Raw genomic sequence first — 230,686 nt, 5'->3', positions numbered from 1 at the left:
CATGTTACGAGAGCAGCAGCTACAGCAAGAGCAATTAATCGCATTAGGTAGTGCGGCCGCACAAGCAACCCATCAACTCGCCACGCCAATCGCACATTTGGCGCTATTACACGAAGAGCTGGAGGAGTCGTATCCAAAAGATCCATGTGTTCAAGAAATGTCGGAACCTCTTGGGAAATGTAAGGAGCAGCTTAATGTCTTTAGAGAATTCACTGAGTATTTAAAGTCAGCGTCTAAACAAATGATAACTGCAGAGCATCTTGCAGAGCAGTTAAAAGAATTAACGAATTTACAATTTCCACGGCAGCATTTTCGATTCGATATTACTAATGTTCAGGGGGGCTGTGCGATGATCCTATGTTGATGCCTTCGATTTTGAACCTTATTAGTAATGGTGTGCGAGCAAATGAGCAAGCAAAACAGACGGACATAGAGGTGATATTTACCTCCGAGCCGACTGAGCATGTGATAACCATTCTTGATAAAGGTGAGGGAATAGCAGAAGAAAGGCTAGCGCAGCTGGGGCACAATGTAGTGAATAGTGAATCTGGGCTTGGCATGGCGGTACTGCTTAGTCATGCGACAATTGAACGGCTTGGTGGACATCTGCTTATTGAAAGCGACGTTACCGATGGGACAAAATGTACGATTAAACTACCAAGGGTGAGTGATGAAGTTACTGCTTGTTGAAGATGACGTGCCTTACGCACAAACATTGATGAGGCGCTTGGAAAAACAAGACTTTGGTGTTGAACACGTCACTTTAATTGAAGATATGCAGGTGGCTTGTAAACGAGAAGCTTTCGACTACATATTGTTGGATATGAAGCTGGGTGAGGCCAACTCAATAAACTTCATAACACAAATCAAGCAGCTCAATCCAAGCGCTCGCATTGTATTATTAACGGGCTATGCTAGCATTGCAACTGCAGTTGAGGCGATAAAATTGGGTGCTGATGACTACCTAACTAAGCCTGCAAGTACCAGTTTGATAGTACAAACGCTATTGGGAGAGAAAACTCAAGAAATCGTAGAAGAAGTCATGTCTCCAGAGCGACTTGAGTGGGAACATATTCAGCAAGTTCTAAAGGCAAACGAAGGTAATATTTCTGAAACTGCACGGCAACTTAATATGCACCGAAGAACGCTGCAGAGGAAATTACAAAAGAAACCTGTTTATAAGTAGGTTTTCACTTATACTCATTATTAAATAAAATGAAATATGCTGAGTTAGTCGATGATATTCTCATTTGAAGCATTGAACCTTTGGGCAATTATTCTCGCCGCTTTGTCTTCCTTTATGTTAGGTGGTATTTGGTATTCGCCTATGCTGTTCCAAAAAACATGGATGGAGGGGTGTGGGTTAACAGAGCTTGACTTACAAACGAGCGATCCCAAGATGACTTTTGGCGTCGCATTTCTGTTATCTTTGTTGTCCGCTGTGTTTATGGCTGTGATGCTTGATCTATCGCTCTCTTTGTTAGCGGCTACCGGAGTTGGGCTTGGTGTGGGGGGGTTTTTCGTCGCCTGTTCATTAGGAATAAGCTATATATTTGAGCAGCGCCCGATGAAACTGTTTTTAGTCAACGGTGGCTATCATGTGTTACAGTTTACGCTCATTGCATTTGTACTTAGGATCATGAGCTAACTCGGTATGGCAAAACCCAATAAAAAAGGCCCTGTTAGAACCGTCGATATTTATTGTTCTGGATGCCGCCAGCAGCTATTTAAGTATCGTAAGGGAGGCAAGGGCGGCCTCGTTAAATGTTTTAAAGAACGGATCACCCAGGACTTTACCACCAACCAAGTAAACTGCCCCAATTGTGAGCAAGAGTTTGCCCGGGATACACTAGTGAGAGGTGCGCCAGCACTGAAAATAATTGGTGGCAAGGTCACCTTCAAGTAGTTATTACTCCAATTCTTATTGCTCACCTTTTTTTGTTATCAGACAAATGTCCTGTCTTGAATTTCCCAGTTTGTTACTATTTCGCCGTTTGGCTTTGCTGTTTCAATGAATGAAAATGACCCTTCCCATGGAACTGGGCCAGCCTATTGGGTCTTGCTAAATGGAAAAAACATGATCGATTTAATGTTCGATATCATCGGTATGACAGGCACTTTCTTGGTCGTTGGTGCATTCTTTATGCTACAACTGGAAAAGGCATCTCCCGATAGTTTAACGTATAACTTGATGAATTTAAGTGGTGCGATCCTACTACTGATTAGCCTTTGTTATAACTTTAACCTTGCAAGCTTTGTGATAGAGTTATTTTGGATCGCAGCGTCTTTAATTGGTTTATTTAAATATTTCAAAGCGAGAAAGTTGGCATCTGCTTAGGGTCTAAAAGAAAAGGCTAATCAAAAACTTGCGTAGTGGCTAGGAGCAAGTATTATTAAGTTAATCATATGCTGCTACGTAGGTTAGAGTAATCTAACACTACGAGTGAAGTGTGGGAACATAGAGCTCGTATAATATGAAAAACTTAAGCGCGTTAATTAAAGTCACTCCATTATTAATTCCTTTTGCGGTAGTCGCTGAACCAGAAGCTATGGACGCCGACCTTTATCAGCTGTCGTTTGAAGAGCTGTTGAATGTAAACGTCTCTATCGCAACCAAAACCGATGAGACTAGAGCATCGGTTCCCTCTAGTATTACTGTCTTTAATTCAGAACAAATCAATAGCCTAGGTGTCGACAATGTTTATGATTTAATGAATTTTGTACCTGGCTTTCAATCTACTCGAGGCGATTGGGTTGGAGCCGTGCCAAAAGAGCATACCCGTGGTGTGTATCTGGATACTGGACATGTGTTAGTGATGATTGACGGGCAAAGGCTGAATGAGTCTTCATTCGGTAAAGCGTCGGTCTACACCCCGTACATTCCCATTGAAATTATCAATAAAGTTGAATTTATTCGAGGCCCAGGCTCCGCACTTTATGGTAGCAATGCCTTTCTTGGTGTAATGAATATTATTACCAAAAAACATAGTAATCAGCTTTCTGTTGGCTATGGTGAGCATGGCAGCGCTCAAGCGGCGATCAACATTTCAAAGCAAGTGTCTAACGAAACACAGGTCTACGCTAATATTGCATTTAATAAACGCACTGGTGATAGCTATTTTGGAGGTGCCGTAAAAGACCCGTTAGAATCACTTTTTGCTGTGTTTGGCGGCAATCATCAAGCGTTAACATGGCAAGTAAGGTTTAACCGCACTCAACTTGACGAGTTTTTAAATCTTTCCCGTTATTCCCCTGAAAACGAACACAAAAGCGAGAACTATGCGGCAACATTTGAGTATCAGTGGCAAATTACTGAGTTACTCGAGTTAACCCATAAACTGAGCTTTATTGAGCATAACATTGAAAGTGCAGGGCTCATCGTTACAGCAGCAGAAATAGGTATCACGCAAGGAGGTGACTTTTTAGTTGGCCCAGCTTGGCAATCTAGAGACTTAACTTATAACCTAGATGGTGGTTATAAACAAAATGACCATTTACAATGGAATTTCGGCATTGAGTTGTCAAAGGAAGAGCAAAGTAAAGCAGGTGTAAGAACTACTTACTATGACCAAACTGCTGGTGACATCATTATTTATAACCATACCTATTTGGGTGGAGTGCAGACAATATCTGACTACGCGCCATTTTATTCGCTACGTCAGGATTTTGATTCTTATGCGGGTTATGTTCAAGCTAAGTATCGATTTAGCGAGCAACTTAGTATGTTTGCAGGAGCACGATATGACGAAGTGAAAGACATAGACGATAATTTATCGCCAAGGCTTGCATTCGTTTACGGCTACGATGAAGCAAACACTTTTAAGCTACAATATGGAGAGTCTTTTCGTACACCAGTCAGTAATGAGCTTAACTCAAACGATGACGTTACATCAGGTAATTCGAACTTAACTTCAGAATATGTAAAAACGACAGAGCTGGTCTGGCATTATCAAGACGAGTCCAAACAATTTGACGCGGTACTGTTTAACAATGAACTAGAAGATTTTATTAATCTTGTATCCATTGATGATGAGCAAGCTGAGTTTACATTTGATAATGTCTTTGAGACGAGTATGCAGGGTATTGAAGTTAATGCTAATTTTAATTTGAGTGACTCAACATGGATACAAGGTGCATACACCCATTTATTTGACGAGCCATTAAACGGCAGTTTTAAAAAGTTTGCTGCACTTGCCTTTACTCATAAAAAAGAGGCGGTAGAAGTTACTTTAAATGCAATTTGGCGAGACACAACATTGATACTTGCACCCCCAGAGTCAACTGTAGATGATTTCAAGCAGTCAAGTTACTACCTCATTGGCGGTACCGTTTCTTTTAATTTGGATAACAATACTAAAATTCAACTGAAAGCTGAAAATCTTTTTGATAAAAAATACACTGTATTTGATCCAAGATTGATTGATGGTCATGTGCCACAACAGGGCAGAAATATCATGATTCTGTTTGAATATCGCTTTGGATTTAGATGATAATTAAAACCACCATTTATGAACTAATGGTGGTTTAATTGTTTTTTTAGAAAGGATCAGGACATTTTCCTTTACAAGGGTAGCCATTCCATCTGAGGATGATATTTCGCGATGTTGAGGATGAATAACCATCGTTATCACGAACTTTAGCCATTACAACGAAAGAGTCTCCATCTTGTCCAACAAGCTCAGTGGATGAACCACTCTGTTTTACGCCATTAACCCAAAGCTCCTGAGAACCAATCGAACCATCTTTATCTCTGGCAACGATATACACATGTTTATTAGCACTACCAGCTATTGCACTATGCCAAATTTCGACCGACGGTTTATAGTCACACACAGTTTCATAAACTGCTTCCGAATGAGAAAAAGGAACATTATGTGCTGTACAAGATACTAAGTGAGTTTCTCGTAAGCGTGCCCCAGTAACTCCGGTAACCCACTGTTCTACTAATTCTTGTAGCTGAGCGCTATTTGAAGTTTGTAATGGTATATACTTGCGAATTGTAACAAAGTTATCATCCACAACATGACAACTTCCAATTCCAGAGGGACATGTGCTATAGGCATATTCACCTACGCACGAAGCTTCACCTTCATAAAAGTTTTTAGTACCTGTTTGCTCACTTCTGCAGTTAACCGGTTCATACTCTATGGCATTTGAGAGGCATGAAACACACATTAAAATTGAATAGATTATTGCTTTTATACGTTTTCCTTATTGTTTTTATATTACATACAAAAGATATCTTTTTATTTCTTAATGGTAAATATTTGGTATCTTGATTTTTTGGTTTTATAAAGTGGTGATCGAAATGGCTTTGGCTTATAAGTTAAAGAGTAGGATAGACAAGATGTTTTCAACTGGAGGCTTCTCATACCCTCTATTAGTAGGAATTTCTGGCGTTCAGGGCTCTGGTAAATCAACACTCAGCTATTCTCTTTGTAAACAACTTAGGGGAGTTGGCATTACCTGTAAGTGTGTGTCTCTTGATGATTTTTATTTAGACCCAGAAGAGCGGGCAGTGCTTGCTTCAAAGTTTCATCCGCTGTTTCAACAAAGAGGCTTGCCTGGTACACACGATCTGCAACTATTACAAGATGTTATAAGCAGGTTTAAACGCGGCGCAGCATTAATTTTACCAGTATTCGATAAATCAATAGATAGGAAGTTGCCAAAATCAACATGGCGAAAAGTTGATGCGGGTTTACAGGTACTTATTATCGAGGGATGGTGTATGGGATTGGAGGAGCAGCCTAGCGATGAGTTAGCATCTCCCGTTAATCAATTTGAGCAAGAGTTTGATAAAGACGGTTCGTTTCGCTTAAAAGTGAATCAAATTTTATGTGAAGAGTATCAAGCTATTTTTTCACAATTAGATAGTCTCATTTATTTAAATGGAATGAGCTTCGACAGAGTATATCAGTGGCGGCTGCAACAAGAGCATGTGCTCAAAGCATCGAACGGAAAAGGGATGAGTGATGAGCAAGTTAGACAATTTATTCAGCCATTTCAACGCCTATCGGCATGGGGAATGCGAAGCTTGCCAAGAATAGCGGATATTGAAGTGTGTTTGGGTGAGAATAGAGAAGTGCTGCAAATAAACACTCAGCTTGGCGAATACACAAGCTGAGTGTAATTTTTGTTAAAGTTGATGAGTTATGCTGCTAGTTCTTCAACACCAACGATTAGCCAAGGTGCATCTCCCGTCGTTTTACGCTCTAAGTGCCATATTTCGTGGATAGGTTCCTCTTGCATATCGCCGAGATCACGATATTTTCCAGTAAACTTAATGCTTACTTCCCAAACGTCAGGACGTGTATCTGCACGAACTAACTCAGCGTCAACAAACATCACCTCAGTGTTAACGTCACCTTGTTGCTCTCGTTCACGCTTGAACTCTTCAACCAACTCTGGGCTCAAGTATTCAGAAACCGTCGAAAAGTCGTTGTTATTCCAAGCGGTTTGGATGGTTTGATAATGCTGTCTTGCGCCTTGTAAAAAGCCATTGATGTCAAAATCTCTCGGCAAATTCATAGGCACGCTACTTGCGCCAAAACCACCGCCAATTGGTCCTTGGCTTTGAAATTGCTGTGGTGGAGTATTGTTGTAGCCACCCATAGGTGGCGCGCCGGCATAAGTTGGCTGCTGTTTTCTTGCAAGCATGCCCTTAACCAATTTGAAAATTAAAAAGGCAGCAGCGGCAAGCAGAATCATCTCAAGGAATTGGAATCCTTCAAAATCATCGCCAAGCATCGCGGCAATTAGACCACCGGCTAGTAATCCGCCGAGTACACCAGCCATAATGCCTTTTTTACTCGATTTAGGCTTTGCTGTAGATTTTGCATTTAATGCTTGTGTATCAGTTTGTTGCTTTTGCTGAGTCGTTTGCGTTTGCTGGGTTTTGCCTGAGCTCTTACTACCAAACTTCTTTCTCGCTTCAGCATTAAAACTGGCTGTAAATAAAAAAGAAACAAGGGAAAGTAACACAATGAAATGTTTCATAAAGTTCCTATATACCAAAATAACTGTCGCCATTGTAAAGAACTAACATGGCTATTTAAATAGGTATGTACCTCAATTAAATTTGTATTTTGAGAGGTTTAGTAAGGATATTGAGACACCGCCCCAAAGAGTGGGGCGGTAGCATTATAACCAGCGTAGTGAGCTTGTCACTTCTGATTGGAAGGTTTCAATTGGCGCACCTCGGTTTGCCACCAGTATAGTGTTGGCTTTACCATCATGGGCAATTAAGCCCTCAAAGCGGCTATCACCAAAACTATCTTTGCCGTCAATCGTACTTTGTTGACCTGCTGGCACGACAAAAACCGTGAGTGGACCAAATTCGGATTGCATAACCAAGTGAAGGCTTTTTTGGCCTTTAAAATTACAAAATGTCGCGTAAACCACTTTACCCGGCAAGTTGTCGAACTTACCCCCAAACATCGCGAGTTTCTCATTCACGGTTTGCAGTGACACTGTTTCTTGCTTCTGCAGTGCATTTTCTTCGTAATACACATGAGCAAGCGCATGTTCACCGGTATCGACAGGGTGTCCAAAACCGCCAAAGTAAAAGACCACGGCGGCAAAAAATACACTGGCGGCAATCGCAAATGGTGCGGTAGCGCGTCTAAACCAAGACGCTTTCACCACTTTTTGTTCTTCCGTTTCAAGCTCCTTTTGTTTTGCAATTATCTTGTCAGCCAACCCCTCTGGCACATCAATATCGAGTGATTTACCCAAGAAATCGTCGAAAGCTTGCATTTCTTCAACCAGCACTTGCAACTCAGGTTGCTGTTCGGCCTGTTTTTTGACCTCTTCATCATGAGGATCAGCAACGAGGCGGCGTCGAAATTCGAGTTCATCCATTAGTTTGATGCCCCCTTTATTGGTTCATATTCAGTCGTTAAAGCGTCTTTCAGCTGGTTTCGAGCACGGTATAATCTTGTCATCACCGTGTTTTTATTCAGCTCAAGTATATCGGCGATTTCATCCCCAGAACATCCCATCACCACTTGCAGAAGCAGTGGTTCACGATATTCTGGTGCTAAGTTGGCTATTTGTCGTTGCACAACGGTTTGCTCCATTGCATCATCCAAAGCCGAACTGGTATCGTCGACCAGCGTATCTTGTTCAACCTCCGCATAGTCAAATTGCTTACGCTCAAAACGACGTGCATTCTCTCGTCTTAAAATAGTTAATAACCAAGGCTTTGCTGCATTCTCATCTTGTAATGAATCGAGTGCGCGCCAAGCCCGCAAAAAAGTTTCTTGTACTAAGTCTTCTGCTATTGTCGGATCGCCAGACAACCAATAAGCGAACTTATATAGCTCTTTGTGGTACATCCGAACCAGTGACTCGTAGTGATGTTGTTTACTGGCCATATCTATGAGACCTATCTTTTTGCAGGTTTATTTCAACAAAAACTCATTTTATTTTAGTTGATTCTGGGAGTGTATCTCACACCAAGCATAATTGATCTGTTAATTATTTACTAACAAATCTAACTCGTCTTGCAATAAAAAAGCGCCCTGAGGCGCTTATTGGTATAGATTACCTAAACTTTGGCTTTTATTTGTGTGAACAGTGCTTTTAACACTGGTTTTAATTTCACCATATAGTTGAGACAAGTCTACTTTTTCTCTATTGCCTCCATACAACGAGCTTTGCAGCGTTTGTACTTGTGCTCGCAATGAGCTGGGTTGAAGTGCTAGCCATTGTGCCATGGTGATATTTTGTTGTTTGGTGTAGTGCAGTAGCGCTTGATAAAAGCCCGCTGGGTTATCTTGCTTAACCGCTTTTTCAAACGAAATAAAAGGTGCTGAATTTTCATCAGTGACCGTATTTACTATGGGGCTTGCGGTCGGTTTTGTTCTTAGACGCCATATTAGTAATGTTATTAGCCATAATGCGTATCCGAAAGCGGCGAGTCCCCACATCCACAGCGGGATAATTTGTTCTGTGACCACGTTGGTTTGCGTAGCCGTTGATGGATTTACGCTTGGGCTTGAAAGCGGCTGCTGGATTGGAGCGGTCTGTGGTAAGGCTGGCTGGTTTGGATCGAGAATCACGCTGACAGACTTACTTGGTAATGTCGCAAACTCTTCACGTTTAGTGATGGTGTTAAACCAAGGTAGTTTTACTTCGGGCAGAGTAAAATCACCGGCGAGTTGCGGTAGGTAAGCAAAAGAAATGGTTAACTGTGAGATGACTTTTCCATCTCGGGTAATTTGCTTACGCTCTGACGCGTCTGGATAAATTCTAAAGCCATTAACGTCTTCGAGCTGAATGTCAGGAAGCTGCTCTTTAGTAACACCCACTGCAGTGAGTGTTAGTGTTCGCGTGATAGGCGTCCCAACCATAAACTCGGTATCTTTGGGCTGCCATTCTTCAGAAAAATTCAAATACTCACTGGGCAGCCAGTTATCAGCAGCGTTAGCTGGAATTGGAGATACTGAAAAGTCAATGGTATTGCCAACCGCAGAAGTCGCCATTCTACGATAGCCATCTCTGATCTGGCCGTTGAAGATAGGTGGTTCAATAGTGAAATTGCCACTCTTTTGCGGTTGGATCATGTATTCTCGGGTGAGCACCATGTAGCGTCGGCCGTCAATAACTACGTATTCTTCATTAGCTTTGCCCAATTGTGTGAAGTTAGCACCATCTGAGATTGGGGCACTCAGTTGGCCATCTAGTAGTTCCTTTCCTACATAGAGCTTAACGGTATAAAGCGCAGCCTGTTGAACATAGAGATTTTTTGTCTTGAGTTCGGTTTTTACGAATATATCTTCACTTTGCTGCTCATCATCACGAGCAACAACTTTGATTTCGATCGGCTGGGTCGTTTCACCATCTACCTCTAACGAAGGAATGGTGTAAGTACCCGGAGTGCGAGCAACGAGCTGCATTTGCCAGGTAGTGGAGCTTGAAACACTACCATTAATGATACTGGTTCTAGAGCTGGTATTCACCGGGCTGGTGATAAAGTCGTTACTAAGCACAGAAACATCAGGAATAGTGCCTTTGACTTTGCCCTCAGCGATAATCGACAACGTGAAATATTCACCTGCGAGCACTGGGTTTTTGTCTACGCTGGCTGTGAGATTTTCCAATGCCAACGAGGCGTGGCTTAATATCAACAAAGACAGAAAAAATAGAATGCGTTTTACCATGATTTTTCAGCTCCTCTTGGTAGACGTCTTTGTTTGCGTTGTTGTGCTTCTAGTTGCATTTTATTTCTCAATAATATGGCCGGATCATCGGGTACTTTTCTAAGCAGTTGATTAAGCTGTTGCGCTTTCTCTATTTCTTCAGGGGTAAGTGGCCGACTATCTTGCATCATTGCAGCCTGTGCCTTTTCTTCATCCTGCGGTGGTTGCTCGGGATCGGGCGTAGGTGCGGCTTGCGCTTGCTGTTGTTTTTGCTCTTGAGTTTGTTCCTCGGCTGCTTGCTGGTCTTGGCGGGCAGCATCTAGCTCTGGCTCGTTGTTGTTTTGTTCTGACTCACTTCCTGCTTGTGAATTCTGTTGGTCTTGCTGACCTTGTTGGTCTTGCTGACCTTGTTGGTCTTGCTGACCTTGTTGGTCCTGCTGACCTTGTTGGTCCTGCTGACCTTGTTGGTCTTGCTGACTTTGTTGGTCTTGCTGACTTTGTTGGTCTTGCTGACTTTGTTGGTCTTGCTGACTTTGTTGGTCTTGCTGACTTTGTTGGTCTTGCTGACTTTGTTGGTCTTGCTGACCTTGTTGGTCTTGCTGACTTTGTTGGTCCTGCTGATTTTGCTGCTCTTGCTGGTCCTTTAACGCTTCGACTAGCGCTTTATTATCCTTCGCTTGCGTAAACTCAGGATCTAAGGATAAGGCTTTTTCGTAAGCAGAAATCGCGTCGTCTAACTTACCAAGCCGTGCTAGCGCATTGCCCAAATTGTATTGGCCTTCTGCTGAGCTTGTTTGCTCGAGTGTTTTTACTGCTCCTTCGTAATCTCCGGCTTTATAAAGGGCTGCGCCTTTTAGTACCGGATTATCGGCAAGCGCGGCCTCATCAAATGCTTCATTTTGGTAGGCCTGCAGCGCGTTTTGGTCGCTATTTTTAAACCACTGTGTCCATTCATTCGCCAGCGCTTTTTGCTGCGGCAACATCGCAAAAACAACCAAAGCACTGAGCATAACTGCGTGATTTCGAACCAATAGCAGTGCGAGTGGAATAAGTACAATCAACAGATATATTCCCGCATCTACTCGCCACTTAGCACTTTCTTGGTCGCGTTTAAGCACCGATGTATTTGCCCCCAAATTTGGCTTAAATGTCTCTATGTCACTGCTGTCAGCAGTATAGCTGGCAAATTTTCCACCCTTAACTCTAGCGAGTTTTTCAAGTCGAGTCGGGAATAACTTTGGTACGACTATCTGACCATATTGGTCTTTTAAAAAGCCGCCTTCAGGTAATTTGATTGGTGCGCCTTGCGCCGTACCTAAGGCATAGATACTTAACTTAAATGGGCTGTCAGAAAGAAGCTTTTGTACATCTTCTGCGTCTTCTTGTTCAAGTCCATCGGTTACCAAAATAATGTCACCATAGGTTGCACTTGCACCTGTTAACAAGCTAACGGCTTCTTCGATACCTGCATATACGTTAGAGCCTTTTGAGGGCATGATCTCTGGACGAAGGCTCGGGATCAAGTTCTCAAGAGTGGTGACGTCCGTTGTGAGTGGCGACACGGTAAATGCATCACCTGCATAAGCAACTAAACCCGTTTCGCCCTCTTTAAAGAGCTTGAGCATGTCTAAAGTTTTAAATCTCGCTTGTGTTAAGCGGTTTGGCGCGAGATCGGTTGAGTACATAGAATAAGACATATCGAGCACTAACACTCTAGGTGCCTGAGTTTTAAATACCGGTACTTCTTGTTTTTCGATACTTGGTCCTGCAACCGCAATAATGGCCAACAAAAAGAACACAATACTAAGCCAAGAGTTACTTTGTTTTTGGTGTTTTTGACCACTGGATCCCATCACCACCTTCATCAGGTGCGGTGCGATAAGTTGCGCTGATTTTTGATTGGACTTTTTAGACCATTGCAATGCACTGTATATCACCCAAGGAATAAGGAGCCAAAGCAGATGTGGGCGAATAAATTCAAATTCCATCATATATTTACCCTCTTAATTTTGTTCTTAATACGAGACTTATCTGAGCCACAAAAAGCAAGCCGAGTATCGCGAGGAGAGGAATATAAAACAGTGAAATCTTAGGACGGAAAGTCTGTGTTTCATCACTTATCGGTTCTAGCTCATCGAGCATAGCGTAGATCTGTTGTAGGCCTTCCACGTCTTTTGCACGAAAATATTGCCCACCAGTTTCTTTGGCGATATGTTGCAACGTTTTCTCGTCGATACTACTACCAGCCATAGAGTTAAAACCAAATAAACCAAAACCGCGTCTGCCATCAGAGCCAACGCCAACAGTATAAATCTTTATGCCTTCTTCTCGGGCTAAGATCAGTGCTTCTTCTGGTTGAAGGTTGCCCGCGGTGTTTTGACCATCGGTCAGCAAAATCAAGATTTTGTTACTTTGTTCACGTTCACCAAAACGCTTTACCGACAAACCAATAGCATCGCCAATCGCTGTGGCGCGTCCAACTAAACCAATTTGTGCCTCACTAAGCATTTGGCTAACCGTCGCTAAATCTCGGGTGAGTGGCGTTTGCAAAAACGCGGTGTCACCAAAAAGAATAAGTCCTAGACGATCTCCTTGGCGCGCTTCGATAAAGTCGCTAACAACGGCTTTGACGACAGACAATCTGTCCACTAAGCGACCTTGGTATTCCATATCTTGCTCTGTCATTGAAGCCGATAAGTCAACGGCAAGCATAATATCGCGTCCCTCGTTTGGCACAACGATTGGGTCGTCAAGCCAAGTCGGGTTTGCCGCTGCGGTTACCAGTAGTAGCCAGACGAGTGTTTCCACTAGGCTTACTTTTGCGCGCTTATTGAGTTGATTTGTGCTCGCGAGTTGTAACTTTGCGGCACTTGGCATACGAATATTAATGTTGGTCTGCGCGATACTCGGTTTAAACTTCGCAATTAGCCAAGGCAGAGGTAACAATAAAAAGGCAAGGGGCCAACTAAACTCAAACATCGAGACGCTCCTTCACTTTGAAGGTATTAATCGCACGACATAGTTTATCGCTGAGTGCGGGGTCTTGAGTCGGAGCATATAACGAGTCGAGCTCTTGCTGAGTGAGTTCAACGCGTGTAAGTCTTGCTTGCAGCGTTAACCATGCTTGGCCCGATCTACTCGCAGCGGTATCACCGTAATAATGTTTTACTAAACGTTTGAGTATGGTGTGTAATGCTTGGGCATTATCCTGCGAATGACTCAGTTTTACGGCTTCCTTTTTTGCCTTTAAAAATTGCTGGCGACGATATAATAGCCAACACGTAGCCGCAAATATTGTGAGTAGAACACAAATGGCTCCCCACATTGGATAAGAAAGTGGCCACCAGCTCACGCTTTGAGGGATGACCACATCATTAAGCTGGTCGAGTGGATTGACTTGCATTTAACCCCTCATGATTTGTAATTCGATTGGTAATGACGCGTCGTACTTTTGTAACGACATACCAGAGCGCTTAAGTAGCGCTAATCTTCGATTGAAAAAGTCAGACGCATTTTGCGAGAATTTGTCTCTAAATTGCTTGTCCATCAAGGGCAATGTCCAGTTTTGTTCACCAGCAGAGACCTCAATTGCTTGACTGTATTCAGGCAGATGATGCTCAAAAGGATCGCTTACCATACAACCAATGACTTCGTTATGGCGAGTGGCTCGCTCTAGCAATTTAAAGCTTTCATCATTCAACTCCGTAAAGTCCGAAATGAGATAAATCAGGCTGCCAGGTTTGGCTAGATGCACAAGTCGTTTTAAATTCTCATTGAAACGATCCCCGAGGGGTGAGTCTCTTTTTGAATTAATGCTTGTTCGTGTAGGGCACAGAACTGATGAGCTAGCGCAAGCACTCCACGGTCGCGAGCAATCGGTTTTAGCTCGTGGTGATTGCTGTCATTAAATACCACACCACCAACACGGTCGCCGCGTTGGCATGCAGCCCAAGACACCAAAATGCCTAAGTGCGCCGCAAGCACCGACTTAAGTAACAGCTTTGAACCAAATAGCATGCTTGAGGAAAAGTCACAAAATACAAAAACGGGGCGCTCTTTCTCTTCTTGAAAGAGTTTCGTGTGTGCTTCACCGGTACGCGCGGTAACTCGCCAGTCAATCGCACGAATATCATCACCATATTGGTATTGTCTGACTTCAGCGAACTCCATACCTCGACCTTTATGCGGTGCAAGGTATTGACCTGATTGAGCACTTTTCACTTTTCCTCTCGGTTTAAGCGAAAGTAAATGCGCTTTGGACTTATAAAAAAGTAGCTCTTTCAGGCTGAGTTCGACACCATTACTGTGGCTTTCATTAAACCAGCTGGCCGAGTTAAACTGCTTGATGTCGTTCATAGTATTATGGAACAGCAACCAATTCTAAAATCTTACTGATCACCTGATCTTTGGTGATCCCATCGGCCTGTGCTTCATAACTCAGCACGATACGGTGGCGTAGCACGTTATGCACCACAGCTTGAATATCTTCTGGTGTGACAAAATCTCTGCCTTGTAGCCAAGCATGAGCACGAGAACATTTATCAAGCGCAATTGTAGCTCGAGGGCTCGCACCATAATCAATCCAGCTTGCAAGCGTTGCATCAAAGCGTTGTGGCTGTCTGGTCGCAATAATTAATTGTACAAGATATTGCTCCAGAGGCTCAGCAAGGTGCATGCTTAGTACGGTTTTACGGGCCTCAAATAGGGTTGCTTGACTAATAGGTGTGAAGGTCGCTTGGTACTCCTCCAACGCCTCGCCACGAGTGAGGCGCAAAATATCGACCTCGGTTTCTGCATCCGGATAATCGATATTCAGATGGAGTAAAAAGCGGTCAAGCTGCGCTTCAGGTAGCGGGTATGTACCTTCTTGTTCAAGCGGGTTTTGCGTTGCCATTACCATAAATAGCTCAGGTAACGGATACGTTGTTTTGCCAACGGATATTTGGCGCTCGGCCATTGCTTCTAGTAGCGCTGATTGCACTTTGGCTGGCGCTCGGTTGATTTCGTCAGCCAAAATCAAATGATGAAAAAGCGGGCCTTTCTCAAATACAAATTCATTGGTTTGTTGGCGATAGATATCTGTACCAGTTACATCAGAAGGCAATAAGTCAGGGGTAAATTGGACGCGTTGGAAGCTCCCTTCAATGCCTTTAGCTAGCGCATTTACTGCACGGGTCTTAGCTAGACCTGGGGGGCCTTCAACCAATAAATGACCATCTGCTAAAAGCGCGATAAGCAAGGATTCGGTCAGTGCACTTTGTCCTAAAATTTGGGTGTCTAAATATTCTTTTAGTTGAGAAAACTCGTTTACTGCCATGAGACTGCCTTTTAAGCCGACAAAAATAAAAATAGTTATATGGACGCTGAATGAATAATCAAGTTGATTAGACCCATAATTTTAGAAAAGTTCATAAATTTTAAATAACAATTTCAAATACTTTGAGATTGCTTGAAAAAGCATCTAAAGTTGGTTTTCACGGTTTAAAAAGCAGCCATTTCGTGCTTTGCTATTGGCAACTTCGATTTGGTTGTTTAGAATCGGAGGAAATTAACAGGTCAGACCTGTCAGCGGGAGAGCAAAATTCATGTCTGAACAAAACATACTAAAAACATCAAAAGGCGACCGAATCGCTATCGTGAGCGGCCTGCGTACGCCATTCGCAAAGCAAGCTACCGCTTTTCACCACGTTCCAGCCCTAGATTTAGGTAAAATCGTCGTCAACGAAATGCTTGAGCGTTTGAACTTCGATCGTAAAGAAATCGACCAACTGGTATTCGGCCAAGTTGTACAAATGCCGGAAGCACCAAACATTGCGCGTGAAATTGTGCTTGGCACTGGCATGCCAGTTTCTGTTGATGCTTACTCTGTATCACGTGCATGCGCAACTAGTTTCCAGGCGATTGCTAACGTTGCAGAGAGCATTATTTCAGGCCAAGTGAGTGTCGGTGTTGCTGGTGGTGCGGATTCTTCATCAGTGTTACCGATTGGCGTGAGCAAAAAGCTTGCAGGTAGCCTTGTTGACTTGAACAAAGCACGTACGCTTAAGCAGCGTTTACAGATTTTCTCAAAGCTAAGACTCAAAGACTTACTGCCAGTGCCACCGGCAGTTGCGGAATATTCAACTGGCTTATCAATGGGGCAAACCGCTGAGCAAATGGCTAAGACTCACGGGATCAGCCGTGCAGATCAAGATGCGATGGCGCACCGTTCACATACCTTAGCTGCAAAAGCATGGTCGGAAGGCTTATTAAACAATGAAGTGATGGCTGCCCATGTTGAGCCATACAAAAGCTTTATTGATAAAGATAATAACATCCGTGAAAACTCCTCATTGGAAAGCTACGCCAAGTTAAAGCCTGTATTTGACAGACAGCACGGCTCAGTAACTGCAGCAAATGCAACGCCACTTACTGATGGTGCAGCGGCAGTATTAATGATGAGCGAAAGCAAAGCCAAAGCGCTTGGCTACGATATCTTAGGTTATGTGCGTAGTTTCGCTTTCTCTGCAATCGGCGTACACGAAGATATGTTGATGGGTCCTGCACATTCAACGCCTGTAGCACTTGACCGAGCGGGTATTACCCTTGCTGATCTTGACCTGATAGAAATGCATGAAGCTTTCGCAGCGCAAGCGCTGTCCAATATGAAAATGTTTGGCTCAGACAAATTCGCGCAAGAAAAACTTGGTCGCAGTAAAGCAATTGGCGAAATCGACATGGATAAGTTTAACGTGCTTGGTGGTTCACTTGCATATGGTCACCCATTCGCAGCAACCGGTGCACGCTTGATCACGCAAAGCTTACATGAGCTTAAACGCCGCGGCGGTGGTCTTGCATTGACAACTGCCTGTGCTGCAGGTGGTCTTGGAGCCGCATTCGTATTGGAGAGCGCATAATGTCAGTATTTTCTTATGAATTAAACGACCATAAAGTCGCCATCGTTACAATCGACGTACCGGGCGAAAAAATGAACACCCTACGTGATACATTTGCTGATGAATTATTAGAGATCATTGCAAAGAGTAAGCAAGACGACGTAACGGGTATGGTTTTTATCAGTGGTAAAGACGATAACTTTATAGCGGGTGCAGACATTAAAATGCTAGACAGCGCTAAAACCCGTGATGATGCGCTCGCGATTTCGGAAATGTGTCATAAAACCTTCTTTAAATTGGCTGATTTACCATTCCCGACCGTTGCTGCGATCCACGGTGTAGCACTGGGTGGCGGCTTGGAGTTTGCGCTGGCTTGTGATTACCGTGTATGTACTGAAGACAGCAAGACTAAACTGGGTCTTCCAGAAGTACAGCTTGGTCTATTGCCAGGTGGTGGCGGTACACAGCGTCTACCGAAATTAGTTGGTATTCAAAAAGCACTTGAATGGATGCTAACTGGTAAACAAGTTCGACCTAAGCAAGCGAAAAAAGCGGGCTTAGTTGACGATTCCGTGCCGCACAGTATTTTACTCGATGTAGCGGTGAAGCTTGCCAGAAAAGGTAAGCCTAAGCCTCGCAAACCGAATTTAGACAAAATTAGCCAATTGCTAGAGTCTAACCCGTTCGGACGCAATATCATTTTCAAAAAAGCACAAGAAAATGTTGAGAAGAAAACGGGTGGTCACTATCCAGCGCCGCTCGCTATCATCAAAGCGGTACGTGCATCTGTAGAGCTGGACAAGCTTAAAGGTTATAAAACCGAAGCCGAGGGTTTTGCTGATTTAGTGATGTCTGAAGTATCGCGCTCGCTACGTGGGATTTTCTTTGCCACAACGGAAATGAAAAAGGATTTCCAAGGTGAAGATCTTGCTCCTGTGAAGCGTGTTGCAGTGCTAGGTGGTGGCTTAATGGGCGCAGGTATTACCCATGTTAGTGCGGTTAAAGCAGGCACTCCAGTACGTATTAAAGATGTTGCGCATCAGGGCATTAGCAACGCATTAAATTACAGCTATAAGATCCTAACGCAACGCCAAAAGCGCCGTATTATTTCAAAGGCAGAGATGCAGTCAACTTTGAATATGATCACGGGGACAACAGATTACTCTGGTTTTAAACACACAGACATGGTGATTGAAGCTGTATTTGAAGACTTAGACCTGAAACAGTCGATGGTAGCGGATATTGAACGCGAATGCAGTGAGAGTACGATATTTGCAAGTAATACGTCATCATTACCAATCGGCCAAATCGCGGCAAAAGCAACGCGTCCTGAAAACGTAATTGGTTTGCATTATTTCTCGCCAGTAGAAAAAATGCCGCTGGTGGAGATCATTCCGCACGATACCACCAGTGATGAGGTTATTGCGCGCACTGTGGCGTTTGCTCGCAAGCAGGGGAAAACCCCAATCGTAGTAAAAGACAAAGCTGGTTTTTACGTAAACCGTATTCTGGCTCCTTATGTCAACGAAGCGGCAAATCTTTTGCTTGCCGGTGAGCCGATAGAGAAAATCGATCAAGCCTTGGTTGAGTTTGGTTTCCCTGTTGGTCCTCTTGCGCTTCTTGATGAAGTAGGTGTAGACATTGGCTCTAAGATTGCGCCAATCCTAGAAAAAGAATTAGGTGCTCGCTTTAAGGCGCCGGATGCTTTTGCACGTATGATAGATAGCAAACGTCTTGGTCGCAAATCTGGTCGTGGTTTCTACACCTATGAAGGTAAAAAAGGCAAGCAAGTGGACGAGTCAGTTTATGAGTTACTCGGGGTCACGCCTTCTCCTAAATTGAATAAACAAGAAATTGCGAACCGCTGCGTTGCACAGATGCTCAATGAGGCTGCTCGCTGTCTTGATGAAGGTATTATTCGTAATGCAAGAGATGGTGATATCGGTGCTATTTTTGGCATTGGTTTCCCACCATTCTTGGGCGGCCCATTTAGTTATATGGACAAAAAAGGTGCCAATAAGGTGTGCTCAGAGTTATCAACATACGCTGCTGATAACCCTGCATTTACACCTGCGGAGCCGCTACTTGCAATGGCTGAAGAAGGCAAAGCTTATTACGAGTAACGATACCAATTTATCTTAATTGAAAATATCCTATCTGTAAGCCGCTGTAATGCGGCTTTTTTCGTTCTCTGGTCTAGACTTAATAGCTGTAATGGTATGTAACTTTTGTACCATCGACATGGATTCTACAGCACCTAGACGGCCTCTAATTTCTTCTTTTGCACACTGCGCTCTAGGATTTGCTGAATTTGGACAGCAGAGTATATGAATAAACGTATTTTTTTGCAGATCAGTGGCTTAGTTATATTTACTATTTTGGTGAGTGGTGGTCTATTTTATTGGTCCACTTTGTTAAACCACTCCATTTCCTCATTTCATCAGTCATGGCAATCAGAAACTGAAGTTGCAATTAAACGTGCCGAGCTGCTAGCTGAGCTAGAGCGTAGTTTTGGTTATAACGGCTTTATTCATCACTTCAAAAATTATGTACTACGCCAAGACGAGATTTATTACGAACAGGCTTTAGCTGATGTTGAAGCCACCAAAGCGACCATCTTAAAATTGCAAAGTACGGCGCTAAGCAGTCAAGAGACAAAGGCATTAGCCGTTATTCAACACACCTTTGATGAATATACACAAATGCTTGCGCTTGCTAAGTCAAAATTTACATCAGGTAGGTTGAGCTCTGAAGTGGTGGACCGCTTAGTGAGAGTAGATGACACGGACGCAGAAGCTGCATTTAATTATTTGCGTAAGTCAATTGGAGAGAAATTTGAGCTTGCAAAGCAAAATCAATCTGTAAAGCTCGCTCAAACCCAAGAGTTGAGTAACACCGGTGTATTGTTGTTACTACCAATAGTCTTGTTGTTTGCTTGCTTGAACATCTTTACGCTCATTTTTGTGGTTAAACTTATCAACGAGAAACGAAAGTTATTCAATTCTACTCCTGATGCCATTTTATATTGTGACAAAGACGGTAGGCTTAAAGAAGTCAATAAGGCGTGTACTGACTTGTTTGGTTATCAACCTCAAGAACTACTAGGTATGAAGGTTGAAGACCTCATCCCAGAACGGTATACCGGTAAACACGTCGCGGACAGAGAAAAGTTCCAAGGTACCTCTACGATGCGCAGAGTGACGCATGATGGCCTTAAAATTGTAGGGCGACATCAATCAGGTGTGGAAATCCCGGTGGATATCGCGTTATCCACGGTGTCCGTCTCTAAAAATGATGTTTTTATTGCGGTGATCCGAGATTTACGTCAAGAACAAGAATTGAAGAACCGAGCTGAACTGGATTTCTTAACTCAGGTTATGAATCGCAGAAAGATTGAAGCGCTGCTGAAAGAAGAAGTGCAGCGGGCCATACGTTATCATCGAGCGCTATCGCTACTGGTAATCGACGTTGATCATTTTAAACAATTAAATGATACCGCAGGACACCAAGATGGTGATAATGCATTGAAGGAAGTTGGGCAGTTTCTAAGAGAGCAAGCACGCCCAAGCGACCATATTGGACGATGGGGCGGTGATGAATTTGTGATTATCTGCCCTGAAACTCGGCCGGATGCCGCGCTTAATTTTGCACAACGACTGGTGCATGAATTTACCCGTTTCACCAGTTTTGGACTGACATTTAGCATTGGCGTCGCGGGATACGAGCTTATTGGCGAAAGCTTTAATCACAAACGATGTTTTGAAGAAGCTGATTTAGCCCTCTATGAGTCGAAAAAGTCAGGTCGAGATCGTGCTTCGCTTTATATCGCGCCACGCAGCTCGTTGGACAAAAAGGCATAGTCTAAAACGAGATCTTTTACTTTAGCCGCTAAAAACTTTACAATTTGCGCCCAGTTTAGACTTGTGGCGGATGTTGATGCATAAAATAGAAGACCTCATTGCTGTTTTTAATGGGTTATTCCTGCACACGCTCAACACGGAGCTGGTAGTGGGCGACGACGAGCCCATCTATCTACCTGCAAATGAATCATACCCTCATCACCGCATTATTTTTGCTCATGGCTTTTATGCCAGTGCTTTGCATGAAGTTGCACATTGGCTCGTTGCGGGTGAAGCGCGTCGGCAACTCGAAGATTACGGCTATTGGTATTGTCCCGATGGACGAGATAAAGCGCAGCAGCTCGAATTTGAAAAAGTGGAAGTGAAACCACAAGCGATTGAGTGGGCGTTAAGCGTCGCAGCTGGTTTTTCATTTAATGTTTCCGTTGATAACCTCAACGGTGAACAAACTTGCCGTTTCAGCTTTCAACAACGGGTGCATCAGCAAGTGCTAGCTTTATTAGAAAGCGGATTTAATACCAGAACAACTCAACTACTCAACGCATTAAGCAATTTTTATAATACACCTTGGCCTTTACGCCAGCAGCAATTTAACTGGGATATCCCGACAGAGCTAAGCATGGAGTTTGACGATGCAATTTAAGCTTGGACTTATCATCAATCCTTTAGCTGGGCTTGGTGGGAGCGTTGCACTAAAAGGTAGCGATGGCGCAGAAACAGCTCAACAAGCTTTGGCGTTAGGTGCAGAGCCTCGCGCTAATCAGCGAGCAAAAACGGCTTTAACACAACTGCTTTCACATCAACAAAATATCGAAATATACACTGTTAATGGTGAGATGGGGGAGCGTACGGCAAAAGAGCTGGGTTTTAACACCCAAGTGATTTATCAAACTCAAAGTACGGCAACTCGTCCTGAAGATACCGAGACCGCAGCGCAAATGATGCAACAGCACGGTGTCGATTTGATTTTGTTTGCTGGTGGCGATGGTACTGCCCGCAACATTTGCCACGCGGTGGGTGATTCATGTCCTGTACTTGGGATCCCTGCTGGGTGCAAAATTCATAGCGGCGTATACGCGATAACGCCAAAAGCAGCTGGTAGAGTCGTTGAACTTTTGGTTACCGGAGAGCTTGTCTCCATTGGCGAAGCCGATGTGATGGACATTGATGAAGCAGCATTTCGTGAAGGGACTGTGCGCGCTAAGCGATTTGGTGAAATGCAAGTGCCGACCGAGCTGAGATATGTACAAGCGGTGAAAAACGGTGGTAAAGAAAGCGATGAATTAGTGTTAGCCGATATCGCTGCCTACGTGGTTGCCGAAATGGAAGAAGATGAAACCTACATTATGGGGTCTGGTTCTACCGTTGCAGCAGTGATGGAAGAGATGGGACTTGATAATACACTTCTAGGTGTTGATGTTGTAAGGGACCAAGCGCTGATCGCCCAAGATCAAACCGCGCAGCAATTGTTGTCGCTTGCTGATAACAAAACAAAGCTAGTGATCACATTAATTGGTGGGCAAGGACATATTTTTGGCCGCGGTAATCAGCAGCTAAGTCCTAACCTCATCAAAAAAATCGGCAAAGATAATATTATCCTTATCGCCACAAAATCGAAATTAAAGGCCTTAAATGGTCGTCCTTTAATTGCTGATACCGGTGACGAACAACTTGATGAGTCCTTAGCTGGATTTATTAAAGTGATCACTGGCTTCAATGACCATGTAATGTACGCCATAGGCCATCAAGAATAATTTAGGAATAACTATGTCTTTAGTAGAATATGTAGAGAAAGCGCAGCAGTTTTTTGATGAGCTTGTTGATAGAGCGAGCGATGATGAATTATTTGCTGGTGGCTATTTACGCGGTCACTTTGACTTAGCGGTAGGCTATGCACAAGTAGAGGAAGCAGATCTTTCGATTGATGAGCTAAATGCCAAAGTTGAAAGCAGCTTGGTAAGAGCATACCGAAATGGAGAGCTAAATGATGATGATAAAGCGCACGTGGTTTCTATTTGGGAGCAGGTGCAAAATCTAAAATAACCGCACCTCGCTCGAGTGTAGCAGATGCTAGAAGTGTAATTTGCATCTGCTACTCCGCCTCGCTTGGCTTTACATCAAAAATCGCCAATAGATGAATAACAGTGCAAAGCCCACTAAATAAATCAGCCCCAGTCCCGTCAAAATCTTGGTGTACATTGGTTGACTGCGATAGATCTCACCTTTCACTAATCCTAAATTCATCCAAGCAAAGATAGGAGTAGTGACAAACGCTGAGCTCATGGCAAACATTAGCATGCTCTTTAAGTCGGCTTTAAAAAACAGCACTACGGCCATACCAAGCGTTGCTTGTAGCAATAGAATGAGCGTGTAACTCTTTTTCGTTGTGTTCGGTCGTAACAGCTGAAGTGATTCACTAAGCACTCGGGAGTAGCCATCTAACACTGTGATCGTTGTTCCAAACATACACAAAAATGCGACGCCAGCAATTAGCCATCTGGCCCATTCGCCGATTGTATTGGCATACATATCAATGAGCTGCTGTGAGAACGCAACACCAGCGAGTTCCACAGGCTTATCTTGACCGTATTGCATTAGCATACCGAGTAAACAAAACACGACCGCAAGACCCAGCGTAACAAAATATCCCACCTTGAAATCCAGTAGGATCTGGCCACTTGTTAGTGATTGTTTAGCCATCTTCGTCTTGAGCCAAGAGGAATTAATGGCTGAAATCTCGATTGGCGCAGGCATCCAACCCATTAAGGCAACTAAAAAGCCCAGTAACGCGATGTCGTACGGGGATATCGGATCAATGGGGGCTGGATGGGCCGGTCCATTATTAGCTGCAATGGCAAGCGCCATAACCGTGGAAATGGTCAAAATTATCATCACCCATTTGCTTGTTACATCGAGTATTTTGTAGTGCCCAACCAGTAAGATTGCCAAGCAACTAGCCAAAAGTATAAAGCTTAACAATTCAATATTTATTGGAAATGGCAGCGAGTAGCTCAAGAGACTTGCGGTAAGTAATAGCACACCCGCGGTATTTACAATGGCTGCGAAAATATTGAGTAGCACAAAAACCTTAAATCCGAAGCGGTAATGTGCGTGATAACCTTCGACGACACTATGCTTAGAGTGGCTTGTGTACTCGACTGCATATTTAAAAAAGGGATATTTGAGCAAATTAACAACAACTATTAACCAGATCAATTGACTACCAAATAGTGCTCCAGCCTGAGTTGATGAAACGAGATGTGAACCACCGATAGCAGCAGTTGCCATTAATATTCCAGGCCCAAAGATGGCAAATTTGCCTTTAAGAGATAGCAGCGCTGGCAATGTAAATTCCTTAAGTTTTTTTATTTTAATTTTGCTGCCAGTCTACGAAGTTTTAAGAATTGCCGCAACAGTGTCGTTGAGTCGCATTTCACAGGCGGTGTTGAGTGTGAGATAACTAGTTGCTTACCCCATCCTGCTCTAAGAAGTATTCATCTAGGTCTTCTTTGATGTCCTGATAATCATCTTCATCTAAATTTAAAACCTTCAATACATCCGCTTTCATTAAGTGCCAATCAGGCGCTGCAACAAAACGTTTATTGATATGTACAAAATTTTCCGCCATTTTTAGAGCAGAGAAAGCTAATTTCTGTTCTTCATCTTTACAGTTCCCCAAAAACTCGGGGTCATGATGGCATAAAATCATCTGACAAATACTTTGTGGCAAGTTCCAGGAAGCCGCGAGGAAGTAGCCGATAATAGCGTGATTGGTCTCGTACTTTTCTTCTTCGTGTTCGACTAACAGCTTGTCATAATCTTTGTTAGCGGCAATGAGCGTTTCCATATAATCGGGGTAATTTACTGCCATAGCGGCAATCCCTGCGTCGTGAAATAAGCCTAGTAAGTGCAAGTTTTCGATAGGAACACGCGATTTAAGTTTATTACCAATCACCATGATACTATCCGCGATGTCTGAAGCGTTATCCCAAAACCGCTCCAAACTGATACAACATTTACGTTGGTCAAAGGTTTGTTTGAGCAAAAAGCCGGTCACCAGCTTACTAATAGAGTCTAGACCTAGAAAGACGACAGCCTGTTTTACATCAGTGACCGTTCTTGCCAAGCCGTATAGGGGCGAGTTGATGATTTTTAGCACCGCGGCTGAGGTGCTGACATCATGAGCGATAATAGAAGCGATGTCGTTCAGATCTGGATCTGCTGTAGCAAGTGCTGCTTGCAATTCGCTTATCAGCGCAGGTTTAGGTGGTAAATTGAAACCATGTTTGACGTCAGCTAACACTTTGTCGTCTAGATCTATCATCTAAAAATCCTTAATTTCAGACATATAAAAAGCATAGCGTAAATTCTTTATTGAACACTGACTTGAGACAAAAAAATACCAAGTCGGCTACTAATTCAGCAAAGTGTCTCGTCAATAGGCACGTTTTCTTGCTTAACATGTAAATATTAAGTTATGGTTAAGCAATTTTTTTCTTAGGGCAATGGTATGCACGAAACACAACAAGCGAACTCGCAAAACTCTGCGATCACCCGTTTTTTAAACGGGATTGAGCGGGTGGGGAATAAACTCCCTGATCCTGCAATCATTTTCTTATCAGCAATGTTGCTGATTTGGCTGCTATCTTGGTTATTTTCAGGCGTAGAGTTTAGCGCTATTGATCCAAGAACCAATCAGGCGATTGTCGTTCACAATTTATTAGACCCAAATGCGCTTGCCGGATTTATGGCAACGATGGTAAAAACCTTCACGGGATTTGCGCCATTAGGCGTGGTGCTAGTTGCTATGCTAGGTGTGGGTGTCGCTGAACATTCTGGCTATATTAATACTGGCCTTAAAATCATGCTTAAACGCACGCCTCAAGCACTACTAACTCCTTCTATTATTCTTATCGCAATTGTAAGCCACACGGCGACAGACGCTGGATACGTGTTAGTTATTCCGCTTGCTGGTGTTATTTTCTATGCGATGGGAAGACATCCTCTTGCGGGTATTGCTGCGGCATTTGCTGGTGTAAGCGGCGGATTTAGCGCGAACTTTATTCCTTCTGGTATCGATCCGTTGCTACAAAGCTTTACCCAAAGTGCAGCGCAGATCATCGATCCAGAAATCGCGATTAACCCGCTAAATAACTGGTTTTTCACTTCAGCATCGAGTTTATTCATTATTTTATTAGGTTGGTATATCACCGATAAAATCATAGAGCCAAGACTAAAAGCGACAGAAATTGACGGCGATACTGATAGTTTGCCTTCGTTTGATGAGATCACAAGCAAAGAAAAGAAGGGCTTTGTGGTGGCGTCTATGGTGATGTTAGCAGGTATCGCGTTATTGGTTTATGCATCAAGCGGTGAAGATTCAGCACTACGCAGTCCGTCGGGTGCTTTAACTGATTTTAGTGCACCGTTAATGCAATCAATTGTGCCACTTATTTTCCTACTGTTTTGGATCCCAGGTGCGGTATACGGTTTCGTTGTTGGTACGTTCAAAACTTCAAAAGACATGATTGATGCCATGACTAAAGCCATGAATAGCATGTCTTACTATATTGTTATGGCGTTTTTCTGTGCACTTTTTATCAGTGCCTTCAGCCATTCAAATTTGGGCGCACTGCTTGCTATTGAAGGGGCCCAAATATTAAAAGCATTGGCGCTGCCAAGCTATGTTACCGTGGTTGGTATTATCTTCCTCACCGCATTTGTAAACCTATTTGTAGGGTCAAGCTCTGCGAAGTGGGCGTTGTTGGGGCCGATTTTTGTTCCGATGTTAATGCAATTGGGTATTTCACCAGATTTAACACAAGCGGCTTATCGTGTTGGTGATTCCGGCTCAAATATAATCACGCCGCTTATGCCTTACTTCCCGTTGGTTGTGGTTTACTGCCAGAAATACGTTAAGTCGACCGGGATAGGTACTTTGATAGCGATGATGTTGCCTTACTCAATTGCCTTTTTGATTGGTTGGAGCATCTTCTTATTGATCTATTGGATGCTTGGTATTCCGCTAGGTCTACAAGCAAGTTATACATACCCTGCTGGTATGTAATTTTAGGTTAAGTAAAGAAAGCGCTGTTCAGTAAAGTGACAGCGCTTTTTATATACTGCTATTTGTTCTGCGCCTTACGCGGCCTTATTGATACCCAGCCAAGAAAATGAGCGATGTAAAAATGCCCCAGCGCCTGTTGTAATGCATTCACCATGGGCAATAACAATATATTGGGGTTGCCATGCGGCCATTTTTGAAAAACAGGCTCGGGCTTGCTGCTTCCCAAACATAAACGAAGTTCGCCAGTCTATGGGGGTTTTACCGTTAGGGCTAATAATCCCGGTGATTTTCGCTAATACTTTTTTAAAACCGGAGAAGTGATTAGGGTGAAAGTTCTCGATAAGATCTGTCAAAATTAATGTACTGCTCTCTTTGTGGAAGAATACGACTTCTTCCATCACCGCGCTGCCTTTAAAAATGAGTTGCTCAATATCTCCTTGCCACTCGGGTTCTGCCATGTCGCCCAGTTGGCGCTGAAAAGTAAGATCAGGCCGTTTTTTGTCGACACCTGGAGAAGCAAACATAATCGCATGTGGGAACTTTTCCTGCCAATCTCCCATAAATAGGTGGTGTAGTTTATTTGGAGAAATTAGATATTTGACTTGCCCAAGTTGCGTCAATTCACGGAGTAATCCTGCCGTTAATTTTCCAGGAGAGTGCACCCATAATGCGCCAGAGGAAAGCTTTACTATAGTGCTTCGGGTAGTGTACGGCATGCCAAAGAATGGTACCGCGGGGCCGTTGTGGATCCAAATGTTTTTACCAATTGCAATTAATTCGCTCATCTGATTTCCTTACTCTTGCTAGCGTGGATAACTATATCAGGGAAGCTTTTTGTTTGAAATATAGCCTTATGCAAGTTGGTATGAAATTTATTTAAATCCTCGTATTAGCATACCTTATCATTAATCTTGGGCGCGTTGTTCAGTCCCATATCTCGCCATAAAAAGCGCAACGCTTTGCTCTACAATAAAGTCCATTTCCTCCATATTTGTGAGATCAAATCCATAAAGCCGTGGGTAAAAGATAAAAGACTTGAGTTGATATAAGAACTGTTGTGCTGCGAATGCCTGATGTTCGATATACAGTGCATTGTTAGCGACAGCATCGGCTAAAAACGTTTCTAAATAACGCATACAACCTACTTTACTGTTATTGAAATGCGCAGCCAATGTAGGATTTTGCAACAACTCGATAAATGCCACGCGAGCCACTTTGATAAATGATTCAGAGGTGAGCAGATTGACTTCTCGTAAAGCGATTTCTTGAAGTTGTTTTGCAATCGAGACATCGGGTCGATATTGATAAATATCACCTTGGTCAACCTGAAGCATCATGTGTTCAAGTACGTTATACAGTAGTAGCTCTTTGGTCTCAAAGTGATTATAGATCGTTCGTTTAGACACTTCAGCGTGCTTTGCGATGAGATCCATACTGGTATTTTGAGCACCGTGCTGAGCAAATAACTGTTGGGCAGCCTCTAGAATTTGCAGTCGCTTTCTTTCTGATTGTTTCATTTTATCTATTACAGGCAAGGGAATATCAACAAATGGATACTCCGCATTTTAGCAAAACTAAAATAAATTACACTGCTTAGTTTACTTTCTATTCTTGATGTGTAAACTACACTGTGTAGTTTACTTTTGGTGGTTGTATGAAAAAGCGAACATGGTTTGGCTTGATTGTGGTCTTGCTGATAGGAGTAGGGGGAGTTATGGTTTCTAATTTAAATGCTGCGGTAAATCAAGGTGGGTATTCATCAACCCAATATAGTGATGGTAAATTTCATAATACTCATGAAACGAAAAAAACGAGCCTAGGTAAGACGCTGGAAATTTTTTGGCGCTTTTTTACCGAACAAAAAGTCAATGCGGTGCCGAAGGTTGATATGCCAATAAAAGAGCTCACAGAGGCGAATTTAAAGGCACTTTCAGATACGCAAACTCACGTTATTAAACTGGGACACTCATCAGTACTCATTAAAGCGCAAGGGCAGTATCTTCTGATTGATCCCGTTTTTGCTGAACGAGCATCGCCGTTTTCATTTATTGGTCCAAAACGTTTTCATCAACCACCGATTACTATTGAATCATTGTCTCAAATTGATAAGGTGCTGATTTCACATAACCATTACGACCACCTAGACAAGGAAAGCGTAAAGCGATTAGCAGACAGAGTGGGGGCATTTTATGTACCTTTGGGTGTAGAAGGTGATTTGCAAAAGTGGGGAGTTCCCGCCGAGAAAATAAAGCAGTTTGACTGGTGGCAGTTTGAAGAAACCGCTGAGTTAACACTCACTTTTACACCTACTCAGCATTTTTCTGGACGTGGACTTGGAGATGCAAATAAAACCCTTTGGGGAGCGTGGGCTATTCGCACAGCAGACAAAAATATCTTTTTTAGTGGAGACTCTGGTTATTTTGCTGGATTTAAGGAAATAGGTGAAAGACTTGGCCCGTTTGATCTAACCTTAGTAGAGACCGGTGCCTATGATAAAGATTGGTCTGATATTCACATGACACCAGAGCAAAGCGTACAAGCTCATATAGATCTGCGAGGAACGCATATGATCCCCATTCATAATGGTACTTTTGACTTGGCCTTTCACTCTTGGTTTGATCCGCTCGCAAGAGTGAAAATCGCAGCTGAGCAAAATCAAGTAGCACTGGTAACACCTGTTGTGGGTGAAGTATTGACGCTTTCAGAAACGCTATCAAGTAGCAGCTGGTGGGAAGCGTTGATGCCCTAATATCCATATCTTAGTGATTGAATGAGGCCTAACGCATGATGCGGAAACCCTTATTCAGCATTCTTGTGTTAAGCAATCAACAGCCTTAATGAGAAGGCCATAAGCAACACAGCAAGTGCCTTTTCAACCAAGTTCATCTTGTTCAAGAACCAAGCGCGAGAAGATGGAGCTGAGAATAATAAGCTGACACAGATAAACCATAAAGCGTTAACACTGCACATCCAAGCGCCGTAAAAAAGTTGAATATGTAACGGAGTTCCTTGGCTGACGACATTGGTTACCACGGCTAAGAAAAACAGGGTTGCTTTTGGGTTGGTTGCATTAGTTAAAAAACCAAGACTAAAGGCTTTTTTGAGCGACTGTGAGCTTACATCAGCTTGGGCATTTTCTGTATCCAGTTGAATCGTTCCTGCACTTTTGAGCAGTTGAATAGCGATGTAGATAAGATACGTAGCGCCGATTAATTTAGCTACTTGTAAAACCCAAGGTGAGGCCTGCATCAGTGCGCCGACACCAAGTAAGGTATATAAGATATGAACACTAAGTCCAGCGCCAATCCCCAAGGCTGTCATTGCGCCATGTAGTCTGCCGTATTTTAAGCTCTGTCTGACTGTAATAACAAAGTCGGGGCCCGGCAAGATCACTGCAACAAAATGAATGATGGCTAATGACAAAAACTCTGGCCAATACTGCACCATAATAAGCTCCCAATATAATATTGAATAATTGAGAACATTGTATTTTCATTCTCCTGAGAAGATAATAATCTAAAAATAGAAATAACTTTTGCATAGAGCGCACAAATGGGAGAGCTATGGCGACCAGTAAACATATTGAGCTACTGCAAGAAATGTCGATTTTTGTCTCTGTTGTCAACACTGGAAGTTTTTCTGAAAGCGCTCGGCAATTAGGTGTCTCGCCGTCATCAGTGAGTCGTGCCATAAAACAACTTGAGCAGCAATTGGGGGTGTGTTTACTTCAGCGTACCACCCGCAGCTTAAGATTGAGCGAAACAGGACGAGCTGTGTATGAGCGCTGTACTCAGTTGGAACAAGCCGCCAAAGACGTCATCTCGCTTTGTGAAAGCCATCACCAAACGGCACAAGGAACAGTTAAAATTGCAGCGCCAAAAGCGGTCGCACATACACTAATTCATCCAAGTGTAATGGCGTTTCTAGGCGAACTTCCAAACATTGATGTTCATTTGGTGTTGGATGACAACGCACTGGACCTGATCCGAGATGAAATAGACATTCTATTTAAAATTACTAACGAACCACCGCAGGGTTTAATAGGCAGAAGCGTAATGACGATAGAACATATAGTAGCGGCATCACCAAAATATCTTGCAACACACTCAATTCCTACTCACCCTAAAGAACTAATACAACACAGCTGCATTGCTTTGGGGGAAACGGATGCCGATGCTAAGTGGCGATTCAGAAAAGGCACACAAAAACACACAATCCCAGTTAACGGGCGCTATAAGGCAAATCACACTAGAGTAAGGTTAGATGCTGCGCTGCAAGGGCTTGGGATCACAAGCTTACCTATGTTTGTAGCTAAAGATGCGTTAGCGTCAGGGGAGTTGATACAGGTATTACCAGAATGGCAATTTGAAACGAATTATTCTGGCGAGCTGTGGATGCTATACCCAGCTACTCGCCATATTCCTGCAAAAGTAAGTGTTTTTGCTGACTTTATTGTACAGAGACTTACCAGGGGTTGTTGAGTTTTACTGTATACTAAAACCCGCTCGTAATAATTACAGTGAAAAGCGATAACTTAATGTTGCACTCGCTTGATATTGGCTCATTACCTCACTGTCGAAGTGCCAGCTACAGGTATTTTTGGTGTCTGGGTCGACATCACAACTGACTTTAGAGTTGTTGTTAAGGATAGTTGCAATCCATCGTGCTTCAGCACCGAGATGAAAACCTGCACCAAGGTTGTATTCAAAACCCGTGTATAACCCTGATGCAAAAAAAGTGTCAGAGTCGATAAAGTTTGGATCCATGAAGGTAGCACCAATTTGTAAACCTAGATAAACATCTAAATCATCATTGATAGGGCGTAGTACTGCAGTTTGAAATAGTAGGTATTCCATTTCCACTTTATTTAGAGGGTATGCGGTAAGCTGAGTCTCGGTTTTACTGTAGTAGAAACCATAACGGCCTTCAGGCACATATTTGTCTACGCTCACTCCAAAATGCGAATCGTCTTCTAATTCATAATTTTGGTGGCGAGAAGTTTCGATATCACTGCTATAAGTTTTGCCACCATATATAGAGATACCAAAGTCTCCGAAATCTGTAGCACTGACGTTGCAAGATGCTGCCAAAGCTAAAATAGTTGCTACTGTAACTAATTTCATATAGTTCATTTCCTTGAGTTGGAGGAGTTTTTTAGATTTGGGCGCTAGTATATCAATGATGAAAGAAAATAATAACGAGGTTGGGTGATTTACTTGCATTTCTTTGGTTAGGTTTTTATTATTAATCTGATTTTTGATTTGGAAAAGTACCTTGCGAGTATTCTTACGTTTACTTATCACATTGCTCGTGGTGGCTACACTCAGTGGTCAAAACACGGCTGCCTCCATGGCAGCATGTGAAATGCATGGTACTGCAAGTCATAAAACATCTCATCAAATGCTTCAAAGTGACGTGCAATTGGCTGATCCTCATCACCATGAAATGATGATTGAAATGGATTGCTGTGACCCGCAGAACACAGCACAATGCAGCGATTGTACTTGCCCTACACATATGTGCTCTACAAATCTTGCAGCGTTTTCGCCAAGAGAGTGGATAGCGCCTATTGTACTGAAAAACGATAAATTAAGTTTCACAACTGGTCAGCTTAGCGACTACCCTCGCTCTCTTTATAAACCCCAATACTTGCCTAACCTCAGGGCAGATCTGCCTTAATTTCAAAGTTTTGTACGATTAATCGTCTTTTTTGGCGTAATTTTCAACGAATTGATTGATACCAGTTGCAGTAACGCAATAGGTATTACATGCGAGGTTAGCATGAAAAAGTTTTATTTAGTGATGACGCTATGGCTTATGAGCGCCATGGCATATGGTAAATCTAATATAGAATTGGAAGTCTTTAAGTCCCCAACCTGCGGCTGTTGTGAACTGTGGTTAAACCATTTAACTGCACAAGGTATCGCGCACAAAGCCACCGATTTAAATTATCTTGGCTCACTTAAGAGTAAGTTTGGTATTAAGCAAAATTATCAATCTTGCCACACTGGGGTTTCTAAAAGTGGCTTTATTTTTGAAGGGCATGTTCCTGCCAAGTTTATTAAACTGTTTTTGCAAAACGAAACGTTAACTCAAGACATACAAAACATCGGCTTGAGTGTGCCTGCGATGCCACTTGGATCGCCCGGTATGGAAGTTGGCGAGCGTTTTATGCCTTATCAAGTATTACTACTCAAAAAAGATGGGAGCTATGAGGTTTTTGCTCAAATTGACAGTTATGAGGAGCAATTCTAATGACAATCAAAGTTTCCCTGTTTATTGCAACTCTGATACTGCCACAGATAGCACAGGCCAATATTGCAACGTTAGAGCAAGCGATAGATGCAGCCATCAGCAACGATCCTTGGCTTCAATCTAGCCAATACAAGCGATCTGCGATGCAGTCGATGAGCCGAGAAGCACTAAGCTATCCTGATCCTCAGGTGTCCATAGGCATGATGAACCTGCCTGTTGATAGTTGGGAGTTTAATCAAGAGGGGATGACCCAGCTTAAAGTTGGTGTGATGCAGATGTTGCCGCGAGGAGATAGCCTCGAAATTAAGAGCCAACAATTGGCACTTGACGCTAAAAAGCAACCGATTTTACAAGCGGATAGAAAAGCGCAAGTGCGCCGCGATGTTTCTCAGGTGTGGCTTGATATTGTACAAGCCAAAAAGACGTTAGAATTGATTGAACGCGATAGTGTGTTGTTTGACCAAATGGTAGAAATTGCCAATGCTAGCTACTCCAATGCGCTTGGTGCTACACGCCAGCAAGATGTGATCCGTGCTCAGCTTGAGGTGATGCAATTAGATGACAAGCGTTCCGCGGCTTATCAGCAGCTTAACACTGCTAAGGCAAAGCTTTCGCAATGGCTGTTAAATGATGAATTCACTAATTCAAATGCGCTGAGTGTCCTTGACCAAAACGAAGTGACACTGCCGTTGATCCGCTCAATTGCGCCAAAATTGATGCAGCAACGCCCAGTTGATAGCCAAGCTGTAGTACAACATTTGACTCATCACCCGTTGGTTGTTGCAGCCGACGTTGATACATTCCGTGCTAATCAAGGGGTAAAGTTAGCTGAGCAGGCATATAAACCACAGTTTTCAGTCAATGCGAGTTACGCGTATCGGGATGATGCACCAGATCAGATGTCTCGCACCGACTTTTTTAGCGTTGGTGTGTCATTCGACGTTCCGTTATTCACAGATGGAAAACAAGATCAGCAAAAAGCGGCAGCGACTGCACAAGTTGAGGCGAGTAAAACCGACCGGTTGCTGGTGCTAAAGCAGCTGTTTTCAAACTTAAATGGAGAAATTCAAACTATCCAACGATTGCAAGAGAGGCAATCGCTATACGCAAAATCAATTGTGGCACAAAGCGCTGAACAGGCCGAAGCTGCGTTGACTGCTTATACCAATGATGATGGCGACTTTTCCGAGGTAGTGAGGGCGCGTATCGCGAAACTGAATGCGCAGTTATCAGCACTTTCCATTGATATTGCATTGTTAAAAGCGGTGGTACGCAGTAACTACTATTTGGCTCAAATTGAAGAGGATGCAAGCCATGAATAACAACTTAAAAATGACGCTGGTTGCCGTCACGACATTAACGGCAGGCGTGCTAGTTGGGATAAATCTCTCTTCAAGTAACGAGTCTGCGGTAGCGCAAAACGCTGAGAAAGCGCCACTTTATTGGGTTGCACCTATGGATCCGAACTATCGTCGTGATAAGCCAGGTAAGTCTCCGATGGGAATGGATCTCGTACCTGTGTACGAAGAAGAGTCTGCGAATACAAAATTTGGTGAGGGGGTTGTGGAGATAGCGCCTCACGTTGAAAACAACTTGGGCGTTCGTACTGCGGTGGCCATGCGTCAAGCGATGTCTCACCAAATCCGTACGGTTGGGTATGTTCAGTACAACGAAGATAGCTTAGTTCACATTCATCCTCGAGTTGAGGGCTGGGTTGAAAAGCTCTACGTGAAAGCAGCAGGAGATCCGGTGAAGCAAGGTGAACCACTGTATACCTTGTACTCGCCGCAACTGGTTAATGCGCAAGAAGAATACCTTATTGCTAGAAAGCGTAATAATCAGGCGCTGATAAACGCAGCGCATGAAAGGCTCAAGGCATTGCACCTGAGTGATGACTTTATCAATACGCTTAAAAAAACGGGTGAAGTGCATCAAAGCATTACCTTTTATGCGCGTCAATCTGGGGTGTTGGATGGACTCCAGATCCGAGAAGGGTTTTACGTAAAACCAGGCACAACGCTCATGAGTATCGCCAAACTTGACGAAATTTGGGTCGAAGCTGATGTATTTGAACGTGATGCTATGTTGGTCGCTCAGGGACAAGCGGTTTCCATGAGGTTAGACTTTTTACCCGGCAGAACGTGGCGAGGGCAAGTCGATTACGTCTACCCCTCACTCAATGAAAAAACACGGACACTTAGAGTAAGGCTCAGGTTTGACAACAGTGATGCGCTATTAAAGCCAAATATGTTTGCGCAAGTGAACATTCATGCCGATTCTCGTGACGATGTATTGCAAGTGCCGAGTGAAGCTGTGATCCGCACTGCCAAACAAAATCGTGTTGTCGTTGAAGTTGCACCCGGTAGCTTTAAATCGGTTGCCGTTGAACTGGGTCAAATTGGTGATGAAAACATTGAAATCCTCAAAGGCCTTAACGAAGGAGACAAGATTGTTACGTCAGCCCAATTCCTGATTGATTCTCAATCGAGCATTACTTCTGATTTTATGCGTATGGCGCCAGTTGCTGAGGCTAAGTCAGTTTGGATTGAAGGAGAAATTCAAAGCGTGAACTACCAAAGTCGAGTAGTGAATATCGATCATCAACCCGTACCCGAGTGGGAATGGCCTGAAATGGTGATGGATTTTACCGTGGCTGAAAGTGTCGATGTTGACGAATTAAACGCTGGACAGACTTTGCATTTTGAAGCCACGAAACAGGATGACGGTAGCGTATTACTGACAGGCATTCACATTATGTCCGAAGGAAGTACGACCGAAAATACCTTACCAACAGCAACCGTGGTTGGCGTGATAAACACCATCACCCCTGACACCCGAGTGCTTAATATTTCTCGCGACGCCATTGAAAAATGGGACCGTCCCGCAACAACGATGGACTTTGTTGCAGCTGAGCACATTGATTTAAGCCAGCTTATGACAGGAATGAAGGTGACTTTCACCTTTGAAGTGGGTGACGAATTTGTGGTGACTGATATCAAACCTGCAGGCGAGATGTCGATGAATATGCACTCTGGCCACTAAGGAGCATTTACAATGATCCAAGCAATAATTCACTGGTCAGTATACAACCGCTTTTTTGTGGTACTGCTGACACTTATGCTGGTGGGGGCTGGGCTATTTACCCTTAAAAACACGCCTGTCGATGCCATTCCAGATTTGTCTGATGTACAAGTTATTGTCAAAACACCTTATCCTGGACAGGCACCACAAGTGGTGCAAGATCAGGTGACATTTCCGCTGACCACCGCCATGCTCTCTGTGCCGGGCGCAAAAACCGTACGTGGTTATTCCTTCTTTGGGGATTCCTATGTTTACGTTATTTTTGACGATAAAACGGATCTTTACTGGGCGCGCAGTCGTGTTCTTGAATACCTAAGTCAAGTCGCACCACAATTACCCGATGCGGCAAAACCGCAGTTGGGCCCTGATGCCACTGGGGTGGGTTGGGTGTATCTTTATGCATTAGTTGATAAAACCGGTAGACACGATATTAGCCAGCTACGCAGCTTACAAGATTGGTTTTTAAAGTTTGAGCTGCAATCGGTTGCCGGCGTGTCAGAAGTCGCGCCGATTGGTGGTATGGTGAAACAGTATCAAGTGCAGGTTGATCCCAACAAATTGCGCGCTTACGGTATTCCGCTTACGCATGTACAGCAGGCGCTGCAGCGGGGTAACCAAGAATCGGGCGCTTCTGTGATTGAGATGGCTGAAGCCGAATATATGGTGACAAGTACGGGATATATTCAAAGCGTTAAAGATATTGAAGCTATCCCACTTGGGCAAGCTGTCAAAGGCACGCCATTAACGATAGCAGATGTTGCGTCTGTCAATATTGGACCGCAAATGCGTCGTGGCATTGCTGAGCTTAACGGCGAAGGAGAAGTTGTTGGCGGTGTTGTAGTCATGCGCTTTGGAGAAAACGCGCAAAAGACCATAGATGGGGTAAAGCAAAAACTTGCTGAGCTACAACAAGGCTTACCTGAAGGGGTGGAAGTGGTGACGGTTTACGATCGCTCCGAGCTTATCACCAAAGCCATTGATAATCTTTGGTCTAAGTTACTTGAAGAGCTGGTGGTGGTGGCCTTAGTGTGTGTGGTGTTCTTATTTCATATTCGCTCTTCCGTGGTTGCGGTGATCACTTTGCCACTTGGCATTCTGGTGGCTTTTATCGTGATGTATTTTCAAGGGGTGAACGCAAATATCATGTCCCTTGGTGGCATAGCCATTGCTATCGGGGCGATGACCGACGGTGCAATCGTGATGATTGAAAACATGCATAAACACATGGAAAAAACGCCACTCAATGATGAAAATCGCTGGGAAATCGTCGCAAAGTCGGCTTCTGAGGTTGGTCCTGCGCTGTTCTTTAGTTTGCTTATTATTACCGTAAGCTTCTTACCTGTGTTTATTCTTGAGGCGCAAGAAGGGCGTATGTTTGCCCCTCTGGCATACACTAAAACGTATGCGATGGCCGCATCGGCAGGGCTTGCCATTACGCTTATTCCTGTGCTGATGGGATACTTTATTCGCGGTAAAGTTGTGCCCGAGCATAAAAATCCAATCAATCGAATGTTGGTTGGCGCGTATATGCCCTTGTTGAAACAAGTTTTACGCTTTCCTAAGCTGACGTTGTTGGCTGCTGCTGCTATTACTGTCGTTGGCTTTTATCCAATGGATAAAATCGGCAGCGAGTTTATCCCACCTTTGGATGAAGGGGATTTAATGTACATGCCGACTACATATCCAAGTATTTCGATTGGTAAAGCCAGAGAAATTTTACAGCAAACCGACAAATTGATAGCGACGGTGCCTGAGGTAAAAAATGTCTTTGGTAAAATTGGTCGCGCGGAAACCGCAACCGATCCTGCCCCGTTGACGATGATTGAGACCTTTATTCAATTAAAACCTAAAGATCAGTGGCGTGAGGGAGTGACCACTGAAAAGCTCAAAGCGGAACTCGATAAGCTAGTGCAGTTTCCGGGCTTGACCAATGCTTGGGTGATGCCCATCAAAACGCGTATTGATATGCTCGCGACGGGGATTAAAACGCCTGTCGGGATTAAAGTCGCGGGTCCAGATTTAGATACTATCCAAAAGATTGGTCAAGATATTGAACGTATTTTGAGTCAGGTAGAGGGCACCGCTTCGGTCTATTCAGAGCGGGTAGCTGGGGGCGTTATATTAAGGTCGATATTCAACGTGATAAAGCCGCGCGATTTGGGCTCAATATTGCTGATGTACAGCAAGTGGTCGCAACTGCAATTGGTGGAATGGACGTCACGCAAACCATTGAAGGACAAGAGCGCTATCCGGTTAGTTTGCGCTACCCGCAAGACTTACGCGATTCTCCAGAAGCACTGCGGAAGCTTCCTATAGTCACCGCCGAGGGATTAAATATTGCCCTAGGTGATGTGGCAACTATCTATATTGAAAATGGGCCACCGGGCATTAAAAGCGAGAACGCTCGCATTAATGGTTGGACGTTTATTGATTTAGATGGTGTCGATGTTGGCAGCTATGTGGCAGCCGCTAAACAAGTACTGAGCGAGCAGTTGGAGTTACCTGCAGGTTATTCCATCAGTTGGGCTGGTCAATACGAATATATGGAGCGTGCTAAAGCTAAATTGACTTATGTGGTGCCGCTCACGCTTGGGATCATTATCGTTTTACTCTATTTGAACTTTAGAAGCTTTAGCGAAGTGGCAATTATCATGGCGACGTTACCTATGGCGATGATTGGTGGACTGTGGCTGCTATACCTTGAGGGGTTTAACTTTTCGGTCGCAGTTGGCGTTGGTTTTATAGCGCTTGCTGGTGTTGCCGTTGAAATAGGCGTTATCATGCTCGTGTATCTCAACCAAGCCATCAGCGAGCTTAAGGAGAAACAACCGATCATAACCCTTGAAGCCATTAATAATGCCATTTTAGAAGGTGCGGGCAAACGCATTCGTCCAGTCATGATGACGGTGGCAACAATTATTATCGGGTTATTGCCAATCCTTTACGGTTCGGGCAAAGGTTCTGAGGTAATGAGCCGCATCGCCGCGCCTATGGTAGGCGGCATGGCAAGCGCACTATTACTTACCTTAGTGGTGTTACCTGTAGTGTATATGTTGATGATCCGTTGGCGTGAGAAAGTTAATAATTAACCTGAGGTTTGGATAAGGAATGAACTAACTAATTGTTTTTAAACACACATTAAATTATCCCCTTATCTAGCCAGAGAGTTTTAGGGATAACTAGACGAATTTACGCACCAATAGCTGGCTATTGGAAGTGAATTCAACGCAGTTAGCGCTAAAATTGGCTGCTAGAAAGGCATTAATTATCCGAAGCTCAGGTTAATTAATCGATAGCGGAAAAAGTTTGCCTCAAGCGCAGTAATATTAAGCGCTTGAACGGCAAACTTTGGTTTGGTAAAACCCGATTACATCGAAAAATTGGTTAAAAGACTCCTAGGACTCTAACTAACCCGAGATCAGGTTAATAACGCTTCCTTGGCGCACTTATTGCTGTACTAGAACAGCCAATGCACCAAGGAGCGAGTATGTACATTCAAAATTCACCTTATTCACAAATGTATGGTTCGAACGATCTTTATAGTCGAAAGAACAATAATGCTGTGAGCGATCAAGACATTTCTAATTCAGTGGCAAAAAGTTCAGGTACACCTTCGTTTATGGAAGCCGCAAAGGCCGTTCAAGAAAAAGCCCCGAACAACACCCAATCGACCTACCTTACCAAGCATTTTGAGCAAGCTGAAAAGCTAGCCCATGAAGCTCTGGTGAGTTCGAATCACAAAATAGGCAGCCGCGAATATAACATCGAGATGTATCGTGAAATGATGACGAACATTGTAGAGATGCCAATTGAAGTAGAAATTGCACCAGAAGAGATGAACCAAGCACTGTTATTTAATCATCTGGGATTGGACTTTAAAGAGTATAAAACGGTAACTGTACGCTCAGAGTTGTTAACTATGCTTGAGCAAAAAGTCGAGCAGGACAGTACGCTAATTAGATCAGATAAAGCAAAATTAACAGCAATTATTACTGATACGCAAGATAGGCTAGAAGCCGCGCAAGCGGCGCTACTTGAAGGTGAAGACATTACCCAGCGACTGCAAGATAGCAAAAAGGCTATCTATCATTCTTACGAACAGCTTAAACTTGGTAAGGTGAGTCAGCGAGACCTGATTTCGACTTTGTAGTTATTCTTGACCAAGGATGCTTTAACAAAGTGAAGAAAATGCATTTTGTAGTCTGAAATGATTGAGGCTTATGTTTTATTCTAAAAAGTACAATTTTTTGTTCTGCCATATTAGCCGCACTGGCGGTACGTCGTTATGTAGTGTCCTCAGGCAAACGGCGCCAGACCTAAGGATGATATGCAGCCAGCATGCATCGCTTCTAGAGGCTAGAGCAGCATTGCCGGAAGCGTTTGAGAGTACGTTTAAATTTGCTTTTGTACGTAACCCATGGGAAAGACTCGTTTCTTGGTATTCACTATTAGAGAAAGGTAAAAGTCTACACTCAGAAGCGGTATCTGAGAAGCATCATTATGCAGAGAAAGAGAGGTTTGAACTATTTGTACAAGAGATGGTTGCAGAGCAGCACGGCGGAATAGCGTGGAGTCAATGGTCCCAGTTATCTGACCATTTGGGAAATTCACTCGTTAATGAAATTTGCCGCTTTGAAAACTATCAAAAAGACAGTAAGCGAATTTTAAGGAAGTTGGGGAGCAAAGATTATTATTTACCTTATTATAATCAAGCATCAAGTAGGCACTACCGTCATTACTACTCTGATTTAGCGTTAAAATTGGCTGAGGAGCTTTTCCTAGATGATATTTATCAATTTGGGTATAAATTTTGATAGTGGTCGGCCTTGTGAAAAACGTAAATATCCAAGCAAGAAGGAAGTTGGAATAAATATTTGTATAAATCACAAGTTGTAACAATAATGTGTTAATTGTTACTTAAAAGAGCTTCTGAGTGTTTATATGGATATCACTGAGTTAGATGAAAAGGCATTTGTTGACGTATTTAACCTGCCAGAAAAAATCACCATAAAGACTGCTAGCACCGCAGATATAGAGGAAATGGCGTTTGTGACCAAAGTGAGCTGGCAAGCGGCCTTTAGCGGGTTTTTACCAGAGCACGTGCTAAAAAGGGGAAACGTCGAATTTTTTGCAACTATTTGGTTTGAGATTATCAAAAATTCGACAACCCAAACAGCATTGCTTGTGACTGATGGCAGGAAAATATTAGGCTGCGGCGCTGCTGGGATTTATCGCCGAATGTATAACCCGGTTAGCCAAAAAGTATCGAGAACGAATGCTGGCGAGCTTTATCGTGGTTACATTTTACCAAGTCACCAAAACCGCGGGCTCGGTAGGGCGCTGTTGAAAGCACGCTTGTTAAAGCTTTACGAGCTGGGTTGTCAAAGCGCTTACACCTGGATCTATGAACAAAACCAACAAGCAAGACGCTTTTACGAAAAGCATGGGGCGGTAAACCTCGACCAAGCCCAAGGGATAACAATGAAACGATTTAGGTTTGAAGAAGTGTGCTATGGCATTGAAGTAAATCGTGTTTTTGATTTTAGCTAAGGTGAAGTGAGAGAAAATTTCAAACACAGTATGGTCAGAGGTAATTGTCATCGATAAGCGGTGACAATTACTTCATGCAGACTAACGTAGGTCGGCGGGTGTAGGATAGTCTGGGTGCTCAACAATTTTCGGTGCCCAAACTGCTGGGATCACCGCCTCTCGTTTCTGTTTGATACGCTCTACTAGCGTATTCAAATCATAATTGGGTTCACCATAAACGGCTAGCCAATTCTCAGGTACGTCTTCTGGGTCTGCAGCCTGAATAACGTGCGCCATCCACTGCTTTCTAAGCTCAGCCCATTCACTACTTTGATTCTCATTGACACCTGCAAGTGGCCGAAGCTCTACATATATTGTCCTTCTCGGACCTTCACTGCGTTTCGGCTCAGAGCCATGTAAAACCATCATGTCTTGAACTAAGATATCTCCGGCTTTAGCTGGTTGCTGTACAACCCCTGGAATGTTCCAGCCATATTCGCTCGAGAGAGAATAAATATCCAAAATTTGGTGTTGGGAATTTGGCAAATAGCGTAAGCACCCGTCATCTATATTCGCATCATCAAGATAGATACCGACATTTAAATATGCAAAATGACGAGAATGAGGAGCATCTTGATGCCAAGCTATGTGAGGGTGGGGATGTGGATATTTGCAGACTAAGTCACATTGCAATGGAACGCTGCCTACACCACAAAGGTGTTCACTGATCGCTAACATTGCTGGTGTTGCGAGTAGTTCGATAATTAACTCGGGCGCTTCAAAAAGCAAATCATTATAACGAAAGAGTTTTGGCTCACCTGATTCATTTGATAAATGGTATTGAGTCGCGATTTTTCCATCTTGCTGTGCTTGTTTTGCTTTACTCTCGAGCGCATTAGATAGTCGCTTCAGTTTTTCCAGCAGTGTGTCGGGTAAAGTTTGTTCAAATAAAACGAAGCCGTTGTTTTTGTAAAAATCGAGTTTGCTTTTGCTCACAATCGTCATGCGTGTACTTCCTAGTTATTTTGTTGCTTGTCAGACTTAAGTGTTGTTTGTCGAGTATATTCACTCGCCTGCCAATAGAGTCTGTCTCAGCTACAGCACTGACTATAGTGTCGTAAAATGCCAGTTAGCGCAATTACGGTGGGTTACATTGTGGATTTTGTTTATATTAACTCAACTCGAATAAACAGAAACTTCCATTGGCACCACTTTGCATCCTCAAGTACAATTGGCGTTTTCGATTGCAACACACCGGAACCTTCCAATGGAAATCAAAGTAAATTACCTCGACAATCTCAGAATTGATGCCAAATTTGACGACTTTTCTGTCATTGCAGATCAGCCAATTCGCTATAAAGGCGATGGCTCAGCACCAAGTCCCTTTGACTACTTTTTAGCTTCTTCAGCGCTTTGTGCAGCTTACTTTGTGAAAGTGTATTGTAATGCGCGTGACATTCCAACGGATGGAATTCGTGTGGCGCAAAACAACATCGTTGATCCTGAAAATCGTTATAACCAAATTTTTAAAATTCAGGTGGAGCTTCCGGAAAGCATTTCTGAAAAAGACCGCCAAGGTATCCTGCGCTCAATTGATCGCTGTACTGTTAAAAAAGTGATCCAAACAGGACCTGAATTCCAAGTGGAAGCGGTTGAAAGCCTTGAAGATGACTCGCAGGCTATGCTGATGGTTGATACCAGCGAAAGCGACAGCACTTTTATCCTAGGTAAAGATCTTCCGCTGGAACAGACTATCGCAAATATGACCAAGATCCTGTCGGATTTAGGCATGAAGATTGAGGTTGCATCATGGCGTAATATCGTGCCACACGTCTGGTCTTTGCATATTCGTGATGCTGCTTCACCAATGTGTTTCACCAATGGTAAAGGGGCAACCAAAGAAAGCGCGCTTTGCTCGGCACTTGGTGAGTTTATTGAGCGTTTAAATTGCAACTTCTTTTATAATGATCAGTTTTTTGGTGAAGAAATCGCAAATGCTGAATTTGTTCACTACCCGAACGAAAAGTGGTTTAAGCCTGAAGCTGATGATGCGCTTCCTACTGAGATTTTAGACGACTACACTCGTGAAATTTACGACCCTGAAGGTGAACTACGCGGTTCACATCTAATCGACACAAATTCAGGTAATGTAGCGCGCGGTATTTGTTCTATTCCGTACACTCGCCATTCTGATGGTGAAACTGTGTATTTTCCGTCAAATCTAATAGAGAATTTATTCCTAAGTAACGGTATGAGTGCCGGTAATAACCTGTTTGAAGCGAAGGTGCAGTGTTTATCTGAGATCTTTGAACGCGCGGTGAAAAAGCAAATCATCGAGCAGGAAATCGTGCTCCCTGACGTGCCAGAGTCTGTACTTGCTAAATATCCAGGTATTGTTGAAGGGATCAAAGGGCTTGAAGAGCAGGGTTTCCCTGTGGTGGTGAAAGATGCGTCTCTTGGCGGTCAATTCCCCGTAATGTGTGTAACCCTAATGAACCCAAAAACAGGCGGTGTGTTTGCTTCTTTTGGGGCGCATCCAAGCTTCGAAGTGGCACTTGAGCGCAGTTTAACCGAGTTGTTACAAGGCCGTAGTTTTGAAGGCTTAAACGATGTACCAAAACCTACGTTTAACAGTATGGCGGTATCTGAGCCGGAGAACTTTGTTGAACACTTTATCGATTCAACGGGGGTGATCTCTTGGCGCTTCTTTAGTGCGAAGCATGACTACGATTTTGTTGAGTGGGATTTTACAGGCACTAATGAAGAAGAATGCGATAAGTTATTTGGCATTTTGGAAGGGTTAGGTAAAGAAGCCTATATTGCGGAATTTACAGACTTAGGGATCGCTTGTCGTATTTTGGTTCCGGGCTTTTCTGAAGTCTACCCTGCCGAAGATCTGATTTGGGACAACACCAATAAAGCACTGCAATATCGCGAAGATATTCTCAACATCCATTCTCTAGATGACGAGGCATTAGCTAATTTGGTCGAGCGCTTAGAAGACAGCCAGCTTGATAACTATATCGATATTATCACCCTAATTGGTGTTGAGTTTGACGAAAATACGGTGTGGGGTCAGCTTACAATTCTTGAGCTTAAGATTTTAATCTATCTAGCGCTTGGCGATATCGAAACGGCCATTGAACTAGTTGAAACCTTTTTGCAGTTTAACGACAACACCGTTGAGCGTGGCTTATTCTACCAAGCAATGCATGCCACACTTGAAGTCGCGTTGGATGAAGAGCTAGAAATTGAAGATTACATTCATAACTTTACTCGCATGTTCTCTAAAGACGTGATGGATGCGGTTATTGGTTCAATTAATGGCGATGTGAAATTCTATGGCTTAACGCCAACTAACATGAAGCTGGAAGGTTTGGATAAGCACCTGCGTCTTATTGAAAGTTATAAGAAGCTTCATGCAGCAAGAGGGAAATTAGCGCAGCGCTAAGCTTTATTTTTCTAAGTAAAAGCAAGATAGCATGACTGCTTATCTTGCTTTTACTGTTTGATAGACTGGTGTGTATTTAGTGGTTACACATTAACTGTAGTAGCTAAGCCCCGAACCTCAGGTTAAAAACCTTAATTTGATTTTTCCTCTTTGATACAGTTTTGGTTTTTAAACTGTGTCTTTGCATCGTGATATATAAAAGAGAAATCTGCTGTACGTGGTGTAAATATTGGTTTGCCAGTACTCTTATCGCATTCAGTTGCGATCCCGCCTGCCGCATGACAATTCATACAAGAGGAGCTTTTATAATAAAGCGCTTCTTCTTTACCTTGAGGTTGATTTCCTAGTTGTAAAAATGTCTCAATCACTTCATTGGTCAAATAAACCGGGTGAGGCATTCCTCCCGAATAATTAATGAGTTTGGTTTCAATCGTATCACTTGCTTGGCCGTTAATATCAGTCATTGGCTTACTTCGGTTATTAGTTGAGTACTGGGTACCAATCAGTTTGTAATATTGAAGGACAGCGTTTTCTTGTTTAAACAACTTAGAAATATGCTGGTTCACTTGCTCAACAACAGGTGATATTTGCTCTAATCGCACCACCTGAGTAGGCTTAGTGCCTCCTACTGGATGATTGATTGCGCATGTTGGGCATTGCTTGTTGAAAAATGTTGGTGAGTTGCCCCAAACATTATTCTGATGTGAAAAGGTTGCGTAAATCCAGTTACTAGACGTGCCAGTTTTCTGCATTATATGAAATCCAACAACGCCAACTTCTTTTTCTTCGATTTTAAATGAACCAGCTTCGCCATTTTGTATCTGGTTGTAGCGCTTTACGGGTAGTTTGGCTCGAATATATTTACTAGGGTCATCTGACTCATCTAGCAATTTCCAAGCTACCTTTATCTCTATAGCAAGGCCTGGCGGCTTAGGGTCAAAACTTGTCAAGTTTTGTGGCAAGTTACAAGTTGGTAGTGAAGATTTGTCGGAACAAGCTAAAAAGCCAATAGTATTCATGTTGATACACATATTACTTGCCTGCTGACTTTTGCACGCCCAACTATAAGTCGGGTTATTCGCGAATTCAATTTGGCCATCTATGCTATATAGTTTGTTTTTAGTAATAAAATTGAAAACATATGGACTGACGAACTTTTGATAATAAACAGGATTGTTTTTTTGATCGGTTAAAATAGCATGTTTTTTCGGTTCATTTTTAGGCGCAACTTGTTCCACAGCAGATAAAGGCTGCATCATGGCAAAGTTTTTGGATATATCCCAGTTTACCGGAGGCGTTGCATCTACTGTGAAAATGGTCTCGGTTTCACGCCAGTTTATCCAAAGTGGAAGCGGGCAGTTGGCGCCTGAGTCGGCAGTACACACTTTTAGATTATTTTGTGTGAGCTTATAGTTTTCGTCCAATTGCCTGTTTAGTGCAATAAAGCTCAACCATGAAAATAGTGCGTAACGATGATCCAAATAGTCAAGCTTCTTCGATTCAGAAGGTTTTACGGGTTTTAACTTTTCACATGACTTCACTAACTTATTGTATGCGTCAAGAGGGTAAGGTTTTAGCTGAGTCAAGTCGCTAGGAAAAGGAAAGGGCTCAGTTAATGTGCATTCGTCTTTGACTAGCCAATCTGGAAAAATGCTGTATTCAGTAGCAAAAGTACCAGTACTTACTAATAGTAAAGAGAGCTTCGCTATTACACTTTTCATGGTTATTTCCTTTTCTTATAAGGTGAAGAATATAAATATGATTTGATATTAAATTCAGATGTTGATGTGAGGGTTATTTTTATATAGTAACCAGTTTGTACTTTCAGGTTGAGCCAAGGAGTTAAGTTAGTGCTTAATTTTTTGTCTGTTATTTTTCTTAGTGCGCTCAAAAAGCTGTCATGTAGGTAATTTTCGTCAAGGTTTGTGATCCAAGGCAGTTCAATTTCAATTTTTTCTGACAACTCCGTTGAATAGGAAAGCCCAACTTGTATTTCATCTGATACATGAACAATAGCATTTAATAACTGTTCCAGTAGATATAAGTTTCCTTTCCAGTCTAGATCTTTGAGTAAACCGGGAAGTTTCAATGTTTCTAATTTAAAAACGAATTTAGCTCTAAATTCCTTTCGTCCAAATGTAAAGCTGAAGTGGTTTATCCTAGTACTCTCTAAACTAGGAAGTAACTCTTTTGTTTTATTTAAAAATTCAGGAGCTAAAAACTCAGATGCGTTAATTATAAATGCGCTTAATAGGCTGAAGTCAGAAAACTGACAATGTTGTGTACTTATACAAAATGTTGGAACTGTGCTATAACGACCATCTTCCCAGTCAAAGCTAAACCATATTAAGTTTACAGGTTTGTAAGTAGAAGAAAGCTTCCTCCTCTTTATAAACTTGTTTATTCTGTGGGCGTATTCATTTGGAAGTTTTTGGTTTATATAAGATAAAACGCTATCTAAATTATGAGGAGAGCAGTAATAGCATACTAGGAAATCAACTGCTTCTTCAAACTGATCAATTCTCTTTTCAAAACATATTGCATGTATATTTTCAGGAATGCCATTTACAATTGGCTGAAGCTTTTCCGTTATTGTGCGATTGAGATGTTGAACCTCACTATCAAGTGCAATGCTATAAAGCTCACTTTTACTATATTTCATGATGAATGCGGGTGAAATACCAATTTAACTTAATTTTTGGTCTATTTTTTGTTCTGTTTCTGATGTTAATAACATTAGAATTTTACAAAGTAAAACAACTAAATCGTTCCTGTACCGTTGACAGAGTTTCACTACAAAAAATACACGCTTGATTAAGCTAAAAATCACCCGCTGCTCCTATGTATTACCAAATTGTTTTGATAGTGTGTTGAACTTCAGGTCTTAGTTCTGCAGATAGTTGATCCCACAGATCATCTGTCAATCCAGTCTCTAAAGAAATTTCAGTAATAATGCGTTTTTGATCTGCTGTTAAATCAAACTCAGCCATCACTTCAGCCAAGTTATCGGTCGCTCGTTGTTTCAAAGCTTCATCGTTAGTTACATTATAGATGTAAGAGATTAAACCGGTTGGTAGTTTTGTATTATCACTCATTTTTCATTTCCTAATTTTCATAGTTTTGGAGGTATAAGGTTTTAGTGCTAGCCTTATCATTTAAGTATTCATTATAAGCATCATCTTTCATTGTGTTTTTATTAAATAGTAATACTTTATATAAAAAGTAATAATAAAAAGTTCGATGTGAACGATACCCAGCAAAGCTTGATATTTTTTCTTCGAATTCTTGTAAACTATCTATATCATCTAAATTTGCCAAGTAGTTGAGCATATTATTATAACCCAACCAGCCAGCGTTATTAGAGTTTTTTGCAAGGCTTACCCCTGTTGATGAGTAATATTTTGCTTCATCTTGATATTTTTTAAAATTAATGGAATCGTTTTGTATTGAAGCATGTATTAGCTTAAACCACGCCCATATTCCATTTGTTGCTGAGCTAATATCATTTATATTTATATCTTTGGAAAGTTCAGCTAAATTATTCATAGCGCTTTGTGCCAAATCAACCTTACCAGTGAGCAACTGTGATAGAGCTTTAAAAGCAATACAAGTGAGTTCAGAGCAAAAGCCGTAATTATCAGTTATGGCTTGAGAGCTATTATCGAAAAAGCCTTCTTTTGGTAACGTATCGACAAGCGCTATTACTTTGTCAAACTCCCCCAGTGAAAAGTAGGATTGCGATAAAAGCTCGAAGATCACTGGGTGTTGGTGAGGTGGATATTCGCTTTTGTTTTCGTGCAGCTGTAATCCTATATTATGAGCTTTTAAAATATCACCGGTAGCGTAGGCGTGCAGCCATTCGCCTCTCATCGTAATGAAGCGCTCTTTAGGGTCTAAAATTGTGGCGAGTTCACTGATATTTTGAAGCACGTGCTTTTTTGCCAACGTATCTAGCCAACCATTGTATGCAATCCTAGATGAGGCAAGTGCATTTTTAATCTTATGGAGTAAAGGCTGGTTATCGATTAAACCATTTTGGAAGAAATTCAATGCCTCTGCATAGTAAATACTGGCCTCTGCGACAGAATAAATCGCAGCGGCGCTTTTTGCTGATGTTAGTAATAATTCAACAGCCGCATCATGCTCTCCCACTTTTGCTAAATGGTGGGTTGTAAGCAGTGGTTGCTTTTGGCTCATTCCTGTATTGTTGAGTACCTCAATTATACTCATGTGGTGTGCATGCGATTCATGCTTACCCATACTTTCATAGGCAGCATCACGTACCAAAGCGTGTTTAAAAATATAGCTATCGTTATCAACACGACGTTGCTGCACAATAAGGTCGTTTGCTATCAACTCATTTAAGTCGTTTTGGATCTGGTTTTCGCTTAAAGAAGATGCCGCAACGAGTAAATCATATTCAAACTCTCGGCCAATTGTGGCTGCTAGTTGGGCTGTTTCTTTGGCGTGACTAAGGCTATCTAGTTTTTGTTGTAATGACTCCCTTAAACTCGTAGGTACTTGGTCAAGTTTATCTGGTGCGAGGAAGTCAATCTCTCCGCCTTTATCTCCAACTAATGCCTTTTGTTTAAGCATGTTGACGAGTTCTTCAATAAATAGCGGGATCCCGTCGGTGCGGCTGGTAAGTAATTTGAGAACTTGCTCTGACACTCGGCGGCCATCAAACAAATTAATGATAAAATCTTCTGTGGCTTTTTCGGTTAGTTTTTTCAGACAAACATCCACTAAGGTGAGGTCTTTTAACTGAGTTGGTACCGCTTGTCTTGAAGTGCTTAGTAAAACATCACCTGAAGCGAGCGCACCGACAAAGTGATGTAAAAACTCTAAGGTGGTGCTATCTGCCCAGTGAATGTCCTCGATAATGTAGAGCTTAAACTTGCTGAGTCCATGGCGATTTGACAATAACAATGCACAAAGCCCTTTAAACAACACTTGCTTTTGCTCATCGGGAGAAAGTGTAGAAGGCGTGATTTCATCATCAAGTGAGATATTGAGCCAAACTAGCAACACAGGGATAGCTTGTGCTAAATCGAGCTTACTATCCATGTTGGATAATACATAACTAAAAACGGTATTGGCTGAATGAGCATCTAGCTGCTCGGTGTTAAATAGATACTTGACCAGCGTTAAAATTGGATACAAAGCATTATTTTGATGCTCTGGTAAACACTGGGCGACTAAATGTTGATATTGCGGTGCATTAGCACGAATTTCTTGCAGCAGCCGAGATTTACCTATGCCAGCCTCACCATGAATGTGAGCGATGCGGGTTGCACCTTCGACCTCGTTATTAATGAGTGAAAGTGTCTGTTCAAGCTCAATGTGACGACCAACAAGTTCGTGATGGTTCTTTGTACCACGCATAAAGCCAAACGCTTCGATCCGACGTTCTCCTTGCAAGTTATAAACCGGCGTTAGTTCAAATAACGGGCCTATTTGTACTTGGCCGTACAGATTGAATTCAGAAAAAGCATCAAGGAGTGAGCGTGACTCTGCACTACATAAGACTTGGCGCTCGCCAGCTTCACGGGAGAGTGCTGCTGCAATATTCGCGTGATGTCCTTCAGGTACGGCATTAGCATAGGTAATAAATATCCCAGTGTGAATGCCTATATGGGCGTTAAGCGCGACTCTGTGAGCTTCTTGCATTAGCGCGTTACGCTTCGCAAGCTCGCTTATCATTTCAAGTGCGGTACGGGCAGATAATCGCGCATCATTATCGCTGCTAACGGGGTAGCCAAAATAAAACAAACTGGTATCGGCGAGATTACCCACATGATAAGCGCCGTAACGAGTCGCGATATCAATAAAGTGATTGCGTTGAGATTTATAAACCGTGTCTATGACATCGAAGTCTTTTTCATTGTTGTCGAGTGCTTTGACACTTAACCTTACCGCAAGAACGGTTAGCTGTTTGCGTTCGGTAAGCGCAGTATATTCTTGAATGGCGCGATGATTAGGATCGTCATCACGGATCATTACTGTGGTTTCGTCGTAACCATGCTGGGCTTTAACATCATTTAGCACACCAACAAGGTTCGATACGTTCATCCGAGCAAGTTCAGAAAATGCCTCGGTTGCAGTGATCACACGTTCCAACGCACTTTTATTGAGTACACGCCTAAGCAGTCCCGCAAGGGGGTGGCCAAGTAGGGCGCTTGGAATTGGAATGTGTACATCGCTTAATTGTTTGTGATAAATCGATGCGACGCTAGTGCCCGTTACCGCAGGCACGCCAGTTAAACATTCTAAGAATACCAGACCCCATACATAAAGATCTGATTTGGCAGAAGCTGGCTCGCCACGTAATTGTTCTGGTGCGCTGTAAGAAGGCGTGCCCAATGTTTCTTGCGTAAGCGTGATTGTTTCAAAGTCATGTTGGCGGCTTTCTTGCGCAAGTGTACCGATACCAAAATCAAGTATTTTGGCGTAAGTCTTAGCACCAGATTGGCTTAGCATAATATTGGTTGGTTTTATGTCTCTGTGAATGATGCCTTGTTGATGGGCATGAATAAGTGCATCTAGCACCTGCAACATGATGTCGGTTGCATACACAGAATCAATCGCGCCATTTTGACTTAGATAGTCCCTTAATGTTTGTCCTTCCACATACTCGAAGACTCCAAACATTAAATTTTCATTTAATTGTCCTTTATCTAATAATCGTACGATATTTGGGTGGTTTAATTGACTACAAAGTAAGGTTTCACGATTGAAACGTTCTGCATATCTTTGTTTTTTCGTCGCTTCTAGTTGTGGTTCTAACGCCAAAAATTTTAGTGCAACGATTTGCCCTGTGTTTATTTGGCGCGCCTTAAAAACTTTACCGAATCCACCTTCTCCAATTTTTTCAAGTAGTTGGTATTTGTCAGACTGGAATACATCGACAATATGGCTATCCGAAAACTGTGTCAGAGACATATGATTACTAATTCTTATTTTTTGTTAATGGTATAGGGTAATTGGAATGTAAATACTTGTCTAGCATGAGAATTTTAATTGTTTTTTAAAATTGGATAATTAACAGTCTGGGTTGACTGTGGGATTTTATAAGTTTTTGAAAATATTGTATTTTTATTTGGGTGAGTTTTTTGGAATATTGCTTGTAATGGAGTGTAATTCCTTCTGCTCGAAAAAGTTGGCATACTTTACCTATAAGAATAAAAAGGAAAAATGAATGAAACGCCGAACGTTTATGTTTGCTGGTGCAGCACTCACGGTTGCATCAGTCTTGCCTCCTGTTAGTTTTGCTAGACAAAGCTTCACTGCTTCTGGAGTATCAAAAGATACAACGGAAAGGCTTCCTGAAAATCTATTGAATGAACTCGGTATTCAAGTACCTATCAGGGATGTTCTAAGCCCTTCAGGGGAACGAGTTTCTTTTAAAAAAAGAGCCAATATAATTAGGCGTTACGGAGATTCTCTCTACGTTTACTTCGAACATGAGAGGGTGATCAGGGTTTTTGATACCCAGGGTAACCCTGCTTCCAATGAATTGCCTTTACCTAAATACATTAGCGATCTTAAAGATTTTGCTGTAGATCCGACACAACAACAGCTTTATTTATTGCAACCTGGAAAGCACCACATAGTGTTAGCCGACTTTAGCGGTGAAATAGTGGGCACTTTTGGTGAGTTCGGAATTGAGCAAGACTATCAACTTAATGGTCCAAAGAGCATCACCATTGGTAAGTCTAATCAGTTATTTGTTTTGAATTCTGGCAGTTCTAGTATCAAAGTTTTTGAAAGCAATGGAGTATTTTTAAAAAACTATACATTGAGTCAAAAGCAAAAACGCACAGTTACAAGTATCGATGGCGCTAATCAGATTATTATCAATGGTGGGAAGTTTTCAGATCGCCAATGGAAATTAGATCAAAATATTCGCAATTTTATCGAGGTGGACTAAGCTGAGTAAGGGCTTGATCGGATTTTACTTTTTTGCCACTTAAGCAGTTTGGAGCTTGAGTTACGTTAGGTTAGTTATCTGTGAACTTAAGGATGGTTATGCCATATAGTAAGGAACGGTTAGCTTATTTTAAGCTTCCAATTTTTCTTGAACATCAACAAGTACTCGACGAGCTTGGGACGCTGAATGAGCTGGCCTGGACTGACCATGTAAATAAAGCAAATTACGACGGCGGGTGGGACGTAGTTGCGTTGCGTTGTTTGTCAGAGCATTTATCTGCTCACCCGATCTTACAAAACTTTGCGATTGAGTCAGGCACTCACTGGCAAAACTTACCTATATTAGAAGAAAAGCCGCTACTTAAATCATTCGTTGATAATTTCCCCTGTGAAGTTCTCTCTGTAAGAATCATGCGATTGAAAGCAGGTGCTTTTATAAAACCTCACAGAGATGGCGGCCTTTGTATCGAAAATGGTGAAGCAAGACTTCATATACCTTTGGTCATCGACACTGCTCTTGAGTTTGTCGTTGATGGTATGCAAGTACCAATGAAAGAAGGAGAGGTGTGGTACATAAATGCGGACAAAATACACAGTGTCGCTAACCGAGGAAACCTTGATAGAGTCAATATCGTTATTGATTGCAAAGTAAATGATTGGTTATTAGATTGCCAGTCAGGGTCAATGGGCGTTCCTTGTGAAGAGTATACAAGCTAAAAAAATGCAGTGTGTTTCGTTAGCAAGCGATTTAAAAATAATAGGTTGAAGGATCTGTAATGACGTCTGGCAGCGTGTACCAAGTAAAAAAATTGCTAGAGCACTCTCAAGCTTTGCTCCTAAATGATATTGATGCTGGGTTAAATAGACCTCACGCACTATCTATGTCTGAGGCTCTAGCTGAACTAACAGGCGTATCCACTGACTTCGATATGAATGATTGGTCTGATATAAACACTGACAAAGGGGTCGCGATTTCACCTGTTCAGGCAGCTAAATGTTTACTAGAAACGCTACGTAGTCAGATATTTATGCAGGGCGTTGCGAGCGCGATACGAGACAAAATCAATCAGCAAGATAATATAAATATCCTCTACGCAGGGACCGGGCCATATGGTGTATTACTATTACCTTTTCTCGCGCTCCACAAAACGAGTCCAGTCTCAGTAACACTTTTAGATATTCATCCAGAAAATACGCAAGCAATACATGAGCTGGTAACTAAACTTGATATCGCTCATATGGTGAAACGTATAGTGCACGCAGATGCAACAACTTGGCTACCTGAAGAACCAATAGAGTTTGATCTCATCATTTCCGAGACCATGAATACCTTATTACGCAGAGAGCCTCAAGTATGGATTTTTAGCCACCTTCAACAGTTTTTAAAGCCAGATGGAGAGCTCATACCTCAAGAAATTGAGCTTACTGCTTGGCTATGCAATCCAAGTTCTCTGACGAAAAGTGAGCAAAGAGTCAACCCAGCTGAGCTTGGTTCGTTTTTCCGTCTCGATAAAAACACAGCAAGCGCACTCAATGAGAATAATCTAGATGTTTTATCTGGTTCGTTTGAGGTACCGGATTGCGGGAAAGTTTATCATACACTGGAATTGAAAACGGAAATCAAAGTCTATAGGGAGCATAGACTCACCGAAAACCAATGCAGCTTGAATTTACCAATTAAGTACCAAGATAAAAATCTAAAGGCCGGTGATCGGATTACTTTTGAGTATATTGACGATCCAATACCTGAGTTCATCTTTAGCTTCCCTGATGAAAGTTTACCAAATCTTCCCGCTTATCATGAGGTGGGTGAGTCTGGAATTTTCCAAATTAAACGTATCTTCGTTAAATGCCAATTAAATAAAGTAAATAAGCTTGATATTAACAACCATGAATGTGAGTGGTCTTTGGATACACAAATATGGGGTGAACTTGAGTTAAGTTTAGAATTGGTTTTAGAAGCCTTGTATCGGTTTAGGTTGTTTGAGGAATTTGAGTTTTGGCTGCTTGATAAAATTGGTAATCGACTTGATGATAAATTAGTTGGTGCTATTAATCGAAAAGTAGTTGGTTTTTATAGTTAAAATATAAAGGTAAGAGTGATGAAGTTTACGCCTCCAGATGGTTTATATGTTAGACCGTCAAAACCAGAAGATAAAGGCTTTCTGGAAAGCTTACACCATAGCACTCGGCAAGATTTGCAGTTGATTGATGGAGATAAGGATTTTATAGAGTCAATTATTGAAATGCAGTTTAAAGCGCAAAGTAATGGCTATGGAGATCAATTTCCAAACGCTATGTATTTCATTATTGAAAAACACCATGAGCGAATAGGCAAGGCGACAATTGACTTTGGTAATAATGAAGTGAGATTAATAGAAATTGCTTTAATACCTCAAGCTCGTGGATTAGGGCTCGGTGCAGCAGTTGTTCAATCTTTCCAGCAAGCTGCTGCTCAATCCGGCGTGCCGATGACTCTGTCGGTATTGCAAAATAATTACGATGCAAAGCGTTTATATCAGAAGCTAGGCTTTAAAATTGAATCAATTAAGGCTCCTTATGAGTTACTAATTTGGTATCCGCCAGCGTTGAGGAATATAGTTTTAGGTTAATTTAAAAAGAGGGGTAATGAACGAAAGGTAATAAAGCGCCTCGCTTGATCATTGGTATTAATAACTGTTTTTTAGTTAACAAGAGCGAGTCTAACTTAATGAGCAAAGGAGCAAGTGTTGTGAAACTAACTAGTAGTTTATTTGAAGACTTAATCGGTCAGGATGTTGAAGTATTTACGGCCGATGGCAAGCATAAGCTAAACGAGTTGCAAGTTGATGCTATTGATGAGTGCAAGCTAAACAGTAATGAATTTGAAGGATTTTCTGTAACGTTAACCGCCAAATCAAATTTTCCGCTTACTGATGATACGTATACATTAAAGCATCAAAAGTTGGGTGAAATGCCACTGTTTTTATCTGCATACGAAAAAGACAAGTATCAAATAATTATCAGCATAAAAAAAGAAGCATAAAGGAGTTTAATAATGTCAGAACCCTATATTGGACAGGTTACCCTCTATGGCTACAATTGGGCACCTAAAAATTGGTCTTTATGTAATGGTCAGCTAATTCAAATTAGCCAAAATCCAGCGCTTTATTCTCTTACCGGCACCGCGTATGGTGGTGATGGTAGAACAACCTTTGGTCTACCAGACTTTCGTGGCAGAGTGCCGGTGGGGCTTGGTGACTTAGGAAACGCTAGTTACGATAGAGGCAATGCTGGTGGTGCTGAAAACGTAACCTTAACCTTAGCAAATATTGCACACACCCACAATGTGCAAGCAAGTACGAAAACGGCTAACTTCCCACTTGCTAACATTCCGGGACCAAACCAAATGGCGACGCAGACGGCAGAGCCTATATATGCCGCAGCCACAAGTTTGGTAAATACCTCGGGCTCCACGGTATCAAGCATTGGCGGCGGTCAGAGCCACAATAATATGCAACCCAGCTTATCTCTTAACTTTGCCATTGCACTTACTGGCATTTATCCGAGCCGAAACTAAGGAGGTCGTAAATGGAAGGGTTTATTGGACAGATAACGATGTTTGCTGGCAATTACTCGCCGTTTAAATGGGCGTTTTGCTACGGACAGATCACCGCAATTCCAGGGAATGAAGCATTATTCTCTTTGCTTGGGAATACTTATGGTGGAGATGGTAGAAGTAGTTTTGGGTTTCCTGATATGCGGGGTCGATTACCTATGGGGTTCGGTAGTGGTCCCGGGTTAACGCCAACACAGATAGGAACAATGAAAGGGGTAGAAACGGTCACCTTAGATATCAGTCAAATACCATCGCATAGCCATAATTTTCAGGTAAGTAACAACACCGCTACGGGTACAAACCCTGCTGGGCAAGTGTTGGGTAAAGCGAATATTTACTGTGAACCAGCAACGGCCCAGAATGGTGATGGTCCTTCAGCTATGTATAACGGCATCATTGCCTCTGCGGGAAGCAATCAGGCTCATGAAAACAAAATGCCTAGCCTTGGGGTTAATTTTATCATATGCCTAAATGGCATGTATCCACCTAGAAATTAAGGAGAAGAAGAATGGCTGATTGTTTTTTAGGTGAAGTTCGAATGTTTGTATGCAATTTTACACCAGAGTGGTGGACCAGTTGTGGAGGACAGCTACTACCTATATCGCAAAATTCAGCACTTTTTGCGGTAATAGGCTGTAACTTTGGTGGTGATTGTCGCACCACCATGGGGGTACCAGATTTACAATGTAGAGTTCCGATGGGGACGGGGACAGGTCCTGGCCTGACACCAAATTGGTTAACTGAAAAGCAAGGCGACAATGAAGTTGTGCTAGTTGCGTCGGACTTACCTGCTCATACCCATACTTTTTATGGTACGACTTCATTAGGCGGAACGGTCGGTACGGCGCAGGGGAATCTACTCGCTCAGTCTACAACTGGTACTATTTATGATAACGCTCCTGATGTGCAAGAGCAGATAGCGATGGACTATACTGCGCTTGGTACTAATGGCATGGCAAATTTGGGGCATGAAAACCGCCAACCATTTTTGGCGATTCGGTTTGCATTGGCACTAGATGGTACATTTCCACCAAGGAACTAGCTTAGTAAGACGCAAAGTATTAGTAAGAGATTGGCTTGTTGTTGGTGCTGATCCTTACTAATACTTATATTTTACGGCAGTAATTGGGTGTTATTATAGCTTTTAAATTAGTAACTTACTGTGGTGTTTGTAAGAGTGGTAACCAATGTGTAAAAAAGAGGTTTGTCAGCTTTTTTATCTAACAAGATTAAAGCTGGTGCTGTGCTTTATATTTGTTGTTTTATCTATTGGTACGACGAATGCACAGGGAATTGAGTTTGTTAATTTTGGCAACAAGATAAAGCTTGAACAGAGCAGCGCTGAACCTAAGAGTGTGTATAAGTTTGCTAATTCAGAACAATTGGTAGAGCTGAGTAACAGAATAATCATAAAAATAAAGGTTGGGATGGGCGGTGACGCTGCAAACGCCTTAAAACAAAAAATAGAGGTGGGTCAGTTAGCCACCTTTGGGCCATTTGCAGAGCACGAGTTTATGGTGGTATCGCTAAAAGACGCGTCCGCCAAGCGCTTGACTGGTGCACTAGCGATTGCCAGTGGTTTGGAGGGGGTAATATATGCTCAACCAGATATTTTACAAATAAAAAGTAAGCTCGAAGTTGAAAACAATAACGCTGCGCAATGGCTAACAAAAACCTTGTCGCAATCAGATTCTATGAAAAGCTTACCTTTTCGTTTATTTCAGTTAGAGAAGTGGCAAAAACAACTACAACAATCGACTCAAGGCGAGGGAGTAAAAATAGTTGTTATCGATGATGGCTTTGATTTAAAACATGAGGCCTTAAGTAAAACTAAGGTATTACTCACCTACGATATTGAAAGAAGAGTCAAGGACGTACAGCCGCAAAGCCGCTTTGATAAACATGGTACTAAGGTACTTGGAGTGATTTTTGCCAGAGCAACCAACTTGCTGCCAGCTGAAATGGCGGGCCTTGCAATCGACGCAGGGCTTATTGCAATAAGACAAACAAAAAGCTGGACAAGCCATACATTGGAGTCGTTACATATTGCGCAACTGGCGCAAGCCGATGTTATTAACATGAGTTGGCAAACGCAGTTGCTACTAGAACCAATAAAAGATGCCATTGATGGCTTAGCACAAACCGGCCGAGGCGGTAAAGGAAGCTTAGTGGTATTAGCCGCTGGAAACAGCGGGATGATGATTAAAGCAAACAGCACAGAGGCGAGTATTGCGTCTGCGGTGGTGGTGGGCGCAATGAATAGCAGCGGTATGCCGGCAAACTTCAGTAACTTTGGTAAATCGGTAAGTGCTTGGATGCCAGGTTATAGTGCTAGGGGTATTGCAAGAAATAATGCATACAGTGGTTTTGGTGGTACTTCTTACGCAGCTGCATATGGTACGGGCATGATTGCACTGCTGTTGGCCGCTGAACCCGAATTACCGGCAAGTAAAGTCAAACAAAAGCTGGCTCAAGTGTCTGGTTTAGCGTTGGACAACCGGAGTAAGTAAAGTAATTAAACGGCTGTGTTAGCTACTGATAACACAACAAGTTGGATAAAGGTCGTTCCTACCTTGGAAGTGAGCTTCTGGGTATAAAATGTGGATAAAACTATGGATACAGAACATAACAGCGCAATGGTATTTACGCACAGTAAACTACAAACCCATATTAAGGCCGCATTGCTATGCAGTGCAGCCATTCAATTACCTGTGGCAGTGGCTTCATCAACGCTAGCAAATGCAGAGACATTACAGGGGGGGGCGGCTCATACCGCTGTTAATCAGCAAGCGCTAGAGCACGTGCAGTCAAGATTGACTAGCAAAACCATTACGGTCACACGCGACCCAAATTGGGGGCGGCTCGAGTTTTTGCAGTGTACACCCTTACCTGGCTATCCTGTAGGAATTTGTGAAACTTATAATCAGGCTAATTGTCCTGCGGGAGTTTGTTATTGGGATCCAGGAACGCCTAGTAATAATCCTCCATCCTTTAACAGCAGTGCATCGACTAACTTTGCAGAAAATGGCACGGGCACAGTGCTGGATGTTAATGCTGACAATGGTGATGGCGGTAGCAATGACTCAGGGATCACTTATTCCTTATCTGGCACAGATGCTTCGCAGTTCAATATTAACTCAAGCTCTGGTGTCATCACGTTTAAGACTGCACCGGACTATGAATCGCCGGGAGACAATGGCGGCGACAATATTTACAATATTACGGTTACTGCCAATGACGGTGGAAGTAGCAACAATACAGCGACACAAAATATTACCATTACGGTTACAGATATCGATGAGGTTGCACCTACGTTCGATGGTGGAAACTCAACACCGAATGACAATGCGACAGGGGTCTCAGGAAGTAGTAATATTACTATTGACTTCAACGAAAATATAGCCCTTGGAACTGGTAACATTACTATTCGTGACGTCAGTGGTAGTAGTGATTTTGAAGTGTTTGATGTCGCGACAGAAAGCGACGGTACGACGACTAGCCCAAGTGCAGGTCGTATTGGCATTACAAATGATAAAATTTATATAAACCCTACTAATGACCTAACCGGTAATCGCAACTACGCCATTCGTATTGATGCAACTGCTGTTGATGACTCTGCGGGAAACAGTTTTGCGGGGATCAGTGACGATACTACCTTTAATTTCTCGACGGCCAACACCGCACCTGCAGTTGATTTAGATTCAACGAGTGGCAGCGATAATAGTAGTGCTTCATTTTCTGAAGGTGGTGGTGCGGTAAATATCGCCGCGAATGCTGCTGTGACGGAAGCTGATGGCGACACAATTACCACCATAACGGTAAGTCTTACTAACGATCAAGACGGTGCATCTGAAGGCCTGAATGTCAGTGCATCCGCTCAAGATGCATTGACGGGAATTTCGGGTTCTTCTGATATTTCGCTACAAGATACAATTTCTATCACTGGCGCAACTGCTTCAGCGTCAGAAGTGCAAACCTTCTTACAGGCGATCACTTACAACAATACCTCCGGTACTCCCAACGAAACCGCAAGAACTGTAACTGTTGTTATAAATGATGGCACAGATAATAGCACTTCTCGTACAGCTACTATTTCCGTAAGTAATGTTACTGCTGCGAGCAGTGCCGCAGCCGGTTTTAATACAACAAACGGCGCAAACTTATCTCCAGCAATCACCTTTACTGGCGACGATGAAACACTGACTATTGCTGATACTAGCCATATTGCTGGTTCAACTGCGGATGGGGGCGGAGGTACCGATACACTATTTGTAGTAACTGGCTCTAATCTAGCTAACTTTACGTCGCTAGCTAATTTTGAAACATTAACCCCAGACAATGACGGTTCTTTAACGCTGACCGAAACGCAGCATGATGCGTTTACTACCATCAATGGTTCAGGTACAAACCAATTTACAATATCTAGCGCTGATGGAGATCAAACCCTAACCGGTGATAGCGATATTGAAACCTATGTGTTAGGCGCTGCAATGAACTTTACCATGGGAGCAGCAGCACAAAATGTGACGGGTAGCAGCGGGGATGACACGGTTAATGTAACCGGGTTTACGCCGTCAGGTATACTCGCAGCTGGCGCAGGCACAGATACTCTACAAGCAGATAATGGTGCAAATATCAGTGGTGCTACGCTCAGCGGTTTCGAATCACTGACCTTAAGTGATAATGCGTCAGTCACTATGACGGAAGCTCAGCATGACAGCTTCTCAACAATCACAGCAGCGGCAACCGAGACGATTACAATCAGTGATGTGAGTGATGGTTTAACGGGTAACAGTGCAATTGAAACTTACATACTTTCAGCGGCTAATACCTTTACGCTTGGCGCTGCTGGGCAAAGTGTTACAGGCAGCAGTGGTGACGACACCGTAAATGTTGGTACATTCACAGCTACTGGCACTCTAGCAGGAGGCAGTGGTACAGATACGCTTTCAATTAGTGATGGCGGAAATATCGCAGGCGCGTCAGTAAGCGGTTTTGAAAACCTTTCTGTAGCAACTGGTGGCTCTGCAACAGTTTCAGTATCTCAGTTGTCATCGTTTACTGGTTCGGTTTCCGGCGACGGCACTAATTCTCTAACTGTCTCTGGCAATGGTGATATTACAACGGTCTCAGCGCTTGAAAATTATACTTTATCCGATGATTCAACCAATTCAAGAACGGTGACCGTGAGCAGTGCGGGTCATTCTGTTACTGGTACTTCAACTTCAGATGCAATTACCTTCGATTTAGGTTCGCTTACCTATACTGGAACAATTACTGGCGAAAATACCACTGCCGATACTTTGTCTTTAAGTTCTGGTGCTGATATTACGGCAGCAAGTATAAACGCGGTCAGGAATTTAACGATAGCCTCCGGCGCGTCTGTTTCCATGACAGTAGCTCAACATGAAAGTTTTACTGGTAATATTTCAGCAGCTGGATCAGAAACTATCAATATTTCTGGTGATGGGGATATCACCACTTTCTCTTCGGTTGAAGTTTATAGTGTTGGTGACGATTCTAGCAATACTAGGACTATTACCATCAGTAACGGTACCACTGATGTTTCAGCAACGTCGAGCGATGATGCTGTAACGTTTAATATCGGTGGTAGCACCTACACTGGCGATTTAACTGGTGACACGAACGTAGCAGATCTTGTTTTAGCGTCAGATGGTGCGGATGTAACTGGAGGTGGATTCTTCAATATAGGAAACCTTAGTCTATCAAGTGGTGCAACTGTTGCGATTGATACGGCCAATCTGAGTGATTTTGCAACAGCGATTTCAGGGGCGGCGGGCAGTGAGACATTAAAACTTATGGATGGTGGAGAATTTGACTTCTCGACCACCTCGGTTTCTGCTGTTGAAGGCATTTCAATTGGCACCAATAGCGCAGCAACGATCACCCTTACTGATAACTTTAATGCCGACGGTCAAACTGTATCGGTTGCAAATGCCAGCGGCAGTGCAATCACGTCAGACTTAGTCATAGACGCTTCTGCCTTTTCTAGTGATGTGCTAGAAATAACGGCAACAGATTTGGATGGTTCTGATACGATCACAGGTGGTAGTGGTGCAGACACTATACGTCCTGGCGGCGGTACAGATACCATGACAGGTAACGATGGTAACGATAATTTTGTCGGAGCGCAAAGTGACTTAAATGGTGACACAATAGCCGATCTTAGCATCGGAGATAAGATAACAATTACAGGCGTAACAGGATTATCAACCAGCAATATTCGCTTTAATGGTACTAGTACGCTGGAGGTGGACACCAACGCTACTACTTTTGTTAACCCAGAAATAAGTATTTCGCTCTCGAATGCCGCAGGGAACGATCTTGCGTTTACGGTCGCTGACTCTGGCAGTGATACAGTGATCACCTTTGAAGCTGCGAATGATGAGCCTATCTTTAGTAATTTAAATGGTGGTAATACCTTTACTGAAAATGGAACTTCGATTGCGATAGACAGCGATGTAACCATTTCAGATACTGAACTTGACGCACTTAATAGCGGAAATGGTAACTATGATGGTGCGTCGCTAACAATCTCACGCTCAGGTGGCGCTAACAGTCAAGATATCTTTAGTAACACAGGGTTGCTTGGTACGCTGACTCAGGGAGGCACGTTAAGTTACGATAGCACTCAGGTCGGTACAGTAACAACTAACTCTGCAGGCACACTGGTACTCACTTTCAACAGCGGTGCTACTTCTGCTCTAGTGGATAATGTATTGCAATCAATTGGCTATGGTAACAGCTCTGAGGATCCAAGCTCATCTGTAACACTTAACTATACCTTTAATGATGGTACGGCAGACAGTACTGGTACAAATCAGGCCGCAGTTACTATTACTCCTGTAAATGATGCCCCTACCGATATTGCATTGACAGCAACAAGCATAGACCAATCGAATACCGGAACTGCTGCGACCGTGGCGACAGCCAGCACCACAGATGTGGAAAGTGGTGACAGTCATACCTATAGCTTGGTTACGGCTGGCAGTAGCGATGGTGGTACATGTAGCGCAAATACGGGTAACGGCAGTTTCCAATTTTCAGGAGCTACGTTACAAACGCAAGCATCAACATCTCCGGGTGACTATGTTATTTGTATTCAAACGAGTGATGGAACCGCAAGTTATCAAGAGTCATTCACGATAACAGTCAACGATGACGTGGCCCCAAATGCACCATCGACACCGGACTTGGATGCGGCTTCAGACTCTGGGGCTTCAAGCTCAGACAACATTACCAATGACACCACACCAACCTTCAGTGGTACTGCTGAGAGCGGGGCGACGGTTAAATTATATAGTGATCAGGTAGGCGGAGGTACCACGGTCATTGGTACTGGCACAGCAACGGGTGGTAATTGGCAAATTACAACGGATCCGTTGACTGCTGGGTTATCACATGCGATTTTTGCGACCGCCACGGATGCGAGCTCGAACGTAAGTAGTAGCTCTAGTTCTTTAAGCGTAACGATCGATAATACAGCCCCTACCGCGCCAAGTACGCCAGATTTGACCGCTGGGAGTGATACTGGCTCCTCGAATGCAGATAACATTACTAATGATACAACGCCCACATTCACAGGAAGTGCATCTACGGGCGACACAGTGACACTAATTTCCGATCTTGATGGCGTTGTTGGCTCAGCCACAGCTGCGGGAGGTGCATGGACTATTACCCCAAGTTCGGCGATGACCAGTGGTACGCACGCAATCACAGCGCGATCAACGGACACAGCCGGTAATATTACCAATAGCAATAGCTTATCAATGGTCATTGATACGAGTGTTTCAGTGCCTAGTATTACGACTCCAATTGAGGGTGATGGTCAAATTAATGCCGCTGAAGACAATGATGTCTTGATTGCTGGCTCTGGTGCCGATGCTAACGTGACTGTTAGCGTGAGTATTACTGACGGTTCAGCAACGCTGAATCAAAATGTAACTTCCGATGGTAGCGGGAACTGGACTATCAGTGGCAGTGAGTTCAATGTTAGTGGATTTAGTAATGGCGAATTAACTGTATCGGCGACGCAAACAGATTCAGCAGGGAATATCTCTGGTGCAGCAAGTACTACTGTTACACTCGATAATACAGCACCTTCAGCACCGGCAATTACGACACCAATTGAAGGTGATGGCCGAGTAAATGCGGCGGAAGATAATGATGTGTTGATTGTAGGAACGGGCGCTGAAGCGGGTAATAGTGTAACCGTTACTATTCATGACGGTGCAAATAGTTTTAATCGAACGGTCACTGCGGACGGCTCAGGGGCCTGGACTATAAGTGGCTCGGAATTTGATGTCAGTACGTTTAACAATGGCACATTGACTGTCTCAGCTACTCAAAGTGACGCAGCAGGTAATACCTCAAGTGCAGCTAGCACCACGATCACATTGGATAACTCAGCACCTTCAGCACCTGCGATCACAACGCCTATAGAAGGCGATGATTTAATAAATGCATCAGAAGATGATGATGTTTTGATAGTAGGAACGGGAGCGGAAGCTGGAAATAGCGTAGTTGTCACTATCAATGACGGTGCGAATAGTTTGGATCGTACTGTCACTGCTGATAGTTCCGGCGAATGGACAATAAGTGGCTCAGAATTTGATGTTAGCACGTTTAACAATGGCACATTGACGGTAACGGCATCGCAAAGTGATGCTGCAGGCAATACCTCAAGCGCAGCGAGCACGACAGTCACGCTAGACAACTCCGCACCAAGTGGGATTTCAGCTGCGATTGACCAAGATTTAATCAATGCAGGTAATGAAACAGCATTTAGCTTCACATTAACGGGCTTGGAATCAGCGGGTAGTTTTACTTATGAAATCTCAGACGGTAGCAGTTCAGTAACTAGCTCAAGTGCAATATCTATAACGGGTACTACCCACCAAGAGACTGGAATTAATGTCACCTCATTAAACGAAGGAACATTGACGTTATCTGTTACTGTAACTGATAACGCTGGGAATGAATCGAGTGCAGTAACTGACACCGTCACTAAAAAGTATAATGTTGCCCCTGTGCTCACAGGCACACCGGCAACGAGCGTCAATGAAGACAGTGAATACGATTTTACGCCGACCTTGACTGATTCTGACACAGCCGATACTCATACCTTTAGTATTACGAATAAACCAAGTTGGGCAACATTTGATACGCAAACGGGTAAACTTTCAGGTACTCCGGATGACTCTCATGTTGGCACGACTTCTAATATTGAAATTTCGGTGAGCGACGGAACGGATAGCGATACACTCACAGCATTTAATATTGAAGTAGTTAATACCAATGATGCGCCAACGGGGCAAAGCACTAGCTTCACTATAGATGAAGGCGCAACATTAACGCGGGACTTCAACAATGGCTTACTGTCGCTTGCGAGTGACGATGATCTCGATTCCAACGATAGTCTAACGATAGTAAAAGACACAGATCCGCAATACGGTACGTTAACCCTGAATGCCGATGGTAGTTTTAGTTATGTTCATGGGGGGAGTGAGAATCATACCGATAGCTTCACTTATCATGTTGAAGACAGTGCTAATGCCAGCTCACCGGTGTACACCGTAACAATCAATATGAACGCGATTGAAGACGCACCAACGGCTGTGAATGATACGCTGACTACGCTTGAAGATGCCTCAAACTCAGTGAATGTGCTTGCTAATGATAGTGACCCTGAAAACAACATGGTTGCCTCATCGGTTACTATCAAAACTCAACCGACTAAGGGACAGTTAAGCGTTACTAATGGGGTAGTGACCTTTACGCCAACCGCGAATGAAAATGGTTCGGATTCATTTACTTATACGGTTAAAGACTCGACTCTGGCTGAATCTAATGAGGCAACGGTTAGTATAACCATTACACCTGTAAATGATTTACCAGTCGCGGCTAACTTTACACCGAATATAGACGAAGACACGTCAACTTCAGCATTGCCCGTGAGAGCAAATGCAACGGATGTCGAAGATACCAACCCAACTGGTACTATTGCACTTGAGTCTCAGCCCAGTAAAGGTCAAGCGGCAATAGACTTGAATAATGGCACTATTACCTATACACCAAATGCCAATGAGACGGGGAGTGATAGCTTTACTTACTCGATTCTTGACAGTGAGGGTGGGAAGTCAAATATTGCGACTATTTCCGTCAATATTGGCGCTGTAAACGACCGACCTATAGCGGGTAATGACACGGTAACAACAAACGAAGATACCGCGACAACATTGGCAATTCTTGCAAATGACTCTGATGTTGAAGACCAAGGTTTTGATGGTTCGGATATTGCGCTTGAAGATAAAGGCGATGGTGCAGGTAACTACGACCTTGCAACCGTTACAGTTGGTTCGGATGGTGTGCTCGCGATCACTCCAAAACAAGACCAAAATGGTATATTGACCTTCACTTATACCGTAGAAGATAGTGAAGGGCTGCGTTCTGATCCGGCGACGGTTACAGTCAATATCACAGCAGTTAATGATGCGCCAGTTGCTGTTAACAATACGGCTCAATTACTTGAAGATGGCAACATTGAAATCAACGTATTGGGTAACGATACGGATGTAGATAGCCAGCTCAATGTCGCAAGTGTTGCTATTGTTAGTCAGCCTCAAGGCGGTTCACTACAAGTACTCACAACAGGTAATATTGTTTATACACCAAATGCTAATTTCTTCGGCAATGATAGCTTTACTTATACGGTACAGGATACTGAAGGGCTAGTTTCAAACGCGGCTACAGTGAATCTCACCGTGACATCAGTAAATGATGCACCTGTTATTTCGGGAACGCCTTCAACTTCTGTCAATGAAGATGATGCATATAGCTTTACACCGACGGCGACGGATATAGATGGTGATAGTTTAACGTTTAGCGTCACAAACCTTCCAGTTTGGGCGAATTTCAACGACTTAACAGGGGCTATTACAGGTACACCTACTGAAGGACAAGATGGTACATATAGCGGTATTGTTATTACGGTGTCAGATGGCCAAGCTGATGTATCGTTGCCTGCGTTCAGCATAGTGGTAAACGCTGTGAATGACGCTCCAGTTATCTCAGGTACGCCATCAACAAGTGTTAAACAAGACGACGCATACAGCTTTACGCCGACGGCATCTGATGTAGATTCTCAAACATTGACGTTTGCTGTGACCAACTTACCAGCTTGGGCAAGCTTTGATACGTCCTCTGGTAATATTGCGGGGACGCCGACTAGAGAAGATGTAGGTACTTATAGCAATATTGTCGTTAGCGTAAGCGATGGTGCCTTGCAAGCAAGCTTACCTGCATTTGAAATCAATGTTGAGGCAGTTAATGCAGCGCCGATTGCAAACAATATGCAAAGAAGCGTGCTTGAGGATGGAACGACAAGCTTCTCAGCAGATGTTAGCGATCCAGATGGTGATGCATTAACAATGGAGTTAGTGTCGCAGCCACAAAATGGTGCAGTTCAAATTCAAGGCACCGTGTTTAGTTATACACCATTGCCAAACTTTAATGGTTCCGATGTATTTACTTACACAGTGTCAGACGGTGAATTTAAGTCAAATACGGCTTCAGTCGCGATGACAGTAACTTCCGTAAATGATGCACCTATTGCCGTTGATGACAGTTTCACCTTCGATGCTGTGGCTTCTAATCAGTATGTTCTGCCAGTCTTGAGCAACGATAGTGATCCAGATGGCGGAACGCTAAGAATTATAGGTGCAAAAGCATCGATAGGCTCTGCGTTTATTTCAAATAACACCTTGACTTACCAAGCCGTGCAAAATACACAAGGGCCAATTGTTGTCACTTATATGATTGAAGATGAAGGTAAAGCCAGAGCAAAGGCTAATGCAAGTATTACGATTAATAATACAAGCACCGGCAATGCTCCTTCAATCACTACGCCAAGTGATTTAACAGTGGATGCAACTGGGTTATTCACAAAAGTGAACCTTGGTATTGCTGTCGCTACAGATAGCTCAGGAAACCCACTGCCAGTATCATTGGTTAGAGGTACACCTATCTTTGCACCTGGTAAACATATTGTTTATTGGCAGACAACTGATAATCAAGGACAACAAGCCACTGCGAGTCAAAATCTAAACGTCAATCCTCTGATCTCGCTGCAAAAAGATAGTCGAGTTGCCGAAGATCGTAGTCATTCTGTGAAGGTGTATCTAAATGGCACAGCACCAAGTTACCCAGTAACGGTGCCTTATACCGTAACTGGTACAGCCGATAGTAGTGATCACGATTTGCAGTCGGGTGAAGTGGTAATAAACGCAGGTACTAGTGCTACCATCACCTTTAATATCTTTGCTGATGGTATAAGTGAAGATAACGAAACCATTGTGATTTCCTTGAGTGACTCAGTTAACAGAGGCGCTAAATCTACTTCAACAGTAACAATTGTTGAGCAGAATGTGGCACCAAGCTTAACGGCGGTCGTGAAGCAAAGTGGTGAAGAGCGTAGCCTAATTACCGCCTCTAATGATGTGGTTACCATAGAAGCTTTGGTTGCTGATCCTAATCCGAATGATCAAGTGAGTGTCAGTTGGCAGCCAGATGCAGTGTTAGTCAATACATCGGATGATCCATTTATCTTTGAGTTTAGCCCTGAAAATGTACCTACGGGTATTTATAAAGTAGGGGTTACGGCAGAAGATAATGCGACCCCCAGTTTGTCGACATCTCGAACCGTGTTTATTGAGGTTGTTCCGTCATTAGGATTATTGTCCGGAGAAGATACTGATGGGGATTTAATTCCTGATGATCAAGAAGGCTATGTCGATCAGGATGGTGATGGTATTCCTGACTTCATGGATGCGATCACCGATTGTAATGTGGTGCAAGAACAAGCATTAGAATCAAATCAGTTCTTGGTGGAAGGTGATCCTGGTGTTTGCTTACGTAAAGGTGCAACTGTACCGCAGAATAATACGGGTGGCTTACAGCTGTTAGAGTCTGAGTTACCTTCAGATCCGGATGCAAATAATGCAGGTGGTTTGTTCGACTTTATTGCGACGGGGTTACCACAACCGGGAGATGTATATAGTATCGTGTTACCACAACGCAAACCTATCCCACTTAATGCGGTTTATCGCAAATTAATTGGCGGTGAGTGGCAAGACTTTGTGATTGGAGAAGGTAACGAGTTGCTCTCAACTCAAGGTGAGCCAGGTTTCTGTCCACCACCTGGAAGCAACGAATGGAGCGCAGGCCTTAGCGATGGTGATTGGTGTGTGCAACTACGTATTGTTGATGGGGGCCCAAATGATGACGATGGTATTGCCAATGGCAGTATTGTCGACCCAGGTGGAATTGCAGTACCAATTACGGATAACGCACAACCCATAGCTAACGCCGACAGTGTGACAATTGCTTCGGGGCAAACTATTGTTATTGACGTACTTGCAAACGATACGGACAGTGATAATGATGTACTCGCCATAACTGGTGCAAGCGTTGATTTTGGTGTGGTTAGTATAGAAAATAATCAACTGAATTACACACCACCAGCTGCATTTATGGGTAATGCTACTATTCAATATAGTGTCACTGATGGTCAGGGGGGATCGAGTAATAGTACCGCAACGGTTTCTATTATTGCTAATCAACCACCACAAGTTGCGAACGATACGGCAACCTCAAATGGCTCAAAAATTATCATTGATGTACTTGCAAATGATAGTGACCCTGAAGGTGGCGTGCTAAGCATTGTTTCTGCAACAGCAGGCCAAGGTTCTGTGGCCGTCAATATCGATGGTACGTTGAGCTACACACCAAAAACGGGATTTGAAGGTACAGATACAATTAACTATGTTGTTAAAGATGAGTTTGGTGCGACGGCTGAAGGCCAAGTAAATGTCACTGTAGCGGTGAAACAAGTTACATCAATAACTAACAAGTCCTCAGGGACTATGGGAGGAATGTTGATACTATTAATCAGCGCGGTGGTGATTCGCCGCAGAAAATCACTCTTACCTGCCTTTGCATTAGTAAGTAGTAGTTGTTTATTAACAACACAGGCACAGGCGAGCAATTGGGAGTTAGAGGCGACATTTGGGCAGTCAAATGCAGACAGTGAAATTAATTCTACTGAGCTAAACGTTGTCAGCTTAGATGAGAAAAGTAGCAGTTGGTCGATAGGCGCATTTTACGAATTAATACCCAATTGGCATATTGGACTTCGTTATATCGATCTTGGCCAAGGTAGCGTTGAGTTTTCGGGCTTAAGTGCTGATCCTGAACAAAGCCAAATGACTTTGGCACGAGTTGCTCCTGTCTTGCCTGAGGGTCTTGCGTTGCAGTTCAATTATTCAAAACCATTTGCAGACAAATTTGTAGGGAAGATGTTCTTGGGCGCATTTAATTGGGATTACAAGATTAACAGCGTTCGGGATGGTCAATTTTCCACTCGTTATGAAGACAGCGGTACTAGCGGTTACATAGGTGGTGGTGTTCACTATCAGTTAAGTGAATCATTATCACTTGGAGTCGATTATAGCCATTATTTCATTTCAGCAAATGATGTAAATGACCTAGCTCTTAATTTGAGCTATCGTTTTTAAGCTTAACTGCAGTTTTAGCATTGAAAAGGCCTCAACTAAATGTTGAGGCCTTTTTATATTGGCTGTCACTCGGTGCAGCTTGTTTCATGATGGAGCCATTTTGATACGAGGTAAGTCTCTTCAATAGCTTATTTGGAAATCTTCAGCTGCTTTGAATCGGAAAGTGCGGATAAGAAGTGGGATACACATTAAAGAAAAAGCTCTCTTGCGAGAGCTTTTGGGCTATGTTTACTCTAGACTAGTTATTCGAACGAACTTTTAGAAGAGGGGTAAGTTACGCTAATAAACTAATTTAAAGTAATTTTGAATTCTTCGGATTCTTTTTCTTGAATCGCATTAATTCGACTACCGGGTTTAAACTTGCTATCAATAGTACCTTTTCGGATACGGAACAACTTAACTGTTGTCTCACACGGTTTAGTTTTATCCAGTGCTTCGTTATCAAAGCCAGTTAATTCACCCAACAGGATTTTATATTGGCCGCTAGACTCAGAGATTTCAGACTCAAAATTAACAAAATGTGAAGCGCCATTATTCGCTATACAAGTTGAGTTTAAGCTGATAAGTAACGTGGTATTTATGTCACTTTCCGGTTTCCACTCGACTAAAAGATCATCATTACGATTAAACTGTTCAGAAACAGGAGAGTAAAGTTTAATTGGAGTAGGAAGTCTAACTTTGGAGGTTAGCGTTTCATCTTCTTTATCTCGAAGAAACTCAAGAGTTAACTCAGTGTCTTTTTCGGTCGCTGTAAAATAGCCTTGATAATCGACATCAAATAAGTCGTCATCTTTTTCTAATTGCTTCTTTTCGTTTCCTAGTTTGGCAACCACACTATCACCTTCAGAAAGAATGATGTTTGCGCCAGAACTGTTGTTTAAATTGAACTCTGTAACAACACGAGATATGTCACCATTTGAAGTAACGCGGATATCCGCCCAAATCCCTTCTGTTTTTACAATATCCGACTGCGTTGACTCGGTCGAGCAACCAACTAATGAGGCAATTATTATGCTAGTTGCGATAACGCTGAATCGCTTCACGAATCTTTCCTTTTCTTCAATATGTACAAAAATAGTGTAGCGCTATTTTAATGTTTCTAGAACAGGGTATTACAATTTATAACAATTTGCTTTTTAAATGCATGAAGCACTAAGTAAGTGGATATCTAAAAGAAATTATGTAAAGGAGACGTCCATGTCTCTAGAAAACGCCGATATACTATGTCGCAATTGTGTATGTAAAAAGGATGAGGCTGCAAATGATACGACTTAAATCAAATGGGGTGGCTTAATTCAGTATCTGGATGTAAAACAGCTCAGTTGTGTTAATAGTACCGACATAAACACATCATTTTTCTGTTACATCATTTGTACATATTATGGGTTCATTCAACTCATAATAAGGAAAGTGAACGTGAAAGACATCTGTAAACTTGCTGGTTTGATTTTGATTGGTATTACCACACTAAGTGTTAATGCCGGAGAGACAACACTTAAGTTATCAAAACCAAGCGGCCTGCCCTCACCGGTGGAGTCTGCTCGCTCGATAAATATTGGCTCAGTAGCCGACAATTTGTTTTCTGATCTGAGGAGCTTTGAGGTAGAAACTGAATCGGGTATGCGTCGTGATATTGCAGGCATGAGTAAAGTAAAAAGTATTTATGCGATAGACGTTGATGCCAAGCGAGTGTCAGCAACCTTTTCGGGAACAACTAACTACAAAGTAAAGTTGACGCTCAAGAATATAAACTTATATGCCAAGGTCAAATTTTCCGGCATTGATATCCTTTGCCCCAGCGTAACTGTGACGGCACGTTTAAATAACTTAGCTCCTACCGCAACATATAACTACTATACAGGGGCTTTGGAAGACCTTGCGATTAACTACAATCGAAAGGTTGATGCAAGTTGCTCAACGGGATTATTTTCCATACCAGGCGTAAGTATATTTGTTGATTACTTTGCAAGTGATTACGCAAAAGCGAAAGTTGATGATTTGATCAAAAGTAATTTAAGAAAGTTCAGTGAGCTAGAGCAGCCAGGGGCATTGTTTGGAATGCAGAAAATTTTAGCGGATAGGCGCGTATCTGCAAATATCAGCAGTGCTGAACGAGCGTTAAATATCGATATTGAAGAAACAATCGCTAACTTGGTTACAGGTATGAATATTTATATTGATTTAAAGCGTGATGCAAATGGCTATGGCAAACATTTTGCTCAAATTGGAGTGTACCAGAGTACTCCGACTATAAATTCTTCTTGGGGAGGTAACTTCAGTGTTGCTGCCAATGGTGCGAATCGTATAAATAAATACGCGTTAACAAGCGGTCGCTGGCATAGCAGTGATTGGACTCCAGGTATTTTATATGATGGGCAGTTTATCGGCGCGATTGCGTTTAATCGAGTATATGGCGTTGCGAGCTATATGGGCCAGAAACAAGTCACAATAAGTAACTGCGGTAAGGCGTGTGAGTAGTTTATATGTAGTAGCTAATGATAGAGCTAGGAAAGCTCTATCATTTTATAGACTTTCTACGAGAATTGCTTTTTGGTTTGCTACATAAATCCAGCATTGTTGTCCAGAAACAACAGTTGCCGAAATGCGCTGATATTCATCCACTTCGTACCCATCTGCATGAGCTAATTCAGCTTCCGTGATTAAAAATACAGTGCCCTCTACCTTATCCTCTGCATCACCTGTCGCGATTAAAATGGGATGAATGTCCTTTTGGCTACTGGCAATAACAGCGGGATCTGTTATTTTAACTTGGCCAATTTTAAATCCACAAAGTACCGCTTTCTCGCCTTCTAATCGTCTGCCGAATGTATCAAGTTGCACTTGCTCCTGCTGCAGTGTGCCGTACGAAAATAATGCTTGCATCACTTAATTCTAATCCGTTGCTCTCCTGTAAGTTTTAAGTCTAAGCTGCGACATTTTCATGGTCAATCAAGATCTTGCGGTCTACCCATATCGGACTGGCTATAATCGCATACGCCCTTAGGGTAAATTTGTTTAAGTGTGGTGAGTTGTGTTGAGATATCTACATCCCCGTAGATCCCTTGCGCGAGCGCCGCTTCAATCGAAATTTTATGACACTTAAATATATCACCAGCCCAGTTTGCACCAGCTTGAATTCTGCTGGTAGAAAACATTGGATATCTGGCGGTACAAGTTCCTTGCGGCTGGTTATTCCAGATACCATTAAACACTGCGTTGCCGCTGGCGATGACTTTACCTTGTTCGTCGAAACACGTATCAGCAAGTGTCTTCGGTTTTGCGTCTGCAACGGATAAATTCGGCTGCGCTTTGAGATTGAGTAACCATTCATCCATTTTTTCAAATGCGAGTTGAGTTGGGTTAAACGCTTGATGTGCAACCCAAATCACTTGATTCTCTGGGGTTGAATCAGCGGCGGACATTCTCAATCGAGTATAAAATGAAGCAGACATATGATGCATATCTAACTCATTCTCAAGATAATGTCTGGCATCAATAATAGGGATATCAACCTTGCCAATAAATACCTGTCCAGAGCGATACGCTTTTTCCATCGCCGCAAGGCTGCCACTGTGCCTTGGTGCTATACCATTGTCATCTGGCGTGGTGATATTATGATTGCCCCAAAGAGTGAGCCAAATAGGTACTTTGTGGCCAAACGGTAATACAATTTCTTCTTGTTGCATTTGGTTTTGGGGCTTCCATCCGCCTATTTTTTTGTTGAGATCAATAAATTCAGCCATCGTGATCTGCTGAGCCTTTAATGCTTCTAGTCCATATTGAACGCCTTCGTTATCCCAAGTGCTTAATCCTAAGCCTGATTGATCCGTGCCAAATACGTTGGCCATGTCCTGCCAGTAACTCCAGTTTGTTCTCTCTACTACCTCATCCTCAAAAAAGGCCCTTAAAAACCCTTGCCTCGGATTATTAATAAAAGTAGATAATCCAAAGTAACCATTGATGCATTCACTATTGCCGTCAGGAAAGGAGGGCACAAACCCGGACATTAATTGGTTGAGTGGTTGTAAAAAACCAGCTCGTTGCGGAAAGTCGTTGATTGCATTCATGCCTTCAATATGGCGGCGGCGGGTCCAATCACGCCATGCTTTTCTGTCATTGGCTCTAAAGGTGAAGTAATTATTCAGTAAATCACAATCTAACGCGTAAGTGGTTTGGGTGATCATATCAGGGTAACTATAAAGTGGGATAAGGCCATCTAAGATCCCTTGGCTATTTTGTGCAATCAAATATTGAGCGAGCCCACCGCCAGAGCCTCCAATCCCAACTGTATAGAGTGGCTCTCCGTATAAACTCGTGAATTGCTTTTTCACCCGTCTTGCAGTGTCTTCGGCCAGTAACATATTGTAGGTGTAGCTGGTTTTATTGCCACTAGAGCTTATAACTGCGTAGCCAAGCTTTAACTGCTCTAGCTGTCTATCTATTACACGCTCCGGTTTTTGCCTACCTTGTCTAAAGCCAATCCCTGAACCGCCATTAAATTGGTAGATAAGCCGGTTATTCCATTGAGACTTAGCCTGTCTATCACCCACTTCGTCAACTGTAATTGGCATAACGATAGTGTAAATGAAGCGATTGATGGTGCCTTGCTCAACGCGTAACAGTAAGTTTGTGTCTATCGCTTTATTTCTTTCGTCTAGCGGCTTGATTTGGTTGTCAGAAGTTATCGCAAAGTAGCGTAAACGCGTTTTTGCCATGCAATCTTTACTAAAACCAAGTACTTGGTTTGATTGCTCATCCATCACCGGCACACCGAGTCCCGAGTGGTTATCTATTTCTGGTTGACCAAGGCCAGAGTCCAGAGTCATACAGTAAAAAGGATATTGGTTAGGGCCAGAGTATAGGTTGGTATTCGGACCAATATCTCCTAGCGCAATCGGAAATACGAAGGTATCGACGGGCCTGTTAACTTTTGAAATATGCGGATAAAACTCAAGAATAGGATTACTTTCGCTGCTTGCTATTCTTTCTACACTGTAAATTTCTTCTTGCTCACTCGTTAGCCAAAACCAATAGCCACAAGCGCCAAGAACAATCAAAGATAATAATGTGATGAGCCAAGAAAATAAGGATTTCATATGAGCTCCTTCGAGTGCTAGGCAAATGGATAAACGGATATTATAAGTGTAGGACTAGATCATCGTAGTGTGGTTATTTGTTTGTTATTTGAACATGAAATTATTGCGTTGAGAATTAAAAATCATCGCCTAGGTATTTAATCTCAATAGCTTTAATTGTTTTATCTGGAACCCTTTCTAAGAGCGACTCGATACGCCTCGCCATAGTTTGGTTCGCGATGTTGTATCCCATAAATTGCTGCTCAGCATGAAAGGGACGCGGTAGAAAAGTGACCTCGAGTTGATGACGGCGGATCATCTCTAAAGCCCACACTTTATCGACTAAAATTGCATCAACTCTGTTGTTATTGAGTACGCTAAAAAACTTCTTTCCGTCGTCATGGTTTTGCTCATAAAACGAACGTCTGACAATGGCTGCGTTGATTTTTTTCAGCCCTTGTACAGCCGCTTCCGGGTAGCTGTAATCCTCTGAGATCATGACTCTTGGGGCGGCAAGTTGATAAAAGTCATCAGGGTTGCTGAAGCGACCTTGTTTTACCGCAAGAGAAAGCAGCCAAGTGGTGAATGACACATTAATGATTGGAAAGCCATCGGCCTCATCCACATGCAAGGTAAAATCAAATGTACCATCGGCAACGCCTGCTAAACAGCGACGATAAGGAAGTTCATGAAATGTCACTCGATAGGGAGTACCTATAAGTGCTGATTTAATTATATCAACCTCTATGCCCCGAACTTGTTTTTGCTCGTTAACAAAGCTGTAAGGCCACCACCGTTCAAAGCAAATGTGTACCGCACGACTATCCGTTTTTGCCTGAGTACAAATACTGGAGAGAGTTAGTAGCAAAATAAAAAAAATGCGCATCGGCAAGTTTGTCCTAAATTACCTTCTCTAAGCGTAATGATAGATTGGAAAAAGCGCAACAAAAGAACATATTATGACTGTTTTACGTTTATACATAAATCAATTCAATGTGGCCGCTATTAGCTGACCGTTGCATCCAGAAGTATCAGGCTATTCGTTATATCTTGTATGTAATAAAAATGATTATCATATCAATTGTATTTTGTGTTGCTGAAAATAAAACATTCGCTATAATCTTAACCTCACCTTAATCCTCAATCTAATTGTAAAACGGAGTTTTACCTTGTTAAGTGTGTTTTTTGTCGCTCTTCTGAGCCTTGCAATTACGTTAATTTACTGCACAAACAAGCATCAGCGCTTGTTAAAGCGACCACTGCCAAACAATGCTAGAACTGCTGGCTACATTCTTCTGGCAATTACATTCATTTTTGCAATACAAATTTTCACTGGTGCTGCGGTCGTATTTAGTTGGCTTATCGGTGTCATGGTACTTACCGCGCTTATTCCCTTCACCATTTTAATACTTTTTAGGAAATCACAATGAGCAGGTTGTCACATGCTGATAAAATTCAGCCTGACTGGTGGGGGAAGACACTTGCAGGTGTCATACTTGGCTTGGCACTAAGCTTTGGGATCGTTGGTCTTTTCGCTTGGGTGGGCAGTGATGGTTTGATGGAGACGTTAACTCCTGCGAGACAAAGTTGGCGGACTCAATTTAGTATGTGGATGATTTCTCCTATCTGGTTGCTCACTTTGAGTTTTGTTTTTATGTTCAAAAACTCAAAACAAGCAGTACTTTGGCTTGGCGGCGCTAATTTAGTTGTTTACGTTATTTTATTTGTTGTAAGAGGGATGGCATGAAGATCCGCGCCGATATATTAAGGATTTATCAAAGTGTACATACTTGGACGGGAGTAACGACCGGTCTACTGCTGTTTATCGGTTTCTTTGCTGGCGCTATCACCATGTTTGCAGGTAGCATCGACAAGTGGGCAACGCCTCCTTCTCACCATTTGCCTCAAGTCGATGCCAGCCAATATGATGCGCTTATCCACCGTGTATTTAAACAACATCCTGAAGCTCTAAGTGGTATCAATATTAGTTTCGAAGCAGACAATTCTCCAGTTAATTGGTATGAGCAAGGTGGCGCTCGGGGCTTGAGCCTTGATAAAACGCTCTGGCACGGCACTTTAAATGAAGCAGGGGAGCTTGAGGCGCATACCAGCTATATTAATGAACTATCATCACTAGTGGATTATCTTCACCGCAGTGCAGGCATTGCGGGGGAAATTGGCCATGATCAAGCAGGGGTTTATGTACTCGGTATTGCAGCAATTTTGTATTTTATTGCGCTTGTTTCGGGCGTTATTTTCTTATTGCCGAGCTTAGTAAAAAGCTTTTTTGCCCTAAGAGATAAAAAAGGCGCGAGCCGTTTTTGGCTTGATACTCATAACCTAATTGGGATCACTAGCTTACCGTTTCATATTATTATCGCCATCACTGTGATTGTATTCGCATTCCACGATATTTTGTACGATGGGTTAGGTAAATTATATGGAGATAAACCTCTTTTTTCACGTCAAGCCCCCTCAGCTGTTGAATACAAGGTTGAAAACTTGCCAAGTCTCGACGTAATTTTGAAAAAAGCGAAAGACTACGCACCTGACTACCAAGTCAAAGGTATAACCCTGAGTCGATTAAATAGCGCCATGCCTTCTGCGTCAATTCAACTGTTAAGTGATAAACACTTGATGCGTGGACCTAAAACTGACTATTTGTTTATGAACCCTTACACATTTGAAGTATCGGCAAGCAGCGTCGCGGATGATGCGCAAGGGGTTTGGGGTGCGGTAGTGACCACGTTATTCGGTCTTCATTTTGGGAGTTACGGTGGTGAGTTTGGTCGTTGGGCTTATTTTATTATGGGTATTTTAGGCGCAGTGCTGTTTTATACGGGTAACTTATTGTGGCTTGAGAAGCGCCGTAAGCAAAAGCAGCCGGAGCAGTCAAAATCAACCAGAATAATGGGGAAATTGACTGTTGGCGTGGCAATGGGCTCATTACTTGGTGTAGCTGCCGCGTTTGCTGTAACAAAATGGGCCGCCTTGACCACAATAAACACCAATGTTGTGTATATGTGGGTCTATTATCTGTGTTTTGGTTTTACCTTGATTGCAGCATTCGCTATCGGTATGAGTAAAACGGCAATTTGGTCACAAAAGGCGATTGCCATTTTGTGCTTCTCGTTGCCACTGACTTCAGTCATTGCGTTTGCAATCCCAAGTCTAGGTATTTGGCCTGCGACAGCTTGGTCTTCTATTGGTTTAGAGTTAACTGCTATGATCCTAGGTTTTATTTTTTGGCGAATGGCAGATAAGACAAAGCATAGAGCTTACTATGGCGAAGCCAACAGCATTTGGTTTATTGGTCAGCATAAAACAGAATGTGAATTACAAACGCAGTCTGTATAAAAACACGTAGAAAGGGGCTGGTAGCTCCTTTTTACTTACAAAGTGCCATCTATTTTTTCAAATCTGTTATCCTACTCGTTTTGCAATTCTCTACGGAAAAATTATGGAGCTTACAGCCTGGTTAAGCCTTGCTGCTATTTGTGCTTTTGGTGCGATGTCACCAGGCCCAAGTTTAGCGGTTGTCTTGCGTTATAGCCTATTTCATAGTGCCAAACACGGTATTGTCGCAAGCCTTGCGCATGGTTTGGGAGTTGGAATTTATGCCAGTCTAGCAATTTTAGGGTTGTCAGGGCTTATTCATCAATTTCCGATTGTATACCAATTTTTGGTTTACGGTGGTGCCGCCTACTTGGCATGGATGGGGATAAAAATCCTAATGAGTAAGAGCCAAGGGTTAGCGGTATCACAGTCTCAAGTGGCAACGTCGTATGGCAAAGCGGCACAGGATGGTTTTGCAATTGCATTTTTGAATCCGAAATTAGCTATTTTCTTCGTTGCGCTCTTTTCGCAGTTTATCGACCCAGAAAAGATGACTTTAACGGTAGGTTTTATCATGTGTATCACCGTGCTAACGATAGATGCGTTGTGGTATTTTATTGTCTCAATTTTGAGTGCTTCAGCAAGAGATAAATTCGATTTAACGGCTAAGCGAGCTGTGATTGATAAAATTCTTGGCTGTGCTTTTTTACTGCTCGCCATGCGAGTGATTTACCAATCCTTGTAGCCATTGTAAGCACTTCTTGGTCGGCGCTCTATCTTTGTGCCCATCAGGAATGATCGCATAATATGCATAGGGAGCGGGGATCGCCAGTTCGCGCTTATCAAGCTGAACTAATCTAACCCCTTGCGCTGTATGTAGTTATGAAGAATAAATGCTTTGAGTTTTTCGTTATCGGTTTTATTCATTGCAAAGGATACGGCGAGCTCCAATGGGCTTGTCACCTTTATCGAGTGGACGTTTGCAAACAGTGGAATAGGGTCGGCAAGATATAATTTAGCTATCCGACTGATCACATTAATTTGGATTGCATTTGCTTGGTAGGGAAAAGTATTAATCAGTCCACCGGATTGGGATATGGAGACCATGTTAAACGGCATCATTTGAGGAGACAATCTAAACCTGACCGGTGTTGATGGGCAGGTACGCCAACTACGTGGGGCACTAGAGTTAGCGGCTTCCACGATATTAGGGGCTTCTAAGTTGTTGTCTAAAATCTCCATCAATGCCGATAGGTCGCTAAGTGGAAACTCGACCTGCTCGTTGGCATTTTTGGCAACGAGACTAAACTGAGAACTATTTGAAATACTCGCAAGTAACTTTTTAATCTCGCTGTGCGTTTGCTGCTTTTGATCCCTAGCTTCCGGCAATAGCGAACCTGCAACGCGATTACCGGCTAGGGTTCGGTTAATGAATTGTAATTCTTCCTTCGTCAATTTCATGATTAAGCACATCCATTGGGTGGTTGATATTTATACAGCAAGGTTTATACCAAATTCCGCTTTGATTGCTACTGCGGCGTTTCTTTTTTAAGTACGGGCTTTGCAATTTGTTCAGCAGTAGACTTGTTGCTATTTAGCCTTCAAATAGGGCAATCTAACGTACCTAAGCGGCAATGAATTGCCCATGAAGCTGTACGTGTTATTTAAGAAAATGAAATATTTCCGTGTTCAGTGGCTATTGATATCAATTCATCGGCTGATTGTTGAAAATATTTATTTGGAATAATGCTTGCAAAGATCCCTCACCGAGATTGTTTTTTTAGACTTGCCCAATGCCAACGTTTTTAACTGGACATCAAGTAGCGCTCATAGAGCCTACTTCACTGAACTTTTCACCCTTACAGCGAGATAAACTAGTGATCCCGAGCGCTCATAATCAGCTTACAGCAAATGATAATCACCTTGCTGCAGGTGGGGGTCGTGCTCACACCTTTAAACAAAACTTTATGAATGCCATGAGCAATGGCTCGGCTAGCGAAACGTCGCAACATGACAAAAATGAAGCGTTACTGCAGTTCCAATTTGCAGATCACGAAGTTCTATTCGACCTTACAAGCATCAACTCTCAAGATGAGGCTGCTTACGAAAAGCTCCGAGCGTTGTTGGCTGATATAATGACAGGGCCTGTAAAGGTTGATATCAGTAGTAAAGATCAAGCGCAGCAATTACTGTTTAAAAATTTAGAGTTAGATTTTTTAGCGTACAAGGAGCTCTCTGAGCGGCTGGAAATGTTAGCAAAGCTTGACCATGAAACTGAAAGTCAAAAAGCATTGGTGCAGCAAGATAGAGATCGCATTCGTGCGGTAATTGCAAGTTTACATGCACGCCTAGAAAAGGGCCAAGAGGCGTTACTTGGCGGAACAACATTAAAAGCGTTGGATGTTAATCGCAAAGATTTTGAGCTTGAATTAGATAGCCTATTTACCAGTGTTGGCTTTGATTCGGATATGCCTGTAACTGGCACGACTTGATTACCGTGATCATTATTGTTTGCTGGGATTTGTACTTTTTACCAGGTATAAAATGTAGTAGCCCATACCCGAAACTCACCGTCTAAAAAGAACGGGGCTAGACTTTACCTGACATGCGCTTTGTGGAACAAAAGACGGCCGTCAACGTTACTTTTGTTCCACAAAGCGCACGTTCCACTAACTCATGTATGCCCCAAAACGAGCTAGAAAATTTTGCTCAAAGGGCTAACAACACCGTTTGCGCCTTGTTGTAAAACATGGGTATAAATCTGAGTGGTTTTAACGTCTGAATGGCCTAACTGAGCTTGTACTGTTCTAATACCTACCTCACTTTGTAACAGGTGTGTAGCAAAAGAGTGGCGAAAAGTGTGGGGCGTTATAGGTTTTGTTATTTGTGCTTTTTTGGCTGCCTCTTTAACCGCTTTACGTACTCCTGTTTGATGAAAATGATGTCGGCGGATCCCCCCAGTTTCAGGGTCTGCACTTAACTTATATGAGGGAAATAGATACTGCCAAGCAATTGACTTATTGGCGCTAGGATATTTTCTTGCTAGTACGTTTGGCATCCAAACACCTGCATATCGTTCATTCTGGGAATCTAATTTTAAGTATTCATCAGCCTGAGCAATTTGATTTCTTAGCAAAGGTATAAGTTCTGTGGCGAGAGTAACCACCCGATGTTTATTCCCTTTTCCATTCCAGATCCGAATGCACTTGTAGTCAAAGTCAATGTCCTGAACTCGTAGTTGAACAGCTTCCATTACACGTAAGCCGCTACCATACATTAAGCCTGAAATTAAATAATATCGTTTACTTAAAAACGACATGAGACGTTTAACCCCCTCGGGGGTCATAACAATTGGCAACTTAGATTGGCGCTTGCTTCTGATAAACGTTAGATTGGGGCACAAATCCTGTTTAATTATTTGCTTATACAGAAAAGATAATGCATTTAACGCTGTCGCTTGTGTTTTAGGCGACACATTACGTTTAAGCACAAGGTAGTCGAGATATTCGACAACCTCGTTATCGCCCATTGAAGCTGGGTGACGCTTATCATGAAAATGAATATAGGAAGAAATCCACTTAAGATATGTATCAACTGTTCTGAGCGAATATTGCTTAGTCAGCATAAACTCTGCGATGTGGTTTAGAAATGGTGAACGAGTTCTCATTGAATTAGCTCTAAAAAGAAACTGTATTTATATACAGTGTTGGCGTATTTCTCTTATAGTCAAGAAAACGACCCACTGGGTCGTTTTCATCCTTTTCATAATGATGAAAAATATATCTGTAGCAACAAGTTAGTTATTGTGATAAAACTGGTACAATGAGAATAATGACCCATGACCCGGTAGATAAACGACCCATTGGGTCGATATTAAATTGTTAGTTGTCTAAACACTTTTATCATATCAGTGTGAAAGTATTTTGATTGTTTTAATATTTATTTGGGGAAATTATGGTTTCAACTATTCGTGATATTTTTCGTGAAATTCTAGAGGAAGAAATTACAAACTCTATTGGTTCTATTTGTAGTCAATGTAATACTTCTGCATATTACTTCAATCAGAAAAATAAAGATCTTTATAACGAGAAAACTTGTGTGATATGTTCAAATGAGCATATTAATGGAATTCTTTTAGAAGATTTTATTTTTACATTATCTAGACATATACCAAATCACTATGATTTTATTGAAAGTGATCTATCGGACTCAATTTCGCTTGGCGAAATAGTGGCTAGATTTACATATAACAATGAAAAAGTTATAGATAAACTTGAAAAATTATTATGTGATGAATCACCAGATTTCTTTAAATTGAAAGGGCGATATAGAGAGTTTGTTGACGATTCAATTATCGAAAGCTATAAAAAAAGCGCTATAGATGAATGGCATAATATATCAAAAGAAGTAAAGCACACTCGTCGATTTACCAATACTAGGGCGATTCAGTTTTATGAGAGGTTAATTGGTGATTGTTTACTTAATGTTAAAAAAGATGAGCAATTCAACTCTGCATTAACAAAAATAGATAAAGGAACAAGTTTGTTTAGAGGTAGGGTCGTAAAAGATGATGATCACAAAGAAACTATTAGTAAAAATCCTAAAAGAGAGCTTTCAGCTCCTCCAGAGAGTGTAGCTGCGAGTAACCGAATGAGTCCATCTGGGATATCTTTTATGTACACAGCTGGAGATTATGAAACTGCAATTTCAGAACTACGCCCTTATGTTGGTGATACCATTGCAATTGGAGAGTTTGTAACTACTAAACAATTAAACTTCTTTGATTTCACACTTTTAGAAACAGTTGAAATAAGGAAACTTAATATTTTGGAAGACCCTAGAAATAGTAAGTTTATTAGGAGTAGATATTTGTTAAATGAGTTGCATAAGCTTGTTTCGAAGCCTGTTAGACCTTCAGATGTTACATATATAGATCTTCAGATTTTTTCTGAAACAATCCGGAATTATAAGGATGGTATGTTCGATGGAATTATATTCGGTTCATCACAGCGTATGGGGGGCTTAATTATGTTATTTTTGGGGATTATGACGAAAAAGATGATGCTAAAAATTATTATGTTTCGTTAGGCAGTGATTGCAACGTAAGATTCTATAAGGTAAAAGAAGCCTTAACAACAACTGAAAAGGTTGAATAAGCAAAAATGAGCTCTTTCGTGTTATAAAGACAACTAACAAACAATTTAAGAGTGATTCAGCACGCTTGGCATTTTTGGCTTGGGTTGAGTTCAGTGATTACGTTGGTCAAATTGAGTGTCGTGGTAGCGTGCTTCACACCTTAATTGGGCGTTATAGGGCAGAGTTAGCATAAGGTATAAATAGTGAATTTTTTTAAATATTACAGTGCTGGTAAAGATGCGTCAGTTGAATCGATACTCGCTCCACTTAAGTATCATGCTTTAAGGTACGTTTCTGCTGATCAATTCAATGACCCTTATGATAGTAAGATTTTTTTTGAAACGCTTGATGGCAAGCGAGAAGATGCATTTTCAGATGTGATTAATAAACACCTAAGAATTGCATCTATGAGTAGAAATCCAAGTTCACCGATTATGTGGTCACATTATGCTAGTCATCATGCAGGCTATATTTTGGAGTATGAGTTAGATAGTCAGTTTCCATATCAGAAAGTTGAGTATGAAAAACTAAAACCATTTTATTATTCAACTCAGGAAATGAAGTCAATTATTCTCAGTAAATACCCTGATATATCTGACTCGGAAGTGGAAGTTATGATGAAAAAGGAACTACTAGAAAATGAAAAGTTCATGAAAAATCTATGGGCTGCAATCATAACAAAGCATAATGATTGGGTATACGAGGATGAGTATCGTTTCATAGATGTCAATCCAAGTGGAATAAATGACGCGCACATAGACAAGCCTCTTGAAACTAAGCGCATACGTTCAATTATATTAGGTTACCGTTTTGACCATGAGAAATTAGATGATGAACTCAGGTCAATTATTAACTCTACATATGAAAGTTTGGTTGTTTATAAAGCGGAACCGAGTATGGAAGAGTATTCTATGAATATAAGACCATATTCATTGTAGTAAAGCCCTATAACAAACAATTTAAGGTCGAAAATAAGCGACACCCATCACTATTAACATCAAAGCTGAGGAGGTGAAGTAAAAAAAGTATGAAAGCACAGCTGTCACTTTGGCCAAAAACGTTTATCGATAGGTTATTTTTTAGCGCTCAAGCGTATCTCTACACTAAAACTGGGTTATCGCGCACGACAAAGCGCTGTAAATACAACAGTAAGAAATTCTAGAGTTGAGAATGTGAGCTTTGCTAAGCCAACAAACGCTCGCAGTTTGTTAGATTTTCCGCCGTCGTTTTTGCAGTGTTTCACAGTAAGCGGTTATTGTTCGTTCTCGACCAACTGCACCGTGAAATACCCGAGAAAATTTCGTAGTGAGTTTTATCCAGTTTTCAGGTTCTATATTGAGTCGAGTAAGAATCGGTTGTGCTTCATTGATATACCCGCGTTTATCGACTCGAATACATTGGCCCGTGAGCTCAACTAATTCAATATAGGACTTGAGTTCAAAAGGTAGGCCTTTAGGCATATGTTTTCGCGGGCTGCCAGCAAAACGTAGTAGGCTTTTTGGTTGTTTGCCCAGCTTAGCGTGGTCGATGCGCTTTTTGATGCTGGTGTAGTCTGAGGTTTCAGGCGTTGCGGCGATTTTGGCTCTAATGGGGTTTAGGTCTACGTAGGCTAGACAAGCTGCCAATGCTGCCTCGTCTAGTAATGCTTGGGATTTAAATCGTCCTTCCCAAAAACGGCCTGTACAATTATCTTCTTTATTTGCTCGGCGGGCGATGTCTTCGTTAAGTACGCGCATAAACCAGCTAATATCTGCGAGCCTTTCCCTGTACTTGGCGACATGCTCATTGAGTATCAATCGCTCCGACTCATTGAGTGGCTCACCTTCAGTAAATTTTTGGCTTACCCAATTACCTTTAAACAACTTGTGCCATCGAATCACAATCGCTTCATCAGACAGGCGCTTAGCCTTTTTATCATCAACATATAAAACAATGTGGGTGTGATTACTCATCACGGCATAAGCACAGACATCAATACAAAACACAGACCCCGACATCAGGAGCTTTTCTTCAACCCAATCACGGCGGTGCTCGTATGATTTTCCAGTAAATTTATCTTCACCGCACAGAAAGGCGCGCCTTACGCAGCGGGAGATACAGTGATAATATTTGGTGTCGGTTAAACTAATTTGTTTTTTACGGGCAGTAGCCATAGTTTGGTTTCCTCAATCCTTTGAGTGCAGAATTTAAGCTTAGGCGAATTTTAGGAAGGTGCAAATTAGTGATGGGTGTCAGCGATTTATTAATTAGAGTAACCACTCGATGTTTATTCCCTTTTCCATTCCAGATCCGAATGCACTTGTAGTCAAAGTCAATGTCCTGAACTCGTAGTTGAACAGCTTCCATTACACGTAAGCCGCTACCATACATTAAGCCTGAAATTAAATAATATCGTTTACTTAAAAACGACATGAGACGTTTAACCTCCTCGGGGGTCATAACAATTGGCAACTTAGATTGGCGCTTGCTTCTGATAAACGTTAGATTGGGGCACAAATCCTGTTTAATTATTTGCTTATACAGAAAAGATAATGCATTTAACGCTGTCGCTTGTGTTTTAGGCGACACATTACGTTTAAGCACAAGGTAGTCGAGATATTCGACAACCTCGTTATCGCCCATTGAAGCTGGGTGACGCTTATCATGAAAATGAATATAGGAAGAAATCCACTTAAGATATGTATCAACTGTTCTGAGCGAATATTGCTTAGTCAGCATAAACTCTGCGATGTGGTTTAGAAATGGTGAACGAGTTCTCATTGAATTAGCTCTAAAAAGAAACTGTATTTATATACAGTGTTGGCGTATTTCTCTTATAGTCAAGAAAACGACCCACTGGGTCGTTTTCATCCTTTTCATAATGATGAAAAATATATCTGTAGCAACAAGTTAGTTATTGTGATAAAACTGGTACAATGAGAATAATGACCCATGACTCGGTAGATAAACGACCCATTGGGTCGATATTAAATTGTTAGCCGTACAAGGAAAGTTATGAGAAAAATCTTACCTACTTTATTTATACTTCTCTCAGGTAATGCCATTAGCAATGATGATTTTAGTTGGTTAACGCCAGATGGGAATAAAGCTCCTGAAACAGAAAATCAGAAAAGTAAATCTGGTTTTGGTGGCTGGTTGGTCGTAACGCCAGATAAAGACTGGGAAGAAAAATGGAATACTCCCAGTGAAAATATCCCCTATTTTTCTGAAGCTAAAGATGTAAAGCTAGGTGAAGAGTTAACTATCCTTCCATTTTTCGCTAATCCAAAATTAAATGAATCTAATTACTTCGAAATTTTATGTGATATTAAAGTAGAAAAGCCTGATGGTACTTACTCAATAAATGAGAAAAATATCCCGTGTGCTAAAGGTAAGCTCGATATAAGCCCTCTTTCCGTATTTTTAACACAAACCGTGATTAAATATATTGGCGAACAGGGAGACCCCTATGGGGTTTGGACAGTTTATTTCGATATGAAGGATTCAATAAGAGGTATAAATATTCCTCTAAAAACTTCCTTCAATTTGGTTAAATAGTACGGCTAACAAGCCAAGTAAGCGGGACAATAACACGTGGGCTCCCGTCACTTCGTTCCGTATTATAGCCCACTTGTTATTGCCCCTTCTTGGGGCGTTAGCTAACTAACTTAATTAGGTGTTGAAAATCGAATGTCGCAAAAAACTTATATAGAAATATTAATTACACCAATAGTTATAGCTGTCATTGGTATTATTGGGACAAATGTTATAAGCAACACACAAGTTCAGAATACAAAAGAAATCGCCGAAGCCCAGATACGGCTCCAAATAAGAGAAGCTGAAAACAATAAAAAACTAAAAACTTTAGAAATTTTTGGTAAACAAATAATATCTAAGAATCCAGAAGAAAGAAAGTTGGCTCTAGGCTTGATAAGTATCTTAGATCAAGATCTAGCAGATGAAATGCTTTCTTATCTAGCTAAGTACGACCCAGATAAAATGGTCAAGGAGGAAGCAAAAAACCTCCAGAAAAAACTTCAAAATAAAGCTAAGAATCTTCAAAATGAAGCCAGGTTTTTAGGGCATGACGATATAGAGGAAAGGGTTAAAAGAGTTATTGCGAAGAATTACCATGTTTCTTTTTCCGAAGTAAAACTTCAAAGTGTTTTAGAAAAAATAAACCCAAGTAGGAATGTGCCAGGTGTAGGTGATCTTACTTCTATTGAGGTTCTAATTGAGCTAGAGGAACTCTACTCTTGTCATGTTAAAGATGATATCGCGATTGAAATTGAAACAGTTAAAGATATGGTTGATGTTTTTAAATCATGCTTCGACAGACAAAATTAGTAATAGGTGTACTAGTTAGCTAACAAGGTATTTAAGTCGGAACAAAAACGGTTGGCTTTTGCTCGTTCCTCACAAAGTGTAGCCAATCAATGTTGTCCACTTAATACGGTGTTATATTTCCTTTGGAGTCTGTCGTGATTCTTAACTATGAGTATGAGGTCACGATTGCAAGTGATGTCAGTAACGGTCGAGATGGAATAGGAGTTGAGATTTACTTCAAGGGTAAATTGATACTTGAGATATTTCGTGATGACACAAAAAAGTCGCGTGAAGTGACAGCTTATGACAAAGATATACCGCTAGAGGTTGTTGAAGCTTCTATAGAATTATTTAAAAAAGAAATACCTTGGGATTTCCAAGATTAGTTGATTGGAAATATAACAAGTTAATTAAACGAACAATACAGACACCCACTGTTATCTATTCACCATAGTTACGGCAGTTTCGACTTAGAATTACAAAAAGCTGTTCATCACTCATATCAAAAGTGTTTCTAAAATAAGCCAGTTATTGGCGTTTACGTATTTCTCGACGTCAAAATAAGCTTATCGCCCACGGCATGGGGGAGGCTACGGCTAGCGCAGCTTGAGGAGTTATTGCTAAAGCCTTTATTTGGTCTAGCCAGCAAACGTTCACAATTTGCTAGGTTTGTGCGCCGTCGTTTTTTGAGTGTTTTACAATAAGTGGTCAGTACTCGCTCTCGGCCATTCTTCAATGAATTTCTAAGTTATCCAGTTGCTTTTGAACAGCTTGTGCCAGCGTATCACAATGGCTTTATCAGATATGCGCTTAGCCTTTTTATCATCAACATGCAAAAACAAACTTGATAGATAAACAGGCTCTTGTGCTAAATAGCCTAAAGTTAAGTAAATTTTACGCAAATTATACGGCAACGAAATTTCGACAAGGATAGAATAAAGACATAGCGCAAGTTGGAGTCACTATGTTTTCCGAGAATGGATTTATTGCCAAGAACGAGTATCTCGTTAGTTTTCTGGTTTTGCTGTTAACCAGTGCCTTTGCCGTTGCCTTAGACTCGTTGCTACATTCGGCGATCAGTGTACTGCTGGTATTGCAGTTGGGGGTTGTTGTTGTTTCTCTCATCGCAAAACGTTGGATGGCACTGGGGGTGGCGGTTGTTAGCAGTCTAGTGTTCAACTTTTTTATCACAGAGCCCAGATACACGCTTCACATGAATAACACCGAAGACGTGGTCAATTTAGTGGTATTTATCGCGGTGGCATTAGCTACCAGCTATTTATCGAGCTATATCAAAGAGCAAAAGCAGCAGCTTTTAGTTGCGAATGTGCGCTCCAATATCTTGTTGTCGGTTTCTCATGATCTACGCACACCGCTCGCTGCGGTGATAGGAGCGCTCGAAACGCTAGAAACCTATCGTGATAAGTTAGACCAAGACGAGCAAAATGAGCTGTTGGGGTCCGCACGATCAGAAAGCCACCGTTTGTTTCGCTATATCGAAAATATTTTGCAAGCCACCAAGTTACAGCATCAAGGGGATGAGCTTTCGCTGTTGAAGCAACCTACGTCTATTGATGTCTTGATTGATAACGTGATTTTGCGGCTAGGCGCGCCATGCGTCTCGAGAATGCCACAGAATATGAGTCCAATTCTCACGATACAAGCTGCACTCATTGAACAAGCCCTGTTTAACTTAATTGAAAATGCAGTCACCTTTAGTCCCGATGGAGAGCGGGTTGAGATTTCCTTTGGAGAAACGCAGCAAGCGTTGTTGATATTTATTCAGGATAATGGTCCAGGGATCCCCGTTGCTCGGCAAAAAGAAGTCTTTACCGCCTTTAGCTCGTTTCGGCAAAGCGCCAGTAAAGACGGTGGCAGTGGCTTAGGGCTGAGTGTGGCAAGAGGTATTATTCGTGCGCACGGCGGTGATATTCGCATTTTGCCGACGACGCAAGGCTGCACAATGGAAGTTAGTTTGCCAAAAGAGGAGGCGCATTGATGACTCACACCATTTTATTGATTGACGATGAAGAAGAGATCCGTCGTTTTATCCGCTTAGCATTAAAAGCTGAAGGGCTGAATTATGTGGAAGCCAGCACTGGAAAGGAAGCCATGTCGGTGTTAAAAGGTGAGCTGCCAGACTTAGTTATCTTAGATCTCGGGCTACCAGATTTTGATGGATATAGCATTTTGAAGAAGATCCGAGAAACCAGCAAGTTACCTGTATTGATCTTAACTGCGCGAGATCAAGAGGCTGAGAAGATTAAACTGCTTGAGGGCGGCGCAAACGACTACCTGACGAAGCCTTTTAGCATCAAAGAGCTAATAGTGCGCGTCAAAGTGCTATTACGAGATTTAGTACCGAACAAACGCTTGCTCGCCATTGACTACGGCAAGTTGATGATAGATCTACAAAAGCATCAAGTCATTATGGATAACGCACCATTAGCACTGTCGAAAAAGGAATTTGCACTACTTAGTATGCTTGCACAAAGAGCACAAGAGTTAGTCAGTCAGCAAACCTTATTAAAGCAAATTTGGGGCGAAAGCCATGTGGAAGATAGTCACTATTTACGGATTGTGGTCAGCCAGTTACGTAAGAAACTCAGTGACGATGCTGCTACACCAAAAATCATAGAAACTGAGCCCGGGGTTGGTTATCGGTTTTTACTTTTACCGCTCAATAAGCATTTCTCATAACGGGGTATATAGAGGTTGTTATGGCACAATTTGTAGTTATTGGTTTAGGTCGATTTGGTTTTGCGGCTTGTTTGGAATTAAAGCGGCTTGGAAACAAAGTGATAGGGGTAGATAGTCGCGAACGTGTGGTGAACCAAGTTGTTGAGCATATTGATTATGCCACCTCTTTAGACGCGACCGATGAAACGGCATTACGCCAACTAGATATTACGAGAAGCAAAGCTGTATTGGTCGCCATAGGTGAAAACCTAGAATCGAGCATTTTATGTGTACTGTCGTTAAAGAACTTAGGCGTTGAGCAAATTTGGGTTAAGGCCAGCTCAGAAGCGCATCATACAATTTTATCCCGCTTAGGCGTAACACGCGTGATCCGCCCTGAAGAAGAAATGGGGATCAGGGTCGCACAAACACTGAATTACCCCATGGTCAATCAATATATGCAATTGGGGCATGGTTTTTATATGGTGGAAGTCATCGTGAATAAATTAAGCTGCGGGCAGTCTTTGGCAACGCTATTAAAGCGTGCAAAGGGCGAAATCAAGGCTGTGTTAGTACAGCGCGGCAAAGCGTGTTATAGCAATCCGGCAGAGTCATTTTTGATCAACGAAGATGATAAAGTGATCCTCAGCGGTCAGTTAAAAGCGTTAAATTCTATCGCGCTAAAACTGGGGGCGTAATGAAAACATGGAGTCCCCATTATTATCCCTATCCAAGTAGCCAGCCCAAAGCCCGCAAAAAGCCCTTGAGGTTAAGCCCCCCAGCAGTTCTGTTTATTGGGTTTTGTGGGCTGATAGCTTTAGGTACTATTTTGTTGTTGCTACCGATAGCACACACCCAAGACATCAAAGTGATGCAAGCGTTATTTACTGCAACTTCCGCGGTAACGGTGACAGGACTTGCCGTATTGAGTACGCCAAATGATTTTACGACCTTTGGCCATCTTGTTATTGCTAGTCTTATTCAAATCGGTGGACTTGGTTTTATGACCATTACGGTTGTGGTGCTGCGGGGGATGGGGCAGCAAATGGACATTAGTAAACAACTTATCGCAAAAGAAAGCTTTGGCATAGCACGATTTGATCAGTTGGTTGATACAGCCAAATGCGTGTTAGTTTATGCACTGATCATCGAATCTATAGGATTTACCATTTTGCTTGCCCATTGGTATCAAACGCTACCGCTTGGTGATGCGATAATGCAAAGCTTCTTCTACACTATTTCGGCTTTTAACAATGCCGGCTTTGCATTGCATGATGACAGCCTAACCAGTTTTCGTGGTGATTGGGTCGTTAATCTTGTGATATCGGGATTATTTGTGATTGGCGGACTTGGATTTGTGGTGTTGATGGATGTAGTGAAAAGACGCCGTTGGAGCCGGTTTGGATCTGCCACTAAGTTAGTCTTGATAGCAACAGCGGTGTTGAATGTGCTGGCATTTAGCTTATTTTGGCTTTTTGAAGCAAATAACCCAGAGACCCTCGGAAATTTGCCGTTGTCTGAGCAAGTGATCACCGCCTGGATGCAAGCGGTAACGCCACGGACAGCGGGCTTTAACAGTATCGACTTTGCGCTGGTTAATGACGAAAGTACCGTGCTGACCATTTGGTTAATGATAATAGGGGGCGGCTCTATGAGTACCGCCAGTGGTCTTAAAATAACCACAGTGGTGGTGCTATTAATGGCAACCTACGCTTATTTGAGACGCAGAGATCAAGTCGCTATTGGACACAGACAGATCTCGCCTGAAACGGTATTTAAGGCGCTTAGTCTCACCGTGGTGTACTTTTTTACCGTGATGCTCGCAACCCTTATTTTAACGATTACCGAGCAGGCAAATTTAACGGATATCACGTTTGAAGCCGTGTCGGCATTAGGCACAGTTGGCTTATCTCGAGGGATCACTGGCTCATTGTCCGAACCCGGTGAAGCGGTAATCATATTTTTAATGCTGATTGGACGCTTGGGGCCGTTAACCTTTCTATACTTAATCGCTCGCCCGAAACGGGAGAATTTAAAGTATGCAAAAGCGGAAATTCAGGTAGGATAAGCAAAAAAATAACGGAAATCATGATGAAGTATCCCAAACCGTTGAAAGCGGGCAGTAAAATTGCGATCACGGCATTCTCAGCGGGCGTACCTGCTGCTATGCACGCGAGACTAGACAACGCTTTGGATTATCTAACGCAACAAGGTTTTGAACTCGTGGTTGGTGAATGCCTGCGCGATAACCACAACTACGTTAGCGCGGATGTCAAAACCCGTGCTAATGAGCTTATGGGATACTTACTCGACGACACAATAGACGCGATTATGCCGCCATGGGGCGGTGCAATTGCAATGGATTTACTGACATTACTTAATTGGGAAAAGTTGGCGCATGCTCCGCCAAAATGGCTCATCGGTTTCTCTGATGTCAGCACTTTGCTGAGCGCAGTGACTTGCAAACTAGGCTGGGCAAGCGTGCATGCAACTAACCTTATGCAATTAAATGCCCATCAACAAGACCCTTTAACGGTTGGACTTTTTAACCATTTGAGGCGCGCGCCTAATGACTCTTTTACGCAGTTTCCCTCGACACATTTTGAAGCTGAGCCACTCAATTTTGTTGATTTTCCCGATGCTGGATTTAACTTGTCCGCGAGCACTCAATGGCGTATTTTGGCCAATGGCAATCACCGGCAGCAGTTTGCTGGTCGATTATTAGGCGGCTGTTTGGATATTCACATGTTATTGGCTGGTACGGAATATTTTGATCTGGACGCTTTTTCACAGGCGCACCCTGATGAGTCGATTATCTTATATTTTGAAAATGGCGAAATGCCGCCAGCGGCGTACTATCGTGCACTGCAAAGTATTAAATTACGAGGTTGGTTTTCGAAAGTCGCAGGAGTTTTAATTGGTCGAAATCCAGAGCCGCTAGCAAAAGATTGCGACTGGACGCACCTAGATGCATTGCAAAAAGTCTTTACTGGTTGCGATTTCCCCGTGCTATACGATGTGGATATAGGCCATCAAGCGCCGAATTTAACGCTAATTAACGGCGCTTATGCCGAAGTGACTGTTGGCGATACCTTTTCAATTACACAGACATTAATATGAATCTAGAATATAAAGTCGGCTCGATAGATGACCTCCTTGCGATAGAAAACCAAATTCCTGAATTTGCCACGCCAAGAAAGGGTGAGGAAGTCGGAGACAAACTGCGAGATAAACAATATTTATTGCTGGTGGCGTACGCTCAAGGCAAGCCTGTAGGGTATAAGCTAGGTCACGAACTGCCAAACAACGAGTTTTATAGCTGGTTAGGCGCGGTCATCCCCGAATATCGCGGCAAAGGTATTGCCAAGCAGCTGTTGGTGATGCAAGAAACTTGGTGCAAAGCGCAAGGCTATAGCGCCATTAGAGTAAAGTCGAGAAACCTATTCAAAAACATGCTATTGATGCTAATAAGCCGCGATTACCAGATTGTAAATTGTGAACAAATCAACGGCTCATCGGATTGCAAAATTCACTTTTATAAGCAATTACAATAAAGCCTAACCTTTGATATTAGGCTTTATAGTTATCAGATGAGCTGGTGGCGCTTCGTCGCCATATTCCTGCTAATATCGAGCCGCTGACATTATGCCAAATAGAAAATAGGGTACCTGCTACGGCCGCCGCAGGAGTAAAAAACTTCATGGCAAGCGCAACAGCAAGCCCCGAGTTTTGCATGCCCACCTCAAAGGCCATGGTGCGACATACCTTCTCGTCAAAACCGAGCCGTTTCGGAATGAAATAACCCAAAAGTAGCCCTGTAGTATTGTGCAGGATCACTGCAACCAGCATAACGAGCCCGATGCTTTGAAGTTTAGGTTGATTAAGAGCAACGATCACTGCAATGATAAAAACGATTGAGAGCATTGAAAGTAAAGGCAGTATCGGAGTTGTTTTGATAACAGAGTGCGCTAGTGGTTTGGCAAACAAGGTATTGAAAGCAACGCCCACAGCCACAGGAAATAGCACAATTTTTAGCAGGCTCGTCAACATATCAGAAAACTGAATATCAACCACCTGGCCTATCATCAATGTGGTAATCAGTGGCGTTAAGAACACGCCGAGTAAAGTACTAATCGCGGTCATAGAAATCGATAACGCGACATCTCCCTTGGCGAGATAACACAAAACGTTACTTGCCGTGCCGCCTGCAACCGTGCCCACTAAAATCATACCAATTAATAAGTCAGTTTCTACGCTCATGGTGGTTGCAATCAAGTAGGCAACACTCGGCATTACGGTAAATTGAAGCAGTACACTAACGCAAATGGCTTTTTTGTTGTCAAGCACGCGTAAAAAGTCTTTTGTAGTGAGGGTTAAACCCATTGTGAGCATGATCAACATTAATAACGGAATAATACCGCCTTTAAACGCGCTAAATAGAGTCGGAAAAAGATAAGCGGTTACTGAGCAAATAATGGCCCAAAGAGGGAATAGTTGTACGATTCTTGTCATCATATTTTTACTTTATTTTTCTCTAGATATTAACGAAATTTTCGTCAAACACCTAACTCCAGAGATCTGGCTCATGGGCGTTAATGGTTATCTTAGGTAAAACAATTTGTTACATTTTACGAATTTATAGTTGGGCCCGTTTGAGGGAATTAGGTATAGTCGTTACTACGAAAATGATAAGTAGAAAATAGGAATAAAAAATGAAGGAAAGTATGCTTAGTACCAAAATGGTTAAAGGTTGGAGGAGTTAATCTTATTCCATGGAAACAAAACTGCTAAAGATAAAATTAAACTTGAATGCTCGTCCTCAAGTGGATGAATTACTTGCTTATATGCAGGATAATATCGCGTTTCCGAGAGAAGAGATGCGACAGAAAGGCTACTTTTGGGATTCCGTATTTTTTGCTGAAGAAGGCGGAAGAGAGTATCTCTATATTGTAATAAAGTCTGAAGACTTTAGCTGTATTATGATGGATGAATCTGAGCTAATTTGTACACCTTTTCGTGAAGTGTATGAGCGTTTTAGAAAAGCATGTTGGTCAACAGAGCCATATCAAGATATCGAAGCGTTGGCGTGTTTCAATTCACACATGGAGTTTGACTCTGTCGAACCCAGTAAATAAGTAAAAAAGAGTTATACTTTTGCACCGCTTTTACTATAGAGCAACGCCGCAAAAATAATAGCACTACCAATACCAAGGCGAACGAGGTCAGCCTCTCGGTTCCAAATCAGCAAATTGACAATGATCCCAGCTGGGATCAGCACATTGTTCATTACCGCGAGTTCACCCACCGAGACGCGGGTCAGTCCTAAGTTCCAGACGTAATATCCTACGCCTGAAGCAATCAAGCCTAAATAAATCAGTATTCCCCATTGTAGATTCGTACTTGGGAGTTGTTGGGGATTGCCGAATAACATAAATCCAATGGCGAGCACGAGGGACGCACCAATAAAGAAAAAGCCGAAGCTTTGGTGGTGTACCAGCTGGTAATGGTTACTTAAGCGTTTGTAACTTACTTGGCCTATCGCAAAGCAAAGGTTTGCGCCTTGCACTAGTAGCAAGCCAAAAAGGTAATCGCTAGTAAGCTCTGTAAATCTAATGGTGATTGCACCAATGATAGCTATGAGTGCAGACAGCAAAAAGGTGGCATTGAACGAGCGGTTTAGTAAGTCATTGAGTGCAGTAATATAGATGGGTGTCATCACAGTGAATAGCAACACTTCAGGTACGCTTAGGTATAAAAAAGAATGATAGTAAAAGCCATACATCAGACCAATCTGCACTGCACCGATTGCCATCAGCTTGATTATCAACTCTTTATTCACTGAGTTCAATTTCAAAAATGGAATAAACACAATTGCAGCAAGCAAGGTTCTAGATAAAGCGCTAAACCAAGCATCGACTTGGCCTGCCAAATAGACACCAATTAAAGAAAACGAGAACGCCCAAAGTAAAGTAACAATCCAAAGTAATGGCATGGTTAATTAGTTGTAATTTTTAATCCCGCAATTGTATCACGAGTGTCGTAGAAAATTGACTGTTCGAAAAAAGCGATGATAACAATCTTTATAATGTGATTTTAATTTATGGTTATTCGCATAGAATGGCTGTGTATTCACACTTACATCCCTTCATTGTTTTACCCATGATGTGTTTGGCCGCCGCTGCGGCCTTTTTTATTTAGTCTATTATTTCGATAATCTCTACAGCTGACTCTCAGCGTTTAAATCCCTTGCCATCAATTCGAATGAACATGGCCTTCTGAACTTATTGTGAATTTTATGTTTTTATTGGGTTAAAATAATTGAATTTTTTATTTTTATTGTGTAGTTTGTTTTTTAACCAAGGTTTCTTGGTTGTTAACATAATAAATATAAGGAGAGCAAGATGAAACAAAAAATAACTAAGATACTTGCAGCTATTGCACTAGTTGGTACCTGCAGCGTTGGCGCAACAGAGTTGAATTGCGACCTACAAGTGAAAAGAGGTGGCAACGTCATCGGTAACGGACAAACCTGCTTTGGTATGGACTTCTCATTTGGCAACTCAACTACAGGTAAATTTTACTTAACGAATATCAGCAAGCCGATTAACAAAGTGATTTGGAATGGTGATGCAAACTGCTCCGGAGGTGTTGAATGTGCACTTACTGTTTATGCGTATCAAACACATACAGCAACGGCGACTATCTTATACAAAGATGGCACATACGAAGAAACGAATGTATCACGTATCTCGTATGAAACTGGTCACTAAAAATTACTTAACTTATTCTTAATCAAAGGAAATAATAATGAAATCAACATTAATTGCTTCAGTATTGGTTGTACTAGGTGGCCTGTCTTTTAGTTCGCAAGCGGCAGATTTAAAATGCTCTTTGAACGTGAAATCAGGCGGTAATGTGTGGGGTAACAATACTAGCTATTGTTCTGGAATTGATTTTTCTTTCGGTAATTCAACTTCAGGTAAGTTCTATATCGCAAATGCCACTAAAGCGATTAGTAAAGTAATTTGGAATGGTGATGCGAACTGCAGCGGTGGTACGACGTGTAACATGACCATTCGTGCTTATCGTCAGTACAATGCGACTGCAACTATTCTTTATACTGATGGTACATACGAGACGACAAACTCTGCTCATATTGACTATGAAACCGGGTTCTAAGTCTCGACTTTTATAATAAAACAGCGGGAAAGCCTTTTCCCGCTTTAGGTATTAACCTAACAAAGCCTCAGGGTTGAAGGAAGAAAACCGTTCAGACACATCTATAAGCGTTGGCATAAAGGGCATGACACCTTTGTGTTCACAAGTAAACGCACCACATTTCACAGCAAAGCTAAGTGCCTTTTTTACGGTTGGGAAGTTTTGCACTAGTGTATCTTTTGAGATCCCATGTTGGCTGAGTTGAAATAGAAACCCTGCCATTAAGCTATCCCCAGCGCCGGTTGTATCAACCGCATCAATAGTAGGAGAGGCGACGGAATAAAAGTCTTTAGCTGTTAATACACTGCAAGGGTTTGGCCCATCGCTTGAGATCACCGCTTGTACGCCGACACTAAGTAACCAATCTAAATAGCTAGCCTCTCTCATGTTCTTTTCTTCAGCAAGATATCTCAGCTCATCTTTACTCACTTTTAATATGTCGACATAGGGGTAGCAAGCCTCTATACGTTCGGATAAGCAAGATAAGTCCTGCCATAGATTCAAGCGCAGGTTAACATCAAATGAAATTAATTGATTATGAGCCGCAGCAGACTTTAATAACGCCATGGTGGTACTTGTCACTTCTGCATCGGTAAGCGTGTTGGAGCAAAAATGAAATATCCCGTGATCTGGCCATTGCAAATGCTCAAAGTCTTTTGGGCGGATTGCAATATCAGCGGTACTGTTGCGGTAAAACGAAAAGCTTCGTTCTCCTTGAGCGTCTAGGTGGACGATAGCCAAGGCGGTTTGCGCTCCTTTTATGGATACACAATATTCGGTTCCAACAGCATATAGCGCCAAGGTTGATTTTAATTGCAGCGAAAAGGGATCTTCAGCAAAACCTCCCACAAACCGAGCACTGCCACCAAGTTTAGCAAAGCCTACCGCTACATTCGCTGGAGCGCCGCCAGCAATAGGTTTAAAGCTACCGTCGCCGGTAGGTAACAAATCGATAAGCATCTCGCCAAAACATGTTAATTGCATAACTACTACCCCTAATTAGAAACGGTATTTTAAAGTGACAGACGTAGTTCTGCCGTTAATACTGCGAGCGCGAATAATATTGTTAGTTGGAATTACACCTTCCTCGGCTTCTGTTAATCCAGTGGTATCAAAGAGATTGTTTACGTTTAACGCGATATTGAAGCGTTCAGTCAGATCATAACTTGCAAACGCGTTGACCTGAGTGTAACCGTCAAATTTTAACTCGTTGTTGTCTTGTGCGTACGCGTCAGTGGTGCCGATTAGGCTTAAACCGATAGCACCTTGATCGAAGTTATATTTACCCAATAAGGAATAAACAAAGTCAGCTTGCCGTCTTGGCGTGTTACCCTCGACTTCGGGAGTGAGTGCATCTTTTGCGATTTCAGCATCGGTCCAAGTTAAGCTACCTCGTAAGTCGAAGGAGCCAATAAAATAGACACCTTCAAGTTCAATACCTTGTGCTTCGTATTGCCTGTCAAAGAACTTTTGGCTGGTTGCCTCAAAGTTTTGCTCTTCTGTTTCGGCGTAAAATAAAGTTGCAAATAGACGACCTTGTTCAAACTTTTGTTTGATACCAAATTCATATTGTGTCACTTCATCCACAGCGTCTTCATCAGCAACACTGCCATCAATATTCACTTTACCGAACAATAGTCTGTCTGCATTTGCACGACCGCCCTCACTAAATCTGCCGAATATGGCGCTGCTTGAGGTCATTTGGTAGTTTGCGCCGACAGAGTAACTTGTGTAGCTCCAGTCGTAATTAACCACATTGGGGTTAGCGAGATCGATGGCTGCAACTTGCTCCTCTGGCTTTGATATAGTGCCATCACGGTTGATATCTACACGAGATGTTACAGCACCTGCAAATGTACCTGTCGCTTTACCTGAATCATGACGCACACTCGCATCAACTGAAATATCGCCGAGCTTTGTTGAAAAGGCGATATATGGGGCACGAGTATCGTATTCAGTGTCGTAGTTGCGCTGGCAGCAATTTCCCCAATAGGGCGTACCGTAGGCATATAATCCGTTTTCAGAATATGCAGTGCCATCCGCAGCGGCCACGTTGACAAGCGCTGCGTTATCTCCTTTAACCTCGAGCAAGTATGAATTCCATAACCAAGACATATTGATATTTTGCGATGACATGAAGTAGCCGAAGGTGAGTGACGTGTCAGTACCAAATGACTTGGTGAGCTTTAGGTCATTCATGATGTTGTCGAAATCATTCATTTCCACTTCGAAGGTATGAACGCGCATTAGTAGTGCTTGATTGAACGCTTGATCCGCTTTTGGTCCATTGGCAAAGGTGAGTGTCGCACCGGTATCGGCTATGCTCTCGGCAATTGCTTGGCTATTGGCGATCTCTGCAGGGAAAGGCGACATAAATGTGCCTGAGATACTCGACTTTCTGGACCTGTTTTCGATTTGCCAATCATTACCTAGTTTGAAATTTGCTTCAAAGCCGATACTATCAACAACAGGGTGCATTCCGTCTCGCATATCCCCTTGACGAATTTGATTGTTACCACCTAAGCCTTGCGTGGCGGTGAAATAAACAGAGTGAGGTGTATCTGACAGTACATCAAAGCTGCTGATGGAGTCGCCATTAGAATACATTGGCATAGGAAGGTAGCCTGCTGTTTTATCATCAAGGTGTTTTACATATAAACGAACGTAGCCACTTTCAAATTCCTTGGTGATATTGGCTTTGAGTTGGCCGCCTTTATTTGCGGTATAGCCGGTGTCACGTGGGCCTTCACCTTGACGCACAAAGCCACCAATATGAAATTTTATGTCGTCACTTAAATAACTCCCATACTCAAAATCAGTTCTAAACTCGTCATAATCTAAACCAAACGTGGTGACAACACTGCCTGACTCATTTTCACCCGTTTTTGAAATCAAGTTGATAATGCCTCCGGGAGCGTCGCTGGCGGCAGTCGAAGCCGAGCCACCACGAATAGACTCGATTGACTCCACGGTATTATCAAGGCGCATAAAAATATCGGCGTTACCAAAAGCAATGTCACCAAACTGCAAAATAGGCAAGCCATCTTCTTGTAACTGCAAAAATTTAGCGCCACCGGATGCGACAGGAAGACCACGTACAGCGATATTTGCATTACCTTCACCACCAGTTGATTCAGACCTTACACCAGGAATTAGTTTGAATGCTTCAGCGGTAGTTCTGGGGTTGCAACAGAGATTTGTTCCAGTCCTATGCTGCTAACAGAAACACTCGATGCCATAATGGTTGTTCGCTTTGGTACACCCGTTACGACTATTTTCTCGAAGCCATCGGCAGGCGTAGTGTGTGCTTTTTCTTCAGCGGCCGCCGAGTGAGAGATTGCAAGCGTGAGTGCGCTGAGTGTAAATAGGGTGGTTTTGATTGTTGTCATCATTTGCCTCTTGTTATCGTTGTCAAACTCGTGCGGTCTATTAAAAATAAACTTAATCGATTAAGTTTATTTTTAGCACAATTTAATTTGGTTGCAATTAAAAATTAATCAATAATTCAAACAAAATTTTAATGCTTTGGTTTTTATGAATTTTAACCCGCGAAAAATTTGTGGTTGGAGGGGTTACACTCGCTGCAACTTAGCGTTTTTGCTCAATAGTAAGCGGGCAGGGTCCTTTAACCAGTTGTACAGCATGGCCGCAAAGAGTAAAAATGCAAACCCGGTCGCAAGTACAAAGCCATAGCTAACATGGCCAAAGTAATCGCTCACCATACCCATCAGAAGTGGTGCTAGCGCAGCAGAAAGTGCGGTGAAGAACAACATCACACCAGCAACAGAGCCATGCTGAGCTTTGTCAAAACAAGAGATCCCTTTTGAGTTTAATGTTGGGTAAATCATAGACATAAATAAACCACTTAGCGGGAGCGTATAGATAGCGGCATTAACACCATAAAGATAAGTTAAAAAATAGCATACAAATATAGCAAAGCTCAGCGCTAGCATTACGCTTTGCCAACGGTACTTAGCGAGTAACCATACAGCCATAAAGCGACCTACTGCACGTAAAATAAAAAAGATGGTGAGGGCATAAGTTGCAAGCCAAGTTAAATCACCTTGGTAATCCTGTAATAAAGTGGGCATCCATACATAAATTGCGACTTCAGTTGCAACGTAGAGTGCTATGGCGAGGGAAAAGCCAAGTGCATATTTGTTCTTGAGCATCGCTGCTGTGTGTGAGAGGCCCGCATTGTTTTGTGCATGAGCGGTATTAAACTTGGGAAACTCAGTGCTTAAAGTCACGATACTGAGTATTAAGCACAGCCCACCAGCAAGCACATAAAGATAGGTCCAACTCACCCCCTGTATCAATAGATAACTGACAATTGCAGGGCCAATTATCGCGCCGATGGCAAAGAAGCCTTCGACTTTATTCATGGTTTGAGTATGTTCTTGTGCGCCGTCAGAAATGTCGCCTAGAAGAGCGAGGGCCCCTGTTTTAAATAGACCAATGGCTAATCCAATCACACATAAAAGCATTAAAAACATGGTGAAAGTTTCACCCAGTGCGAACAAGAAACATGCGGATGAAAATAGCATGAGGCCAATTAACACCGTGAGCTTACGACCTATTTTATCTGCCAAAAATCCTAAACATAAGCCGCTAAAGGCAATTAAAATCATTGGCGCATAGTGAAAGGCGCTGGCTTGGGTCATGCTAAGTTGATATTCGCTGATCAGTGTTGGAATGATCACGCCAACGGCGTCTGATGTCATCGCAAACATCAAAAACATCATATAAGTTAACCAGCGCAATGTGTTGAGCTGAGTGTGATTCGACTTGCTGCTCATTGTTCACCTCTTGAAGGGCTTTGTTATGTAGCTGGTCTACTTCTTTACATAAGACTGAGTGTAATACTAATCTGCATTAAGCGAATTATTTTTAGTAGAACGCTACGATAAAACTTGATTATTGTTTGTTCATGATTAAAGATATAACTTAATCGATTAAGTCTCAACTTTTTTAATGAGTAAATTATGAAAAACCAAGTTCAGTTGATCACGTATGCTGACCGCCTGTCTGGCGGCGGCCTTGCACAATTAAATACGTTACTAACGGGCCCGTTAGCTGGACTATTTGGTGGTGTCCACATTTTGCCTTTTTACTATCCAATTGATGGTAGTGACGCAGGTTTCGACCCGATTGACCATGCCAAAGTCGACGGACGATTGGGCGATTGGCAACATATTAAGTTGATTGCCGAGCACTATGAGGTAATGGCAGATCTTATCGTTAACCATGTGTCAGGAGAGTCAGCAGAATTTGCAGATGTGTTGGCTCATGGCCAAGAGTCACAGTTTTGGTCGATGTTTTTAAAAGAAGAAGATGTCTTTCCTGATGGCATCACGCAAGTGCAAGCGCAAGCAATTTATCGTCCGAGGCCAGGAAGTTGCTTTTCTAAAAAGGTGTTAGTGAGTGGCGAAGTTGTGGATTTTTGGACCACTTTTACTGATAACCAAATTGATATTAATGTTGAGTCAGAAGCGGGGCGCACTTATTTAGAAAAAGTCTTAACATTGTTTGCAGACAGTGGAGTGAAAATTATTCGACTAGATGCCGCAGGATATGCAATCAAACGCGCAAATACCAGCTGTTTTATGACTGATGAGGCCTTTGCTTTTATCAATCAATTATCTAAGCGCGCCAATGAACTTGGCATGGAAACCATTGCCGAAATTCACAGTTATTACAAAACTCAAGTAGAGGTTGCCAGCAAAGTCGACCGTGTTTATGATTTTGCGCTCCCTCCGCTTATTTTACACAGTTTATTCAATAAAGATTTTTCGGCTTTAGCCAAGTGGTTGGACATTGCGCCGCGTAATTGTCTAACGGTGCTGGATACTCATGACGGAATTGGCATTATTGACGCAGGGCCTGAAGGGGATAAACCTGGGTTACTCGATGCCAATCAAATTGATGCTTTGGTTGAGCAGATCCATAGCAACAGTAATGGTCAAAGCCGCAAGGCAACCGGCGCTGCAGCGAGCAATGTCGACTTGTATCAAGTCAATTGCAGTTATTATGAAGCCTTAGGGAAGCATGATTTTTATTATTTAGTAGCAAGAGCAGTTCAGTTCTTTTGCCCTGGAGTACCACAAGTTTATTACGGTGGTCTATTGGCGATGGAAAATGACATGGCGCTCCTTGAAAAAAGTAATGTTGGGCGCGATATCAACCGCCCTTATTTGGATGTAGTGATGGTGGAAGCTGCACTCGATAAACCTGTCGTGAAGGGTCTGCAAACTCTAATTAAACTGCGTAATACTTGCTGCGCATTTGATGGCAATTTTGCAGTAACATGCCAAGGCTCAAATCTGGTTATAACTTGGGAGGGCAATAATGCAAAAGCGGAGTTGCGAGTTGATCTCGCAAAAGATGAAGCCATGATTAAAACTTCTGAAAACGCAACAGAGCAGAGCTATAACATTCAATCGCTGCTTTTCTAACCATAGCGAGGAGCCAAAGTTGCGCGTAGAAAGCTGGCTTTAAGTTCCTCAACATCGATTATCCTTGGTAGCGGCTCGCAATCTTAGTTGAGCTGCTATGTATAGATAAATATCAACAAAGCGTAATTGACATAGCGGATTATCTATATAACAATAAAGTTATATAATTAATTTGTTATGCAATGATGAAGATACTTTTTCTTTGTTCTGGAAACTCAACGCGGTCAATTTTAGCGCAGGCGCTAGCTAACTTTCATGGTGGTTCGGATGTTCATGCTTATAGTGCAGGCACTAAGCCGAGCACTGTGAATGCGACTACGCTGTCAATGCTACGCCGTTTAGGGATTAATACGGACAATCTGTACAGTAAACACCTCAATGAGTATAAGGACGAACACTTTGATGTGGTGGTGACCTTATGCTCTGAAGTGCAATCTGAATGCGAAGGTAAACTGCAAGGAGAACATGTCCTTGCGTGGGATATTGCGAGTCCAGCTGAGCGAAATCGCAATAATGCTTATGAGCAAACCTTGTTCGACATCAATGAACAAGTTATTTCCCTACTACGCGAAGGTAAGCCACAACATACGCTACTTACACCCTTGCAATTTTATAAATCCTTAGCGGATGAGATCCGCTTAAAAACGCTTGCCATGTTGATGGTGGAAGGTGAGCTATGTGTTTGCGAGCTAATGGCTGCGCTTGAACAAGACAGCCAACCCAAGGTGTCACGGCATTTGGCGCAGCTAAAGAAGGCTGGAATTCTATGTGATCGCAAGCAAAAACAATGGGTATTTTATTCTATAAACCCAACGCTACCGCTATGGATGAAGGCGGTGATAAACGCCACGGTTATGCATCAACCAGATTATATAAAAGCTGAGTTAGAGAGGCTAAATGCGATGGGCGAACGGCCAACACGCATGGCAACTTGCTGTAACTAATAATTAGATTTTGGAGTTCTTATGACAATTAAAGTAGGGATCAATGGTTTTGGTCGAATGGGGCGTTTGGCGCTTCGCGCTAGCTTTGACTGGCCTGAAATCGAGTTTGTACAAATTAACGATCCTGCGGGCAATGCAGAAACCCTAGCACACTTGCTAGAGTTTGATTCTGTCCATGGTAAATGGCATCACAGTGTGTCTTTTCAAGATGAACAGATCCAAATAGGTGAAACAGTGTTGTCGGTGACTCAAAACAAAGAGATTGCGCAAACCGACTGGTCTCAATGTGACGTCGTGATCGAAGCATCCGGCAAAATGAAAACCAAAGCTTTGCTGCAACAGTATTTAGATCAAGGCGTTAAGCGTGTTGTTGTTACGGCACCGGTAAAAGAAGAAGGAGTATTGAATATTGTGATGGGAGTGAATGACCATCTATATGACGATATGCCCCACCAAATCGTTACAGCCGCTTCTTGTACCACAAACTGCTTAGCGCCTGTGGTAAAAGTCCTGCAACAAAATATCGGCATAAAGCACGGTTCGATGACGACTATTCATGACATCACCAACACGCAAACCATTTTGGATGCGCCACATAAGGATTTACGCCGTGCGCGGGCCTGTGGCATGAGTTTAATTCCGACAACAACGGGTTCAGCGACTGCTATTACCCATATCTTTCCTGAATTAAAAGGTAAGTTAAATGGTCACGCCGTTCGTGTTCCATTGGCGAATGCTTCATTAACAGACTGCGTTTTCGAGGTTGAGCGGCCAACCACAGTGGAAGAGATTAACCACTGGATGGCGCAAGCTGCTGCTACTGAGCTTAACGGAATTTTAGGCTATGAATCAAGACCACTGGTTTCTATTGACTATAAAACGGATCCTCGCTCTAGTATCGTCGATGCGTTATCTACAATGGTAGTTAATGGTACTCAGGTTAAGTTGTACGTGTGGTATGACAACGAGTGGGGCTATGCAAATCGTACCGCGGAATTAGTACGTAAAGTCGGATTGTCGTTAGGCGAATAAAGCATTATGCAGCTGCGCAATATACCTCAAAATATCAAGCAATATCTCATTGTGACAGGCAACTATTGGGCGTTTACCTTAACGGATGGTGCGCTCAGAATGTTGGTGGTGCTTTACTTTCATCAATTGGGTTATAACCCGCTTGAAATTGCCATGCTATTTCTCTTTTATGAAATTTTTGGTGTTGTCACCAATTTAATTGGAGGATGGCTTGGCGCACGCATTGGCTTAAACCGCACCATGAATATTGGGTTAGGCATACAAATAGTGGCATTATTGATGTTGGTAGTACCAACGCACTGGCTCACCGTGCCTTATGTTATGGCAGCACAGGCGCTCTCAGGTATTGCCAAAGATCTCAATAAAATGAGTGCCAAAAGTGCGATAAAGGCCATCGTAAAATCGGGTGAAGAAGGGACCTTGTTTAAGTGGGTAGCAATACTTACCGGCTCTAAAAATGCGCTAAAAGGCGTTGGTTTTTTTCTTGGCGGGCTGCTGCTTACCTTACTTGGCTTTACCGGCGCGATGTGGTTAATGGCAATCATGTTGCTATTAGTGTGGTTGTTTAGCCTTATCAGCTTAAAAAGCGATTTAGGCAAGGCTAAAAGCAAACCCAAATTTAGCGATGTATTTTCAAAAAGCCGAGCAATTAATATGCTGTCTGCCGCGCGATTGTTTTTATTTGCAGCACGGGATGTTTGGTTTGTGGTTGCGCTTCCAGTCTTTTTATCGCAGCAGTTCGGTTGGGATCATTGGTGGGTTGGTGGCTTTATGGCTACTTGGGTTATCGGTTATGGCATCGTGCAATCAACAACTCCTAGGTTTATTGGTCGTGATAAGTTTGCATCAACACCAAGTAAAGTCAGTGGATGGGCGTTGTATTTAGCGGCTATTCCGCTGTTGATTGCTATTTCACTTCAAGCGCAGCTCTGGACAAGCTTAGCCGTAGTAGGTGGGCTTTTACTCTTTGGTATTGTGTTTGCTATCAATTCATCTCTTCATAGCTACCTTATTGTGAGTTTGGCCGATAGTGATGGAGTGTCACTCGATGTGGGCTTCTATTATATGGCGAACGCCATCGGGCGATTACTCGGTACAGTATTGTCAGGGTGGATCTTTTTGGAGTATGGCTTAGCGGCTTGTTTAGTAATATCTTGCATATTCTTAATCACAGCAGGACTGATTTCAAACAAAATTGTTAGGTAAATGTGTTTGCTTGTGAATATTCTTGTTCCTGATATGGTTTCATGCTTTACTAATCTGGATTTATTCAGCTGATTATATTAAGGAGAATATAAGTGAATAAATACCTGTTAGTGTCAAGTTCGGTGGTAGCGGCTGTATTAACCTTAACTAAGGTTGCTACAGCTGAAGCTTCAACCAGAAAAATGTATGATTTGGAACTATGTTATACATGCGATGCAAGTACTGCGGAAAGCTTTGCTAAAAAGTATCTGCCAGCACTGACGTGTTACGAAAATGAAGGAGTATTCGATAGGGATTACATTCAAGAATGTTACTCTGATACTAAAGAAGTCTCAATTATCAACGCAAACTCAAAACAGAAGTGGCTTTATAGGTTATGGCATGCTAATCAAGGAGGGGTTAGTGCGGAAATGGAGCTTCTAAGCCAAATTTTACCTGTACCAGATCATGCAAATGCATTAGCGGACGAGTTAATCAAGTCTTATGATGCTTGGGGCCGGGCAACAACGAAAGTTTCCCAAGAGTATAATTCATCAAGTATGCAATCTACACTGGGTATCAATACTAGCACTAGCCGCCAACAAGCGTTATCTGAAAATAACTGTGAAAATGAAGCTATTACCCGAGCTGCAATACTCGCGTTCGACGAAAGGACAAGAACGACTCTACGAAGACGTGCGGAAAATGCATTAATTGAAGAGTATGGTAGCTTAAGGGCGGCATTTGAGACTACTCGTGTTACTCAGTTTGGTTACACGGTAGGTGTGGGAGGTGTTGGATTTACAGGTCAAGTAGAGTATGTACCGCGCAGAAGAATGATAGATATAAAATTTTATGATGCAATTAATGGCAACCATAGAGTGGTATATAATTTAGAGTTTAGTAATGATATCCGCATGGATTTAAATAAAGACATGACGACATTCGCAGGAGTATCTGTGCGCTATTTACGAGAGAATCCTGCAACCCTAAATCAAGTATCGAATTGTGTTCTTGAAACGCTTAATATATATAGAAAAGCGAGTGTGAAAAGTAGTGATACTTCAGATGGTGCTATTGATTTACCGCCAGCTACTGGGCGATATCCAAGTCGCAATTCTGGTGGAGGTGTAGGTGGAGAGTTTTGTACATGGACATTCTATGATCCTTGGGGAGAGGTGCTTTTCGAAATGGAAGGCATGTGTCCGTAAGGAACTTCTCGTATTTGAGTATTTAGCTTGGGGCAATTAACAGCTTTGCCCCATTTTTAAGGTATAGCCAAGCATTACTTTATCATCGCTTTTATTTAAGAAGAGTTTGGCTGCTTCTCGGCCTTTTTCTTCACTATTTTGATGAATGGTAGTTAAGCTGGGACTAAAGCGTAGCGCTTCATCAACGCCATCAAAACCAACGACTTTAAGATCCTGCGGTATCTTTACACCAAGTTTTTTGGCTTCTCTTAACAGCGGTAGTGCAATTAAGTCACTCATACACAGCACGGTATTAGGCCTTGGTGAGAGGTTAAGTAGTTCTTTTGCGGCGATATTTGCAAACCTTTCGCTGCTTTCAGGAATATTCCACACTCTGTCTTCGCCAAGTGTTAACCCACGCTCTTCAATGGCTTTGAGATATCCGCTATAACGCTGATGCGCAATAGAGGTCTCTATATCTGTTAGGTTCTGCTCATATACGCGGCATAGCAAATCAGTGTCTAATAATCTCAAACCAAAAATAGCAACATCACTATTGTCGTTTAATGCTTTACTCGCTACATCAAAGGCGGCTTGTTGGTTGTCGATATTAATACTGGCATGTGCGGGCAAATCAAAGTCAACCGTCACAACCTGTTTGCTAACATTCGCAAGATGCTCAATTAACTTGGGATTACGCGGGCGGCCATAACAAATTAAGCCGTCGACGAAATCGACAATGTCTCCGACATTATCTGCGGTGCCTGAGAACAAGAGTAGGTTAATATGCTGAGCTTCTAAAACGCTTGCAACTCCTCGCATAAAGCTACTCGCAACGGGATCTGATACCATATATTCAACGCTATCGGGTAGTACCAGCGCGACAATGTTAAACGAGCCCTTACGCAGCGATTGGGCTGCCTTGTTAGGTCCAAAATAACCCAATTCTTTACAGGCTTTTAGGATTTCTTCTCGTTTGGATTTAGAGAGTTGATCTGGTCTGTTAAAAGCATTCGATACAGTTGCATTTGACACACCTAATTCCGCCGCAATGCTTTTGAGCGTCCATTTTTTTTTGTCGTTACTCATTGGCAGGACCCCTTAATACAGTCAGGCATATGGCAATGGTTTAGTTCATCTTAACTAGTAAACACCTTAAATAACAAGCAATAATAGATTATTGTCGCAATCTAGTTTAAAGAAAATAGTCAATGAGGTATGATGCGCCATACTTTTATTGCAAATTGTTCTCATAATCAATGACATTAGATAAACTTTCCAAAAATAGCGCAGCGACCATCACTTCTCTTACCCATCCAGATACTGCGTTACTGAGTCGAATAATGGCACTTGGAATTATTCCTGGTGAGCAAATAGAAGTCATTAACGTCGCCCCACTTGGATGCCCGATGCAAGTGAAAATTGGTGACACCTTTGTGAGTGTGCGTAAGGCCGACGCACAGTTCGTTGAAATTGAAGTTTTATAAGTTATTAAGGGCTCACGTATGAAAATTGCGTTAGTGGGGAACCCGAACTGCGGGAAAACCACATTATTTAACCGCCTGACCGGCTCTAAACAAAAAGTAGGGAATTGGCCAGGGGTAACTGTCGAGAAAAAATTCGGCTATTTTGCTTTAGAAAACACAAACGTAGAATTGGTAGATTTGCCCGGCTTATATAGCATGGAGCAAATTGAGCCAAGCCAAGATGAGCAAATCGCGTGTGACTTCCTAAAGCAAAATGAAGCTGACGTCATCATTAACATCGTGGATGCCGCAAACTTACAGCGAAATCTAGTATTAACTTCCCAGCTGAAAGAATTAGGCAAACCTATTCTCGTTGTTGCAAATATGGTTGATGTCGCAACACAGCGTGGAAGAACGTTAGATTTAAAAAGACTCTCTGAACAGTTAGGGTTACCTGTAGTGCCATTCCACGGTGCTAAAGGTACAGGGCAAGAAGCGTTGTTGGAACAACTCGCACAGATCACGCGTTTTCCAAAAGCACCTGTGACGGCAAACACCGAAAGTGCTAGCAGCGATCCCCTCGAAAAAGCGGTTGCTCGTCACCAAGCAGTGAAAAAATTGGCTGATGGCGTAAGTGTCATTACGCCAAAACGTGCAGATACGACAGAAACGCTTGATAAAATTGTGCTCAACCGCTGGCTTGGTGTACCTATTTTCTTAGCCATGATGTATTTAATGTTTACCATTGCGGTGAATGTTGGTGCTGTATTTATCGACTTTTTTGACATCGCCGTGGGCGCCTTACTCATCGATGGTGTAAAAATCTTGCTGGCTGATATTGGCGCACCTCAATGGCTAAGTGTGTTATTGGCTGATGGTTTTGGTGCGGGTATTCAATTAGTGGCGACCTTCATCCCTGTTATTGCGGTGCTGTATCTGTGCTTATCCATTTTGGAAGACAGTGGTTATCTTTCTCGGGCCGCGTTTGTTATTGACCGTTTGATGTCATCCATTGGTCTACCTGGCAATGCTTTTGTACCTTTGATTGTTGGATTCGGCTGTAATGTGCCTGCGGTTATGGCGTCAAGAACGATGGGCCGAGAGTCAGATAGGTTACTGACGATTATTATGGCGCCATTTATGTCCTGCGGCGCTCGTTTGACGGTATATGCGTTATTTGCAGCGGCTTTCTTTCCAACGAACGGAGCCAATGTCGTTTTTGGTCTGTATTTGCTTGGCATAGTGGTTGCGGTAGGTTCTGGCTTTTTATTTAGAAAGCAAGTATTCAAAACGCAAAAATTACCCTCGTTTACTGAGATGCCAGCGTATCATATGCCAATTTGGCGCAATATATTCATTACCACTTGGCAGCGTCTGAGCGGCTTTATCAAACGTGCTGGCAAAACAATTGTCATGGTGGTTATTTTACTCAGTGCATTAAACTCGATTGGTACCGACGGTTCGTTTGGCAATGAGAATACAGATAGGTCACTTTTGGCGAAGGCTGCACAAGTTGTCACGCCAATCTTTGAGCCAATTGGGTTAAAAGAGGAAAACTGGCCTGCTACGGTTGGTGTTGTGACTGGTATGTTTGCCAAAGAAGCCATCGTCGGTACTTTAGATGCGCTTTATACCGGTGCCGAAGAAGAAGGTGGAGAGTTTTCATTGTTGGCTTCGTTAAAAGAAGCGTTGATGACCATAGTAGACAATAGTAAAGATCTTATCGCAAACCTTGGTGATCCATTAGGACTTAACGAATTAGAATCAGGTGCTGAAAGTGGCACAGTGCTACTCACCGCAATGGCCGCGAAATTTAATGGTCAAATTGGTGCATTTAGTTATCTTGTCTTTATCTTACTCTATACTCCTTGTGTAGCGGTATTAGGTGCAATTAAGCGTGAATCTGGCGGTAAGTGGATGTGGCTTGTTATTGGCTGGACGACCTCAATTGCTTATATCATGGCGACTTTAGTTTACCAAGCTAGTCAGTTAAGTACCTCGCTGACGAGTGCTTCACTTTGGATTGTAGCGATGTTGTTGTTTGGATTTGCGTGGTGGAAAGGGTTATCCCGACTGGGCAATAAACTTAACCAACCGCCAACCTATCAAATAAACTTAGGTTAGTTATATTCAAAAGCTTGTTTAATTACGGCGCTTAGAGCGCCGTTTTTTATTATTTTTTGGTATCAAGCAAAAAAGGCAGTGTCAACTGAGTCAACACTGCCAACAACTCTAAATCAATCAAGGGGAGTCTTCGTAAAGGAGATTACGCCGCTTTATTGACCGAAGGGTTACGCAATAATGAAAGATTTATGACTGTGAAAATTTCACTTTGCTTCTTGCTAAAAATCGCTTAATTTTTAGCTCTACTCTTGCTGTTAACCGGGACAATAATGATAACCACTGATACTCCTCTTATTTTGCGCCACCTTGATACTATCCATGCACTGATCTCTAATGCTTATTGGGCAAAACAAATGCCTAAAGCATTGCTAGAAAAAGCCATTCAAAATAGCCTGAGTTTCATGTGTTTGGATGACAAAGGCGAGTTTCAGGGTTTTTGTCGCGTGATAACTGACTATGCCACCTTTGCCTATCTTGCTGACGTGATAGTTGATGAAAGTGCCAGAGGTAAAGGAGTAGGCAAAGCGATTGTTCAAGCCGTGGTTGAACATCCAGAGCTACAAGGCTTAAGGCGCTTTATGCTGGCAACTTTTGATGCGCATACTCTATATGAAAAATTCGGCTTTGCAGCGGTGCCAGATCCGAGCATTTTGATGCAGATCTGCCACCCCACTATATATTCGGATTTACAAGATTAATTGCAGGATTTCGGTCATTTATATTTTGTTTTTTAGAACGAAGACTGGATAAATACACTTACCCTGAACATAATAAAGACGATAACAATAACAGGTGTCTTTATTATGTTACTGCTCGCGACTATCTATTTGGCTGCTGCGATATTGGCGGTGCCAATCGCTAAACGGCTAGGGCTTGGCTCTGTGCTTGGATATTTATTGGCGGGGATCCTAATTGGTCCTCACCTTCTTCATCTTGTGGGGGAGCAAACGGACGTCATGCACTTTGCCGAGTTTGGTGTAGTGATGATGCTATTCTTAGTCGGGCTTGAGTTACAGCCCAAAAGGCTCTGGACGATGCGCCGCTCTATAGTTGGTCTCGGTGGCTTACAAGTAGTTATAACAACGGCTGTACTCTATTTCGCGATTGATTTAGTGCTTGGCTTTTTGTGGCAGCAATCATTAGCCATCGCGTTAATGTTGGCACTGTCTTCTACTGCCATTGCACTGCAAACCTTAAATGAAAAAGGCTTAATTAAACAATCTGGCGGTCAAAATGCGTTTTCGGTGTTGTTATTTCAAGATATAGCCGTGATCCCCATTCTCGCTATTATGCCGTTGTTAGCATTTAGTGATTTGGCTGTGAGTGATGGCCACGGCAATTTATTACACGCTTTTCCGACTTATCTCCAAGTGATTATCTCTGTTTTTGTCATTTTGGCTATTATCGCTGCCGGGCATTATGTTGCCGCGCCGTTATTTAGGTATATTGCCAGCACTCGAATGCGCGAACTATTTACCGTGGTGGCGTTATTTATCGTTATCGCAACCGCGTTATTGATGCAAAGCATTGGTTTATCCCCAGCGCTTGGAACATTTCTCGCGGGTGTTGTTCTCGCGGAAAGTGAATTTCGCCATGAATTAGAAGCCGATATCGAACCGTTTAAAGGGTTACTACTTGGCCTCTTTTTCATGACAGTAGGCGCATCAATCGACTTTTCCTTATTGGCACAAAAATGGTTATTTATTTTAGCGTCAGTGGTGCTACTAATGGGGTTAAAGGCGGTTATTTTATATATGTTGGCAACGGCGTTTTCACTGCATAAGCGAGCGACATGGTTATTTACCGCAGCCCTGTGTCAAGGCGGTGAGTTCGCGTTTGTACTCCTTTCGGTTACTGGCAGTTTAGCAATCTTAACTCCAGATCAAGTCGCGTTAGTTACACTGGTTGTTGCGGTATCTATGCTCGGATCGCCCCTCATTTTTATTCTTTATGACAAAATAGTTGAACGCCAGGCCAATACTCCTCAAGAACAAGATAGCTTAGAGACGATGGAAGCGACACAAAACGTTATTGTGGTCGGCTACGGGCGTTTTGGCCAAGTGATAGGGCGTTTGCTTCATGCACAGGGTTATCATTTATCGATTTTGGATCACAGCCCAAGCCAAATTGAATTACTCCGTCGCTTTGGCAATCAAGTGTTTTATGGCGATGGTGCTCGATTAGATTTACTCGAAGCCGCAGGGGCTCACGAGGCGCAAATGCTGGTCGTGGCGATTGATGAGCCAGATAAAACCCTCGAAATCGTCAGGTTGGCGCAGCAACATTTCCCTAACCTAAAACTTGTAGTTCGTGCGACCGACCGTCGCCATGCCTACCAACTGATAAAATTGGGTGTCACTGCGTTTGAGCGAGAAACCTTTGTCTCTGCTGTGAAGTTAGGTGAACAGGCGCTCAAGTTATTGGGCCATAGTGAAGAAGATGTCGCACGAGCGGGTTACCTCTTTACCAAACACGATGTTGAATCTATGCATATGCTCGCCGATGTGTGGGGAGACGATGAAAGCTATGGTATTGCGATCCGTCAGCGTATGGCTGACCTCAAACAGGTGTTGCAGGCGGACGAAAAAGCGCAAGAAGATCTTAATACCTGCCATGGTGAAGATTGTGAAAATAAACCATCAACCATTGAGCAATAACGCATAAATATTAGGTTAAATCAGTATGTTGAGAGTGACATTAGAACAGTGGCGAATGTTTAGAGCCGTTGTTGAATATGGTGGTTTTAATCAAGCTGCCAAAGAGGTGCATAAAAGCCAGTCAAGTATCCACACTGCGGTCCATAAAATTGAGGAATGCCTTGGTGTTAAGCTTTTTAGAGTCGAAGGGCGAAGAACCCTGTTAACCGAAGCGGGTGAAATGATGCTGCGCCGTGCCAATTATCTCTTGGAAGAAGCGGCAAAAGTGGAAGCGGTAGGGCAGACGCTGGGCGAGGGAGTTGAGAGTCAATTGCGCATTGCGGTCGATGAAATTTTCCCACAGCAGGTACTCTATAAGGTGCTAGAAAATACATCTGCACAATACCCTTTATTGCGTGTCGAGTTGGTCGAGTCAGTATTAACAGGCGCATCAGAACTTTTACAAAATACCGACGTAGATATCGCCATTTCTCCAGTTACTTTACAAGATGGGTTCAGTGAAGAGTTGTGCCAAATCGAGTTTGTTGCAGTGGCAAATCCCAATCACGCATTACATCAATTTGGTCGCGAGCTTACATTCGAAGACTTAAAATCCCATCGTCAAATCGTAGTGAGAGATTCTGCAATCTCGCGTAAAAAAGATGAAGGATGGTTGGGGGCGCATCAACGTTGGACGGTGAGCCATATGACAACCTCGATAGATATGATAGCGCAAGGCTTAGGATTTGCTTGGTTACCTATTCCGGCTATTAAAACGCAACTAGACTCTAGCGTCTTGAAACCACTACCACTATCGCAACATAGTCAGCGTAAAGCACAGCTTCATCTTATTTTTAAAGATGGTGACAGGCTTGGGCCCGCCGCGCGCGCTTTTATTGGTGAGTTAAGATATCAGTGCATGCAGCTAGAAGATTCTCTTGAGTAGAATGGTTGATGTTAAATTATCAAATTTTATTCGTTTCAAACAGGCAATAGACTAAGGTCATCAACATGCGTTTGGAGCGAAACATGCGATATATTCGAAAAGCACAAGATAGAGGTAAAGCAGATTTTGGCTGGTTGCAAAGCCAACATAGTTTCTCATTTGGTCGATATTATGATCCCGCCCACATGGGATTTGGTAATCTTAGGGTGATCAATGATGACACAGTACTTGGTGGTCATGGCTTTGATACTCATGGTCACCGAGATATGGAAATTATTTCCTATGTCATTGACGGTGAATTAGCACATCAAGATAGTATGGGTAATCAGTTTACTGTGGCGGCAGGTGAAGTTCAGAGAATGAGCGCCGGTAGTGGCATTCTTCATTCAGAATATAATGCTTCAAAGACAGCGCCTGCCCATTTTTTACAAATTTGGATAGAGCCAAAGCTTAAAGGCATAACCCCGAGTTATGAACAAATTCAAATCAAACAAAGTAGTGCACTTACGCCGATTGTTACGCCTACAGGCGTGGAGAGCACTCTGAGTATCAATGCTGACGCTGAAATACACCGATTGCAACTACATCAAGGTCAACAGATTGAGCTGAATGCGCACGCGCAAAAAGCCTATTTGCACATTGTTGGCGGTGAAGCGACGCTTGATGGTGAAAGGTTTCAGCAAGGAGATGGCATCGGTCTGATTGCTGATGACAACATGCAGGTTACGGCAGTAACAGATGTTGAAGCGCTGTGGTTTTTATTACTTAACTAAGCAAATTGGTATTAAATTCAGCGCCTAAAATTAAAGGAATTGAAGAATGACAGAACCAATTCAACTTGCAGTAATTGCCCTTGTCGTTCTGCTAAGTGGTATTTCAAAGTCTGGCTTTGCAGGCGCGTTAGGGGCGTTTTCTGTTCCAATTTTGATGATGGTGTTGAATCCAAGGGACGCCATTGCGTTGATGCTTCCGCTACTTATCGTTGCGGATGTTTTTAGCCTGAAGAGCTATTGGCGCTTATGGAATGTGCCAGAATTAAAGCGGTTATTGCCAGGCACACTAGTCGGGATAGCCTTAGCAACGCTTTTTCTTCAAGGCGTCAGTGAGTTTTGGCTGACGGTTGTGATTGCAGCGATGAGCATAATATTTGCGCTTAAAAGCTTACTGATTAAAAATACACCTGAAAGTGTTGGGCACTTAAGGTTACTGGCCGCGAGCACCTCTACCGCAGCTGGTATCTCCACGACCTTAATTCATGCAGGCGGCCCACCACTCATGGTGTATTTTAACGCTCGCAAATTAGAGCCAACGGCTTATATCGCGACGGTTGCGGTACTATTTGCGCTGATGAATGTGATTAAGTTAGCGACCTTCTCTGCAACTGGGTTGTTACAGTGGCAACATGTGCTGCTTGCTATCTGTTTTACACCTTTAGCGTTGCTTGGTAATAGGCTCGGTGTGCACCTTGCGAAACGCTTACCTAAAAAGCAATTTTTGCTGGTGATGAATGGACTACTGCTCATACTTGGAGTGGTATTGATTGGTAAATTGCTGTGATGGTGTCGGTTACCAAAATCTAGCAAAGTAAATGCCCACAACATGTTGTGGGCATAGAAAGCTATAACTGCTCTTCCATCTCTTTTTGATACTCATCTGCAAGTTGCGACTTTTCACTTTTATCAAGTACCTTACCCGCACGCTGGAAAAATGCTTGCTCTTCGTCAGCCAAGTGATGCTCAACTTTGTCTTTGAGTTTTTTCAATTTAGTTAGCCAACTAGGATCGGAAAACTCCGTATTATCCAGTGCCTCAATTAACTCATCAATCTCATGATGCTCGGCGATACCGTGGCGAGAGTCTTCGATCGTCATGTCGCTTTCCATTAACGGGGCGTAAAAGTACCTTTCTTCTGCGATGGCATGCGCCTCTAGCGCGTCCTTCAACTCTTTATAGTACTTCTCGCGAACCTTTGAATCACCAGACGTTTCTGCCAACATGTTCAATAGGGCGCGTTGATGATCATGATCTTGCTTTATTGCATTAAAAATTTCCATGTAGATTACCTCTTTCTAGCTTAAAACGTCTGTTCTGGTGCTGTTTTTAAAAAACGACATGAGTTTGCTTCGATGCGCCTCATTATTCGTTTTAATGATAAGCAGCCACTTGCCCTCTGCGATTTTATTCATCACCGCCTGGTTAAACGCATCTTTGTCTGGACGCAAAGAAATAAGGCCTGAAGCAAATAGCCCTAAAAATAAGCCGGGGCTTAATAAAGCGATAAACGTTAAGTAAGGATTAGCTTGTGTGAAAGCCGGTCCATAACTTACCAATAGCCCCGCGATTAGAAAGCCTAATATCACCCCCATGCTGCCAAGGTACAAATGCCAATTAAGCATGTTTTTGGCAAGGCGACTTTCGCTTTTAGGCTCAAGTTTTTTGTCGGCATCTTTGTCATACGGATTAACCAGTTCTAGATGCTCATGTTGAACAAGGTGGCTGTTTAACAATTCATTTTGCAATTTTTCTGCGGCTGCTTTCCCTGTTAGAACGGCCCCAACTCTATGATCTGTGTAGGATAATATTTCAAAAGTATCCATTACTCCTCCTAATTTCGTTGCAGCTTGTAATTATTCAAACTGCAAGTGTTATACCGGGAGAATGAGATTTATAAGGTATTGAATTTTATTAATAATTTTAGATTTCAGATGTTGTGGGGTTGAACAAATGAAGCACAAGGCAGAAAGAATTACCGAGTAGTTACTACATGTTTTGATACAACATAATGATTATAAAGTTAGTTTAGGGAAGAAACTGGCATATTTACTCATATTGTATCAAAAAATTTACAAACGTATGTTTTGTTACTTAATTCAAGATATTAAGTGTGGGTCTATTTTTTAAACAAATGCATGAAAGCATTGCATAAATATTTAAAGTAAATTAAATATTATTAAAATGTTAACTTTGGGGTTTATTTATTTGAATTGCTGCCTAGTCTAATAAGGCGTGGCGAGTGCTAATGGGCTTGCCATGTCTTCTGCAGTTGAAGGAGAAAACAGTCACATTTCATCTAATGTTTTTTGTTAAGCAGTGATGAAAAGGACAATAAAACAACAATACTAGGAGTGTAATTCGTGAAATTATCTACAGTAACTATGGCTACGGCGTGTGCGATTGCGTTTACTTCGCTCAGTGCTCAAGCTGCAACAAAACAATACTTAAACCAGCAAGCTGACATTAATACTATGCTTAAGTCAGCTTCTCAAACAGTGTTGAGTACACAACCAGAAGTGCTGATTGGTTTGGAAAGCGCGAGCCAACTAAAGGAGCTTAAAAGCTTCAATAGTAAAAAAGGTGAAGTAACTAAGCGTTTTCAACAAATGTACCAAGGATTACCAGTGATTGGCGATTCGGTCATTTTAACGTTTGACGATGCCGGTGCGCTTAAAAAGGCTCACGGTGCAGCGGTTTATAACATCGCGGCTGACATCGGTTCGGTAAAACCCAGGCTAAATGCCAAAATGGCATTGAATCAGTTTGAAAAGCAATCGCTTAGTGCAGGCAAAAAGCTTAAAAAACATAACGAGAAATCTCGCCTTGCGATCTGGTTGGATGGCAATTCAACGGCACGTTTAGTCTATGAAGTCACTTTTGTTACTTATGGTGATGAGCCTAAACGCCCATATTTGATCATTGATGCAAACACAGGCGAAGTGTTAGAAAGCTTCAATAACTTGCAGCATGCAGATGCGATAGGCCCTGGTGGTAACCAAAAGACTGGTCGTTACCAATATGGTACTGATTATGGTCATCTAGACGTAGCGCAGTCGGGCAATACTTGTACCATGACGAATGCGAACGTTAAGACAATTAACTTAAATCACGGTAGTAGCGGTTCGACTGCACATAGCTTTACATGCCCAGAAAATACCGTTAAAGAAATTAACGGTGCATACTCACCGCTGAACGACGCCCATTATTTTGGCAATGTAGTATTTAATATGTACAACGATTGGCTCGGCACAGCGCCGTTGTCGTTCCAGCTTAAAATGCGTGTGCACTATAGTAGCAACTACGAAAACGCGTTTTGGGATGGCAGTGCGATGACATTTGGTGATGGTGCAAATACATTCTATCCGTTGGTAAGTCTTGATGTATCTGCTCACGAAGTAAGCCATGGTTTCACTGAGCAAAACTCAGGTTTGGTATACCGTTATAAATCAGGTGGCTTGAACGAAGCGTTTTCTGATATGGCAGGTGAAGCTGCTGAATTTTATATGAAAGGCAGCAATGACTGGTTAGTTGGACAAGACATTTTCAAAGGGAGTGGTGCATTGCGTTATATGAATGATCCAACGCAAGACGGTCGCTCAATCGATCATCAGTCTAACTATACGTCTAGCATGGATGTTCATCACACTTCAGGGGTGTTCAACAAAGCCTTCTACAATCTGGCAACTACGGCAGGTTGGGATACGAAAAAAGCCTTTATCGTAATGGCAAAAGCTAACCAAATGTATTGGACCGCTAATACTGACTGGGACTTAGCTGGTAATGGCGTGATGGATGCGGCATGTGACCTAGGTTATGAACCTGGTGATGTACAAGCTGCGTTAGCAGCGGTTGGCGTTAACTCTAACTTAAGCACAGGTAGTAGCTGTGACACCAACCCACCACCTCCTCCTGGTGGCGATGAAGAGTTAACGAACGGTCAGCCTCGTACTGGGATCAGTGGCGCGGCAAAAGAGCAAATGTTTTTTACCCTTGATGTGCCAGCTGATGCGACTAGCCTAAACTTCACCACTTCTGGTGGTAGCGGTGATGCGGACCTTTATGTCAAGTATGGCTCTCGTCCGACACTAAACACTTATGACTGCAATAGCACAACGTCTACAAGCAACGAAAGCTGCGATATTAGTAACATTCAAGCTGGTAAGTACTACGTGATGGTCGAAGCGTGGAATCAGATTTCGGGCGTAACTTTGACTGGTACATACAGCTCAACAGGTGGAACTCAACCAATTGACCGCACTGAGTCAAATATCAGTGTTGCATCTGGCAGCTGGACACGTTTCACGCAAGATCTAAATGCTAGCTACAGCAGCCTTGAAGTAAGCATTTCAGGTGGTTCAGGTGATGCGGACCTATACGTAAACTTTGGTTCTCAATCAACAACGTCGAGCTATCAGTGTCGTCCTTATAAAAACGGTAACAATGAGACTTGTACGATTGCAAACCCGCAGCAAGGTACTTGGTATATTGATTTACGTGGCTATAGCGCAGCTAGCGGTGTAACACTGAATATCAAAGCGAACTAAGTAACAGTTTATAGGGAGCGCAAGCTCCCTTTTTTATTAGGCCCCAAAAAAGTCATAAATTTACCTCATTTGAATAATTCTTTTATTTTGCTCAGCGCTTAAATCATGTTGTTATTCAAATGAGTTGAGGATACAACAATGAAATTAACTACACCTATGCTACTGAGCATTGCCTGTTTGAGTGGCTTTTCTGAAGCGTCAGAAGAGGTTTGGGTGACGATGGATGCGAAGTCTAGTCAGCATTTCCAAGTCCATAATTCTATTCGCGGTACTCACTTTGAGCAGCTTTCTTTACCGAACAGCGAAGTCAAAGCGTTAAAAGTACCTGCAAGCTTACATTCACACCTGAGTGCATTTATGCACGACGAATATCACCGCTGTGGTGGTTTTGTCGCTCATGACTCTTTAGAGCAGGCGCAAAGCTACCTTGCACAGTTAGAAAGCATAAACCCAAGTGCGACGCTGGTTAACTACAGCATTGATAACCCCGCGCGGGTTAACAGCTTAATCTCAAAAGTCAGTACGGTAAACTTAGACAGCAGTGTCAATTCGCTAACCAGTTTTTATAACCGCTATTATACCTCGCAAACGGGTGTTGATGCCGCTGCATGGGTCAAGCAAACATGGAGCGATATTGCAGCAAGTCGCTCAGATATTAGTGTTGAATATTTTAGCCACTCTTGGGCTCAGTCTTCAGTGATTGTCACCATTCCAGGTAGCGAACTGAGCGATGAAATCGTTATTATCGGCGGGCACCTTGATTCAATTAACCAATCTAACTCGAGTGGACTTGCGCCGGGTGCGGATGATAATGCCTCAGGGATAGCTGTGCTTACCGAAGCGCTAAGCGCTATTGTTGAAGATGGTTATCAGCCTCAGCGGACAATCCAAATCATGGGCTTTGCGGCAGAAGAAGTTGGGCTTCGAGGTTCTAAAGCTATCGCGCAGTCGTACAGCTCTCAGGGAAAAAACGTAGTCGGTATGACACAATTTGATATGACTGGCCGCAATGGCAGTAGTGCGGATATTGTGATGATGACAGACTATACAAACAGCGCACAGAATCAGTTCTTAGGCCAATTAATTGAAACTTATTTGCCAAACCTTAGCTATGCCTATGACCAATGCGGTTATGGTTGTTCTGACCATGCATCTTGGTATCAGCAAGGGTTCCCAGCTTCTATGCCATTTGAATCAAGAATGTCTGAGATCAACAGAAAAATTCATACCACCAACGATACTGAATTTGATTCAACACATGCACAAAAATTTGCAAAACTCGCGCTGGCATTTGTTGCTGAGCTTGGTAAAAATGCGGGTGATATACCTCCGCCACAACCAAACAATAAGCTTGAAAACGGCGTGGCTAAAACGGGGATTTCTGGCGCTTCTAAAAGCCAACAGTTTTTCACCATGGAAGTACCACAAGGTGCAACTAATTTAAGTTTTACCACCTCAGGTGGTACTGGTGACGCCGATCTCTACGTTCGCTATGGATCCAAACCTACTTTGGATACTCATGACTGCAAGAGCACTAACTCGTCTAGTAACGAGCAATGCAATATTTCCGCTGTGCAAACTGGTACGTATTACGTGATGGTAGAGGCATGGAACGCGATTTCGGGGGTCAGTTTGGTAGGACAATACGATACCTCAAGTGGCAATACGCCTATTGACGAAACTATCAATAATATTTCTGTCGCCAGTGGTCAGTGGCAGTATTTTAGTCAAGCACTAACCGCGGGATACCAAACCCTGACAATTACGACGTCGGGAGGCACGGGAGATGCGGATCTTTATGTTAATTTTGGCACGCAACCAAATACCAGCACCTACCAATGTCGGCCATACAAAAATGGCAATAATGAGGTATGTATAATCTCCAATCCTCAGGTTGGCACTTGGCATATCGGCCTGCAAGGCTACCAAGCAGCGAGCAATGTAACGCTAAGTATTAGCGCGAATTAATACGCCAACTAATACGCGTTTAAAATTAAGACCGGGGATATAATCTTGCTTATCTCCGGTCTTGGCGCTTAGTGATACATTGATTTAGAGAGATTTGATTTAATTGATATTCTGCTTCTGATAGACTCAATGAGTTCAATTAGGAGTTGCGTGTGTCACATAAGTTCTCAGTTAAGATATTAATTTATCTTTTATTATTATTTTGTGGGCTGTGGGCAAGTTATTTGTTCAATGTGGCACAGGATGAGGAAAATGTCCTTGGTCAGACTAAAACCAACCTAGAAAAGTTCAATAGTTATGTCCAGACTGAATTTACTCGTTATCAAGCTATCCAAACGCAATTGAGCCTAAGCAATTTGGTGCAATCAGGCTTACAGCAAGCAACCGCTATTAACTCCAATGAACTGGACAGATACCTTCAGGACATTCAAATATCCAGTGGTGCGTCAGACGTTTACCTGCTAGACCTCAGTGGAACTGTGATTGCGAGCAGCAACTGGTATTTACCGCATAGCTATAAAGGCAGCAATTTTGCCTTTCGCCCCTATTTTTACGAAACAATCAAGGGCAATGAGCATGTCTCTTTTGCGCTCGGTTTACGTTCCAAAACCCGTGGCTTCTATTTTGCTAAGTCTGTCTATAAAGACGGCTCGCTTGTGGGCGTGGTGGTGATGAAGGTTAACGCCAGTAAATTTGAATCAGATAAAGCCCAGCTTGATACGGGAACTGATAGCCATTTCTTAATTGTGGACGATAATCATATTGTACTGGCATCTGATGTTGAGCAGTGGCGGTTAGGCTCGTTAGGGGAACTGTCCCCAGCAAAGCGCAAAGAAATTGAATCCTCAAGGCAGTTTGAAAACGAATCTCTGTTTCCGATTGATTGGCGCGTGCTTTCACCAACCAGAGTGAAAACTTCATCTCATGGCAGCGACGCGCTGATGCAAAAGAGGCCGCTTAACAAGCAATACTCTCTTTATTTGCTACATGAAGTTGCGCCTATCAAAGCTGCACAGTGGCCGCGGCTTGGGGTAACTGCACTGGTATTGATTTTACTCTTTGTTGTTGTCGAGTACACGTTGAGTAAATTGACAGGATACCGACAACTGCTTTTCAGCCAGCGGAGTCTCGAGGCTGAGGTTGCCAGCCGCAAGCAAGCGCTCGAGCAGGCGCAAGATGCACTGATTCGCGCTGCCAAGTTAGCAACCATAGGGCAGCTCAGCGCCAGCATTAACCATGAAATCAATCAACCGCTTAGTGCCATGAGTGCGTATGTTGCCAGCGCCAAACGGTTGGCTCAAAAGGGAGAAGTGAGCAAAGTAGTCGAAAATATGGTCCTGATCCAATCTTTGATCACTCGAGTGCATAAAATCGTGGCGCAGCTAAAATCATTTAGTCAGCATCATGATAATAAGATGCTGGTGGCCAACCTTAAACACTCTGTAGATAACGCCTTAGTTATAGTTGGGCCTGAACTCAAACGCTACGGTGTAGCAATTCAAAGTGAGGGGCTTGCGTGCAATATCTGGGTCGATCCATTTAAGTTTGAGCAAGTACTGGTGAATATTATTAGCAATGCGTGCCAAGCCATTGTTGAGCAAGATAATAAATGCATTTATATTCGCGCCGTGGAGCACGAAGGCAAGATCCAGCTGTCTATTATTGACTCGGGCGAAGGGATAAAGCAGCATGCTTTATCCAACATATTTGAACCGTTTTACACCACTAAATCAGGTAATGGCTTGGGCTTGGGGTTATCCATTTCAAAACAGATCATTGAATCGTTTCATGGCAAACTCAGTGCCCATAATCATCCGCAAGGTGGTGCCGAGTTTTTAATTAGTTTACACACAAAGAATCCGCAACATGACTGAAGAGAAAACCCTGTTAATCATCGATGATGAACAAAGTATACGAGATGCACTAAAGCAACTGTTTGAAATAGAAGGGTACTCAGTGCAGTGTTTTTCCAGTGCAACGCCTGCATTAAAAAAGCTTTCTCGTCAGTTTAGCGGTGTTGTGCTTTGTGACATCAATATGCCTGAGATCAATGGTATTCAATTTTTAGAGCAGGTAATGCAGTTTGATTCTGAGTTACCTGTGGTATTTCTAACCGGCTTTGCGGATGTTGAAGTGGCGGTAAAAGCTATCCAAAAAGGGGCTTACGACTTTTTTGAAAAGCCTGTGTCAGAGCCGCTACTTGACTGCATAGAAAGGGCGCTTGATAAACGCCGGCTGGTGATGGAAAACCGAGAGCTAAAAGCGCAAGTCAAGAAAAAGTCTGCGCCGGGGGTGCGGATCTTAGGTGAGACAAAGCAAATGCAGCAAATGCTACATTTGCTTGATGCCGTGATTGATACTCCTGCTGACGTACTAATTGAAGGTGAAACCGGTACAGGAAAGGAATTGGTGGCGCGATACTTACACGACCATAGCGAGCGCTCAAACCATAACTTCGTCGCCATCAATTGCGGTGCGATTCCAGAAGAGCTGATTGAAAGTGAATTATTTGGTGCCAAAAGCGGAGCATTTACGGGTGCTAAAGAGTCTCGCGAGGGAAAATTTTCTTTTGCCCAAGGTGGCACGGTTTTTTTGGATGAAATCGAAGCCATGTCTGCGGCTTTACAAGTGAAGCTGCTGCGCGTTTTAGAAGAGAGAAGTGTGACGCCAGTTGGTAGCAACACTGCGATAGCACTGGACATTAGAGTGGTAGCGGCGACGAAAGTGGATTTACAAACCTTAGTCGCACAGGGTAAATTTCGCTCGGATTTATTTTATCGACTTAACCTCGTCAAAGTGATGATCCCATCACTTCGTTCCAGAAAAGCTGATATTCCGCTGCTATATAAACACTTTAGCTCCATTGCTGCTACTCGCTTTCATAAACCTATGCAGCCAATTAGCCCTGAATTAGAGGCGCAGCTACTGGCGCAAGACTGGCCTGGGAACGTGCGAGAGCTGAGAAACCACGCCGAGCGCCATATTTTACTCGGTGGTGCGATGGCTGCGAGTAACAACATGCAAAGCAATTTGTCTGATGAAACGTTGAGTTTGGCTGAGAAGGTGAGCTACTACGAGCAATCGTTAATTGAAGAAGCGCTGGCACAAAGCCAAGGTAGCATAAAAGATGCGATGAATTTATTAAAAGTGCCGAGAAAAACCTTGTACGACAAGATGAGCAAGTATGGTTTAAATCGCACTATGTTCACCAATGATGATGGGTGAATTTAGTGACACATTATAGATTTAAGTGTGTGGAAATCCGCACATTTTAGCTGGTGTTAATCTCAGATTTATATTTATCCATATGATTTATATTAAAAAATAAACTCTGGTCTCAGAATTGCGTTGTCTTAAGCGACAATAATCAAAAAATGAGACAAGTTATGACAGCAAGTAAATCTTTAGTGGCGTTGGCAGTTGCCAGTGCAATGCTATCAGCCTCTGCGTTAGCCGCAGACTACAGCATTTATGGTAAAGCAGAAGTTCAAATTGCTAACACAGACAAAGGTGTGATGCGTTATACCAAAGAGGGCACACAAATTGACGCACCATTTTCAAGAATTGGTGTAAAAGGCACTCACGGCTTATCAAGCGATCTAAAACTCGTCTACAAATATGAAGTACAAGTTAAAGGTTTTGAACACGACGATACCACCGAGCCATTTTCAGCAAGAAACACCTATGTTGGCCTTGAAGGTAAATTTGGTACGGTTTTAGTGGGCAGAAACGACACGCGTTTTAAATTCAGTGAAGGGAAAATCGATCAATTTAACGAAACCCAAAGTGATATTGCCCAAGTGCTAGCAGGCCAAGACAGAGTTGGTGATTCAATTACCTATTCTTCACCTAAATGGAACGACTTTTCTTTTTCTCTGACCTACACACCGAAAGACGACGCGAGCAACGACGAAACTGGGTTTGCAGCTACCGCAATTTATGGTGACCGAGCATTAAAAAATAAAGATTACTATGTTGCTCTGAGTCATACCGACAGTATTGGTAATTTGGTTGCCACGCGTATCGCGTTGGCTTACAAGTGGCAAAAGCTACAACTTGGTGCCATCATCCAAGACAGTGAAAATCTAGCGAAAGACAAATCAGGTAATGGCTATGTGCTAAGCGCAAGTTATCAACTCGACGATAATTGGCGTCCGAAGCTACAGTTTGCCAAAGACTCAAGCGGATTACGCCACAGTGAAGATGCGACTCAGTGGACGCTAGGTACAGACTATATTTTTGATAAACAAACTAACTTGTATGTAATGGCAACGCAGCTCGACCTTGAAACACAAGACGATACTAGCATCGCTGTTGGTTTAAAATATAAGTTTTAAAGGTTCAAGATAATGACAGAAGAGAATAAAAAAACGATAAAAACGCAGCTGTTTCTGTGGCTTGGTCCCTTGGTAATGTTACTGATCTGTTTGGTTGAACCACCATCTGGCATGTCGGTTGAGGCATGGAGAACCGCAGGCTTAGCGTTTTGGCTAGCCTCCTGGTGGATAACCGAAGCTGTGCCTATTCCAGCGGCTTCGTTATTACCTTTGGTTATTTCGCCTTTAGTCGGGATTGCATCTATTAAAGCAGTCGCTGCACCGTTTGCGCATCCTTTGATTTATCTATTTCTGGGTGGATTTTTGCTCTCAATCGCCATGGAAAGGTGGGGGCTGCATAAACGCATCGCGCTGAATACCATGTTGTTCGCAGGCACTAAACCGAGTATACAGATCTTAGCGATGATGGGCGTGACAGCATTTTTATCTATGTGGATGTCAAACACGGCAACGGCAGTAATGATGTTACCGATTGCACTTTCGGTTATTCACTTGGTAAAAGAGCAGGGTGGAGATAGCCAAAGCTTTGCTAAAGCGCTATTACTTTCTATCGCTTATGGTGCCAGTATTGGAGGTATTGCAACTTTAATTGGTACGCCACCAAATGCGTTAATGGCTGCATATTTATCCGACAGTTATCAAATAGAGATTGGTTTTGCCACTTGGATGATGATTGGTGTGCCTTTGTCTTTGGTGATGCTGGCATTTGCTTGGTTCTGGTTGACCAAAGTGACTTACAAGGTTGATAAAGAAGAAATCAATGTTGATACTAAGTCGTTATTTACTTCCCAATTAAAAGCACTCGGTGAAATGTCTCGTGCGGAGAAAGGGGTTTTTGCGGTATTTATTTTAGCGGCAGTATGTTGGATCTTTAGACCGCTAATTGGTGATGTTACGGGTCTTAAATTGTCAGATACTGGCATTGCAATTGCCGCTGCACTGTTACTATTTGTTCTTCCTGCTAAGTCGGGAAGTGACGAACGTATTTTAGATTGGGAAAGCGCAGCTAAGGTGCCTTGGGGGATTTTGCTATTATTTGGCGGTGGTTTATCGCTCGCGGCACAGATCAAATCTTCAGGACTTGCCGATTACATCGCTAACTTACTTGTGGGCGCGGATGCCATGGGCTTAGTGCTTGGCGTGCTAGTTGTTGCAGCGCTTATTACGTTCTTAACGGAAATTACCAGCAATACCGCAACGGCTGCAGGCTTTTTACCTTTACTTGGACCTGTCGCTGAATCAATCACGGGCTCTCCTTTAGCTTGGGTTATCCCTGCAGCAATCGCGGCCAGTTGCGCCTTTATGATGCCTGTCGCAACACCACCAAATGCCATCGTATTTGGCTCGGGTGAGATTAAAATTAAAGACATGATCCGAGCAGGGTTTGTTTTGAACTTAGTCGCAATTGGGTTAATTACAATCGTTACCTTGACTTTGGCAAGGAGCATACTAGGGTTTTAAAGTTGCCATTCTCCACAGGCTGTGTCCATCGAAAGGCAACTCGGTCATACGCAGCCTGCCTCCATAGTCATACCTAGTTTTTTGAAGATAGACCCGTTGTTTTTTCCTTGCTATATTCGAATTAGACATTAGCAGGACCTGATAATGATTGAAGATAATACCAGCACTCTAATAGCCACATTTACTCAGTTAAAAAGCCGCTTTAACCAAGATCCTTACCCCGCGCTTGAAAAGCGTTTACGTCTATTAACTGAAATAAAATCACGTATGTTGCAGCGGCAAGATCAATTAGTCGAGGCGGCAGATCAGGATTTTGGTACTCGGAGTCGATTCGATACCGTGATTGCAGACATCATGCCTTGCATCAATTCGATTGATTATATCGCGAAGCACCTGCGCAAATGGGGCAAAGTGCTGCATCGTTCACCCGGTGCGCAGTGGCTACCATCTAAGGCAAAAATTGAGATTGTGCCAAAAGGAGTCGTGGGCGTGATAGCCCCGTGGAATTATCCAATTCAGTTGGCGATTGTCCCCGTGATTACCGCCCTCGCCGCTGGAAACAAAGTCATGCTCAAGTTGAGCGAGTTCACTCCCAATGTGAATGCGGTGATAAGAGCCATTTTTAAAGGATTGGATAATGAAGTGTGCGTCATTGAAGGTGGACCTGATATTGCCACGACTTTTACTGAGCAGCCATTTGATCACTTGCTATTTACAGGTTCAACAGCAGTTGGCAAAAAGGTGATGGCGGCTGCGGCTAAAAATCTCACGCCGGTCACCCTTGAGTTAGGGGGGAAATCACCTGTTATTGTGCTTGATGACGCTGATATCAGCGCCGCTGCGATGAGCGTGTTAATGGGTAAGCTCTCTAATTCAGGTCAAATCTGTGTTGCACCAGATTATGTGTTAGTGCACGAAGAAAAATACGACGCATTTATTGCTGAGCTGGAACAGCACTACGAAAAAACATATAAAACAAAAGTAGGTGTAAAAAACCAAACTTCAATTATTAACGACAGACAATTTCAGCGCTTAAACGACATTATTATTGATGCCAAAAGTAAAGGCGCAAATGTATGGCAAGCTGAGCCGGCATGCGACAATCGTCAGCTCCCTCTGCATATCATTACCCAGGTCAACAAAAGCATGAGGGTGATGCAAGAGGAGTTATTTGGAACGATTTTGCCGATACTAAAAATATCCGACTTAAATGATGCGATTAGCTACATTAGAGAAGACACCACACCGCTTGCGAGTTATTTGTTTACGCAATCTCAGGTTGCCATGAATAAAGTGTCAAAGGAGCTCGCAACGGGGACTCTAGCGATCAACGAAACCATAGTGCACGTGGTTGTTGAGTCTTTACCCTTTGGTGGCCTAGGTCACTCTGGTATGGGTCAATATCATGGCGAAGAAGGCTTTTATACCTTTAGCCACAAAAAGCCCATTCTCCAATCCAATAATACTAAATGGCGTAACAAGATGCTGCTTAGCCATTCGAAGCTGCTTACAAAGCCTTTAGAGTGGCTATTTTTGAGGAGAAAGTAGCGTTAATGTGTTGAGCGAAGCGCCATTACATATTGAGATCCAATGTACTTGAAATAAGACTTAGCCTGAAATATCACTGGTTATTTTTATGGGACTTCACAATATCGACAGATAAAAAGCTGATGCTAGAGAGAGTGCTGGCTCAGCCCAATATTCAGGCTAACACGATACAGGATGACAGTTTCAGTCAGGAAGGAGTTCACATGAATACTAAGGTTAAGTTTACAGCTGGTCGTAATATCGCCATGAAGCTGCCGCCTCATCAGTACGAGGCAACGCTTCAGTTCTACCGCGATGTCATTGGCCTCAAAGAAATAACAGAGCATGCTCCATCGGTTGGTTTTGAGTTTGGCTCCAATAATCTCTGGCTCGACAGCGTACCTGGTATCAGCCAAGCCGAAACATGGCTCGAGATTGTTACCAATGATATTGCAGCAGCGTCAGAGCACCTCAAAGCTGCTGGCGTCGTACGCTGTGATGAAATCGAGCCGTTACCTGAAGGATTTCAGGCATTCTGGGTGTCCAGCCCTGCATCGATTATCCACCTTGTTTGCAAAGACTCAGAGTCATGGAAATAGTAACACCTAACACGTGTGAATTTTCACTGTTCAAACCAGCAAATCAATTTTAATTTGAGAGCAGAGATCCTCATCTAACGTTGGAGGATTGATTGAGGTAGGCAACAATGCAGAATCATAGTTAAAAAGTGCTTGAAATTAAAATAGTTAATGACGAGCTGACACAAAACTGGGGCTATTAATGCTCGTTGTTTTCGCTATCTAATTCCTCACTTTCTTGCTGTTGGGCTGCGATTTTCTCACGCTCAGCTTTTGAAATATAACGAGGTTTGTTGCTTTTGTGGAGTTTAGCATTAGCACGCTTGTCTTTTTTCTTTAAGGTTTCGTAAATTTTCTTTTTGCGATTCATTTTCACAGCTCATTATGAATGAAGTGCTAGTTTACCTTAGTGTTAGCGGGTTCAACAATGATAAAAAGATTGACGTGGTTAATAATGAGCATGACTTTTACCTAGGTGTGATGGTACTAGCTCAATCTCTTAGTAAGGAAAAATAATAAGGGCCTCACATGAGACCTTTATTATTTACCACTTTACTTACTTTGTACGTGTTTCTGCCACGTATTTACCGGCTTGAATTCGCTCGTAAATACTATTTGCGAGCTCTTTCGCTTGCTCGATTTGTGAAGGGGAAAGCTGTTTTTCGTCGAGTACTCGGCTCTTTGTGGCTTCGGCATAACCATTAAACTCGGCTAACGTGTTCCATACGTACGAGCGTTCAATATTTTTCTCGACTCCTAAGCCCTGAAAATACATGAGTGCTAAATTAAACATGGCTAAGGTGTAGTTGTTTGCGGCGGCTTTTTCATACCAGTTAAGTGCGTGGCGGTAACTTTGTGGTACACCGTCACCGTTTGCATACATTAGCGCTACGTTAAATTGCGCGGCTGGCATGTTTTTGTTTGCCGCTCTGGTCATTAGCTCAACGTATTTTGAGCGGTCCTTTTTAACGCCGCGACCTTCGTCATACATGACTGCTAGCGCAAACATTGCGTCGGCTTCACCAAGTTTTACGGCCTGTTGAAATAACTCTGCAGCTTTGCGTTGATTTTTAACGACACCATAGCCGCCTTCATACATTACACCGAGTTGATAAATGCCCGGGGCATAGTTCATTTCAGCTAAATAATTGAATTCTTGTAGTGCTTCTTCGAACCTGCCAGCATTGAGTGCATCTATGCCTTCTTCCAATCCAGCTGTTGCCAAAGGTGCTTGGCTTAAAAGTGCAATGGCGATACATGCTTTTGAAATCCTGCCTAACATCATAGACCTCCTTAAGGTAGCTATGCTAACTATGTTGTTAGTTATTCTAATGCCAGAAACACAGATTTACAAAATACAAATCTAAAATGGCAGATACTGCGTTAATATAAGGTAATAAAAACAAAAATTGAGGCTATGGGATGAAGAAATTAATAGCACTGGCGCTATGTTTACTGTGTTTGGCTGGATGTAGTCAAAGATTGGCCTATAACAACTTAGGATGGTTAGCGAGTTATTATATTTCCGATTATGTTGAGCTGACGGATGAGCAAGAGGAAAAGCTGGAGGCTGATGTAGAATCTTTGGTTGCGTGGCATCGACAGTCAGAGCTACCAAAATACAAATCTCATATCCAATCACTGTTGAAGCACTGGCAAACCATGACAGAGAGTGACATGGTGCATATGGTGTATACCACAAGAAACTATTGGTATTCCGTCGTTGAAGCCGTATATCCCAAGTTAGAAACACACCTAAATTCGCTTAACCGTGAACAGCGAGAAATGCTGATAGCCAACATAGAAAAAGAAATGTTGGACGATGACTGGGAGGAAGGAGACCAATTTAACCGCTACGAGCGTTGGCTTGGTGATTTGAGTGATAAACAAAAGGAGCTTATTAACGAATATTACGAGCAAGGCGAGTTTGCGCGTCAGGTTTGGCGTGCACATGAACAAAGACGATTTAGCCAGTTTAAACAAGCCATGATACTGAGCGGAGTCGAGCAGGTTTCACCTGAGCTGTTGCAGCAAGCGATAGTTACTACACCCACAGCGCTGCCTGAGCGCATCCTAGATATTCAAGCAAGGCGAATAAAAGAGTATGCAAATCTCGCTGTGAAACTAAAAGGCACCATGAGCGACAAACAGAAGAAGCACTTTAAGGAAGAGCTCGAGGAATTACTTGAGCTCTTGGAATCATTGTAGAGATACCTAGCCAAGTAATTTAATTCTGGTTGGCTTGTTTGGTTTAGCATACTCCAAGCGATTAATACGCTTGGTACTGTGATAGCCGTCTAAACTGGAAATCGCGACACAGTCGAGCGCCTCTATATCGATATAGCCGTCCTCGAGTAGAGCGTTTTCTTCAATGTGAAGAGACTCAATTTCGCCTATTACCAGCTCGGTATCGTTGAGCTTGATGATTTGGTGCTCTTTGAGGCTAAGCCCGTATTTTAATCTGCTTTCCTTGACGAACGGAGCTGGAAAAGCATTTAAATACTCGACGGTTAAACCCGTTTCCTCAAATTCAGATTGATTCTTTTCATATCTGGCTGAGGTTTGATGGGCTGCCGTATAAATTTGAACATTAACTTGATTGATGGTGTATTTTTCAGTCGCTAAGATATTTTCCAATGTGTGCCTAGGTACACTATGAGGCCTAAAAATCACACCCACGAGCGCCGGGCTGGCACCGAGGTGGAAAACGGAGCTGACGATAGACAAGTTTTCTTGACCTGTCTCATCAACCGTTCCAATTAAGTTAGCGCTTTTGAAGCCTGATAGTGAATTTATCATCAATGCGCGATAACGCTCGTCTAAGGTTTTAATATCGTTACTTGAGAAGTGTTTCATGCTGTGTTCACCATCCAATTAATTTATTTTGCCAGTCAACATAGCTCACCGTACCATCAGGATGACTGTTTGCGATGATGCCACTAAGTTGATGTGCTACAAATTCTGGCGTAAAGAGTTTTTCGTCCGGGACATTGGCTTGAAAAGGTTTTGAAAGTGGCGTGTCGGTAGTACCTGGATGGAACAAAATGAGCTTAATGTTTTTTGCTCGACGCGCAAGCTCGACTGCTGCGGTTTTAAACATCATATTAAGCGCAGCCTTTGAGCTGCGGTAGCTGTACCAGCCGCCCATCTGGTTGTCACTGATGCTTCCAATACGGGCAGAGAGTGCTGTAACTACGCATGACTGCTTACCTTTTAAGACTGGCAATAAAGCTTGTAACCAAAGCATGGGGATCATGGTATTGATATTAAACAGCGCCATGCTGTATTCAAGATCAATGTCCTCAAGCTTTTTCTCTGGGAATGTATCAAACTCGTCATGGAGTAAGCCATTAAAAATGGTGACGCTTTTAATCGTTAACTCTTGCTCGAGAATACGGCTCGCAACTTGACGAATTTGTGTTTTAGAATAATCACACTGAAAATGCAGGTTATTGGCATGTGAAGCCGTTTTAGCTTGCCTAGACACCGTGATCATTTTTACGTCGGGATTTTGTTCGGATTGCGCTTGTATAAAGGCATCAGCGATCGCTGAACTTGCACCAATCACTATGATGGCGAAGTTAGTCACGATTGCAATCTCCACTATTTTGTATACTGCATTGATTTGGGACCAGAAGTTTAGAAATTTTCATTCTGTGCCTTGCAAAAAACAGGTAAACGCCGTCTGCAATTGTTCGGATGATGGGTAATCTTAATAATTTGATCCAGCGATGTTTGCCAACGTGACTCCAAGCCGCTGCGGTAACATCTAGTCCTAAAATAAGCTTACCTTGGTTATCATAACCGTGGAGTTTAGCCATAGCTGCTTCATGCTCTATCTCAGGAAACTCGCTCGAGAAGCGATCATCATGAATATTCACAAAATCAATGTTATTGTGTTGATCGAAATGCTTAAGTTCATTCATTTCTCTCACACATAGCGGACAGTTACCATCGTAAAATACAATCATTCGCTCACTCGAATAATACTTATCTTTGTCATGTTATTACGTTAACGTCTTGAAAATAGATCGTTCGCAAATCAATTTATTCTCGGTATAGTGGAGTTCGAGTATCTTTTCATCAAGGAGATTGTATGACTGAGCAATACGCAAGCCTACGTAGTAATGTGAGCCTTTTGGGGCAGATGTTAGGGCAAATTATTCAACAAGCGCAGGGTCAAGAAACATTAGACAAAGTTGAAGAAATTAGACACCTAGCAAAATCCTCTAGAAGCGGTAATGATTCAGATAGGCAAGCGCTGATTGACACCTTACGTAGCCTAAGCGATGAAGCGCTACTTCCCGTTGCTCGCTCATTTAATCATTTCTTAAACCTGGCGAATGTCGCAGAACAATTCCACACCATTTCAAAATCAGGCTCTCCAGACGGCGTGATGATCGAAGTCGATAAGGCGCTTGATGAATTGCAAAGTAAAGTTGATGCTGGTGCGCTGACACTAAACGAAGTTGCAGATGTAATAAGCAAACTAAAAATCGATTTGGTGCTAACTGCTCACCCGACGGAAGTAACACGCAGAACCATCATCAATAAACACGTTGAGCTGAGCGAATGTTTAAAAGTGCTTGAGGTGACCTCAGGTGAGGACCCTGTCTACGATGAGGTCATTGACCGCATTGAGCAGTTGATCTCACAAGCGTGGCACACAAGCGATATTAGAGAAAAGCGACCTACGCCGCTGGATGAAGCAAAGTGGGGATTCGCGGTTATTGAAAATAGTCTTTGGGAAGCCGTGCCTAAGTTTGTTCGGTATTTCAACGCCCAAGTGAAAACGCGATTAAATTTACAACTACCCGCCAATTTTAGTCCTATTCAACTCACTTCTTGGATGGGGGGCGATAGAGACGGCAACCCGTTTGTTACTTCTCATGTGACGCAATCTGTGCTTGATCACGGCCGCTGGATGGCGCTTGATTTATATCGTCGAGATCTAGAAATTTTGGGCGCAGAACTCTCTATGAGTAATGCATCCGAAAGCTTTATAGCGCGAGCGGACGGCAGTAATGAACCTTATCGTTATGTACTAAAGCAAGTACGCGCTGAGGTAGAAGAAACCATTGCAGCATTGGAATATAAAATCAAAGGCACGCCCTCTCATTATCAGGACAAGATTAAACAGGTATCACAGATAAGAGAGCCACTAGAGGCGTGTTATCGCTCGCTGGTTGATTGTCGCATGGCTAATATTGCCGACGGTTTGTTGTTAGATGTATTAAGACGAATTGACTGTTTTGGCGTGTCTTTATGTAAGTTAGATATTCGCCAAGATTCCGCCAGACATACCGAAGTGTTTTCTGAATTAACACGCTATTTGGGTCTTGGTGATTATGCTCAGTGGCAAGAAGCAGACAAGCAAGCTTTCTTATTAACCGAGCTAAGCTCGAGACGACCGTTACTGCCACGTCATTGGCAACCTTCTTCCAATGTCCAAGAGGTGCTAGAGACATTTGCAACGATTGCGGATCAAGACCAAAACGCACTCGGCATTTACATTATCTCGATGGCGCAAAGTGCCTCTGATATTCTTGCCGTGCATTTATTACTCCAAGAAAGCGGGTGTAAATTCAACTTACCGGTAGCCCCGCTATTTGAAACACTGGATGATTTAAACAATGCGCAATCAGTGATCAGCGGGTTATTTGAGAACACTTGGTATAAAGGCACGATTGGTGCCAAGCAATATGTCATGATCGGCTATTCCGACTCTGCAAAAGACGCAGGGATGATGGCGGCAGGATGGGCGCAGTATGATGCAATGGAAAAGCTGGTTAACCTTGCTGATGCGAAGGGCGTTGAGCTGGTGCTTTTCCATGGCCGTGGAGGTACGATTGGTCGAGGGGGGGCGCCTGCTGCACAAGCGCTGAGATCTCAGCCTCCTGGTTCGCTAAAAAGTGGCTTGCGAGTGACCGAGCAAGGCGAAATGATCCGCTTTAAATTTGGTTTACCTAAAGTCGCGATGCAAAGTCTATCTATTTATACCAGTGCGATTTTACAAAGTAATTTGTTGCCGCCCCCTCGACCCGAACCTAAATGGGTAGAGGTAATGGAGACGATTAGTGAAGCTTCCTGTAAAAAGTATCGCAGTATTGTTCGAGAGAACCCTGAGTTTGTTCCTTACTTTAGAATGGCAACGCCAGAACAAGAGCTGTCTAAATTACCGCTAGGCTCGAGGCCTTCTAAACGTAATCCAAACGGCGGAGTAGAGAGTTTGAGGGCTATTCCTTGGATTTTTGCATGGAGTCAAAACCGCTTGATGTTACCTGCTTGGCTGGGGGCGAAAGAAGGTCTTGAAGCTGCCGTAGAAACGTTTGGTAAAGACATGCTGCAAGAAATGAGCGCAAAGTGGCCATTTTTTAGAACCCGTTTAGAAATGCTCGAAATGGTATTCTGTAAAGCCGACCTTTGGCTCAGCGAGATGTATGATGCAAGTTTAGTTAGTGACGAGTATATAGGCCTAGGGGATGAATTAAGAGACAACTTACAACAGGCCATCGAGCTTATTCGCGGTCTTGCGCCAGAGTCGTCGCTGTTGTCACAGCAACCTTGGATCAAAGAATCGATCGGGCTGAGAAATCCGTATACTGATCCACTTAACTTGTTACAAATTGAGCTATTAAAGCGTGTGCGTGAAGAAACCAATCACGATTTGGAACTGGCACTCATGATCACGATGACAGGGATAGCGGCGGGGATGCGCAATACGGGTTAGTGCAACAATTTGAACAATCTATTTTTGTAAAATTTTACATTTATAAGCATAATAGCTACAAAACCAATCCTAATGGATTGGTTTTTTTATTTTGATTGGTTTTTTATTAGTATATTTATTGACAGTAATTCTCATTGATTTAAAATGCGCGGCTGGTTTTACCAGTCGTTTTATTTGTTTTATTCAAGAATTGTCGGTTGATGGGTCTACGATACATGCACAAAATATCTACTAGCGTCACATTTGATGAGTGTAATGATCTGATTATGATGAAGATCAGAGGCATTGCGAATGCAAACGATGTGGTCTCAGCATACGAGAAAGCCAATCTATACGCAAAAAAGCATAATAGTAGCAAAGTATTAGTAGATGTGAGTGAACTTGAACACCGCTTCGCCGCAATTGATATTGTGAACATAATGCCAAAAGTTGCGCACAATATTGGCAATTTACATATTGCACGCGTCGTTGGTTTTGAAGGTTATATGCATGATCTTTTTCTACAGAAAATTAAGCGTTTTAATATCAGCGCTGAAAACTTTGAGTGTTTTAAATCTGCAAGAGAATGGTTGAGTCGGCTGTAACTCTTGCGTAAACTATCCTGCCATAGATAAACATGACAACAATATGGCAAAGATAGAACCATCAATAAAAAGTGCGTTAACGCAATACGCCATCGCCCATCGTGGAATATTTAGTTATTCCCAATTAGTACAATATCAAAACCGCTTTCACTTATCTCGATCTGAGCTTGAGGCTGCATTACTTGAAGTTGCAGCTGAGTTTGCTACGCCTCCTATTTCACAATTTTATGTTGGTGCCATTGCTTGGGATGATAAATCGCAACAAGCGTTTTTAGGCGCGAATTTAGAATTCTCGCATCAGGCGCTTTCTTTGGTTGTTCATGCCGAGCAAGCGGCAATTAACAATGCGTGGTTAAATGGTGCAACGGAAATCTCTAAAATGACGATTAATGCCGCGCCTTGCGGATTTTGTCGTCAATTTATGAATGAGCTAAGCACGGCAAAGGAGCTTGAAATTTTATTGCCGACAGGCAAAACCTCGTTGTGTGACTTGCTGCCGACTTCGTTTGGTCCGGACGATCTGGGCAACAGTGAAAAGCTCTTTTCTCAAGCGCAACATCTTGCTGCGAATGAAACATCGCCTGCATCAATCAGTGCGGCGCTTTATCGGCATTATCTGCGCGCTTATTGCCCCTACACACACAACCAAAGTGCGGTGGAAATTAAACTAGACACTGGTGAGTGCTTTTATGGGCGTTATGCTGAAAATGCGGCTTATAACCCAAGCTTATCGCCATTACAAAGTGCACTAAGTCAATTAGCTATGTCGGGTAAAGTATTATCTGAGGTAAATGTCGTAGAGATCACTTTGCTAGAAAAACAGGGCAGTGCTAATCAGTTGCAAGTAAGCTTAGCGGTTTTAAAGGCATACAATGCCGAGCATTTGCTTACACATATAGAGATTGAGTAACCACTCAATCTCTACGTTTACTGCTACTACTTCGAAAGTAACAGTTCAGCTGCTTTTAAAACTGCAGTGACAGCTTTCTTTTCAACAGCTTGATGGTCGACATTAGGAATTTCTTGGCGTGTTCTGTTTACCAATACGCCTGCAAGACAAGCTGCCTTCAATCCAAGTGCTGCACACATGGTAAATAACGTCGCAGATTCCATCTCATAGTTCATCACATTAAGCTTTTGCCATTCTGCACACGAACCTTGATACGCTTTTCTGACGTAGCCTGAGTATGTGTCGTAACGTTCTTGCCCTGGGTAGAAAGTATCGCTAGACGCAGTGATCCCAACATGGTGAGTAATGCCCAACGATTCACAGGCTTGTACCATTGCTGAAGTGGTATGAAAATCAGACACAGCAGGAAACTCGATAGGCGCAAAATGCTGGCTAGCACCATCTAAACGCACTGATGCCGTGCTCACCAAAATATCACCTTCATCGATATGTGGTTGAATGGCACCAGTCGTACCTATGCGTAAAAAGGTAGTGATACCAAGCTGTGCTAATTCTTCAACGGCGATTGACGTAGATGGGCCGCCTATACCAGTTGAGCAAATTACCACAGGACTTTCATTTAAAAAGCCAAGGTAAATATGAAATTCGCGAGTTTGTGCTAAGCAGACTGGAGAGTCGAGATATTCAGAAATGCGTTTTGAGCGCTCGGGATCACCCGGAACAATTGCTAGTGAAGCGCCTTGTAGGTCGGCTTTCGTAAGACCTAAGTGAAATACCTTTTCCATAGTAAACCTTAGTTATAATTAAAGCGTAATGTTTATAGTTAACGCCTATCAAGTACAGGACAGATGTCCTATTTAAGTGTGGCGTGTTTAAATTATACCAATCGTATTAAGTAAATGAGCTATTTTGAAGCGGGAAATAATATTAGTAGCACCGCTCTCGCGTCCTGCTACCGCTTTGGCAACTAAATCCATATAGGCAAGGCAAAAATTTTGCTATTTAGTTGTTCTAAATAAGAAATTTTTAACGAAGCTTGTATGATATTTTACCCGTTAAATTGGTTAGAGAATTAACGCAGTTGGTATTATAGCTCAGGATAGCTTGCGGGATTGTCGATGTTCCACTAAACCTTAACATGAGAGCAACAATGAGGAATGGTTATGCCTGCTACACATTCTATAAATAAAGATAACGAATTTGCGCGTTGCTTTGAATGCAACAAAGTTCCAACCTTGGCACCGTTTCACTGGCTTGCATTAGCATTTAAAGATATTGCGAATGCACCATTACTTAGCCTAGTGTATGGACTTATTTTTACCCTAATACCTGCTTTTATCATGTGGTTAGTGTACCAATCAGGTACCCACTTGGTAATTCTGCCTGCCGCTGTCGCCTTTGCACTTATTGGACCTGCTTTCGCAGCTGGCTTGTATGATGTTGCGTGGGAGTTGGAAAAGGGCCATAAACCAACGTTAACGCATAGTCTTAAATCAATGTTTCGTAATCCCGCTGGCGAGTGGGGGTTTGCGGTGTTACTGATGGTCATTATGATTGTTTGGATGCGCTTAGCGGCGCTTATCCATGCATTATATCCAAATGTTCCGAATCCTACGTTTGAACAGCTTTCGGCATTTTTAGCACTCGGCTCGATAGTGGGAGGCATTTTATTGGTGTGTGTATTTGCAATCTCAGCGTTTACGCCACAAATAATGATGGAGCGCCGAGTGGATATTATGACTGCGGTAATAAGCTCAATGCATGCTGTGAAAGAAAATGTCGGCGCTATGGTGGTATGGTGTGGGATCTTAGTGTTCTTGGTGATGCTTGGGTTTGCAACTGGAACGGCTGGGTTTATCGTTATTATGCCGCTGCTAGCGTACGCAAGTTGGCATGGCTATATCGCTGTAATTAAAACAAAAGTGCCACGCCACTACGAATAACTAAACACCCTCTATGAATAAACAACCGTAGCATCAATGAGCATTGTTGGTACTGCGGTTGACTTCTTATTTGAACCTGTTATATGTGCTGCAACAACGACCTAATGAACAGTCAATGTCTTCCGAAAACGAAGTTAGAGATCAAGTAAGTCTTTTGATTTATAAGGATTTTTATTTTTAATTTGTCGTTTTTACTCATTTTAAGCCAATCGTATTTTGAGTGTTTCGCAATATATAAAGCGCAATAGGGAAGATTTTTCTGGGTCGCATGATTATGCATATAAGAGGGGATAGCGATGTCTGAGAGCAAAAAACAATTCCATAAAAAACTTGAGCACTGTTTATGCCCACCGGGAGATGGTGTGTTTACAGTAAACACAGCGAAAGAAAGAAAAGACGCGCTAAGACGAAAGCTATATGGACAAACAGAAGGTGTCGATACTTTATGGAAAGCGTCACTGGAAAAATTGGGCGAAAGTGAACATAAAGCGGCAATTCTTGGGATCAGCTCAGATTGTGGCGGTGGTATTTTACGCGGCGCCAACTGGGGCCCGTTATTTTTGCGTTCGACATTAATTGAGCAACAGCCGCAAACGAGCGCGTTTGACCTTGGCGATGTGCGTGTTATTCCACATTTACTGCACGACAAATATTTAAACGAGAGCACGATCAGTAATTGTCAAAAGGCACTTTATGCTGACCCAGAGAGTGAGTATTACGTCTCACCATTATCTATTACAGAAGATGTGTGTGATGGCTTTTACGAAAATTACCCAGATAAAGGCGTGTTTGGCATTGGTGGCGACCACTCAATCAGCTACCCGTTAACAAAAGCGTATCTTAAAGCAAAGCGTGCTCGTGGTGTAAAAACAGCGATTATCCATTTTGATGCTCACACGGATTTACTTGTTGAGCGCTTAGGTATCGATTTATGCTTCGGCTCTTGGTGTACGCATATCCTAGAGTTTTTGCCTGCACCCCATCATTTAGTACAATTTGGGATCCGCTCGAGTGGCAAACCTAAGTCTCATTGGGAGTCTACATTCGGTGTTAAGCAGCATTGGGCTCATGAGATCAGAGAGCGTGGTGCACAAGCGATTGTAGATGAAGTTATTGCACAGCTAAAGGCTGACGGTGTTGAAGAGCTTTATGTTAGCTTTGACATTGACGCACTTGATGAAGAGTTTGCTTCTGCAACGGGTACTCCAGAGGCAGGGGGATGACTCCAGACGAAGCGATGTTAATTCTACAAGCGCTGCGTGGTGAGTTTAAAATCACAGGTGCAGACATGATGGAAATAGCCCCATTTACCGACAGCTCTCTTGTTGGACAAACGAGCTCAGAAACCACGCTTAAAGAAGGCGCTAAGCTGAGTGCGTTTTTAATTGATGCTATCAACAATAGCTAAAGCAACTAAATAACTAAACAGCACTGTGATAGGCGAAGGCATCTTTGTCTATCACTCATTCACTTCAATAAGTTACCCATAACCCGCATTCACAAGCAGCTATTCTATCTCTTTAAAAATTGCTCAACCTTTAAGTTAAGACTATATTATTCAAGTAGCTATGGGGAGAGTTTCATGAAGGGTGCATACTCTTTTGGTCTTTGTATTTTACTGACGAGTTTCAGTGCGCTTGCCTATACGCTAAATATTGTCACTGAGAACTTTCCTGACTTCCAATACCTTAATGAAAAAGGGGAGCTAATTGGGCGTTCAGCGGATAAAGTTAGGGCAGTGCTTGATGACTCAGGCGTTGATTACACCATCAACGTACTTTCATGGCCTGCAGCCTATAATGCCGCATTAAGAAAAGAAGATACCTGTGTGTTTTCAACAGCCAGAAATACCATTCGCGAAAATGAGTTTAATTGGGTATTTCCAATTGATACGTTTACCACCTCTTTTTATGCACTACGTGAAAGCAAAATCAAGCTGAATAAATTAGAAGATGCTCAAGCTTATCGAACTGCGGTGATCCGAGATAATTTTAGCCACCAATTTTTAATGGAGCATGGTTTTCAAGAAGGGAAACAGCTTATCCTGATTAATTCTTTTGATAAGGTTTTTGAGCTACTCAAGACGCGCAAAGACTTTGTTGATTTGGTGATATTAAGCGATGCTCAGTTTAGGTTTCGAAGTGCAAAAGAGCAAACGGCTCAATTACTTGAGCCGGTATATACATTAGATCAGTTTAATACGTCTCTTTACCTAGCCTGTAATAAAAATGTTCCCAAGCATATTCTTGAAAAGCTCCAGGAAACTTACAACGTGCTTTATGTAGCCAAATAAACTTAGAGAAAACGGGTTATTTTTTTATATCTGGCCACTGAAAGCCGTGGAAGGTATCTAGATACAGTTGCTCCACTTTGGTTCTTGCCCAAGGTGTGCGACGCAAAAACTTGAGACTAGATTTAACGCTTGGATTATCTTTGAAGCAGTTGATATCTACGGCGGCTGCCATTTCTTTCCAGCCTAGTTGCTGTTCAAGTTTTACAATAATTTCTTCTAACTTGATACCGTGAAGGGGGTTATTTGCTTGGGTTGTCATCTTCTACTTCTATATAACTTTAGATATTACGCCTAGTTTACCCTAATTTTATCCGAAATTTCAGGTCTAATTGGTGCCCCAGACGCGTCAGCCTTTACCCACACAAGTTTGCCATTGTCTTCGTTGTACTTTTTCGTTGCACAGACAAACAGCATGTCAAACTGTAGCAATAGTGCGCCTTCGCTATATGACTTTCCTTCATACCAACAGACTTGCTTTGGTATTTCTCCATATAACCTTAAATCAGCGGGCGTTGTAGCCAAAACAGGCAGTGAGATCAAATTAACAGTGATTAAACAAATTAAAAACTTCATCAAATTTGGTTTTTTGAACTAGAGTGTTAAATGACTATAGAAGAATAAGGAAAAATGACAATGGCATTAGACCAAAAATTGTTGGATGAGTTGACCTTACTAGCTAGATTTCCAAGACATAGTTTGCATCAGGGGATAAAAATTCATAGCAGCGCGCCTGAAGGTATACAAGGTGCCGCGATGCGGCTATTTGAAAAAGGGGTCATTGACAGCCCCGATGGGGGTTATTTGACTGATCTTGGTCACGACCTTATTGGCCATTTTGATCATGTCTATAGCGCGTTGAAATAACAAACGTTCATTTGATTGAAAGAGTGATATGCTTAGCATGTCACTCTTTTTAGTTGGCTTATCGTTTACTAGCCTTATTGTGCGTCTAATTGATTTTCAGGCGCCGCATCAGAAAACGCATCAAGCGTATTACAATATTCGTACACTCGACTGATCTTAGGAAATGCAGTCATATCAACTTTAAAACGCAGGGCATTAAACACTTGTGGTACTAAACAAACATCCGCAAGTGTGGGCTCCGTGCCAAAGCAAAATTGACCGTCGCCTATCATAGGCTCGAGCTTTTTAAAGCCTTCGATAACCCAATGGCGATACCACTCATTTTTTTGCTCATCAGATGCACCTAGCTCACTTGAGAGATATTTAAGTACACGCAGGTTATCGATAGGGTGGATATCACAGGCGATGGCGTAGCAAAAGTTTCTTACCTGCGCTTTTTGCCAAGGATCTTGTGGTAGCAATGCTTGGCCTGTTTGGGTTTCTTCTAGCCACTCTAATATCGCTAAAGATTGTGCAAGAACGCCATGCTCAGTTTCAAGCGCCGGTAGCAATCCTTGACCATTTTTACTTAAATATGCCTCGCCGTTTTGCTCCGATTTAAGCAAGTTTACAGGGACTAATTCATGCTCTAATCCTTTAAGATTTAAAGCAATACGCACACGGTAGGCTGCAGATGAGCGAAAATAAGTATAGAGTTTCAACATAATCTTTATGCTCCTTTAAAGTACTTTTTAATGCCTTTCCAGCAATCAGCATAGTTAGGCTGACGTGCTTTGCCTTCTAAAGCATACTTAGTTGGAGAGATAATGTAACGTGACTCAAACATAAACGCGAGTGTGTTTTCATAGCGCTGTGGTGCAAGCTCTGCGTTGCTCGCCTTTTCAAATACATCAGCTTCTGGCCCATGAGGAGACATACAGTTGTGTAGACTCATGCCACCTGGCACAAAACCATGTTCTTTGGCGTCGTATACCCCTTCAATTAAGCCCATAAACTCACTCATGATATTACGGTGATAATAAGGCGGACGGAATGTATTTTCTGCCACCATCCAGCGCGGTGGGAAGATCACAAAGTCTACGTTTGCAACACCTGGCGTGCCTGATGGAGAAGTCAGTACAGTAAAGATTGACGGATCTGGGTGATCAAAGCTTACGGTGTTCATTACGTTAAATCGTGCTAAATCATATTTGTATGGGGCGCTATTACCAGTCCATGCAACCACATCAAGTGGTGAGTGGCCAATCTCACAGCGGAACAAATTACCATTAAACTTTGCAACGAGTTCAAAATCGCCTTCTTTGTCTTCAAAGGCGGCAACGGGGTATTGAAAGTCACGTTCGTTGGTATAGCCATTCGCCCCAACGGGGCCTCGTTCAGGCAATATATAAGGGTGTCCGTAGTTTTCACAAATGTAACCACGCACCGTATCGCTTAAAAGCTCTACACTGAATTTGATACCTCGAGGGATAACGGCAATCTCACCTGGTTTAATTGCGAGTTTTCCACACTCTGTGTGTAAAATGAGTTCGCCTTGCTGTGGGACGAATAACAGCTCGCCATCCGCATTATAGAAGTAACGACCTTCCATCGATGCGTTAGCAACATATACATGAATACCAATCCCGCTTTGGCCATTGGCACTGCCGTTAGCTGCCATCGTCACTAAGCCATCGATAAAGTCTGTTTTTTCGTGTGGTATATCGATAGGGCTCCAGCGCAACATAGAAGGGGGGGAAACGGCTTCAGTTATTGGTGCTGTGCGCAATAGGCCATTATCCATCGCTTCATATTCACCTTGTATAACAGAAGGGCGAATACGGTAGAACCAATTTCTACGATTATCAGCACGAGGCGCTGTAAAAGCGGTGGTGTTATATTGCTCCGCATAAAGGTCGTATTTTACTTTTTGCGGTGAAAACTGACCAATAGGCAAAGCGCCCGGCAGTGCTTCACTTTCAAATTGATTACCAAATCCAGTTAAATATTGAAGTTCTTGGCTCATGTGTCTCGACTCCTTTGTGTTTTATAGTAAGATACTCTCATGTGAGAGTATTTTCAATGTTTGTCATCTAGTCGCTCTGTAAAGTAATAGTGACAGTTGGGAGTGTGAAATAATGTCTAAAACTGATAAAAAACTACTGAATATAAACGATTTTTTGCCGTATCAGCTCGTTTCACTGTCAACAAAAGTGAGCAATGACTTTGCGCACGTCTACGAACAAAAGGGAGAATTAACGCAGCCACAATGGCGAGTATTATCTCACGCAATACAGACGGAGGGGCTTACTGCAAAGCACATATGTGAATTGGCAAGCATGGATAAATCAACCGTTTCAAGAGCAATTAAGCAGTTACAAGACAGACAGTTGATCGAGATGTTAGTGAGTCCAAGTGATAAACGTGCAAAAACTATTGCGGTGACAGAGCAAGGAAGAGTGCTTTATCAAGCATTAACGCCGCTTGCATTGGCATGGGAAGCTGAGTTACTTAGTTGTTTTAGCGATGAGCAGAAAGAAAATTTTATTGGGCTGCTAATGACGCTTCAAAATAGACTAGCAAACGGTGATACCAGCAATGCTGATTAATGAAAAAAGGCCAACGGTCGTTGGCCTTTGGGAGATTATCTAATTACGTGTTAGATATTAGAATGTGTAACGAATACCAATTTTAGCTTGCCATGCTGACGCGCCTTTATCGATAGTCGAGTAATTGCGAACATCAGCACCGTTGTAGCGTGGCTCGATGATTAGCTTGCCATCGTCATCTAAACCGCCGAAGTCATAAACGGCTTGGTCAGAGTAACTTAGCTTCTTCTCTACACCCCAGTCACTATTAAGTAGGTTAGCGAAGTTTTCGATCATAAAGTAAAGTTCGCCTTTATGCTCTTTATAGAAACCTGGGATTTCTTGTTTAAAGCTAACATCCATAGTGGTAACCCAAGGCTGAGTTCCCGTATTGCGGTCTAATAGTTGTCCACGCTCAGTTATGCCTGCACGGTTAAGTAAGGCTTCTAGCTGATTCCAAGATAAATCTGACTGTTCCCAGTTTACATTCGCATCATCAGGACCAGATGGGATGTACGCTAGGTATGCAGATGTACCTGCAAAGTCACGGGTATCTCCCAAGTCATAATCATTGTATGAACCCATTGTGTAGCTAAACGGACGGCCAGATCGACGTTCAAAGAACACGTTAAACTTCGACGCATAACCGTCAAAGAATTCAGTGGTGTAGCGCAAGTTAATCTTGAAGCTATGTTCTACTTCGTAGTGACCACGACCTACTAGGTCAACATTACGGCTGTGCGTAGTTGCGTGTTTGTAGTTACCATCTGCTTGAGAAGCGCTACCAGGCGATACATCTTCAACATCTTGATTCGTGTAACTTGCAGAAACGTAAAGACCGTTATCCCACTCTTTAGCAATTGCGGTGCTTAAAATAATAGAACGTGCGTCTTCATCAGCATTGGTCATCATGATGTCATAGTTATCTCTAAGCTCACCAGAGTACTTGTTATCATAGATGATTCGACCAGTTGCAGAGCGCACGATGTTACCGTTCTCATCAAGCTTTGGCGTAATAGAAGTGTTATGCCATACCGCTTCGTCTTGCTTGTTGTGGTAAGCAAGTTCAGCAGTCCACTTGAAGCCATCACCTAGCAGTTCAGAATCAAATTCGTATTCAAACCCAACCTGTGCACGAATGCTTGATGGTAGCTTGAAGTTAGGATCCGTATAAGCTGTGCTGCCAGCACCTTGCTGTAAAGAATCTTGAATTTGCTGAGGCACGCGAGTGAAATCAACTTGATCTACGCCTGCAAAGTAATTATTGATAGCGTCTTGTGTCGCATCAACTTGCGTTAAGCCATCTTTTTGGAATGGGTTGTTAAACCAAACATTTGGAATACCGCCGTGGAAGCGACCAACACCACCATTAATTGTTAATGACTCAGTAGCATAGTATTTAAAGCCAATACGAGGTAGAACGATATCAGCACCATCCAAGTTTTCCTGGTTCGTATAACCATAAGTTTCTTGGAAAGCAGTATTTAATGTAGGCTTGTCACTTGAAGATAAACGCTCATAACGAAGGCCCGCCGTCACTTCAAGGTCATCTGTTAGATAAAACTTATCTTCAATGTAAAGCGCAAGTTGCTCACGCGTTGCATCATAAGCTAAGTCATTGACATCATTAGTATAAGCATTGGCGTAAGAAAATTGGTAGTCATCGTATCTATTTAAAAATAATTTCTTATTTTCAAAGTCTTCAATGCTACCAAACGTCCAACTACCCATCGAACCTTCGCCAAATAGGTTGTAAAGACGTTTGCTCTCATATTGACCACCAAAGTTAATCTCATGGTCGCCCATTAGATAAGTTGCATCAAGTGTAAACGCAAATGTTTCGGTTTCTGATTCATTGGCATGACGATAGATGTTACGGCCAAATTGGAAACCAGCACCACGACCATCGTTTAAGTAAACTTCAATAGTACCTAAATCTGAGTTGGTTACACTGTCATTGGTTACATTTTTATACGCAAGGCCTATCTCTGTAGAGAATTCATCTGACCAGTCTGAGTATAACTTGGCGGCAAAGTTATCGAACTTAGTCGTATAAGTATAACGACTTGAAGCCATAGATATAGTTTCACCACCTGTAGCGAATTCTTTCTCATCCTCTTCATCCTGCCATTGGTAAGTAAAGTCAGCACGATGTAGATCGGAAATGTTCCAGCTAAGCTTAATTAGGACACTATCACTAGTATCTTCAGGGTCACCACCGAATTCATCTTCGATACCATATACATTATTTAGTACAGAAATAAAGCGGTTATAGTCAGATTCACTAACGTCAAACTCATTTGCGGTGCCAGAACCATCAAAACCGTAGTCCAAGTCCATCTCTTGTTTCCAAGAGTTATAGTTAACAAAGTAGAATAACTTGTCTTTGATAATCGCGCCACCGGTACTAAAGCCTAAACGCTTTTCGGTAATGATAGGATCTGTGCTTGCCACTTCGAAAGTCTTGTGACCATCTTCATCAAGAATATTTGAGCCAGCACGGTGGATTACATTACCATCAGCGTCTTTAACATCTTCTTTATATTTGGCGTCGGAAATATTATCTAACTTACCTGCAAGGCTTGGTGTACTTGTCTCATAGAAGCCTGTGAAAGTATATTCATTAGAGCCGGACTTAGTAACCGCATTGATTGTACCACCACCAAAGTTACCTTTTTTAGCAGAAAAAGGTGATGTATCAACTGAGATCTGCTCAATTGCATCAAGTGCCACAGGTGGTTGTGCTGTTGGGTAACCGCCAAAGTTGAGGCCAAAGTCATCATTTTGGCCGATACCGTCAACGGTTAAGCCATTCGTTCTCGGGTTATTACCCGCAATCGTGAGTTCACCATTTCCATTGATGCTGGCAAGCGGATTTAAGCGCGCAATGTCTTTGATGTCATTATTGAAACTAGGTGCATTTTCAATGGTATCAGCACCAAATACGCTGCTTGAACCACCAGCTTGTTGTACCAGCTTATAGCCTGTAACTTCAATTTTTTCGATTTGCTGTAATGGTTGAAGTTGATTATTGATACGGTGAGTGTCGCCTAACTCAAGATAGATATTGTCAAGTTGGGCATCTGAATATTTGTCAGAGTCAAGTACTACTCTGTAAGGTCCGCCAACGCGAAGACCTTTTGCGATAAAAGCACCAGATTCATTAGTAGTGAATGTGCTTATAGTACCAGTTGGTTCGTGAATAACTGTAACTTTAACATTTGCAGCTGCTTCACCGGTTGGGGTGGTGATCTTACCACGCATTGCAGACGATGTATCTGCAGCGTATGCGCTGACTGATACCCCAAGAGCTAATGCAAGTGCGCCGGCCACTCTAGTTAAGCGAACGTTTTTCATTGTTTCATTTCCCGTGTAAGTAGATTATGAGAGTCAGATTTTTAGATGTGTTTAAACAGCATCTAGTACTCCTGTTCTCTAACTATGTTGATTAATTTATAAAGCACAATCATCTGCTGGTTTACGACGTAGCACGGCTAGCTTCTATAGAAGGTAGCCGTGTCGTAAAAGTGATAAATTCAACCAAGACTTATCATCTAGAAGTTATATTTAACGCCAAAACGGATTTCATATAACGATGGTTTAATTTCAAAGTCAGTGCCTGAAGGGTTGTTGAACTTCTCAAACACATATTGACCGTTGTCATTGATAGATGCTGTCACTGCGTTTTGCATTGAGGTACCACGCTCTAAAGTGCCCCAGTCATCGTTAAGTAGATTGCCAACATTCTTTATTACGAAGAATGCAGAACCTTTATGTCCATCAGCAAAACCGCCAAACTCTTGTTCAACTTTTAAATCGAAAGTAACAAACCACTCGCCGTCTTGCGAGTTACGGTCTTGAATTTGACCGCGTGAAAGGCCCTCACGATTAACCCAAGAGTCAAACGCAGATTTATCGAAATCTTCACCGAAGACCACTCGTTGATCACCTTCACTTGGGACGTACAACAAGTCGCGTTTTTCGTCAGCGTAACCAAACATACCCGTGTTATCAAACGTGTATGAATAAGGGTTTGTCATACTTGCCTGTCCGAATAGGCTAAAGCGAGTTTCTAAGCCATCAAATAGTTCAGTTTTATACGATAGAGACATTGTTGCGCGATGTGGTACTTCGTAATCTGAAGTCGCGACTTCTGGGTTTTGCGGATCCGCAGTTGCTATTCTGTGATAGTTCGAAAACGCGACAGAGCTACCCATTGGATGCACATCTTTTGCAACGGTGTATGCATAAGAAAGCGCTAAATCTATACCATTATCAAATGACTTGTTCATGCCAAAAGATAGAACGTGGCTATAACCATCATCACCGGACACATTGGTTAGCATTAAGTCTGATTCGCGAGAATGAAGATTATCGTTGTAAATTGGACGGCCATCGGGTGCAGTTTCATCAGATGCCAATGTGATATTCTTGATAACTGCTGAATCTTGTTTATCTGTATATAAGTAGTCAACACTGAATACATAATCAGATTCAGTAACATAAGTTGCACCTAGTGAAAGCTTCCACTCTGAAGGAATTTCAAAATCAGGGTCAGTTACGTTAGTACTATCATCAGCTCCACCCGCAGAGATAGTATCGTATAATTCTTTAGGAATATCGAAACCAGCTTTACCGTCGCCAACGAACGCAATTGCATTTGGGCCTAGCAACTGAAGGTTTTTCTTGTCTGTTTGGATGTTACGAATACCATCGTTTGAATAGCTGTTTGAGATCCATACATTTGGGTTACCACCAGAGTAAAGGCCTATACCACCACGCAATTCTAGCTGGTCATTATAAGTCCAGTTAACACCTAAACGCGGTTGTAATAGGTCAACGCCATCCAGATTTTGTTGGTTTGAAAAGCCAAAGCGCTGTTCAAAGTTTGGATTATATGCTGGTACGTCATCACTGGTATACCAGTCATAACGAACGCCTGCCGTGATGGTCATATCGTAATCGATAAAGTCGAACTTATCTTGGAAGTACAACGTATTTAGTGCGTACTTAAATTCACCAGCTGCATCTTCAGGATTATGTGATGAAGCATTGCCATAGTAAACGCGCGCAATGCCATTACTGAGATCTTCAATGCTGCTAAAGCGATATTCACCTTCGTTGTGTTGCACGAACATATTGAATACGTCGAGTTCTTCACGTTCATATCCAAAATATAGCTCATGCTCATCAAGGTAATAGGTACCTGCAAGTTTCAGAGAAAGGTTATCGTACTTTAATTTGTTTGCTTGACGAGAGTCGTCCGGACCTAAGTAAACAGTGACATCATCAACATTTACTTGAAACTCACCAAAACCAGATGCTTGATCTAGTGATAATTGACTGTTATCAAGCTCTGAATAACCAATACGGACTTCGGTCGAAAACACATCGCTCCAATCCGAATAGATTGAAGTAACAAAAGAGTTGAGCTCTGCGCCACGTTCATAGAAGTGGTTCGATAAAGATAGCCTGTCAGAACCAGAATCAGATTGAGACAAAGAAAAGCCATCGTTATAGTTATATACGAAGCTTGCACGATGATCGTCGTTGATGTTCCAGTCTAGTTTTACTAATAGTTTTTCATCTTCTACAGGCATACTTGGGATCATACCGCCTGCATCATAACCATATTTTTCTTGTGTTATTGCAGTAATACGGTCAATGCTCGCCTGACTGATTTTTCCATTTGCAAATGGTGTGTATTCGAAGATCTCTGATCCTTCCAACTTTTCATAGCTGGTAAATAGGAACAGAGAGTCTTTAATCAGCGGTAGGCCAACGTTAAAACCGTAGCGTTTCTCGTCATAATCGCCGATATTTTGCTTTTGACCATCAATTTTATCACCAGATAGCGAATCACTGGTATAGTCAAAAAATAGACCGCCCGTTAATGTGTTTGTACCTGATTTTGTTACGGCATTGATGTTACACGAAGTAAAGCCACCGTATTGAACATCGAATGGGGCAAGTTCTACAGCAACTTGATCAATAGAATCAAAAGAAAAAGGCATCCGCTCAGTTGGGTAACCATTGCTATTTAAGCCAAAGTTATCGTTCATTCGCATACCATCAACAGTTAAGCTGTTGAACCGAGGGTTACCTCCCGCACATAAAATAGCGCCTGAACTGCTTTCGTCTACGTAGATTCGAGGGTCAGTACGTACAATATCTTTCAAATCGCGGTTAATTGCAGGCTTATTTTGTAATTCAGCCAGAGAAAAGTGAGATGCGGGGCCTGTTCCACCAGACTGTGCAGTTAAAGGACGGCCAGTTACCACTATTTGCTCAATGTCTTGTAGTGATTGCAGTTGAACTGAAACTGGGTATGTTTTACCTAAAGATAAATAAACATCATCAACTCTAGTATCTTCAAATTTATCAGAGTCAATTATAATTTGGTATGGGCCACCAACGCGAAGGCCTTTTGCAGAGAATACACCGCTTTCATTCACTGTGGCTGTTTTTACGGAGCCTGAAGGGGTATGAATAATTGTTATTTTTGTACCAGCAGCAGGATTACCCATAGGACCTACTACTTGACCTTTTAAGCTAGAAGCTGTGTCGTTTGCGTGTGCAAAGCCGCTTGCAGCTAAACTTGCTGCAATAGCAAGAGACAGCGAAGTTTTGCGTAAAAGAGTATTCATTTTGTTGTTTCCCGTATATTTCAGAACTTACTAAAGTTATTTTATATTCGCAGTATTAGAAGTCTTTTTTAATGCTTCTTTTAATGGCTGCGAGTCCTTATCGAAAATTTGGTTTAATAGGCCGGCTAATCTAATGCCACCTTGTTGCAGCCTAAATTTAACTGTTGGCATATATTTATAAATGTAACCGTAACTTATTTCAGTTTCATTGCTGTTATAAACTTTTTCAGCAATATTATTTGACTCAAGCAACCAATCTGCTGGCGAGCTATCTAAGTATTCAGCAATTATTTCATTATTTGTGGTTTGAATAAAACGTGTGAATTCTGTAAATGAAAGATTTTCATTTTCGATTAATTTGGTGTCCCAAGTGCTGTGTAAGTTTGAATCACTGCCAAAAAACTTTACTTTAATCATGTTACCACCACGGTCTTTACCGCGACCTGCGTGAAATGGTTGGTGGCTGTCACCTACTAGGTGAACTAGGAAACGAAATGCAAAACGCTTTTCATCGATTGACTTAGATTCTGACTTCAGTGTATTGATGGAGTAGTAGATACCGTCTAGGATGTGTTTTACTTTTTCTTTGTCATTCAAATCGGCATGAACATGCTCGTGCATTGCCTTTGGGTTGTCGATATTGATGTAATGCCACTTTGAAGATTGTTTACGCCAAAATGTGCTTGGATCCGAACGCATCTCATCTGCCCAAGTTGAAATCTCAGCCAGAGAATCACCTTCTAATAACGGTTGAATCGCAACGCGAGTCTGATCAGTTAAATGCGCCTCCGCCAATTCGCCAATGATCCTATGACCATTTTGACCCCAGGCATGTGCACTTGACGTCGTTATAGTCATCCCTACAGCGAAAAGTAATGACAAGCTTTTACGTAACATTTGTATCTCTTGTAGAAAAGGGAACAATCTTCCCAACCGAAAAGTGAGGCCAATTGTCCGTATTTTTCAACAAAATAAAAGGACTCAATAAGATTCATAATTTCCTGTCAATAAAGTAATAAATTCATGGCGTTATGATTTATTAGTAAAATTACCTATTGCAATGAGTAAAGAAAATTGATCTAATAGCGGTCAAGAAAGGATAGGTTATTTCGATTAGTGATACATAGTAACATTTTGACTAGTAAATCAACAATTGTATCTTTGTTGTTTATAAGCGCATTATTGTGCTGGATTTTAGGGGCTCGATTAATATCGGCAAAGCCTCTTATTCTTGATCCCGTTGTCCAGTACTCAAATACTTGCAAAACGCGTTCAGTGTCCAATATCAACACTTTAAAAATACATGTTCCGATTAAAAGTCTCGCGTTAGACGTTTTAGTTAGAGCGTGTGAAGATGAAGTGGTCACTAGACAATATGGGCAGGTGAAAGTGTATTGGGGAGGAAGTCTCGCTGAGCAAATAGAGTTTTTAGCTAAGGGAATTGCCGATCTTATTTTAACAAAAGACAATATCATGTCGGCTTTGATGGCTGAATCAACGCATAGTTATAAGCCTGTTATAGGGTACCCGGCTTATTCCGCCTTTTTTATCTCAAACACAGAAAAACCCAAATTATCTAAATCTTATTTCTTAGATAAAAAAATAGGCTTACTAGACTATCCAACAAGTCGCTCTGGTCACATATTACCAAAAAGTGCGTTTAAAGAGTTAGATATCGATATTAATGCGCTCGATATTACCTATTTAAGCTCGCATCAAGCGCTCCGCGATCGTCTAGCTGCTGGTGAAGTTGATATTATTGCCTCCTATTGGTCCGAAGAAGACGAGTTGCGGTTTTCGAAGAATTACATTACGCCAATTGCAAATAATGTTAGCGGCAGTAAATGGTATTTAAAGATGAACAACAATAACACTGATCTAGCTTGTGCAATGCAGGGAATTATTAACCAAGTCGCTCAATTAAGAACATCGAGTTACTTTGATAAGGTAGATCGATACTGGCAATGTGAAGCCTCACCTTATGGCTTTATCGGAGAAGCAGATGGACGTTAGCCAGCGCAATATATCCGTTTTTATTGCTTTGGCGTTATTGTTTAGCGGCATTTTCTACATTTCTCAAAGTATTGAAACTAAGCGGGTTTTGAAGCAACAAAAAGAAGCGGTTGCGCTTCGCGTTGCTATTGATATGAATCGTTTACCTGTCGCAGATCCTTTTCTACATTATGCAGGTAATGAAACTGAGTTAAGAGAATATATAAACTCACTCAATGCTGCGCTAGGCGCTCAAGGTGCCCGTTTAACTGTTCTTGACATTAATACGTCTGGGGCAGGTGAAGGTGAAAAAAGTGAAGTGCTAACATTGTCTGCGCCACACAGAAATTTCTATGTAGCGGTGTCATTAGACGACTCCAAACCGAAATTTACCTATATTTTCCCTCTGATTATGGCGCTTATCGGCGTTGCGGTGTTCAACTGGGTGAGAAGAAAAGGTATTGATGCAAAAGTAAGTTCAAATCAAACACTAGAGAAGTTGCCGGAATTTAAGCTTGTTATTGATTTGTACTCAAAAACAGTAACAACGAATAGAAACAAATTAGTCAGTGTTCAATTAGCCAATAAACCATTATGCTTTTATTTGGCACTTGTTGAGTTTTGCGAGGTAAACCCTGACACTATTCTCAACCAAAACAAAGAGATGCCAAAAGAGTTATTGGATCTCGCGGATAAATACTTTTATCGTTTAGTTGAGCTTGGTCATACTATAAGAAAACGGCCAAACTTCACCAATAGTTTAGAAAAAACACTAAGTGAAATTAGAGCTGCACTAGACGAAGTATTAGACGCATTCCCAGAAAAAAAGGTGCTGTTTTATCCGCCAAAAGCACACGGAGAAGGGTCTCGTTCCAAATTACATAGTTATGGACTGAGCGGAGTGAAAAAGTCTGATGTTGATATTATTGGTAAATAGAGCAGGTGTCAGTAAAGCGGTGAGTCACACCGCTTTACTGGATTGTCTTTCTATAAATCGATAGCTTTTATTGGACTATTCTTTTGGAAGTAATCTTTTAGAACCTGTGCATCAGTTAGATCTGTAGCAGTATATTCAGGAAGATGATTAATCTTTGGATAGCCATCACCACCAGATGCATTATAGCTATTCACACTCATACGATAGGTCTTATCGTTGGTTAATGGCTCGCCCGCAATGCTAATATTGGTTACCTTATCATTCTTGATATCAAACTTAATATGGTGGAACTGTAAGTAAGCACCAGAGTCAGGCGGGAATTTAGCAACAATGTTTAAGTAATTAATAAGATCTCTGGCCTTCCAGTCTATGTAAGTAATACGATTTTTAAAAGGGTGAACTTTCAGTACATCTTTGTAGCTGACATCACCTTGTTCTATGCTATCTCGGATCCCGCCGCCGCTGATAATGCCAAAGTCAGCTTCGACAGCTGCCATTTGCGCATTAATGATAAGATCTGCGAGGTTGCTTTGCTTAAATCTCACTGTACTGCGACGACCATCTAAAAAACTATCAACGTATCCTACTGCACCAGCAATTTGCGCTTGTCCTTTTTCTTGAAAAGGCTTCAAAAAAGCAAGCATTTGCGGATCTTCTTGAATCGTTTCACCAATCACAGAGCCAGCTTTATCTTTTAAGTTTACAGGGATTAAGTTATAGCTAATCAAGGTTTTTGTATCACCATCAATTCTAAATACGGCTTTACCCACATACTTACCCCACTCATGTGCTTGCATAATCCAAACACCATTTTGATTATCTGGTTTACATGTTTTGCCAGGAGCGAATGACGTATCCTCGTTACCATTGTCGTCGACACAGACAGGTTCTTGAGAATGTCCACCGACTATCAAATCAAGCATACCTTTAGGAAGTCGGCGCGCAAGTGTTACATCACCGGGCGCATTGATACCATGATTAGCACCGTGATAATGGCCCATATGTGTGACAGCAATCATAACATCTGGGTGATATTTGGCTTTGATCTTAGGAACCCAGTTTTCTGTGGCTGTTAAAGGCTCAATAAAAGTAAGGCCATGAACATGTTTTGGATTGGCAATTTTAACAGTATCAATTGTCGTAAGCCCAAGGACAGCAATGGTCAATCCTGCACGTTCAATAATTGTGTAAGGCTCGTATGCTGGCATTTGATTTGTATTATCAAGAATATTTGCTGACAGTACTGGGAAGCTTGCCCACTCAATTTGTTTGGCTAGTACATCTCGAGTGTTATCAAATTCATGGTTACCAATTGCCATGGCATCGTAACCGAGTTTACTCATTCCCTTAAAATCAGGTTCGGCAAACTGTAAATCAGATTCTGGTACACCGGTGTTTATATCGCCTCCAGAAAGCAATATAACGGCATGTCCTGCTTTTTCGGCATCGCTCTTTAATTGGTCAATTAAGGTTTTTCTGGCAGCCATACCATATTCACCTTTTTCATTTTGCCAAAAACGACCATGATTATCGTTGGTGTGTAATACGGTTAGGTATTCTGCTTGTTGCGACTGCTTAGGAGAGGAAAAATGGCATGCTGATAATAGCAAAGCCGTTGAAAGAATAAGTAAGTTGCGCATAATTTAGAAGCTATTTGATAAATTATGCGCGTATTCTAGATCATTATAATTATTTTAATAGTGCTAACACTCAAAATTGCTATATTTTCTGGCGTTTTGTGCCACCGCAGATACTCTTCTGTCCAGTTCAAACTTTGCTAACTCACATTTTGCATGGTCTGTTTCTATCATCCAGTTTAAAAAGCTAGCTGGCAGCGTGGAGTACGGTTCTCCAGCATGAAGTCCAAAATCGCAGATATCATTATCCTGTTTCATCTATGTGCCCCTGTTGTTCTTTTTGCCATCGCCATGCTAACAAATTGACTCAGAGATTAAAGAACAATTAGTTAAAACGGATGGCATTTTTATCGTTTTTAGTTATATAAGTGTTAAAAGTAATATGATCCACTGCAACACAATGAACGCACATCCAGCAAGGTAGAGGCGAAAACGCGTTCTAATATGATTACTGCCGATATGAACATAGGCATGTGCAATACGGCTAATTACAAACAGTAAGGCGAAAATGCTGAACCACAAGGTGACAAGTTTCATTGCGAGTGCGGCGAGAGAAACAACAAAAAACAACATGGGAATTTCGAACTGATTGGTAAAGTTTCGGGAAGCCAGAATAACTTTTTCAGGCGCATTGTCGAGCGCCATGGTTTTGAACTGATCAAACTGGATCTGTTTTTCTCGTGCCGCTTTAAATCGACGTTTACCCATAATGACCATGATGACTAAGGTCAGCAGAGTTTGTAAAAATAGTGCGGCGAGCAGTAAATAAGTGGATGTTGGCATAGGCTCCTCAGTTTACGAAGTGTTACAAAACAAAAAATTTCTATATTGCAAAAGCTTAGTTGAATGACGATGATAGTCTGGTTCCAAAAAGTAATTATCACAATAATGGATTGTTTTATGAAAAAGCTATTCGCAATTAGCACACTTACCTTAGCAGTTTTGACTGGATGTGGTACAACTTCTTCACTTAATCATTCAGGCACGACTGAGAATCTTCTTTCAGAGCAACTGGTTGTAAGTCCTAATGATGATAGGCAATATCAAACGTTAACCTTAGAAAATGGCATTGAAGTTATTTTGGTATCAGATCCATCTGTATCGAAATCAGCGGCCGCGCTGAGTGTTGGCGTTGGTCTACTACACGATCCGATGTCACAGCAGGGCATGGCGCATTATCTTGAACATATGTTGTTCCTTGGCACAGAAAAGTATCCAGACAGCAAAGGTTATTCTGAGTTCATGACCAAAAACGGTGGGGCACACAATGCTTACACTTGGTTGGATATTACCAATTATATGTTCAAAGTGAACAACGATGCCTATGACGAGGCGTTAGACAGGTTCTCCGATTTCTTTAAATCTCCAAAGCTCTACCCTGAGTACACGGAAAAAGAAAAAAATGCAGTGAATGCTGAGTGGTCTATGCGTCGTGAAATGGACTTTTTTGGTCAATTTAAACTTGCACGAAACATGATGGGAGAACATCCTGCTAACCGTTTCCTTATAGGTAATCTAGAAACGTTAGGGGATAAAGAAGGAAGCAAGCTACATCAAGAGACTGTTGCTTTCTATGATAAGTACTACTCTGCGAATATCATGAAGTTAGCCATGATTTCTAATGAGCCGATTGAGCAGATGGTGGTAAAAGCGAAAAAGCACTTTACGACAATTAAGAATAAGAACATAGAGAAGCCACAGGTCAAGCAATCGCTTAACTTCGATAATGTTGGACAAAAGTTGGTCCATTATAAACCGAATGAAGACGTAAAGACTCTACAGCTTGATTTTACTATCAAGAACAACGCCAATGCGTTTGCGGTTAAGCCGAACTATTTCATTACTTATCTGCTAAGTAATGAAATGGCGGGTAGCCCCGCTCAAGTTCTAAAAGATAAAGGTTTAATCTCATCGTTAAGTGCATTCGCGACTCCAAATAGTTATGGCAACTACGGGACGTTGCAGATTGATATTCAGCTAACCGATGAAGGCCTAAAGCAACGTGAGTTAATCACAGGTACAGTACTGGATTATATCGATATGATCCGTGATAAAGGAGTCGATAGCCGTTACTTCAAGGAAATCCAAACGTCGCTAAATAATCAATTTAGGTTTTTAGAAAAAGGCGATGAGTTTGGTTACGTTAGTAACCTTGCAGATAGCATGCAGCATTACCCAATGAACCATGCTATCAATGCAAGCTACTACTACGCGCAGTTTGATGCTGATGCAGTTAAGGCTGTCTTGAAGCAACTTACACCTGAGCAAATGCGGGTATGGTATATCAGTAAAGGTGAGCCTACCGACGCAAAACTGCACTTCTATGATGGTGAATATCAGATCGTAGACTTAAAGCGTAGCGATTTTGATAAATGGAAAGAAGAGGCAAATTTCGATTTAGCACTTCCTAGTGTAAATACCTTGCTACCTGAAAACTTCGCACTGAAAACATCTGCGGATGATGCGAAAAAGGGCGTTCAGAAGGTTATTGATACTGATGGGGTAACGGTTTGGCATGCCGCGAGTGAGCGCTTCTACCAGCAGCCTAAAGGCAGTCTGAAAATCTACTTGAATAACCCAAGTGCATTAAAAGACATCAAAACTGAGGTTGCACTGTCGATTTGGGCCGATCTATACCGGCTGGATAAAGCAAAACTGATGACGGAAGCGAGTATCGCTGGTATGCACCTTGGCTTGACCCCAGCAAATGGGGTAATGCTAGATATTTCAGGTTTTACTGATAAACAAGCATTATTGCTAAAAGATGCGCTCTCAGGTGTTCGTGTAGAAACGAATAAACGAGCATTTGACCAGGCTGTTGATCGTTACGTGCGTGGCATTAAAAACCAAGAAAAAGAATTCCCATTCAGACAAGCTTTTGGTGTATATCAAAAACTTATCCGTTCAGGAAGCTATGATGATTCTGCATTGATATCAGCAGCTAAGTCTTTGACTTTGGCCGATCTAGATAAAGTGCAAAATCAAATTTTAACGAATAACCAAGTTCGCGTTTTTGCTTATGGCAACTACGATAAAACGGACTTGCAAACAGTAAAAGAGACGCTTGATAATGCGTTGCCTAAACGCCAAAAAGTGACCAAGTACGCGCGAGCTAAATATTGGCAGCCAGAGCAAAAGCAGACAATCGTATGGCAGCAAGACATTGACGTTGCTGATGTTGCCGTAATCGATTTTGCAGTGCACCCAGTCAAAGGTTATGCACAAAAGGCGGCGGCGATGGTGCTTCAAGGGCACTTAAGAACAGCGGCATTTGAACGTCTGAGAACCGAAGAGCAGTTAGCGTATGCGGTTGGTGCAACCAGCGTTGCTATTGACGAATATTCAGCGCTAGGCTTCTATATTCAAACACCGGTAAAAGATGCTAAGAGTATGCAAGCTCGCTTTGACGCGTATAAAGATGAATATGCTAAAGACTTAGCAGCGTTAGATCAGGCAACGTTCGAGCAGTTAAAAAATGCAGTGTTAGTCTCATTAACCGAAGAGCCAAAAAATCTTTCTGAAGAACTACAACCGTTATTGGGCGATTGGTTCAAAGAAAATATGGCGTTTGACTCCGAAGCTAAGCTAATTGCTGCAGTTGAAGCGGTCACATTAGAAGATATTAAAGCGTACTATCAGCAAACTGTAATGAACACCGATGCTGCTAGATTAAATATTCAATTACGTGGCGCCAAGTTCCAAGCTGAACCGTTTGCAGATCTACCGAAGCAAACTAAGCTGGATTCAGTTGAACAGATGTATAAAAACGTGAAATTCCAACAATAATCAGTCGGTATTTCAGTGATGATTAAAAGCTGGGAAAATTCGTTTCCCAGCTTTTTTATTAGCTTTTGCAAATGCTAAAGTATAAACGGAAATTAATTACAGTATTTTCGGAGACTAGATGGTGATTGTGACGGGAGAAAAGATCTTTTTAAGAAAGGCAAATTTAAATGATGCGGGGTTTTTACTCAGGCTTTTGAATCAAAAAAGTTTTATCGATAACATTCGGGATAGAGGCATAAAAACACAAAAGCAAGCTGAGGAGCATATCGAGCAAGCTTACCTAATTCCTTATCAAATCGGTACGCCAGCGCCTTACGTTGTTGTTGAACTTAGTAGCAATACGAGCATCGGAGTATGTGGCTTATATCAAAGACCTTTTTTTAATATTCCAGACTTAGGTTACGCGTTTTTAGATGATTTTACAGGGAAGGGTTATGCTTCCGAGGCTGCCAAATTGCTAATGCAATATGTTAAATCAGAAGGGAACCACCCTAAGCTGAGCGCTATCACGCTAGAAAGTAATGCAGCTAGCATAAGCCTGCTTAACAAAGTGGGATTTAGTCGTATTGGTAAAATAATAATTGATAACGATTTAACACCTGTGGTGGTGTTTGATTGTCAATTATAATTGTTGACTTATTTGTGTCGTTAGTTGAGTAAAGTTTCTCTGATGTGCCGCAACCAGAGCGCTAAAGCCATCCTGATCAAGAGCTGTTTCAAATTGGAATGGTTGCACTTGAGTTAGTTGATAGCTCCCTTTTGTGTATTGATAAAGATACCAAGTCCCGCTCATCACAGCACCTTTTTCAAAGTGCCCTGCAAACTCATTAATTTCTACAACGAGGCGTTGGTGCTCTTGCGCATTGTGATAAAATTTATCGCTTTTAATTGCAGTAGCTTTGTTGGTTCCATTTAGTGCGTTTACTAAGTTCCATGTCAACATATCGGCGGGAGGTTGGGCCCAAAAATGGAAATTAGCGATGTTTACTCTATTGTCTCGCTGAAATTGCACCAAGGCTTGTTGATCAAACAGTTCGATTAACTGCACTTTATCAATCAGTAGTACACGATTGAGCTCAACTTGCTTTTCGCCTGCGACATTATTTGCTTCTAACTGATAATAACTAACCGGTTGGGATGGATTAGTTATACATCCTGTTAAACAAAATAGAAGCAAAAATATCACAGAGCCAGTCTTCATTTATTTTTTCCTTGGGAGCGGATCCGCGCCACTTTCTTTATTAAAAATAAGCATATTCGGCTGCTCATTCAGCCCTTTAGAAATAGGCTTTAAGCGATTGGACAGGCTTTCAAGCTCCTCAAGGGTATTACTAAGTTGATCCATGACACCTGAGCCTTTTTGGTACTGCGTCATAGTTTGTTCAAATTGCTTTAAGCTTGATGTGAGCTGGCTTAATGTATCTTTTAAGTTCGTTAAATTGCCGCCAACCTTGTCTGTTATCTTGTTGTTATTGATAGACTCTACGAGTTGATTCATTTCCATTGCTAGTAACCTGTGTTGCTGAAGGGCGCCTTCTAGTTCCTTAACAGTTGTTTCAAGAGGTAACCCATTTAACTTGTTCAGTAAGCTTGTGACCTGTTCAGAAAGTGCTGTAATACCGCTCGGAACGCTGGGTAATACCGGGTAAATAGTCGTTTTGTTTGAACTAACGACTTCTGCACTTGGATAAAAGTCTAACTCTATATATACCGCACCTGTTAATAAATTGCCACTTTTTAGTGACGCCCTAAGGCCGTTACTAATCCATTTGTCTATGTTTTCTGACCAATATGTTTGAGCAAGTTGCGCATCTTCGTAAATGCGTCCGTACTCAATTTTAACCAATACAGGCACAGAGGTGTTATTTTGTTGAAAGTATAAAGGTCTATCATCGCTAACACCAGTCGCTGGTACCTGCTCTATTGTGCCAATCCGCATCCCGCGGTATTCGATTGGTGCACCAGCTCGAAGTCCTCGAATTGATTGCTCAAACTCAATAAGATAATAATCGAAGTGATCAAAGCGTTGCTCTAAGGCCATTGCGAAATTTTTGTGCAAGGCGAAGGTTTTATTTTCGAGTGCTTCTTTGCCACTTGGCATGGTTGGTGGATAGTCTACAGAAATTCCGCCTTTAACCATTTTGGCAAGAGATCCTGTCGACACTTCAACGCCTTCCGTTGATAGTTTAAAATCAATGCCGGAACTAATCCAGAAAATAGCGTTGTCGGTGATAAGGGTATCGTATGGCGAATAGATGAAAATACCATATTCCATTTTTAAGCTTTCGACACTAAAGTGCGCAGACTCAACCTGACCCACTTTATAGTTGCGGAAAAATATACTGGAGCCAACGTCTAACACTTCAGCATCTGAAGCCACGAGTTGATAGCGTTTTCCTTGCACTTCTGAGCCGATTAATGCAGGTTCATCCATTAAGGTGAATATGCTCGAACGTGCTTTCGCTTCACCGGGGGATAGCTCTATATACACTCCAGAGAGTAGTGTATTCATGCCTGATATTCCGGATTCGTCAATTCGAGGTTTAACTACCCAAAACGATGAATCTTCAGCTAATAAATCACGATAGGGCTGTAAAATCCTAACTTTCGCAATCACTGCATTTTGCGCTAACTCAAGCTTTAATGACTCGACTAACCCGACCTTAACGCTTTTTACTCTCACCTCAGTTTTGCCTGCAATAATGCCATCTGCGTCAGTCATTTTTATAAAAATAGTGTGGCCTTTATTTGCCTGATGTTGATATAACATCCAGCCTGTGATGAGCAACGCGATAATTGGAATAATCCAAATCACTGAAAATTTTGGTTTGTCTTCTATATCGGCTTGAGTAGTCATTGACTATTTTTATCCCACAATAATCTCGGATCAAAACTATTAACGGCTGCAATTTGGCAAAGCACCATCAAAGTAAAAAACACGATACCAATTTCCGGCTCGACATTTAGCACCGTACCAAGTTGTACCAAAGACACTAAGATTATCACCACAAACACATCTATCATTGACCAGCGACCAATAAATTCGAGCAAGCGGTACACTTTTGTTGCTGTGATTGGGTCTTTGGGCTTCTTAACTCGTATTAGTAAGTAACTCAATAGTAACGCTTTTGCGATAGGAATACATATACTTGCGAGAAAAATAAGTGTTGCTACGGGATAAGAGCCAGCTTCCCAAAGCACTTGAACGCCGGAAAAAATCGTTGCAGGAGTATGAAGCCCAAGACTGATGGTATCCATGATGGGCAGAAAATTAGCAGGTACAAGTAGCACGACGCTGGTGAGCATCCAAGCTAAGCTTTTTTGCGTTGATTGAGATTTGCGGTATTTTAGTTTGGCGTAGCAACGCTGGCACTTTTCGCCTTCACCTAAAAAGCCACAAACCTTGCAACGTTTTAGCGTGGTAGATAAATTCTTTGGTTCGGCCAAGTGACGATTACATTGAGTCTGATTACGCCACATATACTCGTGATCAAAAAGTGAGAGGGCTTCAATAAAACACAAAACGAACAAAATATAGGCCCAAAATCCAAGGCCCATTTCCAATTCAGCGAAAGACATTAATTTAAAAGCGCTTACGAGCACGGCTACTAAAAATATATCGGTGAGATTAAGCGGTTTTAGTGCTGAGAGTAATTTTGCTAAATGCCGAGCATTGTGCGCATTGATGATTTGCCAATACTCGGTGTGTGCAAGCAGTAGCAATGAGCACACGGCAACAGGCATGACTAAAATAGTGAAGGCAAATAATCCAGCGAGAAAATAGCTGTAATGCTCAGCTAACAATATGAGTGCTTGCCAGAGGCTTACAACTTGAGTGATACCGTGTTGTGTGTAGGAGATAAAGTCTGGAAATAAGCTTGCGAATAAAAATAGTAACGCAGAAAAGCTGAAGGCTTGTACTAATTGGTTTTGGTGTCCTTGTACATGACACAACACGCACCGACAGTTTGGGCACACCGCACGCTTTTGGGACTCGATAGCGTCTATTTCAACAAGCGTATCGCATTCAGGGCAAGCTGTAATCACATAAAAATCCGTTGATTTCCTTTTATGCTAGTTTGCTTGATGCGCCCAAATTTATCAATGTTAATCAAATACCGCGACGGTTTGGCGACTTAGGGCGAGCAGCTTGCCATTTTGTGACCAAATTTTTGCATCTTCAATACCATAACCATTTTGGCTATGGTGAGTCACGGCTTCAAAGCCAAGCCAAGACTCTGAGTCGAGTGAAATATCACACAAAAATTCTATGTACCAAGACATACTGCTGGCGGGGCTTGGTGCTTTACACATCTGGAGTAACGTTGGCGGCCATGAGTCAGCAAGTGCCAGTGTATGTAGTTCGTTTACCGATGTAGTTTGTGCTTTAAATCGCATCCAGCCACCCAGATTTGAAGATGGTGCGCCGGAAAATGGCAAAGCGCCTTGCTGAGCATTGAGCGCGACATGTTGGAAAAATGCAGGCATCACATCTTCTTGATATGGAAGAACAGCCTTTGGATTGACATCTGAAAGAGTAGGGCTATCCGCATTTGCAACTTGGATAGCAGATTCTCTATCCTTGCCAAAGCACCCGATAGCAATAAGACAAACTTCGCCTGACTGGATCAGTTGAGTTTGCATTTGGGTTGCATTTTTGCCGCTACGCAAAATGGTTGTTGCAACGGTAAATGGTGCGCCTTCTAGCAGTGGTCCGACAAAATTTACGCTCACAGAGAGCAGTCGACGAGGCTCTGTCAGTTGATGCTTCATGCTTTGCACCGCGATTGCCGCAGACAATCCGCCAAACGCAGTGCGGCCTTGACACCAACTTGCAGGAAACGTCATTTGTGTTTGCGCTTGCTGTAAATGCTCCGACTGAATAATTTCATCAAATGTCATGTTGTCATTTCTCATTATTTATTATGTTGCACTTAGCATAACTGGTCTAACCAGGTAATCAAGCGTCAAATACAGCGTATTTTCTTCTTCACTTGTTTCAAAATAAGCAATTAAGGGTGATTTTTTGACCGAAACGTTCGAAAAGCAAAAAAATTTCAAATTTTTTCATTTTTTTTTAGTTGTGACGCTTGAATTACAAATCGGTGACCTTATTTATCAAATCAACTAACTGAACAACGAATTTTGAAGTCGGAGATGATTCATGGGTAAAATTATTGGAATCGATTTAGGTACTACTAACTCTTGCGTAGCGGTACTTGATGGTGACAAGCCGCGCGTTATTGAAAATGCTGAGGGCGACCGCACAACTCCTTCTGTTATTGCATTTACAGATGATGGTGAAACACTAGTAGGTCAGCCAGCAAAACGCCAGGCAGTGACTAACCCTAAAAATACACTTTATGCTATCAAGCGTCTAATTGGTCGTCGTTTTGAAGATGAAGAAGTACAGCGTGACCTTAGCATCATGCCTTTCAACATCGTAAAAGCGGACAACGGCGACGCTTGGGTTGAAGTACGTGGTGAGAAAAGAGCTGCACCTCAGATCTCAGCTGAAGTTCTTAAGAAAATGAAGAAAACAGCGGAAGACTTTCTTGGTGAGCCAGTAACAGAAGCTGTTATCACAGTTCCTGCATATTTCAACGATTCACAGCGTCAAGCAACTAAAGATGCTGGTCGTATCGCAGGTCTTGAAGTTAAGCGTATTATCAATGAGCCAACAGCAGCAGCACTTGCTTACGGTATGGATAAGAAGCAAGGCGACAACGTCGTTGCAGTATACGACTTAGGTGGTGGTACATTCGATATCTCAATCATCGAGATTGATGAAGTTGAAGGCGAGCACACGTTTGAAGTACTAGCAACTAACGGTGATACTCACCTAGGTGGTGAAGACTTTGATAACCGCGTTATCAACTACCTAGTTGCAGAATTTAAGAAAGACCAAGGCATCGACCTAAAAACTGACCCGCTAGCGATGCAGCGTGTTAAGGAAGCAGCTGAGAAAGCGAAGATTGAGCTGTCTTCAGCACAGCAAACTGAGGTAAATCTACCTTACGTTACTGCTGATGCTACAGGTCCTAAGCACATGAACGTTAAGTTAACTCGTGCAAAACTTGAGTCACTAGTTGAAGACTTAGTTGCGCAATCAATCGAGCCGCTAAAACGTGCACTTGCTGATGCAGACCTTTCTGTAAGCGACGTAAATGACATCATCCTAGTTGGTGGTCAAACACGTATGCCACTGGTACAGAAAACAGTAGCTGAATTCTTTGGCAAAGAGCCTCGTAAAGACGTAAACCCTGATGAAGCGGTAGCAGTTGGTGCTGCGGTTCAAGGTGGTGTACTTGCGGGTGACGTGAAAGACGTACTACTACTTGACGTTTGTCCTCTGTCTCTAGGTATTGAGACTATGGGTCAAGTAATGACTGCGTTAATCGAGAAAAACACGACTATCCCAACTAAGAAGTCGCAAACGTTCTCAACAGCAGAAGACAATCAGTCTGCAGTAACAATTCACGTACTACAGGGTGAGCGTAAGCGTTCAAGCGATAACAAGTCTCTAGGTCAATTCAACCTAGAAGGTATTCGCCCAGCGCAGCGCGGTGTGCCACAAATCGAAGTTACTTTTGACGTGGATGCTGATGGTATCTTACACGTGTCTGCGAAAGACAAAGATACAGGTAAAGAGCAGAAGATCACAATCCAAGCTTCTTCAGGTCTAAGTGATGAAGAAGTAGAAAAAATGGTACGTGATGCGGAAGCAAACGCAGAAGAAGATAAAAAGTTTGAAGAACTAGTTGGCGCTCGTAACCAAGCTGATGCACTTGTTCATGCTACACGCAAGCAAGTTGAAGAAGCGGGTGACGACCTTCCAGCTGATGACAAGACAGCAATTGAAGCTGCGCTTGGCGAGCTAGAAACAGCAATCAAGGGCGATAGCAAAGACGAAATCGATGCTAAGACACAAGCTCTAGCAGAGAAATCGCAAAAGCTAATGGAAATCGCTCAAGCTAAAGCGCAAGCTCAACAAGCTGGCGGTGAAGCAGGTGCCCAACAAGGTTCAGCGAAAAAAGACGACGATGTAGTTGACGCTGAATTTGAAGAAGTTAAAGACGACAAGTAATTGTAGGTCTTGAAGGAGGGCGCGCTGGCTGTATGGCTTGTCGCGCCCTACGTGTTTATAAATTAGACTGTTGTCTAGCATTAATTTGCAAGCGACAGAACTCAGCAGAGTTTGCAACGACATAAGTTGCCAAGAAAGAGTAGTGTGATAAAAATGTCTAAACCTGACTATTATGAAGTATTAGGTGTTGCAAGAGACGCCAGTGAACGTGACATTAAGAAGGCGTATAAACGTCTTGCAATGAAATATCACCCAGATCGTACTGCAGGTAACACCGAACTCGAAGCGAAATTCAAAGAAGTAAAAGAAGCTTACGAGATATTGACTGATAGTCAAAAACGCCAGATGTATGATCAATACGGCCATGCAGCTTTCGAACAAGGTGGTGGTGCTGGTCATGGTGGATTTGGCGGCGCTGGCGACTTCGGCGATATTTTTGGGGACGTATTTGGTGATATCTTTGGTGGCGGTGGTGGCCGTCGTCAATCAAGACAACAGCGTGGCGCGGATTTAAGATATAACTTAGAGTTAAGTCTTGAAGAAGCGGTACGTGGTAAGCAGGTTGATATCCAAGTACCAACTTGGGTGAGCTGTAAACCATGTGACGGCAGTGGTGCAAAAGCAGGTTCTAAGCCTAAAACTTGTACAACCTGTCATGGTGCAGGTCAAGTACAAATGCGCCAAGGCTTCTTTGCAGTACAGCAAACTTGTCCAACTTGCCAGGGCACAGGTCAGATCATTTCAGACCCATGTAACAGCTGTCACGGACAAGGCCGTGTAGAGAAAACGAAGACACTTAACGTTAAGATCCCAGCAGGGGTTGATACGGGTGATAGAGTACGTTTGTCTGGCGAAGGTGAAGCGGGTGCGCATGGTGCTCCAGCTGGCGACCTGTACGTACAAGTGAGTGTAAAAGAGCATCCAATCTTCGTACGTGACGGCAACAATTTGTACTGTGAAGTGCCAATTAGCTTCACAACGGCAGCACTCGGTGGTGAGATTGAAGTGCCGACCCTAGATGGCCGCGCAAAACTGAAGATTCCATCGGAAAGTCAAACTGGCAAAATGTTCCGTATGCGTGGTAAAGGCGTGAAATCTGTGCGTAGCGGTGCAGTAGGCGACTTAATTTGTAAAGTTGTCCTTGAGACGCCAGTAAACTTAAACGAGCGCCAAAAAGAGCTTCTGCAAGAGTTTGAAGAGTCTATGGGTGAAAACAACGGTAAGAACCGTCCTAAGGCACAAGGCTTTTTTGACGGCGTTAAGAAGTTCTTTGATGACTTAACTAAGTAACTTAAGCTTATTGAAAATGCCCGCTGCGATAGCGGGCATTTTTGTTTTGACGGATGATGGGTCTCACCGTAAGGCGATAGCATAAGCGTTTGTTTCTTGGTATAACAGAAATCAACATCTGCTTAAAAGGAGTTTGTAATGACACCGGCAATTAACCTACTTAAAAAGGCGAAAGTGGCGTTCCAAGTGCTGCAATTTGAGCACGACCCTAACGATCACGACTTTGCTAATGAAGCAGCGAAAAAGCTCAACCTAGACCGAGAAAAAGTATTTAAAACCCTGCTGATTGACGTTGATGGTAAATTGTATGTAGCCGTTTCTCCCGCCACGCAACAAGTGGATTTAAAAGCCTTTGCTAAAGCGTGTATGGGGAAAAAAGCACAGCTTGCAGATCAACAAAACGCGCAAAAGGTAACTGGTTATTTAATTGGCGGTATAAGCCCGTTTGCGCAGAAAAAGCAGCTGCCCACGTTACTTCACAAGAGTGCTTTAGCATTTGAGCAAATTTATGTTAGTGCGGGCAAGCGGGGAGTTGAAGTCGTTGTTTCACCTGCTACGGTAGAGCAGCTATGCAAAGCAAAAATCGCACTGTTTTAATGGCAGTGCTGGTTTTAAAAACCATCTTTATTATAGATAAAATGTCAGTCTAGAACTGCTAAGGGTGTCAAAGTCCCTCTTTTACTCCTATTTCCCCCTAAGAACAGTAATTTACTTTTTTCGACTTACAGCTGTAAGCCATTAATTTAGCAGTCATTTATATTAATCACTCGATAACTCAGTAAAAAAGCCGTTAAAAAATTAAGTAGAGTAATTGATCTAAACGAATTTTTATGCCGTAATGTAGATATATCTATCTGGTCGGATGAGTTAATTATGAGCCTAAGAACGAATTTAAGAAAGATCCTCCCAAGCATTTCAATTACAGAACAAGAAGCATTAGATGCAGGTGATGTTTGGTTAGAAGGGTCAATTTATCAAGGTAAGCCTGACTTTTCGGCGCTTCGTGCTGTACCTGAAGCTAAGCTAAGTGCAGAAGAGCAAGCTTTTTTAGAAGGTCCAGTTAAAGAATTAATGGGTATGATCGATGACTCGGAAATTCAAAATGGCAAACACTTGCCAGAGCATGTGCTTGAATTTTTGAAAAAAGAGAGATTTTTCTCTTTGATCATTCCAAAAGAATACGGCGGTCTAGAGTTTAGCCCTTACGCAAACTCAACGATAGTGGGTACAATTGCGACTAAATCCTCTGCGGTAGCGGTAACGGTGATGGTTCCTAATTCACTAGGTCCGGGTGAGTTATTGCTTCATTATGGTACTAAAGAGCAGCAAGCGCACTACCTTCCTCGCTTAGCAAACGGTCGTGATATTCCGTGTTTCGCGCTAACAAGCCCTGAAGCTGGTTCCGATGCCGGTGGCATTCCGGACCAAGGTATTGTTAAAAAAGGCATGCATAACGGTGAAGAAGTACTTGGTCTTGAAGTAACATGGGACAAGCGCTATATCACACTTGCACCGATTGCGACGGTACTCGGTTTAGCATTTAAAGTATTGGATCCTGAGGGATTACTGGGCGGTAAAAAAGAACTAGGGATCACCTGTGCGTTAATTCCACATGACCATCCAGGTGTGCAACTTGGTAACCGTCATGACCCGATGGGGATACGCTTCTATAATGGCACGACGCGTGGTGAAAAAGTTTTTATCCCAATGGACTTTATTATCGGTGGCCAGAAGAATATCGGTCGCGGTTGGCAGATGTTGGTAAGTTGCTTAGGTGCAGGGCGTGGTATTTCTTTACCGGCGCTAGGTGTTTCAACTAGCCAAGTCGCACTGAAATCGGCATCTGAATATGCGGCGGTACGTGAGCAATTTGGTCTCTCGATCGGTCAATTTGAAGGTATTCAAGAAAAGCTTGCAGATATTGCAGGCAAAGCATACATGCAAGAGGCGATGCGGGTATTAACAACAGAAGGTTTAGGTATGGGTCTTAAGCCATCTGTAGTAACAGCAATTGCAAAATACCACATGACTGAAACTGGTCGTGACGTATTGGACTCTGCAATGGATATTCTTGCAGGTAAGGCTATTCAAAATGGTCCCCAGAATACCCTTGCAAGCGGTTATGTTGCCCAGCCAATAGCGATTACCGTAGAAGGTGCAAACATCCTAACGCGTAACTTGATGATCTTTGGTCAAGGTGTAATGCGCTGTCACCCCTATTTGCAGTCGATGGTTGAATCTATTCACAGCGAAGAGAAAGACGCCGACAGTAAATTCCGTGGTATTTTGACAAAAACAGTTAGCTATAGTGTTGCCAACAGCTTACGTGCTTTCAAATATGGTCTTATGCCATTCACTGCTGATGCAAAATCACCATTACCTGAAGTGCGTGCGTATGAAAAAGCCGCGCATAGATTAGCAGCTAAGCTTGCGGTATATGCAGACTTCTCACTACTTGTGCTAGGTGGAAAACTGAAGCAAGCAGAAATGCTGTCAGCACGCCTTGGTGATGTAATGAGTCACTTGTATGCAGCGATGGCTTCAATCAAATACTATGAGCAAAAAGTAGCGGTAGCAGAGCGAGAGCAAGCTGCACCTTATTTCCATTATGCGACAAGGCATGCACTTATCAGTGCAGAACAAGCGCTTCATAAATTCTTAGATAACTTCCCGGCAAGTGGTACTCGTAAATTTATGCGTGTGATCACGATGCAGTTTAGTGGCAAACAAATGCCTAAAATTAATGACGATATGATCAGAGAATTGGCCGCCGCGGCGCAAATGGATACGCCAATCAAAGCGCAGCTTACTCATCTTGTGAAGCCTACGGCAGGTGATGGTCATGATATCAATGAGCAAGCATATAAAGCTAAGATGGGTTGCCTTGAGCTGCTTGCCAAAGTTAAAAAGGCAGTTCGCAAGCGCGAGATCCAACCAGGTGTTCGTTTCGAGCAAACATTAGATAATGCACTTGTTGGTAACCTTATCAACGAAGAAGAATACGCAAAACTGGTTGATTACAACCGCAAGCGTGAAAAAGCAATTCGAGTGGATGAGTTTGACTTCGATTTAAACTTGTTAGATGAACAAAGTGCGAAAGAAACAGTCAAGCAAGCCGTGAATGAGTAAGTTAAACAAATAACTTTTTTGTAAAAGTAAAAGCCCTTAACCAATTGGTTAAGGGCTTTTTCATGTTGGGTAAAGATAATAACACCAGCTATAATTATCAAGCACTGTAAAACGGTTTGCTTATTATACCAATTTGTCTTAATACTAGCTCAACTTGAAGGAGCATATCTGACGCTAACAGCGTTAAAAATTTCTTATTTAGAACAACTAAATAAAAAATTTTTGCCTCGCCTACATGGATGTAGGTACCTTGGCGTGAGCAGGATGCGGAAGCGGTGTTATCGAGAAGATTTCTTCGCCTCAAAGTAGATCGCTTAATTAAGAGAATTGGTATTCGTAATAGTAAGTAAAGGGTTGTACTGTGTTTAAGTAACCTGAGTTATACAATAAAAAAGTTTGGCTGTTTATTCATCAACTCTCAGGTTAAATAACAAAAAGGTGTAACACAGTGAAAATAAGTATTCCAAGCGATGTAATTTCTGCGCCTATGTCAACACAGCAAGAGCAACAGTTATGGAGCGGTTGTGGTGATATGTTATTTATCAATCATGATGCTGGGAAGCTTGCAATTAAGCGCACTAAAGTGCCTAGTGACATTGCACATCGGCGAATTGCACAATCTTCGGTAGCGCTTGCGCGTAAAGCCAAGTCTTATCAAGTAGAACGTCACTTTTACAAGCATCATGCTTGCGAATTACTTTCACCTTGCAATACGCCTAGCTATTTAGGTGAAGGGGTAAGTGAAGGGATGGACTACATCGTCTTTAGAGACTTCTCAACTCAAGGTTTTTCGCAAACCGCTAATCCATCCGAGTCACAAATATTAGCAGTGATAGGGTGGTTAGCTAAATTCCATGCTCACTTTTTACAAAGCCCTGCAGAGCATGTGTGGGAGCAAGGAAATTATTGGCACCTAGATACACGACCGGATGAACTTGAGCGAATGCAACACAGTAGCATTAAACAAGCGGCACCTCGATTACGAGATCGTATCAAAAATAGCCATTGGCATACTTGGATCCATGGCGACGCTAAGCTTGCTAACTTTGCCTTTAATGGCGATCAAGCACTGGGATTCGATTTTCAGTATGTTGGAAAGGGTATTGGTGTATCAGACTTAATGCTGTTTATTACGTCGGTATTAGACGAAAAAGAACAGCTCCTGCATGCCGATGAGTATCTCAAATTGTATTTAGATATGTTGAGAATAGAATTATTAGGCAAAGCAGCCTCTATTGATATCGCTCAGATCCTTTCTGAGTGGGAGTCGTTGTGGCCTGTGGTGTGGGCTGACTTTTATCGCTTTCTGTTGGGTTGGAAACCGGACCATGTAAAAATCAATGATTACATGAAATTTCAAACGGAAATTGCATTACAACAGGGATAATAAATGGCCATAGCCTTATTCAGTGCGTTAAATTGGGCTGTATTTGATTTTTTACGAAAAAGGCTAGCGAGCCATTATTCAGCCGCGCAAATGTCGGTGATATTTAGTCTGCTAGTCTTACCTGCATACATTGGCTATTGGTTGGTTGTTGACAAGCAGCTCCCAAGCTCTGCTTATATAGCGCCTGCGATAGCTAGCGGAATGTTGGCGGCAATTGGTAGCGTAAACTTTATTCAGGCGCTTTCGCTTGGGCGAATGGCGGTTATCCTGCCTCTGTTATCTATCACTCCAGCACTTGCAGGTGTGTTTGCTTGGTTGCTACTTGGAGAACCTTTAACCACGCTGCAGTCAATGCTAATCGCTGCGATTGTTCTCGCTTCATTTTTATTGCAAGGAGGCAGATTCTCTTTTCAAGAGCCAGGTGCAAAACAAGTTGCAATCACCTCTTTTTGCTGGGGGCTTTGCATCGTGTTCGATAAACAGGCTTTGCAATACAGCTCGCTCTCTTTTCATGCTGGGTTTCTAACCTTTATGGTATTTTTTGTTAATCTAATCTTGTTACGACCACAGTTTAAAAATCAAAATTTCCGCGCACATTGGTTGCTCTGGACTATTTCTGCAGTGGTATTCGCTGTCGCTGTTATCTTCCAAATGCAGGCGTTAACCGAAATTCAGCCGGGGCTTGTTGAAGGATTGAAAAGAGCCATTGGTATAGTCAGCGCGAGTATGCTTGGAATGTGGTTTTTTAAAGAGGCAATTTCAACAAAAGAATGGCTTATGATCTCTGTAATTCTGTGTTGTAGTGCAATGTTAGCATTAAACAGTGGCGCTTAAGCGCCACTTAAAATGACCAGTTGGTATTACTTACACTGCGCGACTTTAGTCCAAACGTTTGAGTAGATCTCTGGGCTTGCGCCTTGTGACCAGTACGTAGCACGGTATTCAAAGCCTTTGAATGAAACCCGGTCGCCCGTATTGTAGAACTTAGTTGCATTCCATTCTTGGATACCATTACACCCAGCTGGTGCATCACTAACGGTAACTGCTAGTGTCTTAGAAGCAGTTCTGTTATTTGAAGCTGTCACAGTGAGTGTCACTTGATATGTACCAGCACTCGCGTAGGTGTGTGATGGGTTAGTTTGTGAGCTTGTTGCACCGTCACCAAATTCCCACTGATAACTACCTGCTGTTGATTGGTTGTTAAATGTCGCAGTGAGGCCGGACACGCTGAAGTTAAAGTTTGCATTGACTGCACCTGAAGTATCACAACCATTATTTGTTAGATAATCAACCGCCGCTTTTGCTTGCACAATACCATAGCCGTAAGAAGTATCACGACCTGCTTGGCCTTTGTCTTTTGCTGTTGTATTCAACACTTGGCGAATTTGCTGAGCAGTACATTGCGGGAAGTGGCTCCACACTAATGCTGCGACACCAGAAACATGCGGTGTTGCCATTGAAGTCCCACTAATACTGCGATACGCGCCATTATTCCATGTTGAGTTTACACCAACCCCCGGGCCTGCAATTTCTACTTGGCTGTTGTATTGAGAGAAAGAGGCTTTTGACTCAGAGCTATCGACCGCAGCCACAGATACAACTGCATTATACGATGCTGGGTAGCTCAACGAGCTATTACCCGCGTTGCCAGCGGCTGCGATATGTAGCATGCCACGCTGATAACTCTGCTCAAATGCGCTTCGTTCTGCCGTAGAACTGCCGCTGCCACCTAAACTCATGCTAGTTACATTGGCGCCAGCCTGCTCACACTGCTCAATTGCTTTAATGAGGTCGGAACCGTATGCCCAGTTACCTTGGTCGTTAAACACTTTAACAATATGAAGACCTTGTTGCCCTGATGGATTCACCCCGACCACACCTGTGCCATTACCACCTAAAGCGGCGATTGTGCCGGCAACGTGTGTTCCGTGGCCGTTACCATCGTTACTCCACACACCTGTGTCGTAGTTACCGTAGCCGTCATTACCAGTAATGCCTGTGCTAGGTAAATCTTGGTGACCTAGCGTATAACCTGTATCCATAATACAGACTTTACGGTTGCCGCTGTAGCCGTCAGATACTTGGTTAGCCTGCACCATATTAATGCCGTAAGGTGTTGTTTCAGCGAGTAAATCAATTGCTGAAGTTTTTACACTTGGCAAATAGCGTTTAGGGTCAACTTCTACGTGTGCAACATTACCGCTTGCTTGTAGTTGTTGCATTTGCGCTGAAGAAACTTCGGCGACATATGCATTAATGCTTGGTAATGTGTTGACTGCAGCACTACCTAAGGTGGAGTAGGCAGCTTCAGACAAAGCCTGCGCTTTAAACTGCGTCGTTTCTGCTTGATTTAAGCGCACTGGCAGAACATTTGGTGTTGCGCTGTCTTTTAACGTGACAATAACGCGCTGTGTATCTGCGTGAGCAACTGAAAGGCTTGCACAAACGCAAGCGCTAAGGGTCGAAAGCTTAAGAAGTTTTACTACTGTATTACTGTTTTTCATATTTCACCTGTTTTACATGTTGTTTACGTTTGTTACTAAAACAGGTGTTGACATCGCTGTCAATGCGTGAAGATTAGACAGGTGTAAATTGCATTATCTTTCTGGGTTTTGTTTATTGCATTAATTAATCGTTCTTAAATTCTCAATTCTTCACATTATTATTGTGGTTATTTTTATTAAGTGAGTGAGTTAGTTCTGTAATGGTAAATTGCGCTGGATCGTTAATGTAACGTAAAAAGTCCAGGTGTTCAGGAAAGTTTCCATGTATGGCATGATACAAAGGTAAGTGAGCGTCATCCAGCGATTCGAAAATAGACAAGGTCACGCTGTCTATTGGTGTAAAGTCTCTATGATATTGTGCTAGTCGAGCTAAAGTATAGGCCCCAAGCAACACATGCCCTCCGATCGAAACATCTAACTTTGGCGCAATACCTTCATCCCAATTAATCCCACCTATGACGATCTTACGGTTTAACTCTTTAGCAGCGAGTAACGCGCCATAAGCAATAGGATCATTAGCAGCCCAAACGGTTGTGATTGCGGGATCTCGCTGTAACCACGCTTTAGTGAGACGATAAGCTTCATTCTGAGACCATTGACAATTTGCCTCTGCGATTAATTCTAGCTTTGTATGGTGCTCAAGATAAGCGCGCATGCCTTTTTGTCGGTCTAATGCCGCAGTCGTCGCCACGTCTCCTAGCAAAGCTAATACATGTTGCGATGGATTGGAGGACCTAAGTGCTTTTCGCGCAAGTTGATGCATTAATTTAAAACCGGCTTGGAAATTGTCTGGCTCAATGGTGCCAATAATTTGGTGTCCTGACTTTAACAGAGCGACTTCCTCTGTTTTAGTCGGTCCGTTGAGCAAGAAAATAATCTTGATTTTGGTGGCTTTGGTGTTTAACAAATAGGGAACGACACTCGACTTTTCGTTAACCAGCACAAGGTAATCAGCATCACTTTTCAAGGCTTGCTCTACGAGCGATTTCATCAAAATATGGTTGCGCTGCGCATAACTAATTTTGAGGGAAATATTCATGTTATTAGCGGCCGCAGTCATCACGTTGCTGACGTTATACCAAAAGTCTCCGGTAGGGTTTTTTGTTGCAAAACCGGGGTTTACAAATTGAACGTTGAATCGTTGTGCAGATAGCACGGCCATCGGCGATAAAAATAAAAAGATGAACAACAATTTTCGGATCATAAGTCTCTACATTTTTGATATTCAAAAAGTGTGCTGCTAAATACGCGACGTCATTAATATAAGTATAGTTTACGCTAGAATCGTTGCGCTATCTGCCTGTTTTTTGAATGCTATTCGGAACCAGCATATTTTTCATAGCATTGAATTTAGCTCATGCGTTAATTGCTTTATACTAGCGCGCAAAGAGTAAGGGGATTTTGATGAGAAAAATCGTATTTATATTCGTGTTGTTGTTTTCGGTGTCAGGGGTTGCGCATGAGTCAAGCGAATTGAATAAAACCATGAAGGAAATGGGCCATATTTATAAGCAGGCTATGAAAGCGCAATCTGCTCAAGAAATGCAAGCACACTTAACCGAGCTGACTACACTCGTTAATGAAAGTAAGCAATTTCAGTTTAAGCAAGAGGTGTCTGCCGAGTCAGTTGAGGGCTTGGATAAAGTACTCGAAGCCATTACTAAGGCGAGCCATGAAATAGACTCGGGAAGAGTCGAGAAAGCCCGTGAAATGCTATTAAAAATTGATGAGCTGAGAAAGCAATACCACAAACTACACGAGCCACCGGGCTTTTGGGAGTTACTATTTGGTAGTTAACCTGAGATTCGAATAGTTAACTTATCCTATCGCTGTGGTTATTCCTTGTTCTATCACAGCGGCTTTGCTTATCGGTCTTGGCTTTAGTTGAATATGGCAAAAAGACTAGCGAGCCGTGGCTTGATCTTTCAGGCTCGTTAGTCTTCCATAAGATCCAAAAGCGATGAAATAGCGTTATCCTTTTCTGCACTTATTAAATATTACGTAAAAATCTACTCAAAATAAGTTGCATTATAAATTGGAACGATCCAGTATGTTTGTTTTTAATCTGGGAAATTTCAATGAAAACCTCCTCATTAGCCAGTCTAATTTTACTTTCATTTTGTGGCTCCTCATTAGCGAATGCCAATGCGCTCTACGACATCACCGAACGCGATGCATTCTCTGTAACGAGTGACGTAAAGGAGCAAATCCAAGGTGAGGGGATAGAGCAGTTAGTTGATAGGTCACTAAAAAGCAAATTCTTATCTAAGCAATCTAGCGCAGAGATTGTATTTGATCTGAAAGACGTAAAAGCGCTTAGACAGTATCGTCTCACTTCAGCCCAAGATGCACCCGCCCGAGACCCAAAGCATTGGACTGTTGCCGTATCTATAGATGGCAAGACATGGCAAGAGGCTGATAAACGCAACAATATGGTATTTTCAAGGCGAGGTGAAACACTCGCTTTTGACCTACCCAAAACAACGGATGCAAGGTACGTGCGCTTTACTGTGGCACAGGAAGGTAAAACGCAGTGGGGTGACCGTTTTTTGCAAATCGCTGATCTGGCACTCTATGCAGAAACAAACTTACCGCTGGCAAATTTTACTGCAGATAAAACTGTTGCCAAGCTTAATGAGCCAGTTTCTCTGCAGTCGATATCTGCAAACTCACCTACAGAGCTGAATTGGAAGGTTGAGGGCAAAGCGATGCTGTCAAACGCAAAAAGTGTTGAAGTAGTTTATGACAAGCCAGGTAACTACGATGTCACTCTAGTCACTAAAAATGCGCATGGCTCCGACCTTAAAACCCGTGCGAACTATTTAAAAATATACGATCCAAATCAACCATGGAAAGGCTTTGAGCCGCCAAAGGTCAAAGTGGTTATCGAAGATACTGAGTCGGCAGGGTCGAAACGCCTGCAAGCACTATTTCCTGATATAGCCAGTACGGTGGATGACGTAACTCGCCAACTGGCCCCTAGGTTGTACAAACACTTTGCAGAGCTGCCAGAGTTTGAGCAAGTCACATTTAGGCTAAAATGGATGGACACAATAGCGTATCGCTCTGGAGACGAAACAAATATGGAAATCGTGTTTAGTTCAAAGTACATCACCGAAAAACTCGCTGGGCAGCCAGATGAGCAAGTGGAATACGAACTCCTTGGTGTGCTCTGGCACGAACTTACCCATGGATATCAGCTATTTCCAAAAGAGAGAAGTTATTCTGAGCCCGATGTACATGCATTTATTGAAGGAATGGCGGATCTCATTCGCATTCAAGCGGGATACCATAAAACCCGTTCGCCTAAGCCGTCAGATTCTTGGGTTGGTGGATACACAAACACTGGGTTCTTTCTCGCATGGCTCGCTGAGTCTCATCCTGATTTTGCCTATCGTTTTAATCAAACTGCGGTAGAAATAGAAAATTGGTCATTTGCAGATGCAATAAAATCGGTTACTGGAGAGTCCCTTGATAAGCTCTGGTCTCGCTATCAAAGTGAGCTTTCTGCCGTGAAATTGCAGTGAACTAGCAAGAACTAGATGGTTACAATTTGTCATCACTATGCTGTAAATGTACATAATTTGTTGACAGGTTTGTTTTATTGCTCATAATTGGAACGTTCCCTTTTTGATTTCTGCCTGATGCTTTGTTGGTTTTGCTAATGGTGAAATAAAATTTTTATAATGAATTGGAACGTTCCTTTTGAATTGTGGGGGTCTTATGACAACAATAATGTATAAACATAGCCTGATCGCCGCTGCTGTTCTTGCAGCGGTAGCAACTAACTCAGTAACAGCCGCAACAGATGAACAAGCAGAAGAAATAGAACGTGTTGAGGTGACAGGATCTCGTATTAAACGTATCGCCATTGAGGGTGTGACCAATGTCCAAAGTCTCTCTTCCGCTGATATGGTCAGAAGTGGTTTTAACACAGTTTATGACGCACTGAGTAGCATTTCCGCTGCTAGTGGTGCCGTTCTCGGTGAAGTAGAAACTGGCTCCTATACGCCTGGCGCCAAGGAGTTAAACCTGTTAGGTGTTGGACCTGAGTACACACTAATTCTCGTTAATGGCAAGCGCTTGGCTTATTACCCAATGCCGTACGGTGGCCAAACCAATTTTGTTAATCTCGATATGTTGCCAACGGCGATGGTTGAGCGCATCGATATTCAATCCGGCGGTGGCTCTGCAATCTATGGTTCAGACGCAATGGCTGGAGTAGTCAATATTATTACCAAAAAAGGTATGGACGAGCATGTCGTTGAAGCATTCTACGGCCAGGATACCTATGGTACGGGTGATAAAAAAGGCTTGTCGTTTGTTGGTGGTTTTGAGCAAGACGACTTTACGTTTGACTACTCACTAGAATACAAGACGGAAGAGGCGCTAACTGGTGCCGACAGACCTTTTCATGACAGCGTTTGGGATAATCCAGATCCAACAAACAAGCGAGAGCTCAATCGTTCAATTACCGTATGGGCTGAGAATACCGAGTTCAAAAATCAATATTCAGCGCAGTACTGTAATACAGATGATAATCCACACCCGACTGCGGTTCAGCACTTTATTAGCCGCAATGATTACGGCCTAAGCTGTGGGTGGGATGAAACCGGCAACAACTTGCTCCGTAACCAAGTTGAAACCATGAGTTTGTATATCAACTCGGTGTACAGCATCAACGACGAACACAGTTTTTTTGTTAACGGATTTTATATCGATCAAGAAAAGAAAGGGGCACGAAATCCATTCTTCTTTGCTCATGCAGAGTCAATTCACGGATCCATGTTTTGGGATCCAGATATCAAAAATAAAGCTGGTGGCTATGGCGCTCCAGTTAAGTATATGTGGCGGATAGTGAATGATTCAGAATATACAAATGATGGCTTAGGTCGAGTATACGATGATAAATCTTATTCATTTAGTTTTGGTCTTGAAGGGGAGGTAGCAGATTACTATTACTCCGTTGGCTTCAGCCGTTCACAATACGACTTCTCTGATAGGTACTTGCATCACACGGTTGAAGGAAATAACTGGCTAAAAGGCCCTAAGTTGGGAGAGGTTGATGGCATGCCAATCTACCGTCCAAATTACCAAGCTTTTTTTGCACCTCTGACCCAAGACAATATGTATAACATGGCTGATTGGGCAACCTACGATGGCTTATCGTTCAATGAAACCCTAACCGCAGATCTGTCCGGGGATTTATTTGAGTTGCCAGCAGGATTTGTGTCTTTTGCCGCATATATTGAGCTGATGAAAGAAGGGACGAGGGCGACGCCCGATAGCAGAATTCTAAATAAAGAGTTTGTTGGTCTAACTGGCGTTATCACCGATGGTGAACGTAACCGTTATGCTGCGGCGACAGAATTTATGATCCCAATTACTGAACAGATCTCTAGTGAAATAGCGCTGCGTTATGACCACTATGATGATATTTCTGATGTTGGTGGGGCATTTACTTATCAAGTTGGTTTTAAATACTCTCCCACTGACGCGCTGATGCTAAGAAGTGCGTATGGAACAACGTTCCGTGGTCCTAGCATGAGCTCGGTATATCAAGGGTTTGCTGGTAACTTTGGACGAGGCTCGGACAAAGTGATTGCAGATGCTTGTCTACGTTTTCAAACCACTGGGGATCCCGCTCAATATAATGCTGATGCATTAACTATCAGCTGTGCAGACTTAGACACAACAAATATCAACGAGCCAAAGCTAGATGCTGACTTTGAGACAATCTCGGCAGGCGATCCAACTTTAAAAGAAGAGTCTGGTCATTCATTAACCTTTGGTCTTGTGTATGAGTATTCCCCTGAGCTGTCATTCAATGTTGATGTTTATGACATTGTCTTAAAAGACAAAATTACTCGACTTGGGTCTGGCGAAATTCTTGATAATGTCTGGAAGTGTGAAAACGGCCTAATCGATTCGTCTTCTGCTAAATGCGCCAATATGCAAGACAGAGTACAGCGTTTTGACCAAGATGGTTTGGCAACCGACTGGTTAGGGAACACGAAAAAAGGATTACCGTACACCGCAGCTATTATCAGAGAAGGTTATATAAACGCCGCAGAAAGACAACATGGCGGCGTCAATTTTGGTGTGAAAGGTACGTTTGAGTCAGAACTTGGCGAGTTTATTTATAAGCTTGATTACAGCCATGTTCTAAAGAAAAAAGAAAAGCTTCGTCCCGAAGATCCGCTTGAAGATGTGCTAGACAGCCAAGATAACTATAACTTCAAAGATATGGCATCGTTTAACCTGACTTGGCAGTTGGAAAAGACCGCAATTTCATGGCAGGTAAATTATAAAGGAAAAAATTGGAACGGTGCTGATTTTGGTCAAAGAGAAAAGTTACCTGCATGGATAAAGCATAACCTAACCATTGGCCATTACATCAATGACAATACGCGAGTGATGTTTACGATTCAAAACTTATTAAATGCGATGCCGCCTCAAGATGACTCGTTTAGAGGCTACCCATTTTATAAAGCGGGTAATTATGACACGAACGGGCGTGAGTTCTTACTAAAAGTTAACTACCAATTTTAATAATAAAGGGTAACGAAATGAGAAAATTAATGCTATCAACGGTGGCAATGGCCGTCGCTGCGACACTAATAGGCTGTAATGATGGGTCTGAATTTGTTGAACGTGATAAGCCAGAGCAAACTCAATCATCCGGGCAGCCAGACTCTGGCGCACTGCGTAATATCACCTCAGATACTGGGGTTGAGATTGAGGCTATTTTAGCGGATGGTGTACAAGCCTCGCCCGCAGGTGAAAGTGTCGACAAACTTATCGACGCTAACACGAGTACAAAATTCCTGGCTTTTGCGTCAAACGTCACTGTAGTGTTTAAAGCCGCGACAGAGATTGAACTTAGAGAATATAGCTTTACGTCAGCAAACGATGAAGCAAACCGAGATCCAAAACAGTGGGTCGTATATGGCTCAAATGATAAAGCTGAGTGGATTGAGCTGGACTCAAGAGCGGAAGAAGTATTCTCTGCTCGAGGACTGACTCGCAATTTTGAATTGGCCGAAAGCGGCGAAAAGTATCGCTACTTCAAATTTGATTTAGTACATGGTGGTACAGATAGCTATGGTGCTGATATTACGCAACTAGCGGAACTCGAAATCAAAACGGTATCGGATATTCCTATCGTCGCATTTAATGCGACAAACACGACTCCTGAAGTCTCTGAGTATATTGTTTTTAGAGATGAGTCGTTGGTTAACCCGACTAGCTGGCAGTGGACGTTTGAAGGTGGTATTCCTGCGACAAGTACAGAGCAAAGCCCATTGGTTAAGTTTGAAGCTTTAGGGCCAAAAACCATTACACTGGTTGCGAGTAACGACAAAGGGGAAGCGACATTAGTTCAGCAAGACTTTATCCGTGTGTGGGAGCCAGCCTCGCCATGGGCTGGGTTTCCAGAGCCTGTAATCGAAGTGAAAAAGGAACTACCAGAGCACCCAGGACAGCTGGCGCTTGAACGTGCGGTACCAGACCTAAATGCCCTTATTCATGAGATCTCATTGAAGATTGCCAAGCGCTTGTTTAATAATGTAACCGAAATCAACGTTTTTGAGCACGTTACTTTTATTACCGGAGACTTTGATGCGCCGGCTTCAAAGGCCGGTGAAGGCAAATTTATGGAGCTTAGGTTTGATGTTAAGCACATCGCCAACCTAGAGGGTCTTGGAGATGAGGCTATCCGTAACGAAGTTATTGGCGTGCTGTGGCATGAGCTGACCCATGGTTACAACAACGTTCCGGCTGAAGGAGAATATCGTCCGGGCACGGATTATCACACCTATCTTGAAGCGCTAGCTAACTTTATTCGAATAGATGCTGGTTACTTAGAGCATAGACGCGGTGGAGTTCGCTGGATGGAACACTACAATGTTGATGCTTACGATCAAACAGCATTCTTCTTTGAGTGGGTAGAAAACAGTCATCGTAACACCGATTTTATCCGTAAGTTTAATGCGGCAGCAAAAACGCTTGATGCGTGGAGTTTAGACACCGCTTTTAAGTCTATATTTGGTGAACAACGTGGCATTGATGCAGTATTTGAAGAGTATCAAGTCTACCTTGCAAGCGTCGGTAAGTTACCACCAGTACCACTTGGCTATCAGAACTTTGCACCCACTAGCACTCAGGTAACAACAAACGGAACTGCACTTGTGCCTTTTAATGAGGGGGCAGACAAGCTTAATGATAGAAATATTACCTCTAAATTTAATGTGGTGTTGGAAGCCCCTGCTTGGCTTGCACAATATGCACCTGACTTGTTGCCGATAAAGCAGGTTGATAAGGCCCAGGTTAACTATGTGTTTGACAGCGCTAAAACAGCAAAATACTACTCATTAGCGACAGCGGGAGACAACCCTCATCGCTTTCCTAATGCGTGGCAGCTACAGGGCTCAAATGACGGTACGAATTGGATTACGCTAGATACTCAACAGTTCAACGAACTACCTAATACGATGGAATACTATAGCTTTGCTATCGAGAGTCCAAATGCGTATACCCAGTATCGTTTGGAACTTGAGCATACCCGTGAAGGCGGTGGAATTGGCGGCGCTAGCGGACGCCTAATTCAACTAGGCGAATTCTCATTGTGGGAAGCAAAAGACTAGCCTTTTAGTTTAAAGGTGGGCAATGCCCACCTTTAAAACGTACTTATTTTGACCTTTAACGTTTCTTCTTCTTTTTACCTTGAACCGCTTTAAATCGCGGATTAGATTTACAAATTACGTAAACCCGACCGCGTCTTTTTACGACTTGGCACCCCGGTCTATTTTTAGCGCTTTTGAGTGAGCTCAGTACTTTCATCTGGTTTATCCTTTTTTAGTCGCAAGGTTCTTAAAGCGACGGTTAAATTGTGCAACTCGACCATCACTTGCCACCAACTTCTGTTTACCAGTGTAGAAAGGGTGAGATGCACTAGAGACGTCAATTGGGAAGTAAGGGTAAGTCTTACCATCTAGTTCAACGGTTCTGTCTGATTTAATGGTTGAACCAACAATAAAGTACTTATCAACCGATGTATCATGGAAGGCAACAAGTTGATAATCAGGGTGGATATTGGGTTTCACGACAACGACTCCTAAATAATGTGTTGTTATATTGTATCAATATAAATCAAATAAAAACTATTCTCAACAACTAATTTGTCGTTGCCGCTATTTAGCGCGATACGCCTAATTTGTCGACGCATGCGGAACTAAACTGAATGCATCTTGAGCAGTTGATTAAAAGGGGCTTACTTTCCTTAAAATTGCCTGATATAACTAGTTCTAGATAGTTTCTCAAGTAGTCATATTGGTGTTGACACCTAACCGGAATAGTAGCGAATAGACTTTTTTGGAATATAGCTATCGATGTAAGCCTGTTGGTTTGATAGATATGAGATAAAAGAGTGAGATCCAATTGAGGCTGGCTTAACGGTTAATAACCTTCACTAAATGAGAGAGGTCTAGCAAATAATTAAAACCTAGTACGTTCGCGAAAGTACTTTGTTCGCTAACGCAATACAGATATAGAGCATTTATTATGGATAAACATGCTGAGTTAGATAACTCAATTTTGGCTAAGCTTCACAGCAGCGATGACAGCGCGTTACAGCAAGAATTAGACACACTCTCTTGCACACATAGTGACATAGTGACACTACTGGCACAGTATCAAACGCTCAGTGAGCAAGATGATGAACTGTTCGATGCTTGGTACGACAGCTTATGTAAAGATCAGTTAAAGGTCTTAAAAGCATTTGAGATAATTCGTGCGCACATAGAACAGCAAATATAAATACGCATAGATTGTCTGGCGAAACGGTTGTGCGCCAGACTGCAGATTATTTGATTGATAAGTCGTACTTACTAATCAATTGGTCAATGTATCGAGTGCGTAGCGATTCTGTTTGCTCAGCTTGAGTATTGGCTGCCAATGCTTTGTTTAGTAGCTTCATGGCGCTATGTACTTGAATACGTTGCTCTGGGGCAATGCTGCTGGCGGTTCTTGCTTCTGTAATGTCGTCGATAATCGCGCGGCCTAGGTCAATATAAAGCGCTTCCTCTACGAGACCATTTTGGCTGATCACCCCATACTTGCCACATAAGAACTGTTGCCAAACTTGCTGTACATGCTCTGTAAGGTCATCACTAAAGCTTGGATCTTCGGTGTAAAAGCCTTTTTCAATACATTTCGTAAGTGCTTCACAGTAACGCTGTTGAAATAACTCAAATGCACTACTTGATTGATCTACTTTATGTTTAAGTAACAGTTGCCCCCAATTGAGTAGGCCTCGGGCATAAAAATCAGTATATTCTTCACATTCGTACAGGCCAAAGTACGAACTACACTTAATTTGATTTTGAATACTATAACTCGGATTTGGGAATAGGCTCATTTGTTGCCATTCTAAGAGCTGTTCTTCAGGTATCTTTAAGCTGCTGCTCAGCTCCAAAGTGGTATAAAAGTGCGTATTTAGAAAATGTGTCAGTCCCATAAAATTAAACTGGATAAATATACAGTGTTTTTGATTTTGCTGGATCTTTACGCAAATAACAAGCACTAAAGTTAAATTTCGTTAGATTTAACCGATTTACTCAGGTTTATGGGTCGGATCTCAGTCAGATTTATGGTAAAAATGGCTGTCAACTGGAAGAGTAATAGAAAGACCATGCATCAGATCCAATCAATAAAAAAAGCAAGCTTAATTACCGCTATTAAAACCCCTTACACAATGGCGGGTGAAATTGACTTAGATACTTACGACAAGCTAGTCGAAGCGCAAATCGCCGGCGGTGTCGATGGTATTGTTGTCGGTGGCACCACGGGTGAAGGCCAACTGATGAATTGGGAAGAGCACTTAATGCTCATTGCCCATTCTGCGAATAAGTTTGGCGATAAACTGCTGATTGTTGGTAACACTGGCAGCAATAACACCAGAGAAGCAAAAAAAGCGACTGAATATGGGTTTGCATCAGGTATGCACTGTGCATTACAAATAAACCCGTATTATGGTAAAACCTCAATTGCGGGTGTGAAGGCACACTTGAAAGAAGTCTTGGAAATCGGTCCTGGCTTTATTTACAACGTGCCTGGCAGAACGGGACAAGACATTACGCCTGATATCATTGAGCCGCTGGCCAGCCACAAGCATTTTGTTGGTATGAAAGAATGTGCGGGTGATGAGCGTATCGCACACTATGAAGCGAAAGGCATTGCGTGTTGGTCAGGTAACGATGATCAAGCCCACGATAGCCGTCATAACAGCCAATCTCATGGCGTTATTTCTGTTGCTTCAAACATTATTCCGGGCTTGTTCAGGCAATTGATGGACACGCCTAACCAAGCGCTTAACCAGTCTTTGCAACCGTTAATGAACTGGCTCTTTTGCGAACCAAATCCAATTGCTATCAATTCAGCTTTAATTATGACTGGCGCAGTCAAACCGGTATTTAGATTGCCTTATGTGCCACTGTCGCCAGCACAGCAAAAAGAGGGGATTGAACTCCTTTCTCAGTTAAAAGAAAGTGACTTTGTTGGCTCGACACCAAAATTAATTGACGAAACCTTGCTTAAGTTTTGTTAAAAGTCGGTTTGTCATTTATAATCTGCGACCGTTTTTGACTCGGTCGTAGGTTATTATGGCAACGTTTTCTTCATTTAGTTTCGCACAGCCTCTTTTAGATGCGCTGCAAGACATCAATTTTCATACATTAACGCCAATTCAACAGGCGGCTATCCCAGCTGTCCGTCAAGGTAGTGATGTGCTCGCAACAGCGCAAACTGGAACAGGGAAAACCGCAGCTTTTGCATTACCTATCATCCAAAAATTGCTTGAGGCTGAAGCACAGTCGACGCCAAGAGCGTTGATTTTGGCGCCAACGCGTGAGCTTGCCGAGCAAATCGCCAACAACTGTGCGACATTTGCTAAGTACACAGACTTAAAAGTGCAGGCACTGTTTGGCGGAGTTAACGCCAATGGCCAGGCTGAGCGCTTAAAGCAGGGCGTGGATATTTTAGTGGCAACCCCTGGACGCTTGTTAGATCATATCCGCCTAGGTAATGTCACGTTAAGTAACGTTAAACACTTAGTGTTAGATGAAGCTGACCGCATGTTAGATATGGGCTTTATCACCGACATGCAAAAAATCATTGAGCTGGTGGATAAGCAAAAGCAGCTATTGTTGTTTTCTGCAACTTTCCCGTCGGCAATGAAGCAGTTCGCGAAACAAGTGTTGGAACACCCTAAGTTAATCCAAGCGACGCCAGAAAATAGTACAGCCGACACGGTTCGCCACGTTGTTTATCCAGTTAAAGAAGAACGTAAGCGCGAGTTACTATCTGAGCTGATCGGGACCAAAAACTGGCAACAAGTGCTGGTGTTCGTCAATATGAAAGAAACCGCGGACAAGCTAGTTGAAGAGTTAAAGCTTGATGGTATAGATGCAAATGTATGTCATGGCGATAAAACTCAAGGCGCTCGTCGTCGCGCTTTAAGAGAGTTCACCGAAGGCAAAGTACGCGTTATGGTTGCAACCGAAGTCGCAGCTCGCGGATTGGATATCGTTGGCCTGCCACGCGTGGTTAACTACGATGTGCCTTATCTTGCCGAAGATTATGTTCACCGCATCGGAAGAACTGGTCGTGCAGGTCAGTTTGGTTATGCGATCACCTTTGTAAGCCGCGAAGAAGAATCTGACCTTATTCATATTGAGCAGTTAATCGAGCAGCAAATTTCACGCTATTATCTGCCGGGCTACGAAGTGGCAAATCGTGAAAGACTGGTTGAAACTATCCAGAAGAAACCCGCGCATCAACGTCGTAAGGCGCGGGTGAATAAGCCTTCGAATCAAGCAAGTGCAGAAGCGAGATTAAAAAACCGCTCTCGTATTGCAAATGTACGTAAGCAGCAAAAGAAGAAGTAAAATTGTTTTTTTGCTTTATTTACAACGCCAGCTAGCACGCTGGCGTTGTTGTTTTTAGCCAATGTGGCGTACAATAGCGAAAAATAATTATAAAAATACGGCTTGTGCTTCAGTCATTTCACATTGTTCCAGTTAATGTAATCCAACTCGCCTCTCTTGGGGCTTATCTCCTCGCAATGTTAATTTTTGCCAATCAACCACGCGCAAGAATGCTCGTCATCTATTTGTTATGTCAATGTGTGCTGATGACAACCAATTTTGCTGAAGAAGCGTTAGGGGCTAGAAGCTATTTACTTATCACGCCTGTATTTACCCTAGCTACTGGGCCTTTAGTCTATTTTCTGTTTAAAAATCTACTGCATGCTAATCGGGATAAGCAAGAGCGAAGATTAGTACATTTCTTACCTGTTTTGCTGGCGCTTCCATTTACTGAATACACCCAGCTTGTGATTGCGTTTGGCACTGTCAGTCAGTTGATTTATTTTGCTTTTACGGTGCAACTTGTTGGCTTTTACCAGCAAGCATCCGCGGAGATCAGAGCGGACGTCAACACGTGCGATTTACAATGGATAAGAACAACGGTTGTCTTGTTTGTGATCTTTGCTCTGGTGGATTTGGTTAGACTCAATATGCAAACATACAACGACATCAGCACTAAAGCACTCTGGTATTTTATTGACTTAGTTTGGTTACTTGCAATTAATCTTTACCTAGTTGTCAAAGTACACAATCAACCACACCTCGAAGATTCTATAACGCAAGCCCAAGAAATAACGTTCAATGAGGTGGACAAACAGTCAGAAGATCCAACCGAGATATTCAATGCAATTCATAACACGATTATGCAGCACTATTTATATCGACAGCCACGCCTGACTATTCACGACGTTGCTGAGGTTATTGGACTTGGGGTAAAGGATATCTCTTGGGCCATCAATACTTGTGGTGGTTACAACTTTAATGAGTATATCAATAGCCTGCGGGTCGATGAGGTAAAACAGCAACTACAGTGCGAAAAGCAAACAACGCCCAACTTGTTAGCGCTCGCAATGAATGCTGGGTTTAACTCAAAATCCTCGTTTAACAGTGTTTTTAAAAAGCAAACGGGTTACACTCCAAGTCAATTTTCAAAATTAATATAAGTATATTAAACAATTGCTTATGCTTAATTCTGAGTGTTTTTTAAAAGTCCTAGAAGTACAAAATCCTGATATTGCACGCTATATAAAGTCGTTATAGGTAATCTGGAGTTAAATCGATAACAAGGATAAAGATGATGTATTCAAGTTTTCTCACTCATGTGGCCACTTACCTGACTTTTAGTAGTTTGTTTATCGCGCAGCCTGCAAAGGCTGAACCTATTCGGGTGCTGACATCAACGAGCGAACAAGTGCATGTTGCACAGCAACTAGATGTTAAATCCCCAGTGGATTACCTAAATACACGGATCAACGCACTAGCGTTGGTACGTAGCAAAAATTGGCAGCAGGCGTTACCACAACTGCAAAAGCTTACTAAGTCGTATCAAGATGACGGAGACACTTGGTATCTATTGGGATTAACGCAAATACAATTAGCGCATTATGAGCAAGCTATCATTGCGCTGAAAAAGGCGTTGTCACTGGGTGTAAACCTAACCAATATTCCTACCGGTTCGCGCCCCTCAAATGACATTATGATAAAGATTGCAGGCGCGTATGCTGCACTAGGTAAAGTGGATGAAGCTAATCAGTGGCTGAGTAAGTCTTTGTCAGCGCGGTACGACGAACGCAGTAGCTTAGCAAATAAAGGCGTTTTCGACTCCATCAAAGATAATATGCAATTTCAGCGTCTTACAGGTAACTATAAAGACACTTCGCTCACTCGGGATCAGCAGTGGAATGCAGATTTAGATTTCTTACTCTCAGAAATTAAGCGGTTGCATGTTAACGAACAGGCAAGTAACAACCTGGATTTAATTACGTTGGCAAATAATTTGCGCTCAGATATACCCAAGTTAACTGATCAGCAAATTGTCTTCGGTATGATGCAAATGATAGGCGCGCTTGGTAACGGGCATAACTTTATCGTGCCGACCTTCGGAGAAAAAGGGAATTTCACTCGTTTGCCAGTGCAGTTTTATGCCTTTACCGATGGCCTTTACATTGTTGATGCTGAAGATGAGTTTAGTGATTTAATCGGCTATAAAGTCACAGCCTTTGCGAAAACACCAACCGCAGATGCAATGGCGAAAGTTGCCGAGATTAATCCGCGAGATAATGAAATGCAGCAGCTTTGGCTTGCGCCTTATTATCTCGCCATGCCCGAAGTACTCGCTGGACTAGAGTTGATCGATGCGTCAAATGAAGTGTCTATCACGGTAGAAAATGCGCAGAGCGCGCAAAAGACCATTCGCCTTAGTGGCCAATCATTCGAGTTTCGCGGCTTTCCGACTTTGCCAGAAAATCATCAAAAAAGCCCACAATATCTGCAAAACGTCAATAAACCTTATTGGTACGAAGTGGATAAAAGCAATGAGGTTTTGTACGTGCAATTTAATGCCGTTGCACAGATGAAAACGCAGTCGCTAGCGCAATTTAGTGCGGAGTTGATAGAGACAATAAAAGACGGTGAAGTAAATCACTTGGTGCTGGATTTACGACATAATAGTGGTGGCAATGGCTCCATCTTACCACCATTACTAAAGGCACTTATTTATTTTGAAGCGGCAAAGCCAGAAGGCAAGTTATTTGTAGTGATGGGACGTAATACCTTTTCTGCAGCGCAAAACCTCTTGACCAATATTGATAGCTTTACCAATGCCATATTGGTTGGAGAGCCAAGTGGTTCTCGGCCAAATCATATTGGTGAAGCTGGAAGGTTCCGTTTACCGTTCAGTGGGGTGTTTGGACTCGTTTCGTCGCAGTTTCACCAAACTTCTCGCGCAGAAGACCACCGTATTTGGATTGCTCCACATATGCCGGTATTGCCGGACTCTGCAAGCTACTTCAATGGTGTCGATCCCGCCATGAAAGCCATTTATAGTGTATTGGATAAAAACGTCGATGGTTTAGTTAAGTAACCATCGCGTAAGTGAACGCTTTTTAGGCCAAATCTTAAAAGGAAGTGGCAGAAATGGTAACTGCAGCAGCGTTATTGTTGTTTTCTTTGTGATTGCCGCCTTGCTGTATTTCTCCGTTTAAGTGTATGCGCTGACTATCTAAAAAGTAAGCTAGCAACAAGAGGGACATGGGGTGCTATCAATTCCTGAACCATTATGCTAGCTTTGTTAGTGAAATCAACTAAATGGAATAATAATAATGAGAATTGGTAAGGCAGTTCAGTGCTTGTTTGCTGTGACTTTAGCGGCTTTCTTTTCGGTAGCTGCGATGGCAGAGTCCGAAGAAAAGACAAAGCAAGAATATGAGCAACAAACAAAAACCTTGATGTCAAAAGTACTTGATGAAAAGAGAACTTTTACAATTCAACTACCCAAAAATTATCACACCAACCCCAATAAAAAATACCCTGTGATTTATCGCCTTGATGGTAAAGGCAACCTTCCGTTGATGACCGCTGTACTTGAGCGTTTGCAAGGAGCAAACGTTTCTGCCGCACCTGAAGTTATTATTGTTGCAATCGAAAATACAGACAGGTTAAGAGATCTTTATCCAACTAAGAATAAAGAGCCTGCAGGACCTATGGATATTGGCGGCGGGGCACCTAAGTTTTTAGAGTTTATCGAGACTGAACTTATTCCTTATGTGAACCAGACCTATCGCACTCATGATTTTAAAGTCATTGCAGGTGCATCTGCAGCGGGTACTTTTGCGCTTTATGCTTTGCAGGAAAAGCCTGAGCTATTTCAAGCGCATATTGCTTATAGCCCAGCGGTATGGTGGAACTTTGGCGCGACAGCAAAGAGTACCAAAGCATTTATTTCCAAAACGAAGCAGCTAAATAACTTTCTATATATCACAATTGGTGAGGAAGGTGGCGTGATGCGCGAAAGATACGATGATATGGCACGCTTTCTAGCAGCAAATCAACCACATGATTTGCGCTTTTTCAGTGAGGCTTACGACAATGTTCCTCATGGACTTGTGTCTGCAGCTGGTATGTTTAGCGCGTATCAAAAGCTGTTTTTGCCAACTCAAATGCCTGCTCGTGCGTATACCGGTGAATTGAGCTCTATTACTAAGTATTATCAACAACTGTCTGCTCAATATGGCGAGGTTTTTGAGCCACAGGAAGCAGTGATCAGAGAGCTTGGCTATTACCACGTAAGCATGGGTAACGTGAAAGAAGCAATTAAGTTGTTTAAGTTTGGCGTTTCACGCTATCCAAATAATGCAGATGCCTACAACGGCTTAGCATATGGCTATGAAACCGACAAACAATACCAAGCATCTTTACAGCAAGTAAACAAAGCGCTGGCATTGTCATCGAAGGGTGATGGTGGCTACGATGTCTTTGTTGCTCGTAAAGAGCGGCTAACTAAATTACTTGGTGAGTGATAATCAAAATGCGTAAATAGGCCACTTAGGTAATCGATGTGGTCTATTTTTTGAGTATTTATTGCCACTTAAAAATAGTGGCGAATACGCTTTATTTTTTCGCCGCTAAACTCAAACACTGTCATAAGCTTTTGCTTATTTTCTTTTTCATCCGTGTTACCTTGCTGATCAACGCAAGGATGTAGATACTCAACGGTCACCGCATTAAGGCCTTCAATGATGTTTGTGACTTCGATATCGCATTTTCCGTATTGGCCTAGATAGCTGAGTAAGCCTTTCTTATACTCTTCTTTTGACAATACGGCATTAAAGCGAGGGTGCTCGAATGAGGCATCTGGCGTTAAAAGCGTAAGTAGGTGAGTAACATCAGACTCTTTTGAATATTGGTGTTCAACGGCTTTTTGTGCCTCGAAGTAAGCGTTAACCTTGTTGCTCAGTGCTTCTGCGGAGCAAAGACTTGAAACCAGCATGAGTGGCAGCAGTGCATATCGAACTTTCATTATGATTTTCCTTAAATTATTGTTTTTTTACTCTGTATTGAATGCAACGTTTCGACCGGGAAATGCAAGTTTAGAAAATGGCCATGCCGTTTTTAACCAATGAGTAATTGTTTGATAGACTAGGTTATCCAATGTGATATCTTCTGCTCCTATCCATAGATAGACATCACAATCAAAATCTGAAGATTGTGGCGGATCGATATAGACACAACCGATATACTTTTCACTGTGTCTGGTGTAAACCGCATAGGCAAATGCCGCTCGCGACATAAATTCTTCCTTGTGGGTGGCTAAACTCGCAATGTTTTCCTCATAAGTCATAGTAGCTTTCGGCCAGTCTGAATTCGGACCAAATATGCCTTGCAAGCGTACTTGATTAGCCATCACCAGCTCATAATCTACTATCGCAATTTTCTCATTGAGCACGGTAAAAGAAAAATGGGATGTGCTAACCCTCGTTGGTGGCATAAAAGAGTCAGGAATAAAGGGCTGAGCTTGTTTTTGTTGATTAGTCACTGTCGCCAGTACTCTCTGACAAGGGAAACTTTTTCATAGAAACATACTTTTTATTATTATTTGCAGCAGGTTAGCACTCGTTTGTAATTTATACAATTATAAAAATTGTAAGCTCAGTAGGCGCTAAGAGACCAACTTTGCATTTCTGTCACTCGACTAATGCAGCGAGCGAAAGCAAATGCCAGTTGCTCACCTTGGTAGATTTGCGATATGGGCGCAGCGGCCAAAAAAACAACCGGTACTTTGGCTTCGTAACATTCATCGATAAGCGCAATCAGGCGTCTGGCCTCATCGTCGCCAATCCTAGGTTGCGTTGAGTTATTTGGGCGGATATAGCCTTCCTCAGTTCCTTGCGCTACATCTTTATTCTCTGGAGTAACACCCAGTAGCGGTAACTCTGAGATGAAAATACAGCTAAATTGATCTGCAAGCTCAATATAGTCATTGATTGCGCGAGGGCTTGAGCAGATCTCCATAAAATCAAAACATGCTACACTTTCATTTGCGCCAAGCACTTTAATTAGACGATGATTAATTTCAAGGATGCCCGGTTTGAATATGCCACCTACATTAGTAAAGGCGTTCCAAAATGCTTGTTTATCGTTGACGAAGTAGTGGTTTGCCGTTGTACCTTTGCTAAATCGATGGTCCGTCTCACCACATACAGATATGACATCGCAGTGACTTATAAGCAGCGCAATTGTTGGCTCAAAACGGTCTCTATGTAGTCCATCTTTGTATAACTCGGTTGGGTGGCAATTGGAGGTTGCAACTAAGGTCACGCCATCTTCAAAAAGGGCTTCAAACAATCTCGCCATAATAATGGCATCGCCAATATCGGTGACAAAAAATTCATCAAAACACAATAACGATGTTTGCTCTGCCCAATTTTGGGCGATGCGCTTTAAAGGATCTCTCACACCTTGAATTTGATTGAGCTCTTTATGCACCTGTTGCATAAAGTGATGAAAGTGTAGGCGAGTTTTGTCTGTGACGTCAGTGAATTCATAAAACCAATCCATCAGCATTGTCTTGCCACGCCCGACAGGGCCATAGAAATAGATGCCTTTATTCGAGTGACCACTAGCGAGTGAACGAGAAAGGGCATCTAAAGCTGAAATTGCAGCTTGCTGCGCTGCATCAGGAGTAAGATTTCCACATTCAATTTGTGCTTGGTAATGGCTAGAGATTGACATAGACACTGCAAATAGGAATAGTTAATCCGAATAATATCATAAAGCTATAACTCATGGATGCACTAACAAGATTAAAACAAGCAGTAGACGCCTATTACCCGCTTTCTCAAGACACCTGGTCCGCTATTGCTGCGATCACCAGCATCAAACTACTTGCGAAAGATGAGTGGCTTTACAAAGAAGGAGCGTATCTGACTACTTTTGCATTTTTACATCAAGGGTTAGTTAGATTAGTAAACACCAATACTGCTGGGCAGGAATACAATAAGCGTTTTTTTGTGGCGGGGGAGTTTCCTGGTGTGATGCATGCTCTACATCGCCAAGAGCCCGCCAATCAAGGGATCCAAGCGCTTGAAACATCACAGGTAGTCCTAATCAATTTCAAGCAGTTTAGAGCACTATTAATGGATAATCCGGAATTAATGCGATTTCAAATACTGTATCTTGAAAAGAACTGGTTGTTAGAAAAGGATAAGCGAGAGCTTTATATGGTGCAGTTAGATGCCACGGAGCGCTATCTCGCATTTTTAAAAGAGCAGCCAGAACTTGCTGAGCGTGTACCACAATACCATTTAGCGTCCCATCTTGGGATCACTCCTACACAGTTAAGCCGAATAAGAAAATCGTTAAAAAATTCAGGTTCGTTTACATAGGTAAATGAGCCAAGCTCTTCACCTTGTTAAAGTTGCCTCACACATAATGGAGAACAACTTATGAATACATCACAACTAGAATCGTTATTGAATTGGCGCTACGCCGTCCGCAAATTTTCTGAGCAAACCATTGCTCAGGACAAAGTAGATAAGTTAATCGAACTGACGGGGTTGAGTGCTTCAGCATTTGGCTTACAGCCTTATAAGATTATTCAAATATCCAAGCTATCGATGAAAAAAGCATTGCTACCGCATTCGTATGGGCAACAAAAAGTGCTTGATAATAGCCATCTATTAGTTTTTGCTGCGGATATGTCACCTTTAGATAGCCAAGTAGAGCGCTACATTCAAGACTTTAAGGCGAATCGAAACCTTGATGAGCTTGTCTATGCGCAGATGGAATTGGGTATGAAAGACGCGCTACACACCATGGACTTTGAGTCTCAATATAGCTGGTGTTCTGAGCAGGCTCACTTGGCCCTCGGTACATTACTACTGGTAGCCGCCAGTATGGAAATTGATGTTTGCCCAATGACCGGTATCGATAAGGTTGCCTACGATGACATCTTGGGTCTGTCATCCTTAAATTTACGCACGGTATTAATTGCGCCAATTGGCATTCGTGACAGCACGGATGTGAACGCGAATACAAGCAAAGTAAGGAAATCGAGAGACTTGCTGCATATTGAGGTGTGACGATGATTTTTGCCATATTAGCCGTTTTTGCAGGTGGTGCAATCGCGGTGCAGGCAAGCATGAATGCACAGCTTGGCGGTTTATTAAAAAGTCCGATATTGGCAGCTGGAGTGGCGTTTACCGTCAGCGCATTCTACGCCTTTATTGCCTTTCGGGTATCTGATAACGTGCTGCCAGCAACCTCAGAGCTAAAAGCGGTGCCTTGGTACTTGTGGTGTTTAGGTGGGGTGCTAAGTGCAACAGGGGTGGGACTCTGTTATTTTTTAATTCCTAAAATGGGTATAGGTAACCTAATGGCTTATTACTTGTGTGGTCAAATGGTGGTAGCTATGGTGATCGGTCAGCTTGGTCTCTTTGGTGTACCTTATACGCCTATTAACCTGCAAAAAGTCGTGGGTGTGATTGCTGTGCTGACCGGTATTGTACTTATTAACGTTAATCGTTCAGGCTAAAACTCAGCCATTTCTAAAGCTTTGCTAATAGCAGGTGTTGCCGAAATTTGGCGATAATAGCGGCGTAAATTCTTAAGCGAAGGCGTTTTTTCTAAAAATGTCTTCGCACGCTCACAAAGCATAAACAAATAGCTGTCGCACAGCGTAAATTGATTTGCAAACAGGTAATGATTGTCTGCAAGTAAGGTATCAATAATACCAAACCCTTCTTCTAATCGACCTTGCTGCGAGCGAATAAGGTCGTCATACATTAAAGCACTTTGGGTGTGTCGTTCTGGGTAGGTATACATCAATAAGTCGCTGTGAATAGAAGCGCTCATAAAATGCATCCATTGCAGGCACTGTGATTTTAGTTTTAGCTCAGTTGGGATAAGCTGCTTGTCGATGTGCTTTTCAGCAAGGTACTGAGAAATTGCAGCGCTTTCAAATAAGGTAAAGTCGTCGTCAACGAGGGCTGGTACTTGTCCGGCAGGGCTTAGTTTTAAGTATTGTGCACTACGGTTGGCGTTTTTTTTGATATCCACCAGTTCAAGTTGATAAGGCTCACCAATGAGTTCTAATAAAATATGAGGCGCAAGGCTCGCACTTTGTGGATAGTAAAAGAGTGTATACATAATTCACCTAATGTTAGGTCACGTGTATCACTCAGGAACAGGGCATAAAATAACAGTGATCACGTGAAGTTAGTTTAATACCAATGTAATAATTGCAATGTTATTGGTATCCAAAATCGGCTCCTTCTTCGCTGTCTCCTATTCAACCTTAGGTGAGGGTTGAGGTTTTCACAAATAAAAATGCCAGCAAATGCTGGCATTTAGATAATTTTAAAGTATTAGCTACGGATTGTAGTAGATAGGAGAGTTAGGTCCAACTGGTAGACCAAAGCCAAATACCCACACGTAGAATAGTGCTACCCAGCCTATAAAGAAGAACATGCTGTACGGCAACATAGTTGCTACTAATGTACCTATACCCATGTCTTTTTTGTATTTCGTCGCAACCGCTAATATCAAACCAAAGTAGCTCATCATGGGAGTGATAAGGTTAGTAACTGAATCTCCAATACGGTACGCTGCTTGAATGGTTTCCGGCGCATAGCCGATAAGCATAAGCATTGGAACGAATATCGGTGCCGTGACAGCCCATTGAGCTGATGATGAACCAAGGCTTAGGTTAACTAGTGCACACATGAATATAAACAGTACGAATACTTCAGGGCCAGTTAGGTTTAGCGCCTGCAATAGTGCTGCGCCATTTATTGCAAGGATTGTACCTAGGTTTGTCCACTTAAAGAATGCAACAAACTGAGCGGCAAAGAATACCAACACGATATACATGCCCATAGAGCTCATGCTTTTACTCATTGCATCAATAATGTCGCGGTCATTTTTCATGGTGCCAACCACACGGCCGTACACAAAACCCGGAATAGCAAAAGTAACAAAGATAAATACCACGATCCCTTTTAAAAATGGTGAGCCCGCTACCTCGCCTGTTACCGGATGACGTAAAATGCCATCTTCTGGCACTATGGTTAAGGCAAGTAAAATGCTTACTACGAGTAGTGATACGCCCGCCCATTTGAGGCCTGATTTTTCTTTTGCAGAAAGCTTCTCGATATTGTTTTCACTTAAATCAACGCTGGCTTCTTTAGGGTCGTATTTCCCTAAACGTGGCTCTACGATTTTCTCAGTGACTAAGGTTCCCACGATGGCAATTAGGAATACTGAAATCATCATGAAGTACCAGTTCGCTTCAGGTCCTACTTGGTAAGTTGGGTCAATCATCTGCGCAGCAGGCGTCGTAATACCAGCTAATAGCGGATCGATTGTGCCAAGCAATAGGTTTGCGCTGTAGCCACCAGATACGCCAGCAAATGCAGCGGCTAAACCGGCAAGCGGATGTCTACCGAGGCTATGGAAAATCATTGCGGCAAGCGGAATAAGTACAACGTAGCCAAGTTCTGATGCGGTGTTAGACAAGATAGCAGCAAATACAACCATGAACGTAACAAGGCGTTTTGAAGCGCCCATTACCATGCCGCGCATTGCAGCTGATAGCATACCTGAGTGTTCTGCAACACTAACCCCTAGTAATGCAACAAGTACGGTGCCAAGTGGTGCAAAGCCAGTAAAGTTAGTCACAAGACCAGTCACAATGCGTTGCAAACCCTCTGCACTCATTAAGCTTACGACTTCAATGACACCGTCGGGGTCGCGACCTGCGGAGCCTTCTGGGCGAGGATCGATGGCAGATAGCCCCATCCAATCGGCAATACCACTAAATACCACGATGGCGATACAAAACATTGCAAACAAAGTAATAGGGTGGGGAAGCATATTCCCTAAGAACTCAACAGTTGCCAAGAAGCGATTGAATAATCCCCCTTTTTGCCCCTGTTGGTCCTGACTATCAGCTTGCGTCTCTACAGCATTTGACATAGCTAAATTCTCAGTTCCAAAAAATGGCGCAACCTTAGCATTTTTTTTACATGAGATCATGCTTAAGCGGCTATTTGTCCTCTTTTTAGGGTGAAAGGCGGAACATTGTGCAAAAACGGATCAGTTAGAATAGCTTAAGCTGATTTTTATCAGAACTTGCTTGTTTTTTGCGTCCACGACTTGAGCGACGCCTTGAAGCGTGAGTATGAAGCACTCTGCCTGTTTCATCTTTATCTAGATGTTGCTTATAAAATGCGGAGATTTTTTCACGGGCAATTTTTGCTGCGTCATCGGGTAATATAGCAGGGCGCTGATATTGGTCTTCTTTTAAGCTGGTATAAAACCAAGGTGTATGCAAGTAATGCGTTGGAACGTGATTAAGCTCAGGAATGTAGCGGCGAATAAATTGGCCTTCTGGATCATATTTTAGCCCCTGCGTTATGGGGTTATAGATGCGAAACGGATTTATCCCAGTAGTGCCTGACTGCATTTGTACCTGAGGATAGTGGATCCCAGGTTCATAATCTATAAATAGAGTGGCAAGTCTTGCTGCTGGTTGTTTCCAATCAAGCCATAGATGATAGCTTGAAAACGCCATCAACATTGCGCGCATGCGAAAGTTTATCCAGCCTGTGGCGATCAGCATTCGCATACAGGCATCAATAAAGGGGACGCCCGTGTTGCCGTGAGCCCAAAGTTCATAACGTTGCGTATTAAATTCACTCGCACGCATATCAATTAAGGATGCATGCACAGCGCGCTCAGCATAAAGCGGTTCTGATTCGAGCTTTTGCACAAAGTGGCTATGCCAGTAAAGCCGTGATAAGAAACCGCTCTTATTGCGTTTTGAGTCAACATTTAATTCAAGAGTTTGTTGTAACACATCCCTGAGGCTTAGCACGCCATAGGCCAAATACGGACTGAGTCTGGAGCTACTGGTTACGGCTTTTACCGGGCTTGAGATACCAAATAAATAGTTGTCTATCCTATGATTAAAAAAGCTATTCAAGGTTTGCTGCGCGGCTTTGAGTCCACCTAATTGTGGCTTTGGGGCTGAGTTGCTGTCATTCCCAGGGTAGTCATTTAAAAGTGCAATACCACTATGCTGTTGCAGCAGTGGATTGATTTTTGAAGGCGTTGGTAGGCAGTCGCTTTGCAGCCAGTCCTCGGCTTGCTGTTGCCACTTATCACGATTAATTTTTCCCCTAAATACGGCTTGTTGGCGATATTCTTCATACGATACGTGTCGTTCTTTGCACCAGGCAATAACACGCAAATCGCGCTCAAATGTCCATGTATTCCCCGTTTCTTGATGGCAATAAAGGGTTGCGATCGCGATGTGCTGATGGATCTTTTCAAGTATTTCAATGATATCACCCTGGCGAATCGTCAGCGTGCCACCTAAAAGCTGCAGCTGCTCTGCAAGGCTTAGCAGCGACTCCTTCAAAAATTGAAATTGTCTTTCGCTGGTATCGGGGAGCTGCCAGTATTCAGGTTCGATAACATACAATATCAGGGTTGGTCTGCCATTATTACACGCTTCGTAAAGTGGTCTATGGTCGGACACTCTTAAGTCACGTTTGAGCCAAACGAGGTTAATCATCTAACACACCCTTAAACAATAAAGGGTAGCGGCGTAGGCGTTTTCCTATGTAGTCGTCGGCGAGGATCTGCTGGCAAATTCGCTCTACATCATCGTCCACCGCAAACACCCAATCAAAGCGCTCAATGGCGAGCAAAAAGCCACGTTTTAAAAAGCGTTGCTGGCGAAATTCATCGCAGTTCTGTTTGATTATCTTGAGTTTACTTGGATTTTCCCTGAGCGCTTCGACGACCTTACTTACATATGCGCGGGTTTGTTTGCTTTCAGGGTGGGGACGTCTAACGCGACGTCCTCGGTTGGTATTTGGATATAAGCTACTCATTCGCCTCTTTAAAAATGTAATCTAGCTTCTTAATAAAATCGTCTTTGTGCTTATCTTGTTCATAATCCAAGTGATAAGTATTATGAAACCCAGAGCGCAGTAACACGCCACTGCCTTGCAGGTATATGGTGTAACCATCTGGATCTGAATAGGCCACTATGCCCTCATAGCGTTTACCTTCTTCGGTTACTTCACCGTGCTTTTGAATATGCTCGAACACCGTTAACAAGAACTTGCTATCTAATTCATTTTTCATTGTTCACCTCGATACTTGGAATACGCTTTCACTGTGATAGCCGATCACTTAACTAACGCTGAAATTGCCTTAAATTGCTCATTCTTGGCCGATTTTAGCCACTGAAATAAAATAGACTCTAAAGCCAAAAAGCGTGCGCCATCTGCCTGCATCTGCATTAGCGCCCAATCTGTGTGTTTTGGATTACGTGAGCAAATACCATCGGCAACTATCACAACGTTGAAATTGTCCGCAAGCAGGTCATTGACGGTTTGTTGTACACAGATATGACTTTCGAGGCCAACCACGACGATGGTGTCGCGTTTATATTCTTGAATAGCTTGCTTGCAAGATTCAACGTGGTAGGCACTAAACGCGGTTTTTTCGATAACCGGGAGATTAAATTCAAGTAAACTCGGTGCTGTATGGCCAAGCCCTTTGGGATATTGCTCAAAAATCAGTGCAGGAACAGACAAATGTTCTGCAGCTTGTAGCAGGGTGGTTACTTGGCGCTCGATATCGCCAAATACCTCAATATGAGGACGAAATTTTTCTTGAATATCGATCACTAAGATCATGCTGTCCGAAGGTATCAAATTCATCATCTTCTCCTTAGAGATTACGTTGCAAGGCGAGCACGCGCGCTTCGCTAATACGTTATTTATTCGTTACAATGGTATACCCACTTAAAAAGTAAACGGTTTTGGCGTGAAAGTACATTTTCTTGGCACTTCTTCAGGTAGCCCATCTAAACAACGTAATATGTCGGCAGCGGCAGTAAGCTTTGAAAATACCAAAGCCTGGGTACTAATTGACTGCGCCGAAGCAACCCAGCATGCGCTGCTGCACAGTGAGTTAACCCTATATCATCTCGAAGCGATTTGTATTACCCATCTTCATGGGGATCATTGCTATGGATTACCCGGACTCATTTCATCCATGGCATTAAACTCTCGCAAAGCGCCGCTAAAATTAATTGCGCCGAGGGCCGTTATTCAGTTTGTGCAAAGCTGTTTTACACTGACAGAGGTGAGACTAAGTTTTGACTTAATCACCATCGCCCTTGAAGAAATAAACGATAAGCTACAGCTTGAATGTTGCGATATCGAAACCATAGCGCTACAACACAGAGTGCCCAGTGTTGGCTATAAGCTCACGGAAAAATGTATTCCTCGCAAGTTAAAAATAGATAAACTTCAGCAAGATGGCATTGCGTCTGGCGGCCACTACAACCTGTTGCAAAAGGGTCAAGACGTAGAATACCAAGGCCGACTTTTAACCTCAGATGACTACAGTTTTTATAGTTGGCAACCTCGAGTTGTAATAATTTGTGGTGATAACGAAAAGCCCGGCTTGCTATCGCAGATGATAAAAGGGGTCGATTTGCTTGTTCATGAAGCTACCTTTACCGCTGCTGATCTTCATAAAGTAGGTTTTCATACAGGACATAGCGATGCCAAGCGCATCGCTCAATTTGCACAATTACATCAAGTGCCGATGCTCGCGCTCACTCATTTTAGCGTGCGCTATCATGGCGAGGGCATGCTGCAGCCTCTTATTGAAGAGGCCAAGTTGCACTTTAGCAATGCACTCATCATTGCAGAGGATGGTCTGATTGTAGACATTCCAAAGCAAAAGCAAGTTGAGTGTGTAACAGCTTAGCTCTGGGATTGCTCGCAAAACCAACGCCAATCGGCTACGACTTGCTCGCTGTAATGACTGGCCGATTTGACCAATTCATCGATGAGACTAGGCAAAATGGCTACGGCATCCTCTTGAAATTGTAAGGAGCGTCTATCTGCTCGCATATGTGAAAGGGCAAGTGCTTCACCGCAAGCCTCTGCATATTGGCTAAAGCCCGACTTAGTCGCTGCACGTTTACCGATGGTGATGTCTTCTGGGTCTATACCAACGCGAGCATGATGGCGCGAGCGTACCAGCCAGTGACTGCCTTGCCACAGTGCATTATCTAAAATGAGATCGGTACGGCGCTGCATTTTTCTTTGACTGTTGACGGTTAAGTGTGCGGGATCTAAGCGATTCACAGGGCTTAAACTTGCAAAGTAAGCAAGAGGCGAAGCGAGTTGCTGTTGTTTTACCTCCACAATGTGGCATAGCGGCAAAATATCTTTAGTGGGCTTTTGTACGTTTGGGCCAACCAACAAATAATATCTGCTCAGATGCAATGAGCCTGTGCCTTGGTCGATACGCTCAACACAATCTAAAATTTCGTCATCAACATAGGGCGCGAAGTGATGAATAAGGTTTTCTTTTAAATCGGGGTCAAGTTGCTTAAACTTCAGTTTGTCTTCGCGAAAACGTAGCGGCTTAATGCTGAGGTCGATTTCCTTTGCGAGCGTGCTTTTTATCGTAAACGCGGCGCCACCCGCCATTCTTTGCAACCCTTTTTGCCATCGTTTATGCAGTATATGATTATTATCAAATTCGGTTAAGCCTGTGTTGCTATCGACCTTATGCTCCAGCGACAACTGACAGGCTTTTAGGTAACTGTGTAAAAAGTCCAATTGTGCTTGGGCAACTAGCTCTTTACTGACCAAAGGTTTACTTCGGTCTTTAATATCCTGAGCTTGCTCTTGAATACGCCCACCTTCTAGTTGGGTAAGCGGTAAACTCACTAAAAAGCGAAACAGGTCCCATACAGCGTGTCCGACGCAGGCGTCATCGAAGTCATTAGGTTCAAAAATTAGGGTATCGCCGTGGCTGCCTTCTTCACTATGAAAGCCAAAATTGCCCGTATGACAATCGCCCATTACGTAGGTGAGTGGCAGGCTGGTGGCCGCTTCAGGTAACTGTAATTGTTGCTCCAGTAAGTCCTTATACATAAGCGCGGCACTACCACGGAAAAACCGAAATGGACTGAGTCTCATTTTGTCGAATTTACTGCACTCATTGCTTACGTGAATGCCTTCACGCTCATTAAAGTAAGATGCAAGATAGTCGTGACGATTCATGGATTAGTCCTCCCTTTGAATAATACCCAATTGAGATTTTGCCAGTTTTACAACGGCTTTATCGATAGGTGGGGGACTAGTATCAACCCCCTTACTTAGTGCTTCGACAATGGTTTTCATCACTTGTACGCGGGCATACCATTTATGTTCCGCGAGGATCAAATGCCATCCCGCTAAATTTGTATCGGTTTTAGCAAACATATTATCAATTGCTTGCTCATAATCTTGTCGCTTTTGGCGGTTGCGAATATCTTCTTCCGTTAGTTTCCAGCGCTTATACGGATTATTTAAACGCTCTGTAAAGCGCTTGAGCTGTTCATCTTCGCTAATGTGTAAAAATAGCTTAACAATGCGGACGTTATCATCTGTTAGCAGACGCTCAAATTCATTGATTTCTTGATAGGCGCGGTGCCACTCTTGCTCACTAGCAAACCCTTCAACCCGTTCTACCAACACTCGGCCGTAATATGAACGGTCAAAAATAGTCATAGTACCCCGAGGAGGTAGCTTAGTTTGAAACCGATAAAGGTAATGCCGGCCTTGTTCCTCAGGCGTTGGTTTTGCGATTGGGTAGACCTTAACGCCGCGCGGATCGAGCTGTTCTGTCATGCGGCGAATAGCGCCTCCTTTACCAGCCGCATCCCAGCCTTCAAACACTAAAATAGCGCGCTTCCCTTGATGAAAATAGGCTTGTTGCACATGTAATAGCTGGGTTTGCCAGTACTTTAACTCGCTTTTGTAGTGTTTTTTTGAATCAATAGCAGGATGTGTCATGGGAGGCTTAACACTTAGCCCGCGATTTAGCGCCTTTATTTCTGATACATAACTGGTCATGCTAACTCCTTTAATCGCCTTTGGTTAAGTTGGCCCCGTTGTTGTCAAAGTGCTGTTCAACGCGAAAATATTACCGCACCAACTAACTTTTGAGCGTGTTAGAGTAACCTAGAGTAAACTCTACAGGGACTTTTTGACAATGATATGTCATACCATTTTGTCTTACACTTCCTTAATTTGAGGGAGCTAATCGGGCGCTAACGGCGTTAAAAACTTCTCATCATTTAGAACAGGCAAATAGCAAAATTTTTCCTTGATTGAATAACTGACTCCATCAGTATAAAATCTACCCCGAATAATATCTCGCGCTCATTGATGAGTAGCAAATTGCATTGATGAGGAACAACCGGAATAAACAAGGAAGGATTGGCATGAAGCCTTTTGACAAATGGCCTGCGCTTATGCAAGACGCACAGCAAGGTACATTCGATGATTCACTTTTTCAGTCAGATTCAGACGTAAAAAATTCGGCACAACCAACCAGATTGCCGATGGCTAAAGTGCCCACCATCATTCTTAAAGCACTTAACCCCCATCACACCGACTATATTCGTATTGACCCAAAAGAAGCTCGTTACTGGCATGGTGGACTTCATCACCATGACGATAGACAACTACTTGTTATTTCAAATAACCAAGCACAACGTCTCAAAACGGTTTCTCAAGGCAATATAAAGGAGATCTTTGCGTTTATTAAAAAGTCAGCGCTTGAGGCTAAAGTGGAAGGTCAGTTCGGTTCTGGTGGCAGTAAAGGCTTCTCGGGTGGGGCGGGAGAGTTAAGCCAAAACGGTGCACATTTAGGTGCCGCAGCTAAATATGCTGCTACAAGCGATTACTCAAAAAATGATGGTGTGGGCTTCAATAGTAGCCAAGGAGCAGGTACAACGCGCCTGTCAATGGGTAAGAGTAACGCTGGCATTCAAAAAACACCCACTAAGCTAGAAAGTACAGCACAACCCATAGATACTATTGCGCCATCTGTCATTATTGGTCAACCTAATCCAAAGCAAATCGTAAAACTAGAGCAAAACCAAGCCACTAAAAGACGTTTTGCAAATCATGTATTAGGGCCGGGAGAAACTGCCGCGAGTGTTGTCGAGCAGTATACTGGCACACCAAATGAAAGCCGTATATATGGCTTCAACCATCCTCAGTTTACTATAAAAAATCCTCCCAAAGCGGGTGATAAAGTCAGGGTGAATACCGGCTTTGACGTACTAGTTAAAGGACAATTCTATAATAGCAACAGCGTTAACCTAATCTGGAAAGGGCCAACGTCGGGTTCAAAATCAGCCATATTGGAGCAAGTGAATGGCAACTACATACCAGACAGAGGTTATGATTGGGAGTTGGCGCTACCGCTTGTGGCGGGGGAATACACATTAACCGCTGAAGCCGGAGGTGCGACGCACTCCGTGAGTTTTTCGGTTGAAGAATCTGAAGACCAACAGGAAATTATTGATTTTATATATATTCCAGAAGATAACAGCTTTATAGCGGTCACGCAGTCACTTGCCGATATTTTAGAGCAAGAAATGGAAGTACTTAACCCTCCCATGGAGCAGCTAAAGCAAGCGCTGGCTGGACAACAAGACCTCTCGAAGCAAGATGATAAAGTAATTGACGCAAAAAAGGCGTTAAACGAGACCCTAAAACCACTTGTTTCAGGCCCTACCGCTAATAAAATTACCGAAGTCATTGGCTTTAAAGGCCGAAAGTATACCTATGTGCGCAGTGATAAAATCGCCAATCATACTAGACGCTATAAAATTGATACGGACATTCGAAACGGTCGTCGTTTTAGCGATGCGAATGGCAACTTAGACCGTAGCAAACTGAACAAAGCGCTTAAAAATGATTTGAGCAAGCTAAAGGTCAATTTTAAGTATGATAAGAAGCTTGTCGACACGTATACAACCATATGGGGCGAATGGGCTAGGGAGCTAAATGAAGATCTAAAGATAAAAAGGTTTGAAAAAAGCGACTATTTTGATGCCAGTGCAGAGGCGCGATTAATGCGCTATACCCATGGTGCAGGCATTGCTGCAAACTTTAGCCCAAAGGATGGTGTCTTTTCATTTCAAGCTGATGCCAAAGTCGATTTTGCAGTCGGTGAAGCAAAAGCTGCAATGAGTGGTTACTACCCTAATAAAAATGGGTATGAATTTAAGTTTATGATGCCACTTAAAAATACGACCAAAGAGCGTGAGATAAACTTAGGCGCGATCCGATTAAATGCGACCATTGCCCTTTTTGGCTATGCAGGAGCGAAATTACAAGCGGCGGCAAATGTAGGCTGTACAGTAAAGCAAGGTAAAATGATGCTTGAGGGATTAACCCCTGAACAAGTAAAAGCACTTAGCCGCGCCGATCGCAAGTTTGAACCTGTAAAAGGCGAGCTGAGCGCATTTGCTGGGGTATCCGCAGGCTGTGAGTTAACAGGTGCTTTGCAATGGGATAACCCAGAAAAATCTGGTAAATCTAGTTTTTGTGATTTAGCTAAACTAGGTGGAAAGGCAGAAGGCGCATTTGGCGCCGGTGCACACGCCGGGTGTTTTATTGGTTATGAAGACGGAAGGTTTATACTTCGCGCGAAATTGGGACTTATCTGGGGCGTAGGTGCTGGTGGAGAATTAGTCTGTGAGATAGGTGTAGATGAAATTGTCACGCTTGCCCAATTTGTTTATCACCAGCTTAAAAATAATGATTATGATTACCTTGAATTTATCCAAGAAGATGCTTTTAAAGTATTATACAAAGCAGTATCTATGCACATAGCAACAGGTGATGAAATTATTAATTTCGTAGGTTCTAGTGTTCGTCAAGTCGATACATGGTGGCGAGGAACTGTTTTAATCCATGAGCGCGCGAAAGATATGATGGATAATATTCTACAAAAGCCCGAAATGTTAAAATTTACGGTGCCTGAAGCTAAGGGAGCAATGCTAAATTTACTTGCTAATCCAAATTTAGCGAATTTAATTGACTCTGATGCATACAGCTGGTCCGGCTTAAATGAGCGACGTGAAAATGCGATTATTATTGTACTTAAGCATATTCTTTGCACAGAGGAATTAGACGAAGTATTGCAGCATATGGGAGAGGGCGGTGAAAAATGCAGCCGAGAAGAGGGATTATCTCAGCTTAATAGTATTTTAGAAGGCGCTCAGCAGCATGAATTTGATGCATGGCGACGCAAACTACCAAGTCGAGCACGCTCCGGTTCGGTTGCCGTCGCGATGCTTAATATTAGTCCATTTGTAGCACTTGCATAACAGCGTAATAGCAACCAAAGTTAGCTACTTTGGTTGCATATCTAGCGGTGTAGGTTGATTTAGTACGCATCTAAACCCGATGTCCCTATAGCTAGTGTTCAGTTCATTAGACTCTTGCCGAGTATAAACATTGCTGCCACGTGGCGACTCCATGAAAGTTCCGCCTCGCATAACCTTTTTTGTGCCTTCTTTTGGTCCTTTGGGATCCTGCTCTGGGGAGTTTTGATAGTAATCCTCAGCCCACCAGTCATTAACCCATTCAATCATATTGCCACTTAAGTCATAAAATCCCAATGGGTTAGCGGGGTATGTGCCGGAGGGTTCCGCATAATCAGTATTTAGTTCATAATTCCGACCTTCTTCTATCCGCCCGTTATCTGTGGCAAAAAGAATATTCTCGCCACGGTTTCGTGCTGCAAATTCCCATTGTGCTTCTGTTGGTAAATCAAAGGGGAGTTGTGTGAGTTTCGCCAGCCATAAACAATAGTTTTTTGCGCCATACCAACTTACTCCAGCAGGGAATTCAGGGGCGCGCCAAATTTCATCTTTATCCCATTCTTCCCACACGGTTTTTGGTAGGTCATTTACTGCGGTATGTAAATCAAAATCGCCATAGCTTACCTCATAAGCGCCCATCGAATAGCTGGTAAGGGTCACCTTATGAGCGGGTTTATTATCGCGGGCTATGGTCCAAGGCAAGTTATTAGGACCTCCACCATCGCCCATCATAAAACTGCCGCCTTCAACAAACACCATTTGGGCTTTTGTGCGCTCAATCAGTATTTGCACTTGTTTGTCTTGCTCGCCAGTAAGCGCGTCTATTTGTTGGCCAAGGTCGTCACACCCGCTCATTACCAAACACAGTACTGCGAGGCTGGGAACGGTTGTGTATTTATTGGTGATAATATTGCGGCGATTAATGTTGGCAAAGTGGGGGAGTGAATGTATCCGTTTATTTTCCATATGGTGACTTTCCTATGTTACTTATTTATCCTTAGTGCAGCTCAAGCATACCAAGCGTACAGGCGAAATCAAAACTGCAACAGCATAAAGTAAGTAGTTTGAATAAACGCTGACTTTTACGATGACAATGAACTAGTTAACTGATTGAACAGGAATTGGCTTAGCTTGATTAAGCACGCAGCGAAATCCAGTTGCCCTGTATGCCTTTTTTAGTTTCTCAGATTCTTGCCGTGTATATACATTACTGCCACGGGGAGACTCTAAAAACATCCCGCCACGCATGACCTTTTTTGTGCCTTCTTTTGGCCCTTTAGGATCCTGTTCTGGGAGTGTTGATAGTAATCCTCAGCCCACCAGTCATTGACCCACTCAATCATATTGCCGCTTAAATCATAAAATCCTAATGGGTTAGCGGGGTATGTGCCAGAAGGCTCCGCATAATCAGTATTTAGTTCATAATTCCGGCCTTCTTCTATCCGCCCGTTATCTGTGGCAAAAAGAATATTCTCGCCACGGTTTCGTGCTGCAAATTCCCATTGTGCTTCTGTTGGTAAATCAATTGGGAGTTGTGTGAGTTTTGCCAGCCATAAACAATAGTTCTTAGCACCATACCAACTCACTCCCGCAGGGAATTCAGGTGCGCGCCAAACTTCCCCTTTACCCCAATCCTCCCACATGGTTTTTGGTAGGTCGTTTACTGCGGTATATAAATCAAAATCGCCATAGCTTACCTCATAAGCGCCCATCGAATAGCTGGTAAGGGTCACCTTATGAGCGGGCTTATTATCGCGAGCTATGGTCCAAGGCAAGTTATTAGGACCTCCACCATCGCCCATCATAAAGCTGCCGCCTTCAACAAACACCATTTGGGCTTTAGTGCGCTCAATTAGTGTTTGCACTTGTTTGTCTTGCTCGCCAGTAAGCGCGTCTATTTGTTGGCCTAGGTCGTCACACCCTGTCATTACCACACACAGTACTGCGAGGCTGGGAACGGTTGTGTATTTATTGGTGATAATATTGCGCCGGTTAATGTTGGCAAAGTGGGAGGGTGAATGTATCCGTTTATTTTCCATATGGTGACTTTCCTATGTTACTTATTTATCCTTAGTGCAGCTCAAGCATACCAAGCGTACAGGCGAAATCAAAACTGCAACAGCATAAAGTAAGTAGTTTGAATAAACGCTGACTTTTACGATGACAATGAACTAGTTAACTGATTGAACAGGAATTGGCTTAGCTTGATTAAGCACGCAGCGAAATCCAGTTGCCCTGTATGCCTTTTTTAGTTTCTCAGATTCTTGCCGTGTATATACATTACTGCCACGGGGAGACTCTAAAAACATCCCGCCACGCATGACCTTTTTTGTGCCTTCTTTTGGCCCTTTAGGATCCTGTTCTGGGGAGTGTTGATAGTAATCCTCAGCCCACCAGTCATTGACCCACTCAATCATATTGCCGCTTAAGTCATAAAACCCCAATGGGTTAGGTGGATAGGTGCCACTAATATGCGGTTCAGGCTCTTCGGCGAGAGAGTAATTTACACCGAGTTCAAGCATACCAGTATTGGTGGCAAACAAAATGTTTTCACCACGGTTTCGTGCTGCAAATTCCCACTGTGCTTCGGTTGGTAAATCAATTGGGAGTTGTGTGAGTTTTGCCAGCCATAAGCAATAGTTCTTGGCATCATACCAGTTCACCCCCGCAGAGAATTCAGGTGCACGCCAAATTTCATCTTTATCCCATTTTGTCCACATGGTTTTTGGCAGGTTGTTTACCGCGGTATATAAATCAAAATCGCCATAGCTTACCTCATAAGCGCCCATCGAATAGCTGGTAAGGGTCACCTTATGAGCGGGCTTATTATCGCGAGCTATGGTCCAAGGCAAGTTATTAGGACCTCCACCATCGCCCATCATAAAGCTGCCGCCTTCAACAAACACCATTTGGTCTTTAGTGCGCTCAATTAGTGTTTGCACTTGTTTGTCTTGCTCGCCAGTAAGCGCGTCTATTTGTTGGCCTAGGTCGTCACAACCGCTTATGACCAAGCATAGTAATGCCGTTAAAGGGGTTAATATCTGGTGATCAATCTTGTCCATAAGTGTGCTATCCACAAGGTCTTTGCATACACATTTATCATAACTTGTTTAGCTGTATTGAAACATAGCCAATGTGGCAGTAAGACCAATGTATAAATATTAAAATGACAATATAACGCTTGTGATTTATATTGCTTGGGCACTACAACCCTTGAAAGAATGAATGCTGTTCAAGCTGTTGGCGGCTTTTTAATTTATAAGCAAGATTATGCCCAAAAAGAGTATGCTATGAAATCTGCAGTATTGGTAATTGATGTACAGAGTCTTTTATTCGACCCAGAGCCCAAACCGTATGCAAGTGAAGAGGTGTTAAGCCAAATTAACTTAGTGACAGATTGGGCTCGAAAGCAAGGCATGCCAGTTATCTATATTCAACATGAGCAAAACGGTACTGCGATTGAGTATGGTAGTGAAGGTTGGCAATTACAATCAGTACTTCAAGTTGACGCCAATGATCAGTTCGTGCGTAAAACCACCCCAGATTCATTTTTAAACACAAATCTGTCTAACATACTTGAAGAACATGGAGCTCAACATATTTATGTTTGTGGTTATGCTACAGAGTTTTGTGTTGATACAACGAGTCGGCGAGCCGCGGGTTTGGGTTATGCAGTTACATTAGTGGCGGATGCCCATACCACACATTGCAAAAAGCACATGTCAGGTGAACAAATAAGAATACATCATAATGCCACACTGCCAAGTATCTCCAGTTTTGGAGTGAAAATATCCGCGGTGTCTACTGCCAAAATTATTGCTTTAGGTGACTGATACAGTCTAATTTTGTTGAGGGATTACCATTTCCTGTCACTGTTTTCACTTACTCGTCCTAATAACCGGCTGTTAAGGGTTATACATGTTATTACACAAGTGTGAAGCAAACCGGAAATGGTCCTCCTATAAGTTTTGATCTAAGTCTTTGAACCAAAGGACTATTCAATCCACATCCATGCAATTAAAGGAGGGGTAGTCGCGTTTTTAAATGTGATATTAATTACGATATCGTCCTGTGTGTTCTCGTATTTCGCTGCAAATATCAGCATTGGATCCTGACCTCTTCGAAGAGACGCTAACAAGGTTTTGGATTTTAAGCGGCCAAGCTGCGGCGCGATTTCATGGTATGCCCGTAAAAATCCCTCCTCAGAAACCTTTTTGGCTAAGTCGGCGGTTATTACAGATAAATATGCTTGATAGTTTCCTCTCTCATGCGCTTTCAAAGCATTGTCGACAACTGGCATGAGAAGGCGAAGCGCCTCTTTTTCAGTTGAACCAAACGTTCCAAAATAATTCATAACTATTATCCTTGTCTAATCATCTTCACTACTGATTTTTCAACAACAGGTAATGAATATAAACAATATTTTTAAGTGTCTCAAACACTGTAAAAAGTCTAAGTACCTATTTCAATTGTGGGGTTAATACTTTTATACTAGGGTCTGTTGTTCTTTGCTGCTGCAAAAACAAACTTGAAAGATAAACAGGCCCTAACTTACGAGTAAGCAACGTTATTTAATAAGGAGATAGTAATGAATGCTTATAATATCGAAATATTGAAACAATCCATTGACGATAAAACACGCTTTGATGGCTGGGTATTTGGTTTGCCCCCCGGAATTAAAGCCAATCAATGGCCGCTGGACCCACATACCGGCTACCCGCTAAAACACAGCTTTACACTAAAATTGCCAGAGGGTTATCGCACTGATGAGAATGCGTATGCGGTTAGCTTTTTTGCAATCGCGGTTGATCACAATGATGGCGGGCCCGAATATATTGAAGGGTTAGAAGAGGCGTTATTTGCCGAGCAGTCGCCAGATGAACCGCTATTCAAACCCTTTTGGCAGGCGATGCAAACGGTTCATCCTAGCTGTAAGTTTGCAGCGGATACGCTAGATTGTTATTACGCAACGCTCCTGCTTAGTGAAGCTGAGTTTTACGGCGAGCTCTGTTCACCGCCAACCATTATTGAACGGCATTTTGAAGATGATGTTTGCGTCCCTGGATGGCTAGTCGAGGGTGGGGCGAGTTGCTTTTGGAAAATGAACTATTCCCAGTACCTCAGTTTGCCAGCTGAAGAGTACCAAATATATCGCGAGCTTGGTGGAATTCCCCCAGAAGCAGTAAGTTTTAACCGTGCAATTACGCTTGTTGCTAACCCTAGTGATCCTAATGCGGGCAAGATGCCCAGCGAATATGAAGATACAGGTTATATTGATCCGTACGAAGGCGACCCTGAGTGGTTAGAGAGTGTTTCGCCAAACCATTTAGGCGGGACGAGTTTAAACGGTCAAGGGATCCCTGATTTTCTTACACCTTACTACATCGAATTCGAAGAGATCTTAGGTGGGCATAACTTTGGCGGAGGGATAGGTATGCTTGATTTGGTAACTCGTGAGTTTGATTGGAGTTGTGGCTAATATTAACTAAAAAAGCAGCCATAAAGGCTGCTTTACAATTTGGGCAGAGTGCTTAGGCAAGCACTGATTTTAAACGCGATTATCTTGCGTTAGTACTTTCAAAGATTTTGTCAGCAGAAGCTGCAACAAAACCAGTATAGATCTCGCCGTCAGGCTTGGCATAACGCAGAGCAAACTCATAGAAGCAGCTTGGAATGCTAAATTCACCGTCATTAAACTGCACGTTTTGGTGATCAGCAAGCGTTGAAGATTGTTCTAGTAACACTTCTGGAGAGCCTTTGATCTCGCCACCAGAGGTGTTTAGCTCAAAACCATTGTCTTTGAGCGCTTGGTTTACAGCTTCAATTGTGGTGAAGTTCTTCAGGTAGTTGATGCTTACCGTAAAGTGGTTAGCGCGGTAACCCCATGCAGACATCCATGCGGCATACTCGCTCTCAGCCAGTAGTTTTTTGTATGTCTCGTGAGAAACGCGCCAGTGGGTGCCAGAATACAGGAAGTTTTCAGCTGTTACTGCAGACTCGTCGATTTGCTCAACCATGTCTTTAACGATAGCTTGTAGTTCTTCTGAACATTTTTCAACGAGCAGCTCAGAGATAAACACCTTTGGTTTCGTTGGATCTTGGTGTTCATAGTGCTTAGCATATAGCTTTTTCGCTTCAAAGTGGTATTCGCCACATTCTGTGTAACCTACTGCTTTAAAATGTGCAGCGAGCTTTTCTAGACCTACTTTTTCAATATTAAAAGTACGCAATGCGATGTGGTCATTGATCACGTCGTCTTTTTGCGTTGAGCCGAGTAGTTCATGAACTTTAACTGCAGAAGGTGTTACTTCTAGGTAGTTGTCCCACAGGTGTTCAAATAGTGTATCTACGTTGTTGTGCATAATGGTTTCCTAATTTTTTGTCTTGGTGACAGCTTGTTAAACTTTATACCAATTGGTATCAGCACGACATTGAAATCTATAGTTTAAATGCGTTTATCAGTTCACCTTGAGTGACATCAAGCGCATTGGCTACCTCTACGGTCAGCTGAATTTTTTCTTCCGCTTCGCACAGATAAGCCTGATCGGTAAACGTGGCTTTAAACGCGTCTAATCGACCATTTGAAATAGCAAGATTAGGGAGCTTGTCAGGTAGTGAAGCGACTATTTCAACCTCACCTTTAAACGACTCTCTAACCGTTCTAATGTTGTCTAGTTTGGCTTCTACCGTTGGACCTGCGTCGAACAAGTCAACATAGCCACGGTGTTCAAACCCTTCTTTTTGTAATAAACGCAAAGCAGGCTTGGTTTTCTCGTGCACTTTACCTATCACAGCTTGTGCTTCTGGACTTAGTAGGTTTGCATAGATGGGATACTTGGGCATAAGTTCACAAATAAACACTTTGTCCCCGAGACCGACCAAGTGATCTGCTTGCGGAAATTCAATGCTAAAAAAGTGTTCTTGCAGCCACTGCCAAAATGGCGAATGGCCATGTTCGTCACTTACACCACGCATTTCCGCAATAACGGTGTCGCTAAAGCGTTCTGCATGTTCTGCCATAAATAAGAAACGGCTTCTTGAAAGAAAGCGACCAGCTAACCCTTGGCGATGACCTTCACGTAAAAATAGCGTGCAGATCTCAGAGCTTCCGGTGTAGTCGTTACACATCGATAGAATATCGACGGTATTATAGACACCCAAAGTTCTTGAGTGATGTACTGTTTTGCCAAGATGATAGTGATATAAAGGCACAGACATACCTACCGCAGCTTCAATCGCAGTGGTGCCTATAATTTCGCCCGTTTGTGTGTCTTCAAGGACGAACAAATAGCCTTCGTCGTATGGTTTTGACACTGACTTTGCAAAGCTTTCAACCGAGCGGTTAATTTTATTAGACAACAATTCGTCATCTACTGGCAGTGAGGTAAACCCATGGCCAGATTCAACCGCAATGGTTTTTAGCGCGTCGAAGTCAGTTTTTTGTATTGGTCTTAATACTAACATGAGAAAGAGGAGACCGAGGTCCCCAGCTCCTTAGCCGTTTACTACTGCAGCAACCGCTTGTTCAAAGCGTGCTAGACCTTCTTGGATCTCTTCATCAGTAATCACAAGGGAAGGCGTAAAACGAACTACGTTAGTACCAGCAACTAATGACATTAAACCGTGCTCTGCACTTGCTACTAGGAAGTCGCGTGCACGGCCTTCAAATTTATCATTGAGCACTGCACCAAGAAGAAGACCTTTACCGCGCACTTCAGAAAATACATTGTATTTGTCGTTAATAGCATTTAGGCCATCTCTGAATAGTTGTTCTTTGGCTTTTACGCCAGCTAACACCGATTCTGTATTTACGGTGTCAAATGCAGCTTCCGCTACTGCGCAGGCCAGTGGATTACCACCATAAGTTGAGCCATGGGTGCCTACTTTAAGGTGAGCTGCAATTTCAGTGGTAGTAAGCATCGCGCCAATCGGGAAACCGCCACCTAGTGCTTTTGCGCTAGTTAGGATATCAGGTGTTACCCCCAGTCCTTGATAAGCATATAGATCACCAGTTCGGCCAACACCCGTTTGTACTTCATCAAAAATAAGTAGCGCGTTGTGCTTATCACATAGTTCGCGCACAGCTTGGACAAACTCAGCATTTGGAGAAATGATCCCGCCTTCACCTTGAAGCGGTTCCATCATGACTGCGCAAGTATTGTCTGAGATTGTTTTTTCAAACGCAGCTAAATCGTTATAGTCGATATGAGTGATATCAGCAGGTTTTGGACCAAAGCCATCTGAATAGGCTGCTTGACCACCAACCGTTACCGTGAAGAAAGTACGACCATGAAAGCCTTTGTTGAATGCGATAATTTGCGTTTTTTCTGCACCAAATTTATCCAGTGCCCAACGACGCGCAAGTTTAAGTGCCGCCTCGTTTGCTTCGGCGCCTGAGTTTGCGAAATAGACTTTTTCTGCGAATGTTGCATCAGTTAACTTTTTGGCAAGGCGAAGCGCCGGCTCGTTGGTCATCACATTTGATAAGTGCCAAATCTTTTCGCCTTGCTCTTTAAGTGCAGAGACTAGTGCTGGATGACAATGGCCTAGACAGTTTACGGCGATACCGCCTGCAAAATCGATGAACTCTCTACCTGTCTGATCCCATACGCGAGAGCCTTGGCCTTTAACTGGAATAACGGCTGACGGGTTGTAGTTTGGAACCATGACTTCATCGAATAATTCGCGATTTGCTTGCATGACGCTTTCTCCTAAATTGTTATCATTGTGCGGTATTACTGTCGAGCAGAAGCTGATTACTTGTTGTTCTGCTCGCAGTCAACTTGCTATTTCTTCATTATTACGCGCTTTTGTAATAATTTGCAGTGCAATAATTCACATATTTGCTATCATTTATGTCAAATTAACATGATTAAATTGCAAAATGATTAGTTCACAAGACGAAAAGCTCATTGCACTGTTGCGTAATAATGCACGAGAGAGCATCTCTGAGTTGGCACGTAAGTTAGACCTTTCCAGAACCACAGTACAAAATCGTATCGCAAAATTAGAGCAAAATGGCGTAATTAAAGGATATCGCGTAGAGTTCGCGGAGCAGTATATGGACGATTTAGTATCTGCACACGTTTCTATTAAGGTAAAACAAAAACTCACTACAAAGGCGAATTTAGCATTGCAGCAGTTGCCAAATGTTTCTGCGCTTTATGCCATTAGTGGGGAATATGACTTGATTGCCATTGTTGAAGCACAGAGTTTGGAGCAGTTGAGCCATCTGCTAGATGAAATTGGTAATTTAGAGGGGATTGAGCGTACCAATTCATCGGTTATCCTAGAAACCAAATTTAAGCGATAAATAACCTTGCCTTGGTTCAGATTAAATACTGTGGGCGTTCATCACGATTTGCCAAGCACCCCACTTTTAGCATAATAGGTTTCTTAGCGTGCAAGGTGCTGTATGTAGCTAACTTTTTTCGCTTAACTATTAACAGCAGCTACCCAACTTGCTCTGGTAACCAAATGCTGGTGCCGGTGGCTGCGATGTGATTCACATTGCCATTTAACACTTTGCTACCCACATTATTTGAGCTTTCAGGTCGGCTAACTAAATACCCCTGTACGCAGCTGATCCCTAAGTTTTTAACTAGCTCAAATTGTTCGGTTTGTTCAACGCCCTCGGCAACAATCTTTAATTCTAACTGCTGTCCAAGTTCGCTGATGGAATTGAGGATCTTACGATACTTAGGGTTGCTATTGGCTTGAGTGATAAACAGTTTATCGATTTTTATCACATCTATCGGTAAATCGGCGAGGGTGCTTAGCGAGCTAAAGCCTGTTCCAAAGTCATCAATCGCGACACTTATTCCTGCATCTCGGCATTGTTGTAATTGTGAAATCGTTTCATTGCTGGCCTTGATAAGAGTGGACTCTGTGATTTCCAACATCAAAGCAGTAGCTGGTAAACCGGTTTTTTCTAGGGCAGCATTTACCCATTCAAAGACTTTTCTGTGCTTTAATTGTATTCCAGAAACATTGACCGAGATTTTTACCTTTTTCATCCCTGCATTATGCCATGCACACATTTGCCTACACGACTCAAGTAGGATCCAATCACCAAGCTCTAAAATTAAATTTGACTCTTCTGCAATTGGAATAAATTCGGCTGGTGGAATTTGTCCTTCTATTGGGTGGTTCCAACGAATAAGCGCCTCAAAATAGTCGATAGCACAATCTTCAACATGCACTATCGGTTGGAATGACAGATAAAAGCTTTGCGCAGAGATAGCGAGTCGTAACTCTTCTAAGAGGTAGTGATAACGTCGCATTTTCGACCCCATTTCGGGGGAATAAACTTTAAAAATTCCACGACCATCCGTTTTTGCTCTATACATGGCAACATCAGCCATCTGCAGTAATGAGTTTGGTGTTGCTGCACTATCTGGGTATACCGCGATGCCGATACTTGCTCCAATTTTGACAAGCTTATTGCCAAGCAAGAAATCACGCTCTATATCACTAAGAATGGACTGCGCGATTTCTGTGCACAAACTTGGATTGCTTAATTTGGGAATAAATAGCGAAAATTCATCGCCGCCGAGTCTTGAGAGGTTTTGTTCAAGGCCATGAATAGGGTGGCAATCTTCTAAACCATATTGGCGAACCACTTTTGAGAGCCGAGCAGCAACTTGGATCAGAATTTCGTCGCCAAAACTGTGGCCAAAGGAATCGTTGACCTGCTTAAAGCCGTCCAAATCAATAAATAGCAGGCCACATTTTTGTTGCGCCAACTCAGCTTGCTTTAACTTTGCCTCAATATGGTCAATATATGCATGTCTATCTATAAGCTTTGTGAGCTTGTCTTGAAAAATTTGAGACTCTGAATGGCGTTTTACGCGTGCAAGATGGCTAGACAAGTCGTGGATCGCATGGCTGAGTTTGGCAAGAGAGGACTTATGGTGCAGTGGCGCACTATCAACCTCTAAACGCATCAATATTCCTCCAACGTCCTTATTCACCTCGCTTATATCTTCATCTTGATTACGGTAGCGGCGCTCTGATTTAAAAAGATACGCAACAATCGCGAGTAAAGTTGCAATTGAAATGAGAGTGATTGGAGAAGTAAATACGGCATACCAAACTGTACTTACATCCAGATATTTGGGTATTCCGAGAGTTGATTCTACTGCAACATAAGTGTGGTTTCCGCTTGCTGCAAAGCTCAAACCGTGCAGAAGTGGGGAATACCAAGGTGATATCATTGATACTGTAAGGTGCTCATTTATCGGGGTTGTAGCGATCAGCTCAAGCACGTGGGCCTTAAAAGACAGATGCAGCAATATGACAACAAATATTGTGCCCAGAAGTAGGGTACTTGTTAGTCTTATCGCGTTTGGCATGAATAGGCTTTCCTTAGTAATTCAGACTCTTGCATATTACGGAGTAATAGTACGCAGATGCGATCTTCATCGCAAAAAATGTAATCTGAAATTATAGTTGCTAACCTAGTTTTTTACACACTTTAGCATTCAGTTGCAAACTTCATCGTGCAAAAGTACTAAAAATTTCACTTTGCAGACTGCTTTATATGAGCGGGATCAATTATTAGTTAAATTCACTTTACATGATAACCATTCTTAACTAGCTTTCTTGTTGACTCTTAATGTGATTGGCTCAGTGATTGCAAGGAACTCATAGCAAACTGAAATCACTGCTTATCTGATTTAGATTGCGCCAAAGCGGTGCAAAATTGCACCAAATTTGTACTGTCATACAAACTCAATATTTGTTTGCTGTACTTAGGGCTGTTGATTTTTAAAGCGAACGGTGAGTTGCCAGCTAATTAAAATTTAATTTCGCTTAAATCTCAATATGCTCGACATAAATCGTACACAGTTACCAGTCGTTTGCAGTATTAGCGTACGTCACTGTGAAATAAGGACTCACAAAAGGTAAATGGGGGTTATATGCTCACTAAACGGTTTTTCAAAACAAAAGACGAAGCAGAAATTACATTTTCATTTTCACACCCAGAAGCGAAAACGGTGGAACTTGCTGGTGATTTTAATGATTGGCAACCTGAGCCGATGAAATTCATCAAAAAAGACAGTGCGTTTAAGCTCAAACACCGTTTACCAACCGACAAAGATTACCACTTCAGATATTTGATTGATGGTGAAGTCTGGGACAATGATCATCAAGCAGATGGTTATGTGCCCAACGGCTTTGGAGAAGACAACAGTGTTGTGTCCACAGCGAGAGCGTAACATTATAAATGGACAACATTGCTCAGCTTCTTTATCTCTATGGTATTGGTTATGAGTACCATAAATACACGGGTGATCATGTGGTATTTGATCACCAAACTCGTCTACAGGCATTGCAGGAGTGCGGTGTTGATGTCAGCAATCTAGATGAAATAAATACACTCAATTTTGAGCTGGATATTGCTAAGTGGTTAACGCCAGTTGAAGCCATTTCTTTGGTTTGCAAAGAGATGCCAACTATTACGATAAGAGTGGATGCCGGCCTGCAAATTAACGAATTAACTGTGTCGATCCCCGCATTGGGTTATTGCTGTGTTTGCGATCCAAACAAGCAAGTAGTGATTGGGGATTACCGCTATCAAGATACACGCTATGTTCAACTTGAAGTGCCAATAAACGCGATTGAAGTCGGTTATCATAGCGCTGAGGTAATGTTAAATGGTGCGCGGTTCGAGACAGAACTTTGGGTGACGCCTAGACAGTGTTATGACCCGATTGAACAACATAAGAAGCTCCTTGGATTGTCTATTCAGCTATATTCGTTAAAGCCTGCTGGCAACAAGCTAAGTGCGGATTTTTATGAGCTAAAGCAATTAGTTGAGGCTAGCGCAGCTGAAGGGGTTGACTACATTTTGTTAAACCCACTGCATTTGCTGTTTGTTGATGAACCAGAAAAAGCGAGCCCGTACAGCCCAAATGACCGCCGCCTACTGCACCCTTTTTACATTTCTATAGAGCTTTTGTGTGAACAATTTGGCTTAGATGTGAGTGTATTCGCCAGCTATTTAAACGTCTCAAAGAGTAACTTGAACGCGACATATCTTGATATGACTCACTGTATGGAAACTAAGCTTAACGCGTTACGTTTTGCGTGGCAGTTATTGTGTGAACAAACTGGAACGTGGTGTGCAGACTTTACTCGATTTTGCCAGGCTAAGCAGCAAGAGCTTAAGGCATTTGAGGACGATGACTTCGCTAAATTTTTACAATGGCTTGCGTTTGAACAATTAACGCAATGCCAGTCTTCGGCACTGAATGCTGGTATGGCTGTAGGTTTAATCAATGATTTAGCCGTTGGTTGTGCTGACGGCTCAAGTGAATACAACAGCAATAAAAATTTGTATGCCGAACATGCTCGCGTGGGCGCGCCTCCAGACCCTTGGGCAGAGCTCGGTCAAAACTGGGGGTTACCAGCGTTAAACCCCGTTAAGTTAAAAGCGCAGCGCTTTGCATTTTTTAAACAGCTGATCCAAGCGAACATCACCGGTGTTGGGGCATTAAGAATTGACCATGTGATGGGCCTAAGAAGGTTGTGGTGGTGCTTTTATCAAGATCAGCAGCAAACAGGTTGCTATGTATATTATCCATTTGAGTACCTTTTAGCGATCCTCAAAATTGAGTCTGTCAAACATCAAGTAATGATCATTGGTGAAGACTTAGGGGTTGTTCCAATCGAAATCAAAGAAGCAATGTCTGAGTCTCATATATACAGCAATATTCTTTTTTACTTCGAGAAGGATTATCACGGTCAGTTTTTAGCACCTACGCACTATAAGCACAATGCGTTACTCATGGTTGCTAACCATGACGTCCCGCCATTTTTTGGCTGGTGGAGCCATGATGACCTTAGGTTGAAACGCGAATATCAGTTATTGAGCGAACCCCAACTAACAAAAGCGGATGAAGAGCGAACATCCGAGCGAGAGAAGCTTTGTCATTGGCTTAGTCGCTATGGTGAGGTAAGTGTCAGCCTTGCGAGCGAAGCCCGTGATGTGTATCAGTCGCTTATCAATGTGCTCGCCAAGTCGCCTGCAAAAATGCTGACAATTCAGTTTGATGACCTCGACGAACAGAAGTTACCAGTGAATATTCCTGGTACTGACCAAGAGTATCCAAACTGGAGAAGGCGACTTAATCAGACATCAGCGGAAATTATTGCAAGTTCTCGGCCGCTGATCCGAGATGCGGTAACCAGCAGGAAAGAATAGATGAATACAAGAGCAAAAATAGAAGACGCCCAAGTAGATGACTACATCAGTCAACTAGCTGCTTTGGAAGCCGGTAAGTGTCGCGACCCATTTGCCTTCTTAGGGTTACACCAGCTAGATGCGAAGCGCTCAGTCGTGCGCTGTTTTATTCCAGGTGCGACAGAAGTTAAGGTGCTTACCAGCGATAGCAGCTATGCGCTTGAACGGTTTCGCAAAAGTGCGCTATTCACATTAGATTTTAAAGCGGATGACATCAGCAAAGATTACCTGCTTGAAGTGCACTACCCAGAGCAAACCGTCACTGCGAGGGATGTATATAGTTTTGAAAGTTGCTTGGCTGATGATGCCTTGTACTTATTCAATGAAGGAACACAAGCCCAAGCTTATGTGCATTTAGGAGCACATCAAGTAGAAATAGAGGGTGTAATTGGGTTTCGATTTGGTGTTTGGGCGCCAAATGCGTTGTCTGTTTCTGTGATAGGTGAGTTTAACCATTGGCAGGCCGTGCAGCATCCAATGCGATTACACCCAGCCAGTGGTGTATGGGAGCTTTTTATTCCGGCACTGGAGGTAGACTGCTGCTATAAATTTGCAATTACTACATTTGAGGGTGAGCGCATAGAAAAGGCCGACCCCTTTGCATTTAAAATGGAACAAGCACCGGGCACGGCGAGTATAACTCAGGCTCGACCAGCCGCTTTCACATTGAGCCAAGCAGATCATGATAAAAAGGCGCTGCGTAATAAAATCAATGCACCCATTAGTATTTATGAGGTGCATTTGGGCTCTTGGAAACGCCGAGAGGAAGAAGGTAATCGCTATCTTACGTATCGAGAGTTAGCGGACGACCTTATCCCCTATGTAAAGGCTCTGGGATTTACCCATTTGCAACTGATGCCTATCAGTGAATATCCTTTTGATGGCTCTTGGGGTTACCAACCGGTGGGGTTATTCTCGCCAACCAGTCGCTTTGGTGGCGTGGAGGATTTTGCTTACTTTGTTGAGTGCTGTCATCGTGAAGAGCTCGGATTACTTATCGACTGGGTACCGGGACATTTCCCATCAGATCCCCATGGTTTACATAAATTTGATGGTACGCATTTATTTGAACATGCTGATAAGCGGCAAGGATTTCACCCAGATTGGAACACCTATATTTTTAACTACGACCGCGCTGAAGTAAAAAGCTTTTTGCTGTCGAATGCGATGTATTGGATAAAAGAATACGCCATCGATGGCTTAAGAGTGGATGCTGTGGCATCGATGCTTTATTTGGATTACAGCCGTAAACATGGGGAATGGGTGCCAAATCAATATGGCGGCCGTGAAAACCTAGGTGCAATAGAATGCCTCAAATCAGTTAATACCAAATGTTATGGCGTTGACGAAGGTATTATGATGGTCGCTGAAGAATCCACAGCTTGGCCCGGTGTTACCTGCAGTGTTGAACACGATGGTTTGGGTTTTGGTTATAAGTGGAATATGGGGTGGATGAATGACACGCTAAACTATATGTCCAAAGACCCAATTCATCGCAAGTACCATCACCATGAAATGACTTTTTCGATGGTGTATGCCTATTCTGAAAATTACATCTTGCCATTAAGTCACGATGAAGTGGTACATGGCAAAGGTGCGCTACTGAGCAAAATGCCAGGAGACGATTGGCAGCAATTCGCTAATTTACGTGCCTACTATGGCTTTATGTTTGCCCACCCAGGTAAAAAGTTGCTGTTCATGGGCGCTGAACTTGCCCCCCGAGAGGAGTGGGATCATAACCAACAACTCAACTGGAAGTTGCTTGAAAGTGAAGCACATCAAGGCGTGTATAAGTGTGTCAAAGCGCTCAATACGACCTATAAATCAACGCCGCAACTATTCGAGTGTGATAACAAATCAACAGGATTTAATTGGATTGATGGGGGGAACGCTGAGCAAAGCATATTTAGTTTTGTACGCTACGGACGAGATGGTGTTACACCGCTGGTGGTGATAGCAAACTTTACGCCACAAACCCATTTTCAATTCCGCTTAGGCGTGCCGTCAGCGGGTGTGTATCAAGTTATCTTAAACACGGATGACAAAACGTTTTGGGGGAGCGGCGTTGGAGTCGTTGCACATAAACAACAACTCATTGAATCGAAAAACATAGCAAGCCATGGCCTTGAGCAAAGTATCGATATAACCGTTCCGCCTTTGGCAACCGTGTATTTGCAGCTGATCTCTGGTGGCACATGCTAACCAGTTATCGCGGCGATCATCAATTATTGGGTGCAACGGCCAGTGATAAAGGCGTTAACTTTTGTGTTTATGCACCGAAAGCGAAACGCGTAACCCTGTGTCTGTTCGACAAAAGTGGCCATAGCGAAGTGAATCGGATAGGTATGTTTCGGCATGAGGGCGGAAATTGGTCATTGTTTATCGAGGGAGCACAAGTCGGAGACTTATATGGCTATCGGGTAGACGGGGAGTATAGTGCGGAAAAAGGGCTGCTTTTCAATGCCAATAAGTTACTCTTAGACCCATATTGCCGCGACTTTTTTGGTGAGTTTACTTGGAGTGAACGGCATTTTTGCCATTTGCCAGTAGGCCATTTAAACCCATCTGATAACGCCTGTGATATGCCAAAGAGTAAAGTGACGGCGATTGAGAAGTATCAAGGGAAGCGACCCAAGACTCCGTGGAGTAAAACGGTGATCTATGAATGTCATGTTAAAGGCGCAACTGTTAGGCACCCAGATATTCCAAGTAAACACCAAGGAAAATATTTAGGGATTGCTGAACAAACCTTTATCGATCACCTCAAGCATATTGGTGTTACTGCGATTGAGCTGCTACCTGTGCATGCGTTTATCAACGAGCAATTTCTTACGACCAAAGGGCTAAAAAATTATTGGGGATATAACAGCCTCAACTTTTTTACACCACACAAAAGTTATCTCGTTAACGACGACATCAATGAATTTAAGGTAATGGTAGAGCGGCTCCATCAAGCCGGTATTGAGGTTATTTTGGATGTGGTGTTTAACCATACTGCGGAAGGTGGCTTGGATGGCCCGACAATTAGCTTTAAAGGGTTTGATAACCTGACTTATTACAGCACCTTGCCGAGTAAGCCCAATGTCTACATTAATGACACCGGCTGTGGAAACACAATGAATATCTCGAACCCTGTGGTATTAAGACTTGTCTTGGACAGCTTGCGCTATTGGGTGGAATACATGGGGTGGACGGTTTTCGCTTTGATTTGGCGACGATCCTTGCTCGTCAAGCCTCGGGATTTTCAAATCAACATGCATTTTTGCAAGCGATCCATCAAGACCCAGTGCTTAGCAAAGTAAAACTGATTGCCGAGCCTTGGGATATTGGTCCTGGTGGGTATCAACTTGGACAATTTCCTTCTCCGTGGCGTGAGTGGAATGATAAATATCGAGATACAGTTAGGCGCTTCTGGCGTGGTGATGAGGGAGTATTGCCAGAGCTTGCGATGCGTATTCATGGTTCCAGTGATCTGTTTGAACATAACTTACGGGGTCCTTTGAACTCCATAAATTTTCTTACCAGTCATGACGGCTTCTCATTGTTTGATTGGACGGCTTACGAGCATAAACACAATGAAGCAAACGGTGAGGCAAATAGAGACGGCCACAGTGAAAACTTTTCATTTAATTGTGGGGTAGAAGGATTCAGTGCCGATCCTCAAATCAATGAATTGCGTCTCAGTATGCAGAAAAATGCATTACTCACTTTGTTTTTATCCAAAGGGATCCCGATGATTTGTGCGGGAACCGAAATGGCACATACGCAAAGTGGCAACAATAATGCTTACTGCCAAGACAACTGCACTAGCTGGCTGGCATGGAAAAACCACCAGCAACACCATACTTTAACTTTTTTTATCCAAGATTTACTTGCGCTTCGTAAGCAATTTGCCGCGTTTTCTCACTCATTTTATGTCCATGACAGTGACAGTCGTTTTGCGGTGAATTGGTTTAATGAACAAGCAAAGCCGTTATCGCCTGAACAATGGCGAGAGCCGAGCCGCAAATGGTTGAGTTACACCATTACTGATCAGCAGTTAGGGCAAAGCTTATTGATAATATTGAACGCCAGTGAAAGTGCATTGCAAATAAAGCTGCCATTTAGTGCATTTTCATCTCATTGGCAGCAAGCAATCACCACCGCGGTTGAGCCGCAAAGACCAGAGTTAGATTCTTATTTACAGGTTCCAGCTAAGTCAGCATGGATATTTACATCAATCAAAGGGGATGAAAAGCATGGCTAATAAAAGTGCGCCAGTATGCGTGGTAAAACATTGGCAAGATGCACCAAAGATAGATGAAAACACCTTGAGTGATGATTTGACTCGTCACTTTTACTATACCTTAGGTCGAGACAAAGTAGGAGAGTCGCGACTGTATTTGTACCATGCATTAGCCTTGACCATTCGTGACCGATTAGTCGCCCGTTGCCGAGCAACCAAAGAGCACATAAAGAGTAAAAAGACGCGTAAAGCAGCTTATCTCTCGCTGGAATTTTTAATGGGTAGAGCACTGTCTAATGCGGTGTTAAATCTAGACTTAGAAGAACAAGTTCAAGCGGCATTACAAGAATACTGTACTGAGCTTGAAGAGGTCGCGCAGGCTGAACATGATGCAGGTCTTGGTAATGGTGGTTTAGGCCGCCTTGCAGCTTGTTTTTTGGATAGTTGTGCTTCATTAGCCCTTCCTGTTGTTGGTTACGGTTTACGTTACGAATT

At 42.6% G+C, this 230,686-nt stretch carries 192 protein-coding genes and 7 pseudogenes (2 of these 199 cut by a window edge); 117 read left to right on the top strand and 82 right to left on the bottom strand.

What is annotated here, in order from left to right; genetic code table 11:
• The 7 genes from GSF13_RS01660 to GSF13_RS01635 all read left to right on the top strand — a co-directional run.
• On the top strand, positions 1-364 hold the end of the coding sequence (locus GSF13_RS01660) for a hypothetical protein (protein WP_249122662.1). Its footprint begins 494 nt before the window's first position; only the last 364 of its 858 coding nucleotides appear in the window; its start codon lies off the left edge, out of view; it ends in the stop codon at positions 362-364.
• Entirely contained in the window at positions 364-690 is a 327-nt protein-coding gene (locus tag GSF13_RS24520; protein ID WP_249122661.1) for an ATP-binding protein, read from the top strand. Before GSF13_RS01660 ends, GSF13_RS24520 begins: the two co-directional genes overlap by 1 nt.
• A complete protein-coding gene (locus GSF13_RS01655; RefSeq protein WP_010605208.1) occupies positions 671-1,186 on the top strand; it encodes a response regulator in 516 nt (171 codons plus the stop codon). Before GSF13_RS24520 ends, GSF13_RS01655 begins: the two co-directional genes overlap by 20 nt.
• 51 nt (positions 1,187-1,237) lie before the next feature.
• Positions 1,238-1,648, top strand: coding sequence for a DUF1761 domain-containing protein (locus GSF13_RS01650; protein ID WP_211865795.1), 411 nt, complete (start codon positions 1,238-1,240; stop codon positions 1,646-1,648).
• A gap of 6 nt (positions 1,649-1,654) precedes the next feature.
• Entirely contained in the window at positions 1,655-1,906 is a 252-nt protein-coding gene (locus GSF13_RS01645) for a hypothetical protein (protein ID WP_211865793.1), read from the top strand.
• Positions 1,907-2,077: 171 nt separating this feature from the next.
• On the top strand, positions 2,078-2,338 hold the full coding sequence (locus GSF13_RS01640; RefSeq protein ID WP_010379248.1) for a hypothetical protein: 261 nt from the start codon (positions 2,078-2,080) through the stop codon (positions 2,336-2,338).
• Positions 2,339-2,474: 136 nt separating this feature from the next.
• A complete protein-coding gene (locus GSF13_RS01635; RefSeq protein WP_211865791.1) occupies positions 2,475-4,490 on the top strand; it encodes a TonB-dependent receptor in 2,016 nt (671 codons plus the stop codon).
• 46 nt (positions 4,491-4,536) lie between these two features.
• On the opposite strand, the gene GSF13_RS01630 is transcribed toward GSF13_RS01635, so the two are convergent.
• Positions 4,537-5,175: a hypothetical protein gene (locus tag GSF13_RS01630; RefSeq protein WP_174169377.1), complete on the bottom strand. Its 639-nt coding sequence runs from the start codon at positions 5,173-5,175 to the stop codon at positions 4,537-4,539.
• A gap of 172 nt (positions 5,176-5,347) precedes the next feature.
• Here GSF13_RS01630 and GSF13_RS01625 point away from each other — a divergent pair, with 172 nt between their 5' ends.
• Positions 5,348-6,127 (top strand): kinase, encoded by a 780-nt coding sequence (locus GSF13_RS01625; RefSeq protein ID WP_206471882.1) that lies wholly within the window; start codon positions 5,348-5,350, stop codon positions 6,125-6,127.
• Between the two features lie 26 nt (positions 6,128-6,153).
• Here the strand turns inward: GSF13_RS01625 and GSF13_RS01620 are convergent, their stop codons facing one another.
• The 9 genes and pseudogenes from GSF13_RS01620 to GSF13_RS01580 form a co-directional block, all read right to left on the bottom strand.
• Positions 6,154-6,999 (bottom strand): Tim44-like domain-containing protein, encoded by an 846-nt coding sequence (locus GSF13_RS01620; RefSeq protein ID WP_010605214.1) that lies wholly within the window; start codon positions 6,997-6,999, stop codon positions 6,154-6,156.
• Between the two features lie 144 nt (positions 7,000-7,143).
• Positions 7,144-7,863, bottom strand: coding sequence for a DUF3379 family protein (locus GSF13_RS01615; RefSeq protein ID WP_010605215.1), 720 nt, complete (start codon positions 7,861-7,863; stop codon positions 7,144-7,146).
• The gene (locus GSF13_RS01610) at positions 7,863-8,378 is read right to left on the bottom strand and encodes a sigma-70 family RNA polymerase sigma factor (protein ID WP_010605216.1); all 516 of its coding nucleotides are present in this window, start codon (positions 8,376-8,378) and stop codon (positions 7,863-7,865) included. The genes GSF13_RS01615 and GSF13_RS01610 overlap by 1 nt, the downstream gene beginning before the upstream one ends.
• A gap of 156 nt (positions 8,379-8,534) precedes the next feature.
• The gene (locus tag GSF13_RS01605) at positions 8,535-10,166 is read right to left on the bottom strand and encodes a BatD family protein (RefSeq protein WP_211865783.1); all 1,632 of its coding nucleotides are present in this window, start codon (positions 10,164-10,166) and stop codon (positions 8,535-8,537) included.
• Complete coding sequence (locus tag GSF13_RS01600) at positions 10,160-12,133, bottom strand: VWA domain-containing protein (protein WP_211865936.1); 1,974 nt, start codon at positions 12,131-12,133, stop codon at positions 10,160-10,162. Before GSF13_RS01600 ends, GSF13_RS01605 begins: the two co-directional genes overlap by 7 nt.
• Before the next feature lie 7 nt (positions 12,134-12,140).
• Positions 12,141-13,124, bottom strand: a complete 984-nt coding sequence (locus tag GSF13_RS01595) for a VWA domain-containing protein (RefSeq protein WP_211865781.1) — start codon at positions 13,122-13,124, stop codon at positions 12,141-12,143.
• Positions 13,117-13,548: a DUF4381 domain-containing protein gene (locus GSF13_RS01590; RefSeq protein ID WP_010605220.1), complete on the bottom strand. Its 432-nt coding sequence runs from the start codon at positions 13,546-13,548 to the stop codon at positions 13,117-13,119. Before GSF13_RS01590 ends, GSF13_RS01595 begins: the two co-directional genes overlap by 8 nt.
• Positions 13,549-14,501: pseudogene (locus GSF13_RS01585) on the bottom strand (DUF58 domain-containing protein).
• A 4-nt stretch (positions 14,502-14,505) separates the two neighbouring features.
• The gene (locus GSF13_RS01580) at positions 14,506-15,462 is read right to left on the bottom strand and encodes a MoxR family ATPase (protein WP_211865780.1); all 957 of its coding nucleotides are present in this window, start codon (positions 15,460-15,462) and stop codon (positions 14,506-14,508) included.
• Positions 15,463-15,730: 268 nt separating this feature from the next.
• On the opposite strand from GSF13_RS01580, the gene fadI reads away from it, so the two are divergent.
• The 6 genes from fadI to GSF13_RS01550 all read left to right on the top strand — a co-directional run bounded on the left by fadI (position 15,731) and on the right by GSF13_RS01550 (position 22,923).
• Positions 15,731-17,041, top strand: a complete 1,311-nt coding sequence (gene fadI / locus GSF13_RS01575; RefSeq protein WP_010605222.1) for an acetyl-CoA C-acyltransferase FadI — start codon at positions 15,731-15,733, stop codon at positions 17,039-17,041.
• Positions 17,041-19,143 (top strand): fatty acid oxidation complex subunit alpha FadJ, encoded by a 2,103-nt coding sequence (gene fadJ, locus GSF13_RS01570; RefSeq protein ID WP_174169370.1) that lies wholly within the window; start codon positions 17,041-17,043, stop codon positions 19,141-19,143. The genes fadI and fadJ overlap by 1 nt, the downstream gene beginning before the upstream one ends.
• A gap of 204 nt (positions 19,144-19,347) precedes the next feature.
• Complete coding sequence (locus GSF13_RS01565; protein ID WP_010605224.1) at positions 19,348-20,880, top strand: sensor domain-containing diguanylate cyclase; 1,533 nt, start codon at positions 19,348-19,350, stop codon at positions 20,878-20,880.
• A 76-nt stretch (positions 20,881-20,956) separates the two neighbouring features.
• Positions 20,957-21,523, top strand: a complete 567-nt coding sequence (locus tag GSF13_RS01560) for an elongation factor P hydroxylase (protein ID WP_045990526.1) — start codon at positions 20,957-20,959, stop codon at positions 21,521-21,523.
• A complete protein-coding gene (locus GSF13_RS01555; protein WP_174169369.1) occupies positions 21,513-22,634 on the top strand; it encodes an ATP-NAD kinase family protein in 1,122 nt (373 codons plus the stop codon). Before GSF13_RS01560 ends, GSF13_RS01555 begins: the two co-directional genes overlap by 11 nt.
• Before the next feature lie 13 nt (positions 22,635-22,647).
• Entirely contained in the window at positions 22,648-22,923 is a 276-nt protein-coding gene (locus GSF13_RS01550; protein ID WP_174169368.1) for a YfcL family protein, read from the top strand.
• 69 nt (positions 22,924-22,992) lie between these two features.
• On the opposite strand, the gene GSF13_RS01545 is transcribed toward GSF13_RS01550, so the two are convergent.
• Both GSF13_RS01545 and GSF13_RS01540 read right to left on the bottom strand, forming a co-directional pair.
• A complete protein-coding gene (locus GSF13_RS01545) occupies positions 22,993-24,225 on the bottom strand; it encodes a divalent metal cation transporter (RefSeq protein ID WP_010605227.1) in 1,233 nt (410 codons plus the stop codon).
• Positions 24,226-24,340: 115 nt separating this feature from the next.
• Positions 24,341-25,204, bottom strand: coding sequence for an HDOD domain-containing protein (locus GSF13_RS01540; RefSeq protein WP_010605228.1), 864 nt, complete (start codon positions 25,202-25,204; stop codon positions 24,341-24,343).
• A 186-nt stretch (positions 25,205-25,390) separates the two neighbouring features.
• Between GSF13_RS01540 and GSF13_RS01535 the strand changes: the two genes are divergently transcribed.
• Complete coding sequence (locus tag GSF13_RS01535; protein ID WP_010605229.1) at positions 25,391-26,947, top strand: AbgT family transporter; 1,557 nt, start codon at positions 25,391-25,393, stop codon at positions 26,945-26,947.
• 74 nt (positions 26,948-27,021) lie between these two features.
• Here GSF13_RS01535 and GSF13_RS01530 read toward each other — a convergent pair whose 3' ends face one another.
• Together GSF13_RS01530 and GSF13_RS01525 are read right to left on the bottom strand one after the other, a co-directional pair.
• A complete protein-coding gene (locus tag GSF13_RS01530; protein WP_206471888.1) occupies positions 27,022-27,732 on the bottom strand; it encodes a DUF4336 domain-containing protein in 711 nt (236 codons plus the stop codon).
• Between the two features lie 120 nt (positions 27,733-27,852).
• Positions 27,853-28,464: a TetR/AcrR family transcriptional regulator gene (locus GSF13_RS01525; protein WP_102058609.1), complete on the bottom strand. Its 612-nt coding sequence runs from the start codon at positions 28,462-28,464 to the stop codon at positions 27,853-27,855.
• 197 nt (positions 28,465-28,661) lie between these two features.
• Here GSF13_RS01525 and GSF13_RS01520 point away from each other — a divergent pair, with 197 nt between their 5' ends.
• On the top strand, positions 28,662-29,696 hold the full coding sequence (locus tag GSF13_RS01520) for an MBL fold metallo-hydrolase (RefSeq protein WP_211865934.1): 1,035 nt from the start codon (positions 28,662-28,664) through the stop codon (positions 29,694-29,696).
• 68 nt (positions 29,697-29,764) lie between these two features.
• On the opposite strand, the gene GSF13_RS01515 is transcribed toward GSF13_RS01520, so the two are convergent.
• Positions 29,765-30,394, bottom strand: a complete 630-nt coding sequence (locus GSF13_RS01515) for a LysE family translocator (RefSeq protein ID WP_211865778.1) — start codon at positions 30,392-30,394, stop codon at positions 29,765-29,767.
• A gap of 116 nt (positions 30,395-30,510) precedes the next feature.
• Between GSF13_RS01515 and GSF13_RS01510 the strand changes: the two genes are divergently transcribed.
• Positions 30,511-31,428: a LysR family transcriptional regulator gene (locus GSF13_RS01510; protein WP_211865776.1), complete on the top strand. Its 918-nt coding sequence runs from the start codon at positions 30,511-30,513 to the stop codon at positions 31,426-31,428.
• Between the two features lie 33 nt (positions 31,429-31,461).
• Here GSF13_RS01510 and GSF13_RS01505 read toward each other — a convergent pair whose 3' ends face one another.
• A complete protein-coding gene (locus tag GSF13_RS01505) occupies positions 31,462-32,070 on the bottom strand; it encodes an outer membrane beta-barrel protein (protein ID WP_010605235.1) in 609 nt (202 codons plus the stop codon).
• Between the two features lie 151 nt (positions 32,071-32,221).
• On the opposite strand from GSF13_RS01505, the gene GSF13_RS01500 reads away from it, so the two are divergent.
• From GSF13_RS01500 to GSF13_RS01465, 8 genes and pseudogenes are all read left to right on the top strand, one after another.
• On the top strand, positions 32,222-32,626 hold the full coding sequence (locus GSF13_RS01500) for a hypothetical protein (protein WP_249122660.1): 405 nt from the start codon (positions 32,222-32,224) through the stop codon (positions 32,624-32,626).
• Positions 32,627-32,728: 102 nt separating this feature from the next.
• On the top strand, positions 32,729-33,202 hold the full coding sequence (locus tag GSF13_RS01495; RefSeq protein ID WP_211865772.1) for a DUF411 domain-containing protein: 474 nt from the start codon (positions 32,729-32,731) through the stop codon (positions 33,200-33,202).
• Positions 33,202-34,524 (top strand): TolC family protein, encoded by a 1,323-nt coding sequence (locus tag GSF13_RS01490; RefSeq protein ID WP_211865770.1) that lies wholly within the window; start codon positions 33,202-33,204, stop codon positions 34,522-34,524. The genes GSF13_RS01495 and GSF13_RS01490 overlap by 1 nt, the downstream gene beginning before the upstream one ends.
• Positions 34,517-36,244: an efflux RND transporter periplasmic adaptor subunit gene (locus GSF13_RS01485; RefSeq protein WP_211865768.1), complete on the top strand. Its 1,728-nt coding sequence runs from the start codon at positions 34,517-34,519 to the stop codon at positions 36,242-36,244. Before GSF13_RS01490 ends, GSF13_RS01485 begins: the two co-directional genes overlap by 8 nt.
• A 12-nt stretch (positions 36,245-36,256) precedes the next feature.
• Positions 36,257-39,372, top strand: a pseudogene (locus GSF13_RS01480) (CusA/CzcA family heavy metal efflux RND transporter).
• Between the two features lie 398 nt (positions 39,373-39,770).
• Positions 39,771-40,433: a hypothetical protein gene (locus GSF13_RS01475; RefSeq protein WP_211865766.1), complete on the top strand. Its 663-nt coding sequence runs from the start codon at positions 39,771-39,773 to the stop codon at positions 40,431-40,433.
• Positions 40,434-40,503: 70 nt separating this feature from the next.
• Positions 40,504-41,097: a sulfotransferase family 2 domain-containing protein gene (locus GSF13_RS01470; protein ID WP_102057926.1), complete on the top strand. Its 594-nt coding sequence runs from the start codon at positions 40,504-40,506 to the stop codon at positions 41,095-41,097.
• Positions 41,098-41,224: 127 nt separating this feature from the next.
• Positions 41,225-41,833 carry a GNAT family N-acetyltransferase gene (locus GSF13_RS01465; RefSeq protein ID WP_211865764.1) on the top strand — a complete coding sequence of 203 codons (609 nt, stop codon included), beginning with the start codon at positions 41,225-41,227 and terminating at the stop codon, positions 41,831-41,833.
• A gap of 81 nt (positions 41,834-41,914) precedes the next feature.
• Here the strand turns inward: GSF13_RS01465 and GSF13_RS01460 are convergent, their stop codons facing one another.
• Positions 41,915-42,817 carry a phytanoyl-CoA dioxygenase family protein gene (locus GSF13_RS01460; protein WP_211865762.1) on the bottom strand — a complete coding sequence of 301 codons (903 nt, stop codon included), beginning with the start codon at positions 42,815-42,817 and terminating at the stop codon, positions 41,915-41,917.
• Positions 42,818-43,079: 262 nt separating this feature from the next.
• Between GSF13_RS01460 and GSF13_RS01455 the strand changes: the two genes are divergently transcribed.
• Positions 43,080-45,263: an OsmC domain/YcaO domain-containing protein gene (locus GSF13_RS01455; RefSeq protein WP_211865760.1), complete on the top strand. Its 2,184-nt coding sequence runs from the start codon at positions 43,080-43,082 to the stop codon at positions 45,261-45,263.
• A 131-nt stretch (positions 45,264-45,394) separates the two neighbouring features.
• Here the strand turns inward: GSF13_RS01455 and GSF13_RS01450 are convergent, their stop codons facing one another.
• The 4 genes from GSF13_RS01450 to GSF13_RS01435 all read right to left on the bottom strand — a co-directional run bounded on the left by GSF13_RS01450 (position 45,395) and on the right by GSF13_RS01435 (position 52,205).
• Positions 45,395-46,984 (bottom strand): hypothetical protein, encoded by a 1,590-nt coding sequence (locus GSF13_RS01450; protein ID WP_102057929.1) that lies wholly within the window; start codon positions 46,982-46,984, stop codon positions 45,395-45,397.
• A gap of 2 nt (positions 46,985-46,986) precedes the next feature.
• Positions 46,987-47,925, bottom strand: coding sequence for a hypothetical protein (locus tag GSF13_RS01445; RefSeq protein ID WP_211865758.1), 939 nt, complete (start codon positions 47,923-47,925; stop codon positions 46,987-46,989).
• Positions 47,926-48,109: 184 nt separating this feature from the next.
• Positions 48,110-48,358, bottom strand: a complete 249-nt coding sequence (locus GSF13_RS01440) for a hypothetical protein (RefSeq protein WP_010605248.1) — start codon at positions 48,356-48,358, stop codon at positions 48,110-48,112.
• Between the two features lie 10 nt (positions 48,359-48,368).
• The gene (locus GSF13_RS01435; RefSeq protein WP_211865756.1) at positions 48,369-52,205 is read right to left on the bottom strand and encodes a TOMM system kinase/cyclase fusion protein; all 3,837 of its coding nucleotides are present in this window, start codon (positions 52,203-52,205) and stop codon (positions 48,369-48,371) included.
• A 256-nt stretch (positions 52,206-52,461) separates the two neighbouring features.
• Here GSF13_RS01435 and GSF13_RS01430 point away from each other — a divergent pair, with 256 nt between their 5' ends.
• The 10 genes from GSF13_RS01430 (at position 52,462) to GSF13_RS01385 (ending at position 71,384) form a co-directional block, all read left to right on the top strand.
• Entirely contained in the window at positions 52,462-53,193 is a 732-nt protein-coding gene (locus GSF13_RS01430; protein WP_211865754.1) for a hypothetical protein, read from the top strand.
• A gap of 98 nt (positions 53,194-53,291) precedes the next feature.
• Positions 53,292-53,909 (top strand): aspartyl/asparaginyl beta-hydroxylase domain-containing protein, encoded by a 618-nt coding sequence (locus GSF13_RS01425; RefSeq protein ID WP_010377783.1) that lies wholly within the window; start codon positions 53,292-53,294, stop codon positions 53,907-53,909.
• A 59-nt stretch (positions 53,910-53,968) separates the two neighbouring features.
• Entirely contained in the window at positions 53,969-55,276 is a 1,308-nt protein-coding gene (locus GSF13_RS01420) for a class I SAM-dependent methyltransferase (RefSeq protein WP_211865752.1), read from the top strand.
• 18 nt (positions 55,277-55,294) lie between these two features.
• Positions 55,295-55,804: a GNAT family N-acetyltransferase gene (locus GSF13_RS01415; protein WP_039494928.1), complete on the top strand. Its 510-nt coding sequence runs from the start codon at positions 55,295-55,297 to the stop codon at positions 55,802-55,804.
• Between the two features lie 119 nt (positions 55,805-55,923).
• On the top strand, positions 55,924-56,217 hold the full coding sequence (locus GSF13_RS01410; protein WP_223192109.1) for a hypothetical protein: 294 nt from the start codon (positions 55,924-55,926) through the stop codon (positions 56,215-56,217).
• 12 nt (positions 56,218-56,229) lie between these two features.
• Positions 56,230-56,751 carry a tail fiber protein gene (locus GSF13_RS01405; protein WP_211865750.1) on the top strand — a complete coding sequence of 174 codons (522 nt, stop codon included), beginning with the start codon at positions 56,230-56,232 and terminating at the stop codon, positions 56,749-56,751.
• A gap of 11 nt (positions 56,752-56,762) precedes the next feature.
• Entirely contained in the window at positions 56,763-57,287 is a 525-nt protein-coding gene (locus GSF13_RS01400) for a tail fiber protein (RefSeq protein ID WP_211865748.1), read from the top strand.
• 11 nt (positions 57,288-57,298) lie between these two features.
• Entirely contained in the window at positions 57,299-57,832 is a 534-nt protein-coding gene (locus tag GSF13_RS01395) for a tail fiber protein (RefSeq protein WP_211865746.1), read from the top strand.
• 145 nt (positions 57,833-57,977) lie between these two features.
• Positions 57,978-59,300 carry a S8 family serine peptidase gene (locus tag GSF13_RS01390; protein WP_211865744.1) on the top strand — a complete coding sequence of 441 codons (1,323 nt, stop codon included), beginning with the start codon at positions 57,978-57,980 and terminating at the stop codon, positions 59,298-59,300.
• A gap of 102 nt (positions 59,301-59,402) precedes the next feature.
• A complete protein-coding gene (locus GSF13_RS01385; protein ID WP_211865742.1) occupies positions 59,403-71,384 on the top strand; it encodes an Ig-like domain-containing protein in 11,982 nt (3,993 codons plus the stop codon).
• A gap of 287 nt (positions 71,385-71,671) precedes the next feature.
• On the opposite strand, the gene GSF13_RS01380 is transcribed toward GSF13_RS01385, so the two are convergent.
• Positions 71,672-72,427 carry a hypothetical protein gene (locus GSF13_RS01380; RefSeq protein ID WP_211865740.1) on the bottom strand — a complete coding sequence of 252 codons (756 nt, stop codon included), beginning with the start codon at positions 72,425-72,427 and terminating at the stop codon, positions 71,672-71,674.
• A 373-nt stretch (positions 72,428-72,800) separates the two neighbouring features.
• Between GSF13_RS01380 and GSF13_RS01375 the strand changes: the two genes are divergently transcribed.
• On the top strand, positions 72,801-73,862 hold the full coding sequence (locus GSF13_RS01375; protein WP_174169342.1) for a hypothetical protein: 1,062 nt from the start codon (positions 72,801-72,803) through the stop codon (positions 73,860-73,862).
• 45 nt (positions 73,863-73,907) lie between these two features.
• Here the strand turns inward: GSF13_RS01375 and GSF13_RS01370 are convergent, their stop codons facing one another.
• The 3 genes from GSF13_RS01370 to GSF13_RS01360 all read right to left on the bottom strand — a co-directional run bounded on the left by GSF13_RS01370 (position 73,908) and on the right by GSF13_RS01360 (position 77,345).
• A complete protein-coding gene (locus GSF13_RS01370; protein ID WP_174169341.1) occupies positions 73,908-74,267 on the bottom strand; it encodes a gamma-glutamylcyclotransferase family protein in 360 nt (119 codons plus the stop codon).
• A gap of 62 nt (positions 74,268-74,329) precedes the next feature.
• Positions 74,330-76,480 carry a DUF6351 family protein gene (locus tag GSF13_RS01365; RefSeq protein WP_211865738.1) on the bottom strand — a complete coding sequence of 717 codons (2,151 nt, stop codon included), beginning with the start codon at positions 76,478-76,480 and terminating at the stop codon, positions 74,330-74,332.
• A gap of 115 nt (positions 76,481-76,595) precedes the next feature.
• A complete protein-coding gene (locus GSF13_RS01360) occupies positions 76,596-77,345 on the bottom strand; it encodes a transporter substrate-binding domain-containing protein (RefSeq protein ID WP_211865736.1) in 750 nt (249 codons plus the stop codon).
• A gap of 540 nt (positions 77,346-77,885) precedes the next feature.
• Here GSF13_RS01360 and GSF13_RS01355 point away from each other — a divergent pair.
• The 3 genes from GSF13_RS01355 (at position 77,886) to GSF13_RS01345 (ending at position 80,540) form a co-directional block, all read left to right on the top strand.
• Positions 77,886-78,206, top strand: a complete 321-nt coding sequence (locus GSF13_RS01355) for a hypothetical protein (RefSeq protein ID WP_211865734.1) — start codon at positions 77,886-77,888, stop codon at positions 78,204-78,206.
• Positions 78,203-79,816, top strand: a complete 1,614-nt coding sequence (locus tag GSF13_RS01350) for a PepSY domain-containing protein (protein ID WP_211865732.1) — start codon at positions 78,203-78,205, stop codon at positions 79,814-79,816. Before GSF13_RS01355 ends, GSF13_RS01350 begins: the two co-directional genes overlap by 4 nt.
• Positions 79,817-79,919: 103 nt before the next feature.
• Positions 79,920-80,540: a LysE family translocator gene (locus tag GSF13_RS01345; protein WP_095727036.1), complete on the top strand. Its 621-nt coding sequence runs from the start codon at positions 79,920-79,922 to the stop codon at positions 80,538-80,540.
• Positions 80,541-80,647: 107 nt separating this feature from the next.
• Here the strand turns inward: GSF13_RS01345 and GSF13_RS01340 are convergent, their stop codons facing one another.
• A complete protein-coding gene (locus tag GSF13_RS01340) occupies positions 80,648-81,256 on the bottom strand; it encodes a hypothetical protein (protein ID WP_010605268.1) in 609 nt (202 codons plus the stop codon).
• A gap of 332 nt (positions 81,257-81,588) precedes the next feature.
• Here GSF13_RS01340 and GSF13_RS01335 point away from each other — a divergent pair, with 332 nt between their 5' ends.
• Complete coding sequence (locus tag GSF13_RS01335) at positions 81,589-82,287, top strand: hypothetical protein (protein ID WP_211865730.1); 699 nt, start codon at positions 81,589-81,591, stop codon at positions 82,285-82,287.
• Between the two features lie 203 nt (positions 82,288-82,490).
• On the opposite strand, the gene GSF13_RS01330 is transcribed toward GSF13_RS01335, so the two are convergent.
• Positions 82,491-83,462 (bottom strand): integron integrase, encoded by a 972-nt coding sequence (locus tag GSF13_RS01330; RefSeq protein ID WP_211865728.1) that lies wholly within the window; start codon positions 83,460-83,462, stop codon positions 82,491-82,493.
• A 287-nt stretch (positions 83,463-83,749) separates the two neighbouring features.
• Between GSF13_RS01330 and GSF13_RS01325 the strand changes: the two genes are divergently transcribed.
• Together GSF13_RS01325 and GSF13_RS01320 are read left to right on the top strand one after the other, a co-directional pair.
• A complete protein-coding gene (locus GSF13_RS01325; RefSeq protein ID WP_211865726.1) occupies positions 83,750-84,883 on the top strand; it encodes an RES domain-containing protein in 1,134 nt (377 codons plus the stop codon).
• 251 nt (positions 84,884-85,134) lie between these two features.
• Complete coding sequence (locus GSF13_RS01320) at positions 85,135-85,869, top strand: DUF2971 domain-containing protein (RefSeq protein ID WP_211865724.1); 735 nt, start codon at positions 85,135-85,137, stop codon at positions 85,867-85,869.
• A gap of 244 nt (positions 85,870-86,113) precedes the next feature.
• On the opposite strand, the pseudogene GSF13_RS01315 reads toward GSF13_RS01320, so the two are convergent.
• Positions 86,114-87,084 (bottom strand): annotated as a pseudogene (locus GSF13_RS01315) (transposase).
• Positions 87,068-87,691 (bottom strand): phage integrase N-terminal SAM-like domain-containing protein, encoded by a 624-nt coding sequence (locus GSF13_RS01310; protein WP_249122659.1) that lies wholly within the window; start codon positions 87,689-87,691, stop codon positions 87,068-87,070. Before GSF13_RS01310 ends, GSF13_RS01315 begins: the two are co-directional and overlap by 17 nt.
• Positions 87,692-87,925: 234 nt before the next feature.
• On the opposite strand from GSF13_RS01310, the gene GSF13_RS01305 reads away from it, so the two are divergent.
• The 3 genes from GSF13_RS01305 to GSF13_RS01295 all read left to right on the top strand — a co-directional run bounded on the left by GSF13_RS01305 (position 87,926) and on the right by GSF13_RS01295 (position 89,622).
• Complete coding sequence (locus GSF13_RS01305) at positions 87,926-88,468, top strand: hypothetical protein (RefSeq protein WP_211865722.1); 543 nt, start codon at positions 87,926-87,928, stop codon at positions 88,466-88,468.
• Positions 88,469-88,600: 132 nt separating this feature from the next.
• On the top strand, positions 88,601-89,257 hold the full coding sequence (locus tag GSF13_RS01300) for a hypothetical protein (protein WP_211865720.1): 657 nt from the start codon (positions 88,601-88,603) through the stop codon (positions 89,255-89,257).
• A gap of 134 nt (positions 89,258-89,391) precedes the next feature.
• Positions 89,392-89,622, top strand: a complete 231-nt coding sequence (locus GSF13_RS01295) for a hypothetical protein (RefSeq protein ID WP_211865718.1) — start codon at positions 89,392-89,394, stop codon at positions 89,620-89,622.
• A 360-nt stretch (positions 89,623-89,982) separates the two neighbouring features.
• Here the strand turns inward: GSF13_RS01295 and GSF13_RS24515 are convergent.
• Positions 89,983-90,084 (bottom strand): annotated as a pseudogene (locus GSF13_RS24515) (transposase); the annotation flags it as partial.
• 116 nt (positions 90,085-90,200) lie between these two features.
• On the opposite strand from GSF13_RS24515, the gene GSF13_RS01290 reads away from it, so the two are divergent.
• From GSF13_RS01290 to GSF13_RS01265, 6 genes are read left to right on the top strand one after another with little or no spacing between them, the layout of a single operon-like run.
• Complete coding sequence (locus tag GSF13_RS01290) at positions 90,201-91,235, top strand: DUF4118 domain-containing protein (protein WP_174169325.1); 1,035 nt, start codon at positions 90,201-90,203, stop codon at positions 91,233-91,235.
• Complete coding sequence (locus tag GSF13_RS01285) at positions 91,235-91,936, top strand: response regulator transcription factor (RefSeq protein WP_010605286.1); 702 nt, start codon at positions 91,235-91,237, stop codon at positions 91,934-91,936. Before GSF13_RS01290 ends, GSF13_RS01285 begins: the two co-directional genes overlap by 1 nt.
• Positions 91,937-91,956: 20 nt before the next feature.
• Positions 91,957-92,613, top strand: a complete 657-nt coding sequence (locus GSF13_RS01280) for a TrkA family potassium uptake protein (protein ID WP_174169323.1) — start codon at positions 91,957-91,959, stop codon at positions 92,611-92,613.
• On the top strand, positions 92,613-93,983 hold the full coding sequence (locus GSF13_RS01275; protein ID WP_211865716.1) for a TrkH family potassium uptake protein: 1,371 nt from the start codon (positions 92,613-92,615) through the stop codon (positions 93,981-93,983). The genes GSF13_RS01280 and GSF13_RS01275 overlap by 1 nt, the downstream gene beginning before the upstream one ends.
• Before the next feature lie 20 nt (positions 93,984-94,003).
• Positions 94,004-95,035: a S66 peptidase family protein gene (locus tag GSF13_RS01270; protein WP_249122658.1), complete on the top strand. Its 1,032-nt coding sequence runs from the start codon at positions 94,004-94,006 to the stop codon at positions 95,033-95,035.
• Positions 95,032-95,469, top strand: a complete 438-nt coding sequence (locus GSF13_RS01265; RefSeq protein WP_174169320.1) for a GNAT family N-acetyltransferase — start codon at positions 95,032-95,034, stop codon at positions 95,467-95,469. Before GSF13_RS01270 ends, GSF13_RS01265 begins: the two co-directional genes overlap by 4 nt.
• A gap of 16 nt (positions 95,470-95,485) precedes the next feature.
• Here GSF13_RS01265 and GSF13_RS01260 read toward each other — a convergent pair whose 3' ends face one another.
• On the bottom strand, positions 95,486-96,430 hold the full coding sequence (locus tag GSF13_RS01260; RefSeq protein WP_211865714.1) for a bile acid:sodium symporter family protein: 945 nt from the start codon (positions 96,428-96,430) through the stop codon (positions 95,486-95,488).
• Between the two features lie 257 nt (positions 96,431-96,687).
• On the opposite strand from GSF13_RS01260, the gene GSF13_RS01255 reads away from it, so the two are divergent.
• Positions 96,688-97,050: a DUF6176 family protein gene (locus GSF13_RS01255; protein ID WP_211865712.1), complete on the top strand. Its 363-nt coding sequence runs from the start codon at positions 96,688-96,690 to the stop codon at positions 97,048-97,050.
• An 11-nt stretch (positions 97,051-97,061) separates the two neighbouring features.
• Here GSF13_RS01255 and GSF13_RS01250 read toward each other — a convergent pair whose 3' ends face one another.
• Positions 97,062-97,907 (bottom strand): EamA family transporter, encoded by an 846-nt coding sequence (locus tag GSF13_RS01250; RefSeq protein WP_211865710.1) that lies wholly within the window; start codon positions 97,905-97,907, stop codon positions 97,062-97,064.
• Between the two features lie 409 nt (positions 97,908-98,316).
• Here GSF13_RS01250 and GSF13_RS01245 point away from each other — a divergent pair, with 409 nt between their 5' ends.
• Complete coding sequence (locus GSF13_RS01245; protein WP_102057963.1) at positions 98,317-98,685, top strand: hypothetical protein; 369 nt, start codon at positions 98,317-98,319, stop codon at positions 98,683-98,685.
• Between the two features lie 37 nt (positions 98,686-98,722).
• Positions 98,723-99,094, top strand: a complete 372-nt coding sequence (locus tag GSF13_RS01240) for a hypothetical protein (protein ID WP_174169317.1) — start codon at positions 98,723-98,725, stop codon at positions 99,092-99,094.
• Positions 99,095-99,145: 51 nt separating this feature from the next.
• On the opposite strand, the gene GSF13_RS01235 is transcribed toward GSF13_RS01240, so the two are convergent.
• From GSF13_RS01235 to GSF13_RS01225, 3 genes and pseudogenes are all read right to left on the bottom strand, one after another.
• On the bottom strand, positions 99,146-100,117 hold the full coding sequence (locus tag GSF13_RS01235) for a carbohydrate kinase (RefSeq protein ID WP_102057964.1): 972 nt from the start codon (positions 100,115-100,117) through the stop codon (positions 99,146-99,148).
• A 15-nt stretch (positions 100,118-100,132) separates the two neighbouring features.
• Positions 100,133-102,522 (bottom strand): annotated as a pseudogene (locus GSF13_RS01230) (TonB-dependent receptor).
• Between the two features lie 183 nt (positions 102,523-102,705).
• The gene (locus tag GSF13_RS01225) at positions 102,706-103,932 is read right to left on the bottom strand and encodes an MFS transporter (protein WP_174169315.1); all 1,227 of its coding nucleotides are present in this window, start codon (positions 103,930-103,932) and stop codon (positions 102,706-102,708) included.
• 186 nt (positions 103,933-104,118) lie between these two features.
• Here GSF13_RS01225 and gtfA point away from each other — a divergent pair, with 186 nt between their 5' ends.
• The 5 genes from gtfA (at position 104,119) to GSF13_RS01200 (ending at position 109,960) form a co-directional block, all read left to right on the top strand.
• Entirely contained in the window at positions 104,119-105,588 is a 1,470-nt protein-coding gene (gene gtfA / locus GSF13_RS01220; protein WP_211865708.1) for a sucrose phosphorylase, read from the top strand.
• A 182-nt stretch (positions 105,589-105,770) separates the two neighbouring features.
• A complete protein-coding gene (locus GSF13_RS01215; RefSeq protein ID WP_249122657.1) occupies positions 105,771-106,532 on the top strand; it encodes a metalloregulator ArsR/SmtB family transcription factor in 762 nt (253 codons plus the stop codon).
• Between the two features lie 21 nt (positions 106,533-106,553).
• Positions 106,554-107,564: an ArsJ-associated glyceraldehyde-3-phosphate dehydrogenase gene (locus GSF13_RS01210; RefSeq protein WP_069019406.1), complete on the top strand. Its 1,011-nt coding sequence runs from the start codon at positions 106,554-106,556 to the stop codon at positions 107,562-107,564.
• A gap of 6 nt (positions 107,565-107,570) precedes the next feature.
• Entirely contained in the window at positions 107,571-108,770 is a 1,200-nt protein-coding gene (gene arsJ, locus GSF13_RS01205) for an organoarsenical effux MFS transporter ArsJ (protein WP_211865706.1), read from the top strand.
• Positions 108,771-108,862: 92 nt separating this feature from the next.
• On the top strand, positions 108,863-109,960 hold the full coding sequence (locus GSF13_RS01200; protein ID WP_211865704.1) for a hypothetical protein: 1,098 nt from the start codon (positions 108,863-108,865) through the stop codon (positions 109,958-109,960).
• A 36-nt stretch (positions 109,961-109,996) separates the two neighbouring features.
• On the opposite strand, the gene GSF13_RS01195 is transcribed toward GSF13_RS01200, so the two are convergent.
• Positions 109,997-111,028, bottom strand: coding sequence for a LacI family DNA-binding transcriptional regulator (locus GSF13_RS01195; RefSeq protein ID WP_010605303.1), 1,032 nt, complete (start codon positions 111,026-111,028; stop codon positions 109,997-109,999).
• Positions 111,029-111,198: 170 nt separating this feature from the next.
• Between GSF13_RS01195 and GSF13_RS01190 the strand changes: the two genes are divergently transcribed.
• The 7 genes from GSF13_RS01190 (at position 111,199) to GSF13_RS01160 (ending at position 118,668) form a co-directional block, all read left to right on the top strand.
• The gene (locus GSF13_RS01190) at positions 111,199-111,426 is read left to right on the top strand and encodes a FeoA family protein (RefSeq protein ID WP_010605304.1); all 228 of its coding nucleotides are present in this window, start codon (positions 111,199-111,201) and stop codon (positions 111,424-111,426) included.
• A gap of 18 nt (positions 111,427-111,444) precedes the next feature.
• Positions 111,445-113,529: a ferrous iron transport protein B gene (feoB, locus tag GSF13_RS01185; RefSeq protein ID WP_211865702.1), complete on the top strand. Its 2,085-nt coding sequence runs from the start codon at positions 111,445-111,447 to the stop codon at positions 113,527-113,529.
• Between the two features lie 269 nt (positions 113,530-113,798).
• Entirely contained in the window at positions 113,799-114,227 is a 429-nt protein-coding gene (locus tag GSF13_RS01180) for a GNAT family N-acetyltransferase (RefSeq protein ID WP_010605306.1), read from the top strand.
• A gap of 105 nt (positions 114,228-114,332) precedes the next feature.
• Entirely contained in the window at positions 114,333-116,186 is a 1,854-nt protein-coding gene (locus tag GSF13_RS01175; protein WP_174169311.1) for a monovalent cation:proton antiporter-2 (CPA2) family protein, read from the top strand.
• A gap of 25 nt (positions 116,187-116,211) precedes the next feature.
• The gene (locus GSF13_RS01170; protein ID WP_174169310.1) at positions 116,212-117,111 is read left to right on the top strand and encodes a LysR family transcriptional regulator; all 900 of its coding nucleotides are present in this window, start codon (positions 116,212-116,214) and stop codon (positions 117,109-117,111) included.
• 83 nt (positions 117,112-117,194) lie between these two features.
• Positions 117,195-117,884, top strand: coding sequence for a pirin family protein (locus GSF13_RS01165; RefSeq protein ID WP_010605309.1), 690 nt, complete (start codon positions 117,195-117,197; stop codon positions 117,882-117,884).
• A 46-nt stretch (positions 117,885-117,930) separates the two neighbouring features.
• Positions 117,931-118,668, top strand: a complete 738-nt coding sequence (locus GSF13_RS01160; RefSeq protein ID WP_211865700.1) for a sulfite exporter TauE/SafE family protein — start codon at positions 117,931-117,933, stop codon at positions 118,666-118,668.
• Between the two features lie 61 nt (positions 118,669-118,729).
• Here GSF13_RS01160 and GSF13_RS01155 read toward each other — a convergent pair whose 3' ends face one another.
• Both GSF13_RS01155 and GSF13_RS01150 read right to left on the bottom strand, forming a co-directional pair.
• Positions 118,730-119,164: a hemerythrin domain-containing protein gene (locus GSF13_RS01155; RefSeq protein WP_045990043.1), complete on the bottom strand. Its 435-nt coding sequence runs from the start codon at positions 119,162-119,164 to the stop codon at positions 118,730-118,732.
• A gap of 15 nt (positions 119,165-119,179) precedes the next feature.
• A complete protein-coding gene (locus tag GSF13_RS01150) occupies positions 119,180-119,707 on the bottom strand; it encodes a hypothetical protein (RefSeq protein WP_174169308.1) in 528 nt (175 codons plus the stop codon).
• Between the two features lie 537 nt (positions 119,708-120,244).
• Here GSF13_RS01150 and GSF13_RS01145 point away from each other — a divergent pair.
• From GSF13_RS01145 to GSF13_RS01110, 8 genes are all read left to right on the top strand, one after another.
• Positions 120,245-122,428, top strand: coding sequence for a pre-peptidase C-terminal domain-containing protein (locus GSF13_RS01145; protein ID WP_211865698.1), 2,184 nt, complete (start codon positions 120,245-120,247; stop codon positions 122,426-122,428).
• 138 nt (positions 122,429-122,566) lie between these two features.
• A complete protein-coding gene (locus GSF13_RS01140) occupies positions 122,567-124,396 on the top strand; it encodes a M28 family metallopeptidase (RefSeq protein ID WP_211865695.1) in 1,830 nt (609 codons plus the stop codon).
• A gap of 152 nt (positions 124,397-124,548) precedes the next feature.
• Complete coding sequence (locus GSF13_RS01135; protein WP_211865693.1) at positions 124,549-126,270, top strand: ATP-binding protein; 1,722 nt, start codon at positions 124,549-124,551, stop codon at positions 126,268-126,270.
• Positions 126,263-127,621, top strand: coding sequence for a sigma-54 dependent transcriptional regulator (locus GSF13_RS01130; RefSeq protein WP_211865691.1), 1,359 nt, complete (start codon positions 126,263-126,265; stop codon positions 127,619-127,621). The genes GSF13_RS01135 and GSF13_RS01130 overlap by 8 nt, the downstream gene beginning before the upstream one ends.
• Positions 127,622-127,782: 161 nt before the next feature.
• Positions 127,783-128,733 carry a porin gene (locus GSF13_RS01125; protein WP_174169303.1) on the top strand — a complete coding sequence of 317 codons (951 nt, stop codon included), beginning with the start codon at positions 127,783-127,785 and terminating at the stop codon, positions 128,731-128,733.
• A gap of 12 nt (positions 128,734-128,745) precedes the next feature.
• Complete coding sequence (locus tag GSF13_RS01120; protein ID WP_206471932.1) at positions 128,746-130,194, top strand: SLC13 family permease; 1,449 nt, start codon at positions 128,746-128,748, stop codon at positions 130,192-130,194.
• Between the two features lie 144 nt (positions 130,195-130,338).
• Positions 130,339-131,742 carry a coniferyl aldehyde dehydrogenase gene (locus tag GSF13_RS01115; protein ID WP_211865689.1) on the top strand — a complete coding sequence of 468 codons (1,404 nt, stop codon included), beginning with the start codon at positions 130,339-130,341 and terminating at the stop codon, positions 131,740-131,742.
• 203 nt (positions 131,743-131,945) lie between these two features.
• Positions 131,946-132,320, top strand: a complete 375-nt coding sequence (locus tag GSF13_RS01110) for a glyoxalase/bleomycin resistance/dioxygenase family protein (RefSeq protein WP_010605320.1) — start codon at positions 131,946-131,948, stop codon at positions 132,318-132,320.
• A gap of 178 nt (positions 132,321-132,498) precedes the next feature.
• On the opposite strand, the gene GSF13_RS01105 is transcribed toward GSF13_RS01110, so the two are convergent.
• Both GSF13_RS01105 and GSF13_RS01100 read right to left on the bottom strand, forming a co-directional pair.
• Positions 132,499-132,669, bottom strand: coding sequence for a DUF2986 domain-containing protein (locus GSF13_RS01105; RefSeq protein ID WP_010605321.1), 171 nt, complete (start codon positions 132,667-132,669; stop codon positions 132,499-132,501).
• A 186-nt stretch (positions 132,670-132,855) separates the two neighbouring features.
• Positions 132,856-133,581, bottom strand: coding sequence for a tetratricopeptide repeat protein (locus GSF13_RS01100; protein WP_010605322.1), 726 nt, complete (start codon positions 133,579-133,581; stop codon positions 132,856-132,858).
• Positions 133,582-133,721: 140 nt separating this feature from the next.
• Here GSF13_RS01100 and GSF13_RS01095 point away from each other — a divergent pair, with 140 nt between their 5' ends.
• Positions 133,722-134,507 (top strand): DUF6279 family lipoprotein, encoded by a 786-nt coding sequence (locus GSF13_RS01095; protein ID WP_174169281.1) that lies wholly within the window; start codon positions 133,722-133,724, stop codon positions 134,505-134,507.
• Positions 134,508-134,513: 6 nt separating this feature from the next.
• Here GSF13_RS01095 and GSF13_RS01090 read toward each other — a convergent pair whose 3' ends face one another.
• The 3 genes from GSF13_RS01090 to GSF13_RS01080 are packed head-to-tail and all read right to left on the bottom strand — an operon-like array spanning position 134,514 to position 136,225.
• Entirely contained in the window at positions 134,514-135,155 is a 642-nt protein-coding gene (locus GSF13_RS01090) for a flavin reductase (RefSeq protein ID WP_174169280.1), read from the bottom strand.
• Between the two features lie 7 nt (positions 135,156-135,162).
• A complete protein-coding gene (locus GSF13_RS01085; protein ID WP_211865687.1) occupies positions 135,163-135,888 on the bottom strand; it encodes an SDR family NAD(P)-dependent oxidoreductase in 726 nt (241 codons plus the stop codon).
• Entirely contained in the window at positions 135,881-136,225 is a 345-nt protein-coding gene (locus tag GSF13_RS01080) for a DUF393 domain-containing protein (protein ID WP_249122656.1), read from the bottom strand. Before GSF13_RS01080 ends, GSF13_RS01085 begins: the two co-directional genes overlap by 8 nt.
• Positions 136,226-136,395: 170 nt before the next feature.
• Between GSF13_RS01080 and ppc the strand changes: the two genes are divergently transcribed.
• From ppc to cdd, 3 genes are all read left to right on the top strand, one after another.
• Complete coding sequence (ppc, locus tag GSF13_RS01075; protein WP_206471938.1) at positions 136,396-139,029, top strand: phosphoenolpyruvate carboxylase; 2,634 nt, start codon at positions 136,396-136,398, stop codon at positions 139,027-139,029.
• A 266-nt stretch (positions 139,030-139,295) separates the two neighbouring features.
• Positions 139,296-139,613 carry a hypothetical protein gene (locus tag GSF13_RS01070; RefSeq protein ID WP_223192100.1) on the top strand — a complete coding sequence of 106 codons (318 nt, stop codon included), beginning with the start codon at positions 139,296-139,298 and terminating at the stop codon, positions 139,611-139,613.
• Between the two features lie 43 nt (positions 139,614-139,656).
• A complete protein-coding gene (cdd, locus tag GSF13_RS01065) occupies positions 139,657-140,523 on the top strand; it encodes a cytidine deaminase (protein ID WP_010605329.1) in 867 nt (288 codons plus the stop codon).
• A gap of 26 nt (positions 140,524-140,549) precedes the next feature.
• Here cdd and udp read toward each other — a convergent pair whose 3' ends face one another.
• Positions 140,550-141,308, bottom strand: coding sequence for a uridine phosphorylase (gene udp, locus GSF13_RS01060; RefSeq protein ID WP_010605330.1), 759 nt, complete (start codon positions 141,306-141,308; stop codon positions 140,550-140,552).
• A 378-nt stretch (positions 141,309-141,686) separates the two neighbouring features.
• Here udp and GSF13_RS01055 point away from each other — a divergent pair, with 378 nt between their 5' ends.
• From GSF13_RS01055 to GSF13_RS01045, 3 genes and pseudogenes are all read left to right on the top strand, one after another.
• Positions 141,687-142,466, top strand: coding sequence for a DUF2189 domain-containing protein (locus GSF13_RS01055; RefSeq protein WP_010605331.1), 780 nt, complete (start codon positions 141,687-141,689; stop codon positions 142,464-142,466).
• Between the two features lie 296 nt (positions 142,467-142,762).
• Positions 142,763-143,874, top strand: a pseudogene (locus GSF13_RS01050) (arginase family protein).
• A gap of 174 nt (positions 143,875-144,048) precedes the next feature.
• Positions 144,049-144,759 carry a transporter substrate-binding domain-containing protein gene (locus GSF13_RS01045; protein WP_174169276.1) on the top strand — a complete coding sequence of 237 codons (711 nt, stop codon included), beginning with the start codon at positions 144,049-144,051 and terminating at the stop codon, positions 144,757-144,759.
• 16 nt (positions 144,760-144,775) lie between these two features.
• Here GSF13_RS01045 and GSF13_RS01040 read toward each other — a convergent pair whose 3' ends face one another.
• Both GSF13_RS01040 and GSF13_RS01035 read right to left on the bottom strand, forming a co-directional pair.
• The gene (locus GSF13_RS01040) at positions 144,776-145,018 is read right to left on the bottom strand and encodes a VF530 family protein (protein WP_017216709.1); all 243 of its coding nucleotides are present in this window, start codon (positions 145,016-145,018) and stop codon (positions 144,776-144,778) included.
• Between the two features lie 32 nt (positions 145,019-145,050).
• Positions 145,051-145,332, bottom strand: a complete 282-nt coding sequence (locus tag GSF13_RS01035) for a DUF1496 domain-containing protein (protein ID WP_010605335.1) — start codon at positions 145,330-145,332, stop codon at positions 145,051-145,053.
• A gap of 60 nt (positions 145,333-145,392) precedes the next feature.
• On the opposite strand from GSF13_RS01035, the gene GSF13_RS01030 reads away from it, so the two are divergent.
• Complete coding sequence (locus GSF13_RS01030; RefSeq protein ID WP_010373121.1) at positions 145,393-145,623, top strand: TIGR02647 family protein; 231 nt, start codon at positions 145,393-145,395, stop codon at positions 145,621-145,623.
• 74 nt (positions 145,624-145,697) lie between these two features.
• Here GSF13_RS01030 and maiA read toward each other — a convergent pair whose 3' ends face one another.
• Together maiA and hmgA are read right to left on the bottom strand one after the other, a co-directional pair.
• Complete coding sequence (maiA, locus tag GSF13_RS01025; protein WP_029215796.1) at positions 145,698-146,324, bottom strand: maleylacetoacetate isomerase; 627 nt, start codon at positions 146,322-146,324, stop codon at positions 145,698-145,700.
• A gap of 8 nt (positions 146,325-146,332) precedes the next feature.
• On the bottom strand, positions 146,333-147,628 hold the full coding sequence (hmgA, locus tag GSF13_RS01020) for a homogentisate 1,2-dioxygenase (RefSeq protein ID WP_211865683.1): 1,296 nt from the start codon (positions 147,626-147,628) through the stop codon (positions 146,333-146,335).
• Between the two features lie 112 nt (positions 147,629-147,740).
• Here hmgA and GSF13_RS01015 point away from each other — a divergent pair, with 112 nt between their 5' ends.
• Positions 147,741-148,211, top strand: a complete 471-nt coding sequence (locus GSF13_RS01015) for a MarR family transcriptional regulator (protein ID WP_206471939.1) — start codon at positions 147,741-147,743, stop codon at positions 148,209-148,211.
• A 57-nt stretch (positions 148,212-148,268) separates the two neighbouring features.
• On the opposite strand, the gene GSF13_RS01010 is transcribed toward GSF13_RS01015, so the two are convergent.
• The 3 genes from GSF13_RS01010 to GSF13_RS01000 all read right to left on the bottom strand — a co-directional run bounded on the left by GSF13_RS01010 (position 148,269) and on the right by GSF13_RS01000 (position 155,734).
• Positions 148,269-151,547, bottom strand: coding sequence for a TonB-dependent receptor (locus GSF13_RS01010; protein WP_206471940.1), 3,279 nt, complete (start codon positions 151,545-151,547; stop codon positions 148,269-148,271).
• Between the two features lie 197 nt (positions 151,548-151,744).
• Positions 151,745-154,837: a TonB-dependent receptor gene (locus GSF13_RS01005; protein ID WP_010605340.1), complete on the bottom strand. Its 3,093-nt coding sequence runs from the start codon at positions 154,835-154,837 to the stop codon at positions 151,745-151,747.
• Between the two features lie 36 nt (positions 154,838-154,873).
• Positions 154,874-155,734 (bottom strand): S1/P1 nuclease, encoded by an 861-nt coding sequence (locus GSF13_RS01000; RefSeq protein ID WP_010605341.1) that lies wholly within the window; start codon positions 155,732-155,734, stop codon positions 154,874-154,876.
• A gap of 378 nt (positions 155,735-156,112) precedes the next feature.
• Between GSF13_RS01000 and GSF13_RS00995 the strand changes: the two genes are divergently transcribed.
• Both GSF13_RS00995 and GSF13_RS00990 read left to right on the top strand, forming a co-directional pair.
• Positions 156,113-156,850: a PhnD/SsuA/transferrin family substrate-binding protein gene (locus tag GSF13_RS00995; RefSeq protein WP_010605342.1), complete on the top strand. Its 738-nt coding sequence runs from the start codon at positions 156,113-156,115 to the stop codon at positions 156,848-156,850.
• Positions 156,840-157,766 carry a hypothetical protein gene (locus GSF13_RS00990; protein ID WP_102058000.1) on the top strand — a complete coding sequence of 309 codons (927 nt, stop codon included), beginning with the start codon at positions 156,840-156,842 and terminating at the stop codon, positions 157,764-157,766. Before GSF13_RS00995 ends, GSF13_RS00990 begins: the two co-directional genes overlap by 11 nt.
• 50 nt (positions 157,767-157,816) lie before the next feature.
• Here the strand turns inward: GSF13_RS00990 and ushA are convergent, their stop codons facing one another.
• The 3 genes from ushA to GSF13_RS00975 all read right to left on the bottom strand — a co-directional run bounded on the left by ushA (position 157,817) and on the right by GSF13_RS00975 (position 160,186).
• Positions 157,817-159,406 (bottom strand): bifunctional UDP-sugar hydrolase/5'-nucleotidase UshA, encoded by a 1,590-nt coding sequence (gene ushA / locus GSF13_RS00985; protein WP_211865681.1) that lies wholly within the window; start codon positions 159,404-159,406, stop codon positions 157,817-157,819.
• 63 nt (positions 159,407-159,469) lie between these two features.
• A complete protein-coding gene (locus tag GSF13_RS00980) occupies positions 159,470-159,661 on the bottom strand; it encodes a hypothetical protein (RefSeq protein WP_010605345.1) in 192 nt (63 codons plus the stop codon).
• A gap of 102 nt (positions 159,662-159,763) precedes the next feature.
• A complete protein-coding gene (locus GSF13_RS00975; RefSeq protein ID WP_211865679.1) occupies positions 159,764-160,186 on the bottom strand; it encodes an MAPEG family protein in 423 nt (140 codons plus the stop codon).
• A gap of 117 nt (positions 160,187-160,303) precedes the next feature.
• Here GSF13_RS00975 and GSF13_RS00970 point away from each other — a divergent pair, with 117 nt between their 5' ends.
• Together GSF13_RS00970 and GSF13_RS00965 are read left to right on the top strand one after the other, a co-directional pair.
• A complete protein-coding gene (locus tag GSF13_RS00970; RefSeq protein ID WP_174169268.1) occupies positions 160,304-163,189 on the top strand; it encodes an insulinase family protein in 2,886 nt (961 codons plus the stop codon).
• Positions 163,190-163,307: 118 nt separating this feature from the next.
• Positions 163,308-163,817 (top strand): GNAT family N-acetyltransferase, encoded by a 510-nt coding sequence (locus GSF13_RS00965; RefSeq protein WP_102058002.1) that lies wholly within the window; start codon positions 163,308-163,310, stop codon positions 163,815-163,817.
• On the opposite strand, the gene GSF13_RS00960 is transcribed toward GSF13_RS00965, so the two are convergent.
• From GSF13_RS00960 to GSF13_RS00945, 4 genes are read right to left on the bottom strand one after another with little or no spacing between them, the layout of a single operon-like run.
• Entirely contained in the window at positions 163,812-164,390 is a 579-nt protein-coding gene (locus GSF13_RS00960) for an ABC-type transport auxiliary lipoprotein family protein (RefSeq protein WP_211865676.1), read from the bottom strand. The genes GSF13_RS00965 and GSF13_RS00960 overlap by 6 nt on opposite strands.
• A complete protein-coding gene (pqiB, locus tag GSF13_RS00955) occupies positions 164,391-166,046 on the bottom strand; it encodes an intermembrane transport protein PqiB (RefSeq protein WP_211865675.1) in 1,656 nt (551 codons plus the stop codon).
• Entirely contained in the window at positions 166,043-167,236 is a 1,194-nt protein-coding gene (locus GSF13_RS00950; protein ID WP_010605351.1) for a PqiA/YebS family transporter subunit, read from the bottom strand. Before GSF13_RS00950 ends, pqiB begins: the two co-directional genes overlap by 4 nt.
• 60 nt (positions 167,237-167,296) lie before the next feature.
• On the bottom strand, positions 167,297-168,091 hold the full coding sequence (locus tag GSF13_RS00945) for a thioesterase family protein (protein ID WP_174169264.1): 795 nt from the start codon (positions 168,089-168,091) through the stop codon (positions 167,297-167,299).
• A gap of 262 nt (positions 168,092-168,353) precedes the next feature.
• Between GSF13_RS00945 and dnaK the strand changes: the two genes are divergently transcribed.
• The 6 genes from dnaK (at position 168,354) to GSF13_RS00915 (ending at position 176,916) form a co-directional block, all read left to right on the top strand.
• The gene (gene dnaK / locus GSF13_RS00940; protein ID WP_069019293.1) at positions 168,354-170,276 is read left to right on the top strand and encodes a molecular chaperone DnaK; all 1,923 of its coding nucleotides are present in this window, start codon (positions 168,354-168,356) and stop codon (positions 170,274-170,276) included.
• Between the two features lie 153 nt (positions 170,277-170,429).
• Positions 170,430-171,566, top strand: a complete 1,137-nt coding sequence (dnaJ, locus tag GSF13_RS00935) for a molecular chaperone DnaJ (protein ID WP_017216728.1) — start codon at positions 170,430-170,432, stop codon at positions 171,564-171,566.
• 138 nt (positions 171,567-171,704) lie between these two features.
• On the top strand, positions 171,705-172,163 hold the full coding sequence (gene ybaK, locus GSF13_RS00930; protein ID WP_211865673.1) for a Cys-tRNA(Pro) deacylase: 459 nt from the start codon (positions 171,705-171,707) through the stop codon (positions 172,161-172,163).
• Between the two features lie 276 nt (positions 172,164-172,439).
• Complete coding sequence (locus tag GSF13_RS00925) at positions 172,440-174,695, top strand: acyl-CoA dehydrogenase (protein WP_211865671.1); 2,256 nt, start codon at positions 172,440-172,442, stop codon at positions 174,693-174,695.
• Positions 174,696-175,143: 448 nt separating this feature from the next.
• The gene (locus tag GSF13_RS00920) at positions 175,144-176,082 is read left to right on the top strand and encodes a phosphotransferase (protein ID WP_211865669.1); all 939 of its coding nucleotides are present in this window, start codon (positions 175,144-175,146) and stop codon (positions 176,080-176,082) included.
• A gap of 3 nt (positions 176,083-176,085) precedes the next feature.
• Positions 176,086-176,916, top strand: coding sequence for an EamA family transporter (locus GSF13_RS00915; RefSeq protein ID WP_211865667.1), 831 nt, complete (start codon positions 176,086-176,088; stop codon positions 176,914-176,916).
• 26 nt (positions 176,917-176,942) lie between these two features.
• Here GSF13_RS00915 and GSF13_RS00910 read toward each other — a convergent pair whose 3' ends face one another.
• Positions 176,943-178,586: a S8 family serine peptidase gene (locus tag GSF13_RS00910; RefSeq protein ID WP_211865665.1), complete on the bottom strand. Its 1,644-nt coding sequence runs from the start codon at positions 178,584-178,586 to the stop codon at positions 176,943-176,945.
• 142 nt (positions 178,587-178,728) lie between these two features.
• Positions 178,729-179,790, bottom strand: coding sequence for an ABC transporter substrate-binding protein (locus tag GSF13_RS00905; protein ID WP_211865663.1), 1,062 nt, complete (start codon positions 179,788-179,790; stop codon positions 178,729-178,731).
• A gap of 200 nt (positions 179,791-179,990) precedes the next feature.
• On the opposite strand from GSF13_RS00905, the gene GSF13_RS00900 reads away from it, so the two are divergent.
• The 4 genes from GSF13_RS00900 to GSF13_RS00885 all read left to right on the top strand — a co-directional run bounded on the left by GSF13_RS00900 (position 179,991) and on the right by GSF13_RS00885 (position 187,231).
• Complete coding sequence (locus tag GSF13_RS00900) at positions 179,991-180,383, top strand: cytochrome b562 (protein ID WP_174169259.1); 393 nt, start codon at positions 179,991-179,993, stop codon at positions 180,381-180,383.
• A gap of 281 nt (positions 180,384-180,664) precedes the next feature.
• Positions 180,665-182,113, top strand: a complete 1,449-nt coding sequence (locus GSF13_RS00895) for a basic secretory protein-like protein (protein WP_211865661.1) — start codon at positions 180,665-180,667, stop codon at positions 182,111-182,113.
• Between the two features lie 196 nt (positions 182,114-182,309).
• Complete coding sequence (locus tag GSF13_RS00890) at positions 182,310-185,138, top strand: TonB-dependent receptor (RefSeq protein ID WP_211865660.1); 2,829 nt, start codon at positions 182,310-182,312, stop codon at positions 185,136-185,138.
• Between the two features lie 17 nt (positions 185,139-185,155).
• On the top strand, positions 185,156-187,231 hold the full coding sequence (locus tag GSF13_RS00885; RefSeq protein WP_211865657.1) for a basic secretory protein-like protein: 2,076 nt from the start codon (positions 185,156-185,158) through the stop codon (positions 187,229-187,231).
• Between the two features lie 55 nt (positions 187,232-187,286).
• Here the strand turns inward: GSF13_RS00885 and ykgO are convergent, their stop codons facing one another.
• Together ykgO and GSF13_RS00875 are read right to left on the bottom strand one after the other, a co-directional pair.
• A complete protein-coding gene (gene ykgO, locus GSF13_RS00880; protein ID WP_010373066.1) occupies positions 187,287-187,427 on the bottom strand; it encodes a type B 50S ribosomal protein L36 in 141 nt (46 codons plus the stop codon).
• Positions 187,428-187,432: 5 nt separating this feature from the next.
• Positions 187,433-187,690, bottom strand: a complete 258-nt coding sequence (locus GSF13_RS00875) for a type B 50S ribosomal protein L31 (RefSeq protein WP_010373063.1) — start codon at positions 187,688-187,690, stop codon at positions 187,433-187,435.
• A 457-nt stretch (positions 187,691-188,147) separates the two neighbouring features.
• Here GSF13_RS00875 and GSF13_RS00870 point away from each other — a divergent pair, with 457 nt between their 5' ends.
• Positions 188,148-188,402: a hypothetical protein gene (locus tag GSF13_RS00870; RefSeq protein ID WP_010373062.1), complete on the top strand. Its 255-nt coding sequence runs from the start codon at positions 188,148-188,150 to the stop codon at positions 188,400-188,402.
• Positions 188,403-188,448: 46 nt separating this feature from the next.
• Here GSF13_RS00870 and GSF13_RS00865 read toward each other — a convergent pair whose 3' ends face one another.
• Complete coding sequence (locus GSF13_RS00865) at positions 188,449-189,102, bottom strand: DUF6058 family natural product biosynthesis protein (RefSeq protein WP_029215798.1); 654 nt, start codon at positions 189,100-189,102, stop codon at positions 188,449-188,451.
• A 174-nt stretch (positions 189,103-189,276) separates the two neighbouring features.
• Between GSF13_RS00865 and GSF13_RS00860 the strand changes: the two genes are divergently transcribed.
• From GSF13_RS00860 to GSF13_RS00840, 5 genes are all read left to right on the top strand, one after another.
• Positions 189,277-190,191, top strand: coding sequence for a dihydrodipicolinate synthase family protein (locus GSF13_RS00860; RefSeq protein WP_174169255.1), 915 nt, complete (start codon positions 189,277-189,279; stop codon positions 190,189-190,191).
• A 55-nt stretch (positions 190,192-190,246) separates the two neighbouring features.
• Positions 190,247-191,530: a DEAD/DEAH box helicase gene (locus GSF13_RS00855; protein ID WP_010605367.1), complete on the top strand. Its 1,284-nt coding sequence runs from the start codon at positions 190,247-190,249 to the stop codon at positions 191,528-191,530.
• Positions 191,531-191,775: 245 nt separating this feature from the next.
• Positions 191,776-192,672, top strand: coding sequence for a helix-turn-helix domain-containing protein (locus GSF13_RS00850; protein ID WP_206471952.1), 897 nt, complete (start codon positions 191,776-191,778; stop codon positions 192,670-192,672).
• 131 nt (positions 192,673-192,803) lie between these two features.
• Positions 192,804-194,591 (top strand): CDC27 family protein, encoded by a 1,788-nt coding sequence (locus GSF13_RS00845; RefSeq protein WP_249122655.1) that lies wholly within the window; start codon positions 192,804-192,806, stop codon positions 194,589-194,591.
• A 238-nt stretch (positions 194,592-194,829) separates the two neighbouring features.
• On the top strand, positions 194,830-196,026 hold the full coding sequence (locus tag GSF13_RS00840) for an alpha/beta hydrolase-fold protein (protein WP_211865655.1): 1,197 nt from the start codon (positions 194,830-194,832) through the stop codon (positions 196,024-196,026).
• Positions 196,027-196,094: 68 nt separating this feature from the next.
• Here the strand turns inward: GSF13_RS00840 and GSF13_RS00835 are convergent, their stop codons facing one another.
• The 3 genes from GSF13_RS00835 to zapE all read right to left on the bottom strand — a co-directional run bounded on the left by GSF13_RS00835 (position 196,095) and on the right by zapE (position 198,238).
• A complete protein-coding gene (locus tag GSF13_RS00835) occupies positions 196,095-196,526 on the bottom strand; it encodes a nuclear transport factor 2 family protein (protein ID WP_206471954.1) in 432 nt (143 codons plus the stop codon).
• Between the two features lie 27 nt (positions 196,527-196,553).
• The gene (locus GSF13_RS00830) at positions 196,554-197,042 is read right to left on the bottom strand and encodes a hypothetical protein (RefSeq protein ID WP_174169251.1); all 489 of its coding nucleotides are present in this window, start codon (positions 197,040-197,042) and stop codon (positions 196,554-196,556) included.
• 113 nt (positions 197,043-197,155) lie between these two features.
• The gene (gene zapE, locus GSF13_RS00825; protein ID WP_211865653.1) at positions 197,156-198,238 is read right to left on the bottom strand and encodes a cell division protein ZapE; all 1,083 of its coding nucleotides are present in this window, start codon (positions 198,236-198,238) and stop codon (positions 197,156-197,158) included.
• A gap of 53 nt (positions 198,239-198,291) precedes the next feature.
• Between zapE and GSF13_RS00820 the strand changes: the two genes are divergently transcribed.
• Genes GSF13_RS00820 through GSF13_RS00810 form a run of 3 tightly spaced genes read left to right on the top strand, consistent with a single transcriptional unit; the run spans position 198,292 to position 200,039 of the window.
• Complete coding sequence (locus GSF13_RS00820; protein WP_211865651.1) at positions 198,292-198,891, top strand: Crp/Fnr family transcriptional regulator; 600 nt, start codon at positions 198,292-198,294, stop codon at positions 198,889-198,891.
• A 60-nt stretch (positions 198,892-198,951) separates the two neighbouring features.
• Complete coding sequence (locus tag GSF13_RS00815) at positions 198,952-199,587, top strand: nitroreductase family protein (RefSeq protein ID WP_211865649.1); 636 nt, start codon at positions 198,952-198,954, stop codon at positions 199,585-199,587.
• 2 nt (positions 199,588-199,589) lie between these two features.
• Positions 199,590-200,039, top strand: coding sequence for a DMT family transporter (locus GSF13_RS00810; RefSeq protein WP_017216748.1), 450 nt, complete (start codon positions 199,590-199,592; stop codon positions 200,037-200,039).
• Here GSF13_RS00810 and GSF13_RS00805 read toward each other — a convergent pair.
• From GSF13_RS00805 to GSF13_RS00780, 6 genes are all read right to left on the bottom strand, one after another.
• On the bottom strand, positions 200,036-200,653 hold the full coding sequence (locus GSF13_RS00805) for a glutathione S-transferase family protein (RefSeq protein ID WP_211865647.1): 618 nt from the start codon (positions 200,651-200,653) through the stop codon (positions 200,036-200,038). The two genes, GSF13_RS00810 and GSF13_RS00805, sit on opposite strands and share 4 nt — an antisense overlap.
• Positions 200,654-200,875: 222 nt before the next feature.
• Positions 200,876-202,480, bottom strand: a complete 1,605-nt coding sequence (locus GSF13_RS00800) for an AbgT family transporter (protein WP_029215800.1) — start codon at positions 202,478-202,480, stop codon at positions 200,876-200,878.
• 124 nt (positions 202,481-202,604) lie between these two features.
• Positions 202,605-204,083 (bottom strand): deoxyribodipyrimidine photo-lyase, encoded by a 1,479-nt coding sequence (locus GSF13_RS00795; RefSeq protein ID WP_206471959.1) that lies wholly within the window; start codon positions 204,081-204,083, stop codon positions 202,605-202,607.
• Positions 204,076-204,405, bottom strand: a complete 330-nt coding sequence (locus tag GSF13_RS00790) for a hypothetical protein (RefSeq protein ID WP_211865639.1) — start codon at positions 204,403-204,405, stop codon at positions 204,076-204,078. Before GSF13_RS00790 ends, GSF13_RS00795 begins: the two co-directional genes overlap by 8 nt.
• On the bottom strand, positions 204,398-204,661 hold the full coding sequence (locus GSF13_RS00785) for a DUF3081 family protein (protein ID WP_010373027.1): 264 nt from the start codon (positions 204,659-204,661) through the stop codon (positions 204,398-204,400). The genes GSF13_RS00790 and GSF13_RS00785 overlap by 8 nt, the downstream gene beginning before the upstream one ends.
• Before the next feature lie 44 nt (positions 204,662-204,705).
• Complete coding sequence (locus GSF13_RS00780) at positions 204,706-205,245, bottom strand: isochorismatase family protein (protein ID WP_223193527.1); 540 nt, start codon at positions 205,243-205,245, stop codon at positions 204,706-204,708.
• A 103-nt stretch (positions 205,246-205,348) separates the two neighbouring features.
• Between GSF13_RS00780 and GSF13_RS00775 the strand changes: the two genes are divergently transcribed.
• Positions 205,349-206,302 carry a ribonuclease Z gene (locus tag GSF13_RS00775; RefSeq protein ID WP_211865637.1) on the top strand — a complete coding sequence of 318 codons (954 nt, stop codon included), beginning with the start codon at positions 205,349-205,351 and terminating at the stop codon, positions 206,300-206,302.
• Here the strand turns inward: GSF13_RS00775 and GSF13_RS00770 are convergent.
• Positions 206,299-207,612: a DUF2252 family protein gene (locus GSF13_RS00770; RefSeq protein ID WP_206471962.1), complete on the bottom strand. Its 1,314-nt coding sequence runs from the start codon at positions 207,610-207,612 to the stop codon at positions 206,299-206,301. The genes GSF13_RS00775 and GSF13_RS00770 overlap by 4 nt on opposite strands.
• Before the next feature lie 3 nt (positions 207,613-207,615).
• Positions 207,616-208,446 (bottom strand): polyphosphate kinase, encoded by an 831-nt coding sequence (locus GSF13_RS00765; RefSeq protein ID WP_206471963.1) that lies wholly within the window; start codon positions 208,444-208,446, stop codon positions 207,616-207,618.
• A gap of 371 nt (positions 208,447-208,817) precedes the next feature.
• Here GSF13_RS00765 and GSF13_RS00760 point away from each other — a divergent pair, with 371 nt between their 5' ends.
• A complete protein-coding gene (locus GSF13_RS00760) occupies positions 208,818-211,721 on the top strand; it encodes a hypothetical protein (protein ID WP_211865635.1) in 2,904 nt (967 codons plus the stop codon).
• A gap of 24 nt (positions 211,722-211,745) precedes the next feature.
• On the opposite strand, the gene GSF13_RS00755 is transcribed toward GSF13_RS00760, so the two are convergent.
• The 3 genes from GSF13_RS00755 to GSF13_RS00745 all read right to left on the bottom strand — a co-directional run bounded on the left by GSF13_RS00755 (position 211,746) and on the right by GSF13_RS00745 (position 214,780).
• Positions 211,746-212,684: an SUMF1/EgtB/PvdO family nonheme iron enzyme gene (locus GSF13_RS00755; RefSeq protein WP_206471969.1), complete on the bottom strand. Its 939-nt coding sequence runs from the start codon at positions 212,682-212,684 to the stop codon at positions 211,746-211,748.
• A 260-nt stretch (positions 212,685-212,944) separates the two neighbouring features.
• On the bottom strand, positions 212,945-213,757 hold the full coding sequence (locus GSF13_RS00750) for an SUMF1/EgtB/PvdO family nonheme iron enzyme (protein ID WP_249122654.1): 813 nt from the start codon (positions 213,755-213,757) through the stop codon (positions 212,945-212,947).
• 132 nt (positions 213,758-213,889) lie between these two features.
• A complete protein-coding gene (locus GSF13_RS00745; RefSeq protein ID WP_227387905.1) occupies positions 213,890-214,780 on the bottom strand; it encodes an SUMF1/EgtB/PvdO family nonheme iron enzyme in 891 nt (296 codons plus the stop codon).
• Between the two features lie 228 nt (positions 214,781-215,008).
• Between GSF13_RS00745 and GSF13_RS00740 the strand changes: the two genes are divergently transcribed.
• Positions 215,009-215,551 carry a cysteine hydrolase family protein gene (locus GSF13_RS00740; RefSeq protein ID WP_010605386.1) on the top strand — a complete coding sequence of 181 codons (543 nt, stop codon included), beginning with the start codon at positions 215,009-215,011 and terminating at the stop codon, positions 215,549-215,551.
• 161 nt (positions 215,552-215,712) lie between these two features.
• Here the strand turns inward: GSF13_RS00740 and GSF13_RS00735 are convergent, their stop codons facing one another.
• Positions 215,713-216,072, bottom strand: coding sequence for a hypothetical protein (locus tag GSF13_RS00735; RefSeq protein ID WP_206471988.1), 360 nt, complete (start codon positions 216,070-216,072; stop codon positions 215,713-215,715).
• A gap of 234 nt (positions 216,073-216,306) precedes the next feature.
• Between GSF13_RS00735 and GSF13_RS00730 the strand changes: the two genes are divergently transcribed.
• On the top strand, positions 216,307-217,197 hold the full coding sequence (locus GSF13_RS00730) for a hypothetical protein (protein ID WP_206471989.1): 891 nt from the start codon (positions 216,307-216,309) through the stop codon (positions 217,195-217,197).
• Between the two features lie 79 nt (positions 217,198-217,276).
• Here the strand turns inward: GSF13_RS00730 and GSF13_RS00725 are convergent, their stop codons facing one another.
• The 3 genes from GSF13_RS00725 to GSF13_RS00715 all read right to left on the bottom strand — a co-directional run bounded on the left by GSF13_RS00725 (position 217,277) and on the right by GSF13_RS00715 (position 220,418).
• Positions 217,277-218,080, bottom strand: coding sequence for a DUF1338 domain-containing protein (locus GSF13_RS00725; protein ID WP_010373001.1), 804 nt, complete (start codon positions 218,078-218,080; stop codon positions 217,277-217,279).
• Positions 218,081-218,156: 76 nt separating this feature from the next.
• A complete protein-coding gene (gene astA / locus GSF13_RS00720) occupies positions 218,157-219,182 on the bottom strand; it encodes an arginine N-succinyltransferase (protein WP_211865625.1) in 1,026 nt (341 codons plus the stop codon).
• A gap of 30 nt (positions 219,183-219,212) precedes the next feature.
• Positions 219,213-220,418 (bottom strand): aspartate aminotransferase family protein, encoded by a 1,206-nt coding sequence (locus tag GSF13_RS00715; protein ID WP_174169237.1) that lies wholly within the window; start codon positions 220,416-220,418, stop codon positions 219,213-219,215.
• 184 nt (positions 220,419-220,602) lie between these two features.
• On the opposite strand from GSF13_RS00715, the gene GSF13_RS00710 reads away from it, so the two are divergent.
• On the top strand, positions 220,603-221,031 hold the full coding sequence (locus GSF13_RS00710; RefSeq protein WP_010372995.1) for an Lrp/AsnC family transcriptional regulator: 429 nt from the start codon (positions 220,603-220,605) through the stop codon (positions 221,029-221,031).
• 139 nt (positions 221,032-221,170) lie between these two features.
• On the opposite strand, the gene GSF13_RS00705 is transcribed toward GSF13_RS00710, so the two are convergent.
• Positions 221,171-223,072 carry an EAL domain-containing protein gene (locus GSF13_RS00705; RefSeq protein ID WP_206471994.1) on the bottom strand — a complete coding sequence of 634 codons (1,902 nt, stop codon included), beginning with the start codon at positions 223,070-223,072 and terminating at the stop codon, positions 221,171-221,173.
• Between the two features lie 567 nt (positions 223,073-223,639).
• Here GSF13_RS00705 and GSF13_RS00700 point away from each other — a divergent pair.
• The 5 genes and pseudogenes from GSF13_RS00700 to GSF13_RS00680 form a co-directional block, all read left to right on the top strand.
• On the top strand, positions 223,640-223,939 hold the full coding sequence (locus tag GSF13_RS00700; RefSeq protein WP_211865623.1) for an isoamylase early set domain-containing protein: 300 nt from the start codon (positions 223,640-223,642) through the stop codon (positions 223,937-223,939).
• An 8-nt stretch (positions 223,940-223,947) separates the two neighbouring features.
• Positions 223,948-225,927, top strand: a complete 1,980-nt coding sequence (malQ, locus tag GSF13_RS00695) for a 4-alpha-glucanotransferase (protein ID WP_211865621.1) — start codon at positions 223,948-223,950, stop codon at positions 225,925-225,927.
• Positions 225,928-228,168, top strand: a complete 2,241-nt coding sequence (glgB, locus tag GSF13_RS00690) for a 1,4-alpha-glucan branching protein GlgB (RefSeq protein ID WP_211865619.1) — start codon at positions 225,928-225,930, stop codon at positions 228,166-228,168.
• Positions 228,162-230,212, top strand: a pseudogene (glgX, locus tag GSF13_RS00685) (glycogen debranching protein GlgX). The gene glgB and the pseudogene glgX overlap by 7 nt, the downstream one beginning before the upstream one ends.
• On the top strand, positions 230,205-230,686 hold the 5' portion of the coding sequence (locus GSF13_RS00680; RefSeq protein ID WP_010605395.1) for a glycogen/starch/alpha-glucan phosphorylase. It continues 2,002 nt past the right edge of the window; the window shows 482 of its 2,484 coding nt (coding positions 1-482); the start codon lies at positions 230,205-230,207; its stop codon lies off the right edge, out of view. The pseudogene glgX and the gene GSF13_RS00680 overlap by 8 nt, the downstream one beginning before the upstream one ends.

Source organism: Pseudoalteromonas sp. M8 (assembly GCF_018141365.1).
Taxonomy (GTDB): domain Bacteria; phylum Pseudomonadota; class Gammaproteobacteria; order Enterobacterales; family Alteromonadaceae; genus Pseudoalteromonas.
Note: the sequence above shows the minus strand (reverse complement) of the source record. Positions and strands in the feature narration are given on the sequence as shown.

Bases quoted from the DNA above. Each gene is read 5' to 3' on its own strand.
- GSF13_RS01490 (WP_211865770.1), top strand. From the start codon at position 33,202: ATGACAATCAAAGTTTCCCTGTTTATTGCAACTCTGATACTGCCACAG.
- ushA (WP_211865681.1), bottom strand. From the start codon at position 159,406: ATGCGCAACTTACTTATTCTTTCAACGGCTTTGCTATTATCAGCATGC.
- fadJ (WP_174169370.1), top strand. From the start codon at position 17,041: ATGTCAGTATTTTCTTATGAATTAAACGACCATAAAGTCGCCATCGTT.
- GSF13_RS00910 (WP_211865665.1), bottom strand. From the start codon at position 178,586: ATGAAAAACAGTAATACAGTAGTAAAACTTCTTAAGCTTTCGACCCTT.
- astA (WP_211865625.1), bottom strand. From the start codon at position 219,182: ATGTTAGTATTAAGACCAATACAAAAAACTGACTTCGACGCGCTAAAA.
- GSF13_RS00915 (WP_211865667.1), top strand. From the start codon at position 176,086: ATGGCCATAGCCTTATTCAGTGCGTTAAATTGGGCTGTATTTGATTTT.
- GSF13_RS01110 (WP_010605320.1), top strand. From the start codon at position 131,946: ATGAATACTAAGGTTAAGTTTACAGCTGGTCGTAATATCGCCATGAAG.
- GSF13_RS01015 (WP_206471939.1), top strand. From the start codon at position 147,741: ATGTCTAAAACTGATAAAAAACTACTGAATATAAACGATTTTTTGCCG.
- GSF13_RS01645 (WP_211865793.1), top strand. From the start codon at position 1,655: ATGGCAAAACCCAATAAAAAAGGCCCTGTTAGAACCGTCGATATTTAT.
- GSF13_RS00965 (WP_102058002.1), top strand. From the start codon at position 163,308: ATGGTGATTGTGACGGGAGAAAAGATCTTTTTAAGAAAGGCAAATTTA.
- GSF13_RS01615 (WP_010605215.1), bottom strand. From the start codon at position 7,863: ATGGATGAACTCGAATTTCGACGCCGCCTCGTTGCTGATCCTCATGAT.
- GSF13_RS01150 (WP_174169308.1), bottom strand. From the start codon at position 119,707: ATGGATACTTTTGAAATATTATCCTACACAGATCATAGAGTTGGGGCC.
- GSF13_RS00975 (WP_211865679.1), bottom strand. From the start codon at position 160,186: ATGCCAACATCCACTTATTTACTGCTCGCCGCACTATTTTTACAAACT.
- GSF13_RS00895 (WP_211865661.1), top strand. From the start codon at position 180,665: ATGAAAACCTCCTCATTAGCCAGTCTAATTTTACTTTCATTTTGTGGC.
- GSF13_RS00980 (WP_010605345.1), bottom strand. From the start codon at position 159,661: ATGAAACAGGATAATGATATCTGCGATTTTGGACTTCATGCTGGAGAA.
- GSF13_RS00785 (WP_010373027.1), bottom strand. From the start codon at position 204,661: ATGAAAAATGAATTAGATAGCAAGTTCTTGTTAACGGTGTTCGAGCAT.
- GSF13_RS01415 (WP_039494928.1), top strand. From the start codon at position 55,295: ATGAAGTTTACGCCTCCAGATGGTTTATATGTTAGACCGTCAAAACCA.
- GSF13_RS00805 (WP_211865647.1), bottom strand. From the start codon at position 200,653: ATGTATACACTCTTTTACTATCCACAAAGTGCGAGCCTTGCGCCTCAT.
- GSF13_RS00705 (WP_206471994.1), bottom strand. From the start codon at position 223,072: ATGCCAAACGCGATAAGACTAACAAGTACCCTACTTCTGGGCACAATA.
- GSF13_RS00870 (WP_010373062.1), top strand. From the start codon at position 188,148: ATGGATAAACATGCTGAGTTAGATAACTCAATTTTGGCTAAGCTTCAC.
- GSF13_RS01250 (WP_211865710.1), bottom strand. From the start codon at position 97,907: ATGCCATTACTTTGGATTGTTACTTTACTTTGGGCGTTCTCGTTTTCT.
- GSF13_RS01580 (WP_211865780.1), bottom strand. From the start codon at position 15,462: ATGGCAGTAAACGAGTTTTCTCAACTAAAAGAATATTTAGACACCCAA.
- zapE (WP_211865653.1), bottom strand. From the start codon at position 198,238: ATGTCAATCTCTAGCCATTACCAAGCACAAATTGAATGTGGAAATCTT.
- GSF13_RS01625 (WP_206471882.1), top strand. From the start codon at position 5,348: ATGTTTTCAACTGGAGGCTTCTCATACCCTCTATTAGTAGGAATTTCT.
- GSF13_RS01370 (WP_174169341.1), bottom strand. From the start codon at position 74,267: ATGCAAGCATTATTTTCGTACGGCACACTGCAGCAGGAGCAAGTGCAA.
- GSF13_RS01160 (WP_211865700.1), top strand. From the start codon at position 117,931: ATGACAGAACCAATTCAACTTGCAGTAATTGCCCTTGTCGTTCTGCTA.
- GSF13_RS01505 (WP_010605235.1), bottom strand. From the start codon at position 32,070: ATGAAATTAGTTACAGTAGCAACTATTTTAGCTTTGGCAGCATCTTGC.
- GSF13_RS01595 (WP_211865781.1), bottom strand. From the start codon at position 13,124: ATGTTTGAGTTTAGTTGGCCCCTTGCCTTTTTATTGTTACCTCTGCCT.
- GSF13_RS00850 (WP_206471952.1), top strand. From the start codon at position 191,776: ATGACAACCAATTTTGCTGAAGAAGCGTTAGGGGCTAGAAGCTATTTA.
- dnaJ (WP_017216728.1), top strand. From the start codon at position 170,430: ATGTCTAAACCTGACTATTATGAAGTATTAGGTGTTGCAAGAGACGCC.
- GSF13_RS01190 (WP_010605304.1), top strand. From the start codon at position 111,199: ATGACATTAGATAAACTTTCCAAAAATAGCGCAGCGACCATCACTTCT.
- GSF13_RS00770 (WP_206471962.1), bottom strand. From the start codon at position 207,612: ATGAATCGTCACGACTATCTTGCATCTTACTTTAATGAGCGTGAAGGC.
- GSF13_RS01240 (WP_174169317.1), top strand. From the start codon at position 98,723: ATGAAATCAACATTAATTGCTTCAGTATTGGTTGTACTAGGTGGCCTG.
- GSF13_RS01430 (WP_211865754.1), top strand. From the start codon at position 52,462: ATGAAACGCCGAACGTTTATGTTTGCTGGTGCAGCACTCACGGTTGCA.
- GSF13_RS01270 (WP_249122658.1), top strand. From the start codon at position 94,004: ATGATGAAGTATCCCAAACCGTTGAAAGCGGGCAGTAAAATTGCGATC.
- GSF13_RS00735 (WP_206471988.1), bottom strand. From the start codon at position 216,072: ATGAATTATTTTGGAACGTTTGGTTCAACTGAAAAAGAGGCGCTTCGC.
- GSF13_RS00845 (WP_249122655.1), top strand. From the start codon at position 192,804: ATGATGTATTCAAGTTTTCTCACTCATGTGGCCACTTACCTGACTTTT.
- GSF13_RS01485 (WP_211865768.1), top strand. From the start codon at position 34,517: ATGAATAACAACTTAAAAATGACGCTGGTTGCCGTCACGACATTAACG.
- GSF13_RS00900 (WP_174169259.1), top strand. From the start codon at position 179,991: ATGAGAAAAATCGTATTTATATTCGTGTTGTTGTTTTCGGTGTCAGGG.
- GSF13_RS00740 (WP_010605386.1), top strand. From the start codon at position 215,009: ATGAAATCTGCAGTATTGGTAATTGATGTACAGAGTCTTTTATTCGAC.
- GSF13_RS00890 (WP_211865660.1), top strand. From the start codon at position 182,310: ATGACAACAATAATGTATAAACATAGCCTGATCGCCGCTGCTGTTCTT.
- GSF13_RS01100 (WP_010605322.1), bottom strand. From the start codon at position 133,581: ATGTTAGGCAGGATTTCAAAAGCATGTATCGCCATTGCACTTTTAAGC.
- GSF13_RS01420 (WP_211865752.1), top strand. From the start codon at position 53,969: ATGACGTCTGGCAGCGTGTACCAAGTAAAAAAATTGCTAGAGCACTCT.
- GSF13_RS00700 (WP_211865623.1), top strand. From the start codon at position 223,640: ATGCTCACTAAACGGTTTTTCAAAACAAAAGACGAAGCAGAAATTACA.
- GSF13_RS01495 (WP_211865772.1), top strand. From the start codon at position 32,729: ATGAAAAAGTTTTATTTAGTGATGACGCTATGGCTTATGAGCGCCATG.
- GSF13_RS01515 (WP_211865778.1), bottom strand. From the start codon at position 30,394: ATGGTGCAGTATTGGCCAGAGTTTTTGTCATTAGCCATCATTCATTTT.
- GSF13_RS01620 (WP_010605214.1), bottom strand. From the start codon at position 6,999: ATGAAACATTTCATTGTGTTACTTTCCCTTGTTTCTTTTTTATTTACA.
- GSF13_RS01210 (WP_069019406.1), top strand. From the start codon at position 106,554: ATGACAATTAAAGTAGGGATCAATGGTTTTGGTCGAATGGGGCGTTTG.
- GSF13_RS01395 (WP_211865746.1), top strand. From the start codon at position 57,299: ATGGCTGATTGTTTTTTAGGTGAAGTTCGAATGTTTGTATGCAATTTT.
- GSF13_RS00945 (WP_174169264.1), bottom strand. From the start codon at position 168,091: ATGACATTTGATGAAATTATTCAGTCGGAGCATTTACAGCAAGCGCAA.
- GSF13_RS01340 (WP_010605268.1), bottom strand. From the start codon at position 81,256: ATGAAATTGACGAAGGAAGAATTACAATTCATTAACCGAACCCTAGCC.
- GSF13_RS01000 (WP_010605341.1), bottom strand. From the start codon at position 155,734: ATGTTACGTAAAAGCTTGTCATTACTTTTCGCTGTAGGGATGACTATA.
- GSF13_RS24520 (WP_249122661.1), top strand. From the start codon at position 364: ATGCCTTCGATTTTGAACCTTATTAGTAATGGTGTGCGAGCAAATGAG.
- GSF13_RS01090 (WP_174169280.1), bottom strand. From the start codon at position 135,155: ATGAAACACTTCTCAAGTAACGATATTAAAACCTTAGACGAGCGTTAT.
- GSF13_RS01360 (WP_211865736.1), bottom strand. From the start codon at position 77,345: ATGCGCATTTTTTTTATTTTGCTACTAACTCTCTCCAGTATTTGTACT.
- GSF13_RS01030 (WP_010373121.1), top strand. From the start codon at position 145,393: ATGGCATTAGACCAAAAATTGTTGGATGAGTTGACCTTACTAGCTAGA.
- GSF13_RS00765 (WP_206471963.1), bottom strand. From the start codon at position 208,446: ATGACCAGTTATGTATCAGAAATAAAGGCGCTAAATCGCGGGCTAAGT.
- GSF13_RS00745 (WP_227387905.1), bottom strand. From the start codon at position 214,780: ATGGACAAGATTGATCACCAGATATTAACCCCTTTAACGGCATTACTA.
- cdd (WP_010605329.1), top strand. From the start codon at position 139,657: ATGGCAAAGATAGAACCATCAATAAAAAGTGCGTTAACGCAATACGCC.
- GSF13_RS00800 (WP_029215800.1), bottom strand. From the start codon at position 202,480: ATGTCAAATGCTGTAGAGACGCAAGCTGATAGTCAGGACCAACAGGGG.
- GSF13_RS00750 (WP_249122654.1), bottom strand. From the start codon at position 213,757: ATGGAAAATAAACGGATACATTCACCCTCCCACTTTGCCAACATTAAC.
- glgB (WP_211865619.1), top strand. From the start codon at position 225,928: ATGAATACAAGAGCAAAAATAGAAGACGCCCAAGTAGATGACTACATC.
- GSF13_RS01525 (WP_102058609.1), bottom strand. From the start codon at position 28,464: ATGAAACAATCAGAAAGAAAGCGACTGCAAATTCTAGAGGCTGCCCAA.
- GSF13_RS00795 (WP_206471959.1), bottom strand. From the start codon at position 204,083: ATGATTAACCTCGTTTGGCTCAAACGTGACTTAAGAGTGTCCGACCAT.
- GSF13_RS00990 (WP_102058000.1), top strand. From the start codon at position 156,840: ATGGACGTTAGCCAGCGCAATATATCCGTTTTTATTGCTTTGGCGTTA.
- GSF13_RS00925 (WP_211865671.1), top strand. From the start codon at position 172,440: ATGAGCCTAAGAACGAATTTAAGAAAGATCCTCCCAAGCATTTCAATT.
- GSF13_RS01310 (WP_249122659.1), bottom strand. From the start codon at position 87,691: ATGAGAACTCGTTCACCATTTCTAAACCACATCGCAGAGTTTATGCTG.
- GSF13_RS01405 (WP_211865750.1), top strand. From the start codon at position 56,230: ATGTCAGAACCCTATATTGGACAGGTTACCCTCTATGGCTACAATTGG.
- GSF13_RS00755 (WP_206471969.1), bottom strand. From the start codon at position 212,684: ATGGAAAATAAACGGATACATTCACTCCCCCACTTTGCCAACATTAAT.
- GSF13_RS01035 (WP_010605335.1), bottom strand. From the start codon at position 145,332: ATGAAGTTTTTAATTTGTTTAATCACTGTTAATTTGATCTCACTGCCT.
- GSF13_RS01255 (WP_211865712.1), top strand. From the start codon at position 96,688: ATGGAAACAAAACTGCTAAAGATAAAATTAAACTTGAATGCTCGTCCT.
- feoB (WP_211865702.1), top strand. From the start codon at position 111,445: ATGAAAATTGCGTTAGTGGGGAACCCGAACTGCGGGAAAACCACATTA.
- GSF13_RS01605 (WP_211865783.1), bottom strand. From the start codon at position 10,166: ATGGTAAAACGCATTCTATTTTTTCTGTCTTTGTTGATATTAAGCCAC.
- GSF13_RS01435 (WP_211865756.1), bottom strand. From the start codon at position 52,205: ATGTCTCTGACACAGTTTTCGGATAGCCATATTGTCGATGTATTCCAG.
- GSF13_RS00760 (WP_211865635.1), top strand. From the start codon at position 208,818: ATGAAGCCTTTTGACAAATGGCCTGCGCTTATGCAAGACGCACAGCAA.
- GSF13_RS01555 (WP_174169369.1), top strand. From the start codon at position 21,513: ATGCAATTTAAGCTTGGACTTATCATCAATCCTTTAGCTGGGCTTGGT.
- GSF13_RS01455 (WP_211865760.1), top strand. From the start codon at position 43,080: ATGGAAATCAAAGTAAATTACCTCGACAATCTCAGAATTGATGCCAAA.
- ybaK (WP_211865673.1), top strand. From the start codon at position 171,705: ATGACACCGGCAATTAACCTACTTAAAAAGGCGAAAGTGGCGTTCCAA.
- GSF13_RS00840 (WP_211865655.1), top strand. From the start codon at position 194,830: ATGAGAATTGGTAAGGCAGTTCAGTGCTTGTTTGCTGTGACTTTAGCG.
- GSF13_RS01080 (WP_249122656.1), bottom strand. From the start codon at position 136,225: ATGAATGAACTTAAGCATTTCGATCAACACAATAACATTGATTTTGTG.
- fadI (WP_010605222.1), top strand. From the start codon at position 15,731: ATGTCTGAACAAAACATACTAAAAACATCAAAAGGCGACCGAATCGCT.
- GSF13_RS00865 (WP_029215798.1), bottom strand. From the start codon at position 189,102: ATGGGACTGACACATTTTCTAAATACGCACTTTTATACCACTTTGGAG.
- udp (WP_010605330.1), bottom strand. From the start codon at position 141,308: ATGGAAAAGGTATTTCACTTAGGTCTTACGAAAGCCGACCTACAAGGC.
- GSF13_RS01330 (WP_211865728.1), bottom strand. From the start codon at position 83,462: ATGAGAACTCGTTCACCATTTCTAAACCACATCGCAGAGTTTATGCTG.
- GSF13_RS01260 (WP_211865714.1), bottom strand. From the start codon at position 96,430: ATGATGACAAGAATCGTACAACTATTCCCTCTTTGGGCCATTATTTGC.
- GSF13_RS00820 (WP_211865651.1), top strand. From the start codon at position 198,292: ATGGATGCACTAACAAGATTAAAACAAGCAGTAGACGCCTATTACCCG.
- GSF13_RS01175 (WP_174169311.1), top strand. From the start codon at position 114,333: ATGTTACTGCTCGCGACTATCTATTTGGCTGCTGCGATATTGGCGGTG.
- GSF13_RS01440 (WP_010605248.1), bottom strand. From the start codon at position 48,358: ATGAGTGATAATACAAAACTACCAACCGGTTTAATCTCTTACATCTAT.
- GSF13_RS01045 (WP_174169276.1), top strand. From the start codon at position 144,049: ATGAAGGGTGCATACTCTTTTGGTCTTTGTATTTTACTGACGAGTTTC.
- GSF13_RS01565 (WP_010605224.1), top strand. From the start codon at position 19,348: ATGAATAAACGTATTTTTTTGCAGATCAGTGGCTTAGTTATATTTACT.
- GSF13_RS01535 (WP_010605229.1), top strand. From the start codon at position 25,391: ATGCACGAAACACAACAAGCGAACTCGCAAAACTCTGCGATCACCCGT.
- arsJ (WP_211865706.1), top strand. From the start codon at position 107,571: ATGCAGCTGCGCAATATACCTCAAAATATCAAGCAATATCTCATTGTG.
- GSF13_RS01520 (WP_211865934.1), top strand. From the start codon at position 28,662: ATGGTTTCTAATTTAAATGCTGCGGTAAATCAAGGTGGGTATTCATCA.
- GSF13_RS01600 (WP_211865936.1), bottom strand. From the start codon at position 12,133: ATGGAATTTGAATTTATTCGCCCACATCTGCTTTGGCTCCTTATTCCT.
- GSF13_RS01550 (WP_174169368.1), top strand. From the start codon at position 22,648: ATGTCTTTAGTAGAATATGTAGAGAAAGCGCAGCAGTTTTTTGATGAG.
- GSF13_RS01195 (WP_010605303.1), bottom strand. From the start codon at position 111,028: ATGAGTAACGACAAAAAAAAATGGACGCTCAAAAGCATTGCGGCGGAA.
- GSF13_RS01470 (WP_102057926.1), top strand. From the start codon at position 40,504: ATGTTTTATTCTAAAAAGTACAATTTTTTGTTCTGCCATATTAGCCGC.
- GSF13_RS01010 (WP_206471940.1), bottom strand. From the start codon at position 151,547: ATGAAAAACGTTCGCTTAACTAGAGTGGCCGGCGCACTTGCATTAGCT.
- GSF13_RS01285 (WP_010605286.1), top strand. From the start codon at position 91,235: ATGACTCACACCATTTTATTGATTGACGATGAAGAAGAGATCCGTCGT.
- GSF13_RS01280 (WP_174169323.1), top strand. From the start codon at position 91,957: ATGGCACAATTTGTAGTTATTGGTTTAGGTCGATTTGGTTTTGCGGCT.
- GSF13_RS01610 (WP_010605216.1), bottom strand. From the start codon at position 8,378: ATGGCCAGTAAACAACATCACTACGAGTCACTGGTTCGGATGTACCAC.
- GSF13_RS01290 (WP_174169325.1), top strand. From the start codon at position 90,201: ATGTTTTCCGAGAATGGATTTATTGCCAAGAACGAGTATCTCGTTAGT.
- GSF13_RS01055 (WP_010605331.1), top strand. From the start codon at position 141,687: ATGCCTGCTACACATTCTATAAATAAAGATAACGAATTTGCGCGTTGC.
- dnaK (WP_069019293.1), top strand. From the start codon at position 168,354: ATGGGTAAAATTATTGGAATCGATTTAGGTACTACTAACTCTTGCGTA.
- GSF13_RS01130 (WP_211865691.1), top strand. From the start codon at position 126,263: ATGACTGAAGAGAAAACCCTGTTAATCATCGATGATGAACAAAGTATA.
- GSF13_RS01105 (WP_010605321.1), bottom strand. From the start codon at position 132,669: ATGAATCGCAAAAAGAAAATTTACGAAACCTTAAAGAAAAAAGACAAG.
- GSF13_RS01635 (WP_211865791.1), top strand. From the start codon at position 2,475: ATGAAAAACTTAAGCGCGTTAATTAAAGTCACTCCATTATTAATTCCT.
- GSF13_RS01170 (WP_174169310.1), top strand. From the start codon at position 116,212: ATGTTGAGAGTGACATTAGAACAGTGGCGAATGTTTAGAGCCGTTGTT.
- GSF13_RS01325 (WP_211865726.1), top strand. From the start codon at position 83,750: ATGGTTTCAACTATTCGTGATATTTTTCGTGAAATTCTAGAGGAAGAA.
- GSF13_RS01225 (WP_174169315.1), bottom strand. From the start codon at position 103,932: ATGAGCAGCAAGTCGAATCACACTCAGCTCAACACATTGCGCTGGTTA.
- GSF13_RS00780 (WP_223193527.1), bottom strand. From the start codon at position 205,245: ATGATGAATTTGATACCTTCGGACAGCATGATCTTAGTGATCGATATT.
- GSF13_RS01235 (WP_102057964.1), bottom strand. From the start codon at position 100,117: ATGCAATTAACATGTTTTGGCGAGATGCTTATCGATTTGTTACCTACC.
- GSF13_RS01560 (WP_045990526.1), top strand. From the start codon at position 20,957: ATGCATAAAATAGAAGACCTCATTGCTGTTTTTAATGGGTTATTCCTG.
- GSF13_RS00905 (WP_211865663.1), bottom strand. From the start codon at position 179,790: ATGATCCGAAAATTGTTGTTCATCTTTTTATTTTTATCGCCGATGGCC.
- GSF13_RS01140 (WP_211865695.1), top strand. From the start codon at position 122,567: ATGAAATTAACTACACCTATGCTACTGAGCATTGCCTGTTTGAGTGGC.
- GSF13_RS01450 (WP_102057929.1), bottom strand. From the start codon at position 46,984: ATGAAAAGTGTAATAGCGAAGCTCTCTTTACTATTAGTAAGTACTGGT.
- GSF13_RS01265 (WP_174169320.1), top strand. From the start codon at position 95,032: ATGAATCTAGAATATAAAGTCGGCTCGATAGATGACCTCCTTGCGATA.
- GSF13_RS01590 (WP_010605220.1), bottom strand. From the start codon at position 13,548: ATGCAAGTCAATCCACTCGACCAGCTTAATGATGTGGTCATCCCTCAA.
- GSF13_RS01530 (WP_206471888.1), bottom strand. From the start codon at position 27,732: ATGAGCGAATTAATTGCAATTGGTAAAAACATTTGGATCCACAACGGC.
- gtfA (WP_211865708.1), top strand. From the start codon at position 104,119: ATGAAAAACCAAGTTCAGTTGATCACGTATGCTGACCGCCTGTCTGGC.
- GSF13_RS01510 (WP_211865776.1), top strand. From the start codon at position 30,511: ATGGCGACCAGTAAACATATTGAGCTACTGCAAGAAATGTCGATTTTT.
- GSF13_RS01390 (WP_211865744.1), top strand. From the start codon at position 57,978: ATGTGTAAAAAAGAGGTTTGTCAGCTTTTTTATCTAACAAGATTAAAG.
- GSF13_RS01165 (WP_010605309.1), top strand. From the start codon at position 117,195: ATGCGATATATTCGAAAAGCACAAGATAGAGGTAAAGCAGATTTTGGC.
- GSF13_RS01005 (WP_010605340.1), bottom strand. From the start codon at position 154,837: ATGAATACTCTTTTACGCAAAACTTCGCTGTCTCTTGCTATTGCAGCA.
- GSF13_RS01345 (WP_095727036.1), top strand. From the start codon at position 79,920: ATGGAGCTTACAGCCTGGTTAAGCCTTGCTGCTATTTGTGCTTTTGGT.
- GSF13_RS01120 (WP_206471932.1), top strand. From the start codon at position 128,746: ATGACAGAAGAGAATAAAAAAACGATAAAAACGCAGCTGTTTCTGTGG.
- GSF13_RS01655 (WP_010605208.1), top strand. From the start codon at position 671: ATGAAGTTACTGCTTGTTGAAGATGACGTGCCTTACGCACAAACATTG.
- GSF13_RS01385 (WP_211865742.1), top strand. From the start codon at position 59,403: ATGGATACAGAACATAACAGCGCAATGGTATTTACGCACAGTAAACTA.
- GSF13_RS01640 (WP_010379248.1), top strand. From the start codon at position 2,078: ATGATCGATTTAATGTTCGATATCATCGGTATGACAGGCACTTTCTTG.
- GSF13_RS01305 (WP_211865722.1), top strand. From the start codon at position 87,926: ATGAGAAAAATCTTACCTACTTTATTTATACTTCTCTCAGGTAATGCC.
- GSF13_RS01215 (WP_249122657.1), top strand. From the start codon at position 105,771: ATGATGAAGATACTTTTTCTTTGTTCTGGAAACTCAACGCGGTCAATT.
- GSF13_RS00715 (WP_174169237.1), bottom strand. From the start codon at position 220,418: ATGCAAGCAAATCGCGAATTATTCGATGAAGTCATGGTTCCAAACTAC.
- hmgA (WP_211865683.1), bottom strand. From the start codon at position 147,628: ATGAGCCAAGAACTTCAATATTTAACTGGATTTGGTAATCAATTTGAA.
- GSF13_RS00790 (WP_211865639.1), bottom strand. From the start codon at position 204,405: ATGAGTAGCTTATATCCAAATACCAACCGAGGACGTCGCGTTAGACGT.
- GSF13_RS01300 (WP_211865720.1), top strand. From the start codon at position 88,601: ATGTCGCAAAAAACTTATATAGAAATATTAATTACACCAATAGTTATA.
- GSF13_RS00970 (WP_174169268.1), top strand. From the start codon at position 160,304: ATGAAAAAGCTATTCGCAATTAGCACACTTACCTTAGCAGTTTTGACT.
- GSF13_RS00730 (WP_206471989.1), top strand. From the start codon at position 216,307: ATGAATGCTTATAATATCGAAATATTGAAACAATCCATTGACGATAAA.
- GSF13_RS00860 (WP_174169255.1), top strand. From the start codon at position 189,277: ATGCATCAGATCCAATCAATAAAAAAAGCAAGCTTAATTACCGCTATT.
- pqiB (WP_211865675.1), bottom strand. From the start codon at position 166,046: ATGACTACTCAAGCCGATATAGAAGACAAACCAAAATTTTCAGTGATT.
- GSF13_RS01180 (WP_010605306.1), top strand. From the start codon at position 113,799: ATGATAACCACTGATACTCCTCTTATTTTGCGCCACCTTGATACTATC.
- GSF13_RS01040 (WP_017216709.1), bottom strand. From the start codon at position 145,018: ATGACAACCCAAGCAAATAACCCCCTTCACGGTATCAAGTTAGAAGAA.
- GSF13_RS01465 (WP_211865764.1), top strand. From the start codon at position 41,225: ATGGATATCACTGAGTTAGATGAAAAGGCATTTGTTGACGTATTTAAC.
- GSF13_RS01630 (WP_174169377.1), bottom strand. From the start codon at position 5,175: ATGTGTGTTTCATGCCTCTCAAATGCCATAGAGTATGAACCGGTTAAC.
- GSF13_RS01400 (WP_211865748.1), top strand. From the start codon at position 56,763: ATGGAAGGGTTTATTGGACAGATAACGATGTTTGCTGGCAATTACTCG.
- GSF13_RS00815 (WP_211865649.1), top strand. From the start codon at position 198,952: ATGAATACATCACAACTAGAATCGTTATTGAATTGGCGCTACGCCGTC.
- ykgO (WP_010373066.1), bottom strand. From the start codon at position 187,427: ATGAAAGTACTGAGCTCACTCAAAAGCGCTAAAAATAGACCGGGGTGC.
- GSF13_RS01275 (WP_211865716.1), top strand. From the start codon at position 92,613: ATGAAAACATGGAGTCCCCATTATTATCCCTATCCAAGTAGCCAGCCC.
- GSF13_RS01650 (WP_211865795.1), top strand. From the start codon at position 1,238: ATGATATTCTCATTTGAAGCATTGAACCTTTGGGCAATTATTCTCGCC.
- GSF13_RS01460 (WP_211865762.1), bottom strand. From the start codon at position 42,817: ATGACGATTGTGAGCAAAAGCAAACTCGATTTTTACAAAAACAACGGC.
- GSF13_RS00885 (WP_211865657.1), top strand. From the start codon at position 185,156: ATGAGAAAATTAATGCTATCAACGGTGGCAATGGCCGTCGCTGCGACA.
- GSF13_RS01125 (WP_174169303.1), top strand. From the start codon at position 127,783: ATGACAGCAAGTAAATCTTTAGTGGCGTTGGCAGTTGCCAGTGCAATG.
- GSF13_RS01095 (WP_174169281.1), top strand. From the start codon at position 133,722: ATGAAGAAATTAATAGCACTGGCGCTATGTTTACTGTGTTTGGCTGGA.
- malQ (WP_211865621.1), top strand. From the start codon at position 223,948: ATGGACAACATTGCTCAGCTTCTTTATCTCTATGGTATTGGTTATGAG.
- GSF13_RS01365 (WP_211865738.1), bottom strand. From the start codon at position 76,480: ATGAAATCCTTATTTTCTTGGCTCATCACATTATTATCTTTGATTGTT.
- GSF13_RS01475 (WP_211865766.1), top strand. From the start codon at position 39,771: ATGTACATTCAAAATTCACCTTATTCACAAATGTATGGTTCGAACGAT.
- GSF13_RS01540 (WP_010605228.1), bottom strand. From the start codon at position 25,204: ATGATAGATCTAGACGACAAAGTGTTAGCTGACGTCAAACATGGTTTC.
- GSF13_RS00710 (WP_010372995.1), top strand. From the start codon at position 220,603: ATGATTAGTTCACAAGACGAAAAGCTCATTGCACTGTTGCGTAATAAT.
- GSF13_RS01155 (WP_045990043.1), bottom strand. From the start codon at position 119,164: ATGGAAATTTTTAATGCAATAAAGCAAGATCATGATCATCAACGCGCC.
- GSF13_RS00725 (WP_010373001.1), bottom strand. From the start codon at position 218,080: ATGCACAACAACGTAGATACACTATTTGAACACCTGTGGGACAACTAC.
- GSF13_RS00960 (WP_211865676.1), bottom strand. From the start codon at position 164,390: ATGAAGACTGGCTCTGTGATATTTTTGCTTCTATTTTGTTTAACAGGA.
- GSF13_RS01070 (WP_223192100.1), top strand. From the start codon at position 139,296: ATGATGAAGATCAGAGGCATTGCGAATGCAAACGATGTGGTCTCAGCA.
- GSF13_RS00855 (WP_010605367.1), top strand. From the start codon at position 190,247: ATGGCAACGTTTTCTTCATTTAGTTTCGCACAGCCTCTTTTAGATGCG.
- GSF13_RS01335 (WP_211865730.1), top strand. From the start codon at position 81,589: ATGCCAACGTTTTTAACTGGACATCAAGTAGCGCTCATAGAGCCTACT.
- GSF13_RS01425 (WP_010377783.1), top strand. From the start codon at position 53,292: ATGCCATATAGTAAGGAACGGTTAGCTTATTTTAAGCTTCCAATTTTT.
- GSF13_RS00835 (WP_206471954.1), bottom strand. From the start codon at position 196,526: ATGAAAGTTCGATATGCACTGCTGCCACTCATGCTGGTTTCAAGTCTT.
- GSF13_RS01355 (WP_211865734.1), top strand. From the start codon at position 77,886: ATGAGCAGGTTGTCACATGCTGATAAAATTCAGCCTGACTGGTGGGGG.
- ppc (WP_206471938.1), top strand. From the start codon at position 136,396: ATGACTGAGCAATACGCAAGCCTACGTAGTAATGTGAGCCTTTTGGGG.
- GSF13_RS01115 (WP_211865689.1), top strand. From the start codon at position 130,339: ATGATTGAAGATAATACCAGCACTCTAATAGCCACATTTACTCAGTTA.
- GSF13_RS00810 (WP_017216748.1), top strand. From the start codon at position 199,590: ATGATTTTTGCCATATTAGCCGTTTTTGCAGGTGGTGCAATCGCGGTG.
- GSF13_RS01245 (WP_102057963.1), top strand. From the start codon at position 98,317: ATGAAACAAAAAATAACTAAGATACTTGCAGCTATTGCACTAGTTGGT.
- GSF13_RS01350 (WP_211865732.1), top strand. From the start codon at position 78,203: ATGAAGATCCGCGCCGATATATTAAGGATTTATCAAAGTGTACATACT.
- GSF13_RS01445 (WP_211865758.1), bottom strand. From the start codon at position 47,925: ATGAAATATAGTAAAAGTGAGCTTTATAGCATTGCACTTGATAGTGAG.